We start from the raw sequence: 230,686 nt of genomic DNA on the forward strand, positions 1-230,686 counted from the left end.
CGGGGCCGACCGGAGCGGCAGGATCATCAGGCCGGCCGGGACCTCCGGGGCCCTCGGCCTCCTCGCGAGCGAGCGCGGCGAGGCGTACGATCACCGCGCCGTCGCCGGTCCGCGTCTTGTGCGCGAAGTTGAACCTGTCGTCGCGTGGACCGTGAGGCCCGCCGGAACCACTCAGCGTGTACGCGCCGGCGCTGTAGCGGACGTTCCCGCCGAGTTCCACCGATCCGACGTCGGTATCGGACCACGGCGCGCTCACCTGGTCGAACGTGCTCGTATTGAGCGTTCCGACCGTTTTCCGGGAGCAGACGGCGAAGCCAACGTTGATGTCGTTCGCCATCGTCAGCGACTTGGTGCCGAGGGTCGTCCAGGTCGTCCCATCGGCAGAGTACGAACCCGTGAAGGCATTGCCCACGCGCTGGAGCTTGAGCCAGACCGGCAGCGTGATGCCGGTGGCGCCGCTGATCCAACCCGTGCCGGCGCCGATGGCGGCCCGGTAGGCAATGCGAACCTGGGGCGGCGGCGTGCCGGTGCCGCTGTTGATCACGAGGGCAAAGGAAGGCGCGTCGGCCGCGAGGCCGTCCCGCATCATCACGCCGACCTTGTCGCCCCCACCGCCGAGTTCCTGATCGGTGAGCCGCGCCACGATCTCGCCATCGCCGGTCATCGGCTCGTACGTGTAGTTAAACGAGTCCTTCGAACCGCCGATGTCGGCTCCGCAGCCTTTCGTGACCCACACGCCGTCATTCAAGGAAGCGCCGCCGGTCCGGAACTTGAGTCCGATATCGGCATTGGCCCAAGGGGTGGGCACGCGCGACATCGCACGGGCGCTGGCGGAATTTCGCCCCTCCCCCACCGAGTTCACCGCGGAAACGACGTAGCTGTACGTCGCGCCGCTCTCCGCGGTGCTGTCGATAAAGGACGCACCCGCCAGCACGGTGCCGACTGTAGTGAAGTGGCCGTGGCCGCGCTCCGACCGCTTGATCCGGTAGGCGCCGACGAAGGTCGGGCTCGGGGTCCACGTGACCTCAATGCCGTCCGTCGCGGGGCGGGCGGCCACATTGGTCGGCGCCGGCGGGACGGCCGTGCTCTCGAGCGTCGGGAATTGCGGGAGCGCGATCGAGGCGCCGGGCACCCAGTCGGGGGCGCCTACCTCGTACGCGCCGATATCCGGCGCGGCGCCGACGAAGCCGTCGGTGTACGGCGACGCGACCAGCCCGCCGTCGATGGCGCCCGAGCCGGCCTGCGGGACGTAGTTCGCGCCGAGCGGCGGGAACCAGCCGTTGTTGCTGGCGGTGCCCCCGGTCAGGACATTGATCCCCGCGTCCGCCAGGTTGTTGATCACGAACGTGTCGTTCTGCGCCGTGCCGCTGACCGTGTGCACGCTGTAGGCGTTGTCGATGAAGGTATTGTTGTAGATGTTACGACGATAGCCGTTGCCCATGCGGATGCCGTCGGCACTCGCGGTGATGACGTTGCGGAAGACATTATAACCATGGGCGTCCATATCGAGGTACACGCCGACCTCGTTATGATGAATCCAGTTGTGGTGAATGTTGGTGCCGCCGCCTTCGATGGTGTGCGCGTAGAGCGCCCCGCCATCGGCCGTCAGCCGGCAGCCAAAACCCAGGTCATTGTAGGAGATGTCGAGCCCGGTGGCCTCGTCGGGCTTGACCAGGTAGCGGCCGCTGCGGGCGAGCGTGTTGCCGGTGACGACGTGCCCCGAGCCGGAATCGCAGTTCACGTTCGCGTAGTAGCGGCCCGGGTAATACGCGACCTCGCCGATCACGCAGTTCTCCACGCGGGCGCCGGTGCCCTTGAGGGTGATGCCGTCCTGCGAGCTGAAATACAGCGTCGAATTGCGCCACGTGCTGCCGGTGCCGGAGGTGAGGCAGGCCTGGACGATGGAGGCGTTGGCCCAGTCGGCCGTGGTGTAGTGCTGGGTGTGGCGCAGGTGGCAGCTATCGACCAGGCAGTGGTTCGTGTTGGCCATGCTGATACCGGCGGCAAACACGTGCAGGCCGCGGACCGTCACGTAGGCCCGGCCGTTGAGCATGAAAGCGGAAGCGCGGGCCTTGACCTCGACCACGTGACTCGCGGGTGAGGCACTGTCGGGCGCCCAGAGATAGAGTGTGCCGGTGGCGGTATCGAGGTGCCATTCGGTTGGGATATCGAGCAGCGCCAGCTTGCCGTAGAGGCTGTAGGGGGTGCCCGTGTACACGCCGTAGCCGGTGTTGCCGACCCACGTGAGGCTGTGGGCCGCTTGGTCATGAACCGTGACCGTGCGGGTGTTGGCGGAGAACTCCCCGCCGACGTTGCCGGTGTAGATGTGGAGCTTGGCTCCGGTGAGATCGACGGCCGGGAGCGCGGCGTCGACGAGGGAGGTCCTGGTCCCGCTGTCGACGCGGGCCCGAGGCGCCTCGAGGAGGTTCTCCACCTGGGCGTTGGGCCAGCGCGCCTCGTTCATCATCACCCCGTCGACAAAGAGCTGCCGGAAGGACGCTGTGGTCGGCGCGGTGTAGATTGAGCCGCTGTGGGGTGTCCACGTGGCGTTCAGCACGTCGGCGCCGCTGACCACAACGGTTTCGTTCTCATGCGGCGCAAAGGTGATTGAGGCGTCAGCCGTGCCGGAGTTGGCCGGCGTCACGGTTTCGCGGTAGGTGCCCTGGCGGATATAGCAGGTGTCACCAGCCACCATGACGGCGGCCGCCTGCTGGATGGTGAGGAACGGAGCCTCGAGGGAGGTGCCGGCGTTGGTATCGGCGCCGGACTTGGCGACATAGTAGGTCGTGGCCAGGACTGGTTGCGTGAGCGCCACCAGGAGACTGCCGATCAGCGTCAGGCGCGTGAGCGGTCGCGGGGGTAGGACGGAGTGCATGGGGAGGAAAGGTCGGAAGCCGGAGGTCAGAAGTCGGAGGCCGGAAGCCAGAAGCCGGATGTCGGATGTCAGAGGTCGGAGGCCAGAGGCCTGAAGCCGGAGGCCGGATGTCGGCGTCTGAGACGGACGATGGGGAGACCGAACTTGGGTCACGGAGGGCACGGAGTTCGGAGGAGGTCACAGAGCGGAGGAGGAAGGCAGAAGGCGGAGGCCGGACGCGGAAGCCAGAGGCCAGAAACCGGAAGCCGGCGGCAGAGGTCGGAGGTCAGAGGTCGGCCTGTCCTCCGTAGTCTGGGCGAAGGTGGAAGGCTTGGCAGGAGGAGGGGCGGAGCCACGGAATGGAAGGCAGGCTGCGACCACGAAGGCCCCACACATCGCGCGGCCGGGCCGCGCGATGCTGCAGCCCCCCCAGTATCCTGATTTTTCGGGCCGCCGAAAAATCAGGATCTAGTGGCGGTAGGTCATGGTGAGCTTGAAGCTGACCGGCTCCTTGAGCGCGTAGTTATTGGGGACCGTCTCACGCGCCGGCGACGTGTAGTCGCCGTTCTTCGGGCGCAGCACGGTGCTGGCGGCATAGATCGGGCCCTGGTCGTTAAAGAGGTTGTTGATACGCAGATTCATCGAGACCGAACGCCGGTTCTTCAGCCGCCAGGTGTAGCTCATCGTGGCGGTGGCGATGTAGTACGGGTCGGGGGCAAACAGCGGGGAGTACGCGTCGACCGTCGGATCATCGATCGACAGCAGCGGATTGGCGGGATCCACGATGGTGTCGGCGCCCTTGTAACCGATGATTTGCTTGCCGCGGTACTGCACGCCGCCGCCGACGCGGAGGCCCTTGAGCGGGCCAATCGGGATGTTGTAGTCGGCGTAGAGATTGACCGAGGGCTGGTCCTGGACGATGCGTTTGCCGGTGATCAGGTTCTTGCGGGCGGCCACGAGGGTATCCCAGTTCGACGACGCGGTGCCGGCGTCGGGCCGGAGTTCCGCCGCGATGGTGGTGTCGATCGAGGCATCGTCGTTCGCGTCGATGGTGCAGCCGGCGTCGATCGTCACCTGCTTCAGAATCTCCCAATTGTTTTCGAGGTAGGCTTTGGTCATCCGATAGCTGTTCTTCTCCCAGACCTTGGGCAGGCCGACGTTGAAGAGCAGGCGCAGGTTCTTGGTGACGTTGGCGACGACCTCGACCTCATAGCCCTTCGCCTCGCGGTCCCGCAAGTCGTTGCAGATGGCGGGCACGCCCTGCAGACCGCGGATATTGCGACCGCCTTCGCTCGTATCGCCCACGGCGTTACAGCCGAGGAGGTAGTTGATTTCCCGGTTATTGGGCGCGCTGACGCTGCTGTTGATCTCCTCGTTGGCGTAATAGAGCACGTTCAAATTGATGCGCTGATTGAAGAGCTCGAACCGAATGCCCATGTCGATGCCCTTGGCCACCGTCGCGGGCGGGAAGCTGGAGTCGAGCAGTTGGACGGTGGCGGGCGGGTTGTAGGTTTCAGCGTAATTGAAGTACGGAGAAGCCCACTTCGTGACGTGCACGATGGTGCCCAGGTTCTTCGTCAACTTGCTCGAGCGTACATCCGGGGCGTTATAATCATCCTTGAACCGATCGTTGGCGTACTGGGCCAGCCGGTTGCCGTTGCCGTCGCGCGGACGGGTGTCGGCCGCAATCGCGGGCCCCGTCACCTGCCCCGCGGCGTTCTTCGGCAGGTACGTCAGCGAGGTATAATCCTCCGGCGCATCCGGACGCAGGATGCCGGTCACGCCATCCCAGCTATCCGGATCGTAGTCGCCGGCGCGGATCTGTTGGCGGTTGGTGTTGTAATATTTGTCCGCGCGGAGGGCGCCGAGAAACACGAGCCGGCCATCGAAGTACTTCGCGTTCAGGGCCGCGACCCCATGGGTGTAGCTGCTCTTCTTGTCGGTGAGCGAGTCGGCGCGGTCGTTCTCCTGGGCCCAGATGGGGGAGATGGTCGTGTCGAGACCGGTCTGCGGATTGATATAGCGGATCGTTTCCGGCATATTGAAGGGCCGGGAGTCTTCATTCCAGTAGCGACGCACGCGAATGATGTCCGTAGCCGTCATCTCATTGCTGCTCGCGCCCCAGCGGCGATGGTCCGCGTTCTGCGCGATGCTGCGGTTCTGGGCACTGTTGGTGAAGGTGTACTCCGAATACCCGCCCATGAGGTTCCAGGTGTAAAAGCCCCACTTGTTGAGGTCCTTGAACGAACCCACCGCGAGGCGGGCGGAATTGGCGTCGGCGGTGTTGATATTCCGCCGGAGGGAGGCATCGCCATACGGGTAAAGGACGTGCGGATTCGGCGCGCCGTTGGGCAGGAGATTATTGATATCGATATACATCTGGTTCGAGCTCCGGACGTCCATCGTATAGGTCCGCTGGTCGGTGCGGTTCGCATCGGCAGCCAACTGGATATAGATATTCTTGATCCGATGATCGATCGTGAACTGGAGATCGCGAAACCGCTCGGTCAGCACCGGCCAGTCGGTCGCGAGACTGAACGTGCGCGAGGGGATGACGAAATGGGAGCCGCTGATGGCGTTATCGAACCGCCGCTCCGGGATGTTGAACGAATAGTGGATGTTGCTGTTGTTGCTGTTGAACCCCGGCAGCGTCTGGCCCTGAAGATAGCCCGCGATCGGCACCTGGCGATTCTCGCCCCCGCCCATGGTCATCGGGTCGTTCTGGTAGTTCATCACGGCATTCAGGCCGGAGAAGGGGTCCCACACCTGGTAGCCGGCGGGGCGGCGGGAGACGCCGATGCTGTTGGCGTTCGACGGCAGCTTGGCGAGGAGGCCGCTGAACGTCGTCTTGCCGTCCCAGCCGCTGAGGCGATCCGTCAGGTTGTTGAAGGTGCTGTTGCGGGCGGTCTCGCCGTACTCACCTTCGACCCGAACGGTGGTCTCGGGCGTGAGCTTGTACGAAAGCGTCAGGAACGCGGACTTGATCCGGCTGAAGTAGCGGTCACGCCAGCCGTCGCTGTCGACATGGACGAGCGCCAGGCGGGCCGCGAACTTCTTACCGAAGGACCGGTTCACGTCGGCCGTCGTGCGGAAGTTGCTCCAGGAGCCGACCGACTGGGAAAGCTCGGCGAAGGTCTGGTCGAAGCGCGCCTGCTTGGTCATCGTGGTCGGCACACCACCCAGCGACCCGTTGCCGAAGAGCACCGCATTGGGGCCGCGGCCGATGTCGAAGCGCTCGACTGCATACGCGTCGTTCGGCGCCTTGTACGTAAAGAAATTGCGCATGCCGCGCCCGCCGCCGGAACCGCGGACGTTGAACGAGCCGGGATCGTTGGACTGGTCGTTGCCGAGACCGGCACCGACGGTTGAGACGACGCGGACCGAGTTCGGCGCCCAATCCGCCGCTTCTGTGATGTTCTCGAGACTCAGCGCATCGATGAAGTCGCGCGTGATCACCGAGTAGGCGACCGGCGTGTCCTTCAGGTCGGTCGCAAGGCGGCCACCCGCGAGCGAACTCGCGGCGACGAAGCCCGTATCGCGGTCGGTGCTCACTGTGAAGGGAGACAACTGAACCGTGTCGTCCTCCGTGGTGATGGGAACCGGTTTCTTGGTTGCCGCGGCGGCGGCCGCGTTGGGCGTCGGGGCGGTCTGGCCGAACGCCGTGGCCGCGGCAGCGAGAAGCAGCGCGGGCAAGGCAGCGTAGCGTGCGTGATAGGTCATTGCGGTGCGGTTTGGGGCGGGTCCGTTCCGGGGGATTCGAGGAACGTCTGAAGCGGCGCCGAGTATCGGCCAAGGGCCCCGCGCCGCCTATTGTCCGAACGGACAGTCCTTCGTGTCACTTGCCCGCGACATTGACAATGGCCGGCTCACGCCCGGCTCCCCAGATGGCGCAGCCATCTGGATTGGCCGGCGGTCGGAGGCAGGCGCGGCCGCCTGCTACGCCAGCCAACGCTCGAACCACGCGAAGGCCTCTGCCTGCAGCGGCGCGCGGAAGCAGTGGGGCACGTCGTGAAACGTTCCGCGGAAGCGTTCCGGGATGCCCGCCTTGGCGTAGAGCCGCGCGAGCTTGGCGATGGCTCCCTGCAGCCCGCTCATCGGGTAGAGCCGGTCCTGGCTGCATTGCTGCACGAGGAGTGCGCCCGGCGCGTGCAGCGCGGCGGCATCGGGGAGGTCGAGCGCCGGGTACAAGCCCGGCACATACGCCATCCAGGTGTGGTGCCGCAGGTGATTCCGCAGCTGCGCCGCAAACTCGGTCATCCAGCCCGTCACGCAGGCGGCCTTGATCCGCGGGTCGGCGGCGATGAGGTGCGCGGTGCGCAAGCCGCCGAGCGAAAGCCCGGCGCAACCCACGCGCGCGGGATCGACCTCGGGCCGCGTGAGCAGGTAGTCGACGGTCCGCATGTCGTCCCACACCAGGAGCCCGGGCCAGGTCGCACCCGCGGCGAAGATCGTCTTGGCCGTGAGGTGCTCGTACTGGCCGCACGTGCGATCGATCGCGGCCATCCACTCGGACGAACCGGGGCGCGCGGTACGGGCGGTCTGGATCGCCGCGCGCACGTCGCCCGCCGCGCGGGCCGGGTCAAGTTCCTCCACTCGGAGCCGCCGCGCGCCGAAATAGAAGGCGTCGGACACCAGCACCACGAAACCGCGCGCGGCCAACGCCTCGGCCCAGGCGCCGTCATAGGCATCCGCGCGAAACGCCGCGAGGGCCTCCGAGTCGGAGGCCGCCGAGAGCACCTTCTCGTGGGCCCAGACGTAGCGCCCGCTGTGGTCATGCATCGCGATCACGGCGGGCAGCGGTCCGCGCCGCCCACGGGGCAGGAGAACGCGCGCGGGTATGTCGTACGCGGCGGTGGCGCGAATGCGCACGGTCTCGACGGTGAACGCCGCGCGCTCCTCGCGGCTGACGAGAGTGGCGCCGAGTGGCTCCGCCGGCGGCGCGTAGCTGAGCTGGCGATGAAAGACCGGCCGCGCCTCACGTTTCCACGTCTCGAGGTCCCGCCAACGCGAATCAAGAAACGACAGCGCGGGTCCGCGCACGCCGGCGAGCCAGGCCAGCGGCGCGTGCAGGTTGGCGAGGTCCGGCGGGTTGCCAGTGACGGGCGGGATCGCTGGCGGGGACGCGGCGGGACCGGAATTCTCCGCGGCGACGGCCGACAGCGGCAGGCCGGCAAGCGGCAGCGCCAGCCCCCCGAGCACACCGAGGGCCTCGCGACGGGAAAGTTGGGTTGAAGGCGGCAACGGAGTTGAGGACATGAGAGACGCGGCCGCGCCCGCCGGGCCGGCTAGACCTTGAGGAGCCCGCGCTCGAAGCCACGCGCGACGGCCTCGGCGCGGTCGGCCGCCTGGAGCTTGACCAGCAGCGCGGCAACGTGGGCCTTGGCCGTGCGCTCCGAGATATCGAGCAACCGGCCGATTTCACCGTTGGTGAAACCCTGGCGCACGAGGCTCAGCACCTCCAGTTCGCGCCGCGAAATCTGTCCGTTTTCCTCGCTCGCCGCCATCTGGCGCGCCGCGGTCTCGCCGATCGTACGCTCGCCGGCCACGACCCGGCGGATCGCCGCGACCAGTTCGGCCCGGCGGACGTTCTTGGTGACGTAGCCGTCGGCGCCGGCGTCGAGCGCGTGCCGGACATCTTCCGGCGCCTCGGACGAAGTCAGGATGAGCACGCGCGCCTTGGGAAACTCCGCGCGCAGCTTCTCAAGGGTCTCAATGCCGTCCATCCCGGGCATGCTTAGGTCGAGCAGCATGATGTCGGGCTGGTGCTGGCGCCAGGCAGCGATCGCCCCGGGGCCGTCGTCGGCCTCGGCGATGACCGAAAAATCGGGCTCGCAATTCAGCACGTTGGCAAGCCCGGCGCGGAGCACAGGGTGATCGTCCACGAGCAGGAGGTGAATCGTCGACATGCGGGGAAGCTCCGGGGTGGCCCGGACTTGAGCGCGGATCATAAACGTTTCGGGTTCAGGGGACCATCGTACTTTCGGCCAGCGGCGGGTCAGGCGACGTCCTCATCGTAGGCGCGCACCGGCACCTCGAGGTGAACCACAGTGCCGCGGCCCGGCGCGCTCTCGACGCGCAGCGTGCCATCGAGCCGCTCGATGCGCTCGCGGATGCCGGCGAGACCAAAATGGCCCTCCTTGGCGCCGACCTGCCGGCCCGGCGTGAAGCCGACGCCGTCGTCGCGCACCTCGACGACGATCCAGCCCGGCTTTTCGCCGTGGCGCGCCTCGAGGATCACGCGGCGGGGCCGGCCATGCTTAAGCGCATTGTGCAGCGCCTCCTGGGCCGCGAGCAGGAGATTGCCGGCGACGAAATCCGGGACGCGCCCGAGATCGGCGGCGACGCGCACCTCGACCTCCGCCGCGTGCAGGTTGCGGGCGCGTTCCACCAGCGACTCGAGCACCTTCGAAAAATCCAGGTCCTTCAGCGGCAGGCTGCGCAACGCCCAGACCGAGCTGCGCAATTCGTTCACCGCCACGTCGAGCATCCGCCGGGCCACCTCGAGGTGGTTGCCGCGGCTGCCCTCGGGGCGGCTGGCAGTGGCTTCGCACGCCTCAAGCTGAAAGCCGATCCCGCTGACGGTCTGCAGGAGCGTGTCGTGCAACGTGGCGGCGAGCCGGTTGCGCTCGCGCAGGGTCGCGCGGAACTCGAGCGCGGCGTCGTGCCGCGCGCGCATCTCCGCCGCGAGTTCCTGGGTCTTGCGCCGCACCTGCTTCCGCAGCTGCCACGCCCACAGCAGCGACCCGCCGAGGGTGAGCGCCCCAACCGCGATCACCGCGAGCAGCCGCCGGGGCGTCCACCAGGGCGGCGCGCGCAGGACGACGACCTCCGTCGGATCGCGGAGCAGGATGCTCATCTGCACCGGCTGCAGGAACGACCGGCTCTGGGGGACGGCGCCGTATTCGAGCTGCACCACGCCGGTGACCTCCACCTCGCTGCCGGGCAGGAGCGCGGCCAGAGCCTTCTCGTTCCCGTAGGGCAGCGTCGCCTCGAGAATCATCTTGCCCTGACGCAGCGTGAGCCGGCTGCGGGTCTTGGCGTCAGCGGGAGGCACGTCGACGCTGATGAGCGCGGCGCGAAACCGGATCAGGTGCCCGTCGTAGTCATGCGGCCGCGCCGCCTGGCCGGTCTCCACGGCGAGGGCGTTGATCCGCATGACCTCCTCCGGCGTGATCGCCTCGGGCGGCGGCGGCGCCTCGCGCCCAATCCGCCGCACTTGCGCCCCGCCGAGGCCGCCGATCTGGCGCGTCATGTCGATGAAACCGACCGCCTCCACGCGGTCGCCGGGCGTGAAGCTCTCTGCCGCCGTGACGGACTTGGCCTCGACCCGGACCACCTTGGCGCCGTCCTGCAGGTAGAAGCGCGACGGCCCGAGGACGCTCGAGACGGTGCCCACGACGCGCACGCGATGGGCGGGCTCGGGATCGGGCTGGAACACCCGTAACCGGTCGAGCTGGGCAAACGGCCCGGAGAACGGGACCTCCGGCGCGTCCTTCTCGACGATGACATCCCCCGGGATGCTGACCATGACGCGGGCATTGAGAAACTCACTCCGCGTGTTGAAGCCGCAGCCGCCGACACCACGGACGCGCACCTCGGCGCCCAGGATCGTGAACGGGTCCTTCAAGACGGCGTTGGAAACCATCACGAACACGATGTCGGGGCCCATCTGCATGTTGAGGCGCCAGCCGTCCACCACCCGCTCGAAGGCGAGCACCACGCCGCGCGCCTCGATGCGCTGGCCGGAATCGTGCCCGTTGAAGAAGCGTAACCGGTCGAACGGCCGCGCCGGCGGCAGCGGCTTGGTGCCCAGAATGCGAATCGCGCGCGGGGAGATCGCCGGGGCGAAGCCCGCCGGATTCGTGACGCCCTCGATCTCCAGCTCCATGCCCTCCCGCACGCGCTTGAGCTCGGCGTCGTCGCCCGCCCACACGCCCATCTTCCGCGCACTGGGCACCTGGATCCAGATGCCGCCGGAGTCGTCCTGCAGCGCGAACTCGTTCGCATCGAAGCGCCACGTCACCACACCCCGCACCTGAACCGGCGCTGCATGCGCCATCTCCTCGCGGGGCATCGCACGGATGTCGGCGAGGCGCGTCAGCGGCGCAGCCGCCGCCAGCAAGCCCGACAATGGGAGCAAGAGGGCGAACAGGAACGCGCGGCGGGGTGAAAACATGGGAGCCGGAAAGCAGCGGCAGAGCGGAGCCGAGGTTGCAGCGCCGGCCCGCGCCCGGGCAAACGCAATTCACTGCGGCGCGGTTGGCCGGTCGGCCAATAGCGCGCGGCTCCTCGCCCGGAGATACTTCCGCCCATTTTTCCGCTGCCCATGATTCTCGTCTCCGCGCCGTCACGACGGCTCGCCCTGCCCTGCCTCTTTCTGATGTCCGTCCTCGCCGGCCCGGCGGTCCGCGCGACGGACTTCAACAAGAACGGACGCGTGGACGGGTACGAGGATCCGCAGGCCCCGGTGGAGCGCCGTATCGAGGACCTGCTCGCGCAGATGACGCTCGAGGAAAAGACGTGCCAGCTCGCCACGCTCTACGGCTACGGCCGCGTGCTGCGCGACCCGCTGCCGACGCCCGAATGGAAGACGCGCATTTGGAAGGATGGCATCGGCAACATCGACGAGATGCACAACGGCATCGGCCCCCGCGCGGTGTCGCCCTACAACCAGACGCCCGCCGCCACGGCCGAGGCGCTCAACACCCTCCAGCGCTGGTTCATCGAGCAGACGCGACTCGGCATCCCGGTCGACTTCACCAACGAGGGCATCCGCGGGCTGAACTACGTCGGCTCGACCAATTTCCCGTGCAACCTCGGGCTCGGCGCCACGTGGGACCGCGACCTCGCGGGCCGGGTCGGCGCGGTGATCGCCGCGGAGGCCCGGGCCGTCGGCTACACCAACGTGTATGCACCGATCATGGACACTGCCCGCGATCCGCGCTGGGGCCGCGTGGTGGAAAGCTACAGCGAGGACCCTTACCTCGTGACGGAAATCGCGATCCGGATGGCGCGCAGCCTGCAGGACGCGGGGCTCACGGCCACGGCGAAGACCTTCGCCGTCTACTCGGAGCCCAAGGGCGGCCGCGATGGCGCCGCGCGCACCGATCCGCACGTGACGCCGCGGGAGATGGAGATGATCCACCTCTGGCCGTGGGAGCGGCTCGTGCGCGAGACCGGCATCCGGGGCGTGATGAGCTCCTACAACGACTACGACGGCGTCCCGGTGTCGGGCAGCCACGAGTTCCTCGTCGACCGGCTGCGCCGGCAGTGGGGATTCACCGGATACGTGGTGTCGGACAGCGGGGCGGTGGAGTTTCTGCAGACGAAGCACCGCGTGGTGGGGACATACCCGGAGGCGGCGGCGATGTTCGTGCGCGAGGGCGGCAATGTGCGGACGAATTTCACGTTTCCCGACGCGTACATCCTGGGGCTGCGGGCGGAGGTGGCCGCGGGCCGGCTGGATCCCCGCGTCGTCGACGAGCGCGTGCGCGACGTGCTGCGGGTGAAGTTTCTCGCCGGGATCTTCGACCATCCTTACGTGGAGCACCCCGAGCGCGCCGCCGCCGTGATGCATCGCGCCGAGCACCAGCAGGTCGCGCTCGAGGCGGCGCGGAAATCGCTCGTGCTGCTGAAGAACGAGGGCGGCGCCCTCCCGCTCTCCCCCACCCTGAAACGCATCCTGGTGTGCGGGCCAACGGCGCAGAACACGGAGACGTGGTTCGACCGCTATGGCGCAAATCACGGGCGCGTGGTCTCGCCGCTGGAGGGGATCCGCGCCCGCCTGGCGGGCATGCCCGTCGAAGTGACCTACGCCGAGGGTTGCCCGGTGATCGACGGCGACTGGCCGGAATCGGAGATCATCCCCGAGCCGCCGACGGGGGGCGTGGCCGCGCAGATCGCCGCCGCGGCGGCGCAGGCCAAAGCCGCCGATGTCGTGATCGTGTTCCTGGGCGACGCCAACGCCACGATCGGCGAGGCGCGGAGCCGCACGAGCCTCGAGCTCCCGGGCCACCAAAACGATCTGGTGCGGGCGCTGGTCGAGACCGGAAAACCCGTGGTGGCCGTCCTGCTCACCGGCCGGCCGGCCTCAGTCAACTACCTGCAGCGGCACGCCGCCGCGATCCTCTCGGCGTGGTTCCCCGGCGAGGCGGGCGGCACCGCGATCGCCGAGGCGCTCTTCGGGGACCTCAACCCGGGGGGCAAGCTGCCGATCACCTTCCCGCGCACCGTCGGCCAACTGCCGTACAACTTTCCCTTCAAACCCGGCAGCCATGCGACCCAGGATGGGAAGGATGATCCCAACGGCCTGGGCGCCGCCGCCATCGAGGGCGCCCTGTACCCGTTTGGCCATGGCCTGAGCTACACCACCTTCGCGTACCGCGACCTGCGGGTGAGCCCGGCCGCCGTCGCGCCGGACGGCGAGGTGAGCGTCACTTGCACGGTCACCAACACGGGCCGGCGTGCCGGTGACGAAGTCGTGCAGCTGTATTGCCGCGACGTGGTGAGCAGCGTTACCACCTACGAACTCAACCTCGTGAACTTCCAGCGCGTGTCCCTCCAACCCGGCGAAAGCCGCACCCTCGAGCTGCAGGTGCCGGCGCGCGCGCTGGCGCTCATCAACCGGCAGGGCCGGCGCGTGGTCGAGCCGGGCGCGTTCGAGCTGCACGTCGGTTCCTCCAGCACCGACCTAAGGCTGCACGGCGGCTTCGAAATCCGGTCGCCCGGCAGCGGCTCTCGGCCATGAGCGGACGCATCCGCCCGCCCCGAAGGTCCGCGCCAGGGTGCGCAGCGGGAGGCGCGGCCCGGTGGCTCGGACTCGCGCTGGTCGTCATCTTCCTGGCAGTCGGCCCCGCGGCATGGGCCGAGGTAACCGACGTCCTCGCGACGCTGCGGCCCGGGCATCCGCGGCTGCTGGCAACAGATGACGAGCTCGCGCGCGTGCGGCAGCGGGCGACCACTGACCCGCTGCTCCGTGAACTGCTGGCGCGCCTGCAGGCACAGGCGGAGGCGACGCTCAGCGAGCCAACCGTCCAACATGCACTCGTCGGGCCCCGGATGCTCGAGCAATCCCGCCAGGCGCTCCGCCGCGTACTGACCGGCGCGCTCGCGTATCGGATCAGCGGTGACGAACGCTTCGCGGCGCGGGCGAAGCGGGAGATGCTGACGGCGGCCGCGTTTCCGGACTGGAATCCGACGCACTTTCTCGACGTGGCCGAGATGAGCCTGGCCCTCGCGGTCGGCTACGACTGGCTGTACGCGCAGCTGACGCCGGACGAGCGCGCGACGGTGCATCGGGCGCTGGTGGACCATGCGCTCGCGTTTGCCCCGGCGGCCTATGCGGAGGGGGGACCAGCCGACCATCGCGTGTGGTGGGTCGACGCTGAGCAGAACTGGAACCAGGTCTGCAATGGCGGGCTGCTGGCGGCGGCGCTCGCGCTGGCCGAGGATGAGCCCGAACTCGCGCGCCTGACCATCGCCGGCGCGCGGCGCTCGCTCCCGCGCGCCATGGCCGCGTACCGACCCGATGGCGCGTACCCGGAGGGCCCCGGCTACTGGGATTACGGCACGACCTACAACGTGCTGGCGATCGCACTGCTCGAGTCGGCGTTGCAGCAGGAGAGCGAGCTCGCGCGGATCGACGGACTGGGCCGGACGGCGCGGTACCGCGTGCAGGCGGAAACGCCGGCCGGTCAGGTGTGGAACTATGCCGACACCGCCGCGGGCTTCTCGGCCGCGCCGGTGCTGGGGTGGCTGTCCACGCGTTACGGATACCGGCCAGGCCAGCGCGACGCGCGCGAACGGCTCGCCACCGCGTTGCAGGCGAAGGGCCGGGGACACCCCGCGGGCCAGCTGGCGTGGCAGGTGCTTTGGCTGCCGCCGCCGACGGAGGCGGGCACCGGAAAGCGGACCGCCGCCGGAGGGGCAGACGGCGAGGAGCCGAAGGACGCGCGATTTCGCGGCGCCGCGGAGGTCGCGATGTTTCGCTCGGCGTGGCACGACCCAGCGGCGCTCTTCGCCGGCCTGAAGGCGGGACGAAACGACGTGAACCACGCCCACCTCGACCTCGGCTCATTCGTGCTGGAGTCGGACGGAGTCCGCTGGGCGCTCGATCTCGGGCCGGACAACTACAACCTGCCCGCCTATTTCAGCCACGAGCGACGCTGGGGTTACTTTCGACTGGGCAACCTGAGTCACAACACGCTGACACCAGGCGATCGCCTGCAGGAACGCGCCGCCGCCGCGCCCATCGTGGGGTTTCGCAGCACGACCGAACGTGCCTTTGCCGTGGCCGACCTGACCTCGGCCTATCCCGGCTCCGCGACGACTTGGCGCCGCGGAGTGGCGATGCTCGACCGCGCGCGGGTGCTGGTGGCGGATGAATGGCGCGGCCGGCGCGCGGGCGAGAACCTGAGCTGGCGGATGATGACCAGCGCCGAGATCACGCTCGGCGCAGATGGCCGCTCCGCGATCTTGCGCGCGAACGGGCGCACGCTGCGGGCCGAGCTCAGCGGACCGGCAGACGCGCGGTTTACCGTGGCGAGCGCGACGCCCCCGACGCCGGCTGAGCGCCAGAACGTCGAGGCTCGCATCCTCACGGTGATCCTGCCGGCGATCAACGCGCCCGCCGACGCCGAGCTCTACGTGCTCTTCACGCCCGTTGGCCCGAAGTGGCCGGCCAAGCTACCGCCGCCCGCGCTCACGCCGCCGTCGGAGTGGCGCTAGCGGTTTTGACCCGGCCGCACGATCCGGTGTGAAGGAGCCCGGGACAGGAGGGTGCAATTATTAACGCCTCCCATTCAGCGACTAGCGATAATGTCCGGATACTCCCAAGAATAATGTCCAGATACTCGAAGGATAATGTCCGGATACATCCCGGGGCTGTGTCGGCCGACGCGACTCGCCTGGCGTTGGGGCCGGCCTCGGTGAACCGGTTTGCGCCCACATCCTGCTCGGAAATGTGACGCGGTGACGCCCCATCCGGACGGGGTCAGCGTCACGGCGTCACACGCCCCAACGATGGATGCTCTGAGATCGCGGGCGCTTAGCGGAGGCGGAGCAACAGCACCCCGTGGGCGCTGACATGAGCGGAGAGCGGCTGCGCGAGCACGCCGAGATCACGCTGACGCCAGAGGTCGCGGGCCTTGGCGCCGGCGAGGCCCAGTTGGGCGGGATCGAGGGACAGAACCTGGTCAGTGTCGGCGAGATTGAACAGCCCCACGGCCTTGCCGCCGTCGGCGAGATCCTTGGCCCAGATCTCCCACTGGCCCGGCACGTGCGCCACGCGCTGCGCGGGGCGGCAGAGCGGATCCTGGTCGATCGCGAGCACCTCGTCGTTGGTGACGAGGTTGAGATCGAAGGCGTCCATCGTCGGCACGTGGCACGAGAGCAGGAGCGGCTGGGTGAACAGGCACCAAAGCGTGACCTGAAAGTACTGTTCGGCCGGGGTGAGCGGCGACGGCTTGAACACCTTCTCCGCGCGATTCGGTTCACCGAGCGGCCCAATCTGCAGCATGTCGAGGTCGCCGAAGTGGCCGGGGCCCGTGAGCTGGAGACGCGCGCCCATCTCAAACGGCGCGATCAGGCGCGGCCAGCGGGCGTCGATGTCGCCCGTGAGACGCCAGAGGTTGCAGTACTTCGGTACGAACGTGTCTTCGAGTTCGCGGTGGTGGGGCGAGAAGCTGATCACGATATCGCGGTCGACGGCCCGGAGGTCCTCGGACACGCGCCGGGAGACGGCCTCGGTCTTGCGCTGGGGCTGGGTCTTGTCGACCGCGTAGCCGGCAGGCGTCTGCTTCAGCGTCTGTTCGATCCAGTCATACTTCACGTACTCGATGCCCCAGGCGGCGAACTGGCGCGCGTCACGATCGACAAGCCAGACCGGCCCAATGGTGGCGAGACCCTTGCGGATACCGTTCGGGTAGCGGCCGAAGGGCTGTTCCGGGTTCTCACGCTTTTCGGGCGGGACGAAGTACGCCGAGTAGTCGCACGCCTCATTCGGAGCGCTGCCGCCGACGTGGCCGGCATAGGTGGACATCCACGCGGTCGAGTAGAGGCCAAGCTTGAGGCCGCGGGCGTTCACGAAGGCGACGAGCGCCGTCATGTCGGGGAACTTCGCGTTGGGCTGGATGGCCTTGGTCGCCGGATCGCGCAGCCCGGACCAGCAGTCGTCGATGTTCACGAAGGTCCAGCCGTGGTCGGTCAGGCCCTTGTCCGCCATGGCCTGGGCCATTTCGCGGATGGCCTGGTCGCTCACGCCCTCGGAGTGCACGTACCAGCTGTTCCAACCCATGGGCGGGGTGAGGCAGATTGTTTCACCCACGCGCAGCGTGAGCGCGCGCTCGGCGCGGCCGTGGGCGTTGGTGACCTGAAGCTGGAGCGTGATGTCGCCGGGCTGAGCCGGCACGCGGCCGGTGATCCACCCGGTGGCCGGGTCGAGCGTCACACCAGTGGGGAGCCCGGTGGCAGCGTAGGTGAGTGGCTTCGCGCCGGTGGCGGAGACGCGGAAATGCAGCGGCTTCCCCGGGCGCGCGCCGTAGATCGTCGGACCGGTGAACCGTGGGGCGGCGGGCGCGGCCGGCGTGAGAATTTCGCGGCCGGCGATGCGGGCGTCGTAGCCGGCCGGCGCGGCGACCGCGGTACCGCCGGAAGCGGGAGACGCCGAGGCGGCGAGCGCGGCGGCGGCAACGGTCAGCGCGAACGCGGCCATGCCGCAGTGAAGTGAAGAACGCAGATGCAGTGAGCGCATGGACAAGGAGCGGGAGATTAGCGCGAGGGTCGCGCGTGCTGGAGAATGAAATCCACGATGGGCGTTGGGTCGGCCAGGCTGTGCGGGTGGTGGTCCACGCCGGGTTTTCGGATCACCTGGATCGTGCCGCCGAGCGCACGATAGCGGGCCTCGACGAGATCGGAGTTCTCCTCGGGGATGGCGGCCGTGTCGGCGGTGCCGAGGACGTGAATGATGGGAATTCCGGCCGCGGCGAGCGGCGCGAGGTTGTCCACAGGATTGGGATACGCGAGCGCCTGCGAATCCGATTCGAATCCGTAAGCCGCCATCAATTCCGGCCAGAGGCCCGCGGGGCCGGTGCTGCGGCCACGGCGACCGGGCCAGCTCTTGAAATCGCAAACCGGCGCATCCCCGTAGATCGCCGCCACGGTTTCCGGGTGGAGGGCGGCCCAGTTGTAGCAGTAAAGGCCACCGCGGCTCATGCCGATGAGGACAATCTTGCCGGTGAGTTCCATGTGCCGGAACGCATCGAGTGCCTCCCCCCAGAACCGCATCGCCACCGGCGCGCCGTACAGGTTCTGCGCCTTCACGTAGACAACGTGGTAACCGTGATTGAGCAGGGCGAGGTCCACCTGCGGTTGGTGCCCGAAGAACTCGCCGCGCCAGACCAGCGGGTGGCCCGGCGCGGTGCGATACGGCCGCACGATCGTGACCTCGCGGCCGCTCTCCGGCAGATGGAAGCCAAGCTGCCTGAACCCGTAGAAGGACTTGGGCGTTCGCCGGATGCCGTTGGCAAGAAGCTTCAGTTCGAGGTCGTACTCCCGGTCCACGGGTTGGCTGATCACCTCGGCGACACTCGCGGCGGCATGCTCCTCACCGGAGAAAACATACACGGGCTCAACCGCCGCGGCGAAGGCGGCGGCGCTCAACTTGGGCAACTGGGCCGTCCAGGCGTCGGCCGGGCGGGACTCGGCGTCGAACGCCGGGCCGCGCAGCACCAGGAGGATTCGGGCGGGGCTTGAAGCCCCGCGCGTCGCCTCGACCCAGCCGGGCAGGACGTCGGCCAGGCGGGCGACCTCGGCGGCGAGCTCGGCGTCGGCGCCGAACCGCGGCGCGATGACGATCACCTCGGTAGCGGAGGCCGCCACCGGGGGCGGCGGCGTGGCAGGGTCGAGCGTCACCGCGACGCGGCGGACCGGCAGGCCGGGACCGGGGTCCGCGGGCGCTCGGAGACGTTCAGGTGTGACCGTGTCGCTGCCGGATGCGCGACCGAGCGCCACGTCGACCCAGACGGCGCGGCGCGGTCGCGCGGCGGTCGACGATTGCTGGCAGCCGACCAACAGGACACCCGCGACGGCAAGCAGGCCGAGCGCGGCCCCAAGCCGCCGCGCCCGCGATCGGAACGGCCGCTGCCAACAGGTGCGGATGACTTGAAGCAGGCCGGCAGGCGCAGCAGGACCGCGGGGATGAGAAAGCAGGCCGATCATGGATAACGAGGGCGCGGATACTCACGCATCGAGATCCTACGCGCCACCGCAAACCCATTGGCCGAACGGACAGTTTTCGCCGCCGCGAAAACGGAAAGAGGCAGGCAACCATGCTGTGACAGTGAGAGTGAAAGTGGCCAGGCTCATGCCGGGACCGATGGAGTGACCTGAGAAGTGGAGCGCCGATGGGGCGGGACGGGAGCAGGCAGGAGGGAGTGAGGGAGGCGAACGTGAGGACGAAGAGAATGCCATTCGGCGCGCGAGAGCGGGAACCTGCGACATGCAACCTTCCAACCTGGAACACTGTCGCGGCGGTATCCGCCGCGACAGGGCTTGCCGGCGGCGTAATTTTCGCCGTCCTTGTCGCTCTGCGCCGGGCCTATAGCTCAACGGTTAGAGCAGAGGACTCATAATCCTTTGGTTCTGGGTTCAAATCCCAGTGGGCCCATTCCTTGTCGGCAGTCGCAGCGGAGGGAGGGTCAGGTCAGGGCCAGTTTTGCATTCTACCCTCGGCGGAACGCGCTAGGCTTTCTGAATGGGTCTCTTCCACCTGATCTCACTACGGATATTGAGGGCCCTCAGCGAACTGGAATTCGAGTACCGGAGAAACAACACCGATACTCGTTTCCGGAGAAAGTACCTGAGGGCGCTGGGAGTTGAGTTTGAGTCACCGATCTCGATCGGGGTGGATTTCTACCTTCGCGACAAAGGACATTTGAGGGTCGGCCGGAACTGCTCTTTCGGCAGTTTCACCCGGATTTGGAACTATGCGGATATCGAGATCGGGAATGATTTTCTAAGCGCCGGCGGACTCACGATCAACTGTGGGGGGCACGATGTAGAAACCCTGCAGCCGACCGGGGGCCCTATTCGAATTGGCGATAGAGTATGGGCCGGGCTCAACGTCACGATCCTCGGCGGAGTGGTGATCGGCGACGATGTCGTGATTGGCGCCGGCAGCGTCGTGACGAAAAGCCTGCCGCCGATGGCGGTATACGGAGGTGTACCAGCCAAGAAGCTCCGGGAGCTAGACCGGTCGCGATGCACAACCTTGTGGGGTGGCTGGGGACCCATAAAAATGCCCGCCAGTGCGCTGGCCGAACCGGTGGCGTTGGTTGAAAGCCGCCTGCAGGCCGGGGACTTTTCTGGCGCACTCCAGGAAGCAAAAGCCAAACTTGAGGCCCACCCATCGGATGTCCGGCTGCATCTGCTTCGGGCCCGAGCCGCCGTGCAATTGGGGCAGATCGAAGAGTTCGAGACCGCGCTCGCACGAGCCTTGGAGATTGAGCCCGAGTATCCGCCGGCCCATCGGCTTCTGGGCGATCTCTTGCTGGCCAATGGGCAACCCCAAGTTGCCATCGGACATCTTGGATTGGTCCTCCGACACGCGCCCGACGATATCGAACTTCGCCTCAAGTACGCGTCGTGTCTTGCGGACTGCGGCCAACGTGCCCAGGCAATCGCAGCGTTCGAAGACGTGCTACAACGCGACCCGGGAAACCAGACAGCGACCGAGAAATTGCAGCCCCTCCGTAGAACGGTGTGATACCACGCCTTGCGGGAGTGGGACCGCATCGCCGTGCGGACTGAGGGCGTCGGCGCGACCCCGCGCCGCCGTCGCGGCCGGGCGCCGGCCCGAGGGTGGATCCGGTTTTCCCGGATAAAATCTCGGCACATCGCCTGAGGCGTATCCGGTTGCCAAAGACCTCCGGCCGGACGTCATACGCGGCGCAATGAAAATCCTGACCAAACTCACCGTCTGTCTGGTACTCAGCGCTGCCGCCGCCTTCGGGGCCGGCACCTACGTCGGCGCCGGCGCCGGCTACTGGATCGACAGCGAAGACATGGTGTTCAATGCGCGCGTCGGCTTTGATGTCGCCCAGCAGGGCAACCTCACCCACGCCATCGAACTCGAAGGTTACAGTGGGGAGGACGACGAAGGTCGGGGCATCAAGCTGCGGCTCGCCGGCGCGCTTGTGAACTACCGATTGACGGTGGATCTCAACGCGCCGCTCTACGTCTCGTTCGGCGCGGGTCTCGGCGCCACGCGGGCCAAGCTGCGCGGGTATTGGTACGCGGGTACGGACAATGCCTTCACTTACCAGGCAATCGCCACGCTCGGGTATCGCATCACCCCACAGTTCAGCGTCGAGGCGTCCGCCCGTTATCTGAACATCGGCAAAGTCGACTTCTCCCGCGAAAAAATCGGTGACGACGTGTCGGCCGAACTCGGCGTGAAGTACCACTTCTAGTGGTTATCGCGGACGAAAAATCCGCCGCGCATCGGCCGCGGCCGGCCGGTGCGCGTGAAGGTCAAACCTGGCGACGGTCGTCGGCCGCCGGCGTGGCGGCGGGCAACTCGGCGGTTGCCGGGGCCGGGACCTCCGTGGCGCTGACGTCGATCACGTCGCCCGTCGCAGTCGGCCGCCGCGCCGCGGGCGACGGCACGGCCGCGCCGCGCGATTGCCCAAACCGATGCTTCGCCCAGCGCACGAGCACGACGGCGAGGAAGCAGGTGGCAAACACGACCGTCACGACAATCCCGGCCGTCAAAGCCAGGACCAACAGGACTGCCGCGATGACGTATTTGAGTAGGCGCACGGTTGCAGGACCCTCCATGGGTAGGAAAGTTGCACGCCCGCCGGGTGCAAGCATGGGCTGCCCGTGAAGTGAAGGTTGGGGTGGCCACCCACCGGGGCCCGCGGAACCGCCCGGGGGCGCGCCACACGATGCTGGCGTGACCTTCCAGATCGCGCTCCTGTTGGCGCTCATTGCGGCCGCCCTGGTCTTCTTCTCGTTCGACTGGGTTCCCAGCGACGTGGTCGCGCTCGGGCTCGTGCTAACGCTGATCATGACGGGGCTGCTCTCGCCGGAGGATGCCTTTGCAGGATTCGGAAGTGACACCGTGATCATGATCCTCGGGCTGCTGATCATGACCACGGCGCTAATCCGAACGGGGGTCGTGGACCTCGCGGGGCGCGCGATTCTGCGGCACGCCGGCACCAACCCCAGCACGCTGCTCGCGGTGATCATGATCGGATGCGCAGCGCTGAGCGCCTTCATCAGCAACACCGCGGCGGCGGCGTTCTTCCTGCCGATCGTGCTGGGCGTGGCCACCAAGGCGAAGATGTCGCCCTCCTGCCTGCTGATGCCGCTCGCGTTTGCCTCAATCCTCACGAGTTCGGTCACGCTGATCAGCACCTCGACGAACCTGGTGGTCAGCGGGCTGATCCAGCGCGCGGGCATGCCGCCGATGGGCATCTTCGAACTCACGCCGGTGGGAGTGCCCGTGGCGATTGCCGGCCTGCTCTACATGTACTTCATTGGCCGGCATCTGGTGCAGGACCGCGCGGAAGTCCCGGGCCTGCTCGAGCAGTTTGGGCTGCGTTCCTACATCTCGGAAGTCGTGGTCATGAACGACTCGCCCCTCGTCGGAAAGACGATCGCGGAGGCGGGGCTCGGTCGCGACATGGACCTGGCAATCGTGCGCGTGGTGCGCGACCGCGACCGCTACCTCCTGCCCCGCTCGGAAATGATGCTGCAGGCGGGCGACATGCTGCTCGTCGAAGGCGCGCAGAGCGACGTGCTGAACGTGAAGGACACCGCGGGCCTCGAGATCCGCGCCGACCTCGAGCTGTCGGACCCGGATCTGCGCGACGAGGATGCCGCGCTGGTTGAGGCGCTGATCGTGCCCGGGTCACGGCTGGCGGGTCGCAGCCTGCGCGACGCGGCCCTGCGGCAACGTTACGGCGTGCAGGTGCTCGGGCTGAACCGCCACGGGAAGAACATCCTGACGAAGCTCAGCCATGTGACGCTGCGTGCCGGCGACGTGCTGTTGATCCAGGGGCGGACGCAGGGGCTGCAGCGTCTGGCAGGCGAAGGGCTCGTCAGCATCCTGCAGGCGATCGAAGGCGAGACGGGCAAACGACCGAAGGCGTGGCGGTCGGTGATCATCTTTGTGGCGGCGCTGACGCTCGCGGCGACGAACCTCGTGCCGCTGGCGGTCGCGGTGCTGGCGGGGGCGTTTCTGACGCTCGCGACGCGCTGCATCTCGCCGACGGAGGCGTACCGTGACCTGGACTGGCGCGTGGTGATCCTGATCGCGTGCATGCTGGCGCTGGCGCAGGCGATGATGAAGACCGGCGCGGCGCAGTACCTGGCGGAGCACGTCGCGGCGCTCACCAGCGGGTACTCGCCCCTGTTGATCGTCGCCGGTTTCTTCATTCTCACCGTCGCGCTCACGCAACCGATGTCGAACCAGGCAGCGGCGGCGGTGATCGTGCCGATCGCGATCCAGACCGCGCTGCACCTCGGCCTGAACCCCAGGACCTTCGTCATGGCGATCGCGGTGGCGGCGAGCTGTTCGTACATCACGCCGCTCGAGCCCGCGTGCCTGATGGTCTACGGCCCGGGGCGTTACCGGTTCTTCGACTTCGTAAAAGTCGGACTGCCGCTCGTGGTCGTGGTGTTCGTGATCGCAATGATCCTCGTCCCGCGGATCTGGCCGCTCGGGGCACGATGACGTGGCCTCCGGAGTGAAAGTGGCCTTCGGAGTGAAAGTGAAAGTGAGAGTGAAAGTGGGACGGACCACGAGCCTGCGGCCCAAGAGTGAAGGTGGGGGAGACCGGGAAGTGGCACGGGGCCGCACAACCGCACCGCTCATTCTCTGCCGTGCACTTTCAGTTTCGCCGCGGCGCTCGCTCTGCCTCTTTCGTTTTCGGGTGAGCGAAAACGGAGGACACGAGGGCACGAGGGCTACAATTATAAAATCGGAGACACGGGGTACTTCCGGGATAATGTCCAGATACTCCAGAATAATGTCCGGATACTTTTCTCCTGCCGGCGCCAACGTGGGGCGGAGACCGGGCTGCGGAAAGGGCAGAACCGGGTTAGGTTCGAGGCCATGAGACCCAGGGCATGGAGGTGGCTATGCGCGACGGGAATCGGACGTACTACCTGAGCCGTTCGCAGCCGCCGTTCTTCGCGCTGATGGTCGAGTTGCTGGCGGAGAAGCGCGGCCCGGCGGTGTACGCGCGCTACCGTGCCGCGCTTGAGCAGGAGTACGCCTACTGGATGGATCTCAGCTTCGCGACCCAGCACGTGGTCAGGTTGCCGGACGGCAGCCAGCTCAACCGCTACTGGGATCGGCAGGACACGCCGCGGCCCGAGTCATTCGTCATCGATGAAGCCCTCGCTGCCCGGCGTCCCAGTGCCACCGCCGAGGAGACGAAGCGCCTGTATCGCGACCTCCGCTCGGCCGCCGAAAGCGGCTGGGACTTCAGTTCCCGGTGGTTCGCGGATGGCGAGACGCTGGGGACGATCATGACGACGGACCTCGTGCCGGTGGATCTGAACGCGCTGCTGTGGCAATTGGAGCGCACGCTCGCGATCGCGTTGCGGCAGGGCTCAGCGGCGGAGCGCGCCCGGGCGGAGCGGCTGGAGGCGACGGCGGAGAAGCGGCGCGCGGCGTTGCAGCGCGCGTGCTGGTCGGACCGGGCCGGGTTCTTTGTCGATTTCGAGCTGCGGCGGGCACGTCCGGCCGAGGCGTTGACGCTGGCGGGCGTGGTGCCGCTCTTTGTCGGCCTCGCCACCCCGGAGCAGGCAACGACCGCGGCCCGCACGCTGGAGCAGCGGTTTCTGCGTCCCGGCGGCGTCGTCACAACGCTGCGTCGCACGGGGGAGCAATGGGACGCGCCGAACGGTTGGGCGCCGCTGCAGTGGATGACGATCCGCGGGCTGCAACGGTATGGACACGAGCGGCTGGCGCAGGAGATCGCGCGGCGCTGGCTGAAACTCAACCGCGACGTTTATGTCCGAACGGGCAAGATGATGGAGAAGTACAATGTGGAAGACTTGAGCCTGCCCGCCGGCGGTGGGGAATATCCGGCGCAGGATGGGTTTGGCTGGACCAACGGCGTGGCTCTCACGCTGCTGCGCCCGCCCTCGCCAGCAGCAGCTGCGACCGCGGCGGGAAGGCGGAGGAACTGAACAAGCGCCTCCACCTAACCCTTTGCCCACCAACCCGCCGATCGCGCCCGCCGGCCGCCACTTCGGTCGTCGCGCCGCGAAAACCGCCTAGAAGGAGGGCCGGGCCGGGTCATCAGTTACCCGTGAAACCGCCGGTCGCAGCGGGTTTGCGGGTGCCATCAGCGCGAACCTCGGGCCTGCTGGCACCATGCTGAACGCGATCAAGGACACCACCAAGCACGTGTACTGGAATTCTCGCGACCACTGTTATGTCGCCGTGATGTCGGATGTCCCCACGTGCCGGGCGGAAGGCGCGAATCCCGCCGAGGCCATCTCCAACCTCGAGCGCTGTTACGCCCGCGGGGAGTACCTGGAGGCCGAGCCGCGCCTGCAGCGCGCGGTCCGCACGCCCGGCTACATGCCGGTGCTCGCGCGTTAGCCGCACCGATTTCCGGTTGGCCGGCGGAGATTTTCCGACCGGCCGTTGGGGAGAACATTCATGGCCGCGTCAATTGCGCGGCGTTGGCGGGGCGGTACGCTGGACGCCTCGGGAGAATGGATACGCCTGCGCCACTGACGCCCCAGCAGCGCTTCCAGATGTTTCTGGATGCGGCCTGCGACTACGCTCGGAACCGTGCACGCCGACCGCGTGACTCTGGAGCACGTGTTCCTGAACCTGCTCTCCAATGCCCTGAAGTTTCGCCGGGCGGAGGAGCCGCCGCGCATCCGGGTGCATACCGAGCAGAGCGACGAGCGGCTGCGCGTGTGGGTCGAGGACAACGGCATCGGCATCGACCCGCGGTTTCGCGACCGCGTGTTCGGGATGTTCGAGCGGCTGCACCCGGAGCGGAAGACTCCCGGCACGGGCGTGGGCCTGGCGATTGTCGCCACGGCGGTGGAGCGGCTCGGGGGGCGCCGCGGCGTGGAGCCGAACCATCCGGCCGGCAGCCGCTTCTGGGTCGAATTCGTGCGGTAGGTCGCACCCTGATTTATGGAAAACGCTGATCCCGTAATCCTCGTCGTTGAGGACGACATCAATGACCAGACCTTCATCCAGCGCGCGTTTCGCCGGAGCGGTGTGACCAACCGCATCGCCATCGTGAACGACGGCGAGGAAGCCACGGCGTACCTGCGCGGGCTGGATCTCTATTCCGACCGGACGCTGCACCCGCTGCCGCGGCTGATCATCACCGATTTGAAGATGCCGCGAATGAGCGGCATCGAGCTGCTGGGCTGGCTGCAGGAGCGCGAGGAATTCCGGCTCATCCCGGCAATCGTGCTGACATCGTCGAGCGACCAGACCGACATCACGCGGGCGTTCGAACACGGTGCGCGCGGCTACATGATCAAGCCGGTGGGCTTCGGCGAACTGGAGAAACTGGTGCACACCATCGCCGAATACTGGAAGGCCTCCTGCGTCCCCGCCGCGGTCGTGCCCCTCGGGGCAGGCCTCGGACGGAGATGATCGGCCAATGCCTGGCGCGGCGCTAAGGTCCGCGCCCCACTCTGCTCAATCCTGCAACGCCAGCCGAAAACTGCCCACAGGCAGCGCGGATTTCGTCTCGGGCTATCGCGGGACGGCGCCCGTCGTAGCGGAGGCGCGAGCCTTGGCAATCGAGGCAAGCAGGGATTTGGCCAGGCCTAGATCCTCTGGTGTCATCGCCGGCCGGACCGCCCGTTGAATGCGCTGGATGGCGCCCGCATAGTCCTGCTTCGCCAAGGCGTCCGCTGCCAGTCGAAGCTCTCGACGCAGTTCGGTCTCGGACTCCGTCACGGGCGCATCCGACCCCTCCGGGCTTGGACGGTAGTACAGCCACGTCTCGGAAACGTGAACGTCCGCGCTGCTTCCCGAGGCCCAATTCATCCACCCATTCCATTCTGATCCATCGCGACCCGCGCCCGTCTGCAGGGCGACATCACGTCGGAGAAGAACGCATGGCGGAACCGAACCCTGCCACCGCGAGCGGTCACCGCCCCCGGTCTGTACCGGCGTCGTGTTCCCCGAAGCCGAAGTGCAACCTTTCCGCTTGAGCAGTGCCGTTGTGCCCTGCTCCAGAGCCCGAGGCGCGAGTCGATCCGTCGCGCGCATGGCAAGTATGTAGTCACCCCGTGCGGTCGCCATGCCGGCATTCCAGCAGCCGGCCAATTGGCTCGTGCCCGCCGCCACGAACTTGATGTTCCGTTCGGGATAACAGGCTGCGAGGTGCGTCACGACTTCGCCGCTTTTGTCAGTGCTGCCAGCAGCCACCACGACGACCTCAAGGTTGCCCATCGTCTGGCTCATCACCGAGCCAATGGCTTCAGGAAGGAATCGAGCCCCATCATGGCTGAGCATCAGCACCGAAACCAGCGGCGGCTGGCCAGTGCCAGTGCTCGGTCCCTGGTTCCGGCTCAGCAACGTCCATTCCGCCGGCATCAGATCCATGTACTCAGTGGCCAGGTCATTGAACCAAGGCGTCGGCGCGATCACGATGCTCTGTGGTCCGGCGCCCAAAAAGGCGGCCCACCAGGCGAACGAACTGTTGGGGATGATAAAGTGTCGGCACCCCATCATCAGTTGGAGGTAACTGCTGAAGCGCTCGCCAGCGTAGGCATGCGACACGATCGTTCGCGGAGCATCGCCCACGAGGTCGGCCTTGCGGCACCATTCCACGTCGTCAGAGAAGATAAAGAAGTGTGCGTCCGGAATCTGAGACCGGATATGGCGCACGGCGGAATGGAAGTAGCTCTCGGTGCAGACACCGTGGCAGGCGTTCGCTGCGGGATTGGTGACGTAGTCTGCCCGCCGCACGTTCAGACAGACGGAGGAGCAACTCGCGATGCGATCCGCGAGTTCCGTTTGCAGGGCATCCAATGGACGCGTGAACCGAGTGAACGTGCGACGCACCTCGGAGATCACCTCCGCAAAGTAGCGAGGCGACTGCCAGTAGCCGTCGAGATACACGCCCGCCCCCGCCGACGCGAAACGGGAATCAAAGCCATACTGCCGCTCCAAAAGGATGGACAGGTTGGCTGATGCTGGAGCCGATCCCTTTAGGATCTCGCAGTCCCGATCGAGGCTGAAGAGATCAAGATCGAAGTCGCGATAGGTGAAATTCGCGCGCGGCGTGCGGTCCAGAAGAAAGCTAAGGTCGAGAGCCAACTTGGCGCCGCTCCGGCGGGCAAGCGCCAGGCCGGCGGCGTACTGGAACATCTGGTTTCCCATCCCGCCCTGGAGCTTGACCACGACCTTCCTCGGCCCGGAGCCGCAGGGTTCAGTTAACGTGGCCGCATGCGCCTTTTCCGGCGTGCTCGCAGGCGGTTGCGGAACGGGCAGTGCCGTCGCCAGAAAGGCACGCATGTCACGACGCCACACGTCCCACATCCCAAGTTCGCTGGGCACTTCAGCCACGATGTACTCGCGCAGGAGAGCGTCAGCGGCGGCGAGTAATTCGTCCCGTCCCATGTCGGTCACCTTGACCGCCATCGCCTCGACGTTGGCCAGGTAGGGAGGACGGGCCCACCGCCAGGTCTTGGTCTCAACGCTGAAACCCAGCCGGCTGAGCACATGCCGGTATTTCTCTTCGCTCCATCCGTCGTAGTGAATCGCCCATCCCGCCTCTTGAGAGCCAAAGCAGTGACGGATTACTGCTTGTTTGATTCCGAACGGAGCATCGGAAACAAGCTGCTGGGCGCAGCCGAGCACGTCGGGCGTCTCCAGGTGCAGCCGACCACCAACCTTGAGCGCCTCATGCCAGATGATCAGCATGCCAAGCGCGTCCGACCGTTTAAAATGCTCAAAAACATGGTGCAGGCGGATCTCATCCACCGAGCGCGGCTGCATCCGCAGTTTGGTGACGTCCGCAAAGACGTCTGCCCCGATCACCGTCTGGCAGGTGTGCTCTGAGGGCGGATAATCCACGTTCACATAACCATCGAAGTGCTTCTCGCCGCATCCAAGGTGCAGTCGCAATGGCGTGCCCTCGCGGTGCAGGCGAAGAGTCCGTAGTCGAGGCACCACATCATCTACTGGATCAAGCCGCGGTCGATTAGTGCGCGGAGATACAACGAACGGCATCATCTCTTCGGAGGGGAAAACTGAGTCTGGACTAGAAGAACTCATGAAAGGCGGCAGCGGCACTCAGGTTGCTCAGCAGCGAGGTGGGTCGGAGATGGCCCGAGACAATGCCCGGTCAAGAACAGGTTACTGGTGGGCACGATCTGAGGCCAGCGCCCGCTCCGCCGATTGGATGGCGCTTTGCTCGACGATCCCCGGCGCGAGCGCGAGGTAGTTCGAGTAACGAAAGTTCTCCAAGCTACTATCCCAGGCATCAACTGCGATCAGAGCGTCGGTACAAATCCTGAACACGCGATACCCAAACCCAGTCAAGTATTGGTATACCTCGCGCAGCGTAATCCCAGCATCCCGGTAGGTGCCGCCATACTCGAACTGAAGGACCTTGATTCGCTCATGGCCCAAAGCCTCGGAGGCACCGCGAAGGACCTCCAGTTCTCCGCCTTCGGTATCGATCTTCAAGAAGCTGACCTCTGCGATACCGATCTCTGCCATGAAACAGTCGAGACGCCGAGCCGTGACGACCGTCTGGGTGCCATGGATACCCAGCCTATGCTCCACGTCGGCCCGTCGAAAGAACGAGTTCATTCCAGAGAACTCCGAACGGTCCTCGAAACAGATTAATGGCCGCTGCTCATCCATGGCGGCAAACGCCAGCCGATGTAATGTTGCATCGGTACCTCCCAGGTTAGTGGAAAGTATTTCAAACGTGCTTGGCGTCGGCTCAAACGCGTGGACGCGAACGCCCGGGGCAGCCGAAAGCACCGCCCGGCTCCAGTCGCCAATGTTCGCCCCGACATCAAACACCGTATCGCCCGCCTTGATAAAGGAGTGTACAACTCTGAACTCCCCGTTCGTTTGGGGATTGTCGTTGTCAAAGCCGCAGTTCAACGCTGCCTCGCCAGCCATTCGCAGCATGGGCATGCCTCGTTGTGGAAGAACGTTATCTTTCGCGCCGGCTGGTGTCGTGATTTGAGCAAGATATTTGCGCAGGTCACGACGCCACACGTCCCACATCCCGAGTTCGCTGGGCACTTCGGCCACGATGTACTCGCGCAGGAGAGCGTCAGCGGCGGCGAGCAATTCGTCCCGTCCCATGTCGGTCACCTTGACCGCCATCGCCTCGACGTTGGCCAGGTAGGGAGGACGGGCCCATCGCCAAGTCTTGGTCTCAACGCTGAAACCCAGCCGGCTGAGCACATGCCGGTATTTCTCTTCGCTCCATCCATCGTAGTGAATCGCCCACCCCGCCTCTTGAGAGCCAAAGCAGTGACGGATTACTGCTTGTTTGATTCCGAACGGAGCATCGGAAACAAGCTGCTGGGCGCAGCCGAGCACGTCGGGCGTCTCCAGGTGCAGCCGACCACCAACCTTGAGCGCCTCATGCCAGATGATCAGCATGCCAAGCGCGTCCGACCGTTTAAAATGCTCAAAAACATGGTGCAGGCGGATCTCATCCACCGAGCGCGGCTGCAACCGCAGCTTGGTGACGTCCGCAAAGACGTCTGCCCCGATCACCGTCTGGCAGGTGTGCTCGGAGGGCGGATAATCCACGTTCACATAACCATCGAAGTGCTTCTCGCCGCATCCAAGGTGCAGTCGCAACGGCGTACCCTCGCGGTGCACGCCGCATCGGATCAACGCGGCGCACGCGTCCTCGCCGGGGTTAAGCCGAGGCCGGTCCTTACTGGGCTGGGAAGCCGGAGCAGCGGTGGCCGGTAGGTTTGGAGCGAGCGTCTTCAGCAGCGTCTGCGCCGGAAGGAAGTCCGGTACGCCCGCGACAAACTCGCGCAAACGCTCGATCGCGAGAACGTTGTTACCAGCGAGATGAAGGGAGACGCATCCATACCATCGGCCTCGCCACTGCGGAAACCCAAGCTGCACCAATTCGGCAAACCGCTCGCTCGCGTCGGACATCTGGCCGCCGGCCATCACCACGAGGGCCTGCCAAAGCCGATAGTGGAGACCCAGGCCGAAAGCTTCGGAGCTCCGCGCCGCCTCCGGCAAGGCGAGCAGCGCCGCCCTTTCCTCGCCGCGCGCGGTGCCGATGACGCCCTCGGCCGACATCAGCTCTTCGATTGGCAAGTTCGCGCCGTCGAACAAACGGCTGATGGTGATGGCTTGGACGACATCGGTCGCCTCGCAGGGACAAGCCGGGGGCACCGCCACGGCCACGTCGCCGAGGACCAGGAACTGGTAGGCTTCGTCGATCGCGAGGACCGCCCGATGGACATCATTGAGCGACGGAAAACCACAAAAGTGGGCAGGCGTTTCGACGGCGAGGGCGCGGTTCTCAAACAAACGAATATCGCCGATCAGGATAATGACGTCTTTGCGACCGCCCCTACCAATCGCCTGCAGTTCGGAAATCACGGGAATACCCGCGCGGCGCACAACCTCCGCGTCCCGCCGCCCATAGGCGTTCAACGAAACGAGCACCCGGCCCGTCGCAGAAGGCAGGATCTGGCTGATCAGCTCAGGAGCCGCACCTTCGTGCACGGTGATGTTCCGAACCTGTTTACACCTAACGCGGGTCGCGGCAGCCACTGGGCCAGATCGGACGCAATCCACCGCCTGAACATTCGTGGCGGCGCTGACCGCAGATTCGCCCTCATCCGAGCCCACATCCACCATCGCGGTAATCCCGAAACGTCGCGTGATGTCCTGGAGAAAGTCAGCGCGCAGAGAACCGGATAAAGTCTGGGCCCGCCAGACCCTAAGGGGTTCGTTCTGGGCACGGTCGGAGTGAGGTGAACTCATAACGTAAGGATGGAATGCCGACTAGGCTGGCGGGGCGGCGTGCAGCAGAAGTGCGGTCCTATGCGCGACAGCAGCCGATATGCACGGGGAATTGTTTGCCAGTGTCTGAGGGCACACTGCCAAACAGCAGCAATTCTGCCACAAAGCGTGTATATTCCGTAACAATCTATTTGTTATATATTTATACGTATCAAGATCAACCATCGGCAGAAACTTCCGCATGGATGCTCAAAGGCGTTTCACACCCCGGACGTCCCGTCAGGTGTTTGCAGCGCGGCCGTAAACCGAGAATGGCCGCAGGCGTCCCAGGCTGACCGCCGCCGCGACAATGCGCTCGAGCCCTATTGGGCAGTTTTTGCCTGGGGCAATGGGGCAATACATAACGTTCTGTTATTCAACATTAAGTGGACCAATACCCGCAAATGGCAGAATTACTGCTTCGCGACCGTGTGCACACCGCTGCAGCAAACAATTCCCCCGGCACCTTGGCGCCGGGCGGCGTCGTTACCCCGGATGCCTGCCGCCAAGTGTTGGCGCAGGCCAATATCTCGTCCGAGCAGGCGCCGACGACAGCGGTTTCTGTGGTGATCAATTGCCACAACTATGCCCGCTACTTGCCGACGGCGGTGGCGAGCGTCCTCGCCCAATCGTACCGTTCGTTCGAGTTGGTGATCGTCGATGACGGCAGCAACGACGGTTCGAGCGAGGTGGCAGCCGAACTTATACGGAAGCACTCGGATCAAGGCGTCACCTTGCGGTTGCTCCGGCTTGATGACGTCGGTCCGACGTCGGCGCGGCGCGCTGGCATCGCCGCAAGCTCTGGAAAGTACCTCTTGCTCCTCGATGCGGACGACAAGGTGGCACCCACGTTTCTCGCGAAGACGGTGCCCGTGCTGGAGCGCCATCCGAAACTCGGCTTCGTCTACACGGACTCCGAGTATTTCGGCGACGTCCAGCAACGGCATCGCCATCTCGATTACGACTTCTCACGGCTCTGCGCCGGCAACTACATCAGCTATTGCGCGCTGATTCGCCGTGACGCCTATACCGCGGTGGGCGGGCACGATCAGACGAATTGGGGTTACTACGAAGACTGGGACCTGTGGCTCCGGCTGGGGGCAGCGGGCTGGGCGGGGCATCGGGTGGCGGAGCCACTCTTTCTCTATCATCAACACTTCTCTTCATCTTTGTCGGCGTTCGCGCGACGGCTCGATCCGATCTACAAAGCCTATGTCGTCCATCAGCACGCCACGCATTATCGCCCCGAAGCCGTGGCGACGGCTCGAGCGCTACTGGCGGAAATGCCGGCCGGCTGGCACGCCAAGCCCCCGCTGCGGGACCTCGCAAGTATTCAAGCGGTGCTCTCGCTGAACCCGGGCAACCGCCACGTCCTCTATTTCCTCGCCCTTGCGCAGGCCCGCGCAGGCGGGATTGCCGCCGCGATCGCAACGTTACGAGAACTGCTCACCCGTCATCCCGGCGATGAACAGGCCCTCGAGCTCAGTACAGAATTGACAACAAAGCAGGGAAATGGCGCGACCCCGCCAAGTGCACCCATCGACCTGCGGGCGAAGACAGTCCTGCTCTTTACCGACGATGTTGGGCGGGGCGGGGCCGCCCACTACAACCATAGCGTTCTCCTGGGATTGCGCCGGGCGGGGGCGACCGTGGGCAACGCCCAGCCCAAGCACGATTCGCCCTTGCTGCGCGAGCAGGCCGCCGCCGGGGTGACGCACCACTGGCTTGCATATGAGCCGGAGCATGATTTTGCCCGCTCCTTTACCGACGAATCGGATGCCGAGCGCATCATCTCCGCCACTCGTCCCGACATCGTCTTCTTCAGCGACTGCTGTGCCCTTTCCAACCTCGCCGCCAAGGAGGTGGTGTTGCGGCGGGGCATCCCCTACGTGCTGATCTGCCACTCCGAGGCCGCATACCTCGCGGAGCGCTTTCCCCAGATTCTGCCACGGGCGACCAAGCTGCTCCGCGCCGCCGCCGGCGTGATCGCGGTCTCCAAGAGCAGCCTGCAGGTCCTGCACACGGCGTTCGGCCTTCCGCCCACGAAGGGTACGGTCGTCTACAATGGTCGGGCGCAAAAATACTTCTCGCCCCAGAACCCCATCGCACGGGAACGCATTCGAAAAGAGCTGGGGCTACCGGCGAACGCCGTCCTCTGCCTGACCGTGGCGCGGCACGATGCCGCGAAGGGATTCCAGTTCCAGATTGAGGCGGCGCACCAGCTGCGGGCGAAGCAGGAGCTCGGCCCGCTGCACTTTGCCTGGGCCGGAGAGGGCAATGCCCAAGCCCAGCTCGCCGCGTTGGTGCAACAGGCCGGGCTCTCCGACCGCATTCACATGCTCGGCTACCGCTGGGACGTGACGGACTTGGTAGACGCCGCCGACATCTTCGTCCTGCCCAGCTGCAGCGAGGCCCTGCCCTTGTGCATCATGGAAGCGATGGCGAAAGGTGTTCCGGTCATCGCCTCGGCCGTCGGTGGCATTCCAGAGGAGCTTGGGGACACGGGTATTCTCGTCGCCCATCCGAACCTGGATCCCAAGCGAACTGTGGCCGAGCTGGCCGCGGGACTGTCGCGCTGGGCAAAGGACACCGCCGCACGCAAGCGCTCCGGCGTCGCGGCAAAACAACGGGCGAACGAGCTCTTCCGGGAGGAGCTGATGCTGACGCAAACGCTGGCCGTCATTGCGACCGGTCTGGCTCAGCCACGCGGGCTGCCGGTGACCGGGGCCTCGCCAGCGCCGGCGTTTCAGAACCTGATTCGCGAAGCACAGCTGGCGCTCCAGGCGCGCAAGCCGCGCGAGGCCGTTGCCCTGCTGGAAGCAGCCGCGGAGATTGCGCCGACACCGGAGGCTGCCGCCAAGGCGAGAGCCCTGGCCGCGGACGTGAAGCAGAAACTCGCGGGCGCGGTGGCGACACCGGCGGTGCGGGCCGACAATCTCAGAGAGGCGGAGAACCTCATCCAGCAGTACCACTCGTCTCCCGCGGACACCCTGGTGCTCACCAGGTTGAACGAGATCCGACGCGCGCTAGTGCAGGGTTTGCTCGCATCGGACCCGGGCCGGCTGGAAGGATTGTTTGCCGGCGAGTTTGGCCGCGTCTTCCGATCGCTCATTGCGAGCGGGTTTGTGGCGGAACCCGCCTCCGCTGAGCTCGAGGCACTGTTCCGACCGGCAGCCGGATCCGAGGCCAAGTCGGTGCTTTCCCGTCTGCTCGCCGGCATGCTCGTGCTGCCGGCGCACCGCGCATCGGTGCCACTGCAGTTCGATACGCTACCGCGCTGGTGCCTGGACGACGTGCTCGCGTATCTGCTCGCCGCTCCCCGGGTATTCACCGCCATGGGCGAGGCCGAGCAGTATCTCCGGCATCAGACCGCCCTGGGCGCGACAATCGTGGAGCGCACTCGGACGATGCCGTCTGATCCGCTAACCCTGCGGCTCGCGTCAGACTATGCGCTGAAACTGAACTGTATTCCGGCGTACGTTGCCCATGCGAACACCCGGGAGCTGATGCGGCACCGCGCCGCGCTACTCGAGTTCACGCTCGAACAGAAAGGAGCATCTCTCGACGCGAATCTGCCCAGGAGCCGGCGAAGGAGACTCCGGGTCGGCTTCCTCAGCGGCCATTTTGGGGCGCAGACCGAGACGCACGTCACTCTGCCGGCGCTGCACTTGGATCGAGAGCGATTCGAGACGTGGCTATTCCCCCTGCAGCTGAATCCGTCGCCAGTGGAGCAGCGTTGCCGCGAGCTGGCCGACCATTTTCACCCGCTCCCGCCGGAAGTCGGCCAGCAGGTCGCAACCATCCGCGGCGCCTCGCTCGACGTGATCATCATCGGCACCAACGTGACCGCGGTGACCAATAGCGTGGCCCTCCTCGCCGCCCATCGGTTGGCGCCCATCCAGCTGGTCAACTACTGCTCGCCGATGACCACCGGCTTACGCAACGTCGATGGCTATCTGTACGGCTCGCTGAGCGTCTTCCCCGATGCAGCGGAGCACTTCACCGAGCAACTCGTCGTATGTGAGGGGGCGCCGGGCGCCCTCGACTATACCGGCGAGAAGGCGGGCACGATGCGCTTCGATCGCAAGTCGCTCGGGGTCGGTGAACAGGAGGTGCTCTTCGTCAACGCCGCTGCCTGCTACAAGATTCCGCTCGAGCTGCAGGAGACGTGGGCCTCGTTGCTCGAGCGGGTGGAAAACTCGCGGCTCCTGCTGCTCCCGTTCAATCCCAACTGGTCCAGCCGCTTTCCCACCCAGCGCTTTGCGCAGACCCTGCACGCCGCATTGCGCCGTCGCGGCATTGCCGAGGATCGCGTCATCCTCGCGGCATCGTTGCCCACCCGGGCGGACGTAAAGGAGATCGAGCGGCTCGGGGATGTGTACCTTGATACATTTCCCTTCTCCGGCAGCCTGTCCGTCATCGACCCGCTGGAGATCGGCCGGCCGGTTGTCGCCTGGGAGGGTAACACGCCTCGATCACGTGCGGCCGCGTCTCTGCTACGTGCGATCGGGCTCGACGAGCTGATTGCCAAGGACGAGGCGCACTACCTGACCCTTGCCACGCGCCTCGCTCGCGACGGCGCCTATCGCAGCCGAATCGAAACCGCGATCCGGACCGCAATGGAACGTCGCCCGAAGTTCTTGGATCCAGTGGCCTATGGTGCCGACTTGAGTGATGCGCTGGAAAAGCTCGTGAGCAAGAGACCGACGCAGCGACTGGTCGCGGTCTGACACCGCGAGGTTCACTCGGCGCGGGTCCCGGACGGAGATGATCGGCCGATGCCTGGCGCGGCGCTAAGGTCCGCGCCCCACTCTGCTCAATCCTGCAACGGCAGCCGAAAGCTGCCCACGGGCAGCGCGGCGGAGTTCTCGAGCGTGGCGACGGGATTGTCCTGCCAGGCGTACCGAAGTGAGACCGGCGCCGCCACGGCGGGCGACGACACGCGCACGCCATCGGGCGCGCATAGCTCGGTGGTGGCGGCGTGCCAGACGCCGTCGGCGCCAGCGAGCTCGAAACCTTGCGGCGCGCCACCCTCGCGCGTGCGGAGGCCCGTGCCCACCGCGGAGAATCGCACCCATGCGATGCTCCGCTCGAGGCCTTGGGCCATGGGCGCCGGGCTCACCACCGGCTCCTCGGCGCGGCCGTACACGGTCGCGAGAGCCCAGCGCGCGAGGCGCTCGGCGACGGGGCGCTTCTCGACCGGGTGAATGTTGTCCGCCTCGCCCACGTCGAGCGCCACGACCAGCCCGGTGCGCGGCACCGTTGCCACCACCTGGCGCTGTGCGTCACGCAGCTCCGCCCAGTCACTCTTGCCCGGCTGGGAGCGGCGTGGCCCGTAGTTGGCCAATTGCACGATGCCAAAGGGCAACGCGGGATCGCGCCACAGCGTGCGCCACGTGGCGATCAGCTGCTCGAGCCGCGCCGGGTACTCGGCGGCGCGGGCGACATCACTCTCGCCCTGATACCAAAGCACGCCGCGCACCGGAATTCCGGCCAAGGGATGTATCATCCCGTGGAACAGCACCGAGGCCGGCAGCCGACGCGCCGGCGCGCGCCAGGCCAGCGCCCGCTCAACTCGCGCCCGCCACACCCCGTCGAGCGTGAGCGGGACACTGTCGGCCGACCCAGACCGCAGCGTCACGCCACCGACGATCCCGCCATTGCCCCAGTGATCGAAAACCCGGATCGCGATCGTCACCGTGCCGCTGCCGGTTACCGAGGCCGGCACCTGATAAACGCGGCGGGCGGCGTAGGCGTTCGGGATGTCCGAGCCGAGACCGCCCACCTTGACGCCGTTCACGTACGTCTCGTCGAAGTCGTCGCACGCCCCGATCTCCAGCACCAGCGGCTGCGCCTGCCACGCGGGCGGCAGCGCCACGGTCCGGCGATACCAGACCGCTCCATTGTGACACCAACCCTGGTCCTGCCAGTAGCCGGGAACCGGCAGCTCCGGCCACGCCGCGTCGTCGAGCGCCGGACTCTCCCACCCGCTCGCGACCGCGCCGCGCGCCTCATACGCGTACGGCGTGAACGCCACGGCCGTGGTTTCCGCCGCGCCAGAAGCCGCCAGCGCTCCGGCACTCTCCGTCGGCGGCAACCAGGCGGCGATTTCACTGCCGCCGTACGCCGCGACGATCAGGCCGACCGGACGTCCGGTCGCTGCCCGAAGCCGCCGCGCAAAATAGTACGCTACCGCGGAAAAATCGCGGCGATGCTCGCGGGTCGCTGGCCGCCACGTCCCGGTGACCTCGCTCGCGGGCGTGTCGTGCGGCACCCGGCCCACGGTGAACACGCGCAGCGCCGGATCGTCGGCGTCGGTCTCCGCCTCCGGATGGCCGAGCATGCCGAGTGTCCACTCCATGTTCGATTGTCCCGACGCCAGCCATACCTCACCGGCGAGCAGGCCGGATCGGCGCGCCTCGTCCTCACCGCTGCGCACGACCAGCTCGTGAGGACCACCCGGCGGGACTGGCGACAGCTCCGCGCGCCAGCCGCCGCCGCGGTCAGCCACAACACTCGCGTGCTGGCCGGCCAGGGTCAGCGTGACGGTAGCGTCGGGGCCTGCGGTGCCGCGGAGCACCAAGGGACGTTCGCAAGGCAGCACGGCGTGGTCGCCGAGCCAGGACGGCAGCGTGAGCATGTTATTTCTGGCGCTCGCCGGATGCCCCGGCAGCGGGCCCAATCAACGGCAGATCGATCGGACGGCCGGCCCAGTAGAGCAGGACGCCGCCGATGACCGCGCCGCCCAGGCCGGCGAGGATCAGGACGGCGGGCGCGAGCCAGGTGCTGATGACGAGTGGGAAGATCGCGTGCGAAGGCTGCGCCGGATCGTAGCAAACCAGCACGGTGGTCGGCAGCCCGTCGGCATCGGTCAGGGGAAAGAGCGGCTTGAGCTGGCTGCCAACCGAGCCGCGTAGTTCGACCGTGGCGCCGCTGCGGGTGCGGAGTCGAAACTCGTTCCAGAAAACGAAGCTCCGGTCGCGGATTTCCAGTTCGCCCTGCAATGCGTGATCCTCGGTGAAAACGCGCGGAGCAACGCCCGGTTTCTCCTTCACGACGCGCACCACCTCGGCGCGGGCCCGCTCGCCCGTCAGGAGCACCCGCAGCGGCGTCCAGATCTGCGTGACGCCGAATCCGAAGACCAGGAGCGAGCCGACGAACATGAGCTGCTTGGGCAGCCGGTAGCCGGGGGTATACGTGGCCGGCGCCGGGGATGATGGGGTTGGGTTCATGATGTCTCCGCCTCCTCCACGCCCCGCTTGCGAATGACGCCGCGTCGTTCGAGGCGGCAGAAGTACAAGGTGAGGGCGATGCCGATCACCGCCACGAGGAACACCCAGAGATAGCCGCTCATGTAGTCGAAACGCATCGGGACATATGCGCTCGCGAGGAATGGGTGGACGACGGTGAGCCGCTGGGCGGCGGCGGCTTTCTCGACGCGGTCGACAAAGGCGCGGGCCCGGCCCAGCCGCTGCGCCTCGGCGGCGTTGCCCAACAGCTGAGCGAGACGGCGCGCGACGGCATCGACGGCGGTGACCTGCGTGGCACCGTCATCGAACAACGCCGTGACCGCCAGCCGGCGAGCGTCGGGTTCGGCGGTGACCCTCACGTGCGGGGTCTCCTCGGCCACGCGGAGCGCGCGGGCGAGGGCCTCGAGCCGCCGCGCGGGATCTGGCTCGTGCCCGAACCAGGAGAGCACGGTGTTCACGACCCGGGTGACCGGGGAAACGTAAGTCGAGACCGGCTCCTCCACGACCGCCAGTTCGAGCCGGAACGCGCTCGTCTCCTCGAAACCGAGCCACGGATCACCCTCGCCGATCAGCTCGGGTGTGCGCGCGCGGGCGGCCCGGACGACGACCTCCTGGAGCCGCCGGGCGGCGGCCTCGGCATCACCCTCAACCAGCGCGCTGGCGGCGATCCCGTAGCCGGAAGCGCGCTTGAGCGGCCGCAGGTCGAGAAGGGGAAACGCCAGCCGCACCTCCTGCGCGAGACGCTCGAGCGTGACGCGCTCCGGGCGTTCGCGCGCGGCGAGTTCGACCACGACGGCGGGTTTCACGGCGACACCGGTGATCTGCTCGCCCTCGGCGATCAGGCGATCGCCGAGCCGGCTCGCGACCTGTTCGCGCCAGGCCTCCGCGCGCTTGGCCAGTTCTTCATCAATATGGGCGATCTCGGTCGCCAGGGCACCGACGGCTTGTTCGGCAGCCGCCACTTCGGCAGCGGAACCCGTGGGGCGACGCCGCAGCGTCGCGAGGTCCGTGGCGCGGCGCGCACGCTCGCGTTCCTTGTCCTTGCGCGTGTCAGCGAGCGCAGCACTCGCCTTGTCCTGCAGGCGGATCTCCCAGGTGCGGCTCTGGTTGGGCACCACGCCGTCGGCCTGCCACGCCTGCGCGTTGACGGCCTTGATGGGAGCGGGCTGGGCATCGGAGGGCCGCGTCCAGGGCGATGCGCGCAGCTCGGCCACGAGGGCCGAGGCCGAAGTTTCTTCGCGCAGCACGACGCGCGTCATCTCGCCGGCGGGTGGCTGGAAGAGGACGGCGTACGCCCAAACGAAAAGGCCCACGCCGTTGAGCGTGATGAGCTGGGTCCCGCGCGTGGCGATCTGCGCGCCGGCGGCGAACGTGCCCATCTTGTTGCGGCGAACATAGTCGTAGATGAGCGGGGTGTAGACGAGCGACAGCAGGAGGCTGAGGATCGAGAGCACCTCGCCGAACGCGATGATCTCGATCAGCGACGGCCGTTTGTCGGGCAGGACAAAATTGACGTAGCAGAAATAGAAGACGTTCCAGCCGAGGATGAGCCAGATGAAGAGCTTGAACGCGCGCATACGCGGCAGCCGGTCGGCGAGGAACGTGAGCGCGCCGATGATGAAGACATTGAGCACGCCGCCGATGGCGACGTTCATCCCCATCTCCTGCTTCGTGTAGTTCCACTGCTCGGTGTAGAGGAGCGTGCTGAGGAAGGGGCCGAAGCCGGAGAAGAAGTTGAGCAGGCCGAAGCTGAGCACGAGCAGGTACACCGGCCAAAGCTCGCGGTCGAGGAGCCCGCGAACGAAGTTGCCGAGCGACAGCTTCTGCCCGACGAGCGGGCTCTTCTGGTCGAGCTCGCGGATGCCGAGCGTGATGAGCAGAAGCATCACCAGCAGGAGGAGCGCAGCCGACCAATAGATCATCTCCTCGCCGTGCAGCGGGATGCCGGCGAAGAACCGCACATCGTCGAACCGCCCCAGCATGACCGAGTAGAACACGACCGTGGCGAGATTCTGGCACCAGTACATCGCCCCGGTGGCGCGGCCGCGCTCGTGGGGCGGCACGACCTCCTGCTTCAGCGGGTCGCGCGGCGCGGAGAGTCCATCGCCGAGGTGATAGAGCACATACGCCGCGACGAGCCATCCGAAGCTGGTGGCCAGCGGCATCGCCACCAGCGCGACGATCATGCAGGTGGACGCGGTCACGACGAAGGGCTTGCGCCGGCCGAAACGCGTCCAGATCCGGTCCGACAGGAAGCTCGAGAGTGGCGCGATGACGATGGCGAGCAGCCCCGGCAGGCTGAGGATGAACGTGAGCCCGGCCGGGTTATCGACGAACTTCTTCAGCGAGAAGATGAACGCCGCGTTCACGACCGCGAAGTTGAAGGCGAACGACGCCCACGGCAGGATCATGAACCCGATCCAGCGCGGAGGGATCTGGGGTTTGCAGGTAACAATCATGCCGGGGAGCCGGAGGAGACCGGCGGATTCGGGCGGAAGCGCAAGCTGACAATCTGGTTGGGCCGGTACGCGATGCGTCCTTCGCTAAGCGGCGGGCCAAGCGGCACGTCCCGCAAATTGACCGGCTCAACCGTCCAGCCGGGGGCAACGTCGAGCTCCGCCACCCCGCGGCGGCCGAGTAGCTCGTGCAGCCGCAGCGTCCACGTACCATCGGCGCCGGGTTTCGCCCAGCACGGCCAAAGCGAGTCGCTTTTGACGCCGCGGAGCGCGGCGGCAAAGGGCCGGCCCCGATAAGGCACCGGCGGCGTGAACAGGAGATCGGCCAGCGCGGCCGGCTGTTCCTCAAGGGGCAACTCCGGCCGGATCACGCCCAACGCGAGGTCGATGCGGTGGGCGCCGAGGTCGGTGTAGGGACGCTCGACGACGTGGCGGCTGAGTCCGGTCGGGTACGCGGGACGGTGCCCCTCGTAGCCGACGAGCACCGGGCTGCGTACGAGGGAGAGACCGACGTCGCCCGACCGGCAGCTGACGCCGTACTTCGACTCGGTGACGATGAAGAAGCCCTCGCGTTCCCCGGCGTCGGTCAGCGCCACGTGGCGACTCACCGGCATCTCCCACATGGCCTCGGCCTGGGGCATGCCCGGCAGCTGGGAACGCAGGATCGTGCCGAAAGGCGCGCCGCAGCGCACGGATTCCCCCGCGTAGGCGGTGGGGAAATGCAGTTTGAGAAGCGTCTCCGCCTCGTGCCAGTCGAGCGTGATGCGCAGGCGCAGGACACTCTCGCCCGGCACCAAGGCGTAGCGGAGTTCGATCCGGCTCCCCTGCCCAATCGCGCGCTGCACCACGATGGCATCGGGTTCGGCGCGGACCGTCGCGGGCGTCGCCACGGGCGTCGCCAGCGCGAGCGTGTGCCGGTCAATGTCCCAAGCATCGAACGCCGACGGTTTGTCGGCGTAGGTGACGAGCCGGCCCGCGACGCCGGCGAAGGCGACGGGACGGCCTTCCACGACGAGTTCCGCGAGGTGGCCATCGGCGTCGACCCGCGCCGCGACGCGTCCGTTGCCCAGGACGCCATCGCGGACGGTGACGGCGGCAGGAGCGTCCAAAGCGGGCGCGGAGAGCGCGACGCCGCCGAGCGGCGGCAAGGCCAGGAGCCGTCCCTCATGGAGGACGGTACGGGCGACCGGCAGCGGGTTGAAGAGGCAGTCGGAGCCGGCGGCGTCGGTGAGCACGGCGGTGGTCGCGGTCTGCTGCGCTCCGGTGAGCGCGGCGAGTTCCGGCAGGATCTCGGCGTACACGTCCGGGACTGAACTGCCGGGGAGGCAGTCATGGAACTGGGCGAAGACCGCGCGCCGCCAGGCGGCGGCGAGATCTTCGGGCAGCGAGCCGGCGCCGCGCGCCACGAGGGCGGCCTCGCGGGCCTGCAGCGCGCGTTCGAGGGCGCGGTAGGTGGATTTGATGGCGGCCTGGGTGGTGTACGTGCCGCGGTGATACTCGAGATAGCACTCGCCCTGATACACCGGGAGTTGCGGGCGCAGCGCGGCGAGCCGGGCGAAGAACGCCTCGGGGTGATCCCAGTGCGGGGCGGGCAGCCCGCGCAGCGCGCTGAAGCGGCGGACGCGTTCACACATTTCCTCGGTGGGGCCACCCCCGCCGTCGCCGTAGCCGGTGGGCTGGAGGAACTCGGGATGGACGTCGGACTGGGCGTGGCCCTCCGCGCCGGCGCGCAGTTCGTCGATCTGCATCGCGCAGGAGTAGCCGGTCTCCTGGGTGACGTGGGTGAGTACCTCGCTACCGTCGGTGCCGCGCCAGACAAAGCTGGAGAATGGGAATCGGTTCACCGCGCTCCACGTGAGCTTGGTGGTGAAGAAACTCTCGACGCCGGACAACCGCATGATCTGCGGGAGGCACCCGCTGTAGCCGAAGACGTCGGGCAGCCACGCAAGCTTCGTCGGCGCGCCGCGGAGCGCCGCGAACGCCGCCTGGCCCAAGGTGAAACTGCGCGCCAGCGCCTCGCCGCAGGCGAGGAGCGTGTCGCTCTCAACGTAGAGCGCCCCAGTGGGCTGCCACTGGCCAGAATGGATGCGGCCACGGATGGCCTGGGCGAGCGTGGGCGCGCGGCGGGCCACCGCCTCGTAGCTGGCCGGCTGGGAATACGCGAAACGGAACTCCGGATACGCGTCCATCAATCGGTTGACGGAGGCGAGCGTGTGCACGGCCTTGGCCTCGCCCATGCGTTCGGGCCAGAGCCAGACCAGGTCGAGGTGGGCGTGGCCGGTGAGCGTGGCGCGGACGAGAGGCTGGTCGTCGCGCAGCTCGACGTAGGCGGCGGCGAGCGAGGCGCGCAGGCCCGGGACGTCGGCGGTGTCGAACGCATCAATCGCCTCGTTGAGCGCGCGCAGCAACCGGCGCAGGAGCACGGGCGCGCGCCAGAGCGTCGGCTGGAAACCAAACATGGAGAACCGCGCGGTGTCGGGCCGCTCGGCGAGCGCGAGATCGTAGAGGCACTTCAGGTCGTGATAAGCGGCCCACACCTCGTCGTCGCGTCGCAGCAGCGTGGCGCCGGTGAGGACGCTGCCGTGCGGGCTGAGACCCTTGGCGTCGGGATGCCAGAAGGCGGACTGGCAGCAGTAGCACTCGATCCACACCTCGCGCGCGGGACCAACCGGCAGCGGGGCGCGCCGGTGGGCAACGTCGAAGCCATAATGAGGCACGCCATCGACCCACAAGGTGGCCTCGCCCTCGTCGATCCACTGCAGGTAGGTCGACGCCGGCACCGTAGGCAGCGAGAGACGCGCCCAGCGTTGGTCGTACAGGCGACCCCAGACCTCACCTCGCACAGCCGGGCGGCGGGTCGCGTGCTGGATCCGGGCGAGTGGCTGATGCTCGACCGTGGGCTCCGTCACCTCGACCGCGAGCGCGCGGGGATCGCGCCAAAGACGCTCCTCGAGGCGGCGGAGGGCCGCGGCGACACGGGCGGGAATGAGTTGAGGGAACGGATGCGGCAGGTTGGGCATGGGCGGCGGACGTAGGTACGGCGGGCCGCGAGACCCGTCGTCCGGCCCTCCACACCGCGGACGCGGCGCGGAGGGCGAATAGCACGCGCTAGAGTCGTTTCTTCACGCTGAGGTCATCGAAGTACGAGTACCCGCCGGTGCGGTTCTCGTTCCAGAGATAGATGTGGAGCTTGGTAGCGCCCGCCGGGGCCACCTCTTCGGCGAGCCGCTGCACCCAGTCGCTGCCCGGCGGAACGATGCCGGCCAGCGAGTGCTGCAGGAGGATGGTGTCGGCGGAGTCGGTCCATTTCAGGAAGATCCGCACCCAGCCCGAAAGCGTCGCGTCGGTCTTGACCCAGCCCTCGAGCCGATAAGTCGCGCCGGCTTCGATTCCCGTGAGCACCTGGCGCCCGGCGCTGTTGGTGCCGGGCACCGAACGCAGGGCCAGGGCCCCGCCGTGGACCGGATCCGAAACGATCGTATGGGCGGTGTCGCTGGCCCAGTAGATGTCGCCGGCTTCCAGATTCCCGTTGCGCGAGAGCTCCGTCGAATAGGCGGCCGTGATGGTCAGCGGCTTGGCGGCGGAACGGGTGGGCGCGCCGAGCGAATCGTAGGCGATCGCGCGGATCTCGTGTGCTCCCGGCGTCGGAAAGCTGACCGCGAGCGAATACGGTGCGGTGTCGTCGACACCGAGGAGCTGGCCATCCGCGAGGAACTCGACGCTGCCCACCGCGCCGTCGGCGTCGGTGGCGTTCGCGACCAACGTGATAGAGGTGCCCGCCACGAACGAACTCGCGCCCGAGCTGGTATCGACCGTCACGGTCGGCGGGACGTTGTCGGGCGCCATGACGCCGATGTCATCGATCCAAACCTCGTGGGTGGAGCCGTCGCGTGGATAAACGTCGAACTTGACCCGCTCCAGCGGCGCGGTGCCGGTCACGGTGGCGTTGACGAACGCGGCGAGCGGGACCTCGTAGCGTTGCCAGGTGCCGTTGAGCGGCGCGAGGCTGTTGGTGCTCACCCAGTTTCCGCTGCCGCTGGTATTGCCGAGGGTGAACTGGAGGCTCGAGCCGGGCGTGCCCTTGGCGAAGAAGCGCAGGACGTGGCCCCGGGCAAAGTTCGGCGCGAGCTTGGCGCCGCCGTTCGTGTGGATGCCGATGCCCGCGTAGCCGCCGGTCGGGATCGTGTAGTTGAGGCGAATCGACTTGGCCGCGGAGCCCGGAACGTAGTCGGCGGTGGAAGCGAAGTCGGCGGTGAAGGTCGAGCCGGCGGAGTTGAACGGGTAGCAGTACCCGCCAGCCGCCGTGTTCCGATACCAGTAATAGGCCGGCCAATACAACGTGCCCGGGCCGGCGACATGGTCCCGCAGCACGCTCATCTGCGCAGATTCCGCATGGTCGGCGCGGCGGATATGGGCGTTGAGCGTGTAGTTGTCGGCCCAGCGCTCGCCGGCGGCCCAGTAGGTGCCACCGATGCCGTTGGCCGCCAGGTAGGTCATGAAGTTCTGCAGGGTGACGTTCCAGCGCGCATCGGTCCGCGGCACCCCAAACTCTCCGATGAAGCCGCGGACGTTGTTGGCCTGACACCAGTTCACAAACGGCGTCACCCGCTCCACCCCGATCGTGGCGGTGGCGCCCTCGCCGTCGTAGGTCTGGTCATATTTGCCGGAGTGGTTGTCGTCGAAGTACTGGTGAGCTTCGAAGACGAGGTTGTTGGCGGGATCGACGATCCCGATCAGGTCGGCGCTGTAGGTGTTCCAGTACCACGCATTGCTGAAGAACTCGCCGGGGATGAGGATCGTATGGGCCGCATCGACGCTACGGATGGCGTCCACTGCGACCTGGGCGGTATCCTTCCAGGTGTACTCCCCCTGGCCGTGCGGCTCGTTCATGATGCCGTAGGCCCACAGGCAGGCGCGGCCCTGGAAGTGCGTGGCCAGGCGCTGCCAGAGGTCGGCGTAGGCGGCGCGGGGCGCTTCGGCCGAGCCGATGACGTAGCTCGTGTCCGTCGTGGGCTCATAGCGGCGGCCGTAGTTGTGCAGATCGAGGATGACGCGCAGCCCGCGCTTGTCGGCCTGGTCGAGCACGCGGTCGAGCTCGGCGAGGTCCGGATCGTGCAACGGGACGTTGAGCGCACGCTGGATCCGCTCCCAGCGGAACGGCACCCGGATCAGCTGGAAGCCGCGGGCCTTGTAGTAGTCGATGTCCGCGTTCGTCGGATACGCGTAATCCGTGTAGAGCACGCCGGGCATCTTCGTCGGCGTGAGGTCGCCAAATTCGCCGCCGGCGGCATTGATGCCGAAGAGCTGGGATTCGCCCGCCTGGGTCGACGGCGGGGTGAGGCACAAGAGCGCAAGGGCCGCGAGAGCCCCGAGGGTAGGTTTGGACGTGGTCATGGGGTTTTGGGGGTTGACCGGGAAAAGGGGGAAACGACGGACACCCGCGGACGGCGGCAAAGCGGCCCGGAGCACGAGCGGCGGCAAGCTTAGCGCAGACGCTTAAGCTCAAAGTGGCGGCCCTGCAGGGCGGCCTTGGCGAACTCACCCCAGAAAGGCGTGGGCGTGAAGTTCCAGTCGGAGATCAGGACGGGGGTGGCGACGGGGTGGAACGAGAAGGCGGTCCAGTGGAGGTGGTGTTTCTGGATGAGCCCGAGAACGTCGGGCGCCCAGGTGTAGGGGTCCTCGTGGCGCTCGGGCGGAATGAAGGGCATGCGCTTCACGTCGCAGCCGACCTCGCCCACGAAGATCGGAAACTTCGCCGCGGCCACGAGCACCTTGCCCTGCCAGTCGGATTTCCACGGGTAGATGTGCGTCGAGTACATGATCCCGTGGCCGGTCTTGTCCTCGAGGGCATAGCCCTGGACGACGCCGCTGAGGTCGTAGGCCCAGTCGAGGCCGCCGGCGATGATCACGTTGCGCGCGCCGGTGGCGCGGATGGCGTTGACGACGGCCTGCATGCCCGGCGAGCGGAAGGAGCGGACGGCCTTGGCGCGGTCAGCGGCGGAGAGAAACGCGTCCTCATCGGCGGGCTTGGTCCGCTCGGTCACTTCGCCGCCGTTGCGCCAGACGTCCCAGGAGATGGAGTGCGGCTCGTTGAGCAGGTCGAAGAGCACCGCGGGGTGATTGCCGTAGAGCCGGGCCACTTTTTCCCAGAAGACGACGTGCTCCTCGCGCACCGCGCGGTAGAGGTGGAGATCGATGACGGTGTAAGCGCCGCGATTGGCCGCCAGGGTGATGACCGCATCGACCAACGCGCGGTAGGCGGCGCCGCCGTCAGTCTGGCCCTTGGCGCGACCGTCCCAGTAGTCGTCGCGCACCGACAGCCGGATGACGTTGGCCTTCCAATCGTCGAGGGCCACCTGGGTCGCGCGCAGGACGTTCTCGCCGCGCGGCGTCCATTCCAGGCTGACGACATGAATTCCCTGCAGCCACGCCGGCCGGCCGGAGGCGGTGAGCAACTGGGGCCCGGCGACGTGCAGCTGCTCGGGCCACGCGGAACGGCGGGGCGCCTCGACGGGAGGCGCGGGCAACTCGGGCGCGGGCGGCATGCCCGCCCGGCCGGGGAGCGCCGCGCCGACGAGGAGGGCGGCGAGCCCCAGCAGACGGAACGGACCGGGGGGCGGGAGGAAGGACATGGCCACGGGCGTTGGGGTGGGCCACGCCGTCGCGACGAGCGGCGCGGCCAATCCGGTTACAGCTTGAAACCGACGGTGAAACTGAAGGTGGCGGGCATCGTATAGTAGTACGGATCCGGGCCCATCTTGCCCAGCTCCGTGGGCCGGAAGCCGCGCCAGCGCTCGAGGCCGAGCACGTTGTACGCGTTGACGGCGAAGGTCGTCTGCCGGCCCCAGAGCTTGGTCTCGTAGCCGACCTTGAGGTCACCGGTGATGTCGTCGCGGGCGTAGAGGTTCTGGATGACCTTGCCCGGGGCGAGCACGTCGGTGCCGTCGGTGTTGAACGAGCCGCGGAACAGCCGGCCGCGGTAGCGCAGGCCCGCCACGACATCGAAGCCCTTCAGCATGCCCTGGGTGAAACGGTATTTGGTGATCAAGGACGCCTGGTGCTTCACGGACCCGGAGAGCGGGCGGCCGTTGTAGTTGGCCGTGTTGTTGTTAGTGTCCCGCACGGCGTAGGCATCGAGGTACGAATAGCCGACCATCGTCTGCCACGCATTGTTGTGCGTGTAGACCGCCTCGATTTCGAAGCCCTTGTTCATGGCCTCGCCGACCGCGACGTTGGCGCCCTTGTTCTGGCCGGGCAGGTCGGGGTTGTAGCGCGGATCGTTCGGACCGCTGATCGGCTGATGGTTGCCGTTCGCGTCGAGGTAGAAGGAGTCCTCACGGGGGGCGTTCGGGTCGTTCACGATGCGGCCGAGCTCCTTGATGCGGAAGGCGGAGATCGTGGCGGTCAGCCGGCCGGCCCACGGGTCGAGCTTCACGCCCACCTCGTCGCCATCGCCCCGCTCGGGGGCAAACGGACGGCCGAAGCCGTCCCGAAGGCCGGTGTTCGGGTTGAGCGACTTGGAAGTCTGGGCAAAGAAGCCGGCCCACGGGGCGGGGCGAACCATCACGCCCAGGAGCGGGCTGTTGGCTTGGGCATCGGTCGTGACGCCGCTGATCGCGCCCGGGCCGGCGGCCGTGGTCGACTGGGACCAACGCGCCTGCTGGAAGAGCGTGCGGGTGACGCCGCCGGTGAGCAGGAGGCGATCCGCGAGGAAGGCGCCCTGATAGGAAACGAAGCCGAGGTCGAAGTCGCTGTCCTCATGGGCGAAGCCGGAGCGGCGCACCTCGCCGACGAACGCGCCGGGCCCGCGGGCGATGCCGGCGGGGTCGCTGAGGGAAATGAAGTGGTTCACCTGGGTGTTGGTGCCGGCGACGTATTCGCGGGAGACGGGGTTCTCGTAGTTTTCCTCCTGGCGCTGGACGCCCGCGACGAGCTTGTGGGTGGTCTCGCCGACCCACGGCAACTTCAGGGCCTTGTGGTAGGACAGCGTGACGGCGTAGCTGTCGATCTCGTTGGCGTTGTCGGAGTCGACGTAGACGCGGACCAGCCGGAGCTGCGGCGCGCCCTGGAGTGTGGAGCCGAAGCCGACGACGCCATGGTGGCGGCGCTGGCGCTCGAACTGGGCGTTGAGGGAGAGGTCGTCGGTGAGGCGCTGCGTGACGGTGAACGCGGCCTTGCGGGCGCGGTTGTAGACCTTCTGCACCTCGCCCACGAAGCTGGCGCTCTCGGTGTAGGCGGGGAGGCCGACCAAGGCGGTGATCTTGGCGACCGGGTCATCGGGGCCGGTGGGGCGAACGTAGAACGGCACCTGCGACCGCGGATAGCCCGGGGCGGAGAACACCGGCAGGTTGAACGGGGCGGGCGATTCGCGATCGGTGATCTCGAACTCGGCGGTGACCTGGGTGTTCTTGAACGGCCGATATGAGATCGAGGGGTTGAATGCGCGCTCCCAGCTCTGGGTGAAATCGGAGAACGCCTCGGTGTCGGTGTAGCTGCCGATGAGCCGGATCCCGAGCTGGTTGTTGAGCAGCTGGCCCGCGTTGACGTCGAGGGTGGTGCGGGTGCGGTGATAGGAGCCGACCGTGAAGGAGCCGCTGACCTCGTTCTTGCCGAAGACGGGCTTCTTGGTGAGGAAGTTCACCACGCCGCCGGGCTTGGTGATGCCGTACAGCACGGAGGCGGGACCCTTGATGATCTCGATGCGCTGGGTGGCCGCGGAGGAGGGCGGCTCGTAGGCGCGGAAGCCGTTGCGGAGATTGAAGTACGTGCCCGTGCCGCGGATCTGGATCTGCGACTGCCAGGAGTTGATGCCGCCGATCTGGGCATCGAGCGTGGCCCCGCCATGCTGGACGATGAGTGACGGCGAGTACTCGAGGACGTCGGTCGCATTGACCGCGCTCAGGTCGCGCAGGAAGTCCTCGGTGATCACCGACATGTTGACCGGCAGGTCACGCAGCGCGGTGTTGGTCTTCGTGGCGGAGAGCGCGCTGCCCGCGAGATAGCCGCGATCGCTCGAGGTGCTGACGGTGAACTCCTCGAGCCGGACGACGTTCTCGTCGGCGGCGTCGGCCACGGGCGCCGGCGGCGAGGCCTGGGCCAGCAGGCCGAGGGGCAGCGCCAAGGCGGGCAGCACAGCGCGCAGCGCGCGCCGGCCGGATAGGAAACGGGGAAGGAAGACGGTCATTTTGGGGACAGGTTGAGAGGGCATCGCCCGCGGGCCCAACGGCCGGTGATTCCTCCGCTGCACCGGCGCCGCGGCAGGGAAAGGAACACCCGGCCGTCGAGCCCGGGAACATGATGCGCGCGTACTCAACGCGGCGGACCTGGAGACGCGAACTCGACAAGACTAACGCCGTTAAGTTTGATGGCCGCGTGCCCACGCCCGTCACCCTGCAGCAGCTGGCCGACCGGTTGAAACTCTCCCGCGCGGCGGTGTCGTTTGCGCTGCGCAACCAGCCCGGCGTGTCCGACGCGGTGCGCCAGCGGGTGCAGGCGCTGGCGAAGACGCTCGGGTACCGGATGAACCCGCTGGTGGCGGCGCACATGGCGCACATCCGCTCGGGCCGCACGCCGCGATACCGGGCGACCGTGGCCTTCGTGCTGTTCTGGCGGCCCGATCGCAGTGACAAGCTGCACCAGCTGTATCGCAGCGGGATGGAGACGCGGGCGCAGGAGCTGGGCTACCGGATCGAGGAGTTTGTCGTTGGCCCCGAGCTGAGCGTCGCCCGGCTGGCCGCGATCCTGCGCAGCCGCGGGATCAACGGTGCGGTAATCGGGCCGCTGCTCGCACCCGGCGCCTTCGCCGAGTTCGCGTGGGAGAAATTTGCGACGGTCACCATCGGCTATTCGCTGCGCGAGCCGGAGACCCACCGGGCGAGTTTCGACCACTTCGGCGGGATGGGAAAGCTACTCGAGGAACTCGCCCGGCGCGGCTACCGCCGGCCCGGGCTGGTGCTGCCGACCGACGACGATGAGCGCGTGATGCACCTGAGCGTGGCCCGGTTTCTCGCGTGGCAGCATCTCGAAAGCACGGCGCGGCCCGTGCCCCCGCTGCTGGCGCCGACACTCACGCCGGAAACGATCGTACGGTGGGCGCGGCGGCACCGGCCGGACGTGGTGATCAGCCCGCGGCACGCGGTGCGCACCGCGCTCGAGCAGGGCGGCTACTCGATTCCCGACGAGATCGGCTTTGCCACGAACTGCTGGCTGCCCTCCCACCCCGCGTGCTCCGGCATCGACCAGAACCCGCGGGCGCTTGGCGCCGCGGCGGTCGAGCTGCTCGTCACGCAATTGCAGCGCAACGAGCTCGGGATCCCGGTCGACCCGCAGCTTACCTTGCTGCAGGGACGCTGGATTGAAGGTGCGACAGTTCGCCCCACAACTGGTGCAGCGCGGCCGCGCGGGTGAGCATCGCAAATGGCGCGAACGGCGTCGGTGGTAGCGCGAGCGCCTCGCGCCACGCCGCCAGTTCCTCCGAGCGCACGACGTCGTCCGGCCGCGCCTCCCATTCCGGAAGCAGGCCGCGCAGCCCGAGCAGTTGGACGGCCTCATAGTGCGGATGGCCGGGGCGGACGTCGGCAAAATGGAGCAGCACAGCGCCGTGGCGCAGGAGGTCCCGTTGCACGGCTCCGACATCGACCTCCCGAGGGGCAACTCCCGCGCGTCGCGCCAGCGCCGCGGCCGTGCCCGCGGCTTCGCCCAGCGCCATCCAGCACGGCTCCATCCGCAAGGTGCTGTAGCCCACGTGGCTCGCCGAGGCCGCCACCGGCACCAGCAGGCCGTCGACGCCCTGCGGCAGGATGACGCGGTACGGCACGGTGTAGGGAGCGGAAGGCGCGCTGAAAAAGCCGTCGAGGTGCACGCGGCCCGGCTCGCGCTTGCGCACCGCGTGCGAATCCAGCGCGTAGTGGCTCGCCGTCACGCTGTCGGCGTGCACCGGCGGGCGTCCGCCTTCCTGCGCCGGCATCGCGTCCTGCGCGGTGAAAACGTGTTCCCCAAGGATCCGCCGCGCCTCGCGCACATAAACCTGGCGCGGAAAATTTCCGTTATCCTGATACTCGTCCGCCGCGAGGCCCCACGCGGCGCAGGCGGCGCGAAAATCCGTCGGCAGTTCGGGGTCATGCTGGCAGAACCAGAGCAGGCCGAGGGTGTAGTCGCGCAGGCGGGCGGCAAAGGCGTCGCGCCACGCCCAGTCGGCGGTCGGCCAGGGCCAGTTTTCCTCGGGCAGGTCGGTGGAGACGAACGCCGCGTGCTGGTTGTTGGCGTCGAACTTGCCGTTGGGGAGCGGCTCGAGATTTACGACGCGGCCGAGGCCGGACCACTCACGCTCGGGCCGCGGAGCCCCGGGCAGGCCGGTGGCGCGGTCGAGCTGCAGGTCGGCGACGAGTGAGGCGTACTCGTCGCGCTGGTACGACGCGGGCCGCTCGATCGGGCGGCGGTTGGCGGGGTCGCGGGTCAACGCGACGCGGAAATTGTACGCCTGAACCGCTTCGTCCGCCTCACCGGTCGAACCGTCGGCCACCGGACCCTCCCAGTATTTGTAGAGCCGGCCGGCGAGCGCCTCGCGGTGCTGGCACACCCCCTCCCGGCCGAGCCGGAACGGGGCACCGCAGGCAGCCGCGAGATCGCCCTCATAGGTCGCGTCCACAAACGCACGGGCCGGCACGGTGAAGCGTCGGCCCGTGCGGCGCTCCGTGACCACCACCGCGGTGAGCACCCGACCGGCGAGCACCACGGCGTCAGGCGCCACGTCAAACTGCACCCCGGTGACGATGATGACGTTGGGGTGCTCGGCCACCATCGCCTGGAGCACGGTTTCGGCAACGTGCGGCTCGAAGTGATGTCCCTCCCGGCAGTCGCGAACCTGGGCGGAATCGGGGCCGAAGCGGGCGACGTAATGCGCACGAATGCGGCGCAGAAACTCGGCAAACAGCCCGCCGGTGGCCCCGCGCGTCCCGATGTCGGTGGCCCCGAGGCCATTGGCCGGCAGCCCGCCGAGATGCGCGGACCGCTCGAAGACGACGGCGGAGCCGCCCAGGCGGGCGGCGGCGATCGCGGCCATGAGTCCGGCCGGCGTCGCGCCGATCACCACCAGATCAGGATACGGGTGGCGCGTCAGCACGGACTCGAGGGAAGGGAAAGCAGACGAAGAGGGCATGGGAAGGCCGGGGCCGGCGCGGCGGCCGGGGTGGAACGCGGGGAGCGGCAGCCTCCCGCGTGCGCACGAAGAGGCCGGCGGACGCGCGGATTGGCCAACGCTTCGCGACTGACGCCGTTAAGTGCGGGGCAGGACTGACACGGCGAAACCTCGACGCACGGCGGCGCCGTCGTGATGCTCGCCGCCATGTCGACTCCACCGCTGCCCGTCGTGTGTGCCCTCATCGAGGATGGGGCGGGCCGTGTGCTCGTGGCGCAGCGGCCCGCGCACAAGCACCTCGGGCTGAAGTGGGAGTTCGCCGGGGGCAAGGTCGAGCCGGGCGAGGCGCCCGAGGCCGCGCTCGTCCGCGAGATCCGCGAAGAGCTGGGCTGCACGATCGTGCTGCGCGCTCCCCTCCCCCGCTACACGCACGACTATGGCACGGTCGTGATCGAGATGATCCCATTCCGGTGCGCGCTCGGCCCGGGCTCACCCGCGCCGCAGGCGCACGAGCATGTTGCGCTGCGCTGGGTAACCCCCGCGGAGCTGCCCGCACTCGACCTCGCCCCCGCCGACCGCCCGCTGCTGGCGAAGCTGGGTGGGTGAGGGGATTGGCTCTCTTTCTCTTACTCTTACTCTTACTCGTTCTCTTACTCTACTGATTTGATATGAATAGATATATATAAATATAGATTTACAATAGTATATATTGTATTTAGAGAACGAGTAAGAGTAAGAGTAAGAGTTTTGGGGGCCGAGCACTCGCGGGTTGATCTCCGCGGCGGGGATTGGCGGAATCGGCGGCCATGGCCGGTGAACTCCCCTCTCATGTTGTCAGCGCGATCAGCTTCGTGGGCCGAAGCGGTGGCGCGATCAAGCTGCTGGGCGGGTTTCGCAAGCCGCAGCACTCGGTGCCGGATGCGGCCAATGCGGCAACGAACGCGTTCCTCGCCAGGATCTGCGCCGGGGAGCTCGGGGAACAGGCCGAGCAGCTCTTTCAGGACGTCCGCGCCGCGCTCGCGTACAAGCGGAAGGACGTCTCGCTCAGCGTCACGAGCCCGGTGGCGACGCTGGCGGCGAAGGACTTCGCCGTGGAGCTCGCGTACGCGGTGGACGAGGCGAACCCGGCCCACTACCGCGTCACGACGACCCTGCGCGACCTGCACGACGTCGACTTGGCGCGAAGCGAGCCGTTTGCGCGGGTGTTCGCGGGGCGGTTCTCCGAGATCGAGTTCATGTTCGCCAAGGCGGCGCGAGTGGAGGCGGTTATCGACGCGATCGAGGCGTTGGACGGTGAGAACGGGATCGCGGTCGACTACCCGTCGGATTACCGGGACTGCACGATTCGCGTGGAGGGCGTGGACGCCCAGGTGCGGTGCAGCGGCGTGGCGCTGGAAGTGATTTTTCCCCGGGGCGGGGCCCCGGCGGAGCTGATCGATGCGTTCGCCACAGTGCGGGACGCTTTCCAGATCAGCAAAGTCCTCAGCGGGCTCATCGGCGGGTAACCGGCGTCTGCCGGAGTGACGAGTGAGAGTGGCCTGCGGAGTGACGAGTGAAAGTGAGAGTGAGAGTGGACGGCCTCCAGAGCAGGTAGCCTTCGAGGCGAGTGTGAGGCTACTGATCCGAGGCGGACACCGGCACGTACCCGACCCCGCGGTGCGGTCAGCCGGCTTTGAGCCGGCGGCTCAGCTCTTGGCGGTCGCGCGGCGGCAGAGCGCCACGATGCCGACGATGATCAGGACGGGCAGCCAGATCGGCGCGAGGACGGCGGCGAGCACCGCCAGGATGCCGAAGAGCAGGACGGCGGCCGAGGCACCGACGACCAGCGCGAGGACGGCGGCGCCCGCGAGGAGGCAACCGATGGCGAGGGTCACGGGCAGGAGCTTCACCGCCACGACCACGAGGAGGGCGACCAGGAGAATCTTGAGGAAGGTGTTCATGCCCCAAGAACCCGGCGAGGGTGCGAAAGTCGCAGGAAATCGCGCGGGCGCCGGCGGGCCCAGGGCCGTGGGCGGCGGCGCAGGCACAAAAAAGCGGCGCCCGGGAAGTACCGGGCGCCGCGAAGGAAAAGGAAGCAGCCGGGGGCGATCAGCCCTTCAGCATGTCGGCAACGAACGCGCGCTCTTCGACGAGCTCCTTGTTCGTGGCGGCAATCTTCTGCTTCGCGAAGTCGTCCATCTTGTAGTTGGTGATGACCTCGTAGTGGCCCGGGCCGGTGGTGCGAACCGGCATGCCGGCCCAAACCTCGGGATCGAAGCCGTACAGGCCGTTGGACTTGACGGCGACCGAGTGGATCGCACCCGGGGTCATGAGGTCACGGACGTGGTCGACGAGGGCGTTGGCGGCGGAAGCGGCCGAGGAGGCGCCACGGGCGGCGATGATGGCGGCGCCGCGCTTGCCGACGGTCTCGCAGAAGGGCCCCTGCAGCCAAGCCTGGTCAGTGATCACCTGGGTGGCCGGACGACCATCGATCTTCGCGTGCGCGAAGGCCGGGAACATGGACGGGCTGTGGTTACCGTAGATGAAGATGTCCTTCACCTTGGTCAGGTCGACGCCGGCCTTCTTGGCCAGCTGGGTCTGGGCGCGGTTCTGGTCGAGGCGGACCATGGCGGTGAACCGATCGGGCGTCAGGCGCTTGGCCTGGCTGGCAACGATCATGCAGTTCGTGTTCGCCGGGTTGCCGACGACCGCGACGCGGGCATTCTCGGCCGCGACCTGGTCGATGACCTTGCCCTGCGCGATGAAGATCTTGCCGTTGTCCTTGAGGAGATCGGCGCGCTCCATGCCCGGGCCACGCGGCTTGGCGCCGACGAGGAGGCACCAGTTGGCGTCCTTGAAGCCGACATTGGCGCTGTCGGTGAGGACCATGCCCTTGAGCAGGGGGAAGGCGCAGTCATCGAGCTCCATGGAGACACCCTCGAGGGCCTTCATGGCCTTCTCGACGGGCACTTCGATCAGCTGGAGGATGACGGGCTGGTCGGGACCGAACATCGCGCCAGAGGCGATGCGGAAGAGAAGAGAGTAGCCGATCTGGCCGGCAGCTCCCGTAACGGCGACGCGGATGGGGGTCTTCATAAGTTAAAGAAAGGGCAGGTTGAGCGGCCGTGCAGGGGGAATCACGGCAAATATTTACCGGTAGAAGGGAATCAGTGGACGTTGTGGCGCAAGCGTCTGCCGCTGCTGGCAGCAGGTCTGATGCAGGTTATTTGAGCCGGCAGGCCAGGGCCGCGTGGACGTCGCGTACGAGCGCCTCGGTGGTTGGCCAGTCGATGCAGCCATCGGTGATGGAGACGCCGTAACGGAGCTGGGACTTCGGCTGGGGGAACGGCTGGTTCCCGGCCTCGAGGTTGCTCTCAATCATGGCGCCGAGGATGGAGCGGTTGCCGCCGGCGATCTGCGTCAGCAACGCGCGCAGGACCTCGGGCTGACGCTCGGGCTGCTTGGCGGAGTTGTCGTGCGAGCAGTCGACGACGATCGCGGGGCGAAGCCCGGCCTTGGTGAGCAGGGCGTCGGCCTTGGCGATGTCGTCCGGCGAGTAGTTGGGGCCCTCGGAACCGCCCCGGAGGACGAGATGGCAGTCGGGGTTGCCGCGGGTGACGATGGCCGAGGCGGAACCGTCGACGTTGATGCCGAGGAAAGTCTGCCGCTGGGCGGCGGCCTTGATCGCGTTGATGGCGGTCTGGATGGAGCCGTCGGTGCCATTCTTGAAACCGAGCGGCATGGAAAGGCCGCTGGCCATCTGGCGATGGGTTTGGGACTCGGTGGTGCGGGCGCCGATGGCCGACCAGCAGATCAAGTCGGCGATGTACTGCGGCGTGATCGGGTCGAGCAGTTCGGTGGCGGTCGGCAGGCCCAAGTCTAGAACCTCGCGGAGGAACTGGCGGGCAAGCCGCAGGCCGGAGGCGATGTCGTACGAGCCATCCAGGTGCGGATCCATGATCAGGCCCTTCCAGCCGACCGTCGTGCGGGGCTTCTCAAAGTAGACGCGCATCACGATCATGATCCGGTCGCGAACCTCCCGGGAGAGCGCGGCGAGGCGCCGGGCGTATTCGCGGCCGGCGGACAGGTCGTGGATGGAGCACGGGCCGACAACGAGGAGGAAGCGCCGGTCGCCGTTGAACATCAGGTTGTGGATGTCGCGGCGGGCGTGAGCCACGAACTCGGCCTCCGACTCCGTCTTCGGAATCTCGCGGAGCAGGTCGGCCGGCGAGGGAAGCAGACGGGTTTCAACGACATTGATGTCGGAGGTTCTGTGCATGGAGGGCGCAGATTGCTACGCGCGCGCCGCCAAGGAAAGGCAGAAGGCCCGTTTCGCGCCTCTGGTGACACAGAGGCGCGAAACGGGAGTGAAGAGGGAAAGTGAAAGTGAGAGTGGCGGGACAGACAGAACCCGCGGCAAAACTGGCAGACAACAGGGAGGCTCTCGAAAGGATACGAATCGGGGCTTGCCTCGCTCGCGATGGGCAAAAAAGTGGCCGGCCGCTTACCCCTAAGCGGCCGGCCTTTGCTTTCTTAGTTACCCCAAAACTCCCGCTAGGCGGGAGAAAGTGTTGAACTTGATGAGAAGAGAGATACCCGCCGCGGGGGTTTCGTCAATCCGAAGTTAGCAAAATCTACCAGAAATTTTGCTTCCTTCTGATTTATCGATTATTACGACATATGAATTCCGATCAAAATACCGAGCTGCTCGTTTGGAAACCGGCCTGCTGGCTGCGCGTGAGTGGTCCGGACGCCGCGGAATTCCTCCAAGGGCAGTTCACGAACGACCTGCGCAGGCTCCTTCCCGGCGAGGCCGTTTACGGGCTCTGGCTCTCCGTCAAAGGCAAGGTCATCGCCGACAGCCATGTTCTCCGCGGCGCGGCGCCAGACGAATTCTGGGTCGGCAGCGTAAACGCGCCCGCCGCGGTGGTAAGGGAGCGGCTCGAGAGCCACATCATCGCGGACGACGTGTGCGTGGAGGACCAGACGGAAGCATGGGCAGGACTGACGGTCTTCGGGGCCGAGCGGGTCACGGTCGAGGCGGCAGCCGGCAGCGCCGGACCGGCTGGCGGAGGATTCGTCTTTGCCGGGAGGCGCAGCCGGGACGTGCACTGGGAATGGATCTTCCCCGCCGCCCAGGCGACCGCCGCGCGCGCGGCGCTAGGCAACGCGGTCGAACTCACGCCGGACGAGGTCGAGCGTCGGCGTATTCTGGCCGAGATCCCGGCGGTGCCGGCCGACATCGGTCCGAACGACCTGCCCAACGAAGGCGGGCTCGACGTCGACGCCATCTCCTACACGAAAGGCTGCTATCTCGGGCAGGAGATCATGTCGCGGTTGAAATCGATGGGCCAAATCCGGCGTCGGCTGGTGCGCGTAAGCGGCGCCGGGCCGCGACCGCCGTTGCCCGCGCCGCTGCACGCGGGCGAACGGCTCGTCGGCGAACTGCGCTCGACCGCCGCGTCTTCAGACCACGGGTGGATTGGGCTCGCGCTGCTCACTCGGACCCAGGTCGCAGCCGGCGCCACGCTTGGCCTGGCTCCGGGAGAGCCGGGCGTGGTCCAGGTGGAGGAAACGCCATGAGCGACGAGAAACAACTCACGCAGCTTTGCGTGCGCCTCGGCGCCCCACCCGCCCAGGCCGCGACGATGGCGGCGCAGTTGCTCAAACGCGCGCGCCAGCTCGCCGCGGAACGCGGCTCGACGCCGGAAACGGAGCTGAAGCGGCTCCTCGAACTGGTGACGCGGGGCCGCGCCGGCGAGGTGCCCAAGGACTTCGTGCCGCCCCCACCCCGGCCGCCAATGGGAAATATTCCGTAAAGGTGTTCGAGTTGGGGTGGATACAGGGCAAATGCGTTTGACCGAGTTCAAGCGCGTCACTCGAAACTTACGTGACATGAACAAGGCCGAGCTGGTGATCGAAGTGCAGAAGCTGATGGGCGCCGCCACATCCAAGGCGGCGGCGGAGCGCGTGATCGACGCGGTCCTCGCGGGCGTGAAGCGTGGGCTGCGGCGCGACAAAGAGGTCACCCTCGTCGGCTTCGGCACCTTTGCCGCGGCGGTACGGCCGGCGCGCCGCGGGTTCAATCCGCACACGAAGAAGCCGATGAAGATCCCGGCGATCCGGACCGTGCGCTTCAAGGCGGGGACGGACCTGCGGGCGATCGCCTGAGGCCGGCTGGCCGGACGGACATCCTCCGGGGAGCCTTTTGGGTCGACCTGCCGGCGGCGGCTGGTTTTCTGCTGCAGCTCACCCCATGAAGTCCGCTCTCATCGCGAAGTTTTCCCAAGCCTACGGGCGTTCGCCCGAGATCATCGCCCGCGCACCCGGGCGGATCGAATTCATCGGGAATCACACCGACTACAACGGCGGCACCGTGCTCGGTGCGGCCATCGACCGCGGGGTGTGGGTCGGACTCGCCCGGCGGGAGGATGGTCTCCGCCGCTTCGCGAGCGACCAGCGCGAGGGCATCATCTCGCAGTGCGCGGACCAGCTGGCGAAGGGCACGGGCCAGGCGAGCTGGGTCAACTACCCGCTCGGCGTGATCGCGGCGTTTCCCCACTTCGGGCTGAAAGCGCCGGGTGGCTTCGACTATTACGCGATCTCAGACCTGCCGGTCGGCGCCGGCCTCAGCAGCAGCGCGGCGATCGAACTCGCGTCGGCGCTCGCCTTCGTGGCCGCCACGGGCCAGGAGCCGGACCGCGAGACCCTCGTGAAGGTCGGCAAGCACGCGGAGAACAACTTCGTCGGCGTGCCCTGCGGCATCCTTGACCAGGGCGTCTCCGGCTTCGGCCGCAAGGATCACCTCGTCTTCATCGACTGCCGGGGGCCGCGGTTCGACACCGTGCCGCTGCCCAGCCAGGCGCACTTCTGGATCTTCAACACGCACACCAAGCACGCGCTCGTCGACGGCCTGTACGCCGCGCGTCACCGCGAGTGCATGGAGGCGGCCCGCACCCTCGGCGTGGGCCTGCTGGTGGAGGTCACGCCGGCCACGCTCAACGCGAACCTGGCCAAGCTCGAGCCCACCGCCGGCAAGCGCGCCCGGCATGTGGTGGAGGAGATCGCCCGGGTGGATGAAGCCGGCCAGGCGCTCCGCGCCGGCAACCTGGCGGCGGTCGGCCGGCTGCTGACGGCGTCGCATCGCAGCTCGCAGCACCTCTTCGAGAACAGCACCCCCGAGCTCGACTTCCTCGTCGACACGCTGGTCGCGGCGCCGCACGTGTACGGCTCCCGGCTCACCGGCGGCGGCTTTGGCGGCGCGGTGATGGCGCTGACGTCTCCGGACTTCGGAGACGTCCAGGCGCAGGCGGTGGCCGACGCGTACGCGCGGAAATTCGGCGCCAAGCCCGACATCCTGCACGCGCAGACGGGCGACGGCGCGCAGCTCTGCCGCTGATGCGGCAGCCCGCAGGCGATAGGCGGTAAGCGGTAGGCTTTAGGCTCCAAACGCCGGCGGATGCGCCGGTGTGGGAGCGTTGCCGGCGGAGGGGCGGGAAAAGTCGCAGACGTTGCAGGTTGGAAAGTTGCAGGTGGAAAGGTTCCAGCCAGCGGCCCCGCAGAACCTGCAACCTGCCAACTTGCCGACCTGTAACGCGCCGCGCGGGAGCGCGGCGCTACCGCGCCTGGCGCACGCGGATCGTGTACTTCTTCGACAGCGGATTCGTGGCGGTGAAGTGCACGGTCGCGGTGGCGTTCTCGGCGATGCTCACCGGCTGCCACGCCGTTTCCTCGAGCAGATTGATCCCGGACTCGTCCTTGAACACGCAGCTCGCCTGAACCTCCAGCTTGTGCTTCTCGCGGTTGCGCAGGTTGGCGACGACCTCCATGCGCCCGTTCGCCAGCAGCCGGTCATACAACCCGGTGCAGGTGACCGCGTGCTGCGTCGCGCGATCCACCGCCAGCCGGTCGGTGTTCTCCAGCGTGTACTTCGTCGTCTCAAGCGGGTGGAACGGCTCGGGTTCGGTGGCACAGCCGGCCAGCAGCGCAAGCGCCCCCGCGGCGGCAAGGACGACCGGGCGGACGGAGGGAAGGGAGTGTTTCATGGGACTACGCGGCAGAGCGCGGATGAGACGTCGAGAAGCAGCCCGTGGCGAGCGCGCTTTTGCGCCGAGTGGCGGCAACCAGCGCAAGACTCCGACCTCCGTCCCCGCCCGCGGCCCCCCAGGAAAAACGCGGGCGTGAAATCAGCGCATCGGCTGATCGCCGACGAACGCGAAGCGCGGCACGCGCTGCCCGTCGATCTCGACAAGCTCGCTGAACATCACCGCGGGCCGGAGCCAGAACCTGGCCTTCGGGTTGTCGTAGAGCGCTTCGTAAGCGACGTAGTCCTCGAGCGTCTCCGAGTGCTTCGCCACAAAGTGCACGCGGTAGAGGCGTCCGCTCTTCGCGTGCCGGTAGATGCCGGGTTGGGTGGTCACAGGTTCCATGGTCTAGCGCTTTTCAGGTGGCGGCGTGGCGGGAGCGGACGCCGCGGCCGGCGCAGGACTAAAGGTGACGTTGGCCGCGGCCGCGTTCATCTGCTCCACCGCGCGGTTGATGGCGGCCTTCTCCTGCGGAGTGTCCCGCACGACGGGCTTGCCGGTCGAGAAGTCGATCGTGGCGGCATCCTGGATCGGCACCTCGGGCTTCGCGGCTGCGGGTGCCGGCGCGGACGCCGGGGGGCTGGAGGACGTCGCTGCGGGAGCCGGCGCAGCGACCGTCGACGGCGGGGTGGTCAGGGGTTCGGCGGCAGGGGTCGCCGGGGCGGTCGGCGCAGGCCCGGGGGGGGCGACCCGGGGGGCGACACCTCTCCGCTTGAGCCAGACGCCGAAAACGACGAGTCCGGCCGCGATGAGGAAAACGATTATCCGGAGTTTCATCGGAAAGCGGATAGAACATAGGCAGCCGCCGATGCGGCGCCAGTGAGAATCCCGGTTGCGGCCCACGCCGCGGCGGCAAAGCTCACCCCTCCCGTGAACCGTTCCAGCCGATACCTCTGCGAGATCCGCCCCACGCTGATCCTGGCGCTGCCGATCATCGTTGGGCAGGTCAGCCAGACGCTGATGAACGTCACGGACAGCATGATGATCGGCCACGTGGGCACGGTCCCGCTCGCCGCGGCGTCCTTCGGCGGGACGCTGTTCGGCCTGTTCTACGTCATCGGCATCGGGCTGCTCGTGCCGGTGTCGATTTTCGTGTCGCGGGCACGCGGCGCGGCGCAGCCGCAGGAGGCGGCGGAATACCTGCGTCACGGCGTGGCGATGGCGGTGGGCTTCGGCGTTCTCGAGACGCTGGTGCTCGCCGCACTCTCGACGCAGTTGCACCGCTTCGGGCAACCGCCGGAGGTCCTGGCGATCGTGACGCCGTTCCTGCTGCTGAACGCGGCGTCGATCACGCCCGTGCTGGTTTACCTGGCGCTCCGGCAGTTTGCCGAGGCGATGGGCCGGCCCTGGCTCCCGATGTATGTCATGCTGGGCGGCGTCGGCCTCAACGTGCTGCTCAACTGGGTGTTCGTCTTCGGCCACCTGGGCGCGCCCGCGCTGGGGCTCACCGGCTCGGGCATCGCGACGCTGCTGGCCCGCACGATCGGTGCGGCGGTGATCTTTGCGTGGATCCGGCTGGACCCGCGCCTCCGCGCCGCCTGGCCGACGCAATGGTTCGCGCCGCTGGCCCGCGCGCGGGTCCGTGAGATGATGCACGTGGGGCTGCCCGCCTCCGGCATGCTGTTCTTCGAGGTCACGGCGTTCGCCGCCGCGGCCATCATGGTGGGCTGGCTGGGCGCGGTGCCGCTGGCGGCGCACCAGATCACGCTCACGTGCGCGTCGTTCTCCTTCATGTTCCCGCTCGGCCTGTCGATGGCGGCGGGGATTCGCATCAGCCATGCGGTGGGCGCGCACGAACTGCACCGGTTGCGTCCGATCGCCGTCACCGCGGTCGGCATCAGCCTCGCGATGGCCGCGGCGTTCGGGCTGGCGTACGGTTTCGGCGGCCGGCTGATCAGCACCTGGTTTGTGAAGGACCCGGTGGTGATCGCGCTGGCCACGCAACTGCTGATCGTCGCCGCGCTCTTCCAGCTCTTCGATGGCTGGCAGGTCACCGGCGCGGCCCTGCTGCGCGGGATCACCGACGTGAAGGTCCCGGCCGTGATCACCTTTGCCGCGTACTGGCTCATCTCGCTCCCGCTGGGTTACCTCCTCGGCGTGCGCGGCTCGCTCGGCGCGCTCGGCATCTGGATCGGCATCGCCGGCGGCCTCGCCTGCGCGGCCGTGCTGCTGAGCGCACGCTTCGCCCGGCTCACGCGGCCCCGGCCAGAAGCCTGAAGCCAGAGGCCGGAAGCCAGAGGCCGAGATACAAACGTCAGATGAGCCCCACAGTCGGACTGCAAACGATAACTCGCCAAATCTGGCGAGTTATCGCCATTCAGACCGGCCGCTGGCCTTCCGTCTTCCGGCCTCCGGCCTCCGGCCTCTGGCTTCTGGCCTCTGGCCTCAGCGGACCAACGCTGACCGGACGGCGGCGAGATCGAGGCCGTCGATGCGGACGACCTTCTGGCGCGAGGTGTCGCCGCGCAGGACAGTGACCGCGCGGCGCGGAAGCTGCAGCGTGTCGGCAAGAAATTCGCAAAGCGCCTCGTTGGCCTTCCCCTCCACCGGCGGCGCGTGGACCTTCACCTTGAGCGCGTCGCCCAGCCAGCCGACCACCTCGGTGCGTGGGGCATTCGGGATCGCCTTGATGGCAAGGGTGCAGGACGGGGCCATGCGCACGAGGGTCGGGCGATGCCGGCGCCAGTCAAGGCGGCGGCTCAGGCGGTCGGCCGCGTGGCGGCGAGGTAGCTCACGAGCTCGGCGAGCACCGCGGCGGCGACGATCTCCTGGGCTTCGGCGCGTTTCGCGCCGGGACACTCCACGCGACCGCTGCGCAGCACGAAGCGCCCGCGCGGCTGGCGATGGGCGAGCGCCCACCAGGCAAACGGCTGCTCCACGCCGTCGGTCGGCGAGGGTTCCGCGTAGCCCGTCGTCGCCACGCCCAGGTCGCTGCCAAAGAGCTCGCATACGCCGCGCGCCATCTGCTCGGCGACCTCGGCGGACACCGAGTTGACCCGCTTCGCGGCGGCGCGGTTCACGCCGAGGTGGCGCACTTTCTGGTCGAGCGAGTAGGCGGTGATGCCACCGCGGAAATACTCGGAGGCGCCGGACGCCGCGCCGATCGCAGCCTGCACGCGGCCACAGGTCAGGCTCTCCGCCGCCGCCAGCGTCAGCCGCGGCGCCTGCAGCAGGCGCTGTTTCAACTCAAGCGCGAGGGGCATGGCGCGAAGGTCACTTGAGCTCGAGGCCGACGGGGCAGTGATCGCTGCCCATCACCTCGGGCGAGATCCAGGCCCGCTTCAGGCGCGCGCGCAGTTTCTCGCTGGCAACGAAGTAATCGACGCGCCACCCAATGTTCCGGGCGCGGCAGTTCATCATCTGGCTCCACCAGGAGTAGTGGCCCGGCCCCTTTTCGAATTCGCGGAACGTATCCACAAATCCACTCGCGAGGAGCTTGGAGAAGTTTTCGCGCTCCTCGTCGGTGAAGCCGGCGTTGCGGCGGTTGGTCTTGGGATTCGTGAGGTCGATCTCGGTGTGCGCGACGTTGAGGTCGCCGCAGAACACCACCGGCTTCTTCTTCTCGAGCTTCTTGAGGTGCGCGAGGAACGCGGGGTCCCACTCCTGCGTGCGGTACTCGAGCCGGGTGAGCCCGCGCTGCGAGTTGGGCTGGTACACGTTGAGCAGGTAAAAGTCGTCGAACTCCGTGTTGATCACGCGGCCTTCGGCGTCGTGGTCCTTGCTGCCGATGCCGAGCGTGACGTTGAGCGGCTGGACGCGCGTGAACGTGACGGTGCCGCTGTAGCCCTTCTTCACCGCCGGGTTCCAGAACACCTCATAGCCGTGCGGCCAGAGGATGTGCTGCACGTCGCCGGGATGGCACTTGGCCTCCTGCAGGCAGATCACGTCCGCCTGGACCTTCTCCATGAAGTCGAGCAGCCCCTTCTTGTGCGCCGCGCGGACGCCGTTGACGTTCCAGGAGACGAGTTTCATCGCGGTGAACCGTAGCAGCGGAGCCGGCGGGGCGCGCAATCGTTTTGTCGCCGGGCAACGCGCAAACCTGCCGCCGGTCGTGGTCGCCCCAGCGCACCGCCCGTCCTTCCCGCCGGCAGGCCCCTCCCCGCCAAAAGGCGGGCACAAAACCGAACGCTCGAACCGCCAGGAGGGAACGGAGGCAGCAGAGGGTTCGAGCATGAGTCGGAAGCGTACCCGCCATCGATCTCTGTTTTCTCCCTTATCTCCTGTGAGACGGCCTTGGACTCCGTGGTTTCTTTTGTGCCTTCTGCGCTGCTTTGCGGCCAGCCCCGCCTTGGAAATCCGTGCTGAGATCCACGCCTCTCCAATCCGCTTTACAGGAGAAAACGGGGGTAAGGGAGGGACGGCGGGAATCAGACTGCTCGCGTTTTGGCTGGCGCGAAAATGCGACGAGTAGCGGCTGCCCCCGGCGCCGCGTCCGAAACCCCACTGACTTTAGTTTCCGTGCCGTCGAAAACGTCACACTTGGTGGCGGGCCGGCGGGCTTGATGCCACGACATGCCACGGCGGGCCCTTGCCTCGGGGCGCCCGCGCGACTGAGTATGCCAGCCCTTCCACTCTCGCGTCCGTCGCTCCCTCTCCCACCCGTCGATGTCCTTCACCCGTCTCCCCCTCGGCCAGCCCATCCCGGCCCGCCCGCACGCGGTCTCCTGCAGCCTGCCGACGATGCAGGACGTCCTTGGCTACGAAGAGAAGAACCCGGCGACGATGCGGCACGTCGGCTCGGCGTACCCGCGGTTTGTGGTGCATCCGTTTGCGCGCCAGCTCGCCCGCCATCTCGCCGAAAACCGCCCGGAGCTGGCCGGGCGCACCTTGTGGCTGACCTCCTCCGCGCGAATGGCCGAGGCGCTGATCGCCTGCCTGGGCGACGGGGTCGGGGCCAAGCGCTTCGAGGACGGTCGCGTGCACGGGGTGTCTCACCCGGCGGACGCCGCCGACGTCGCACAGAAGGCGAAGGTCTTCCTGCAGAACATCGGGGGCTTCCTCAGTTCGCGCGAGGCCGAGGACGAACTGGTCGCGCGCCGGGTCCTGCCGGGCGCCGCGCCAGAAACGCTTTTCGCCGGCAACGCCGCCGCCGAGGTGCGCCGCTGTCTCCAGCCTGCCTTTCCCGAGTGCGCGGCAGCCGACCTGCTGCTCGCCAACACGGGCATGAACGCGATGTACGCCGCATACCGCGCCTCGGCCGAACTCCAGGCGGCGCGCGGCCGCACCGTGTGGATCCAGCTCGGCTGGCTGTACCGGGACACCATCGCCATCCTGCAGCGGTTCGCGTCCAAGCCCGACGACTACGTCTATCTCCGCGACCCGCTCGACGAGGAGGCGATCACGCGGATTTTCCAGCGCTTCGGCGCGCGGATCGCCGGCGTCGTTTCGGAGCTGCCGACGAATCCGCTGATCCAGACGCCCAATCTCGCGCTGCTGGGCCGGCTGTGTCGCCAGCACGGCGCGCACCTGCTGGTGGATCCGTCGGTGGCGTCGCCGTACAGCGTCTCGGTGCTCCCGGAGGCCGACCTCGTGATCAACAGCCTCACCAAGTACACGGCGAGCGAGGGCGACATCATCGCGGGGCTGGTGGCGGTGAATCCGGCCGGGCGTGATGCCGCCGCGCTGCGCGCGCGCGTGGCCGAGCTGCTCGAGCCGGTGTATCCGCGCGACCTCGCCCGCCTCGCCGCGGAGATTGGGGAGACGGAGACGGTGCTCGCGACGATCCAGCGCAACGTGGCGCAGGTCGTCGGGTTCCTGGAGCAACACCCGGCGGTGCGCGAGGTATTCTGGGCGCGGCACGCGGCGTCGCGGGAGAACTTTGCGCGGATCGCACGCTTGCCCGCCTCAGCCGGCGGCATGCTGTCCTTCACCTTGCGCGTGCCGATGACGCCGGTGTACGACGCCCTGCGGCTGCCGAAGGGCCCGAGTTTCGGGATGAAGACGACGCTCCTCTGCCCCTTCATCTATCTCGCCCACTTCGAGCTCGCGACGACGCCCGCGGGCGTGGCGGAACTGGCGGCGAGCCGGATCGATCCCGAGCTGCTCCGCCTTTGTGTCGGCACCGAGCCCGCGGAGGAAATCATCGGCGCGCTCGCCGAAGCCCTCGCCGCCGGAGGCCGGACGTCAGACGTCAGATGTCAGACGTCGGAGGTCAGAAGCCTGAAGCCTGAAGCCTGAGGCCGGAAGCCAGAGGCCAGACGTCAGACGTCAGATGTCAGATGTCGGAAGCCAGAGGCCGGAGGCCTGAAGCCAGATGTCAGATGTCGGAAGCCTGAACCCAGAAGCCTGAATCCAGAGGACAGAGGACGGCCAGATGGCAGAAGCCAGAGGCCAACCGACGAAGTCCCAAGACCTGCCCCTTCTTCCGTTTTCGCGCAGCGAAAACGGAAGCCGGAAGCTCAGGGCGCGATGCGGCGGACGAGGTTCATCAGCGGGATGACCTCGGGGGCGACGCTGGCGGACGGCTGCACCCAGTCGCTATAGAGCAACTCGGGGAGGCTGTAGCTCGTGTTGTAGAGAACGAAGTTCGCAGCGTCGTCGCGGGAGATGTGACCCGCCTTGACCGTCGCGCCAGCGTAGAGACCGACCGAGCGGGAGTAGGCCAGGATCGGCGCCTCGAGGATTTCCTTGTTATAGGCTTCCTTCATCGCGGCTTTCGGGCCGGCGACCGCCTTGACGTCAGCGCCGATGTTGAAGCGCTGATTGAACAGCAGCTTCGGGATGGCGGGATCGGTCACCACGAAGATGCTCTCGACGGCGTTGGCGCCCAACTGCAGGCCGAGGCTCGCTTCACCGGCGCGGATGACAACCGGAACGCTCCAGGTGTTGTCGTCGCGACGGACCATGATGACGCCGTAGCCGTCCTTCACGCCGAGGAACACGCCGGCCTTGAACTGGTTGAGAATGATGAGGGCCTTGGCGCGCTGGAGAATCTGCGGCGGGATGGCCGTCTCCGGGCGGCTCTGGAACTGCTGGAGGACCGCCTCGCAGGACTCGACCCGCTGGACGATCTCGGTCCGCGTCTGATTGGCGCGCGCGAAACCGGCGGCGAACAGCGTAACAAGCGACAGCATCAAGAGCTTCTTCATGGAAATTGAGATAGGACCGGAATCTAGGCACGGCCGGATGGAATTGAAAAGCCGCGAATGGCGACAGGCTGGGCGCGCCAGCGGTTCCCGTTGCTGGAGCAGAAGCCGGAGGCCGGAAGCCGGAGGCCGGAAGCCGGAGGTCGGAAGCCTGAAGCCGGAAACCTGAAGCCGGAGGCCGGAAGTCAGTCGCCGCCCTGTCCACGGAAGCCTCGGCGAAGGCCAGAGGCCGAAACCAGAGGCGCGAGACGCAGCCCGGCTCGACTTGCAAGTATATGGCTCGTCGGTCGTTGGTCCGCCGGACCGCCTCCCGCGGGCTGCCATAAGTCTGCCCACCTTCGCTTCGCTCCACCGGCCTCGAAACTGAGATAACACGCCAAATCTGGCGTGTTATCTCGGATTGGCCGAGCGTCCGGACGAGTCCTTCTGCACCACGGCGCGGATCGTGGGGGGACGGCGCGACGTGTCGGTCGACCGGGCTGTGGCGCGCACGGCGCACCGCCGCCCTCCGGCTCCTGGCCTCCGTCATCCTCCGGCCTTCCACATTCGCCAAGGCTTCCACCTTCGCCAAGGCTACGGTGGACAGGACGGTGGACAGCATGCCCCGACGTGCCGGCACCTCGGCCAGCTGACCTCTGACGTCTGACATCCGACATCTGCCTTCTGGCTTCTGACCTCAGGCTTCCGGCTTCTGACCTCAGGCTTCCGGCTTCCGGCCTCCGGCTTCAGGCTTCCGGCCTCTGGCCTCAGTCCTTCAGCATTCAGCCTTCGCCTTATTCCAGTCCCCGGGCGGCGACGTCGTCTTCGTCCCAGCCGAGGTAATGGCCAAGTTCGTGCAAGTAGGTCGTCCGCACCTCGTCCTTGTACACTTCACGATCGCCCTCGGCGAAGTCCCAGAGGTTCTCCAGGTAAAGCTGGATCTGCGGCGGCATCGGGTTGTCGTGCGCCAGCTCGGTGCCGTGGGCATCGCCGGAGAACAAGCCGAGGATGTCGGGCTCGAAACCCTCCGCCAGCACGTCCGCCGCCGGCGTCGCCTCGTAGTGGACAGCCACCCCGCGCGCGACCTGCCGGATCTCGGGCGGCAGTTGACGTTGGGCGGCGCCGACCACGTCGACCGCGATCTGGGTGAGTTCGGCGAGTTTCACGGCGGCAGCGGCATTACTCGCGCAGTTCCTCGGCGACGTCGATCGCCTCGAACCTGCGGCCGAGCCACCATACGCCGAGGCACACCTCCGCCACCAAGACGAGGAGCACCGGAATCGCGGCGGCCGCAATCGCGACGGCCAGCGGCATCACGAACTGAAACAGCCAAAGCAGCCCGGCACCGACCCCCGCGGCCGGCAGGAGGACCAGGACCATCGTGAGCATCTGGGCGAAGAAATAGATCATGCGCTGCCCCATCACCTCCGGCCCGGCCGCGCCGCGGTGCTGGACCTCCACCCAACTGGGAAACAGGAGCGCCGCCGTATTCGGCACGAGGAGTTGCAGGACCGTGACCGGCACGATCGCGATGGCCGCGGTGAGGCCAAGGCTGACGCGGACGCCCGGCGTGAGCCACCCGATCGTCATGCGGGCGTCGATGTTCCAGAGCGCCACCAGGAGCGCGAGCCAGGTGATGCCGACCAGGATCGCCGTGGGGGCCAGCAGCTCACCCAGCACGATCTGCCAGCCGGTGAGCGGATACGTCTTCAGGACGTCGAGCTTGCGCATGTCGCCGCGAATATCCTGCCGGGCGAACTGCGGGCCGACGATGAGCAGGTACGCCCCGCCGCCGAGCGCGATCCAGGCCGCAGTCTGGGCGAAAACCGCGAGCCCCGGCTGCAGGCGCACGATGAAGCTCGCGGTGCCGATCAGGATGACCGCGGCGCCGAAGACCCGGAGATTGAAGTAGGGCCAGGTCGACAGGAGGTTCTTCCAGAAGAACGCGATTTCCGGCCGGCCCACTGAGCCGAGTTCGAACGGCGCCGGGCGCGCGACCGCCTCGGTCGTCCCCAGCCGCCGCTCACCGGAGCGCCACGCCGCCACCCGCGCGGCGCGCTTCTCGGCCTGCGCGATGGAGGCGTCCTCAAACGATACCGCCGCCTGCACGACCCAGAAGTAGTGCGCGACGATGACGCCGAGCGCGGGCCCGAGCGCGAGCAGGAAGGCCAGCGGGTTGCCGGCAAAAAAGGGCGCGAGCACCCACTGCAGCGGCAGCAGGAGCCAGCTCAGCGGCGCGGTGTGCCCGATCGCCGTCAGCCAGTCACGCAGCCCCGCCGGATCCGCGGGCAAGCGGAACCCATCCGGGATCCGCGCGAGACTGATCACGATGATCGCCACGAGGGCGCCCAGCACGACCAGCCGCCGCAGCAGCACGTTCACCCCGCGATCGGTCCAGCGCGTCACCACGAACCCCGCGCCTGTGAAGTGCAGGTTCATCACGCTGAAGAAGAGCCACCAGCCCACGAGCCGGGGCCAGGCCGCGTGGCCCGCCATGCTCCAGCGGCTGGAGAGCAGCGCCATGACGAGACTGGCGCCGAGCGTGCGCACCTGCGCGGTGAGGAGCCGGTAGTGCACAAGCCGCCGCCGGGTGATGGGTGCCGGAAAGAGAAACGCGATCTCGGCCTCGGAGAACCCGAGCGCGGCGCGCGCCCGCGGCACGATCCAGGCACAGGCCAGGACGACCAGCAGGACGAGCCCGCCGATTGCGAGCGCCGCCGGCAGCCATTGCTGCGGAAACGTCGTCGCCATGGCGCCCGCGGGCATCCGGCCCCGCGGCCCCTGCAGCGCGTGGCGGAAGAAGAAAAAATACAGGTACGCGACGCCCACGACGGCGCCGACGAGGTAGCGCGGGCGCCGCAGCCGCCGCACCCGCCACAGCACCCAGTTTCGGAACGACGTGAGCCGAAGATAAAGCAGGGCCCGGATCATCGTGGGCTCAGCTTTCGCTTCCGCCGGTCGCGCGGATGAACACGTCCTCGAGGTTCACGTCCGCCTCTCCGTTGCTGAATTGCGCGGCCACCTCCGGCAGCGAACCGGCGGCAATCTTCTCGCCCCGCTTCAGGATGAGCACGTGCGAGCAGACCTCCTCCAGCAGGTGCAGCAGGTGGGAACTGAGCACGATCGTCGCGCCGGCCTGCGCGCGCTTGATGATCGAGTCTTTCATGCGCCGGATGCCGAGCGGATCGAGCCCGGTCAGCGGCTCGTCGAAGAACATCACCTGCGGCCCATGCAACAGCCCGCAGGCGATCGCCAGCTTCTGCTTCATGCCGCGCGAAAGCTCGCTCGGGAGCTGGTCGGCCTTGTCGGCGATCTCCAGTTCCTCGAGCAGCGGGCGGGCGACGTCCTCGTGGTCGGGCACGCCGTAGAGCCGCGCCACAAACCCGAGGTGCTGCCGCACGGTGAGGTATTCAAACAGCCGCGGCTCGTCGGGGAAGAAGGCCAGCGCGCGCTTCGCCGCGACCGGGTCCCGCGCCATGTCGTGGCCCGCGATCCGCACCGTGCCGCCCTGGTACGGCACGATGCCCGCCAGACAGCGCAGCGTCGTGGTCTTGCCGGCGCCGTTCGGCCCGACCAGGCCCAGCACCTCGCCGGGGCGCACCGTAAACGACAGCTCCCGCACGGCGGGAAAGTTCCCGTAAGACTTGGCCAGGTGATCCACCTCGATCATCGGCCGGGACCGTGGCAGCCGGCGCCAAATCCGCAAGTCTCCGAAAACCGCGAAACTCCTGCCCCGGTCATCCGTCATACCGCGCACGCTCGGATGACTCTCGTCAACCGGGCCGTTACCCAGATCCAATCACGTCAGCTCATCCCAATATGAAACTTTGCCGTCCGCTCCTCGCCGCCTGTGCGTTGGGCCTCGTCGCCCAGACTTCCTCCCTCCTCGCTGAGGACAACGCGCCGCCGCCTCCCCCGCAGGGTGAACACGCCAAGGGCCCGCGCGGGCCGATGACGCCGGAGGCCTATATTCAGCGCATCGAGAAGGCCGTCGGCCCGCTCACGACCGAGCAGAAGACCAAGATCACCGACATCCTCGCCGACACGAAGAAGAAGATGGAGTCGGTGAAGCCCGACGAGGGTCGCGAGAAATTCCGCGAGCTGATGCAGGCGCAGCAGGCCGCGGTGCGCGCCGTGCTCACCGCCGAGCAGCAGACGAAGTTCGACGCCATGCCGCGGCCGGGACCGCGCGGCAAGCGTCCGGAGTAAGCCAGATTTGTCAGGGGTTGGTGTTACAGCCGCCGCGGATCGCAGCCCGCGGCGGCTTCCTTTTATCCGGAAACCGCGCGGCGGCCGACCGCCCCCCCGGCCGGCCGCCCCACCCCGCGCTCACTCCACCACGTAGATTTCGAGGAGCGCGATGCCGGTGGTGCCGCCCACGCCGGAAACCAGGACCGTGTAGGAACCCGGCTGGAAGGTCGCGACGAACGCCGCGTCCTTGCTGCCGGCAGGCAGTTCGAACGCGCCCAGGCCCGCAGCCGTGGACGCCGTGGTCGCCGCGCCGGCGTTGCTGCCCCAGTCGTCATTTGTCAGCAGCACTTGATCCGTCGTCGAGCCGGAGGGTTTGCCGTAGATCGCCATCTGCGGATCCGCCAACACCTCGGCGGCCGGGAGCCCGAGCGCGGTGAGCCGCGGCCCGACCGCCCGGATCAGGAGCGTCTTGGGGCCGTACGAGACCACGAACCCGCCGATCAGGACTTCGCTGCCCGTGCCGGCGAAGCCGCGCGCCGAGAGGTTCACCAGGCGCGGCTGCGAGGCGCTGGAGTTCGTGTCGTACACCTCGACGAGCGCGATGCCGGTGCCGTCGCTGGCGCCGCGCGTGATCGCCGAATACATGCCTTCGCTGAGGTCGGTGAGGATGGCGGCGTCGGTGCTGCCCGCGTGCAGGCTGAATGCGCCGACGCTCGCGGCCGCGGTGACGATCGCACCGGCGTTGCTCGCATCGCTCCAGTTGTCGCTCGCGAGCAGGTCGGCATAGGCGCCGGACTCATACCGCTTGAGGCTGAGCTGCGGATCCGCGAGGCGGTTGTCGACGTTGAGGTCGGCGAGCGTCGGCCCCACGCCGCGGATCAGCATCGGCTTCGCGCCGGTGCCGGAAATCACGAAGCCGGGAAACAGCTGCTGGTTGCCCGTGCCCACCCAGCCGCGGGTCGAGAGGTTCACCAGCCGGCCCGCAGTCGTGACCACCGCGGTGACCGACACCACCACCGGATCGCTGGCGATCGTCTGGGCATTGGCGGTGACGAGACACCGGTAGGTAGAACTTTGATACGCCTGGGCGCTGAGGAGCGCGAGCGACGCGGCGGTGGCGCCGCTGATGTCCTGCCACTCCCCGTTCACCAGCATCTGCCACTGGTAGGTCGTGGCGTAGCTGGTGGTCGCGGTCACGCTGAGCGTGGTGGCGTTGCCGGCGTCGAGCGTCACCGTGCCGCTCTGGTCGGCCACGACGGTGAATCCGCCGGTGTCGTCCCCACCGGGGTTGCCGTTCACGGAACTCGAGACGCGCCAGGTCGACGGCTTGGCCCAGTGTTCGGCCGCCGTCGCCGCAGCGTCCCGCACCACGATGGAGCAGCCGCCGCCCGATGCGGCGGCATACCAGTCGGTCTCGTAACGGAACTTGAGGATATGGACGTACCACGGCGCGGGGAGCGTCAGTGCGATGGTCTCCCCGGTGTTGTCGAGCGCGCCGTCATAGGAGCCCGCGGCAAGCGTGGCCGCCGCCCCCGGGTAGCGGGTGAGGAACGTGCTGCGCGCCTTCGCCACCACGACGTAGGCGCCGGCAGCCAGGGTCGTGCCGCTCGCGAAGGTGTAGTCCAGGCCGTTGGTGAACCGCACGCCGCTGAGATCGAGCGTGGTGGCGCCGATGTTCTTCAGCTCGATGAACTCGTAGTCGCTCGCGCTCGAGGCGGCGGCTGGCTGGTACATGAGCTCGGTGATGCGGAGGTTGTTCAGCAGATCCGTGTACGCCGACGGCAGCGTCGTCGCGTTGGAGATGCCGGGCGTCGGCACCGCGAAGCTGGCCCACGTCATGCCGCCGTCCGTTGCGCGGCCCGTGGAGTACTCCGCGGGCTGGGCCGCGAAGTCCACCTGGTCGATCAGCGTGCCGTTGGCCCCGAGCAGCGCGAGGAGGTCGAAATCGGCGTCGAGCGCGAACGTGATGTCGGCGCCGTACAGCGTGACGAAGCCGGTGGGCGCGATGAAGCTGAGCGCCGGGAACGCGAAGCGGCTCGGGTAGTTCACGGCATCGTCCGTCAGCCGCACGCCCGCGAGCGCGACCGGCGTGGCGGCGGGATTGTAGAGTTCGACGAAGTCGTGATCGACGCGGTAGCCGATGCGCCCCGCCCACTCGTTGATCTTCACCGCGGCCGGACTGCCGAGCGTCACCGCCGCGCCGTTGGCCGCACCCGCGGTCGGCACGGTGAGCGCCCACGTGTCGGCGCTGCTGCCCGTGCGGCTGATCGAGTAGTCGCTGATCTGATACCCGAAGGTGATCGTGTCCAGGAGCGTGGTGCCGTCGCTGTCGTAGAGCTGCACGACGTCGCCCTCCGCATCGAGGGCGAAGCCCGTGTGCAGGCCGGAGCCGGTCGTGTTGGTGTCGGCGTACAACACCAGGTAACCGCCGGCGGCGATCGTGGTGCCGGCGGGGAACACGTATTTCTGCGGCGTGGCGGGATCGTCGGTCAGGCTCCTGCCCGCGAGGCTCACGGCGGCCGTGCCCGCGTTGTGGAGCTCGATGATGTCGGGATAGGTGCCGTCGAGCGCGATCTTGGTATTGGTCGCGAGGACCTCGTTGAGCCGCAGGCTGGGCGTGCTCGTCGCGGCGAGCGTGGCCGTGCTCGTGGCCGCGGCCGGCGTGGTCTTCGCCGCCCCGATGAGCCCGAGCAGGTAGGCCTGGCGTTGCGTCATGAAGCTCTTGATCGAGCTGCGCACCGTGGCGGACGCCCAGCCGGAGAGGTGGTTGTCCACGAACTGGTAGAAGGGCGGGTACGCGTTCGCGGAGGTGTCCGCATCGAACACCGTCCCGTAAAGCTCGCGGATCGCCGCGTAGTACTTGGCGCGAAACGCCGCGTTGCCCGTGGTGGAGCTGTTACCCATCAGCGGCAGCAGCGGCTTCATCAGCGTGACCGAGCCTACGCCGGCGCGGCTGACCGTGTCGGTCTCGGTCATGTCGTAGAGCCCCACGGCCGTGGCGCTCACCGCGCCGTCGCCCGTGCCGAGGATCGTGTCCATGTCGTGCGGCAGCAGCACCATCCGGGTGGTCGTGCCGTCGTTGACGAAGGCGGCGGCGTAGTCGTCGTCCTCGCCGGTGGAGAGGTTGGGCTCGTTGTTGAGGAGGATGGTGAACACGGCCATCCAGCGCGCGAGGTAGTCGAGGTCGGCGACGTTGGAGAGCGTGGTCACGTTGGCGTCGGAAAACCCGGTGTTGTTCCAGGTGCCGGCCGCGACGTTGCCGGAGGTGGCGTTGTTGAAATACGGCGCGGCGGTGTCCTGCCAGGTCTTGGTGAACGCCATCACGTCGGACCAGTCGTTGGCGGCGGAGTTGTTCTCCTTTTGCCAGCCGCTCCAGGTGGCGCTCGGGCTGGTGGGCGCGGTGCTCGAGGTGTAGGCCCACGAGGAGGTGCTGGTCTTCCGGTAGAGCTGCACGGACTGGGCGAGGGGGAAGTGGTTGTCGGCATAGTCGCCGTTGAAGTCCTCAACGCGGACCCACATCCCGAAGTCGCCCGTGGCGCCGCTGCTCACGGTCGACTCGGTGCCCTGGCGGCGCAGCTCGACCGGGGAGACGTCGGCGGCGACGAGTCCGGCCGCGGTCTGCAGCCGCATGGCAAGATACTGCAGGTAGGAGGCCTTGGGGTTCAGGTTGAAGCTCGAGACGCCGTCCCACTTGTGGTCATTCGGAATCTTGAAATGCAGCGGCTTGAACGTGTAGCTGCGGCTGCTGTTGCCCCGAATGCGCATGGAGCAGAGGTAGCGGATCGTGGTGTCGATGCCGCGGGTGACGACCAGGGTGACGTTGAACTCGCGATCGCTGTTGGGATTGCTGGAGGCGAGCGAGGTGAAGGCGGCGTTCTCGGCGGCGGTCAGCACGAGCCGGTAGACGGGCGCAGCGGAGCTCACAACCTCATCGTCGACCTGGTATGTGCCGTTGGTGTTCTGTCCCTCGCTCGACGGCGCGGGCCAGGTGCGGGTGTTGGTGCCGTCCGTGGCCGAGATATAGAACTCAACGATCGTCTTGGCCGCCATCGCGGGCAGCGCAGCGGTGAAGTTGCCCGAGCCGTCGTGGTCCATCGTGACGGCGGCGTAGGAGCCCGGGCTGGTGGAGGTGGCGACGCGCCACCAGAGCGTGGCGGTGAGCGCGCTGGCGGCGGATTCGTCGGCCAGCGAGCAGGAGATGGTTACGGCGCTGCTGCTCGTCGGCACGGCCGGCGAGTGCTTCACGTCGGTGATCACGGGGGCGACGTTGGTGGAAAGGAGGGAGTTCGCGGCGCCGGGCGAGCCGCCGGTGGCAGTCGATGCGCCCCAGTTTTGTCCGTTGGTCGTGGCGAGGGAGGGGTTGCGGCGCTCGAGCGAGGCGCCGGCGCTGTTGGCGCGGGACACCCACGACCAGCCGCCCAGGGAGTCGCGCGTGCGCGTGGCCCAGTCGCCCTCGTCGGCGTAGTCGACCTCGTCAACCACGGTCCACGCGCCGGTGGTGTCACCCGGTTTGGACAAGGCGACGGTTTCGCCGTTGTTGGCGAGGTGGCCCGTCCAGGGGCCGTAGACGGTGGCGAGGCCGGTGGCGGCCTGGAGCGAGCTGACGTTGGCGGCGACGACGACGTAGCCCTTGGCGGCAATCGTGGTGCCGGCGGGGAAGGTGTAGCTGACGCCCTGGGTGAAGGCCCAGCCCGAGAGGTCGACGGCGGTGGCGTCGGGGTTGTACAGCTCGATGAACTCGAGGCCGGTGTTCTCGGGATACGTGGTGCCCGGCCGGTACATCAGTTCGTTGATCACCGGGGCGCCGCGCAGCGCGGCGGCACCGGCCACGAGGGCCAGGAGGACCGGCAGGAGCAGACGGGAACGGGCGCGCGCAAGGAGCCGTCGCACGCAGGCACGCCAGGCGGAATTCGCAGAAAACATGAGGGCGGGAGTTGAGGAGCCGTGGGGCGGCAGCGATCGGCGCGATGCGCTGCTCCCGCCGGGGAAAGACTCCCGGATTGTTAAGCTACGGTTCGGCGGGGCCGCCGAAATTGTTAAGCCGGGGTAAAGGCTGGTACTTCCGGGACGAAACCGCGTCGAAACGGGACATGCGCCCCGACCTGCTGCAGCAACGACGCTTTGAGCTGAAGTACCGCGTGAAAGAGTCCACCGCGGCGGCCATTCGCGCGCACGTCCGGAGTCACCTCGTGCCCGACGAGTACGCGGCGGGCCAGCCGGACCACGCCTACGCCGTCCACAGCCTGTACCTCGATTCCGCGGACCTGCGGCTGTATCACGCGACGCTCAACGGCGACCGAAACCGCTACAAGCTGCGGTTGCGGTACTACGACGACGCGGCGAATGCCCCGGTGTTCTTCGAGATCAAGCGCCGCGAGGACCACTGCATCCACAAGCAGCGGGCGGCGGTGCGGCGCTCCGCGCTGCACGCGCTGCTCGCCGGACGCTGGCCGGGGCCGGCCGATCTCTTCGGCAGCAGCCCGCGGCAATTGCTCGACCTCCAGGAGTTCAGCCGGCTCCTCCAGCACGTGCGCGCCCGGCCGCAGGCGCGCGTCATCTACCGGCGGGAAGCGTGGATGTCGCCGTGGGACAACTCCGCGCGCGTCACCTTCGATCGCGACGTGCGCAGCCTCCCGCACCGCACGGAGGAGCTGACGCTCGAAGACCGCGGCGCCGTGCGACCCTTCGGCGAGGAGGTGATCTTCGAGATCAAGTACACCGACCGCATGCCGGCCTGGGCGGCGGAACTGGTCCACGTCTTCGAATTGGTGCAGAGCGGTGCGGCCAAGTACGTCGAGGGGCTCCATTCCTCCGGAGCGACACGGCCGCCCTCCCCGGTCGCCGGGCACAGCGCGACCGACAGCCGCCAGTTCTGGGCGGCCGACCGCGCGAGCGTGCCGGTCTGAAGGGCGGCCGCAGCGCCACTTTTTCCGCCAACCCTCAACTCCTCCTCCGCGCATGCTCGATTTCTTCGTCCGAGGTGACTACGGCGCCACGCCCGCCAGCTTCGAAACGGTGCTGCTGGCGCTGCTGCTGGCCTTCCTCCTCGGCCTGGTGATGGCCTGGGCCTACATGACCTGCCACAGCGGTGGTTCGTACTCCCGCGCGTACGTCGTCTCCCTCGTGCTCATGCCCGTGATCGTGGCGCTGGTGCTGTCGGTGCTGAGCAACAACCTCGTCACTGCGTTCGGGCTGATGGCGGTCTTCGCGATCGTCCGTTTCCGCAACATCCTCCGCGACACGCTGGACACCGCCTACATCCTGGCGGCAATCGTCGTCGGCATGGCGTGCGGCTCGCAGAAGTACGCGACGGCGGTGGTCGGCTGCGGCGTGATCCTGCTCGTGGTGATCGCGCTGGCGCTGACGCAGTTTGGTCGCCGCAGCCACTACGACCTGGTGCTCAACCTGCACTGGGCCAGCCCCGTGGCGCGGCTGGGCGAACTGCAGGCCCTCCTGGACCGACATGCGTGGCGCGCGGTCTGCGCCCATCACCAGCCCACCCCCGACGGCTCCGGCATCGATCTCTCGTACCGGCTGCTCCTGCGCGATCCAGACCGGCGCGAGGAACTCCTGCGCGAGCTCGGCGCGCTGGCGGGCGTGTCGTGCCTCGCCAGCATCACCGCCCACGACGACTCGGAGATCTGACCCATGCCGACGCCGCCGCCCCCCATTCCCGTTTCGCGCCGCCAGCGCTGGCGCGAGTTCAGGCACCGCGTGCTGCCATTCCTGCTTTTTGCCGGCAGCCTGGCCCTGGTGACCGTGCTCTGGCGCCGTTCGGTGGCCCCACCCATGTTCGTCGCCACCGCCGAGGCCGACCAGACCGAGGTGCGCTCCGTGGCCGGCGGCTGGCTCTCGAGTCTCGACGTGGAGGTCCTGCAGCCCGTCGAAGCGGGCGCGGTGCTGGGCCACGTCGTCACGACGGATCCGCGGGTCCTGGAGGCCTCGCTCGGCGTCGCCCGCGCCGAGCTGCAGTTGCTGACCGCGAGCCTGGAGCCGGCGCTGAACCAGCAGCGGATCGCGGTCGATCGCGACCGGTTGAACCTCGAGTGGATGCAACAGCGCGTCGAACTCGCGTCGCTCCGCGTGCGCGTGACGCAGGCGGCGAGCGATCTCGCCCGGTCCGCCAAGCTGCACGCGCAGCACATGGTGACGGACCAGGAGCACGAACTCGCCCGCACGACGCACGACGAGCTCACCGCCCAGTTGCACGAGACCATGGCGCTGGTGGCGAAGCTGGCGCCGAAGTTCGATGCCACCGCGCCCGAAGCGATCCCGACGCCATCGGTGCAAGGCACGCTCTCGGCGGCGCTCCGGCTGGAAGAGGAGAAAGTCCGGCTGATCGAGGCGCAGCTCAGTCCCCAACCGCTGCGCGCGCCGCGCGGCGGCGTGGTCTCGGCGGTGTTTCGCCGCGCCGGCGAAGGAATCGTGAGCGGCGAATCGATCGTGCGCATCACGGGGACCCGTCCGCTGCGGCTCGTGGGCTACCTGCGCCAGCCGCTGCCGCTCGAGCCGCGGCCCGGCATGCTCGTCGAGGTGCGTTCGCGGCAGTTCCAGCGCCGCGTCGCCCAGGCGAAAATCGTGCAGGTCGGCACCGCCATGGAATTCCTGCCCGCGCCCGTGCTCGCCGCGATGCGCATCCCCGTCACCGCCGAGCCATCGGAGCTCGGGCTCCGCATTCATCTTTCGCCCGTGGAGGAACTCGGGCTGCGTCCCGGCGAAATCGCTGACGGCATCATTGTGAAGTAAAAGTGCAGGTGAGAGTGAAAAGGCGGGCGGACTGGAGTGAAGCGGGAGTGAAGTGAGCAAACGGGCCCCGAGCCGCCGGCCCCACCTTCCTCCATTATCATAAACCGCCGCGTCTCGGTGGTTTATAATCCCCCATCCCGGATTATCCCGGCCTGACAGCATTTCCGGCGGGGTTCGTGGCACGGCCCTCGTCGGTCCGCGCCGCGGCCAGCACGCTCCGGCCATGATCAAGCGACTCGTTCCGTGGATCGCGTTCCTGCTGCTGGCCGGGGGCGCGCTGCTGTGGTGGCGCCGTTCCACCGGCGCCGCGACCGCCTCCCTGGTGTTTCGAACCGCCACGGTGCAGCGCGGGGATGTGACGCAGACCGTCACGGGCAGCGGCTCGCTTTCGGCGCTCATCACCGTCGATGTCGGCAGCCAGGTGTCGGGCAACATCGCGAAGCTGTATGTGGATTACAATGACACGGTGAAGGCCGGCCAGCTCCTGGCGGAGATCGAGCCGACGACCTATGAGGCCAAGGTTTTCCAGGCGGAGGCGGACCTGCTGTCGGCGCAGGCCGCCCTCGATCTCAAGCAGCTTGCCGTGCGCCGCGCCAGCGAGCTGCTGGGCCGGAAGCTGCTCTCGCAGTCGGACTACGACGACGCCGCGGCCGCGCTGCGCCAGCAGGAGGCCTCGTTCAAGAAGGCGACGGCGGCGATGAAGAGCGCCAAGACCGACCTCGACCGCTGCAAGATCTACTCCCCCGTGGACGGCGTCGTGCTGAAGCGCACGGTGTCCGCCGGCCAGACCGTGCAGTCGAACTACAACGTTGCCACCCTCTTCACGATCGCGCGCGACCTGCGGCAGATGGAAATCGAGGCGGCGATCTCGGAGGCGGACATCGGCGGCGTGGAGGCCGGGCAGGCGGTGACCTTCACGGTCGACGCGTTTCCCGGGCGCTCCTTCCAGGCGAAGGTGCGGCAGATCCGCAACAACTCCACCGTCTCGAACAACGTCGTCACGTACCCGACCATCATTTCGGTGGACAACGCGGACCTGAAGCTGCGGCCCGGGATGACGGCGAACGTCGTCATCGCGACGGCTCGTCGCAGCCACGTCCTGCGCGTGCCCAATGCCGCGTTGCGCTTCAAGCCGCCGGAGGGGGCGTCCGTGCTCGCGGCGGCGGAGGCGAATGGCCCGGACGGCGCCGGCGGGCCGCCGGCCTTCGACCGCCTGCCGGACGAGATCAAGCAGCGCATGCTGGCCGACTTTGACAAAAACGGCGACGGCCGCCTCGACGCCGACGAGCAGAAGACGATGCAGGCGACGCTGCGCAACCGGCGCGCCGCGGCCCAGGGCAGCGCGGGTGGGTTCGGCCCGCCCGATGGCGGCATGGGCGGCCCGCCTCCGGGGGGCGGTGGTCCGGCCGGGGGCGGCGCCGGCGGCGGATCGGGCGGCAGCGCCCGCGTGGTGCGCGCCGCCGGCTCGGCCGTCGACCACTCGCAGCCCGTCACCGTGTACGTCGTGCAAGGCACACCCGATGCCGCAGGACGAGCCAGCGGTGCGCTGCAGCCGAGGCCGGTCTTTGTCGGCGTAAGCGACAGCACGTACACCGAGATTCTCTCCGGGATCGAGGAGGGTGCTGTCCTCGCCAGCGGCACGCTGTCCGCGCAGCAGCTCGCGACGACGCCGGCGAAGACCGGCACGAACAACCTCTTTGGTCCGCCGCGCCCGCCCGGCGCGCGCAAGTGAGCCGCGACCCGCACGCCATGCAACCGGTCATCGAGATCACCGACCTGCACCGCATCTACCAGACGGGGGGTGCGCCCGTGCATGCGGTGCGCGGCGTGTCGCTGCGCGTGATGCCGGGCGAGTTCGTCGCGGTGATGGGCGCGAGCGGCTCGGGCAAGTCGACGCTGATGAACACGCTTGGCTGTCTCGACCGCCCGACGCGCGGCTCGTACCGGGTCGACGGGACGGATGTGTCGGCGCTGGACAGCGACGCGCTCGCCGCCATCCGCAACCGCAAGATCGGTTTCGTCTTCCAGGGCTTCAACCTCCTGGCCCGCACCACCGCGCTCGAAAACGTCGAGCTGCCGATGCTCTACGCGCACCCGCCGCTGCCGAGCGGCGAACTGCGGGCGCGGGCCTTGCACGCGCTCGCCCAGGTGGGGCTCAGCGACCGCGCCGACCACGTGCCGAGCCAGCTCTCGGGCGGGCAGCAGCAGCGCGTCGCAATCGCGCGGGCCCTCGTGCTCGGACCTTCGCTCCTGCTCGCCGACGAGCCGACGGGAAACCTGGATACGCGCACCAGCATCGAGATCATGGGCGTGTTCCAGCAGCTCAACGCCGCGGGCATGACCGTCGTGATGGTCACGCACGAGCTGGACGTCGCCCGCTTCGCCCGCCGCATGATCGTCATGCGCGACGGCCGCGTGCGGCGGGACGAGCCGATTGCCGCGCGCGCGGCGGCGGCGACCGAGCTGGCCCGCGTCGCGGCGGAGGAACAGGCCGCGGAACTCATCCCATGAAACGTCTGCTCGCCATTCTGCGCGTCGCCCTCCGGGCGCTCCGACGCAACGTCCTGCGCACCTTCCTCACGATGCTGGGCATCATCATCGGCGTGGCCGCGGTGATCGGCATGGTGAGCATCGGCACCGGCGCGCGCGTGCAGGTCGAGCAGCAGATCGCCGCGCTGGGGCAGAACGTGATCATGGTCATGGCCGGCAACATGAGCCGCGGCGGGATGTTCTCGGGCATGGGCGGCGCGCCGACGCTGACGCTCGAGGACGCGTTCGCGTTGCGGAACGAAGTCGACGGCGTCGCCACGATGAGCCCCGAGGTGCGCGGCAATGTGCAGGTCGTGGCCGGCAATCTGAACTGGAACGTGCAGGTGATGGGCGTGAGCCACGAGTACCTCGACCTGCGCGCCTGGCCGCTGAGTGAGGGCGACTTTTTCACCGAGCAGGACATCCGCGCGAGCACCCGTACCTGCGTGCTCGGCCAGACCACGGCGAAGAAGCTCTTCGAGGACGCCAGTCCGATCGGCGCCGCGGTGCGCGTGAAGGGGATCCCGTTCACCGTCGTGGCGGTGCTCGCGCCGAAAGGCTCGAACATGATGGGCCAGGACCAGGATGACGTCGTGTTTGTCCCTTACTCCACCGCGATGCGCCGGCTCTTCGGGCAGAATTTCCTGCGCGCGATCAACCTGGGCGCGGCGAGTCCCGATCGGATCAAGGACGTCACGACGCAGGTGGCCGAACTGCTGCGGCAGCGGCATCGCATCCAACCCGGGCGCGACGACGATTTCATGGTGCGCACGCAGCAGGAGATCACAGAGTTCGCGACCTCGACGGCGAAGACGATGACCGGGCTGCTGGGCGCGATCGCCGGTGTGTCGCTGCTCGTCGGCGGCATCGGCATCATGAACATCATGCTGGTGTCAGTCACGGAGCGCACGCGGGAGATCGGCATCCGGCTGGCGGTGGGCGCGCGGCGACGCGACATCCTGCGGCAGTTTCTGACCGAGGCGGTGGTCTTGAGCATCGCCGGCGGGCTGGTCGGGATCGCGACCGGCGTGGGCGTTTCGATGGCGCTCGCGGCGCAGTTCAACTGGCCGACGCTGACGCCGACGTACGCGGTCGCGGGAGCGTTCCTCTTCAGCGCGATGGTCGGCGTGTTCTTCGGCTACTACCCGGCGAGGAAAGCCGCGCAGCTCGATCCCATCGAAGCACTGCGGTACGAATAGGTCAGAAGCCGGATATCAGGAGCCAGATGTCGGACGTCAGATGTCAGAAGCCTGAGGCCGGATATCCGAAGCCAGAGACCGGGAACCGGAGGCCGGATGTCAGATATCAGAGGTCAGACGTCAGCGTCAGACTAGGCCCGGCTGTCCGCCGCACCCTTGCGGGCCTCTGGCATCGGTTTGGCTTCCGACCTCTGACATCTGGCCTCTGGCTTCTGACATCTGGCCTCCGGCTTCCGGCTTCTGGCCTCCGTAATTACTTCTTCTTGCAGCAGCCTTCCTTCTTCTCGCCCTCGGCGCCGGCCGGGCACTGCTTCTTTTCGCCCTTCTGGCAGCAGGCGGGTTTGTTGGCCTTGTCGCACTTCGCACAATCTTTGCCCTCGGCTTTGCACTTGGCCTTCATCTCGGCGCAAGCAGCGGCACTCGGGCATTCCTTGGTAGGCTGGGCGGGCTTGGCCTGGTCTGCGGCGTAAGCGGCGAACGCAAAGGCGGCCAGGGCGAAGGAAGCGGTGAGGAGGGTACGGATTTTCATGAAGTTGAAACAGGGGATTGGCTTCGTAACTACACTCAAACCAGACCCTTACCAGCCGATTCTGATCAGCTCGCATCCTCTTGAACGAAACCTCCAGCCGCAAACGACTGCCGGCCACCCGTCCGTGGATCGGCGCCTCCGCCCAACCCGCCGCCGCCCCTGCCCTGCGTCGCGCCGCCTGAGCAGTCAGGCTGGTTGCGTCAAAGGTCTATACGCCTGGTCCTGTCCCGCCGCGGGCAGAGCCGCAGCTAGATGTGACGCCGTGACGGCCTGACCCCATTTCCGACGGGGTCAGGCCGTCACGGCGTCACACGCAAGGCTACGTGGTCGTTGCGCGCGCTTCGCGGGCGAGGCGGCGTTCCCAGTACCAGGTGAAGAAGACGGGGACGGAGAACAGGGACACGAAATCGAAGACCATGCCGCCCACCACCGGCAGCACCATCGGCTGCATCAGCTCGGACCCGCGGCCCGTGGCCCAGAGCACCGGGATCAGCGAGAGCATGGCCGTCGCGTTGGTCATGATCGCGGGCCGGCGCCGGCGCAGGCCGGCCTGGAAGACCCGGCGGTTCACTTCGGCAAGCGTGCCGGGGTGCGTCTTGAACTGCTCCTGGATGTACGTCCCAAGCAGGATGCCGTCGTTGAACATGACGCCGAGCAGCACCAGGAAGCCGACCACCACGGCGGTCGTCATCTCCGCCCCCCAGAGCCACACGAAGAAGAACCCGCCCGCGGTCGTGACCGTCGCGTTGGCCAAGACGATGATCGCGGTGATCAGCCACGACCGCGTGCCGAGATAGATCAGCAGCACCATCACCGCCATCGACGCGCTGATGATCCAACGGAGAGTCTGGTCGGCCTTGAGCTTCTGCTCGTAGCGGCCCACCCAACGATAGGTCGCACCCGCCGGCAGCTCCAGCTGGCCGGACGACAAGGCGGCCCGGAGCCGCGCATCGGCATCGCGCACGACCTCGACCTCGCCGCGGCCGCGCGCGTTGAGCAGCACGTACTGCGTGCGCTTGCCGCCTTCCGAACGGATCGCCATCGGCCCGATCGTGTAGGTCAGCCCCGCCTCGCTCGGCCGCGTGGCGACGACGCGCGCGTGTCCGGCCTTGATCGCCGCCAATACCGCGGCCGGCAGCGACTCGTCCGCCGGTACGGTGAGTTCGAGCCGGTGCGGATCCAACACGGTCGCGTTGCGTTGCGCCGTAAGCGGCAGGCCGGCGACGAATGCGTTGGCGTCCCCGCCGTGGTCCGCGAGCTGCAGCGTATGCACCGTCGGCACCGCGAGGACACTGCTGAGCGGCACGCCGCCCATCCCACCGGGCACCGGGATGCGCACCCCGAGCAACTCGTCCGGGTCATCGCGCCGCTCGCGTTCGTAGCGGATGCGCACCGGATAACGCAGCGCCCCCTCGACGGAGTACGTCACGGCCATGCCGCCGAGCGCCGTCTCAACCGACCGCATGACTTGCTCGTTGGTCAGCCCGAAGCGCGCAAGCTTAGCCGGATCCAGCCGGATTTCGGCGTAGGGCTTGCCGCCCTCGCGCTGCATCTGCACGTCGGCCGCGCCGGGCGTGGGCTGGATGACCTTCTCGGCCGCCTCGGCGAAACGCTCGAGCGCGTCCTGGTCATCGCCCAGCACCTGCAGCGCGATGAGACTGCGGATGCCGGTGGAGAGCATCACCACGCGGGTCTCGATCGGCTGGAGCCAGCTCGGCGCAACGCCGGGGATTTCCGTGATCGCAGCAAGCGCGGCGCGAACCTCAGCCAACGTACGCGGCCGCTTCTCCACGGTGCCGTCGGCGCGCGGCATCTCGTGCACCGGCCACTCCGCGTACGGCTTCAGGAGCACGACCGTCTCGATCATGCCGATCGGCGCGGGATCAAGCGCGGTTTCGGCGCGGCCCATCTTGCCCATGACCGAAGCCACCTCGGGCACGGATTCGATCAGCCGGTTCTGCGTGAGCATGATCCGCTGCGTTTCGCCCAGTCCGCCCGTGGCGGGAATGGACGGCATGAAGAGCAGACTGCCCTCGTCAAGCGGCGGCAGGAAACTGGAACCCACGCCCGGGAACAGCCGCGTGAGCGCGCGATCGACGCGGGTCTGCGTGAAATCGCCGCCCGCGGCCGCGACCAGCCGCCGCAGCGGCCAGCCGACAGTAGGCCAGCCCACGCCCAGCAGGTAGCCGCCGATGGCCATCGTGCCGATCGCCGCCGTGAAGAGCACCTTGTGCCGGAGGATGCGCGCGTACGCCCATTCGTAGCCGACGTGGATCGCGTGGCTCGCAGGATTCTCCTCGTAGCTCACCAGCCGCTCGCGCCCGAGGCGCCAGATCGCGGCGGCGACGACCACGGCAAACAGCGGCGCGAACAACCAGCCCGGGACCGTGATCGCCCAGCGCCCGTGATCGAGCGGGAGCGACCAGCCGTCGCGAATGAACCACGCGAACGCCACGCCGCCCGCGACGCCCGCCAGCCCGAGCAGGAGCGGCTTGCGCACATGCCAGGGCGGCAGCAGCAGCCGGCACAATACGGGCACGAGCAGCGTGCCGAACAGCACCGCGCCCGTGATTGCGAGCGACTTCGTCAGCGCGAGCGGTTCGAAGAGCCGGCCCGCCTGGTCGGTCAGCGCGAAGATCGGCAGGAAGCCGATGATCGTGGTCGCGGCCGACGTGAGCAGCGGGCGCGTCACCTCCTGCGCCGCGCGGATCACGGTGTCGGTGATCTCCGCGTTGAACGGCGACGTCGGCATCGGCCGCCCCTCGCGCCGACACTTCTCCTGCAAGTCGACGAGGTGCTGCGTGATGTTCTCCGTCATGATGATCCCGAAATCGACCATCACGCCGATCGCGATCGCGATGCCCGCGAGGCTCATGATGTTCGCGCCGAGACCGAACCCATGCATCACGAGGAACGTGAACAGCATCCCCAGCGGCAGGCTCACCGCCACCGCGAGGCTCGCGCGCACATGCAGCAGGAACGCCACGACCACGATGACCGTGGTGATGATCGCCTCCTTCAGCGTGTCGGTGACCGTCTCCGTCGTTTCGCGGATAAGCTGGGAGCGATCGTAGAACGCGACGGCGGACAACTGCTCGCGCGCGAGCGTGGGCGCGAGATCGGCGAGCCGCTGCTTCACTGCCGTGATGACGGTCTTCGGATCCTCGCGGACGCGCATGCCGATGATCGCGCCCACGTGCTCCTGGTAACCGTCCGCCAAAAGTCCCTGGCGAAACTGGCCGCCGAGCTGCACGTGCGCGACGTCGCCCAGCCGCAGGCCCGCGCCGCGCTGCCGGTCGCCGCGCAGGACGATGTTCTCCACGTCCGCCACCGACCGGATGAAGCCCACGCCCCGGATCATCGTCTCGATGCCGCTCTGCTCCACGCTCATGGCACCGACGTCGCGCCCCGCCTGCTGCACGGCCATCATCAGCATGTCGAGCGTGAGCCCCTGGGCCTCGAGCCGGTTGGGATCGACGTCGATCTGGTACTCGCGGCCGACTCCGCCCGCGGGCGCGACCTCGGCCACGCCGGGCACACCGCGTAACGCGGGCACGACCACCTGGTCGAGGACGTAGCGCTTGTGTTCGAGATCGCGCGGACCCTGCAGCGTGAACGCATACACCTGACCCATTGCGGTGGCGTCGGGTCCGAGCCGGGCGTTCACGCCTTCGGGCAGGACGCCCTGGAGCTGCGACAGCCGCTCGAGCACGCGGGTACGGCACTCGTAGAGGTCCCGCCGCTCCGCGAAGATCACGTACACGTAGCTGGCGCCATACAGCGACATGCCGCGGACCGTCTGCACGCCGGGAAGGCCCTGCAGTTCGCGGGCGAGCCGGGACGTCACCTGGTCGTCCATGTCCTGCGGACTTTTTCCCGGCCACTCGGCCCAGACGATGACCTGGTTGTCGCTCAGGTCGGGAATCGCGTCGACCGGCACGTGACGCCAGGCCCACAGCCCGGCGACGGCCAGCGCCAGCGCGGCGCCGAGGGTGAGGAACGTGTTGCGAATGACGAAGGAGAGCACGGTGAAGGGCGAAGGCGTCAGTGCTGGTGCGCGGCGGACGCGGGCTGGCTGACCGCGCCGTGCGGGAAGAGGAGGCTGGGCGTGCCGGCGAGCTGCGCCTGGCTGTCGATGAGGAACACGCCCTGCGTGGCGACCTCGTCGCCGGGTTTCAGGCCGGCGCGCACGACGTAAACATCGTTGCCCGACTCGTCCTCGAGCCGCGGCCCGAGCGCGAGCGGCGCGAGTTCGAAGCGGAGGCGACCGTCCGACTGCCGCTCGGCCACGCGCCACGCGACGTGACGCACGCCGGTGGAAAGCACGGCGGTCTTCGGCACGAGCGTGAACCGGCCCCAGGTGGAAGGTTCGGCGGGGTCCGCAGCCTCGAGGTCGGCGGTGAGCGCGGTTTCGAAACGCGCGTTGATCAGGCTGCCCGGCAGCAGGCGCCCTTGGGGATCGCGCAAGTGCACGTGCACCTCGCGCGTGCGCAGTTCACGGTTGAGCTCGGGCGCGACCCACGCGACGCCCGCCTCGATGTCGGGCAGCTCGCCCAGGTCATCCGAAGCGAGCCGGGCCGGCTGGCCGACGCGGAGCCAGCGCGCCCGCGTTTCCGGCACCTGCATGACAAGCATGTATGCGTCGGGCTCGACGAGCCGGAGCAACGCGGTATCGGCCATCACCTCCTGGCCCACCTGCGGCAGGCGGCCGTCCATCGCGTCACCCTCGCCGCCGAGCGCGAGCACGACGCGACCGGCGAACGGACTCGTGATCGTGACGGTGTCGACCGGCAGGTGTCCGTCGAGGATGGCGCGGGCGACCGGGGCGAGATTCCAGCGGTCAAAACGCTCGGTGAGCGCGCGGATCGTGGGCTGGTCGCCGAGCTTCACGGCGGCGGCGAGTTCGCCCTGGGCGGCGAACACCTCCGCGCTGTACAAGTCGACGACCGGATCGCCGGCCTGCACGACGGTGCCGGCATGGAGCGCGGCGGGGTGCCGGCGGACGATGCGGCCGGCCACGCGTGGCACGATCACCTGGGCGGTGCGGTCGTCGTATCGGACGATACCATACGCCCGCACGAGCGGACGCGCCGGGCCGGCGACGACCGTGGACAACTGGACATCCATCCGCCGCTGCTGCTCGGCAGTGAGCTCACCGGCGGTGACGCGCGTCATCTTCATGCCGCACACGGGGCAGTTCCCCGGGCGGTTGCCGATGTAGTCCATCATCGGGCACGCCCAGCGCTCGCCGGCGGTGGCGGCCTCGGCGGCGTGGTCGTGAGCCTCGGCCGGCGTGAAGAGGGCGGAGGCCGGCAGGAGGCCGATGACGGTGGCGCCGACGAGGAGACCGGCGACACCGATCAGGAGGGAAGGAGCAGGGCGCATGCGAAAGAGAGGTGAGGCGGGACGGCGCGAGGCGGAGAGGGTGAGCGGGCGTGGGGCTCAGCGCTTCACGACCTCGTTCTTGAGGTAGAGCGGGCCGTAGCGGTCGGGATCGGCCTTGAATTTCGGCGGGCACATCCGGCAGCCAAAGCCGATGGTCTTTCCCTGGTAGGTGGCGGTGGGAATCGTCGGATCGACCGGCATGCCGCAGATGGCGCAGCGGGTGTTCACCGGCTGCTTCGGGTCGGCCGTCGGCGCAGCCGAGGCCGGCGCCGCACCGTGGCCGCTGTGGTCGTGCGCGGCGGCGGTGGCCGCGGCCGAAGCGGTTGGCGTGACGGCCGGCGCCGGCGCGCCCGCGGGTTCGGAGGATGTCGAGGATCCGGAAGTGGCGACAGCGGGCGCGAGCGGGTTGGAAACCATGGCGGCGTAATCACCGCCACCGACCGCGGCAGCGCTGGCCGCGGCGTGCGGCTGATAGCGGGCAGCGCGGGCGCCGAGCGTGACGAGAGCGCCAACGACGAACGTGGCGAGGAAGACGGAAAGGTGGCGGATCATAGGCGGAGGCGAAGAGCGGAGGTTCGGTTGGGCGTGGCGATCGCGGCAGTTCAGGTTTGCGGCTGGAACTGGGCGGTGGGCAGGTAGCGCCAAAGCTCGGCCTGGGCGGTGCGCAGGGCGGTTTCGGCGCGGACGACCTGAAGCTCGGTGTCGGTGATCTTCTCGAGCAGTTCGACGAGTTGGAAGACGGTGGAGTCGCCGCCCATGGCGGCACCCGCGTTGGCGCCCACGCCGGCGGCGCGGAGCATCGCGTCGTATTCGGCGTTGAGGCGCTGGACCGTCTCGCGGCTGAGCCGGCGCGCGGTGTCGGCGAGTTCGGCGGCGCGTTGCACGCGGCTGAGCGCGGTCGTGATGCGAAAGCGGGCGGCATCGCCATCGGTGCGGGCCGCGTCGCGCTCGGCGCTGGCGGCGCGTTGCTCGGCGCGGGCGTAACGCCGCGAGCGCCAGGGGAGGTCGGTCATGAAGGCGAGGCCGACGGTGTTCTCGTCGCCCATGGCGGTGCGGTTCTGTTCATAGCGCACGCCAACCGAGGTCATCGGCCGGCCGGAGGCGCGCGCCATGCGCATCATGGCGTTGGCCTCGCTGACGCGTGCGGCGGCGAGTTGCAGAACGGCGGCATCATCCGGGCGGATCTCGGCGGCGTCGGGCGCGGCAAACGCCGGCAGGGGCGCAGACGCGGCCAGGCCCAGCCGGCCGCGGGCGGCGGCGAGTGCGTCTTCGGCCATGGTCCGCTCCTCGGCGACCATGAGCTGCATCGCCGCGAGCCGGGATTGGATCGTGAGCCGGTCGGCGAGCCGGCCGCCGCCGCTGGCGAGACGGACCTCGACGCTGCGGAGCACGGCGTCGAGGCGGTTGAGCTGCGTCTCCAACAACCGGATGCGCTCTTGCGCGCCGTCGGCCTCGGCGAGGGCCATGGCGGTGTCGGCCGCCATCTCGCCGGCCATGAGCGCGTAATCGGCGCCGGCCATTGCGGCGGTGGCCCGGGCGCGATCGCGGTCGGCCGCGCGCTCGCCGGCCTTGGGCAGGGGCTGGCGCAGGTTGACCTCGTACATCGTGCTGCGCTCGTCCATCGGGCCGACCATGCGGGAGCCCATGCCCTCGAGCGTCGGGTCGGGCAGGCGGCCGGCCGCGGCGACGCGGGCCTCGGCGGCGCTCGTGCGCCGGGCGGCGGCAACCAGCGCGGGCGCGCTGGTCACCACGCGCAGAAACTCGGCGCGCGAGGAGCCAGGCGCGGGCGCGGAGACCGGTGCAGGGGCGGCAGAGACCGGCAGCGGCAGCGCCGCACCGAAGCAGGCGGTGAGCGCGAAGGCGGTCAGAGAAGGGAGGAGGCGCATGGCGGATTTGGGCATGGCAACGCCGGGTGCCGGGCCGGGGAGGGCGCGGCAGCGGAGGAAAGGAAACGCGGCGCGGAGGCGCGGCGGGTTACTGGCAGCAGCCGCCGGCGACGGGCGCCTGGGCAGACTTTGGGGCGGAGCTGCCACCCTTGGCCTTGGCGGCGTCGATCTTGGCGAGGTACTTCGCGGGTTCCTTCATGAAGTCCTCCTCGCAGCCGCTGCAGCAGAACACGACGAGGCGGTCGGGCTGGCCCTCGACGCGGTAGATGTACTCGTCGGCCTTGCCCATCGAGCCGAGCTTCTCGTCGGACACGACGCAGGTGTGGAGCGGATAGGATTTGCGCTCCTTTGCGGCCCACGCGGCGTCCTTCTCGCCGACGGGAATGAGCTTCCCGGCCGGGGCGGATTCGGCGGCAGCCTGCTCGGCGTGAGCGGGTTGCGAGATGGCGGGAAGCGAGAGCAGGAGGGCCGCGGCGGCCAGAAGGAGGGAGGTGCAGGATCGCAGTTTCATGGGTATGTTCAGGTGACAATAACCGCCAGGCGGCGAAATCCCTCAACCTGACTGCGGAAATTTCGTGAGGGGTTTTTCGGCGGGGCGGTTATAGTCGGTGCTGTCTCATGAATGCCCGTGAACCCAACGATAGGCTGCCGTCGACCCTCGCCACCTGGCGGGTGAGTCCGCCGGCCGACCCGAATTTCCGTCCCGCCGTCTGGCAACGCATCCGCGCGCGCACGCAGGAGACGTGGGCCAGATACGTGCGCGCCCACCTGATCGGCTGGTCGGTCGCAACCGTGGCCGCCGTGGCGGTCGCCGGTTGGACCGGGCACCACATGGCCGAGGCGCGGCTCGCCGCCGGACGCGAGCGGATGGTGGCGTCGTATCTGAGTGAACTCGACCCGCGGGTGCTCGCACAGGCGGAGCCGGTGCGGCCATGAGATACGGGATGATCACGCTGGCGGTGGTGGCCGCGATCTCGGCCCTGGCCGGGCTGGTGTCGTTCCGCGCGTCGCAGGACGCCGAAGTGGCGGCGGCGTTGGCGAAACAAGACGCGCTGGCGTGGCTGCGGACGGACTTCCAGCTCAGCGACGAGCAGTTCAAGGCGATCAAGCAGCTGCACGAGTCGTACTCGGCGGTGTGCGCGGAACATTGCGAGGCGATCCAGGACGCGACGCGGGAGCGGAATGCTTTGCGCGCAAAGCAGGCGGATGCCGCGACGCTGGCCGCGGCGGATCGGCGCGTGACGGAGCTCACGCAAACCTGCGAGACCGCGATCGCGCGGCACGTGCGGCAATGTGCGGCGCTGATGTCCCCCGAGGCGGGCGAGCGCTACCTGGCGCTGGTGCTGCCACGGATCGCGCGCTTCGACCACCAGGCGCCGCCGGACGTGGCGGTTGGCCACCGGCACCACTGACCGCTGGCGATGGAAGCCTCCCTCGACGCCGCGCCGACCCCGGGTGAAGACTCGGAGCTGATGCGGCGCGTCCAGGCGGGGGACGAGGCGGCCTTGGGCGAGCTGATGCGCCGGTGGGAGCGGCCGGTGAAGGCGGTGATCGGGCGGCTGGTGCTGAACGCGCGGGAGGCCGAGGACCTGGCGCAGGAAACGTTCGTGCGGGTGTGGCAGCAGCGGGACCGGTTTCGGGCGGACGCGGCGTTCCGGCCGTGGGTGTTTGCGATCGCGGTAAACCTGGCGCGCAACCGCCTGCGGTGGTGGCGGAGCCGGCCGGAGGTGGGGCTGGACGCGTGGACCGACGGAGCAGCCGACGGCGCCACGGGCGCGACCTCGGCAGAAGGAGCCGAGCGGGCGCGGGCGGTGCGCGATGCGATCGCGGCGCTACCGACGGACCTGCGGGAGGCGATCGTCTTGGCCGAGTACGAGCAACTCTCGCACGCGGAGATCGCGGAGGCGGTCGGGGCGACGCCGAAGGCGGTGGAAAACCGCGTGGCCCGGGCGCGGGCGAAGCTGCGGACGGCGCTCGCGCGCTGGCTGTAAAAAGAAGCGGACCGGGAAGACCGGTCCGCGAGGGAGAGGAGACTGAGGTGCGGCCCACTGAGAGCCGCGGGCGGCAGCGCCGGCGACCGGGGGCCGTGGAGGCACTGCCGGAGCTGGCGGCCAGAAAGGCCAGGTGGCCTGCGGCCGCCAGACGGCGAAAGGTTACTCCGCGGCGGGAGCGGGCGCCGGGGTGGCAGCCTTCTTGTGGCCCTTGTGCTTGGCCTTCTGGTTCTCCTTTGCCTTGGGCGTTTCCTTCTTCGGCGCTTCCTTCGGCATGGCGTCGAACTTGGCCTGCTGGTCGGGCGTGAGGACGGCGCGGATCTCGGCGCTCTGGGCGTCCATGGCGGCGCGGCGTTCCTTGCCCTTCAGCTCATGGATCTTGCCGTCGTAGGACGACATGACGGCCTGGATCTTGAGCTTTTGCTCGGCCGTGAGGCCGCCGACGGCTTCGTCGATCCGCTGCACCAGCCTGTGGCCGGCAGGCGCGGTGGGTTTGGCGAGCGGCTTGGCCTCGGCATTGGCGGGGGCCGCGGGAGTGGCGGGAGTCGCGGCCTCATCGGCGGCGATCGCAGAAAGACCGGCGCCCAAGGTGGTCGCCAGAAGAAGAACTCGGAGGGATTTCATTGGATTATGGGACTAACGATGTCCGGACCATGACGACATCGGGTGTCGCCCAGTAACACCGAATAGCGCGAATGAGGAATCGCGGCGAGTCCGCGCATCACAAGGCGAGCCCCCTTGGGGCGCAGGTTGGACGCGCCTTCGTGCACATCACTGGCTGGTGGGCGCGCCCCGACACTGCCCATTCCCGCAGCGAAAACGGAGGACGCCAAGGCAACATGTCTACAATTATAATTGCCCTCACACCAGTGATTTATCGGATAATGTCCAGATACTCCGGCATAATGTCCGGATACTTTTTTCTCGGCCGGCTTCACCCGGCCGAGAAAAAAGGTCGTCACCCGTTTTACGGAATCCACAGCGGAATCGTGAACTCCTTGAGCGGCGATGCAGTGAACCATTGGCCCAACTCGCCAGCCGGAGGAACGGTCTGGCCGGAAAGCGTTTTGGTCACGACCGGCAGGATCACGTTGACGGAGATTTCGGGACAAGGATCGCTCCACACTTGCGCGGCATCCTGCACGCGCGCGCGGAAGGCCCAGGGGCCGGTGAGCGGCGCGCCCTGTTGGAAGGAGAGCGGCACGAGCGGTTGTCCGGGTGCGGTCTCGCCAAGCATCACGTCGAACGTGAGGTCGACCGTTGCGGCGGCAGTGGCGGGTGATTGCAGCGCAAGGCGCGTCCACTCACCGCCGGGAGGTTTCGCCTGGAGTTCGATGGCGGCGACGGACGGGGACGCGTTGGCTTTGACAGCGAACTTCACGCCCGGGCGGCCGAGATAGGCGGTCCAGTTCCCGTCCTGCCACATGCGTGGGTAGGTGCGTCCGTGCAGCGGGCTCGACGGATCGGACACCGTGATGCTGCTGGCGAGGGGGGTGAGGCTGGTGACCTGGCGCGGGACGACGACCTGGATGGTGGCGGTGACGGTGTTGGACTGCGCCCAATACGTGCTCCAGAGGCGGCCCGCCGGGCTGTACACCGACACGGGGTACGTCGAGCCGCCCACGGCGTTGGCCGGCACGACGAAGCGCACCTGGTTTGAGGTGTCGGCGTTGAGGCCAGTCCAGTGGTAGCTGGTGTGTCCGCCGGCGGCCGTGAGGATGACGGTGGCGCCGGGCGCAGCGGTTGCGAAGGTGGGCGTGAGCACGACGTTTTGTGCTTGGGGCGGCGGGGCCGGATCCTGCTTGAACAAGGCGACGCCGTGGCCGCCATAGATGTCCTGGCCCCAGGTCTCGACCATATACTCCACCGGCTCGCTGCTGAAGTTGTCGGGCGCGTTCCAGGTGCCCCACCGCTGCCCGGGGCCGACGCCCATGGTGAAGGTGAAGGTCGTGACGAACACCCGCGGGAGCTCGACCGTCGTCATGACGTCCTTCCAGCCCCAGATTGCCTCCTGGTCCTCGGTGGAATCGACGATGGTCCAGGTGGGGACGAGCCGGCGCTCAAAGACGCGGCGCCAGAGATTGAGGAATCCCGGACCGGCGCGGCTGCTGTAGCCGGTGAAGGTGACGGTGTCGCCGCCCCAGGGAACGGGGGTGTTCTCGGGGACGACGGTGAGCGTGCGGGACAGGCCGGAGATGACGGAGAAGTTGGCCCGGGCCACGGCGGGGCCGCCCTCGCCTTGGGCCGTGATGGTGTAAACATGGCTGCCGTAATCGAGGCCGGAGACCGTGTGGCTCCCGCTGGGCGAGTTCTTTTCGGGCAGGCCCGGGCCGGTGACGGACACGCGCGTGGCGTTGGCGCTGGCCCAGGTGACCGTGGTGGTGCCCGGGGCGCCGCCGGCATCGGGGTTGGTGCTGATGGTGGCCGTGACCGGACCGGTGGTTGAGCCCTCACCGATGACTACGGTGGCCGTGCGGGTGACGGGTCCGCCGAAACCCTGGGCGGTGAGCGTGTACGTGTGGGAACCGGCCGCGAGACCGTTGAGCGTCTGCGTGCCGGTGGGCTCGCCGCGTGGGTCCAGGCCGGGGCCGCTCACGACGACCGACGTCGCATTCTCGGTCGACCAGGTGAGCGCGGCGACGCCGGGGGCGGTGGCCACGGAAACTTCGGCGGCGAGCGCGGCGGTGACGTAGGGGAGCGGTTTGCTCACGTAGAAATCGGCGGTGCGGGAAACGGGGCCACCGACACCCTGCGCCGTGATGGTAAAATGATGCAGGCCCTCGGGAAGATCCTTCACCACGCGGGAGCCGTTGGGCTCGGTGGTGTCGGCCAAGCCGGCGCCGGTGACAATGACCGAGGTGGCGTTGAGGCTGGTCCACGTGACGGTGGTCGTGCCTGGGGGAGTGCCGGTGGACGGGTTGGCTTCGATGGAGGCGGAGACAGGCGGTCCGCTGGGCGCGGGAGCGACATGCACGAGGGTCGACCGCGTGACCGGACCATCCTGGCCCTGGGCGACGAGGGTGAACGTGTGATCGCCGACGGGCAGCGCGGTGATGGCCTGGGTGCCGTTGGGAGAAGTGCTGCCGGCGAAGTTCGGACCCGTGACAGCGACGGCGGAGGCGTTGGCGGAACTCCACGTGAGCGTGGTGTTGCCGGGCGCGGCGAGGAAGACCGGCGAGGCGGCGAGCGTGGCGGTGACGCTGGCGGGTCGAGGTTGTACGACGATGGTGGCCGAACGTGTGAGCGGGCCGCCGGGACCCTCGGCCCGGAGATTGAATGTGTGCGTGCCGGCGGCGAGGGCCGTGAGCGCATGGTCGCCGGACGTGGCGGTACTGAGTTGGCTCGCGGGGCCGGTGACCAGCACGGAGGTGGCGTTGGTGCTGCCCCAGGTAAGCCGGGCGGCGGCAGGCTCGGTGGCGGTGGTCGGATCGACGGTAAGCCAAGCGGTGAGTTGGGCCGGTTCCACGACGGTGACCGTGACGGACTTCGTGATCGGCCCACCGTAGCCCTGTGCGGTGAGGGTGAACGAATGGGTACCGGCGGCGAGGTTGGTCACCGTCTGGGAGCCCTGCGGGAGCGCGCTCTGGAAACCATTCGGGCCGGAGAGCGCGACTGCGGTCGCGTGCTCGGAGGACCACGTGACCGTGGCGGAGCCGGGGGCGTTAGTGCTTTGGGGCGAAATGCTGAGGGTAGCCGCGACCGAGGGCGGCGCGTTGATCGTCACGACATGCGTGGCAGAGGCAGACGCGCCCGCAGCATCGGTGGCGGTCGCGACCCAGGTGATCGTGGCGGGCCCAGTGTCGGTGCTGCTGACGGAGGCGGTGGCGGAGGAGGGGCCGATTGAGCGTTCATCATATGAGCCAACTTCGCTTCCGGATCTTGAGATAGTAATCCGACGCAAATTTCCGTCGTCCGAAGCCTCGGCTCGCAGGGAATACGATACTCCTGTTCCCACAACGCCGGGTGGTGTGACCCAAGTAATCACTGGCGCACGGTTGGGAAGATCGACCTGCGGAACGAACGACACGTCCAACGTCCTACTTTTGTTCAGGATGAAACTAATCGTCCTCGCCGCCCGAATGCCCGCCGGATCGCCGTCGAAACCGTTGAATAGATTCTGGAGGTAAGGCTCGGCAATGACAGTGACCTCTTTCCCGGGTGGAAATTGCAGTGAGGCAGACGCGGTGTAGCCCGTGCCGTTCACTTTGGCGGTACCTTCGCCGCCGCCAGAGAAGGTCAGGGTCAGCGTACACACCTCCGGCACATCCGTGACATCCATCGATAGCGTCACCGCATACGCGCTGTTCTCTAGATAACCAGACGGGACCAAATAGTCCCAAACGCGCTCGCACATGACACTCAGCGTGCAGCCGGTGCCATCGAATGAGCCCCCGGCCCCGGGCAGAGCCATTCCGACCTGCCGATCGATCAAGGCATAGGCGTTCGCCTTCGCCGTCGCTGACAGCGTCGAGTCAGAAACCTTAGTCCGCAGCGTATTCCAGTACGGAGAAAGCGCCTCGTACTCGCGGGTCTGGGCATTCTTTGCGATGTAGCCGCCCGAGAAGAACTGTCGGCTCGCGGGTTGGGCGGAAGTCGAAGACGCAGAGCCGGTCAGGAGAAGGGCGGCGGAGAGCAGAAGTGATCGTAGGCGGGGGGCGGGGTGGTCGGCGCAGAACGCTGGGGTATTCATGCCGGGGTATGGGGGTTAAGGTTCGAGGTCGAAGAGCTCGACGAGTCCGAGGCCGCTGCCTCCTTTCGCCCCGACCACGGCCGTGTAGGCTCCAGGTGGCAGGGTCACGACCAGCGCCGCTTCCCGGGGGTCGCTCGGCGCAAAAGGCCGCAGATCGGATTTCAGACGGACGTTTTCCGGACCATCGGCCCAATCGTCGTTGCGGGCGATCTCGCGTCCATCCTGCTGCGCGACGACCGAGAGGGTCGTGTCGGCCACGAGTCCGGTGAGTCCATGCACCGCCAAGCCTGGTCCCTGCGTCCGCACGACAATCGTCCGCGGCCTGTCCTTGATGATGAAGCCGGCGATCAACGCATCGGGGCCGATGACGCCTCGCGTCGAAAGATTCAGCAGTCGAGAGGAACTCAGGTTGTCGATATTGAACACCTCAACGAGTCCGGTGCCGTTCGACCCCAGCTCGTCGCTGACGATCGCGGTGTAGGGCCCGGGCCAAAGCGTGAGCACCATGCCAGCCTCATCGTCGGTGGCCGGGGTAAGCCCAAGCTCATGCAGCAACCGCCAGTCGGGGTGTTCGCGCCAACCAGCGTTTTCGCCGAGCAACTCGCCTGCTCCCGAATAAACGCGCACCCGTGTCTTCTTGGCAGGATTGGTCACGCCGAGTCTGGCGAGACCCGGCCCCTGGGTCCGCAATGCCACGCGCACTGGCAGCGTGCCCGTGATCCAGAACCCGGCGATCATCTGCTCATTGCCGGAGCCGATGGTTCCACGCGTCGATAAATTGATGAGCGGGGTGACTGGCGAGTGGACGGACGATGATGCGATCGACTTCTCCTCATCAAAAAACGTGACCGTGTAGCGGTAGCTGCGAACCACGGTGCTGCCGACCGGAACGCCGGTAATGTTTGAGACCGTAATCTCCACCGTGGTCCCATCGGGCGACGTTCTGAGATCAAGGTCCCGTGTATCGAAATCCCAAGTGATCGGATCGATATCTTCGTTACGGACTAGGTGGCGCACGGGCACTTCCACCCCATTCACGCGTGCGGTGACAACGGCCTCGGCTTTCGCGTAGGGTGCCGAGTGGTCTGAGGCTAACGCGAAGCTCCAGCGAAGAGATTCAGCCGCCCGATACTTCCGAAAGAGCGCGTAGGGCACGTATCCCGGCGCAGGCCATGCGACAAACAGTGAAGGGTCCACCGTGTGAGCCCCAAACACAGGATGCCACAGGTCAGGGTGATACTCTCCATTCGACGCAAGCCCAATGGCGCCGCCGACGGTGGCGTCGTGTAACAAGTCCGACCGATGCCCTACTGTCGCTGCGTTAATCGCCCCGTTGTCGAAAATGAACCCATCGGCCATGCCACCGGTCAACCGAACCGGGTTGGTGTTCGCACCGATCTCGGAACTCAGACACGCCTCGCGCGCCAGCTCGTTGTATCCGACCCATGTGCTGTCGATGTAATGGGTGAACGGCCGCTCCGGGTTCAGCGCCAGCACCAGCGCGCCGGCCTGCACCATCGGCAGCTTGCTGGCATCTTCCTGCATCGGCTGCGAGTAGTTGAGTGCCCGATACGCATTCAGCTGGGCGTATTCGCGCAGCCGGTAGCGCTCGGAGATCTCGCCCGGGACCTGCGGCGAGAGCGAGCCGGTCCAGCCGATGTCCGGGTACGGCGCCGCGAAGACGTTCCAGTAGAAGTCCATCATCTCGGCGCGGCTCCGCGGATCGACGAGGAAGGAGCCGTCGTAGGCAGTCCACGCGAGCGGACGGCTCTTGAGCTCGGGATGGCGATCCGCCGGCGCGGCGACAGCAACCGAGAGGGCGAGGACGGCCGGGAGCAGGAGCCGGCCAGACAGGGGGTACGAAATCATGGGGCGCAGCCGAGAAGGGCGCGCCACGTCTGGCCGTAAGCGTTAATCCTGTCAAATCTTCTTTACCTGAATAAACCACCCCAAAGCCGGGGGCGGGAAATCACACGGGGGCACTACCGGATTTCCGGTAATCACCAGCCTTCTCGATGGTGGTGGACTGGATACGCTGTTCTCCATGCCCAGCCGAATCGTCGCAGTCAGGAAGCCAGGTGGGGCGCCGGCCACGGAAGGCGAAGTCGTACCCCTGTTCGTTTGTCCCGGGATGCAGGAGAAGGAAATGCCGCACGCCGTTTTCCCGCATGGGAGCGGATTCTCTGAACCGGTCCCATGCCCGAGCCGTGGAACCTGTGCCTGGTTTGCGGCGCACGATCTCGGCGGCCGGACCGAGTTCACCGACTTTCCCAAAGGCGCGCAGATTACCGCCGCTTTCCATACCGAAGGGCAGTTGTGCGAGCGATACGTCCACGTCCGGCAGCTCGCCACCCTGCCTCGGCGCCACCCGCGGCCCAACCCGGAATGGGCCGCCGATCTCCTTGAGGTGCAGCGGCGCCTCGATCGCTGCCAGGGGAACGTGCCCTAAGCGCCCGCCGCCGAGAAGAACCTGTCCACCGGTCCGCAGGTGAGGTCAGGCTCCCTCTGCCTGCGACTTCGTCTCGCAACGCGCTGCGTAGCGGTACCCTGCACAAACGCAGCGCATGCTATTTATTGATCAACAGTGATTTAAAACTCGGTAAGAAATTGCCTTACCGAGTTTCAGGGCGGCGCTCCCAGCTTTTGCTTGCTGAGCGACTGAAACCGAATCTCATCTCTGGGTCCTCCAAACCGTGAACCCACTCACCGCCTCGATCCTGCCTCTCTGCCAGCTGCCCGCTGGGGAATCCGGACGCATTCGGGAGCTGGCCGGCAACCCGCAGTTTTGCCAGCGCGTGCGCGAACTCGGCTTCGGCGAGTCCGCCGTCGTCCGCAAGATTGGCGGCCGCGGCCCCTTCGTCTGCGCGGTGAATGGCAACCGTATCGCTCTCAACCACGACGCCGCGATGAACATCTTCGTCGAGCTGCTCGCGCGCCGGGCCTGAGCTGAGCACTCCGCTCCCATGACTCCCGCCATCAAGCTCTCCGAACTCGCCATCGGCGCCTCCGCGACCGTCCGCGAGTACCCGCGCCAGGGCTCCGCCTTCATGCGCCTCCGCGAAATGGGCCTCCTCGCCGGCACGCGCATCACGCTGGTGCGCACCGCCCCGCTCGGCGACCCGCTCGAGATCAAGGTCCGGGGCTACCACCTCACGCTGCGCAAAGCCGAGGCCGAACACGTCCTGGTCGAGCGGGCCGAAGGCTGACGCCCACCGTCCGCCCGCGGCCACCGCGCCTCCGGTTCCGGCCCCGGCCCGCGGCGTCCCGCCCGCCGCTCACCGTTCCCTCTTTCCCACGCATGATTCCCACCGCCCCCCACATCACCCGCTCCGCGCCGAACAGCGCGCCGGGCACCGGCCGCACTCCCGTGTACGCCGTGGTGGGCAACCCGAATTGCGGCAAAAGCACGCTCTTCAACGCCCTCACCGGCCTGAAGCAGAAGGTCGGCAACTACCCCGGCGTGACCGTCGAGAAGAAGGTCGGCACCGCCTATTCCCAGCACGGCCAGCCTATCACCGTCATCGACCTGCCGGGAGCCTACTCGCTCGCCGCCCGCTCGCCCGACGAGGCTGTCACCCGCGACGTGCTCCTCGGCCGCCGCGCCGACACCCAGCAACCCGACCGTATCCTCTGCGTCGTCGACGCCACCAATCTCGAGCGCAACCTCTACCTCGTCCACCAGATCCTCGACCTCGGCCGGCCGGTGATCCTCGCGCTCAACATGATGGATCTCGCGGCCGAGTCCGGCCTGGACATCCGCGTCGCCCGCCTGGAACACGAGCTCGGGATCCCGGTGATCCCGTGCGAGGCGGTCAACGGCAAGGGCGTCATCGAGCTCAAGCTCGCGATGAGCCGAGCCGACCTGCCGCTTTCGAAGCACGCGTGGACCATCCCGGCCGCGATCGCGCCGGCCGTTTCGGAGTTGCAGGCCTCGCTCGTCACGCACGACGGCAAGGCGCCCCTGATCGCCCGGGCCGAGGCCCTCCTCCTGCTCACCGACCAGGACTCCGTCCGCGTCGCCGGCTCCACCCCCCTCCATCCGAAAACCCAGGAGCTGCTGCATTCCTGGGAAAAGCGCTGGCAGCACGAGGGGACCGACTGGGCCGCCGCGCTGGTCAACTCGCGTTACGACGCCATCGGCGTGATCGCCGAGAAGGTCGTCCTGCGGTCCCACGCCACCAACGGCCTTACCACGTCGGATCGCATCGATGCCTGGGTGACGCACCCCGTCTGGGGCTGGCTGATCCTGGGCACGATCATGGCGCTGCTGTTCCTGAGCATCTTCACGCTGGCCGAGTACCCGATGAACTGGCTCGACGGCGAAGTGTCGGCGCTGAGCGAATGGGTGAAGACGAGCATGGCGCCCGGCGACCTGCGCGACCTGATCACCGACGGCGCCATCGCCGGCGTGGGCGGCGTCGTGATGTTCCTGCCGCAGATCCTCATCCTGTTCTTCTTCATCGGGCTGCTGGAAAGCACGGGCTACATGTCGCGCGCCGCGTTCATCATGGACCGGCTGATGAGTCGCGTGGGCCTCAACGGCAAAAGCTTCATCCCGCTCCTGAGCTCCTACGCCTGTGCGATTCCCGGCATCATGGCGACGCGGACGATCGAGCAGCCCAAGGACCGGCTGGTCACGATGCTTGTTTCGCCGCTGATGAGCTGTTCCGCGCGACTCCCGGTTTACCTGCTGCTGATCGCGGCACTGGTGCCGGACGACCGCGTGCCGCTGCTGACGAAGGTCGGGCTCATGCTGCTCATGTACAGCCTGGGAACATTCGGCGCCTTCGGCTTCGCGTGGCTGTTCAAGCGCACGCTCCTGAAGGGCGAGCCGCCGGTGATGATCATGGAGCTGCCGCCGTATCACGCGCCGCGGATGAAGGACGTGATGCAGCACATGGTGGAACGCGCCTGGGTCTTCCTACGCCGCGCCGGCACGATCATCCTCGGGATCAGCATCGTGCTGTGGTTCCTCACTGCGTACCCGAAGGCCCCCACCGGCACGCCGGCCGCGCAGCAGATCGAACACAGCTTCGCCGGGCAGGCGGGTCGCGTGCTCGAGCCCGTGATCAAGCCGCTCGGCTTCGACTGGCGCATCGGCATCGGCCTGGTGACGTCGTTCGCCGCGCGCGAAGTGTTCGTGAGCTCGACGGCGGTGGTGTTCAACGTCGAGGACTTCAACGACCAGGACGTCGCCCCGCTGCGCACCGCGCTGCGCGAGGCGAAGTGGCCCGACGGTCGCGCGCTGTTCACCCCGCTCGTCTGCCTCACGCTGATGATCTACTACGTGTTCGCGATGCAGTGCGTGAGCACGCTCGCGGTCGTGAAACGCGAGAGCAACTCCTGGCGCTGGCCGCTGTTCCAACTCGGCTACATGACCGGCACCGCCTGGATCCTCTGCTTCATCGTCTACCAGACCGGCCGCGCGCTCGGTTTCTGACCCGGCCATGTCACCCACCCTGCAGACCCTTCTTGCCCTCGGAATCGTGGCGCTCGCCGCGACCTGGCTGGTGTGGCGCGCGGTGGCGTCACGCAAGGGCGGCGGGTGCGGCGGCGGCGACTGCGGCGCGATCAGTCCCGAGATCCGGAAGCTGCAGGCAAAGCTGAAGCGGCGCTGAGCCAGGCGGACCCCGCGCGGCGTTACGACGCCGCACGAGCACGCGGAGCCGCGGGCACAGGCGCGGAAGCGCCGATCGCACTCTCGGACCCGCCCAGGCAGGAGAGAAGCGGGCGCGCGGGAAAGCGGGCGGCCCGCGCACGCCGCGGCACCGGGTGCGAACCCACGTTCCCCCGAATGCCACGTGGCCGAGCAGGTTGCGCTCGTCCGCCGGGCCCGGTCGCAGTTCGGGCTGGCGCCGGCCGGGAATCCGCTAACGTGTACAGATGCACACGCCCGACCAATCCCCCGCCCCGCCCCATTCCGCGTGGCCCACGGGCCGCGGCTCGAATTTCAACCCGCCCAACCGGTTTGAACGCCTCCACGTCGAGCCGGACCCCGACTGCCCGCCGGACGAGCAGCTGAACCCGCGGACGCAGTTCTTCTACGATGCCACCGAGAGCGTCCTGGCGCGCAACGAAAGCCCGGATGTCGGGTTCGCCTACGGGCTCAACCCGTACCGCGGCTGCGAACACGGCTGCGCGTATTGTTACGCCCGACCCTACCACGAGTACCTCGGCTGGAGCAGCGGGCTCGATTTCGAGAGCAAGATCCTCGTGAAGCTCCGCGCGCCGGAGCTCCTGCGCCGGGAGCTGTCTGCGCCGCGCTGGCAGGCGCAGACCATCGCGATGAGCGGCGTCACGGACTGCTACCAGCCGGTGGAGCGTCGGTTTCGGCTCACGCGGCAATGCCTCGAGGTCTGCGCCGAACTCCGGCACCCCGTCGTCCTCATCACCAAGAACGCGCTGATCACCCGCGACATCGACGTCCTGAGCGAATTGGCGCGTTTCAACTGCGTGTCGGTGAACCTGTCGGTCACCACGCTGGACCCGGAGCTCGGCGGCCTGATGGAGCCGCGGGCGTCGCGGCCGGCCGCCCGCCTCGACGCCATCCGTCAGCTCAGCGCCGCCGGAATCCCAGTGGGCGTGATGACGGCCCCGGTGGTTCCGGGGCTCACCGATCACGAGGTGCCAGGCATCCTGGAGACGGCCGCGGCGGCCGGCGCCCGGCGCGCGGGGTACGTGCTCCTGCGGCTGCCGCACTCGGTGAAGGACGTGTTCACCGCCTGGCTGGCGGAAAAGCTGCCCACGAAACAGGCGCGCGTGCTGGACCGGATGCGGGCGTTTCGCGGCGGACGGCTTTACGACAGCGCCTGGGGCCAGCGCGGGATCGGCCGGGGCGTGTTCGCGGACCAACTGGCCCAGATGTTCGACGTGACCTGCCGCCGGGTGGGGCTCAGCCAGGAGAGCACGCCGCTTTCCACGGAGCATTTCCGCAAACCGGGCGAGCAGCTCAGCCTGTTTTAGGACCGGAGGACGTATCGCCGGTGGGTTGCCCCACGCGCCGACCCTTGCCTCCCCGGCGGCCGGTGCGCAGCTTTGCGCAGTCATGGCAGACGACGCCACCATCGAGCCCGCCGGCACACCGCGCAAACCGAGCTTCCCAATCGGACCGGAGCTGCGCGGCTATCTGCGGCGCTACAAGCGGGAGCGCGACCTGCCGGTCACCTATGAACGCCTCCTGGCGTTCCGCGAGGTGAGCCCGCTGCCGGACGAGAACGGCAAGCCCACGCTCTGGGACACCGTGATCTACGACACGTCGGAAATGCACTCGCTGAACGAGGCGCTGAAGGAGGTTTATGCCTCGCTCAAGGTCGACGGCGACCTGTCCGTGGTGGACCACCTCTACATCGACCGGATCGACTTCTGCACCTTCGGCAACTCGACGCCCTTCCGCATCCGGATCGTCAACGCCTACAACGACAACCAGGACTACTTTTACGTGAAGCGCGCGGACGCCTCGCGCGTGTACGGGCTCGAGCTCGAGCACCTGTTGTCGCCGAACCGCATGCAGTTCCTCACCCACGGCAACACCCTCGTCGAGGAGCACGTGGCGGGCATCCCGGGGGACATCTTCATCAAGGACTGGCTCGGCCGGCCCGACCCGAAGCCCATCCGCGTGGCCAAGGAGCTGGTGAAGTTCAACGAGCGCTGCTTCGTGCGACTCCTGGGCGACATGCGCTCCTACAATTTCGTCTTCGTCGTCACGCCCGATTTCGAGGAGTCGCAGCTGCGCATCCGCGCCATGGATTTCGACCAGCAGAGCTACAACGGGCGGATGAATTTTTACCGGCCGCAGTTCTTCAAGGACAACACCCCCCTGGTGAACTACTGCCTCAAGCACCTGCGCGTGGAGACGGCGCGGCAGTACGCGCGCGAGGAGCAAACGCTCATGCTGCAGCGCGCGCAGCTGGCCTCCGAACGGCTCGGGTTGCTCCTGCACGACATGGCGCGCGATCCGATCGCGCCGCCCGGCAAGATCCACACATTGCGCGAAGGCCTGGCCGAGCACTACAAGCGCCACGACTACCTGCGTTGCGAATCGATGGGCTCGCTGATCCGCGAAAACCTCGAGTCGATCCGCCGGCACATCGGCCGGCCCGTCGTGCCCGAGCTGGTCCCCGAGTAGACGGAGCGATTTCGCGCTTCGGTTCCGCCCGCAATCGCCTAACCTGATGCGGTCCATGCGCCAGCCGCTTCTCTTCGCCGTCCTCTCGCTCCTCATCCTCGCCGGAGCCGGGTGTGCCTCCGCGCCCAAGCTCACGCCGAAAGGCCAGGTGAACGTGCCCGCGACCACCGCCGCGGAAGAGTCGCGCTTCGTCACGGTGCCTTTCCACCAGGAGGTCGTGATTCATCTGCCGGCGCTGACGACGCCCGGGACACAATGGACGCTCGTGATGAACGACACCCGGTTCACGACGCCCTGGCGCGAGTTGACCGCGCAACCCGACGGCACCTTCGTGGCGTCCTTCCTCGCCATTCGCGAAGGTCGCCGGACCATCCGCTTCCTCGCGCTGCCGCCAGACCAGCGCGAAGCCACCGCCACTCAGGCCTACGAAGTCCGCATCGAAATCAAATGAAACGCGCCCTCCTCGCCGTTGGTCTTCTCCTCGCCCTCTTCGCCGGCGCCTACGTCTGGTTCGCGCGGCAGGAGCCCCCCGCGCCGGTGACGACGCCCGCGCCAACGGTGGACGCGAAGGCGGCCGAGCGGGAGGCGCTTTTCGGCGCGGAGGCATTGGCGCCGGAGGTGCAGTGGCGGGAGAGCGGCCTCGGTTACCGCATCGTCGCCGAAGGCACCGGACCGAAGCCCGGGATCGGCAGCCCGGTGCGCCTGCGGTACGTCGGCCGCCTGAAGGACGGCACGATTTTCGACCGCGCCGAGACGCCGAGCGAGTTTCAGATTGGCGCGACGATTCGCGGCCTCTCGAACGGCCTGCAGCTGCTGGCGGCAGGTGGCAAGGCGACCTTCTTCATTCCGCCGTCGCAGGGCTACGGCCACGCGAAGGTGATGGGCATCCCGCCTGACTCCGGGCTGATTTTTGAAGTGGAAGTCGTCGAGGTCGGCGCCCGCTGATCCGGCAAGGTCGAGCGCGTCACGCCCCCGTCCGGCGCGATACGCGCCCATTTTCGGGGTCCGGTGGCGTCCCTCACCGCGCGTCGGCGCTCGAACGGAGACCGGGTCTGCGGAAACACACCCTAACCGCGTCACATCGATACCCTCGGCCGCACCCCAACCAGGGCAAAAGTCTCACCGGGATGACTAGGATTAACCGGTAGTTCGGAGCAACTCATTTTTATCGCCTATTTCGCTGCTAATAATTCTGGGATCAGCCTTCTAACAATTTTCATGATTGACTAGTGACAATAAATTTTACCTCTCTGCATCGCTTCATCACGAACCCCTACTCCCCCATGAAGAATGCAGCTCTCCCGATTCATCCCGCGCGGCCCGGTCGCCGCCGGCTCCGCCGCCAGCAGGCGTTCACCATGTTCGAGGTCCTCCTGGTCGTCATCGCCCTCGGCCTGCTCGCCGCCCTGATCGTGCCGACGATCGAACGCTTCATCGATGCGACCGGCGACACCGCCAAGACCCACAATGCCAAGATTCTGAACCAGTACGTCGAGACGCTGTACAACGCCGGCGCGGAAACGAATTGGGCCGACGGCGCAGCCGCGATCACCGCGCTGACCGCCGGGGTTTCGCTGCCTCCGACTGTGCCCGGCGGGCAGACCCAGATTGTGAAGCTCACCCAGGCCGTGAACGCGGAAGCCTATACTTACACCGCCGGCACCCCGACCTCGCCGCCCAGCTTCTCCCCGCTGCTCGGTCGGCGCAACGTGAGGCCGTAGGCCATGAATACCCGGGGCCCCGGCGCGGCGTTCACGCTCCTCGAGATCCTGATCGTGGTCACCATGCTTGGGCTCCTGGGCACCATGGTGGTGGGCGGTTTTCGCAACGTGGTGCCCGCCGCGCGTGAGACGGCTGCGGTCAACAAGGCCCGCGTCGTCAACGCCGCCCGGATCACCTATGCATTGACCGTCCCCGCCGCGGCGACCGAATGGGACGCCGCGCTGTCCGACGCCCAGCGCTGCACGCTGCTGATCGAAGCCGGCGCACTCACGGGTGCACCGGCGGACTGGCTCGCCGCCACGGGAGGTTACTCGCTGGCGCTCACCGGCGGGCTGCGCGCCCGGACGGTTCTCCGCAACAAGGCCGGCGCCACGCTCGCCTACACCGACTGAGCTCCGTCGGTCGTCCCGCCGACAATCGCTCCCCCCGGCACTCCCCGTGTCCGCCCTGGGCCGCCGCATGCCCAGCCCGCGCCTCCCTACGTTCATAATCTGGATGAAATCGCCGCCGGCATTCCCCTCGCCTGCCCACTCCCGCCACACCCAGCGCGGCTTCGTCCTCAGCGAGCTCGTCATCGTCCTCGTGCTTTCGTCGGTCACGACGGCGGCCCTGCTGGCGGCTCTCCTTGCACTCCTCCACACCATGCAACCCCAGAGCATCCTGATCGGCGGGGAAACCCTGCCGGTTGCGCCCACGTTCGGCGCCTTTCCATCCGCGGTACGCCTGCATCAGGCGTTCACCGACCGCGTTGCTGCTGCCCGCGCCGTCTACGTGCTGGGCGGCCAGCACCTCTCGATTCCCGCCGATGCCGCGCCCACCCGTGTGGCACCGCTGCGCGTCCGCGGCCTGCCGCGCATCGATGATTTCTCGCCCGGCCTGCCTCTGGACGCGTGCCGGTTCCAGGAAACCTATGGCCCGGCGCTCGGCGCCACAGAGGACGCCCCGTCCCGCGAGGACTTCTCCACTGTCGTGGTTGGGTCCCATCAGGGCGTCCTCGCCATCACGTGCTTCGTGCAGGTGCGACGCCGGGAGGAGACCTGGTCCGACGGCAGCGCGACCCGCAGCTTTGTGGTGCGCGAGGTGCAGCTCTGGGACATCGAGCACGGCGCCCAGCACTACGCGTTCGCCGAACGACCGGCGCACTCCCAAGGCGTATTCGTCGGCGCCGTGCACACCTGGCTGCGGTATCAGCTGAACACGGACGGAGAGGAAGGCCCCGCCTGCGTGGCGTTTCCCGATCCTTGGATCTACGGCGGCAACCGGGGGCGACCCGATGATCTGCCGCCCTTCTCCCGCTTCAGCTACCTCCTGGCGGTTTCGCCATGACGCGTGGTGCCTCCAGTCGAGTTCGTCCGCGTCGTGGCCACGGCGGCTATCTGGTCATCCTCGTGCTTGTCATCCTCGCCTTTGTCGGCGTCGCCGCCGCGATGCAGGCGCTGGTGCTGACGAGCGTTGGCACCACGTCGCGCGCATTTGACGGCTACCGGCAGGGCACGGCCGAGCGACTGCGGCTCGAGCGGGCCGTGACCGAAGCCGTGCTCGACGCCGTCACCGGCGATCACGCCCATGCCAGCGTGATCCTCCCCAACGCACTGGAGACCCGCCTCGCCCAACTCGGCGACGCCTCGAGCAAACTGAGCATCACGGAGACGCCTCCCCTTCCGGCGGTGGTCGCATTTCCAACTCCGTTCGCGTCGCCGGACGAGTTGAGTCTGGTGACTGAGGAGCTGCGGCCGTGCCTCACCCCCGAATTGAGCCGCCTCATCGGGCCGCGCGTGGCAGCCTATCCTCCCGCCCGCTTTGTCTTCGTCTCCGAGCGACAGGCGCTGGAGACACGTTGCTCCTACGACATCGCGGTCTTCGCCCGGCTTTTGGCCGCACCACTCACGCGCTTTCCCATCGCGGCCTACGACCTCCCTGACGAGATCGGCGCCACCACCGGAGCCCAGGGCCCGATCTCCACCTCCGCGTTTCCTGCGGGCCTCGTCCCCGGCCGTGATCCGAATTTCGTCTCCGCGCTTCAGGCCCAGCCGGGGCTGCTGCCGTATCACTACCGCCACCGCGCCGCTCTCGCCTCCGCGTATCAACGGCTCTTCTCGGCGCGGTTCCTGGATCGCGCCGCAGAATATGCCGGCATCACTCACTTTCATGACCTCGAAGCCACAGCGGAAACCGCCGAGTTGGCAGGATTGAGCAAAACCGGGGCGACCGCGCGCTGGGATCTCGGCGCCGCCGGTCCCGGCACCTACGGGGCGATCACCGCGACGCGCGACGCCGCCGTCCTGTTTTCCCGCACGGGCGCCACGACGCTCGAGTTGTCAGACTCCGGCGCCCAACCCGCCGCGCCGGCGATCCTCGTCGTGCTCGCCGGACCAAAGGAGCCAGCCGCCGCGCCGCTCCAGGTCGCGCTGGGTTCGATCACCCGCCCCGTGGTGATCGTCGGCTTTCACGTCCAATTCACCACCGCTGCTGAAACCGTGGTGCAGGGGGCGCTGCTGCTCGATCCAGCCTCCTCCCTGACACTGGGAGGTCGGCTCACGGTCGGGCACCTCTCCTATTGGGCCGGGAGCACCCGCGTCGCGGCGGTCGATATCAACCCCGGCGCCATGCCCGCCGCCGCCGAGCGGATCGCTCCGCGGGCCGTGTACGTCGCCACAAGCTCGGAGCCGTTATGACCACGCGTCACTCCCGCGGCTTCACCATCGCCGAATTCGTCGTCGCCCTCGTCCTCCTCGGCGTCGTGCTCGGGCCGCTGCTGGTCTTCGTCACGCGTATCCAGGATCTCAATCACGCGATCGGGCGGCAGTCCCGGCTCGAGTCCTGGCGATCCTTTCACGACCAGGCTCTCGCGTCCGGTCTCAACCCGAATCTTGCCCCGGCTCTGGCCGCCACGCTGAACCCCGCGGTCCCGGTCGTTCCCCCGCTGCCCATCACCCAGACCAGCGTGGCGCCAGCGCCGGGGTTTCCGCGGCTCGTTCCCATCCACCTCATGCTCGACCCCTCGGTGGCCGAGCCGCGCGTCGCCGGCGCCGGTTTCCAGATCGGCGCCGGCGCGCCCCTCCCGCCGCGCGACGACCCGACCTCCCCGCTCGTTCCCATCGTGATGCCCACGCCCGTGCTCACCCCGGTCGATGGCACCACGGTGGCCGCCACGTCACTCGCCGCTGCAAACGCCGGCGAGCCGCGTGTGCTCCAAGTCACGGCCACCGCCAGCGCTGAGGCCGAAGTTCACCTCGTGCTCAGCCAGCCCGCCACCGCCACCGAAGGTCCCGGCCAGGCCATGCAGTCCGTGACGGCCGTGCACCTGCTGCAACGCGTCCAGGGTCACGCCTGGTCCGAGTATCCCGGACGCGGCGACGCCGGCGACCGCGCGGTCGGCCTGCCCGATGGGCGCACCCGATGGCTCGTGACGACCGCCGCCGGTCGCCTGCAGGTTTATGAACCCAGTCCGCTGGCGCGATTCGCCTATCGCCTCGGGCTGGGCGCACCCGTCCTGAAACATGGAGGCATCGAGGTCGCGCCCGGGACGGCAGTGCCCTTCGACTTCCCGGCCTACACCGCGGTCCAGCAGGGAACGCACGCGGTGACCATCGACTTCCCCGCCGCCACCAAGGCCGCGTTCGGCGACGCCTGGCCAACCGAGGCGATCGGCTTCCAGTCCACCTTCGGCCCCTTCGCCGGGCCGTTCTCCGGCGATCTGCGCTCCTTCTTCCAACCCGAATGGATCACCGCGTGGAGCGACCTCGTGCGCATCGCCGCCGATCCGGTTGTTCCGGAGGGCGCGGTGGCGGACTCCGCAGCGTGGACGTTCCTGCGCACGCGAACCGCGCTCGGCGTTCCGGTGCTCGCGACCGACGCGGACACCACCGGGTTCTTCGCGCCCGGCAGCGTCGAGTTTCAGGCGCCGGTCGTCGCCGATGGCCGGGCGTTCGGCCGACTCTCGTTCGACCACGGCACGATCCTCAGCACCGGCACCACCCTCGCCATGCCGGTCCTGCCCTGACGCCCGTTCACCATGCCCGCCTTTCCCATCCTCGAGCTGCTCGACCAGGTAACCCGCCCCGCGGGCACGACCGACATCACGCTGAAGTCAACCGGTAGCGTGGCTGTCGGTCGCAACGGGGCCTTGTCCGTAACCCACATTCCCGCGCTCGCGGCCACGTGGGCCGAGAGCGTGCGCGCGATTCTGCCCGCCCGGCCGTCCGATGCCCGCCGCGGCTGCACCACCGTCGTCCGCGATCCGAACGGACGCCGGTACCGAATCACGCTTTCGCCCAACCGCGAAGGCGAGGCGCTCTCCATCCGTCCCCTCCCGCGCGCGATTCTCAGCCCGGAGGAACTGCGTTTGCCGGAAGGCCTGAAGGACTACTTCGTGCAACTGCAGGGCGGCATGTTCCTCGTCGGCGGCGTCACCGGCTCGGGCAAGACCTGGACACTCGCGTCGCTGCTCAAGGCCCGGGCCGCCGCGCTCGGTGGGAAGTTCATCACCATCGAGCGGCCCATCGAATTCGAGCATGAGGACACCGCCACGGCCGTGTTCCATCAGCGGGAGGTTGGGACGCATGCCGTCAGCTATGCCGCCGCCCTCGAGGAGGCGCTGCAGGAGAAGCCCAACGTCCTCATGGTGCAGGAAATCCGCCGTCGCGACGAGGCGGAGACCGCGTTGTCCGCCGCTCTCAGCGGTCACGTGGTCGTCACGTCGCTGCACGCTTACACCGCGCCCTCCACGCCACAGCGGTTCCTTGGGCTCATCAATCCGGCGTTCGAAGACAACGGCGCGCGCGACGCCCTTGCCGGATGCCTCGAGGGCGTCGTCCTCCAGCGGCTCATCCCGGGATGCGAGGGGTTGGTTCCGATTTTCGAGGTCATGTATTTTCGCAATCAGCACGGTGAAAGGCTGACGCAGATGGAGCGCCTGGTGCGGCAGGGCAACTGGCTGGGCCTCCGGCAGGAAATGGAAATCTCCCGGCGGCTCGGGATGATGCAGTGGGAAGACAGCCTCGCCGAGCGCCGGCAGCAGCAACTCATCGCCGTCTGAACCTCGCCGTCCTCATGTTCACCGCCGCGAAACTCTGGCCGTCGCTCGCCGCCACCCCCTTGGGGGAGTTGGTGACCGGCACCGCGCATCAGGCTCACCCGACGGATGTGACCGCGCCACTTGGCGTCCGCTTTGCCGGCCAAAACGTGCTCGCCATCCACATCGCGCTCGAGAAGGCCGCCACCGTTCGGGTGGCGTTCGACCGGCAGGGGCAACCGCGCCTCAGCGGCATCCGCAACATCCGCCAGCGGGCGTCCGCCGACTTCGTCGATGTCCTGCGCGCCGAAGCGGCAGCGGCGCACGCGCATTGGGCCGTCGTGGTGCTGGCCGCGGGCTGGCAGGCGGTCCTGGGACAACGCGCGGCGCGCGCCGATGCGACCGAGCCGCGGTCCAGCTTCGCCCGCCATCGCCTGATGATGGAAACACCAGAGGCCGTGATTCCGCGCGCCCAGCCGGACCGCCTCTACACCGCGGTCGACCATCCGGTGCTCGATCGATCCGTCGTCTTCTCGGTCCGGCGCGCCGACGTCGAGGATCTCTCCACGCAGATCCGAAAAGCCGGGCTGGGCGTGGCCGCGATCCGCATCGGTGTCGCCGCCCAACTTGAGGCCTGGCTCGCACGCGAGGCCGACGGGGGCCTGGCCCGGGACCTCGTTCTCACCGACGGCCTCAGCGCGCTCCTGCTCAACACGGAACACGGCGACTTCGTGCCGCCCCGCGGCGCGGTGGAAGCCGACCAGCCACGCCAGGCCGTCCAGCGTCCCGGAGCCGTCGACGAGGACATCGCCCGCTTCATCAATGCCAACGGCGGTCGCTCGCTGACCTTCATCGGTCCGGAGGAGCTTTGCGCCGCGGTGAAGAAACACGCCCCCGCCGCGGAGCTGGTGCGCCCGCCCGACCATCCCGCCCACGACACCCAGAACGTCACGCTGGCGGCTGCGGTGCAGCACGATCTCAACCCCGAGGCGAGGGAAGTCCGCCCCGCCCTGCCCCGCTCATGGCGCCGGCTGATCCTGGGCTCCGCCGGGCTCGCCGCGGTGCTCGCCGTCGTCGCCATCGTCAACACCGCCTACGCCGTTCGCATCACATACGACTGCTACCGGCTGGAACGCGCCGCCGCCGGCTGGAACGCCGACACCGATGGCGACCGCGCCCTCCTCGCACGCGCGGCCGCGGATCTCGCCGACGCGACCGCGCTGCGGACCTGGGTGGCGTCCAGTTTTCACGCCCAGCGATTTGCGTATCGGCTGCTGCGTGACATCCCCGGGAGCGCCGCCCTGGACAAACTCCAGCTCGAGCTGCGCGACGGCCAACTGGCCCTCACCTTTGTCGTCCTCGGCGACCAGGACGCGCAGCTCGCGGCGCACCGCGCCGTGGAACAGGCGATCAAGGAACTGCGGTTCAAGATCGGCAGCGAAGAGTTGCCCGTCGGCATGGCCGGCTCGGCGCGTGCCATCCAGTACCGGCTCCACCTCATCGTGCCGGATGCCGCGGAGGTGGCCGCGTCATGACCCGCTACTACCGCCGCACGTTCGCCGGGATCGGGCTCGTGTTTGCCGCGCTCGCCGGCGCCGCCTTTCTGACGAACGCGATGGCGGCCGACGTCCGCGCCCGCCACCTCCGCCTGCGCGCCCAGCACGAGGCGGGTGCGGTCACCCGCGCCACCCAGCGCAGCCAGGTTGAACGCGTCGAAGCCTCCATTAGTCCGCTGCGGGCATTTGCGACTCGCTGGCACGACTCCGCGCGGCTGCCGGAAAAGGAGGCCGCGGAAAAGGTCCGCTCCGAGATCGAAATGATCGCGCAGCGGCAGCTCGGCCTGGTGACCGACAACGCGATCACCCCGCAGCCGGAGCGCTACCTCTTCCAGGGCCAGCCGTGGCGCGTGCAACGCGTGACCCTTCGCGCCAGCGGCAAGGACCTCGCGGCGCTCCTCACCTGGCTCGGAAAAGTCGAAGAGCGGTATCCCGCCGCGCTCGTCGAGCTGTGCGAGTTTTCCTCCAACATCGGGGGCAACACCGGTTTGACCCTCCGGCTCATCCAGCCCGTCGCCAGCCACGAGAGCCGCCGCACGCCCCCCGCCCCGGCATGGGCCGACGTCGGCGGGATGTCCGAGCTCATGCAGTCGGTGCCGTGGACTGACTTTTTCCCGGAGCGGCTGAAGCACGCCCGCCCCATCGGGTTCACGCGCAACCCCCTTCAGCCCGCGATCGCCTCCGACCAACGCCCGCTTCCGCTGGGGGGAGCAACCCCCGACGAGATCACTCCGCGGCTGGAGGTCGCGCTCGAGGGGCGCGTCCGCAGCGTGATCCGCGGCGCGTCTCCCCTGGTGGTCATCGATGGCCGCATCTTCCGGATCGGCGACGAGGTCATGGCCGGCTCACCGCGCGAGCGACTCCTGCCCGAGGCCAAGACCAGGCTGAAACACATCGGCGAGGACCAACTCACGTTCCAGGTCTCCGGCGGCACCTACGAGAACCCGATCCAGTGCGACGTGCGGTACGCCCTGCCCGCCTTCCTCCACAGCCGATGAACGCGCCCTCCACTGTTGTCACGATCACGCCGTGCCCGGCGGCGGAGACCACCCGGCCGCTCGAGGCCGCGGAGGGGTACGCTCTCGGGCCGGAGGAACTGCGCAACGCGTTCGCGGCGCGTCGGCTCTACCCCGCCGCGCTGGCGTCTGCCTCAATCTACGGCGCCGCACTGGAGCTGTATGTCGCCTGGCTTGATCTGGTCCATGCGGCCTTCCGTCCGGGCGACACCCCTTGGCTGCCGGTCGGCACCGCCGGCCCTTTGCTCATCCTCGGTCATCACCACCCCACCACGCCGGGGCCGCTGCCGAGCGGTTGGTTCCAGCCCGTGCTGCTGCGCCGCGGCGACTACGAACGCCACCTGCGCCTCTGCACCCCCTTCGTCCAGAACGCGCCCGCCCCGGATTGGGATGCCGGTACTCTGGTCGCACCGCGCCGGCTGTTCCCCGTGCCCGACGTCCGCCTGGTCCGCCCGACCACGCTGCGCGCGGCGTTGCGCTTCCTGCTCGAGTATTTCCCGCATCGCCCCGCCGACCTGCAGCGTCTCCAGGAGCTGCTCGTCGACTCCGACGAGGTCCCGCTCGACGCGCTGCCGCCCGGTTACCACGGCGCGTGCTGGTTCCTGCTGGAGCATGGCGCCGTCGCCGATCCGACCGTGATCGCCCCGCCGGAGTCCGTGCTGCGTCAGCTCAGCCCCGCGCTCTCCGCGCACACCCGCCCGCTCGCCGCCCATGGTCGTGAACTCTGGGTCGGCGCGGAGCGGCTGCCGCAACCCGCGGCCGAAGACCTGCTCCTCAACGAACTCGGCGACGGCTGGCACGTGCACTTCGTCCTGCTCGACGGCCCACGCGCCATCGAGCGTGCCCCGGGAACGACGCCCTATGCGGCGCCCGGACCGCAACCGGCCGCGGAGCCGCGCGGCGCGGGGCGCGTCCGGGTCAAGATCGAGGATGGGCGGGCCCGGATTCGGTCGGGCGACGCCGCCCGGGAGCCCGGCACGATCCGGCTCAGCCAAAAGGATATTCGCGAGCTTGAGACCTATAACGCCCGCCGACCGGATCGCGATCCGCTCAAGGTGTTTCTCAAGGAGCTGTCCGCCGGGATCCGCCACGGCGCGACCGATCTGCACATCGAACTCGGCCTGGACTCGTACCGGATTCGCGCGCGCATCGATGGTTACCTCGAGGAGTGGCTCGAGATGCCCGCGGATTTCGGCCGCATGGTGATCGGCGCAGCCAAAGAGCAGTTTGGGATGCCGCCCGAGCGCTGGCTGCCGCAGGACGGCGCGTGCACCGTCCACCACGGGGCCGAGATCGTGAACCTGCGCGTGGCCGCCTATCCCATTCGCGGCACCGGCCAGAAACTCGCAATCCGGTTCCTCCCGCGCCGCGGCCAGGTGCCCCCGCTCGACCAGTTGATGCCCGCCCGCGAGGCCGCGCTCCTGCGACGCGCCATCTCCCGGCCGTACGGGTTGATCCTGCTGTGCGGGCCGACCGGCTCCGGCAAGACCACCACCACGTTCTCGGCCCTGGCGGAGATCAACCAGCCCGACGTGAACATCACCACCATGGAGGACCCGGTGGAGTACGAGATGGATGGCGTGAACCAGGCCGAGCTGGACCGGCGCCGGCTGGTGGATTGGGACGCGCTCCTCGCCGGCTTTCTACGCCAGGATCCGGACGTGGGCATGGTGGGCGAGATTCGCGACCGCGACACGGCCGATACCGCGATCCGGCTGACGCTCACCGGCCACATCGTCTTTGCGACGCTGCACACGATGTCCTGCGCGCACACGGTGGAGCGGCTGGTCGACACCGGCGTGAATGCCCAGATGTTCGCCAACGCCGCCACGCTCATCGTCAGCCAGCGGCTGGTGCGCCGCCTGTGCCGGCGCTGCCGGGACGCAGGTCGTCGCGCGCCAACGCCGGCGGAAACCAGCCTCTTTCAACGCCACGGCGTCGAGGCTCCGTCCGCGGTATTCGATCCCGTGCGGGGCGACTGCGAGGAGTGCCGCGGCACCGGCTACCGCGGACAAATCGGGGCCTTTGAAATGCTGCCCGTCACGTCCGAAGTGGCGCTCCTCATCGCGGAGAAGCGCCCGATTCGCGAGATCGAGGCATGGATGCAGCAGCACGGATTCACCCGCGTCTACCAGGCGGCACTGACGCTCGCGGCCCGCGGCGAAACCAGCCTCGCCGAGGCCGGCCAGTGGCAGGCGGTGTGGGAAGAACTGCCGGACAGGCCCGATGCAGCCCGGAGGAATGAACCATGAACCCCACCGTCACTCCCCCCACGTCGCGCCCGCCCCTGAACCTCCGGTCCTCAGCGGCATCGGCTCGCTGGCAACTCCACGCCTTTGAGGTGGCCCGCCGTGCGGGCAAGGTGAGCGTCGGCGCGCCCGTGCGACCGCGGCGCGTCTGCGTGTACGCGTCGTCGATCGAGGCCGCGGAAGCGGGCGCCGGCGCGAGCAAGGACGAGACCTGCCGCCGCGTGCCGCTTCGGCCGACCGAAACCCTGTGGCCTCACCACTGGCCCCGGCGGGACGAGATTGCCGATTTCTACGAGACCGTCGGCAGCGCCCTGCGCACGGGAAGCGGCATGGGCCTGGCGTTGAACCTCGCCGCGCGGGTGGCGCGCACGCCTGCCATGCGAGGCATCGTGGGCAGCCTCCAGCACCGCGTCACCCACGGCGAGGAACTGCACACCGCCATGCGCGCCTTTCCCCAGACCTTCGCGCCGATGCAGCTTGCCATGGTCGAAGCGGCGGCCGCGGCGGGGCTGGACAAAGCCGGCGGTCTCCTGGTGACGATCGCAGAACGACTGCAGAAGGACGGCAAAGTCTGGCGCCGCTTCGTGGGCGCCCTCACGTACCCGCTCAGTCTCATCGCGCTGACGCTCGTCGGCGCCATCGTCCTGGAGATCTGGGCCCTGCCGCCCATGGTCGAATTATTCCGCACGCTGGGCGGGCATCTGCCGCCCATCACCCGGGCGTTCTATGCGGTTGCCCAATTCCTGCGGGAACACGCGCTCATCGTGTTTCCGCTTCTCGGTGCAGTCGTCGTCGCCGGGATCGTGACCGGCCCGGCGCTGCTTCGCACTCCCTGGGCCCAGCGGCTGAGCATCCGACTGTGGGTGGTCGGCCCGATCATCCAGTGGATCGCCCTGGTTCGTGCGCTCGGAACCTTCGTCCTCCTGAAACAATCCGGCGCCCGGGTCCGCGATCAGTTCGCGATGGCCGCCGCGGCCGCCGGCAATTGCGTGGTCGGCGCCTTCTTCGAGGCATGCTACGCGCGCATCGCGCTCGGCGAGACCGTGGAGGAGGCGTTCACCGCCGAACGCCACCGCCTCGGCGACGATGGGCTGCGGCTTGCCGGCAAGATGGAGGTCGGCATGGCGGGCGCGGACCTGGGCACGCTCCTGCAGCGCACCATCGCCGAGATCGATGATCGCGCCGAGGCGCGCCTGAACCTCCTCCCCAATCTCCTGCGCTGGCCCCTCCTGATCGTGTGCTGCGCGATCATCGGAGCCGTCGCCCTCGCGATCGTGCTGCCCTATCCCAACCTCATCGCCGACGTCGCCCAGCAGCAGGCGAACGGGGGCCGGTGAACCCCTTGCCCATGAACTCGAGCCCGCGTGCCCTCCTCTTCCTGCTCCTGACCCTCGCGTCCGTCCTGGCCGCCGGTGAACCCGCCACCCTCCTTGGCCGCAAGATCGCCGCCATGGCAGAGGAACCGGTCGTGCTCGCCGCCGCTGACCCGGGCGCCGCGGATGTCATCACCGAAGCCGCCGAGGTGGCGCGCCTCGAACGTCTTCCCCCCCTCGCCATCCCGGTGCAGGACGATACGCTCGGCGGCGCGATCACGACCATCGCGACGGCCTGCGGGATGAACTTCATCGCGCCCGCCGCCGAGGACTTCCCCGAACGCGTGACTCTCACCACGAAGGTAAGCCCCTGGCGCCTGCTGAACCGGCTCAGCGACCGCTACCGGTTCACGTTGGCCTATCGGGACGGCATCTGGGAATTCAACCGCGAGGCCACCGGCGCTCTCATCGCCCGCGTGTACGCGCTCAAGCACACCAATCTCGATGTGTACAAGGCCGCGCAGAACGCGTTCGCCACCGTGGGCGCCACGACCAGCGCCGCCCCGGCGGCCGGCGACGAGTCGGCCGGCGGCCGCGTCTTCTCCCCCCAAACCCGCAAGATCATCGACGATATCCGCGATCTCATCGGCCTGCCGGGCGAACGCATCCAGACCGACGCCGGCGCCGCCCAGGACGCCGTCAAGTCCTCGCCTCCCGCCAAGCCGGTTGGGGACGCCCCTTCCCGCGCCAAGGTGATCTACATCCCGGATGTGAACGCGCTCTACGTCGCGTGCAGCCGGGCCCAGCACGAACTCGTCACCGGCTACATCAAACTCATCGACCAGCCACCCCGGCAGGTGCGGATCGAGGCGCGCTTCTTTGAAACCAGTTGGGACCCCAAGACGATCCTCGGCGTCAACCACGAGAACTTCCAGCCGCGGGTCTCGCTGCGGGAGATCGAGGGCAAGGTGAACCTCTCCCGCTTCATCAACGAGGGCGAACAAGCGCTGCTCACCATCGACGACCTCTCGCTCCAGCTGAACGCCCTGCAGACCGACAAGCGCAGCCGGCTCGTGCAGAACCCCACCGTCGTCACCGCGAACAATCAGGAAGTATACTTCTCGGTCGGCGACGAGGAGCCCTTCGTTTCCTCCAACAACATCTATTCCGGCGTGCCGAACGGAGGCTTCGGCGCCACCACCGCCAACGTCTCCATCCGCCGCATCGGCACGTCCGTGAACATCGTGCCCACCATCTTCCCGGGCGAGCAGGGCGGGCGCCGCCGCATCCGCCTCGTCGTGCGCATCGAGGTCGGCGTGCTGAAGGGATTCCGGCAGGTGAACACGATCGAGATCCCGGTCGTCTCGTCACAGAAGTACGAGTACACGACCTACGTGGAGGACAACCAGGCGCTGGCGTTCGGCGGGCTCGCCGGCATCGGCGAGGTCGACGGCGTCACCAAGGTGCCCATCGCCGGCGACGTCCCCCTCATCGGCTACCTGTTCAAGTCGAAGTCACGCGAGGTGCACCAGCGCAACCTCGTGGCGTACATCATCGCCCGCATCGTCGACCAGGCAGAGCCCACCCCGCTTCCCGCCGTCTCGCTGCGAGAGCCGGCTCCCAGCGACAAAACCAAGGGGAACTTTCCACCATGAACGTTCCCGCCTCCGATCCCCAGCACGTCCCGGCGGCCGCGATCCGACAGCGCCGGTCCGCCGTTGCGGCCGAATGACCTTCCGGCTCCACGACTTCGCGATCGATCTCACCGCTCGCGCCCGCGCCGGCCTGCTCGATCCCGTGCTCGGCCGCGATCGCGAGATCGAGCGGCTCCTGCGCATCCTCGCCCGCAAGACCAAGAACAACCCGGTCCTGCTCGGTGAACCGGGCGTCGGCAAGACCGCGATCGTCGAGGGCCTCGCCCAGCGCATCGTCAGCGTCGCGCCCCCGTCCCACCTCGCCGAGGTGACGGTGTACGCCCTGAATCTCGGCAGCGTGCTCGCCGGCACGAGCTACCGCGGCGACTTCGAACAGCGGCTGCAGCAGCTCATCGCCGAGTTGCGTCGCCCCGGCTCCCGCCGGCTGCTGTTTGTCGACGAGCTCCACCTGCTCGGCCGCGCCGGCCGCAGCGAGGGCGGACTCGACGCCGGCAACCTCCTGAAGCCCCTTCTCGCCCGCGGCGAGTTGCCCTGCATCGGCGCCTCCACGCCCGACGAGTGGCAGCAGCTCGTCGCCCTCGATCCCGCCCTGGAACGGCGTTTCCAACCCGTCACCGTCGCCGAAGCCAGCCCCGCTCAGACCTTGCAGATCCTCCGCGGGCTCCGCGCGCGCTACGAGGGACATCACGGCGTCGAGATCACCGAGGATGCCCTCCACGCCGCCATCGATCATGCCGTTGCCCGCGATCGCACGCGCCGGCTGCCCGACAAGGCCATCGACCTCCTGGATGAGGCTTGCGCCATGGTGCGGCTCGCCCGCGGTCTCGACGCCACGCCGGAGTGGACGCTGGCGGAGCGGGCACTCTCTGCGGCCGCCGAGGCTTTCGACCTCAGCGCGTACGCGCACCTGCGCAGCCGGGTGATCCCGGCACTGCGCCCCACCAGCCGGCCGCAGGTGGACGCGGCCGCGATTGCCCGGCTCGCCCGGAACGACGAATAGCGCCACGGCGAGGCACCTGCCGCCATACCGACAGCTTAGCGCGCCGGAGCTCCCACGCCCCCGGCCTTCGTCGTCTCCACCAACACCGGAAAGTGATCCGAGGGCATGCGGGCCACCGCCCGTTCGAGATTCAGTTCGTCCGGCTGGTCCTTGCCACCAGCGTTCGACTCTGCCGGGAGCCGCGCGCGATAGCTGTCGGTCAGAACACCGTAACGCTTCACCGCAAAGGCGCGGCTCAGGAAGATGTGGTCGATCCGCGCCGGCGTCCACGCGTCCGGCAGGAAGTTGTTGAACGTGCCGTTGGGCTCATAGCGGACCGGCGAGAGTTCGCGCGCGTCCTTCACCCAACCCGCCCCCGCCAGTGTCTGGTAGTACTCGGTCTTCTGATCCGAGTTGAAGTCGCCCATCAGCACGACCGGGGCGTCCCCCGCGATCGCCTTCGCCTCCTCGAGCAGCATGCGTGCACTGTTCCGCCGTGCTTCATGGCCCTTGTGATCGAAATGGACGTTGAAGACGAAGAACACGAACCCGGTCGCCCGTTGCTCGAGCTTCGCCCAGGTGCAGATCCGACGGTAGTTCGAGTCCCAGCCTTTCGACGGCACCGTCTTCGTCGGCGAGAACCAGAACGTACCCGAGGCCCGCACCGCCACCGCCTCAGTCCGATAGAAGATCGCGGCGAACTCGCCTGCGCGCGCCCCGTCATCCCGGCCCACGCCCACCCATGCGTACCCCTCGACCAGCCGCGCCACGTCCTCGAGCTGGTGATAGAGCGCTTCCTGGGTCCCGAGCACATCGAAGCCGTGAAAGCGGATCAGTCCGGCCACGAACGGTACGCGCTCTTTCCAACCGTTGCCGCGCTGGACATCACCCGCGTTGTCGTTGCGCAGGTTGTACGTGCCGAGCACGAGGTCCTGCGCCGACACACTGACGGCGGTCACGGCGAGCAGAATCAGAATGAACCAGGAGCGGGGGGTGGAGGCGGGCATGAAAATCAGCAAGAGGCGGTAAAACATAGAAGCAAGGGGCACAGCGGCGGAAAGCCGTGTTTCTTGCGCGAGCAAAGTCCGGGCGAGGTCGGAGGGCAAGCCACCTAACATTCTTATGCTGAATAGATAACCAGCCCGCCGCCTGGCGGCCGTCTTGGCGGGGTCGGCGCCGACCGGCCCCGGTGGGGCGCGAAAAATGGGGCCGCCTGGCGACTTCGTACCTTCCGACGGCCGGGCTCAAGCCTCGTTTTTCATTGCCGCGCACGAACTTCGGCCGTTCCGTTCGCCCGCTTCAAACGTCTTAGTACCCGATGGATACCTGCCTTCAGACCCTCCGCACCGAACTCAGGGCGTGCCAGCAACGGCTCGGCACCGCCGCGGAGCGGACGACCGATTTCGAGCAGGTTCTCAGCCTCGCCCACCAGATCAACAACCGGGTGGCCGGCGAATACCTGCGTGCCGCGATCGCGCACGAGAACAGTCCGCCGTCCTTCACCAGTTTCTATCGCGGGTATTTCCAGTCCTAACCGCGGACGCCGTCAGCCGACTCACAGGTCCAGCCAGACCGTCATTCCCCGTCAGCCCTTCACCAGCGTGAGCACGCACTCAAGGTGGCGGGTCTGCGGAAAGAGATCGAAGGGCTGCGCCGCCGTCAGCCGGTAGCCGGCCGCCAGGAAGTGCCGCAGGTCACGCATCTGCGTCGCGGGGTCGCAGGAAACGTAGACCACCGCGCGGGGACCGAACGCGAACAGCTGCTTGAGAAACGCCTCGTCGGAGCCTTTCCGCGGGGGATCGATGATCACCGCCGTATCCGCCGCCGGAAACTCGAGCCCGGCAAAGATGCCGGCCGCGTCGGCCGCGAGGAAGCTGGCGTTGGTGATTCCGTTCGCCGCCGCGTTCTCCTTGGCAAAGCGCACGCTGCTTTCGCTGATCTCCACGCCGGCCACGCGCTCGAACGCCGAAGCTGCCGTCAGCGCGAACAGGCCGCTGCCGCAATACGCGTCCACCAGGAAGCGCGCCCCGCTCTGCGCCGCCTGCGTACGCACGTACCCCGTGAACGCCGGCAGGATGAACGGGTTGTTTTGGAAGAAGTCGCGCGCCAGGAAGTGCAGCCGGATCGGGGCCTCCGACCCGCCGCGGTCAATGGTCTCGGTGATCACCGCATCGTAATCCGTCGTCACCTCGCCGCTCGCCTCGCGCAGCAACAGCGTCGCCCCGCGCGTGTAACTCGCCGCCTTGCCGTGCACCGCCGCCCGCACCGCCCCCAGCCGGGCATTGATCGCGTCCGTCGCGATCGGGCAATGCGGCACGTCCACGATGTCAAACCGGGTGCCCTGTCGCAGGAAGCCGATCGGAAAGGGCTTCACGCCCTCCGCCGATCCGGTCGCCGCCGCCCCCTGCGGCGCCGCCACCAGAGGCTCGCTGCCCGCATCGTCGTCCGCCGCCGTCACGCCAAAATCCTCGCGATGCGCCGCCGGCGCGGGCCGCCGCGGCGCCGCAAAATGCGGCGTGATCTTCGAACGGTAGCCGTACTCGCGCGGCGAGGAAACCACCGGCGACACCGGGAAGCTCGTGTCCGCCATGTGCAACAGCAGCTCCGCCACCTGACGCTGCTTCCACTGCAACTGCGCGACGTAGCTCAGGTGCTGGTACTGGCAACCCCCGCACCGGCCAAATAGCGGACACCGGGGCTGCACGCGCTCCGGCGACGGCACCAGCACGTTCACCAAATCGGCTTCCGAGTAATTCTTGTGGTTCCGGAATACCCGCGCGCGCACGCGTTCGCCCGGCAAGGTGAACGGCACCATCACGACCCAGCCGGAGGGGCCCTTCGCCTCCGCCGCAACGTCCGTCGTCGTCGCCGCCATCGCCCCGACCGCGGGAGCCCGCGGCGCGATCTCCACGCGACCCAGCCCCAGCCCGAGGTTGGTCAACGTCGTGATCTCCAGTTCGATCTCCTGGTGATACGCAAACGGATGGTCGTTGAACGGCTTCTTTCTTCCCACGGCGCCACGGAACATGAACCTCCCCGGAAAGTGAAGGGCCGTTTTCGTCCGTTCGAGAGACACCCCTCCCTCCCGCCTCGCCATCCTCCCCCCTTTCCCTTTTCACTTCCGATCCCGCCGTCTCCGTCCCCACCCTCACTCTCACTTTCACCCTCACTCACCCTTTCTTCCCGCCTTGCCTCCCGAACGCATCACCAGTCTCCAGAACCCGCGCGTGAAGCAGCTCGTCAAGCTGCGCGACCGCCGGCCGCGCGATGAGGCCGGCGTGTTCCTCGTCGAGGGCTACCGGGAGGTGCGCCGCGCCTTGGAGAAGAAGGTCGCCCTGCAGGAGCTCTACTTCGCGCCCGACTGGTTCCTCGGCGAAAACGAGCCCGCACTGATCGCCGAGGCCGAAGCCGCCGGCGCCCGGTTGTTCGAACTTTCCAAGGACGCCTTCGCCAAGGTCGCCTACCGCGAGCGCCCCGACGGCCTCCTCGCCGTCGCCCCCCAGTGGCGCCGCGCGCTCTCCGACCTGGTCCTGCCACCCGAGCCCTTCCTCCTCGTCGTCGAAGCGATCGAGAAGCCTGGCAACCTCGGTACCATCCTGCGTAGCGCGGACGCCGCCGGCTGCCACGCGGTGATCGTCTGCGATCCGGTCACCGACATCTTCAATCCGAACGTCGTCCGCGCCTCCACCGGCGTCCTGTTTTCCGTCCCACTCGTCGTGGAGGAGAGCGCCAACGTCCTCCAGTGGCTCCGCGAGAAGGGCGTGAAGACCGTCGCGACAACGCCTTCGGCCACCGCTCCCTACTCCGATACCGACCTGCGCGGCCCGATGGCCGTCATCATGGGGAGCGAGCAGTACGGGCTCAGCGAGTTCTGGCTGAAGAACTCCGATTTCCCCGTGCGCATCCCCATGGCCGGCCAGGCCGACTCGCTGAACGTCGCCATGGCGACGATCATCACGCTCTTCGAAGCCGTCCGCCAGCGGGCCGCCCGGTAGTCCGGTCTCGGCCCCGTCACTGCGCTTCAGGCCGACGGGGCCGCGTGGCGCAATGCCGCCACGAGTTCGGCCGTGCCCTCGGCCATGCTGATGCGCGGCACATACCCCAGATCCCGCCGCGCCGCCGAAATGTCGAACCAGTGATCCTTGGCCAGTTCCGCCGCGACGAAGCGCGTCATCGGCGGCTCGCCTCGCAGGCGGAGCGTCCGCCACACGAGTTCGCACGCCGCGCCCACCGCTTGCGCCGCGGGCAACGGAATCCGCCGCGTCACCGGTCGCTCGCCCAGTGCCTGCAGTATATCGTTGATCCACGCCCACAGCGCCACCGGCTCGCCATTGGTGATGAAAAACGCGCGCCCGCCTGCGGCCCCACCGCCCGGCGACGCCGCGAGCGTCCGCTCGGCGCAAAGCTGCGCGTCCACCGCGTTCTCCACGTGCACCATGTCCACCTGGTTGTCCCCCCGGCCCACAATGCGCAGGCGGCCCGCCCGCGCCCGCGCCAGGACGCGCGGCACGAGATGCGGATCGCCGACGCCCCAGATCAGGTGCGGCCGCAGCGCCACCGTGCGCAACCGTTCGCCATGCGCCTCCCGCACCTCACGCTCCGCCAGCGCCTTCGTCAGCGGGTACGCACTCGGACACTCCGTCGTCAGCGGCAGCGACTCGTCCGCGCCCGCCAGATCGCGGCCGTTGTACACGACACTCGGCGTGCTCGTGTAAACGAACCGCTTCACGCCGTGCTGGTGACATGCCGCCAGCAGCGCCCGCGTCCCCAGCACGTTCGTACGGTAAAACTCCTCGTACCGCCCCCACACCCCGACCTTCGCGGCGACATGAAACACGGTCTCCACCCCGGCGCAGGCCGCGGCCACCGTCGCCGCGTCGTCCAGCGAGGCGCGGGCAAACGCCACGCCGCGCGCGAGCAGCTCCGGCGAGGGCGTGCGCGCCAGCACCGTCACTTGCCGGCCGTCCGCCAGCAGCCGATCGACCAGCCGGCGACCGAGAAAGCCCGTGCCGCCCGTGACCAGCACAGGGCCGCGCGGACCGGCGGAAGCCAGACTGGAAGGTTCAGACCCCAAGGCCGCGCAGCCTGCCCGCCGCCGCCCAAAAAGGAAAAGTCAAAGTTACGCGCAGTCGGCGTGCTCAAGAAATCGCAGCATGCCCATCGATGCACTGAAGAAGCACGTTCCTGCCTTTTCCCCAAAATGGCGCAGCCATTTTGCTTAGCCGGCTGCCGGCCTTCGCCCGGCAGCCGGCTACCGCTTCGGCTCGATATCGAAGCCCTTCGCCGTCGCCGCCCAGCGCGCCAGCGTGAGGCGGTGGATCTTCGCGTTGTGCCGCACGTCGACCGGAAACTTCGGATGGAAATAAAACACGCGGATCGGCTCGGTGTGCGCGTGCGCCAGGCCCAGCGTCTTCAACTCGCGCGCGAAGTGCCGCGCCTCGGCTGAATCGCGGACCGTCGCCTCGACCACGATCGCCGGCTGCCGCACGCCGCCGGCCTCGATCCCGATCAACGCGCAGCGCCGCACGCGCGGATGCGCCCGGAATACCTGCTCGCAGGGCTCGGTGAAGAACGTCCCCCGCGGCGTCTCCACGCGCTCGACCTTGCGCCCGCTGAACCAGAGTCGGCCTTCCCCATCCAGATAGCCGCAGTCGCCCATCCGGTGCCATCGCGCGGCCCCCGTGCCCGGAGCCGGCGCAATCTTCGCCGCCGCGGTCGCATCCGGACGCTCGTCATAGCTCTGCGTCACGACCGGCCCGCGCACGATGATCTCGCCGATCTCGCCCGCCGGCAGCTCCCGCGCGTCCGCCAGCTGCGCGATCGGGCCGTCGGTGGTCGCAATGATCTTCACGTCGATCTCCCGCACCGGGCGGCCGACACACGCCCCGCACACCGACGCCGGATCAATCTCCTCCGCCGCCACGGTCGCCACCGGCAGCGCCTCGGTCGCGCCATACGGGCTGTGCAACTGGCCGCGCGGGAGGAACGCCGCCGCGTTCCGCCACAGCGCCGCCGGCACCGGCGCGCCGGCGCACAACACGCGGCGCAACGAGGGCAGCGTGATCCGGTGCGCGACGCAGTGTTCGCTGATCTTCCGCCAGAGCGTCGGCGAACCGAAGGAATTGGTCACCTGCTCCTGCTGGATCGCCTGTACGATCTTCGCCGGATCCACCTGCGCCGGGTGCCGCGGATCGATCTCGGGCACCACCGTCGTCATGCCCAGCGCCGGATTGAACAACGCGAAAACCGGCAGCAGCGGCAGATCCGTCTCCCCCGGCTGAATACCATACGTCTCCCGGATCAGCCGCACCTGCGCCTCGAACATCCCGTGCTGGTAGCACACGCCCTTCGGCGCCCCCGTCGACCCCGAGGTGAACAGGACCGCCGCCAGGTCGTCGGGCGCGGTCGCCACGCAACGTGCCACGTCCGCGCGCGCCCCGGCGGGCCCCGCTGCGGGACGGGTCAGCCGCGCCGTCAGTGCCCCGCTCGCCGTCACGCGCACCCCCACCGAGGCGAACGAGGGCCGGAACACGCGGCTGATTAGCTGCGCCAGCGGGATGCCGAGCAGCACGCGGGGCCGCGAATGCCGCACGCAGGCCAGGAAGCTCTTCATTCCCATGCCGGGATCGATGATCACCGGCACGGCGCCGAGCTGAAACACCGCGAACACCGAAGCGATCAGCGGCAGTCCCTGCCGCACCATCACGAGCGTGCGATCACCGCGACGCACGCCAGCCACCGTCAGCCGGTGCGACCAGGCCGCGACCTCCGCCTCGAGTTCGGCGAAGGTCAGGCTCAGGTAGTCGATCTCGCCCCCGCGGCGCCCGCGGGGAATCTTCAGCGCCACGCGGTCCGGCTGGGCCGCCGCCATGCGCGTCAGGTAACGCGCAATGTTGGCGTTGGCCGAAGCGTTGGCGGGCGCACCCGGCATACCGCGCCAAACTCAGGCCTTCGCGGAGGCGAAGGCCTTGGTGAGCGCCGGCTCGTGCACGAGCAGTTCCGCCTGCCAGGGCAGGAGCAGCTGGTTGATCTGCCGCGGAGCGCGCGCGATCTGCGCGAGCTGGGAGCGGTTGGCGATCAACGTCGGCTCGATCGAGAGCTTCTTGGCCACCCGGTCCCGGTCCGTCCGCACGCGTTCCTGCAGTTCGATTTCCGCCTGCGTGAGAGCCACGTGGTGCGGGTCCCGACCCGGCCGACGCGGGAGCGTCTTCGGGTCGCGTGCCAGGCCGGTGCGCACCGCCTGCGCCAGCGAGGGAAAGATGCGGTCGTGGCGCTTGCCGAGGTGCACCGAGTTCAGGATCGTCTCGGCGCCGTCGCCGGACTCCGCCGCCTCGGCGATCTTCAGCAGCATCGCGTTGCCGCAAACCTTGAAGGGCGGCGTGTCGAGCCGCTGCGCCTGCGCCTCGCGCCAGTGCCACACCGCGTGCAGCACGCTGAGGCCCGGGCCGCGCAGCCGCTCGCTGCGGCCGATCCGCCAGTCATTGTCGGTGGGCGGGGCAAAACCCTCGGCGCCCGCCGCAATCTGGGCGCGGCACTGTTGCTCGAGCCACGACAAGCGGCCAAGGCGCTTGAGATCGCGCGTCAGGATGTCGCGCAGCGCCGGCAGGTGCCAGACGTCGAGGGAGGCGTAATTGAGCAGCTTCGGCGTGATGGGCCGCTTCGACCAGTTCGCCTTCTGGCCTTCCTTGTCGAGCGCGACGCCAAAGTGCTGGTCCAGCAGCGACGCCAACCCGATCCGCTGCAGGCCGAGCAGTTGCGCGGCCAGCATCGTGTCGAACAGGCTGTGCGGCTGGAATCCACAGAGATCATACAGCAGCCGCAGGTCGAAATCGCTGCCGTGCATGACCAGGTGCTTCGGCGCCAGCGCCTTCCACAGGGGGTCGAGCACCAGGCCGGGGGCGAGGACGTCCACGAGGAACACTTCGCCATCGATCAAAAACTGCAGCAGGCAAACCCGCGTGCGGTAGTGATACATGTTGTCCGCCTCGGTATCGAGGGCCACCTCGTCGACTCGTTCCAGCGCGCGCAGGATCGGGGTCAGCGATCCAGGCTGGTCGAGGAGCAGGTATGGCGGCGGACGCGTGGTCACTTTCACACCCAGCAAACGCCGGAGTTGCGTCGGAAGAAAGCGCGAAATCATGCAGAACGGGCCGCGTTCTGCCACGCGGAGAGGAAGGCATCAACCAACAAAGGTAACTGCTCGCTGTAGCCACCCTCCAGAATGGCCGCCGTCGGATGCCGCACCGCGGCGACCCACCGTCCGAGTTCCGCAAAGTCCTCCACCTCGAGCGAAAGCTCCGCCACCGGATCGCCCTTGAAGGCGTCGAAGCCGGCGGAAATCACGATCAGGTCCGGCGCAAAGCTGAGCACGGCGTCGAGCGAGGCGCGCAGCATCTGCATGTGATTGGCCCGCGGCGAACGCGGCGCCACCGGCCAGTTGCGAATGCTTGGCCCGTGGTCCTGCGTGCCCGTGCCCGGGTATCCGGGGTATTGATGCACCGACGCGAAGAAGAAGGTGTCGTGCGCGGCCTGCGCATGGAGGATGAACTCGGTGCCGTTGCCGTGATGTGCGTCGAAGTCCCACACGGCCACGCGCTTGAGTCCGCCCACGCGCACGGCGTGCAGCGCCGCGATCGCCGCGGTGTTGAGATAGCAGTACCCCATCGCCTCCATCGCCGTCGCATGGTGCCCCGGGGGGCGCATCAGCGAGAACACCGGCGTCCCGTGCTCCAGCGCGTGCGCCGTCGCCTCGAGCGCGCCACTGACCGAGCGGCGCGCGTGTTCGCCAATGCCCGGCAGGTAGGGCGTCTCGTGGTCAAAATCCTCCGGGTGATCGAGGCGCCGCAGGTGCGAGGCCGTGTGCGCCAGCAGCAGCGTGCTGTCGGGCACTTCGAGCGCCGGCGCCCGCCACGTCCAGTCCGGGTGACGCTCGTGCAGCAGCGCGGCCGTCCGGGTCGCGCGCGCCGGCCGCTCGTCCTGCAGGTCAGGACCGTACTCGGCGCAGCGCGGATCGTGGAGAATGAGCATGATGCGGGAACAAACAAACGCACCTGCGGAGAAAAACCAAGCCGCCACACGCCGTCCGGCGCGCTTCGCCGGCGGCGCCGTTGTTGCCACTTGTTACCAGGACGTCGGCCCGTACGCTGCACCGCGTGAAAGTCATCGTCCTTTGCTCCGGCGGAATGGATTCCGTCACCGCGCTCCATGCCGCCCATGCGGCGCACGAGGTCGTCGCCGCGTTGAGCTTCGACTATGGCTCGAAGCACAACCACCGCGAGATCCCGTTCGCCGCCGAGCACGCGGCCCACCTCGGCGTGCGTCACGAGGTGATCCGCCTCGATTTCGTCGACCGCCTCTTCGCCTCCGACCTGCTGCGCAGCGGGGGCGACGTGCCGGAGGGCCACTATGCCGCGGCGAACATGAAGCGCACCGTCGTGCCGTTTCGAAACGCGATCATGCTCTCCATCGCCTGCGGGTTCGCCGAGAGCGTCGGCGCCGAGGGCCTCGTCATCGCCGCGCACACCGGCGACCACACGATCTATCCTGATTGCCGCGAGGACTTCATGCGCGCCATGGGCGACGCCATGCGGCTCGGCACCTACGCGGGCATCCAGTTGCTGCGCCCGTTCATCGCGCTCGACAAGGGCGGGATCGCGCGGGAGGGCGCGCGGCTCGGCGTCGATTTCGCGCGCACCTGGTCCTGCTACAAGGGCGGCGAGCTCCATTGCGGCGTCTGCGGGACCTGCGTGGAGCGCCGCGAGGCGTTCGCCGTCGCGGGCCTGCCTGATCCGACGACTTACGCCGCCGCGCCCGCCCGCTGACCGGCGCGACGCCGCGGCCTCGCCGGGCCACGCCACCTTGCCCCGGGCGGCTTGTGTTTCGACGGAAATCGCATGATTAGCGGTCCCTCCCAAATGCTGATCGCGGAGATATTCCATTCCCTCCAGGGCGAGGGCGAGCTGACCGGCGTGCCGTCGGTTTTCGTCCGCACCAGCGGCTGCAACCTGCGCTGTGCCTGGTGCGACACGCCGTACGCCTCCTGGAACCCGGAAGGAAAGAACCTCGGCGTCCCGCAGATCATCGCGGCGGTGGAACAGTATCGCACGGCCCACCATGTCGTGCTCACGGGCGGAGAGCCGATGATCGCCAAGGATATCCGTGAGCTCGCCACCGCCCTGAAGGCGCTCGGCCGGCATATTACCATCGAGACCGCCGCCACCGTCGCCCCCACGGGCATCGCCTGCGACCTCGCCTCGCTTTCGCCCAAGCTGCTGAACTCCGCCCCCGACGCCCTCGAACACACAACCTGGCGCCGCCGCCATGAGGCCACCCGCTGGCAACCGGACGTCGTCCGCGCCTGGATCGACGCCTACCCGTACCAGTTCAAGTTCGTCGTCGCCCGCCCCGAGGACGTCGAGGAGCTGGAGCACATGCTCGCCGCCCTGCAGCGCGAGATTCCGCCGCACAAGGTCCTGCTGATGCCCGAGGGCACGACACTCGAGCGGATCCGCACCCGCGCGCCCTGGCTCGCCCAGCTGTGCAAGGAGCGCGGATACCGCTATGCCCACCGGCTTCATCTGGAGCTCTACGGCAACAAGCGCGGCACGTGAACCTCGCGCTCCCGTCTCCCCGCCCGCGACCGCTCTCCGAACAGCTCGAGGAGCTGCGCGTCTCGTTTGCCGATCGCCACGCCACGCTCCGCGAGGTCATCGAACGCCTGGAGGGCCGCGCCTACACGCTCCTGCTCATCGTCTTCGCCCTGCCGTTCATCGCGCCGGTGTCGATTCCCGGCTCGTCCACCCCGCTCGGGCTCATCATTGCCATCCTCGCCGCGCAGATGGCGTTCGGGAAACTCCCGTGGTTGCCACGCCGCGTCCTCGACTGGCAACTACCCGCCGGTTTCTTCACGAAGCTCATCCCCGTCACCGCCCGAATCGTACGTCGTCTGGAACGCCTGCTCCACCCGCGCTGGCCGGCGTGGACCTCCTCCGCGTCCCTCCGCGCCATGCACTTCGGCGCAATCACGATCACGAGCCTGCTGCTGTCCGTGCCGATCTTCGTCCCGCTTACCAACATGATCCCCGGCTGGACGATTCTGCTGCTCGCCGCGGGCTGGCTCGAGCGCGACGGCATTGTCCTCCTGGTTGGCCACGTCGCCTTCCTGGTCACGCTGGCGTTCTTCGCCCTGCTCGGGACCACGTTCACCGAGGCCATCCTGCACGGCTGGCACTGGTTTACGCGGTAGCGCGCTCACGCTCGCGCTCGCGACACGGGATGCCGCGCTCGACCGAACATTGCGGCCGCGGCGCTCAGACCGGCGCCCAGGCGCCGACTCCAACCACTTCCTCGGCCTCGACTTCCTCGTCCGGCAGCTCGTTCAACGGCGCAAAACGCTCCGACGAAAAGCCCAGCTCCTGCTCGCCCTGGTGGAACGGATCCGGGGGGTTCTTCAGCTCCTCCAGGAGCAAACCCACGGTCGCCGAATCCCCGCCTTTCACGATCTTCTCCCGGCCCAGGAAGACCTCGCGCACCGTGTAGATGTTGTCCTTCACCGGCAGCTGCTTGTAGAGCGCGCGAATTGCCGGTGTGAAGGTGTCATTGATGCAGACGACTTTCTGGCCTTTCACCATGGGGAGGCGGAAAATAGACATCCGTCCGGTATCTGCAAAGACAGAAACCGGAATTCATGCCCGTCCCGTGCAATGTCGTGCCAACTCCACGGGATTCCGCGGGATCTGACACGCTGCGCGCGACGCGAGCCGGGCTCCGGTTCGCTACTCGATCCGGCCTTCGTCGAAATCGATCAGGTCGGGCACGCTCTTGATGTCGTCGACGCGGTCCGCGCAGCCCATCGCCGTCAACGCATCGCGCAGGAACTCGCGCCCCGCCGGCGTCATGCCCTTCTGCACCAACTCGCGATTCCAGTGCGCCGCCCTCACGTCCGCTGGAAAGATCTGCGCCAGCCGCCGGTCCCGCTCGGCGTCATCGAGCCCCGCGTCGATGCACTCATGCACGATCCTCTCCACCGCGTTCGGATCGATCCCGAGATGCAGGCATAGAAAGCGGTCGATCCCCCGCTTGTAGTTCTTCGCATAACTCGGCGGCAATTTGCCGTGCTCCTTCACGTACCGGCACTTCGCGAGAAATCGCGGCAGGTACAGCAGTCCCGTCGGCGCGTGCGGCAAATAAGGCGAGGGCAGGCAGGTCAGGACATCACCCGTCGAGCCGGGAATGGGTTTGGAAGGCATCGGAGAAGCGCGAGTACAAGCAGCCGCCCACCCTCACGCAACCCGCCACCTCTTGTTCTCGCCCACGGCGAAAACAAAAGCTCCGGACCCGCCCGCGGCAGTATCTGGACATTATCCTCAAGTATCTGGACATTATCCCGCAAGTCCCTCGTTTACGGACACTAATAATTGCAGCCCTCGTCCCCTCTGCATCGCGTTCTTCGCCCGCCCAAACAAATACCAGCGGCCGCGACGCGCCGGCCGCCGGCTCCAGCATCCGTTTTCGCGCCAGCGAAAACGGCCCACTCTCACCTTCACTTTCGCTCTCACTCGGCCCTTTTCCTCCCTTGCTCCTCCACGCGTTGCGTTCTTCTTGTCGCCACCATGAGCAACTGGCGCGTGATCGGTTTCGATGCGGACGACACCTTGTGGCACAACGAGGTGATCTTCGAGCGGGTCCACGCCCGCTACCGCGAACTCCTCGCCCGCTACCACGACGCCGCCACGGTTGACCGCACGCTCTTCGCCACCGAGATGCGCAACCTCGAGCTCTACGGCTACGGCGTGAAGGGGTTCACGCTCTCCGCGATCGAGACCGCCATCGAACTCACCGGCGGCCAGATCAGCGCCGAGGAGATTCGCACGCTCATCGGACTCGGTCACGAGATGCTCCGCCACCCGGTCGAACTCCTCGATGGTGCCCGCGAGGTGCTGCACGAACTCGCCCCCAATCACGCCCTGATCCTGATCACGAAGGGCGATCTGCGTGACCAGGAGCGCAAACTCGCCAAGTCCGGCCTCGCCCCGCTTTTTGCGGGCGTGGAGATCGTGTCCGAGAAGGACGAGGCCAGCTACGCCCGCGTCCTGCAGCGTCACAACATCCGCCCTGCGGAATTTCTGATGGTGGGCAACTCGCTGAAGTCCGACATCCTCCCCGTGCTCGCCCTCGGCGGCAGCGGCGCCCACGTGCCCTACCCGCTCCTGTGGCAGCACGAGCGCACCGTTGCGTTGCCCCAGGCGCCCGGCCGGTTCTTCGAGCTCTCCCGCCTCCGCGATCTCCTGCCGATCCTCCAGGCTCCGACCGCGGCCGCACCGGCCGCCCCCAGCAACGGCGGCGTGCCAGGCACGTTCTCCCCGTCCCGCTCCTGAACGTCCGCGCCCGCCGAATTTCCCCATGTGCGGCCGCTACGTTCTCAAGCGCGAAGACCTCGAGGCGCTGGTGAAGCAGTTCGGACTGCGGAGCCTCGAGGAGTTCCATAGCCGCTACAACATCGCGCCGACCTCCCTCGTGCCGCTGATCCGGAAGCGCGAGCCCGGCCGCGCCGAACTCGCCGGCGTCCGCTGGGGCCTGATCCCCGCCTGGACCAAGCCCGACGCCCCCGCCAAACCGCTCGTCAACGTGCGCGCCGAGACGCTCCTCACCCGTTTCCGCGGCGCCCTGCGCTCCCGTCGGTGCATCCTGCCGGCGAGTGGCTTCTACGAGTGGCAGGACCTCGGCAGCCACAAGCAGCCGTGGTACTTCGCCCCTGCCGACGGCCAGCCGTTCGGGCTGGCGGGCGTCTGGGACACCTGGCACGGGCCCGCCGGCACCGAGCTCGAGACCTGCGCCGTCCTCACCACCACGCCCAACCAGGTGCTCGCGCGCGTTCACGACCGCATGCCGGTGATGCTCACCCCTGACCAGTGCTCCCGCTGGCTCGAAGACGAACTCGATCCCGCTGCCGCCCAGGAACTGCTCGCCCCCACCGCCGACGCCTGGCTCACCGCGACTCCCGTCGGTCCCGCCGTCAGCAGCGTCCGCAACGATGGCCCGGAGTGCCTCACCCCCGCGCCTCCCCCCGACCAACTCTCCCTCGGCCTCTAGGTTTCTTTCTCTTACTCGTCCTCTTTCTCTTTCTCCCCGTCCACCACCTCAGTCACTTCTTGATCCGTCCGCCCTCCGTCTCCGTCTCACCCCTCCTCCGTTCCACGACGACCCGCCGAAATCGCCCTCGCTTCCCCCTTCCGCCGCGACCCGCTTCCGCGCTTGTGCCGTCCCGAGGCGTCTGCGATGAACTCGCGCCTCGTCTCCCTTGAACCTGCTCGATCGCCACATCTTCAAAAGCGTTCTGTTCACGTGCATCGGAGCGGTGGGGTTGTTCGCTTTCGTCGTCGCGCTGGCCAACTTCGTGCGCGACCTCCTCGGACCGCTGTTGGCCGGCCAGATCAGCGTCGGGATGATGATCCGGCTCATCCTCCTGCTCTTCCCGTTCGCCGTCTCCTACGCCCTGCCGATGGGCATCCTCACCGGCGTGCTCCTCACCCTCGGCCGCCTCTCCGCCGACACCGAGGTCACCGCCATGCGCGCCGCCGGCATCAGCATCGTGCGGATCGCACGACCGGTCTTCATCCTCGCCGCGCTCGGCGGCGTCGCCGCCCTGCACGTCAACTTCGAGTCCATGCCGTGGGCGCGCGTGCAGTATCACCAGGAGTTTGCTGAAGCGCTGCGGAAGAACCCCCGCAATTTCATCGTTCCCAAGACCTTCATTCGCGACTTCAAGGGCGTCGTCGTCTATGTCGGCGACCGGCCCAACAATGGCGACCTGCTGCGCGACATCTGGATCTGGGAACTCGATGCCCAGGGCCGCGCCTTCCGCATCGTTCGGGCGGAATCCGGCCGGCTCGATTACGATGCCGCCACCAACAGCATCATCCCGACGCTGTATCGCGCCAAGGTCGAGGAGCGGGACGAAAAGAACCCCGAGGACTTCAGCAAGTCACCCAAGGCGCCCTCGATCGAGAAGGCCGAGGAAATCCGGCTCTCACTCGGCGGGTACATCGGTGACGGCGTTTTCCATGTGAAACCCGAGTGGCTGCGCTACCAAGCACTGCAGGAGAAGCGGGCCGCGGTGGACGCCACCAAGCCGGAGCCGGGACACGAGAAGGAGCACGCCCGCCTGAGCATGGAGCTGGCCATGATCGTCAGCGAAAAGGCCAACCTCTCGCTTGCCGTGTTCGCTTTCGCCTTCGTGGCAGTCCCGCTCGGGATCAAAGTCTCCCGCCGCGAGACCTCCGCCAATCTCGGCGTCGCCGTCCTCCTCGTCCTTGGCTTCTACATCCTGATCACGATGGTGAAGTGGCTCGACCGGCACCCCGAATACCGGCCCGACCTCCTGATGTGGGTGCCGAACCTGATCTTCCTCGGCTTCGGCTTCTGGCTCCTGCGCCGGGTCGAGCGCTGACGGTTCAGTTGACCTGCACCGCCACCGTCCCGGAGCGCCCGTCGATCTCCGCCATGCGCTGGTCGCACACCGGGATCGCCGCGCGGTGCTCCAGCAACTCCCGCGCAAAGGCATCGAGCCGGACAAACTGCACCTTCCGTTCGCGGCACGCACTCAGCAGCTGCTGGAAAAGCGCGCGGTGTCCCATGCCTTCGATCTCCGCGTGCACCGTGATCACGTTCAGAGTGTCCTCCCGCAGCCGCGAGAGGTAGTGCGGCACGATCCGCTCCACCGGGTACTCCGGCCGGCCGAGCAGCTCATCAAACGTCGGCAGCGTGCTCGGAATCTCCAGGGTCTTGAACACGCGCCCTTCCACGCGCGGGAAAAAGGGAAACGCCCCGCGCGTGTCGCTCGCGTAGAGCAGCCCCGCGTCGTCGTACACCTGACGGCTGCGCGCGTTGCTCTGCCAGCCGGGCGCACCCGCCGTCTGCGCCTGCGTCCCAAACACGCGGAAGAACTCCGTCCGCGCCGCCAGGAACTCCTCGTGAATCTCCGGTAGCGGCATCTTCTGCACGTAGTCCTGCCAGCGGTAGTGATTGTGACAGTGGATCCCCACCTCGAAGCCGGCATCGCGCACGCGGCGCATCACGTCGGTGTTGCGGCGGCCGATGTGCGGCGCCGGCAGGAGCGTGCCATTCAGGAGCGTGCGCACGCCGTACAGCTTCACCACCGAGGTGCGGCTCACCTTCTGGAAGAATCCGGGGCGGAACACCCGCGTGATCGCCCGGCCGGTCTGGTCCGGCCCCAGCGAGAACAGAAAACACGCCGGCACCTCAAACCGCTGGCAGTCCACCAGCATGTTCGGCACGCCGATACGCGTGCCGCGGTCCGTGTCCACATCGACTTTGAGCGCGAGCTTCAAGGGACCCGGACACTAACAACAACCAGCCCACCTCTGGAAAGCCGATATCGGAAGCCAGAAGCCAGAGGCCAGAAGCCGGCACAGGCCACCGGTCAAAACAGGAGCTCGGGCTTAACTCCGACATCTGATATGCGGCGCTTCCGGCTTCCGGCTTCCGGCTTCCGGCTTCCGGCTTCCGGCTTCCGGCTTCCGGCTTCCGGCTTCCGGCTTCCGGCTTCCGGCTTCCGGCTTCCGGCTTCCTCACTCCAGGCGGTAATCCTTGTGCGCGAGGTGGAAGTCCAGCGTGCGCTTGATGGCCGTCTTCAGGTCCACCTTCGGCGACCAGCCGAGCTGCCGCTTCACCGCGGCAATCGACGGCACGCGCTTCTGGATGTCCTGATAGTACTTTCCAAAGTACTTGCCCGAGGGCACGACCACCGTCTTCGCCGCCGCGGCATGCTCCGCGTATTCGGGATAATCCTTGAAGGCCGCGATGATGTACTTCGCCAGCTGCGCGACGCTCACCTCGTTCTTCGGGTTCCCGAGGTTGAAGATCTGGCGCGACGCGCGGCCGTCCTTGTTCTCGATGATTCGGAGCAGCGCATCCACGCCATCATCGATGAAGGTGAAAGAGCGGGTCTGACGGCCGCCGTCCACCAGCTGCAGCGGTTTCTTGAAGATCACGTTCGAGATGAACTGCGTGAACAGGCGCGAGCTGCCTTCCTTCGGCTCGAGCACGTCGTCGAGCTTCGGCCCGATCCAGTTGAACGGACGGAACAAGGTGTAATCGACGCCGTCGCGCACGCCGTACGCGTAGATCACGCGATCCAGGAGCTGCTTGGAGCAGGCATAGATCCAGCGCTGCCGCTCGATCGGACCATAGACCAACGCGCTCGTCGTCTCGTCGAGCACGCGGTCGGGACACATGCCGTACACTTCGGACGTCGAGGGGAAGATGATCCGCTTCTTGTACTTCACGCACTTGCGGACGACGTCGAGGTTCGCCTCGAAATCGAGTTCGAAGACCCGCAGCGGGTCCTTCACGTACTGGATCGGATTCGCGATCGCGACCAGCGGCAGCACCGCGTCGCACTTCTTCACGTGGTACTCGATCCACTCCCGGTTGATCGTCACATCGCCCTCGACGAACTTGAAGCGCGGGTTGCCCAAGCTGTCCTCCAGCTTGTGGCTGCCGATATCCATGCCATAGACCTCCCAATCCTTCTGCTTGAGGATGGCATGCGTGAGCGAGCTGCCGATGAACCCGTTCGCGCCGAGAATGAGAACTTTGAGAGCCATGGCTGAAACAAGACCGAAAGGCCCCCCGGCTGAAAGGCTGAAATCGGCGGCGCCCCGCGCCCGGTTTGTTGCCATTTGGCGTTAGCCGCAACGTCCGCCGCGCGGCCTGCACGCCGATCGGCCGCTCAGCTCGCGCCGCAGATCTCGCCCACGCGCAACTGCCGCGGCGCGCCGCGCCACTCCGTCCGCGTCAGCTCGATCGCGCCGTCACCCGTCGCCACGATCACCGGCGAAACCGACAGCACCTCGCCCGGCACGCCCCGCATCCCGGCCGCGGCCGCCGACTCCGGCTCCGCCCACCACACCATGAGCCGCGTGCCATTCACATCGGTGAACGCCCCGGGATACGGGTCCGTCACGGCGCGGATCAGGTTGAAGATCTGCCGCGTGCTCTGGTGCCAGTCGATGCGGCCGTCCTCCGGCTTGCGGCCGCCAAAGTACGTCGCCTGCGTGTCGTCCTGCGGCGTCTCCTTCGCTGTTCCTGCCAGCAACGCATCGATCTGCCGCGCCAGGACGCGTCGCGCGCAGGGCATCACCTTGCGAAACGCCTGCTCCGCCGTGTCGAGCGGCCCGATGTCCACGCCCTCCTGGTCCACGATCGCGCCGGCGTCGGCCGACTTCACCATGCGATGCAGGGTCATCCCGATCCGCGGCTCGCCATGGAGCACCGCCCAGTTGATCGGCGCCCGGCCGCGATAGCGCGGCAGGAGCGAGCCGTGCATGTTGAACGCGCCAAGCCGGGGCAGCGCCAGGATCTTCGAACTGATCATGTTCCGGTAGTACACCGAGAGAATCAGATCGGGCTGCAGCTCTCGGATCCGCTCGATCCACTCGGGCGTGTTCACCTTCTCCGGCGTGTACACCGCGATGCCCTTCTCCCGCGCCGCGAGCGCCGGTGTCTTGAACCAGATCTTCTCGTTCGGGTTATCCTCGTGCGTGATCAGCGCGACGACGTTGTCCCCGCGCTCGAGCAGGAGCGACAGGCACTCGTAGCCGACTTCACTGTAGCCGAAGAAAAGGATGCGCGGAGCCATGGGGTGCGCACATTGGCGCGATTCCGATCGCGCCGGAAGCCAGGAAACAAGTCCGTCGGCAGGTTGCGGAAATTTCCCAGTCCGACTTCATACCGGCCATGCGCCGCCACGTTGCCATCCTGGTGTTTCCCGAGGTCGAGGTCCTGGACTTCGCCGGTCCGTTCGAGGTGTTCGGCGTCGCCGACGAGCTCAGCGGCCACACGCTCTTCCACCCGTTCACGATCGCCGAGTCCCCGTCGTCCGTCCGCGCCCGCAACGGGCTGCAGATCGTCCCCACCCACACGCTCGAGTCCGCCCCGCGTCCGCACGTGCTGATCATCCCCGGCGGCGCCGGCACTCGTCCGCTGCTGAAGAAGCCCGCCCTGCTGGAGTGGATCCGCCACCGCGCCGAAACCGCCGAGATCGTCGCCTCGGTCTGCACCGGTTCCCTTGTCCTCGCCCAGGCCGGTCTCCTGAAGGGCCTGCGCGCGACCACCCACCACGAGAACCTCGACGAACTCGCCCAGCTCGCGCCGGACACCACGGTGGTGCGCGACCAGCGCTTCGTGGACAACGGCCGTATCCTTACCTCAGCCGGCATCTCCGCGGGCATCGAACAATCCCTCCACCTCGTCTCCCGCCTGCACAGCCCCGCCCTCGCCGAACAAACGGCCAGGTACATGGAGTACTCGCCGGCGCCGCTGACGCCGGCGAAGTGAGGAGTGAATGTGAGAGTGAAGGTGTGCGCGCGGAATCGGGCGTGAGGAGCTAAGCGGACGGGTGTATTGGACCGCACCCTCGTTCTCGTTCTCGTTCTCGTTCTCGTTCTCGTTCTCGTTCTCGTCCTCGGGCTCGGGCTCGTCACAGAGCGCCCGGAGGCCGGAGGAGGTCACGGAGGAAAGCCGGCCCACCCGGATCTTCGCTCGGTGCCCCTCCTCCGATCTCGGTGGCCTCCGTGTCCTGCCTGGGTGGATTGAGCGCCCCCCCACTCTCACTTTCACTCCCGAAGGGCGTTCTCGCTCTCCGCGCCGCGCTGACGGCGCGCCGCGAAGGTGCAGACACGTCAGGACGTCCCGTGCAGGAGCCCAGGGCCGGAGGCTGCAATTATAATCTGCTTACCACGGGCAACTTGGAATAATGTCCAGATACTCGGCAGAATAATGTCCGGATACTCCGCCCCCCGTCAGAAGGCCGCTGGCCTCGTCATAAGGACAATCCCCCCGGGGCCGCCCGTCCTCAGGCGTTCACCGCCGTGAACGCCTTCGGGATGGCCGCCGTCAGCACCTCGGGCGCGCCGTCGGTCACGAGCACGTCGTCCTCGATGCGTACGCCGCCAATGTGCAGGTTGGCGTCCACGAGCGCCCAGTTGATGCAGTCGCGATAACGCTCGCGCCGCGCCGGATCGTTCAGCAGCGGCGGCACAAAATAGAGTCCCGGCTCCGCGGTCACGACGTACCCCGGGGCCAGCGGCAGATCCATGCGCAGCGACTTGAGCGAGGGACGCGGGTCCTTCGTCCGCCCCGGCGCCAGCCCGCTGCCGTCGCGCACCCCCAGCCCGACCATGTGGCCCACGCCATGTGGGAAGAACAGGAAGTGCGCCTCGCGCTCGATCAGCGTCGCCGGATCGCCGCGCATCACGCCGATCTCCACGAGCCCCATGACCATGTCACGCGCCGCCGCAAAATGGATGTCCTTCCACTCCGCCCCCGGTCGACAGCGTGCGATCGTGTTCTCCTCCGCCTGCAGCACGAGGCGGTACAGGTCGCGCTGCAGTCCGGTCGGCGTGCCGACAAAAAAAGTGCGCGTCACGTCCGCCGTGTAGCGGTCGACTTCGGCGCCGGCGTCGATCAGGACGAATTCGCCGGCACGCACCGCACGGTCGGATGGCTCAAAGTGCAACACCGCCGAGTTCGGCCCCGAGCCCACGATCGTGCCGAAGCCTGTGCGCGTGCCGCCGCCCCGGAAGAATCCCGCCTCGAGCTCAATCTGCAATTGCCGCTCGGTCACGCCCGCCCGCAGGAGGCCGGGCATGGCGTTGAACCCGTTCGCCGTGGCGGCCGCCGCGCGCCGCAACCGCGCGATCTCCCCGGCGTCCTTCGGTCGCCGCGCATGCGTGAACGCGCGTCGCACGTTCTCCGCCAGCGCCGGGTTGGCGACCACGCCCGCCACGGGTGCCCCGAGCGCGACCACCGGCCGGCCCGCCCGTTGCTGGAGCCACGCCGCGAACTCACCACGCAGCCGACCGGGCATCTGCGTGCGGCCTTCCCACACGCGCTCGCCCTCGGTCACCTCCGGCACGAACAGCTCCCAGCCGGCATCCGTGCGACCGCCCTTCGCCGCGTCGCGCGGATCAAACGCCACCACCGCGTCCACCGGCTCGTTCGCCGCCAGGTAGTAATACTCGGAATGCGCGCGAAAGGGATACGTCTGGTCGCTGCCCTCGGGCAGCGGCACCGGCACGCCCGACCCCACCACCAGGAGCGCATCGCCCAGCGGCAATGCCGCCCCCACCCGCGCCCGTCGCTCAGCCAGGAAAGTATTCATCCCGCCAATCGATAGGAGCGAACGCCGCCGAGGCAACCCACCGCTCGACGCCCGCGTGGCGGGCTCAGTTGGGGTCGGCCGTGACAAACTGCGGGTCGATCGCCGCCCGCACGCGCGCCGCAAACCGCGGCAACGGCGCGTCAAAATGCTCCCCGGCCCCGCTCGCCGCCGGCACGTAGATCCGCGCGATCGCCGGCGGCTGCGCCAGCGTCAGTGGCGTGAGTTCCCGCATCTGGTCCAGCGTTTGGCTCACGTACGACACCCGCACCACCGGCTGGCGATCGGCGCGGCGTTCGCGCAGCTCAAAGACCAGCGCGCCGCCCGGCAGGAGCGGGTTGCGCTGCGTGCCGGGCAGCCACCAGTTGAGCCCCAGCAGGCCGCCGAGGTTCGCGATGTTCGTGTCGTGGCCCACCACGATCACAACCTTGTGCCCGGGTCCGCCGAACGCCCGCGCGTCCGCCCGGCCCGACGCCGCCTGCTCGAGGCTCGCCAAGATGTGGCTCGCCAGATTCGAGCTCTGCACCTGCGCGGGATACGACGACGCTTGCGACAGCTCGAAATACAGCGAGTGCAGCGTCATCAGCTGCGTGATTCGCTCGGGCGTCGCGCGCCCCCAGCCCACCCGCTCCAGCGGGTTGCCGTTGCCGTACTCGAGCATCAGCACGTCCGTCATCGCCGAGCCGACGTACAAGGGTCCGCCCACCGAGAGGAGCCGGTCGGCGTTGCCGGGCGTCACGGTCGTGGTCGCAGGCAGCACCGGCTGCCTGCCCGCCGGCACCTCGCCCGACTCACCCACGAGGATCCGCTGCAGCGTCGCGAACGCCGCCTGGTTCGCCTGCACCGCGCGGTTGAGATCGCCTCCCACGCGACCCAGCACCGACGCCACCGCCTGCTGGCGATCGGGCTTCCCGAGCGGCACGCGCACTGGCAGGAACAGCGGGTCCAGCCCGTCATTCGGACGCGCTTGCACCGCGATCTCCACGCCCGGCAACAGCGCCGCGCCCAGCCCCCGGGCCGTCGCCAGCGTGCGTTCATCACTGTCCGATCGGAAATACACGCGGTCCGTGTCCCGCGCCACGTCGCCGGACAGCAACCCTTCCGCGACGAAACGCGCGCGGTAATACTCGCCCATGAGGGTCATCTGCCGCTTCCCGTGCGGCGTGAGATGACCCGGCGGCACCTCCCATTCCGGCAGCGGCTGCGCCGCATAGCGCGCCAGCGTCGTCCGTTGCGCCGGCAACGGCGACCTCACGCCATGCCGCGTCACGACGAGCACGAACTTCAGTTCGGTGTCGTCCGCCGGCTCGGCCGCGCGCACCGGCCGCAGGGTGCCGACGAGGATCACCAGGAACGCCACCACGAGCCCGCCGAGGGGAAACCGACGCATCATAGTGGCGCGGAGCGTACGGGTCGCGGTCGGCCCGGCCACCGCAAAAGCGGCCGCCCCCCGCCAGAATCCAGTTGTTCGCCCGACACTCCCGCCTACCGTGCGCGCCATGCGCATGCTCCGCTCCCTGCTCGCGGCCGGCGGTCTCCTCGCCGGCTCCGCGCTCCTCGCCGCCGAATCCTACCAGGAACGCGCCGATCGCTTCCTGAGCCTCGTCAACGCCTCCTACCAGGCGCTCACCACCGTCGACGGCGAAGCCCAGTGGGCTGCCGTCACCGACGTCTCACCCGCCCACGACGCCGGCTACGAGGCCGCCCACAAGGCGTACGCCGCCTTCAACGGCAACCCCGCCCTCATCAAGGAGGCGCGCGAACTCCTCACCCATCGCGCCGAGCTCAGGGAGATCACCTGGCGCCAGCTCGACCGCGTGCTGCTCAACGCCGCCGAGGGCCCGATGACCAACCCTCCCCTCGTCGCCGCCCGCATCGCCGCCGAGACCGCCCAGGCCTCCGTGCTCAACAGTTTCGAGTTCAAGCTCAAAGGCCGGAAGGTCACGGCCAACGACATCGACAACCTCCTCCAGTCCTCCACTGATCTCGCCGAGCGGCGCGCGGTCTGGGAGGCTTCCAAGGAGTCTGGCCGCGCCCTTAAGCCCGGCCTCATCAAGCTCCGCGACCTGCGCAACGGCGTCGCCCAGGAGATGGGTTTCAACGACTACTTCGCCCTTCAGGTCGCCGGCTACCAGATGAGCACCGACGAGATGCTGAAGCTGAATGAGGAGTTCATGCGGGTCCTGCGCCCGCTCTACCTCCAACTCCACACCTGGGTGAAGTACAAGCTCGCCGCCAAGTACGGCCAGCCCGTGCCGAAACGCATCCCGGCCCACTGGATCAACAACCGCTGGTCGCAGGAGTGGGACGGCCTGGTCGAGGCCGCCGACCTCACTCCGTTCTTCAAGGACCGCACCCCCGAGTTCATCATCAAGTCCGCCGAGCAGTTCTACACCGGCATCGGCTTCAAGCCGCTCCCGGCCTCGTTCTGGACCAAGTCCGACCTCTACCCCGTCCCCGCCGGCGATCCGCGCAAGAAGAACACTCATGCCTCGTGCTGGCACGTGAACCTCGATGACGACGTGCGCTCGCTCATGAGCATCGAGGCCAACCCGTGGTGGTTCTCCACCGCCCACCACGAGCTCGGCCACGGGTTCTACTTCCTCAGCTACTCCCGCCCCGAGGTCCCGCCGCTGCTCCGCACTGGCGCCAACCCGGCCTTCCACGAGGGTATGGGCGAGCTCATCGCCCTCGCCTCGTCCCAGGCGCCTTACCTGAAGTCCGTCGGTGTCCTGCCCGCCGACTTCAAGGCCGACGACAACGCGTTCCTCCTGTCCGCCGCCCTCGCCCCCGGCGTGCCGTTCATCTACTGGTCGTCCGGCGTCATGACGCACTGGGAGGCCGACATCTACGCGCACAAGCTCCCGCCCTCCGAATGGAACGCCCGCTGGTGGCAGTACGTTCGCGACTTCCAGGGCATCGAGCCTCCCGCCGACCGCGGCGAGGAGTTCTGCGATCCCGCCACCAAGACACACATCAACGACACGCCCTGCTACTACTACTCCTACGCGATCGCGCAGGTCATCAAGTACCAGCTCAACGACTACATCGCCAAAAACTTCCTCCACCAGCCGCCGCAGTCCTGCAACTACGCCCACAACCGCCAGGCCGGCGAATTTCTCCAGCGCATCATGGCCAAGGGCGCGACCGAGGACTGGCGCAAGGTCCTCAAGGACGCCACCGGCGAGGAGCTCTCCACCCGCGCCATGGTCGAGTACTACGCCCCGCTTATGCAGTGGCTGGAGAAGGAAAACGCCGGCCGCCCCATCGGCTGGGAGTAAAGTTCAATTATCGAGGGCCAGCGGTACCTCCATCCAAAGTGTCACGTATTACGTGACACTTTTTTTGCGCCCGTCCGGGGGAGGCAGTGTCACGGATTACGTGACCGTGGCCGACATCCCCAGAGGGGATCCGGCGCGGAACGGTCACGTATTGCGTGCCACCGGCGCCAGCTCCCTCCGCCCGAAAGTGTCACGTAATACGTGACACTTCCGGCATCGCTCTTCTGGTCAACTTTCATTGTTTTGTACAATTGCTTGCCACTTTTTTACCGGAGCGGAAGATGGCGCGGCCCCAACGGCATCAACATGCAATCTCCATCCCCCAACCGCTCCGGGACGGCGGTGCGCGATTCGCGCGACCGACGTCCTGTTTCCTCCCCCACCACTCCCGCTTCGACCGCGTCGGCCGCGGAGCCCGACCGACCGGCGCCCGCCGGCGACGCGCGCGCCCGGCCGGCCGGGCGCGTGCCGCTGCCGGTCTGGCGGCTGCAGCGCTGCGTGGACAAGGCTCACCTCGTCCAGGACACGATCGCCGACTTCTGCGCGCGCTTTGTCGACCCCCGGTCAGCGGGTTACGACGACCTGATCCAGGCCGGGCGGCGCACCGTCCAGCACCTGCTCGAGGCGGGCCGGTGCAGTGCCGCGCAGTGCGCCGAGGAACTCGCGGCCACGAAAGCCGCGCGCGCTGCGTTCCACGAGGTGCGGCTCGGACTCGAGGAGTTTCTCCGCGAACGCACGCTGCCGTACTGGCCGAAGGAGTCGCCGGAGGCCCAGACGGTCATCGCCGTGGGCCGGGCGCGACGCCCGGAAGAATCGGGTGCGGAGGCCGCGCCGCCGCCCCCGCAGACGCCCGCGGAGATGGCCGTGGCATATTCGATCTGGTTCGAGCATCGGGAGCCCGCCGTCGTCGCGAACGCCCTGATCTGCGTCATCTGCCAGACCTTGTATCTGGTGAATCAGCACATCCGCGGCCTCGAGCAGGTCTACGTGGCCGGCGGCGGCAGCCCGTCCGGCACGGCCACCCCGCCACCACGCCCCACCCCCGGCGCCGGCGCGGAATCCCCGACCGGCGACTCGCCCAACGCCCCGCTTCCCACCGGACCGGCCTGTCCACGCTGCGGCAGACCCATGGCGCTGCGTACCGTGCGCAACGGCCCACGCACCGGCGCGCAATTCTGGGGCTGTCGCGGGTATCCGGAATGCCTCGGCACCCGACAACTGCGGGCCCCGTCCGCCGAGTCCGCCGCCTGAGCGTCGCGCGACCGGCCCGGAAAGCCATCGCCGGGCCGGCGCCTCTCCGCCGGTTCCGCCTTTTCATGCCGGGCACGACGGCAATACTCCGCGGCACCCCATGAAACTCGCCGCCCTGCTCGCCTGCCTGCTCACCCTCACGCTCGCCGCCCGCGCGGCCGTCCAATCCGACATCGAATACGGCACGGCCGCGGGCGAAAGCTTGCGGCTCGACGCCTGCGTTCCCGCCGGTGACGGCCCGTTCCCGGCGGTGATCCTCGTGCACGGCGGCGCCTGGAGCGCGGGCGACAAGTCGGGCGGGCCGTCCAAGGGCTACATGGCCCCGCTGCATGACCCGCTCACCGCAAACGGCATCGCCTGGTTCTCGATCAACTATCGCCTTGCGCCAAAGCACCCGTACCCGGCGTGCATCGAGGACGTCGAGACCGCCATCCGCTGGGTGAAAGCCCACGCCGCCGAGTTCCACGTGGACCCGAAACGCATCGCGATCGCGGGCGAGTCGGCTGGCGCCCACCTTGTTGCGCTCGCCGCCACGCGGGCGGATGACCGCACGCGCGTGGCGGCCGTCGTCGCGTTCTACGGGCCATTCGATCTCGTGGGCCGATACCCGCACGGCGCCGCGCTCGGCCGGACCATGGCCGAGCTGATAGGCCGCGACAGTTTCGACGAGAAGTCCGCCGAGATCCTCCGCTCCGCGTCCCCGATCCACGGCATCAAGCCCGGCCTGCCCCCGTTTCTGCTGCTCCACGGCACCTCGGACAGCCGCGTGTCGCTCGACCAGTCGCTTCAGTTCCAGCAACGCCTCCAGCAGGCACAGGTGCCGGTCGAGCTCATCAAGATCAAGGGCGGCAACCACGGCATGCGGAGCTGGGACAACCTCGCCCCGCAGTACAAGCAGCAGGTGGTCGACTGGCTGAAGCGCACGCTGGTGCGCTAGGCTCGCCCGTCGCTCCGCTCCCCGGCCCTGCCACCCATGAAACGCGACCCGTCGGCAATCACACGCGTCCACCCATACGCCTGGCTCTGGGAGCCGCTCGAAGACGAGCCGACGTTTGTGCTCCGCGCGATGTTCGGGGCCAAGGCCGCCTACGTCGGCGGCAAGCTCATGCTTTGCTTCATCGCTCGCGCCGAGCCGTGGCGCGGGCTGCTCGTCTGCACCGAACGCGAGCACCACGAGGCGCTGCGCCAGGAGTTTCCGGCACTCACTCCCCACGCCATCCTGCCGAAGTGGCTCTACCTCGCCGACGACTCCGACGGCTTCGAGTCCACCGCCGCGCGGCTCGTGCAACTCGTCCGCCGCCGGGACCCTCGCATTGGCGTCGAGCCCGGCACCCGCCAGCGCGCGAAGGCGAAGCGCTCTGCCAAGACGAGACGTCAGAGGTCAGACGGCAGACGCCGGAAGCCGGAGGCCTGAAGCCGGAAGCCCGAAGCCGGAAGCCCGAAGCCGGAAGCCTGAAGCCGGAAGCCTGAAGCCAGAACAGATATCCGGATCTGACGCTTCTTTCCGACGTCTGACCTCTGACATCTGACATCCGGCCTCCGGCTTCAGGCCTCTGGCGTCCGGCTTCTGGCCTCTGGCTGCTACTCGCGGCGCAGCACGCCGGTGCGGTGCAGGTCCTCGAGGCCCTTCCTGAACGCGGTTGCTCCGCCCATTGCCGGATGCCGCACGGGCGGTAGCGCCTCCACGCCGAGACTCGCCAGCGTGCGGCCGGCGATCTGGCCAACCGGCACGACCGCCGCGCCCGCAAAGTGCTTCAACACCGCCCGCAGAACCTCGAGCCCGGACTCGACCTCGGTTCGCGTGGGCGTCCGGTTGGAGAGCCGGTCGCCCGGCTTGTGCGGGTGCCACGCGAACGTGTTCCAGAGGACAGTGCGCTCCGCCAGCCCGAGCTCGCGCAACGTGCGCCACACGATCGTTGCCGACGGCTCGCACCAGGGCCGCTCCCGCGTGGTGAGCCGAAACACCGACGTCACGCGCGGAATGGCCCCCTCAAGGATCAGCTTCTCGTTGGTGAACGGGATCCCGGAAAAGTGGCACCCCTGATACCCAGGCGCCTCGCCGAGCAGGACGACCGCCGGCTTGCAGTCGAAATGCGCGCGCAACCGCTCCACCCGCCCCGCCGACGCCCCGCCCAGCGCATCGAGCGGATCCTCATCCGTCCACGGATTGAAAACCTGAGGTGCTTTGAACTGCTGGAGGAGCCGGACGATGCGATCCATGAGGCGAAGGCCACGAGTGAGAGCGACGCCCCGAGGTTTGTCACAGGTTTTCATCCACCGCAGGACGCTGCCCCCGTCCTCGCGGCGCCTCACCAGGCGCTACCATGCCTGAGCTCGTGTCTCGGCCTCTGGCCTCTGGCTTCCGGCCTCCGGGTTCTGGTTTCCGGCTTCTGGCCTCCGCCCCTCCGGCTTCTGGCTTCCGCTTCCGGCACGGCGTGCTATCGATCTATCACATGCTTCCAGCGCAGCGAGTTCGGTCCGGCTTCGTCGGCGGTCTCTCGCGAATGCGACGGCTTCCCGGCATTCTCGCCCTCGGGGCCGCTGCCATCCTCGCCGGCTGCGCCCAGGCGCCGCTCAACGCCCCGCTTGACCCAGCCGCGCTCGCCGCCAACTCCCCGCTCGGTCCCGGCGCCTCCGCCGCGTCCGGCTACAACGTCCGCGTGCAACTCGCGTCGACCTCGCCCGATCGCGTGGCGGTCGTGCTCTTCTTCTCCGGCGGCGGCATCCGCGCGTCCGCCCTCTCCTACGGCGTCATGCAGGAGCTCGCGCTCACGCCGATGCCCGGCGGCGGCAACCTCCTCGATCGCGTGCAGGCCATCAGCGCCGTGTCGGGCGGCTGCTTCCCCGCCGCGTACTACTGCCTCTACGGCGACCGGCTCTTCCGCGACTTCGAGAAGACGTTCCTCAAGCAGGACGTGCAAGGTGAGCTCGTGCACCGCTTCCTCTCGCTGCGCCACCGCTGGCGCCTGATGTCCGACCGCTACGCGCGTAGCGATCTCGCCGCCGAGTACTACGACGAACTCCTTTTCCACGGCGCCACCTACGGCGACCTCCTGCGCGGCCCGGCCACGCGTCCCTGGCTCGTGATCAACGCGACCGACATGGACACGTTCAGCACATTCTCCTTCACGCAGCAGAGCTTCGACGAGATCGGATCCGACCTTGCCCGCTACCCCCTCTCGCGCGCGGTCGCCGCCTCCTCGGCCGTGCCGGGTATCCTGACTCCGATTACACTCAAGACGTACGCCGACCGCGTGCCGCCGCCGCCGCCGGTCGCGCTGCTGCCGTCCGCGCCCACGGTCGCCGCGCAGGCTGACGCCGAGCCTTTCGTGCGCCTGACCCAGACCCCGATCGACCCACGCCGGCGCGCGTACGTGCACCTCGTCGACGGTGGGCTGGCCGATAACCTCGGCGTCTCCAATCTCGTCGACGCCCTCGCCGCCACCCGCGGCTGGAGCGGCCTCATGCGGCCGGAGGCCAACAGCCTGCGCCACATCGTGTTCATCGTGGTCAACGCCGCGATCGAACCGAAGGCCGAGTGGAGCGACCATCCCGAGACGCCGGGGCTGCGCGCCGTCGCCTCCGCCCTCAGCAAGAGCGCGATCCGCCGCACCAACGGCGTGCTGCTCGAACTCGTCCGCCGCAGCGTCGACGACTGGAACCGCGACATCGCCACCGGAGACTGGCGACCGCGGCTGCACCTGATCGCCGTCGACTTCGCGCAACTCAAGGATCCCGCCGAGCGGGCGATCTTCGCGCAGGTGCCGACCACCTTCACGCTGCCGCCCGAGACCATCGACCGGCTCGTGACGGTCGGCGGCCGCATTCTCCGCGACGCGCCGGAATTTCGGAACCTGATGGAGGAGATTCTTCGCCCGCCGCCCGCGGCGACCGTGCCGCCCGTCCCGATCGCGCCGGCCAACACGGCCCGTCAGCGGCGACTCCGTTGACCGCTGGAGCCGCAGCGCGCGAAGGCACAGGCCATCGGGGCGGAACAGGCCGAGTGGACCGCCAAAAAGTAAGGAGCGCAGGCGCACCCCGCCTGCGCTCCAGCTAACCAACCAAGGGCACAACGCCCGCGCTTACGCGTCCGCCAGCACGTCCAGCGGCAGCACCACGCGGGAAGGGATCGCGCGACCGTTCAGGTAGCTCGGCGTGAAACGCCACTGCGACACCGCGGTCACGACGCGCTCTTCGACCTTCTCGTCCACCAACCCGATCGCGCGCACATCGTGCGGCACGCCGTTTTCGTCGACCGTGAGGACGACCTCGAGAGAGGCCTTCTTGAAGGTGGGAGGGAGATCGCTCGGGTTCACGATCTTGACGGGCACCGGCTTGCTGCCGACTTCCTGGCCGCAGGCGGCACAAGACTCCTTGGCGGAGACCGTGGCGGTAAACGCGGCGATCGTGGTGAGGGTGAGGAGGAGGGAGGATTTGAGGTTCATGTGGGAATGGGTCGGCCGGTTCCCGCTCGCTCGCACCGTGCGGCGCGGGCGGACTCCGGCAGGACATGCGCCCCATTTGCAGCGCGCGTGCCAATCGGCGCGCATGTTGTTTTCTCATTAATCGACAGGAGTTTACGTATCGCGTATGCAATTTTCTATGACACGTTCTGTCCGCCCGCGGAACCCACGCATCTCGAAGTTGGGACGAATCCGGCAGGGCCGGGAAAGGCGGCACTGACCGGGAGACATTTCGCGGCGGCGGAGTCGCGGCCGACGGCGCGGCGGCGCAGAAAACCGCTTGAAACCTGCCGGGTTGGCACATGCCTTGAGGCACCATGCTCCTGCGGCGAATCTCTATCGGGCTGGGTGGTCTTTTCCTGGTGCTCGCCGTCGTGTTCTTCGCCGGACCACGACCGGACACGCGCTTTCATCCGCGCCCCCTGGCCCTCGAGGCTGACCTCGACCTGACCGTGGCGAAGGAGGAGGCGCGCTTCACCGACATCGTACCCGGCGCGGAGAAGAAGATCATCTGGGCCAACGCCGCGCACACCCGCACCCCGGTCGCGCTCGTGTACCTGCATGGCTTCACGGCGACGCGGCAGGAAACCGCCCCACTCTCCGACCGCGTGGCGGCGCGCCTGGGCGCCAACCTGTTCTACACGCGCTTCACCGGCCATGGCCGACCCGGCGAGGCGCTCGGTGACGCGACGGTCAACGACTGGCTCAACGACGGCATCGAAGCCCTGGAGATCGGCCGCCGGCTCGGCGAGCGCGTGGTCGTGATCGGCACCTCGACCGGCGGCACGGTCGCGACCTGGCTCGCGCTCGAGCGGCCCGATGCGATCAGCGCCTGCGTGCTGGTCTCGCCGAACTTCGGCCCAAGCGATGGCCGCGCAAACCTCCTGACGCTCCCGTGGGCGAGCGAGTTTGCGCCCCCGATCTTCGGCGCCACGCGGCATCGATTACCCAAGACCGCCGAGGAGTCGAAGTACTGGACAACCACCTATCCCACGCGCGCGCTCATCCCGATGATGGCGCTCGTTACAATGGTGAAACGCGCGCCGCTCGAGGAGCTGCGCGTGCCCATGCTGGTGGTCTATTCGCCCGAAGACCGGGTCGTGGACCCGAAGGAGACGGAGCGCGTGCTCACCCGGATCGGTCGCGCGCCGGTGAAAACCGTCCTGTTCGCGGGACGGCCGGGATCGAACCATCACGTGCTCGCGGGCGACATCGCCGCGCCCGAGAACACCGCGGAGCTCGAACAGCTCGTGTTCGAATACCTCTCGCGACTGTCGCTCACGCCGGCGACGCCGGGCGCCAAGCCCTGACGCCGCGCGCCGCGCCGCCATGATCCCGGCGCGGAGTCCGGGCGCGCGGAGAATCCCCGGGGCGCGGGCCGGAAAATCAGGGCAAAAAAACCTCCGCCGGGTTGCTTCGGCGGAGGCGGGGAAGCGTTATCTAGTGCAGGAAGATGTTCGTGGCGGGGGCATCCTTCGTGTCCACCTTGTAGCCACTCTGGCTGAGCATCTTGGCCCGGCCCTCAAGGACCTTCACCTGGGCGTCGGTGAGCTTGGCGCCATTTTGCAGCGCATTGAGGAACGCGGTGGCGTCCTTGAAACGCGCATACGCCTCGGGCGTCAGCTCGAGCGCGACGTTGAGCGTCTGCCCGTTGAAGACGTTGATCGTGCGCTCCCAGGGCTTGAAGCCCTCGCGGGTGATGCGGAGCTTGCTGAAGCCCGGCTTCACCGAGAGCGTGCCGGGGGCCGACCCGACGGCGACGCCGTCGATCTCGACGACCGCGTTGAGGGCACCGACCTTGAAGTGCCCGGCGCCGATGGTGACCGTGTTGTTCACGATGCGGACGTCCGGGATGACGATGTCGGCCACCTCGGTGTTGATGGTGAGCGTCGCGGCGGCTGCGGCGGGAGCGCTGGGGGCGGCGATGCGGTCCTGGGCGATCTTGCGGCCGAGGCTCTGGGCGACCTTGGTGGCGGCCTCGTCAAGGAGCTCGTTGGTGACGTCGCTGCTCTTCTCGGCGGAGTTTTCGGTCTGCTTGGCCGAGTAGGTGACCTTGTCGGCGTCGGAGGTGAGGGTCGCACCGGTCTGGCCGTCGATCACCTTGTACGAGAACCGGAGGGTCGTGTCGGAGTACACGGCGTTGAGCCCATAGGCGTTCGTCGCGCGCTCCTTCGTGCCGACGCTGACGATCGAGGCGACGAGGAGGTAGTCGGCGCCGAGGCCCTGGGCGAGACGCAGCGCGCTGCTGCGCTCGGAGAGCTGGGTGTCGAGGCTGTCCGCCGGGCGTGCGCGGGAGGCGAGCGCGGGGTCGAACTTGCGCATCGAGTCGGCGATGACGCCCTTGCTGAGGACCTGGAAGCCGAGGTCGGTGACACGGGCGGTGACGAGGTCCTCGAAGGCCTCCATCTGGGGGTCAAACTGGGAGCCGGCGCGGTTCGCGATGAAGATCGCCGCGCGGAACTGCTGCGGGATCGGCGTGGAGACCTTGGTCTCCTTCACCTGCGAGGTGGTGATGCGCTCGGTGACGGTCTTGCCGTCCACCTGGTAGGTGCGCTCCTGGACTTGCGTCGGCAGAGCGGTGACGGACTCCTGGACGGCGGTCTTGCCGGCCGCGAAGGCGGTGGCGGCGAGGGCGACCGTGGCGAGAAGCGAGAAGAGTTTCTTCATGGAAAAAAGGGGGCGCGGGCGGCGGCGGGGTGGGCCGCGCGCCCGCGGACAGGGGGGATGCTGGGCGGCGGTTTACCAACCCACGGCGGACCGGGTGCCGGTCTTCTGGATCTTCTTCTCATCCTCCCAGACGGCGGTGCCGGTGCGGCTGTCGGTCAGGGAGAGCTGGAAGACATAGGTGACCTGGCGCGTGCTACCGTCGCGCGCGACGTCCTCGATGATCTTGCCCGTGAGGGTGTAGTCGGGCGAGCGGTCGACCGGGCCGGCGCCGGAGAGGAAGGCGGCGCGATCCTGGGTGTCCTTGGCGATCTGCGACTCGGCCTTGACGCCGTAGGTCGTGGTCGTCTGGCACTTGCCGGACTTGTTGAGCGCGATGCGGATCTTCTTCTCGAGCATGTCGGTGTCGAGATTGGCGTCGCTCGTCTTGTTGACGATGCGGTCCATGGCGAGGATCGCGGGCTGCTTCGGCGCGCGGTCTAGGGTCTGGGAGCCGAGGAGGCTCTGGATCATCTCGTTGGCGGCGCTATCCCAGTCCTGCACGTTGATCTTGTTGAGGCTCACGACGGCAGTCTTGGAGCTCGACGGATCGGTGTAGGTGGCGGGCGTGCCGCAACCGGAGATGAGGGCGATGACGCCGCAGGCGCCAAGGGCGAGGATGGATTTCTTCATGAGTGGAAGGGAAAAGAGGTTGGCGGGCGGGGATCAGAAGATCGTGTTGGAGCCCTTGCCTTCCTGGAACTTGATCCGGAAGTCGACGGCGGCGGGCGAGAGGGCGATCTCCTTGATGACGGAGGTCTCGTGGGCCTCGAGGTGGAGCGACTTCCAGCCGCCGGTCGGCGAGTCGAGGAGTTCGCCCTGGCGATTGAACCACTCGATCTTGTAAGAGAAGTTCAGCGCGTAGGCGTAGAGGTTGGAGACGTCGACCTGGATGGAGCGGAGGTCCTTGGTACCGGTCGTGTCGATGATGGCACCGACGCCGAGCTTGCCGTCGAGGGTGTTGTCCCAGGTCACGCGGCTGTCGGCGATGACGCGGCGCTGCGCGGCCGGGTTGGCGTTCTGGACGGTGTTCACGCTGTAGCACCCGGCGAGGCCGAGCGCCGTGGCGGCGAGGATGAGGTGAGGAACGAATTTCATGTTCAGAGCAGCTTGAAGGTGTCGACCAGCAGCGGCTGGCCGGGGTGGATCTGCTTCACGTACACGACGGTGACGGTGCCCTCGGGGAGGGTGACGGTCTTGGTCATGGCGTCGGGCGTGGAGACGGTGAGCACGCGGTCGTCGGGCGCGGCGAGGCGCGCGTACGAGAACTGTTTCGGGAGCGAGGACCACGTGCGGGTGTCGGCGCGGGTGGTGGTGGCGTTGATCACGCTGCTGATCAGGCCGAACACCATCCCGGTGGTGCTGCCGTTCTTCTTGGCCTGTTCGTTGATCTCGTAGTTGAGCAGGGCCTTGGTGGAGGCGCAGAGGAAGGCGTCGAGCCACATCGTGCTGAGGTTGTTCTTGTAGTCCCGCGCGATGACCGAGTCCATGTTGCACACTGGCGCGGTGGTCAGCTGGCGGCCGCCGGCGGTGACGGTCGCGGCGGCGTTGAAGGTGTCGTTGAACGCGAGCCGGTAGAGCGGCAGCTGGGTGTAGATGGGCGGCTGGCCGGATTTCTGCAGCAGGAAGATCGGGATGGGGATCAGGAGTTCCTCGCGGTGCGGCGCCTCGCCCGACTCGAAGATCACGTAGGTGGTCTTGGGCATCTGGGTACGACCGGAGGCGAGCTCCTCGGCGAGCGCGGCGTCCTGCTTGAGGTACTCGTTACCGGGCACCATGGAGGCGACGCGCAGGAACTGCTTGGCCCCGCGTTCCTGCTCCTGGCGGTCAGAAGAGCACGCGGTCATGAACAGCGCGTCGGCGAAAACGGTGAACGGGTTCACATAGTCGCCGTAGGCCGCGATGCGGCCGTCGAGGGCACGGGCGATGTCGTCGACGGCGGCCTTGGCCTTCGGGTCCGACTGCGACTTGGCGATGTCGACCTGCTGGGCGCTCGACTTGCCGTCATCGGCCTGGAGCTTGCCCTCCTTGGCCGCGGCGATCTTGGCCTGCTCCTTCTCGATCCGCTTCTGGTTCTCCGCGACGGCGTCGGCCTGGCGGTTGTAGGCCTTGTTGAACGAGGCGCGCGCCTTCTCGGTCTCGCCAAGGGCGAGGTAGTTGAGGGCCGCATACGTGCTGGCCATGACCTTGTCATAGGCCTGGCCGCGGTACGGCGTCATTTGCGGGTTCGTGACGACCATGACGGCGCCCGTGCTGAGGCTGTGCTTCGCCTTCTCCTCGTACTCGTCGATCTTGTCGTCGGCGATGGCGAGGAACTCGAGGGACTTGCGGTAGGGCGCGAGCTTCCAGGAGTCGTCGGGCGCCGGCACGGCTGCGGGCGCGGCACTCGGCACGCCGACCGCGGTGGCGGCGACGGGGGCCGGGGCGGGCGGCGGCAACTGGCCGAGCGCGAGGGCGCGGTACGCCGCGGCGGCCTCGAGGTGGTACACCACGGTGTCTTGGTCCTGGCGGTGCTTCTGCGCGAGCTTTTCGGCCTCGAGGGCCGCCGCCTGGAAGTTGCCGGCGCGCCGGGCATCGGTCGCGTCGCGCGTGGTTTCGGTGTAGGTGGAACAGCCCGACAGCGCGAGGAGCGCGGCGCCGAGCGCGAGACAGGTAACGCGGAGGTTCATGCTGGAATGACCGGGGCGGTTACTTGGCGGCGACCGGCTGTACGATGGCGCCGTCGGTGACCCCGTTGTCCTCGATCACCTCGGCGAGGCTGGTCTTGGGGTTGACGCGGGTGATGCGGATCTTGCCAACGTTGAGCCGCTCGCGCTCGAGCACCTCCCCCGTATCCGGATCGCGGAGCTCCTTGCCCAGGGCGAATACCTCCCAGACCTGACCGACCGCGATCGCGGTGCCGTCGCCGCGGTTGATCGTCACCTGCTTGTCGGTGCGGGTGATGATCTTGGCGGGGAAGATCACGTCGGTGACGCGGTTGGCGGTGGCGTCGGCAATCGCGGTCACAACTTTCTGCAGCAGGGCGTCGGAGAGGTCGCCATTGCGCTGGGAGTTGAACTGCGCGCCGGCGTCGGGAATCGCCAGGGTGACGTTCGCGGTCTCGAGCAGCGTGCCCTTGGCGGCGTCATAGATCTTCGCCACGGCGGTCACCCGGATGATCCGCTTGGTGAGTTTCTCGCCGGTCGACGGGAGCGTCATGCTCTCCTGGTAATCCTGGAAGTCGTCGAGCGTGGTCACGAGGACGTAGTCGGCGGACGGCACCTTGAAGCCCTGCTGGCCGGCCGCGTCATCCTTATCGAGCTGCTTGAGATCGGAGCGGGCGATGATCTGGAATTTCCGCGTGTTGTGCATCCGGTCGATCAGCTGGGAATCGAAGCCCTGGACGATGCGCTCGAGGCCGAGGCCGGTGTTGTTCCGGGCGGCCGCCTGGACGAGACCGGAGCCGGCTTTGACGTCGCTGATTGCGAGTTTCTTAAGCTGGGCGGACACGGTGGCGGTGACCACGAGGGCGAGCAGGGAGGCGGTGAGAATACGCAGTTTCATGGATGGATTCGCTGATGAGAAGGGGAGGCGGCGCCGCGTTTGACGGGCGCACACCAGCCGGAGTTACCGGAAAGCCTGGGCTACGGCAGGACGGGAACGGGCCGCGGCGCCTGGGGCGCGACGGCGTTTGACGCATCCGCGAGTACGCGGAGCGCCGCGCGATGGTCGTTGTAAGCCGACCCGAGACTGTTCGCAGGAAGGAGAGTCACAGGTTCCCGCATATCGACCCGAGAGCCGGCTCCGCGCAAATCGAATGTGGCGCATGACCCCAATTGGGGCGTCCGGCCGGCCGGCTGCTGCAGGCAACTGGCGATGCCGCCCGCCGAAGGGGCAAGGAAGCGTAAGGGAGAAGGCATGAGCGCAACGTTCTGGGAGGGTGGGTAGCAGCGGCGATCGCCAAAATCCGGGCAATCTCACGTGCCTATCGTCAATTCGTCCGGCCAGTTGAGCGCCTTGCGGCCAGCCTCCGGAGCCGGTTGTACCCGAATCAGGGTAAGCCGGGCAGCGGGGCGTTCGTATCCGACGCGGCTGGACACTGGGGCGCGGGCGTCGCGTTCGCCCCCGCGTACGGGTGGAACACCGATTTACGGCGCCGATGTAATTGCATGTGCGGATTCGCGCGTCGCGTCGCCAAGCAGCCCGGTCCGCGTGCCAAAACCGGCCTAAACCCGCGCGCTTTGCAGCCGCCTTGCAGAGCACCTCTCCCCGTCACGACCACCGTTCCGTAGGCAGGCACGGGATACGCCACGGCCCCAAAAAAATAACCGAATCGCGTCCAGCAGCCCGCCGCGAATTGCGTCGATGACCCCTAATCCCGGGCTCGCGTGTGGTACGCCCCCGGAACTCTCGCTTGATGCGTCTCAAAACCCTCCCTGTCGCCTTGCTCTTCCTGGTGTGCGCCGCCCCGGCCGCGACGCTCTCCCCTGACCCCGCGGCCCCTGCCGCCCGGTTGCCGGAGGACAAATCCAGCCTGCAGGACTGGGCGCGCCGCCACCGCCTCGCCGCCGCCCCGCTGCGCGAGGGTGTCGAAATCGCGCACGCCCGCCTCGCCTCTCTGCGCACAGTGCTGGCTTCGGATCCGCAGGCAGTCCCCGCGCAGGCGCTCAGCCTGGAGGAGTACGCCGCGCTGCCGGCGGAGATCCGCGACGCCTCCGAGCGGCCGGTGTCCGCCGTCGGCGATTATCTGGTGCTCTGCGCCACGCCGCCCGCCGGCTCCAGTGAGCCGCCGCGGCTCCAGCGGTTCGTGCGCCTTGAGGGCCAGGTTTATCCTGCAATCGTCTATGGGCGGCGACTTGAGCAGCAAAGCAAGACGGCCATTCCCCTGCAGGGCGTGCTCGTCGACGGCACTTTTGTGATGGATGAGAACGCCATCCAGGTGGTAGACGCAGCCACGCTGCCCCCCGCGATGTTGCCGCCGGGCGGCACGCCGGCAGGCACCGTACTCGGTCGCGCGGGCGGCCGCATCTTCCGTTTTGCGGATCGCACTCAACTCGCCCGGACCGAAGCGGCCATCCGGCAGTCCGAACTGGCTCCCGGGCCCGCGGCCGCGCACGACTTTGAAGCGGTCATCGCCAACCCGGCGGTCGCCGCCGTCACGCTGACGAACACCTGGGCCAACGGTCCCAAGACCCTCCTCGTGATCCGCGTGGATTTCTCGGACCTCCCGGGCGTTCCCTACACCGACGAGTACTGCCGCCAGTTGATGGACGAGCAGATCGCGCCGTTCTACGCCTCCGCGTCCTACGGCAAGACCTCCCTCGTCACCACCGTCGCCGCCAAGACGTACCGACTGTCTCGCACCGCTGAATACTATGCGACCAACGACCGTTCGTGGGACATCGAGACCGAGGCCAAGGCTCTCGCCGCGGTCGACTACCCGGGTGCCTACGATCGGTATCTGTTCGTGTTCGCGAGCTTCAGCCGCATTGCGGGTTCGAAGTTCAATTGGGCGGGGCTCGGTCAAGTCAGCGGTCGCTCAACGTGGTACAACGGCGACTTTACGCTCCGGGTGGCGAGCCACGAACTCGGGCATAATTGTGGCGTGGTCCACGCGAATCTTTGGAAGGTCTCCGACGGCGACCCCATCAGCGACGGCGGCGTCCATCAGGAATATAACGACCCGTACGATACCCAGGGCGGGAGCGGGGCCGGCGGCATGACCGTCGACTTCAATCCTTCATTCAAGCGCCTCTACGGCTGGCTCGACAGCGCCCAAATCGCTCCGCTGACGCGCAGTGGGGTATATCACCTTCGCGCCTTCGATCATAACGCCCCGCGCGCCGGCGACATCGTCGCGCTCACGTACAAGAAGAACGACGCGCGCACCTACTACATCAGCTATCGCGGCGGCTGGAAGAGCACCTACAACACCACCCCCGCCGCCAACATTCAGGAGGGCGCCTACGTGTTTTGGACCCAGGACGCGAGTGGCAGCGACACGGAGATGCTGGATATGACGCCGCGAACCACCTCCGCCCTCGACGGCGCACTCACGCCGGGAACGCGTTTCACCGACATGCAAGCGGGCCTCGCCGTGAGCACGCTCGGCGTCAGCGGAACCGGCCCCGACCGCACCCTCGACGTCGAGGTGACGTTCTTCGACCCCAAGCGCATGCCCATCATCACCGTCAGCGACGCGGTGTACGGCGGCAGCACCACGATCGCCACGCGGACTGTCACCCCGCCCCTGCGCACCCAGTTGTACATCGATGGCGCGCTCTGGGCCGAGAGCACCGTCCCCAACGCCACGTTCACCTGGGAACCCGAGGCGATCGGCGCCCACACGATCCTCGTGAAAGCGTCGTATGCCGACGGCGTGGACCTCACCAACTTGGTCTCGGTGAACACACCGGCCCCAAGCAACTGGGCCTGGATCATACCCAAGCCGCAGGGCAACGCGATCAGTGCGATGGTCCATGCCAATGATCAGTGGTGGGCTGTCGCGGGATATGGCGGGCTCCAGACTTCGGCGGACGGCCGCACATGGTCGGCGCAGCCGCTGACCACCAGCGCGCCCCTGCAGGGCATTGCGACTGACGGCACGCAGATCATCATCGGCACGGGCGGATACGATGCCGTGGCCAGTACCTCGATCCCGAGCCTGTGGCGCTCCACTGACGGCAAGACCTGGAGCGAAATCAAGGGTGTCACCAATGCCATCCAGTCGGTGTACTACCTGAATCGCACCTGGGTGGCAGCCAGCGGGGGTCAGATCACGACCTCCACCGACGGCGTGACGTGGACGAGCTTCAGGCAGCTTCTCAGCCAGAATTGGTACAACTTCGATCTCGCCTACGACAATGGCCTCTGGGTCGCCGCTTTCAGCAACGGTACCGTCTGCACCTCGCCCGACCTCGTTACCTGGACGCAGGCGCCCGCGATTCCGGAGCTAATGGCATCCGAGTGCGGCGGTGTAAGCTCCCTCAATGGGCAATGGATGGTCGCGTTCTACGGGTCCGTGAACGGCACGTACGGAGCCGTCGCTTGCCTGACAAAGGACTTCACCACGTGGACGCGAGTCCCACTCACAGGCGCGGGTTGGGTCTCATTTGCGGGGGTGATCGACGACCAGTTTGCCGTCGCTTCGTACGGCTGCCTGCTGCTGTCGAAGGATGGAATGACGTGGACGCGCCTTCTCTATCCGTCCCTTTCGATCAACGCCCTCGGCAAGGCCAATGGGCTCTACGTCGCGACGGGCGACCGGGGCCTGACCTGGCTCGGGGCGACGCTCGATCGCCTGCAGGTCGCGGATGCGCAACCGCGACTAACACTCAACGGTTGCCTGGAGCTGCCAGATGGCTCGGTGGTGTTCAGCACGAACGGCTACTCCAGCACGGACTCGCGCAGCTATGCCTCGGCGCTGCTCGTCGCCAACGGCACCACGCAGCCGGCGAATGCGCCCACCGGCCGCTCCTGCTACGGCCCGGTCTATCGTGACGGCACGTACGTGATGGTGTCCTCGGGCGCGGCCCTGACCTCCAGCGATGGCCGGACCTGGGTGGAGCAATCGCTGTCGCCTGGAATCTCGCTTTACGGAGTGGCCACAACCGACACTGGCTTCGTTGCGGTGGGAAGCGCCGGCACTATCCTGATCTCGCGCGACGGCAAGCTGTGGTCGAGTCGACCGAGTGGCGTCGAAAAGACGTTTTACGGCGTGGGCACTGATCCAAGCGGAAAGATGGTCGTCGCTGTCGGCGATGCCGGGCTCACGGTGGTCTCACGCGATTCGGGCCTGACATGGACCGCCGCCAACCAGGGGCACTCTGCCTACCAAAGGCAGGTCGTGTGGCAGGACGGGCTCGGCTTCTGCACCCTCGGCAACGGCGACCTTTACACGTCACCGGACGGCATGACCTGGAGCAAACGCGGGCTGGGCTACTGGTCCTATCATACGGCGTCGCCGCATGGCCTGATCCTTACGACTTCCGGTTGTCTCGGCATCACGACGGACGGCGTGAGCGTAAGTCGGAGCTATTTGCCAGACTCCGGTGGTCGTCCCCTGTACGCCGGCAACACCGTCTTTGTCGCGTCGAACGGAGGACTGCTCGCGTTGTCCCTCAAGGGCCCAAATCCGCGACCCCTTGCCATCACCACTCAGCCCCAATCGCAAGACGTGCGGGTGGGTCAACCGGCGGTTCTCCGAGTCGAGGCGACCGGTACCGGTCCGTTCAGCTACCAATGGCGCCGCGATGGCACGCCCCTCATGGGCGCGACGAGCGCGACCCTGCAAATCCAGGCCGTGGGCAAGTTGGATGCCGGAGACTACTGCGTCACCATTCGCAATCCGGCCGGATCCACCACGTCGGCGGTCGCGAAGTTGACGGTACGCGAAGGGCCGATCCGGATCATCTCCGGCCCGGCGTCGCAAACAGGAGCGCCGGGGGCCGGGGCCAGCTTCAGCGTGAACGCCACGAGCGACAATGGCGTGCCACTGACGTACCAGTGGTACCTGAACGATGTCGCGATTGTCGGCGCCACGGACGCGACCTACCTGGCCTCCGTCTCCGCCCGGGCCTACGGCCGCTACACGGTCAAAATCTCCGCCGGCAGCGATTGGGTGACCCAGACCACGACGCTGGCCCCATTGGTCGCACTGCAGAAGGTTGCGCCGGCCGTGACGCTGATCCCGAACGCGACCTTCGCCGCCACGGTCCGGGACGTCATCGAGGGCGTGACGTATCAGTGGTACCGTGACGGCGCGCCGATCGTGGGCGCGGTCGGCCCGACGTACCTCGGGCACGCCGGCGCCTCCGGCAGCGCGACCTACGCAGTGCGCGGGAGCATCAATGGCGTCTGGACCGACTCGGAGAGCCTCACAGTCACCGCGACCCAACCGGTCAATGCCGGCCACCTCGCCAACCTCTCCGCCTTGAGCCGCACCGCCGCGGGTGCCGAGGCCCTGACAATTGGGTTTGTGACCAACGGGGCCACGAACCTCCTCGTGCGCGGCATCGGCCCGACCCTCGACGTGTTCCCCGTGCCGGGCTTCGTGCCCGACCCACAACTCGAGTTGTACGGCGCCTCGGGCCTGCTCGCGCAGAACGACAACTGGGGCGGTACGCCCGCCCTGCGCGATGCGATCTCCGCGTGCGGGGCGTTCGGTTTGCAGCCCACGAGCAAGGACGCCGCGCTCCTCGCGCAGGCCTCGGGGCTCTACTCTGCCCGCGTGACCGCCACCGACGGCGGCGCCGGCATCGCGCTCGTCGAGGTGTACGACACCACGCGGGGCGCGTTCACCGAGCAAACCCCGCGCCTCGTGAACCTCTCCTGCCGCACCAACCTCGGTACCGATACCGGGATGGTGACCGTTGGTTTTGTTGTAGGCGGCGATACCGCGCGCACCGTGCTGATCCGGGCCGTCGGCCCGGGCCTTGGGCTGCTCGGCGTGACCAACTACCTCGCTGATCCGAAACTGACGCTCTTCACCAACCAGACCGAACTCGCAGCCAACGACAACTGGGGCGGCACCGTCCCGAGCGCCGTCTTCACCGCCACCAGCGCCTTCGGCCTGCCTGACAACTCCTCCAAGGACGCCGCCCTGGTGATCACCCTCCCGCCCGGCTCCTACACCGCCCAGGTCGTCCCAGCTTCCGCCTCTTCCGGCCTCGTCCTCGTCGAGGTATACGAAGTGCGTTAGCGGCGGGGTGCATCCCGCGCGGCGCATCCCGCTGGCGCCGTAATTCGAGATAGCTAGCCAGAATTGGCTGGTTGTCGCGTCCGCCGGACTTCCACGCGGTGGACGCTGCGATCAGGCAAAGTGCGCAGAGACCGGTTGGTCGGCGGAGCGGTGGTGTTCGTGGCGGAAACGATGATCCCGGAGGCGTTCGCGGAGACGCGGGACTTCTCGGGGATCGTGGTGGTTGCCGGCTTCCTGGTCGCCTTCGCCCTGAGCCACGCGAGCGACTGACGCGCAACCCGCCGCCCGCCGTTAGTCGCTCGCCATCAATGGCTCACAAGCCATTCGCCGCGAACATGCCCGCTCCGCAAGCGGATCGCCGTTGGCCGCCGTCGCTCACCCGGCGTCTTGGCACTTGGGCCGGGCCACGCTCCTGGAGACGCCGGAAGAGGCAGGTGCCAAGACATAGGGATCAACCGCGTTGACGCCCGCCGCCCATTTTTGCCCTTGCGCGGTCGATGCTGCGCCGTAGCGTGCCCGGCTCCGCGGTTAGTCCCCATCGTCTAGCCCGGTTAGGACACCACCCTTTCACGGTGAGAACCGGGGTTCGAATCCCCGTGGGGACGCCACGAATTCGCAAGCGCCTTCATAGTAAGGCGCTTGTGCCGTTTTTGGCGGCACTCTACACAAGAGCGACGATCATGCAGATCGTTCCCCGCTCGAAGTACGGGATAGCGTGGAGCACCCGATTTCAGGGCTGACACTCGCGGCGTGACCTGACGACCTGGCGGGCATGGCTGCAGGTGACGACTGGTCGGTGGCAGAGGTGAGGCGCACGGTCGCCGACTATATGGACATGCTTCAGTTCGAGCTGACGCGGCAGGACTATAACAAGTCCGCCCACCGTCGGACGCTACTGAGTCAGCTCGCGGGCCGGACCGATGGGGCCGTCGAGCTGAAGCACCAGAACATCAGCGCGGTGCTGCAGGGCTTGGAGTGTTTCTGGATTCCGGGCTACAAGCCGCGCGGCAACTACCAGCAACTGCTCGAGGACGAGGTGGTGGCGTGGCTCGCCGCGCATCCTGAATTCGACCTGCAGGCACGAGCCGCCGCCGAGGCGCCAGCAGTCGTGCCGGAGGACACCGACTTCAGCCGTTTCGAAGAAGCGAAGCCTGAGCTGGAAGTTGCCGAGGTGGTGGAGGAGCCGACCGCACCGTACGACTCGCAGCGGATCGTGGCTGGCCGGCGCGATTACGTGGGACGCGAAGCCCGAAACGCGTCTCTCGGGGCGGCGGGCGAAAAGCTCGCGTTGCGTTACGAGCAAGAGCGGCTTTCGCGGCTCGGGCACGACCAGCTCGCTGGCCGCGTCACCCATGTCGCCGCGAAGGACGATGGCGCGGGCTTCGATATTCTTTCGTACGAGCCAACCGGTCAGGAGCGGTTCATCGAGGTGAAGACCACCGCGTTCGCCAAAGAAACGCCTTTCTTCGCGTCAGCGAAGGAAGTCCGCTTCGCCCAGCAATTCGCGCCACAGTACCACTTGTACCGGCTCTTTCGGTTCAAGACCTCCCCGCGCTGCTTTATCCTTTCGGGACGATTCCAACAGAACTGCCGGCTGGATCCTGAAAGTTACCGCTGCACATTTCGGTAAGCCCGCCAGCAGAAACCAGCGTCGATTGCGGCTCCGGAGGCAGAGTCCTCTACGGCAGCAAACGGCTCGCCCGCTGACGTCCCCGGCAGGGTCCCCGAAGCGCGCCGAATCCTACTCACCTCTCCGCAGCACGACGTGCAGGGCGCTCGGAGTCGTGACGTGCTCAACGCAGTGGTAGCCGAGTTGCACGGGGTCGAGGCCGGCGAAGAGGCGCTCGCCGGAGCCGAGCAGGGTTGGAGCGATGGCAAGGTGCAGTTCGTCGATCAGGCGTTCCCGCAGGTATTGCTGCACGGTCGCGACACCACCGCCGATCCGCACGTCCTTGCCCGCGGCGGCCTCCCGCGCCTGCCGCAACGCCGAATGAATCCCGTCCGTGACGAAATGGAAGGTCGTGCCGCCCTCCATCACGAGCGGCGCGCGAGCGTGATGCGTCAGCACAAAGACCGGGCAATGGTACGGCGGGGTGTCGCCCCACCACCCTTTCCACGCGCCATCGGGCCAATCGCCCCGGATCGGCCCGAACATGTTGCGGCCAAGAATCCACGCGCCCACGCCCTCGAAGCCGCGCACGGCAAACGCGTCATCCACGCCGGTCGAGCCCCCGTCCTCGCCCGTCATCTGCCGAAACGTCCGCGTCGGAAAAAACCACTCGTGCAACGTCCCGCCTCCGACCCCCAGCGGTTGCTCAAGGGTCTGATCTGGGCCCGCGCCAAAGCCGTCGATCGAAAGACTGAAGCAATGCACGCGAACGCGGCCGGAAGAGGTGTCGGTAGGCATATCAAACGTCAGGGAATGTGGGTGTGGGTGGAAAATCAAATTGCCGGAACGAAAGAAGGCCAGGCGCACATCCGAGCGGTGCGGCGCCGCCTCACCCGGCGTCTTCGCGTTCGCCTCACTTCAACGAACAAAGAAACGCGCTGCGGACATGCCGGCCGGAAAACTCCGGAATTCTATTCACCACGCGCCGGGGTATGTCACCGCGCTGAATTTCATGCGGTCGCCGGCGCAAGCGCCTCACGATCCTGCCTCCAATGCTGATCCTCCGTCCCACCAAGATGCTCGGCGCCCGGCTGACATTGGACGCGCCTTCGGCCCTCGGAACCCAACTCGGTCCATCCGCTTTGCGACTGGTGCGCCCACACGTTCATCGCCGGGCGCTTCCGTTATATCCTGCTCGCCAACACCGCCACCCTCCTGCCGGTCGTTTTCTCCGCCTGCGGCCAACCGACTAAACATCGCCCGCCAAGTGCCGGCTTTCCGGCGCGCCCCAAATCTGGGATAATCGCGGAGCATTTCCCGCCCCCATCCGCGCACGAAAGTCGCAGTGTAGAAGGTGAACACGCCGCCCCGATCGATCCGTCCCCGGGCGCCGCACCGCATCGCCCCCTCCCCCCGCATGAAAGCCACACCCCCCCGCCTCCGCGCCATGATCGGCCTGCTCGCGTTGGCCTCCGCCGGCCTCGCTTCCGCCCAACCCAAGCCCCTCACTCCCGACCTCACGGCCGCGCCTTCCGAACACGGCTGGAAACTGATCAACCGCTCCGCGCGGCTCATCGAGCGCAACGGCGCCCCCGCCATCCACCTCGAAGGCGAGACCGGCGCCGGGTTTCTGCGCCTCGAGAATGTCGTCTTTGCCGACGGTACCATCGAGTTCGACGCCCGCGGCCGGAACGTTGTCCAGGGAAGCTTTCTCGGCCTCGCCTTCCACGGCGGCGCCGACGTGAAAACCTACGACGCGGTCTATTTTCGGCCCTTCAACTTCAAGGCCAGCGACCCGGCCCGCCGTGCCCGCGCCGTGCAATACATCTCTCTCCCCGCCCACCCGTGGCAGAAACTGCGCGCCGAGCATCCGGGCCAGTACGAGAAAGCAGTCGTACCCGTCCCCGATCCCGACGCCTGGTTCCACGTCCGTCTCGTCGTCGCGTGGCCCCAGGTCAGCGTGTTCGTCGACGGCGGCGTCGAGCCCTGCCTCGTCGTCACCCAGCTCAGCGAGCGCAAGCGTGGTTGGCTCGCGCTCTGGACCGACGTGAGCGGCGGCGACTTTGCGAACCTCAAGATCCTGCCCGCAAGTCCGACGCCGCCTTGAAGCCAAATCAGCGAGGTTGACGCACGAAGGGTCAACGTCCCGAGCTGATTTCCCGCGGCGCAGGAGGGAACGCGCGCCGGGCTTCACGTTCGAAAAAGGCGGTCTTCGCGGCGTGCGGGGTCTTGCGTGGCGCCGCGTCGCCGCCCCTATTGGCGCGTGCGTCGCGCGCCCGCCTGGCCGGCCCGATGTTCCCCATGTCGCCCCCCCCTCCTCCTTCGCCTGCCACCGCCCCGTTCCACGTCATGACGAAGCCCATCGGCGCGTTGTGCAACCTGGCCTGCCGGTACTGCTTCTACCTCGAGAAGGCGCAGCTGTATCCGGGCAGCGGGGACTTTCGGATGAAGCCCGAGCTGCTCGAGGCCTACGTGCGCAACCACCTTGCCGCGCAACCGGGCGGCGAGGTCCACTTTACCTGGCAGGGAGGCGAGCCAACGCTGCTGGGCGTCCCGTTCTTCCGTCAAGTCGTCGCCCTGCAGCGGAAATACGCCGAGGGTCGGGTCGTCCACAACGCGCTGCAGACCAATGCGGTGCTGCTCGACGAGGAATGGGCGGCCTTCCTGGCCCAGGAGAAGTTCCTCGTGGGCGTGAGCATCGACGGCCCGCGGGAGCTACATGACGCCTTTCGCGTGGATCGCGGCGAAAATCCGACGTTCGACCGCGTGATCGCCGGCATCGAGCTCCTGCAGCGGCACGGGGTGGAGTTCAACACGCTCACCGCCGTGCATCGCCGCAATGCCAAGCACCCGCTGCGCGTGTACCGCTTCCTCCGCGAGATCGGCTCCGGGTACATCCAGTTCATCCCCATCGTGGAACGCAGCGCGCCCCAGAACGCCGCCGGCTTGTGGCTCGCCGCGCCGCCGCAGCCGGTGACCGGCGCCGAACTCGACACCCAGGTGACCGAATGGACCGTACGGCCGGCGGATTTCGGCGAGTTCCTGTGCACGATCTTCGACGCCTGGGTGCAGCGCGACGTCGGCCGGGTCTTCGTGCAGCACTTCGATGCCGCGCTGGCGAACTGGGTGGGCGTGCCGCCCGGCGTGTGCGTGTTCGCGCCGAAATGCGGTCGGGCACTCGCGGTGGAGCACAACGGCGACGTGTACAGCTGCGACCACTACGTCTACCCAGAGTACAAGCTGGGCAACGTGGCGCAGGATCCGCTCGCAACGCTGGTGGATTCACCCGCGCAAGTCGCCTTCGGCGACGCCAAGTCCGCCACCCTGCCCCGCTACTGCCGCGAGTGTCCCGTCCGGTTCGCCTGCCATGGCGAGTGTCCCAAACACCGGTTTCTGCGCACCCCCGAGGGTGAACCGGGCCTGAATTACCTCTGCCACGCGTACCGGCGCTTCTTCACGCACATCGACTCGCCGATGCGCACCATGGCGAGGCTCCTGCAAACCCGCCACGCCCCGGCCGCCATCATGGCGCTGCCGCGGGCGCAGTGGCTGCCGGGCCGCTGGAGCTCGCGCTAGGCGCCGCGGTGCCACCGCTCCCGGCTGCCACCGTCGCGCCCGACGGCGGCGAGTCCCGCGGCCGATCCGCCGGGGCCGCCCAGACCCGCGCCGGTCAGAACTCGAAGCGATTCGTGACGATCCACTCCAGCGGTCGGTTGAACCGGTAGGACAGCAGCTGGCCGCTCTCGTTTTCCTTCAGGCGCACAAAGGCGTCATTGTTCAGGACGTTGTTCACGTTCAGTTGCAGCGACCAGCGGATCGACCGGTGGAGCGCGGTGAACTTGCGCCCGTAGCCCACATTGGCGTCCAGGTACACCTGCGGGCTGCCGTACTTCGAGACTCGCGCGACGTTCCCGTCGGCATCCGGCACGGCCGTGAAGGCGATCAGGTTCGCACTGTTGTAACGGACCGCGCCACCGAGGGTGATCCCCTTCAGGGGCCCTTGGGTAAAATCATAGCCGGTGCGCAGGTTGAACTTGTGCCGCATCTGGCCGAGCGGTTCGCGCCCATCCTGCACCACAAACTGGTTGAACATCGCGCGGTCGATCACCGCCAGCTGCGAGCCCACCGTGCGCGCCGTCGTGGTCGTGTCCGAGATCGCCACGTTCGCGTTCTTCTCCCACAGGGCGCGGTTGCTCGCGATGTAGTCCTGCATTTCGCGGCCGATATTCCGCACCGTCGTGCGGCTGTTCGTGTAGTTGGCGTAGATCCGCCAGTTCGGCGTCGGGTTCGCCGTCAGCTCCACCTCGTAGCCTTCGGAATCCGTGTCGCGCGTCGAGCCGTTCGTCCGGTCCAGCACCTGGTCAAGCGCCAGGCCGTTCGCGGCGAGGACGCCGGCCGCATCGAGGCCGTTCCAGATCGGGTTGATCGTCGCCGCGAGGACGCCGGTGAAATCAAAATCGTTCTTGTCGCCGGACTCGAAGCGCGTGGCGGTGACGAACAGGCGGTGGTCAAACAGGTCGAGCTTCACGCCGTAGTCGCGGCTCTCGCCTTTCGGTGCCGGCGGATGCCCGGTCGCGGTGCGCAACGTGCCGGTGGGGTTCGGCAGGCCCGCGTTCCGCGCCTGGCTGTAGGTCAGGCTGACCGCATCGATGACCCGCACGACCCCGCTGAAGGAGAAGCTGTTCGCCGTGTTCTTGAACGGGACCGTGCCCGGCTCGGCCGTGATCACGCCGTTCGTGAACGGCGCCAGCGGCGTGCGCGTCTGGGTGCTGTAGTAGTCCGTGCGCTCATCGCGGCTGGCACCCAGCACCGTGTGCAAGCGGTCCCGCCACCAGGAGCTCTGCAGGGCGGCAATGTAGGAGGTCTGCCGGTTGCTGTTGAGCTGCGTGCCGGTGTTGAAGGGCACCCACGCGGTTTGGACGGTCTTGCCGCCGATGGATTCGGTGAGCCCGCTCACCGAGGGCATGAGCAGCGGGTTGGCCATGACGATCTGGTCCGAGGGAGCGTTGAGATCGACGTAGGTGCGCCGGAACACGCGGTTCCCATTATTCTCGGGATTCGAGGTATTGAAGGGATTCACCACGACCTGCTCACGCGTGACGGTCTGACGGTAGTTCTGGTGGTTGTACTGGAACACGCCGGCGAGGCTGTGGCGGCCGAGCTTCGGCCCGAAATCGTGCTGGTACGCGAGGATGCTGCGCACGGAGTCGTCGCGGGTGTCGCTGACGCCGAGTTGCGGCAGGCCTTCGAGGTAGGCGCGCCCGGCGTTCGGGTTGACCGCGCCATTCGGCAGCTTGGGGTTGGTGTCGACCTGCAACGCCAGGCCGGCCGCGAGTTGCGGGTCAAAGTCGGTCGCGAGGTTGTCGTGGCGAAAGGCCGACACCTCCAGGTTCAGGTCCGGCGTGAACTGATGCGTGAGGAACGCCGTCATCCGGGTATACTTTTTCAACTGGTTGAACCCCGGGCCCACGATCGAGGTCTCGCGCGGCAGCACGGAGAAATCCGCCAGCACGAGCGCGGTGCCGTCGGCGGTCACCGCCTTCTGCGAGGTCGTCATGTTGCGCCAGTTCATCAGCCCGCCGGTCTGCGTGTCGTACACGATGTACGGGCTGGTCGACAGGACCTGCACGCCGGCCGTGGCCTTGGTCGCGAGGGGCATGCCGGCGTCGCGCCAGGGCGTGTAGGCGTCGTACGCCGTCCAGACCCGGCGGGTCGCCTTGTCGACGTTGCCGTGCTCGACTTCGAAATCGACCTCGGTCTTCGCAGCCACCTTGAGCTTCATCGTGCCGAAGTACCGTTCGCTGTTGTTGTACTCAAAGTTGCGCCAACTGTCCTGGTCGTCGCGCACCGCGGCCACGCGGAGGGCGAGCCGCTTCGGAATGATGATCTGATTGTAGTCCGCCTCGGTGCGGAGGCCGCCCCAGCGCTTGCCCGCGATCGCGACTTCGCCGCTGTTCCGGTCGAACCGCGCCCGTTTCGTCGTGGCGTTCACCGTCCCCGCCGCGGTGCCGAGGCCGAAGAGAATGGCGTTGGGCCCACGGGCCTGGTCCAGGCGCTCCAGGCTGAAGGTATCGAGCCGGCCATCGATCTTGAAGAAGTTGACCGAAGGCGAGGCCGTGCCGTTCGTGAGGACGATGCCGCGCATGCGGATCGGCCGTGCGTCGCCCTTGATGCTGTTCATGTTCGCCGCCGAGTCCTCCGAGAGGTCGTACTCGGTGCTGAGCATGAAACCGGCGAGGTCGGAGGTGTCGGTGATCGCGGCATCGCGCAGGAACTGCTGGGTGAAGGCGCTGATCGGCGCGGCGATGTCACGCAGGTCGGTCCGCAGGCGGGTACCGGCGAGGCTGTTCTGCGCCTGATAGCCGCGGTCGTCCTGGCCGGTCACCGTGAACGGCGTGAGCTGGACGATCTCTTCGGGCGCGTCCTTGGCGGCCGGGACCTGCGCGTGCAGCGAAATCAGGGGCAGCGCGACGGCGGCGGCCGCCGCGGCCTGGCGCCACGCAGCGGCCATCCAGGTGGGAACAGACGACCGCGGAGTCAGAATTGGAGTCATGGGGAAGTTCGGTTGGGGGCTTGGCGCCACGGGCGAAGGCCGGCGGGCCGGGAGGGGCAGGGGCCGGCAAAGCAACCATGCCGGGCGCGCCAACGGCATGTTTCGCCCGGCGGTATTGGCAACGATGACACAGGGCAAACCGTTGCCCAGCGCGCGCCGCTCACCGCGGCGGAGCACTCGCTCCCGCCACCCAGCGGCTCTCCACGATCACGCCTTGCGCATGCACGGGGATGCCGAACTCGTTGCGGCGAATCTGCGACACCACCAGATCGACGGCCCCGGCGCCGACCCGGGCATGATCCTGGTCCATGCCCGCGATGTCCCGGAGCCCCTTGTGCCAGTCGAGCACGGCCACGGCGATATCTTCGGGGACGCGCAAGCCGGCGTCGCTGGTGAGCCGGACGACGTCGATGTTCCCGACCACCAGCAACGCGTCGGGCCGGTGGCGCCGCAGCCACTCGCGCAGGGCCGCCGTCGCGCCGGTTTGGTGGAAGAGAATCGGGATGGTGCCCTGCTTGTTTTCGCCGGCGACCGCCGAGAGATACCCCCCCGAGAATCGGAAATCGACGATCTCCTCGTGCTCGCGGGTCGTCACGAATCCCACCCGCCTGTAGCCGAGCGCCCGGAGCTGGCGGTGCGCCGTCGCCGCGGAGGCAAACTGATCGTTCGTGCTGAAATGCAGGTCCGGATCCACGAAGCGGCAGCCGATCGTCGCCACCGCGAACGACGCCGGGTTGAGCGGCAACTCCAGCAGGCGCGCATTCGGCTCGTCGGCGGTGCACAGCACGCCGTGAATCCCGCGCGCGAGCAGCATCGAGGCCAGCCGCGTGCGGCTCATCCCCGGGGTCCGGCAATAAATGCGGTCGATCTTGAACCCGAGCTGCTCGGCCCGCGCCACCGCGCCCTCGTAGAACAAACGCTGCACGTGGATGTCGCGCCACGCATCCGGACTCGCGGCGCGGTCGAGCCACGCGAAGGTCGCCGCATAGGGGGCCGTCCGGGCCTGCCGCACATGCGACATCAGGACGTGCACGTAGGGATTCGGCCGATACCCGAGGCGCGTGGCGATCTCGTGGATCCGCTGCCGCGTCGCGGTCGAGATCTTCGGATGGTTGCGCAACGCGCGGGACACGGTGCTGACGGAAACCCCGGCCGCCCGCGCCACCGCCTCAAGGTTCGGGACCAGCAGACCGGTCGCGTAGTTGGGTTTCGCTTTCATGGGGCCACCGGCACATGGGCCCAGATTCGCCTCAAGGCAACGGTTTGCTCGCGGGGCCGCTTTTCTCTCAGGCTGGATTCACCACACTCGCGCCGATGCCCACCCCGCGTCCGAACATCCTTTTCGCGATCACCGACGACTGGTCGTTCGGCCACGCTGGCGCCTACGGCTGCCCGTGGGTCGACACCCCGGCGTTCGACCGCGTCGCGCGGGAGGGCCTGCTCTTTTCCCAGGCCTACACGGTGAACGCGAAATGCGCCCCGTCGCGGGCGACGCTGCTGACCGGACTGCATAGCTGGCAGCTCAAGGAAGCCGGCAATCACGCCGGGTTTTTCCCCCCGGAGTTCAAGGTGTACCCCGAGGTCCTGGAGGAGAGCGGCTACTTCACCGGCAGCACCAACAAGGGCTGGGCGCCGGGCGTGGCGCTCCAGGCGGATGGGAGCCCGCGCCGGCTCGTGGGCCGCGCCTTCGACGCCCGCACCTGCGAACCGCCCTCGCCCCGGATGAATCGCTGCGACTACGCGGCCAATTTTGAGGATTTCCTGGCGGCGGCGCCGGCGGGCCGGCCCTGGTGCTTCTGGTACGGTTCCTCCGACCCCCACCGCGCGTACGAACCCGGCTCCGGCGCCCGGCGCGGCGGCCGCCGCCCGGAGGAAATTGAGCGGGTGCCGGCGTATTGGCCGGACAACGACACGGTGCGCCACGACCTGCTCGACTACGGCTTTGCCGTGGAGCACTTCGACCGGCACCTCGGACGGATGCTGGCGGCGCTGGATCGCACCGGCGCGGCGGACAACACGATCGTCGTCGTGACCTCGGACCACGCGATGCCCTTTCCGCGGGCCAAGGGTCAGCCCTACCCCTTCAGCACCCACGTGCCGCTGGCGATCCGCTGGCCCGCGGGGATCGCCGGCGCCGGACGCATCGTATCCGACTTTGTGAGCCACGTGGATATCGCGCCCACCCTGCTGCAGGCCGCGGGGCTCGAGGCCTCCGCCGTCGGCATGGCGCCGCCCGCGGGGCGCAGCCTCGGGGAACTCCTGGCCGGGCACGCTCCGGCGGTGCCGCGCGACGCGGTGTACATCGGGCAGGAGCGGCACGATATCGGCCGGCCGGGCGACGTCGGCTATCCAGTCCGGGGCATCATCGAGCGGGACTGGGTTTACCTGCGCAACTTCGAGCCCGACCGGTGGCCGGCGTGCAACCCGGAGACCGGGTACCTGAACTGCGATGGGTCGCCGACCAAGACCCACATCCTGCAGCACCGGCTGGACCCGGCGGGCCGCCGGCACTGGGAGCTGTGCTTCGGCAAACGCCCGGCGGAGGAACTGTACGATCTGCGCCGCGACCCGGATTGCCTCGAGAATCTCGCGCCGGATGCGGCACATGCCGCCATCCGCGATCGGCTGCGCGACCGCCTGTTCGCAACCTTGCGCGAGACCGCGGACCCGCGGGTGAACGGGCGCGGCGCGGTGTTCGACGCCTACCTCGTGGCGCGCCCGGAGATGCGCGGCTTCTACGAGAAGTGGCAGCGCGGCGAGGCGCCGTACTGCGACTGGGTCGAGCCGTCGGACTTCGCGCCCCTCACGTAAGCCCCGTCCAGCGCCGGTAAAACCGCGCGCGGTGCGGTCGCAGGGCAACGGCTTGCACCGGCACCGGCTTTTGTTGCGCCGCGGATTGCGCCTTTGTCCGTGGCGCCCCGGCGCCATCCCCTTCCGCCCCTCATCATGTTCCCCCGCTGCCTGCGTTCCTCCGCCCCTTTGCTGTTCGCCCCGCTCGCGCTCGCGCTGGGCAGCGTGACGCCTCGCGCCTACGCCGCCGGGCCGCAGATCGTGCCCACGTTTCACTGCCTGAGTGTGTACTGGAAACCCGATACACCACCTGCCGACCCGGCCGGCTGCGCGCTCGCGTATCGGATCGCCGGCACGGACACCTGGCACGCCGCGCTGCCCCTCTGGTTCGACGCCACTGATCATCCGGGCGTGCCCGAACACTCCCGCGAATACCGTGGCAGCCTCGTCAACCTGCGGCCGGGTACGAGCTACGAGGTAAGGCTCACGCCGGCCGGCGGCCCGCCGGTCGTGGTGCCGGCGCGCACCTGGGAGGAGCAGTTCAAGGTGAAGGCCCGGCACGTCCTCCCGCCCGGTACGCACGGGGCGCCCCTCGTCATCACCGAGGGCGGTTCGCCCGCCGAAGGCTACGTCCTGTACGAGGCCGCCCCCGGCACCGTGGCGGCATGGGACGTGGCGGACACTGCCGACGCCGCCATCGAGGTCCGCGCATCGCATGTGATCCTCCGCGGCGCGATCATCCGCGGCGCGCGCCGCCACGGCATCGTGCTCGGCGACGTCACCGATGTCGTCATCGAGGCGTGCGACATCTCGGGCTGGGGCACGAACAAGCGCGAGGGCGCGGCCAAGTTTGGCCAGAACTATCACGCCGGGATCTACTCGGAATCACGCCAGCTCGCCCGCGTCGTGGTTCAGCGCTGCCGGATTCATCATCCCCGTTCCGCCGCCAACAGCTGGGGAGCGAAGGGCGAACCGGACACGGTGGAGAACGGCCATCCGCAGGGGCCGCAGGGCATCGTGTTCGGCGAGTCCGCCGGCAATCACGTCCTCCGCTACAACGAGATCTATTCGGACGAGGAGCACGGGTTCAACGATGGCATGGGGGCCTGGGAAAACCGCGGCTTCGCCGGGTTTCCCAACCGCGACTCCGACATCTACGGCAACCGCATCGCGAATGTCTGGGACGACGGCATCGAGGCCGAAGGTGCGGACATGAACGTGCGGATCTGGGGCAACTTCATCGACCAGACCTTCATGGCGTTCGGCCTGGCCAGCACATCGCTCGGCCCGTTGTACGTGTTCCGCAACGTCTCCGGGCTCACCCGGCGCGATCCTCCCGACGCCCGCGACCCACGCGGTCCCTATCCGCACGGCGGCGGCATGTTCAAGCTCGGGGCGCCGGCCCGGTTCGAGCACTTCGTCAACGGCCGCGTGTACCTCTTCCATAACACGATCGGCCAGCCGCTGCATGCAGGGCAGCGCGCCGGGGCCATGCACGGCATCTTCGTCACCGAGTCCAAGCTCCTGCTCCGTCAGGTCGTCGCGCGGAACAACCTCCTCGACGTGCGCCTGCCGAAGAATGACGCGATCAAGGATCCGCCGCACAACCTGACGAACGACTACGACCATGACCTGCTCACCGGCGTGATCGAGGGACGCGCCGGGTATGAGGCGCACGGCATTCTCGCTGCGCCCCGCTACACCGCGGCCACGGTTCTCCCCGCCGGAGCCGCCCCGCTCGCTGCCGGGTCGCCGGGCCAAGGCGCGGCCGAGCCGCTTCCCGGTTTCAACGATGGCTTTACCACGGCCCCCGACGTGGGCGCCGCCCAAACCGGCGCTGCCACGCTGCGCTTCGGCGTCGAAGCCGACTGGAACAGCTGGGTCCAGGCAGCGCGCTGATTTCTCTCTTTCCCCATGCCGACCCCTCCCCGGCTCCTTGCCCATCTGTCCCCGCGCTCCTGCGCCCTCGTCTTCGTCCTTGCCGCGGCCGTGGCGGCACCGGCGGCCGAGCCGGATCCGGTCGCCCTCGCCCGCGAGACCGTGGCCCGCGTGTCACGGCACCAACCGGCGCAGTTTGGGCCGGTCCGCGACGGCGACTATGCTGCCGTTCGCAGCGTGGCGGAGGTCCGGTCTGCGCGGCCGCCGACCGGCCTGGGCTGGAACTACTCCTGGGGGGTCACGCTTTACGGGGTCCTCCGGGCATCCGAGACGCTCGGCGACCCGGCGCTCGGGAAGTGGGTTGCCGCGCATAATCAGGCAGTCGCGCGCTATCTCGCCTGGATCGAGCCCGTGGAGCGGGAGGCCGGGGCCAGTCGCGAGTGGCAGACCTTTATCGAGGCCCGCGACGTTCCGGCCGGCGGCCTCCTGCGCCTCGGCAATCTCGACAACTGCGGGGCAATGGGCGCGCAGATTCTGGAGAACCTCCTCCGCCATCCCCAGGACGTGACGCCGGCCGACCGCCGCCTTGTGGCGCGCATCGCGGAATGGATCGTCCATCGCCAGGAACGCCTGGAGGACGGCACGTTCTGGCGACCGGCCATGACGGACGAAGACAAGCTTTGGCCGCTGGGCACGATCTGGGCGGACGATCTCTATATGTCGTGCCCGTTCCTCGTCCGCTACGCGGCGTTCACGGGCAAGCCGCAGCACCGCACCGACGCCGCGCGGCAGATTCTGAACATGGCGGCACGCCTGCAGGACGCCGACGGCGTGTGGTTCCACGGCTACAGCGTGGTGCGCCGCGAGGCTTCGCCGTTCAAATGGGGACGGGCCAACGGCTGGGCCATGGTCGCAACCGTGGAGACCTTGTCGGCGCTGCCCGAGGATCATCCCGCGCGCGCGGACCTGCTGGCGGTCTTTCGTCGCCACGCCGCGGGCATCGCGCGGCTGCAGGGGGAGAGCGGCTGCTGGCGCCAGATCCTCGATCGGCCCGAGACTTGGGAGGAAACCTCGTGCACGGCGATGTTCGCCTACTGCTTCGCCCGCGGCGCGCACCGCGGGTGGCTGCCCCCGGAGTATCGCCGGGCCGCCGAGCGGGCGTACGCCAGCATCGCGCGCACGAAGGTCACGCCGGCGGGCGCCGTCAACGGCACCGGCGAAGGCACGGGCATCAGCCTCAAGCTCGACTACTACCTCAATCGCCGCCGGCCCGACGACGACCTGCACGGGCGCGGCGCCGTGCTCCTCGCCGGCTGTGAATTGATCCAGCCGAAATAGCCGGCCGCCGATCAACGCTCCGCCCCAGCCCTCACCACTCTTTTCGCGTATGCTCGAGCTTTCCAACGTCCCCCCGCCCTCGGCTCAAGTCGATGTCCCCTTGGGGACGCTCGACGGCGGGATTCTCCAGCTGGAGCACACCCGGGTCCTGGCCCAGGTGCCGCCAACGTTTGCCGTCGAGCCCGACCCGCTCGGGGTCGGCGTCTTCCTTCAGGTCACCTGGCCGGCGCCGCGGGCCACGCTGGAGTGCCCGCTTGGGCAACTCGTCGGCCTGCAGCGCTTCACCAGTGGAGCGCGCAACGCCCCGTTCTGGGTCGCACCCGTCGTCGGCACCGCGACGAGCCAAGTGCAACGGGAGACGCTCTGGGTGCTCGCCCAGGTCGGCCCCCAGCGTTTCGTGCTTGTGGTGCCACTGCTCGGCCCGACGACGCGGTATTCGCTCGCCGGAGACGAAACCGGCCTGCGCCTGGTGGCCGACACCGGCGACGAGGCGGTGCCGGTCGACCACGGCACCGCCGTATTCATTGCCATGGGACGCGACCCGTACGCGCTCACCGCCGCGGCGGCGCGCGCCGTCACCCACCGGCTCGGCGCCGGCCGGCTGCGCCTGGAGAAGCCGCTGCCCGACTTCATCGACGACTTCGGCTGGTGCACCTGGGACGCGTTCTACCAGGACGTCTCCAGTGAAAAGGTGCTTGCCGGGCTCGCCTCCTTTGCGGCCGGCGGCGTGCAACCGCGCTTTCTCCTCCTGGATGATGGCTGGCAGACCGTGGCAAAGCCGCCGGAGGGGGCCGAACGATTGTCGGGGTTCGCCAGCAACGACCGTTTTCCCGAGGGGCTGGCGGCCCTGGTCAACGCGACCAAGACACGCTTCGGCATCAAACGCCTGCTGGTCTGGCACGCGCTGCTGGGATACTGGGGCGGCGTGGCGGACGCCGCGCTGCCGGGTTACGGCACGCGGGATGTGACGCGGTCCTTCCCGGCCGGCGTGCCCCGCACCAAGCACGACTGGGATGTCGCGCCGTGGGGCGCGACCGCCGGCGTGCCGGCGGCCAGCGAGATCGGCCGGTTCTTCGACGACTACCATCGGTCAATCGCCGCGCAGGGCGTCGACGGCGTGAAGGTCGACAACCAGGCGACGCTGGAAGCGGTATCGACCGGCCAGGGCGGACGCGTCGTGCTGGCGCGCGCCTACCGCGAAGGGCTCGAGCGCTCGGTGCACACGCATTTCGACGGGCGGCTCATCAACTGCATGTCGGTGACCTCGGAGGGTGTATACCTGATGCGCCACAGCGTGCTGATGCGGACCTCGGACGATTTCTGGCCGCAGCGGCCGGACGCGCACGGCCACCACCTGTTCACGAACGCCCAGGTGGCGCTCTGGTTCGGGGAGTTCGTCCTGCCCGATTGGGACATGTTTCAGTCCGGGCATCCGGCGGGCGCCTACCACGCCGCGGCCCGCGCCGTCGCCGGCGGTCCCATCTATGTTTCCGACAAGCCCGGAGCGCACGATTTTGAGCTGCTGCGCAAGCTGGTGCTTTCCGATGGGAGTGTGCTCCGCCCCGACTCCATTGCCCGTCCCTCACCCGACTGCCTGTTTGCCGATCCCACGCGCGAGCCCGTCCTGTTGAAGGTCTTCAACACGAACCGGGACTGCGGCGTCGTCGGGGTCTTCAACGCGCAATATCACGCATCGGGAACGCGGCCGCCGATCACCGGAACCGTCGGCATTGCCGACGTGCCCACCCTCGCAGCGGGCCCGTGCGCGGCCTTCGTGCACCGCGCGAACCGCGTCTGCCGGATCGATTCCGCCGACTCGATTCCGGTCGCCCTCGCCGAAGGTGAATGGGAGCTCGTCTCGCTGGCCCCGGTGGAAAACGCCTTCGCCGCCCTCGGCCTCGCCGACAAATTGAACAGCACCGGCGCGATCGTGCGGCGCGAATGGCGCGGCGCCACCGAAGTGCGCGTGCAACTGCGTGAGGGCGGACGCTTCCTGGGCTGGAGCGCGCAGGAACCCGCCGCGGTGTTCTGCGACGGCAGGCCGGTCTCCTGGCAGCACGGAGCCGCGGGCCGGCTGGAGATCGCGCTGCCCTGCGGCGGTCCGCGAACCCTGATCCTGCAGTGGCGATGACGGCGACACCCGCGGCGCCCGCTTCGGGCCGGTGGAAGCGCACGTTGCTGTGCGCCACCGTCATCCTCGCGGGTCTCGGGGTGGGCTTTGTCGCGCGGTGGGCAAACGCCGATCTGTCGCGCGAGCTCACGCCGCCCAGCGGGGCCGCGCTGCCGACCAATGCCTGGGTCGAAGTGCGCCGCGGAGGGGCCGTTGCATTTCCGTCGCGCGACCGGCACGTAATCATCGCCGAGTCGGATTTCGACGCGGAACTCAACGGGGCGAAACGCGCGCTGCGGCGCGGCGACGTCGTGCTCATCACTCCTGGCCAGCGATGGCAGGCACCGGCGCGCGCGGCGTATCTCGACGTGCGGATCCCCTCCAGTCACCCCCCCGGCCGGGCGGCACCGCATCCGATTGCCCCGGTGAAGAACGTACTGCGGTCCACCGCGCCAGACTTCTTCGTCTACGAGGAGCAGCTCCTGCCGGGCGATTCCCGACCCGCCCACACCCATGCCACGCGGCTCGTCGTGGTGATCAATGCCACCGAGCTGCGGGCAACCAGCGGGCAGGTGTATGCCCAGGTTCCCGGCACCGTGAAATTCATCACCGAGCCGGCGATCCACGAGGCGCTCACCAACATCGGGCCGTTGCCACTGCGTAACATCGTAATCGAGTTCCCGCCGGCTACGTCACTTTCTCCCACCACCCCATGATTCGTTGCTTCCCCTCCCTGCCGCGCCGGCGGCATATCCTGCCCGCGCTGGCGCTGCTGTTCGCTTTCACCCTGGCGCGCGCCCTGGCGGCGCCTCCCGGCGCCCGGCCCAACGTCCTCATTGCGATTAGCGACGACCAAAGCTGGCCCCATGCCTCGGCCTACGGCTGCAAACAGGTGCAGACGCCCGCCTTCGATCGCGTCGCATCCCGGGGCACCTTGTTTCGCAACGCGATCTGCCCGTCGCCGGGCTGTTCGCCGTCGCGCGCGGCGCTCCTGACCGGGATGCACCCGTGGATGCTCGAGCAGGCCGGCACCCACGCCAGTTCCTTCCCGCGGAAATTCGAGACCTTTCCCGACACGCTGGCCCAGCACGGCTACTTCGTCGGCATGACGGGCAAGGGCTGGGGCCCCGGGAGCTGGAAGGCCAGCGGGCGGACGCACAACCCGGCGGGACCGGAGTTCCAGCAGCGGAAGGTCGCGCAGCGTCCGTCCGATGCGATCAGCGAAATCGACTATGCCGCCAATTTTGCGGCGTTTCTGTCCGCGCGGCCGAAGGACCAGCCTTTCTGCTTCTGGTACGGTGCGCAGGAGCCGCACCGTAAATACGATCCGGGCTCCGGCGTGCGCGCCGGCAAGAACCTGGCGGAGATTCCGGTGCCGCCCTTTCTCCCCGACACCCCCGCGGTGCGGTCGGACATCGCGGACTACCTCGCCGAGGTCGAGTGGTTCGATGCGCAGCTCGCGAAGATGCTGCGCCTGCTGGAGGAAAGGGGGGAATTGGAGAACACCCTCGTGATCGTGACGTCGGACAACGGCATGCCTTTCCCACGCGCCAAGGCCAACGCCTACGAGTACGGCATTCACGTGCCCCTGGCGATCAGCTGGCCCGCGCGATTCGTGCAAGGCCGGCAGGAGGACGCCGTCATGCCGTTCGTCGACCTGACGGCCACGGTGCTCGACGCCGCGGGCGTCGCCCCGGCCGCCGGCAACACGCCGGTCGGCACGAGCTGGCTGCCGTGGCTGGCGCGCAACGGCCCGGCGCCGCAACGCCATGCGTTCGCCTCGCGCGAACGCCACTCCTCCTCGCGATTCGAGAATCACGGCTACCCCCAACGCGCCGTGCGCACCGAGCACTATCTCTATCTCCGGAACCTCCATCCCGATTGGTGGCCGGCCGGCGATCCGCAGGAGTACAACGACAACGGCGAGCTGGGCAAAATGGGCGGCTCGTATCACGACATCGACCCCGGACCGACGTTGGAGTCGCTGCGGGCCGAGGGCGTCGATGCGACCCTGCAACGCTACCTGCACCTCGCCGTCGACAAACGCCCGCTCGAGGAATTGTACGACATCACCGCCGACCCGGGATGCTTGCACAACCTGGCCGGCGATCCGCAGCACGCCGCCGTATTGGAACAGTTGCGAGCTGAGCTGCTGGCCGAAATGAAGCGCACCGGCGACTCACGCCTCGGCCGCGACCCGGAGGTGTGGGAGACGTACGAACGTTTCGAGGGCAAGAATCGCCGTTTTCCGCCGAGCCCGTAACCGGCCGACGCCATTTCCGAACGCTGCGAGCCCATGGTTTCCATCGATTACGTCGTCATCGGCGCGGCCGTCATGCTGCTGCTGGTTGCAGGCTTCTTTTCGGCCCGGCGGGCAGGCCGCAACTCCTCGGAGTTCATCCTGGGAGGCCGCACCCTGCCGTGGTGGCTCGGCGGCGCGGCCATGGTGGCGGGCGCAACCAGTTGCGACAGTCCCCTCCATCAGAGCGCGAAAATCCGGCGCGAGGGCCTGGGCGGCGCCTGGTTCTACTGGTCGCAGGTGCTCGCGGTCGTTTGGCACTCGCTGGTGTTCTCGCGGCTCTGGCGCCGCACCGGCGTGAACACCGTCGTCGAGTTCTACCACATCCGATATCACGGGCGCGGCGGGCAGCTCGGACGCATTTGGTCGATGGTCTTTGCCACGCTGCTCGGCAGCACCATCAGCCTCGCGCTCGGCCTGCTGGCGATGATCAAGATCTGCCGGGTCCTGCTCGACCTGCAGCAGCCGGTGCCGCTGTTCGGGATGCAGGTTTCGCCCGAGCTGCTGATCGTCACCGGCGCGCTCGCTCTTGCCCTCAGCTACTCTGTGACCTCGGGGCTGCGGGGCGTGGTGGCCGGCGACCTGGTCGAGTTCCTGATCGTGATTCTCTGCTCGTACGTGCTGATGTTTTTCGTGCTGCGCGAGGTCGGCTATGGTTCCGGACTGCGCGAGGCGTTCGCCGCGGAGGGCCGGGCCCGGCTGCTCTCGATCGCGCCGCAGACCGGCATCTCCCTGCTGGTCTTCTTCCTCATCCAGCCGCTCGCCAGCGTGGCGGGCGACAACGGGCTCAACCAGCGCTTCCTCGCCATCAAGGATGAGCGCCAGGCCGTCTTCTCGGGCCTGTGGCGCATGGTCACGCACTACTTTGTGCGCGCCTGGCCCTGGTATGTCTGCGGGCTCGCCTCGCTCGTGCTCCTCGCCGATGTCTCGCTGCCGAGCGAGCTGGCCTACCCGCACCTGATCAAGACCTACATGCCGGCCGGCTGGCGCGGGCTGATGTTCGCCGGCTTCCTGGTCGCGTTCATGAGCTGCGTCGGCAATGCGCTGCACAACGCCGGGGTCGTCTTCGTGAACGATTTCTACCGGCCGTTCGTGGTGAAGGACGCCTCCGAGCGCCATTACGTGTGGGCGATCCGCGCCACCATGCTGGTGACCGCGATCGTCGGCACCTGGATCGCCCTGGCGTCGGACCAGATCCTGCGGCTGCTGCAGATCGCGATCACGATCGTGGGCGCGAGCGGGCTCGTGATGCTCCTCCGCTGGTTCTGGTGGCGCGTGAACGGATGGGCCGATCTGGCGGCTCAGGTCCTCGCGCTCCCGGTCACGTTGCTCTTCACCTCCGGGCCCGGCGGGGTCTGGATCCAGCGCGCGGGCGCGGCGCTCGGCGCGCACACCGCCGACGACACGTACGGGCTCACCTTCATCGCCACGCTGGTGACGACCACCGCGCTCTGGCTCGTCGTCATGGCGCTGACCCGGCCCGAACCGTTCGCCACGCTCGAGGCCTTCTACCGGCGCGTGCGCCCCTACGGCTGGTGGGGGCCGGTCGCCCGTCGCTGCCCCGACGTCACGATCCAGGACCGGTTCGCCCGCGATCTCGTGCGCTACGTCGCCGGCCTGGTGGTCGCGGGGGCGCTGTTGTTCGGCTTCGGCGCGATGCTGCTCGGTTCTCCCTGGCTCGGCACTTCCCTCTGCGCCGGAGCTACGATCCCCGCCCTGTGGCTCATCAAGTCCATCGAACGCGAATACCGCACCCCCACGGTCACGCCGACGCCAACACCGGCCGACTCCACCCCCCTTTCCTGATTCACCATGCGCCTCGCCCACGTTCTTCGTCGCAGCTTCCTCCTGCTGGCCCTCCCGGCGCCGTTTGCGCTCGCCGCCCCCGCCACCGCCCCGGCCGCCATCCCGCCGACCCCGCCGGCCGCAGCCGCCGCGCGCCCGAACATTCTGTTCATCTCGGTGGACGATCTGCGCGACTGGACCGGCTATCTCGGCCACAATCGCCAGGCCAAGACGCCCAACATCGACCGGCTGGCGCGCCAGGGCACGGTCTTCACCCGCGCGTATTGCGCCTCGCCGAGCTGCAACCCGTCGCGCGCCGCGCTGATGTCCGGCCTCCGGCCCAACACGAGCGGGGTGTACGAAAACAACAACGACTGGCGGCGGGTCATCTCGGAGGACAAGATGCTGACAACGACGCTGCGCCGGGCGGGCTATTACGTGTGCGGCGCGGGCAAGATCTATCACGAGTACTACCCGCGCCGGAGTGAGTGGGATGATTACCTCGAGAAGGAAGGCGGCCTGCCCGCGGTGCCGCCCGGCGTGAGCACGGGCATCGGCGGAATCAGGTTCGCCCCGCTGGACTGCCGCGACGACGAGCTGAACGATTACCACATCACGGACTACGGCATCGAGGAGCTGAAGAAGCCCCACGACAAACCCTTCTTCCTGGCGATCGGCCTGCACAAGCCGCACATGCCGTGGAACGTGCCGCGGAAGTATTACGACCTGTTCCCCCTGGATGAGATCGAACTGCCACCGTACCTCGAGTCGGACCTCGACGACATCCCGCCGGCGGGCGTGCGGATGGCGCAGCCCGAGGGCGATCATGCGCGCGTGCAGAAGTCAGGCCGCTGGAAGGAGGCCGTGCGCGGTTACCTGGCCGCAACTGCGTACACCGACATGAACATCGGCCGGCTGCTCGAGGCGCTGGAGAAGTCGCCCTATGCCGCCAACACCATCGTGTGCCTGTGGGGCGACCACGGCTGGCACCTGGGCGAGAAGCACCATTGGCGGAAATTCGCCCTGTGGGAGGAGGCCACGCGCACACCGTTGATCTGGCTCGTGCCGGGCCTGACCAAGCCGGGCAGCGTGTGCGATCGCCCCGTCGACCTGATGTCCCTCTATCCCACCCTCACCGATCTTTGCGGCATTCCCACGCCCGCCCACCTCGAGGGGCGCAGCGTGAAGCCGCTCCTCGCCGATCCGCACGCGGCCTGGGACACCCCCGCCCTCATCACGTACCAGTACAACAACCACGCCGTGCGCAACGACGGCTGGCGCTACATCCGTTACGCCAACGGCGACGAGGAGCTCTACGACGAGCATGCGGACGTGAACGAATGGAAGAACCTCGCAACCGATCCCGCGCAGCGGGCCCGGATGGAGCAGCTCCGGGCCTTCATCCCCACCCGGAATGCGCCGAATATCGGCGGTCCGCCGCAGCAGGGCGCCGAGGATTTCGGCGACCGCAAGCAGCCGAAGGCGCGGCAACAGTAAATCCGGGCGTGCACGGGGCGCCGCCAACGACTGACCGGCGCGGGCGCCCTGCCCCCTCGCAACCCCCTTTGCCCCATGAAGCGAATCTCCCGCATCGCCGGGCTTTGCGCCCTGTTGCTCGCTGCTCCCGTCTTCGCCGCATCGGAACCGCCGCCCTTGAGCCTGGAGTCTCCGGATGGACAGATCGAGGTACAGCTCCACGCCACCGATCGGCTGCGGTACGACGTGATCGTCAACCACGTGCCCGTGCTGCAGCGCGCGACGCTTTCGCTGCAGCTGGAAGGCGTGACGTTCGGCGTGCAGCCGACCGTCGGGGCCGTGGCGCGCCGGAGCTTCGCCGGCACGGTCAACCCGCCGGTCCGGCAGAAGGCCGCCGTGCTGCCGGAGCGTTACAACGAGCTGCGCGTGCCGGTGCACGCCTCCGCGTGCGTCGTGTTCCGCGCCTACAACGAAGGGGTGGCCTACCGCTGGGAAACAACCCTGCCGCAGCGCGAGATCAAGGTCCTCGCCGAGGAGGCGGCGTTCAATTTTGCCGCCGACGCCCCGGTGTACTTTCCCGAAGAGGCGAGCTTCTACTCCCACAACGAGCGGCTGTTCCAACCGCGGGCCATGGCCGACCTCACGCGGCACAACCTGGCGAGCATCCCCGCGGTCGTGGCCGCCCGCGGTGTGAAGATCATGATCACCGACGCCGACGTGGAGGACTACCCCGGGCTGTGGCTGCGGGGCACCGGTCGCGCCGGCCTCGCCGCGACGTTTCCGCCCGTGGCGCTGCAGGAGCGGCTGGAGGGCGATCGCGACCTTCGCGTCACCCAGTCGGCCGACTATATCGCCGTCACCCCTGGCACGCGCACCTATCCGTGGCGCGTGCTCGGGGTGGCCCAGCGCGACGGCGACATGCTGGTGAATCCGCTGGTTTACCTGCTCGCGTCACCGTCGCGCGTGACGGACACCGCGTGGATCAAACCGGGCAAGGTCGCCTGGGACTGGTGGAACGCGAACAACCTGGCGCACGTCGATTTCAAGGCCGGCATCAACACGCGCACCTACAAGGAGTACATTGATTTCGCCGCCGAGAATCACCTCGACTACATCATCCTCGACGAAGGCTGGTACCGGCTGGGCAACGTGCTCGCCGTCGTGCCCGAGATGAACGTCGAGGAACTGGTCGCCTACGGAAAACAGAAAGGCGTCGGGATCATCCTCTGGGTGGTGTGGAAAACACTGGCCGACCAGCTCCAGCCGGCGCTCGACCAGTTCAGCCGGTGGGGCGTGCGCGGGCTGAAGGTGGACTTCATGCAGCGGGACGATCAGGCGCTGATCCGGTTCTACCACGAAGTCTGTCGCGAGGCGGCCCAGCGTCACCTGCTGGTGGATTTCCATGGCGCGGTGCGTCCGGCGTCGATGACCCGCACCTGGCCAAACTTGATCTCCACCGAGGGCGTTCGCGGCCTCGAGTGGTGCAAGTGGAGCAGCTACACCGATCCCGAGCACGATGTGACCCTCCCGTTCACGCGGATGTTTGTCGGTCCGATGGACTACACCCCGGGGGCGATGCGCAACGCCGCGCGCAAGGAGTTCGCGCCGGCCTTTGACCGGCCGATGAGCCAGGGCACGCGGTGCCACCAGCTCGGGCTGTACGTCGTGTTTGAAAGCCCGCTGCAGATGCTCGCCGATTCGCCCACGCAGTACCGTCGCGAGCCGGAAACGATGTCCTTCTTGGGCGCCGTGCCGACCGTGTGGGACGAAACCCGCGTGCTCGATGCGCGCCTGGGCGACTACGTCGTCTTGGCGCGCCGGAGCGGCGACACGTGGTTTGTCGGGGCCATCACCGACTGGAATCGGCGCGAGCTTGAGGTCGACCTCTCCTTCCTGCCCGCCGGACCGTTCGTGCTGACGCAATGGGCCGACGGGGTGAATGCCGACCGCTACGCCGAGGACTTCGTGCGATCGACGCAACGGGTCACGAACCAGACGCGCCTGCGGCTCCAACTGGCGGAAGGCGGCGGCTGGGCCGGGATCATCAAGCCGGAGCAGGCGGTCTCGGCAGGAACGCCGCGGTGAGCCGCGCCGTCTGAATCGCAGGAGAAGGTCGCCTAACCGGTTGTCAGAGACGCGCCCGCCGGGGCCTCAAAGGAGGCATGCAACCTTCTGCAACCGGGTTCCGCCGCTGGGCGCCGTGGATCATGTTCGTTGCCGGCGTGCTCGCCGGAGTCGGCGGGGCGGCGCTGCTGGCCCCCGAGCCGCCCGCGCCGCTGCTGGCGCCTGAGCTCGCCACTGATCCCATCAAACCCGGCCCGCTGGACCGGGCGTTTGCCGTCGAGATCGAGGGACGCGGGCCCGACACCGCGCTCGCCGAACTCTACCGCCAGTTCGAGGAGCGTTGGGAACGGGAGATGGAGGCCGCGGCGCAGACGCTGGCAGGCCGGCTCAACGCCGAGGACCGGGCGCTCCTGGTTCGCTCGCAGCGTTCGTGGCTTGCTTATCGCGACACCCAGAAGGCGCTGCACGAGATGATCTACACACCCGGCGCCCGACGGTCGCTGCCGACCATGTATTACGCGTTTCACGCGCGCCGCGACATGCTGACGGTGCGGGCGCGCGCGCTCGACCTGCGTGATCTGCAGGAAGCGCGGCAAACGCTGATCCTTGAACTAGCCATGCCGTGAACGCGTGCGGTCAGCCGCCGACCGCGATCCGACGCCGCTGACACCGCGGGGCTGGTCGTGAGACGGTCGTTCCCCCGCGCCCGAAAGGACGCCTCAGCGTTGCCTCAGCTCGCGGGCGCGCCCAGCGGCGTCGCGCCCGCCGCCGGCGTCGGCAGGCGAAGTTGATCCAGCGTCGACGCAAACTGCGCGAGGTCGGCCACGTGCAGCGCGCCGATCCGATCGAGCACAGGGCGATACGCCGGCGCCGCCTGGCCGCCCACGATGATCCGCACCTCCGGCGGCAGCAGATCGCGCAGCCGGCTCAGCTCCGGCTCCAGCCGCGGGTCGTCCGCCGGATACACTAGGCTGAGCGCCACGGCACGCGTGCGGTTCTGCCGCGCCGCTCCCGCGATCTCCGGCGCCGGCAGACTGGCACCCAGATACGTCACGTTCCAACCCAGGTTCGCCGCCACGGCCGCAACCAGCAGCGCGCCGAGTTCGTGCAACTGCCCCGCGGGCGTCGCCACCAGAAGCACCGGCTCGCTGCCGCCCGCCGCAAACCCGCGCGCCGCCTGCGCCAGGTACGTGCGCAGCACCGCGCTCGCGAAATGTTCGTGCGCGACCGTGATCCCGCCCGCGCGCCATTCCTCCCCGATCGCCTGCGCCAACGGCGCGACCACCCGCCGCAGCATGCCCTGCGCGCCCAGCGCCGTCTCCGCCCGCGTGAGCCCCTGCTCGAGCGCATGGGCGTCGAGCGCGCGCACCGCCGCCAGGCAGTCCTCGAGCAACTCCGCCGGGGTCGCGCCCGCCGTCGGCACAGCCACCGATCGCGCCGCGCCGCCGCCGCCCGCCAACGCCGCGGTCGCACCTGACGCCGCGGCGACAGAAGCCCCTCCGGCCGCGCCCGCTGCGGTTGCCAGCTCGCGCAGCTTCTCGGTCGGCTGCTTCGCCACAAAACCGATGCTCTGGCCCGCCCGCGTCAGATCGCGCAACAGCACCAGCCGCTCGATCTGTTCATCGCTGTAGAGCCGGCGGTTCGTGGCCGTGCGGCCCGGCTCGACCGCGCCATACCGCTTCTCCCAGATCCGGATCACATGGGCACTCAGGCCCGTGCGGCGAACCACCACTTGGATCGGATGCTGAAACTCGGCGCTCATGTTAGACACCGCTTAGACAGTTCGATCCGATTGGCAACCAGAGTTTTTGGATAAGGGCCTCACATTGGGATTTGTCCACATCTAGATTGCTCTTTAACAACCGGTAAGGGACATAACCGACAAATCTTAGACAATCCCTTGACAGCGCGCCCTATCTTAGACACGGTGTCTACGTTGATAGCAAACAGGTCGGCCCCACGGTCGGCCTCCATCTCCACTAACCTCCATCGTTCCCACCATGAAATCCCTCCTCACCCTTGCCCTTGCTTCCGCCCTCGCGACGTCGGTCATCGCCGGCAGCGCTTCCTACGCCTCGGCCACGTCGGCCAGGGACATCGTCGCCGTCGCCTCCAGCGCCGGCAGCTTCAACACGCTGGTCGCGGCCGTGAAGGCCGCCGGGCTGGTTGAAACCCTCCAGGGCAAGGGCCCGTTCACCGTGTTCGCGCCGACCGACGAAGCCTTCGCGAAGCTGCCGGCAGGCACGGTCGAGTCGCTGCTCAAGCCCGAGAACAAGGATAAGCTCGTCGCGATCCTGACCTATCACGTCATCCCGGGCAAAGTCATGGCCGCCGACGTGAAGACCTCCCGCGCGAAGACGGTCAACGGCCAGGAGCTGGCGCTCACGGTCGGTGCTGACGGCATCCGCGTGAACGACGCCCGCGTGATCGGCACCGACGTCGCCGCGAGCAACGGCGTGATCCACGTGATCGATACCGTCGTACTCCCGCAGTAACCCGCACCCTCCCTGTCTCCCACCTCCACCCCCGGCTCCGCGCGTCGCCCGCGCGGACCGGGGTTTTCCTTTACTATATACAGATTCAAGGCAGGGGTTGGCCACAAAGAGGCACCAAAAGACACGATAAAATACACCCAGGCGTTTTCTACAGGAGGCAGCAGAGATCGCAGAGGTTCGAGCCGGGGTCGGATTGGGCTCCTGATAGAACCCTCTGCGGCCTCTGCGAGCTCCTGTTGATGATTGGAGCATTCGAACCACCAAACTCCAAGGCAGCCTCACAGGAGATAAGGGAGGGAACAGAGGAACGGCTCCTGTATTAACCCTCCGTTGCCTTTATTGCCTCCTGTAAGACGGATGGTGTATCATCTTTGTGCCTCTTCGTGCCTTTTCGTGGCTATACGCATCCTGCCGAATCGGTGATATCTGAGGTTAAAAGCCGATATCTATATATTCACCACAGATGACTCGGATAAAGGCAGGATACGACGGAGTTGTAACAAGGCAGGATTGGCCACGAAGAGGCACGAAAAAGCACCAAAACAAGGCAGGTTTGAACAGGATGACGCGGCGCCAAGGGCGCCGGGTTTGAGGTCATAAAGTTTCAGGTGCTAAGGTTCGGGTTCTCGTGATCGAACCCTCTGCGGCCTCTGCGAGCTCCTATTGATGGCTTGAAGGATCGGGCCACCAAATTCCAAGCAGGTTTTACAGGATATAATGGAGGCAACAGAGGTTCGGCTCCTGTATTATACCTCCCTTGCCTCGGTTACCTCCTGTGAGGACGATTGCGTGTATCATCTTTGTGCCTCTTGGTGCCTTTTTGTGGCCACCACCACTCAGCCATATCCACGAAATCTGAGTAATCTGAGGTTAAATACAGATGATCTATTTACCTCAGATGAATCGGATGAAGGCAGGATAGGACGGAATTCCGCCAAGGCAGGGTTGGCCACTAAGAGGCACGAAGAAGCGCGAAAACAAGGCAGGTTTTACAGGCGGCTCCTGTACTAAACCTCCCTTGCCTCTGTTGCCTCCTGTAAGACGGATTGGGTGTATGATCTTTGCACCGCGTCCCCGTGCCGCCCAGATCAGGCTCCGCCCCGCTGCCTCAGTATCCGAGAAACTCGATGCCGCAGACGCTGCACACCAGCGCGTCGGCCCGGCGCTCGAAGTCGCGGATGCCCGCGCAGCGCCAGCAGAACCGCGGACCCGGTTCGCGCGTGAAGGCCTTCGCCGGGTGAGCACCTTCGTCTGATGCCGGAGGCTCCGCCACGCCGAGCACCACCGTTTGGGCGGCGTCAGGCCTGGGCCCGACACCAGCCGCGGGGTCGTCGTCGGAACCTTCGGCGTCATCGGGTCCGTCGTCCGCCAACACCGTCTTCGGCTCCGGAGGCGGCAGGGATGGCGTCGCCCCGAACGCCGGCACGGGCGGCCGCGCCGGCGCAGGTGTTTCGCGGCGCGCGTTAAACAGCCACCAGCGCGCGTAGTCGTCGGACACGAGCGCGTCCGCGAGCCGCCCCGCCGTGATGACGTCGTCGGGATCGGTCGGCACCGCCAATTGCATGGCCGATACGCCGGCCTCGCGCACGGGCTCAAGCAGGTCGGCGGGCGTGCGCTCGCTTGGCCGGATGAACAGCCGCAGCCGGCGTTCGCGCGCGATGACGAGCACCTCGGGCCGCTGCCCGCGCTCGATCACCGCGCTGGCCGAGTCGATCCGCACCGCCCGCGCCCGGCGCCTGCCGCCATGCGTTCCCCACCCGGGCACCAGGAGTTGCCGCACCTCGTTGAGGATCGCCGCCGCCGAGCGAACCAGGCCCGGCTCGCCGGTGTTGTGACACGCCTGTCCCGAGGCGTGGGCGAAGTGCGGCATGCGGACGAGGCCGCGGTTGCGGGCGACAAGTGGTGCGTGGCACTCCTCACAGACGCAGCCGCATGCGAGGCCGTTGGCGACGTCCTGCACATGGACCATGTCGGTGCCACGCAGGCCGAACACCAGCCCGCCTCGGTGATACACGATCTGGTCGCGGTTGATCATGGATCCGTGCCGCCACGTGCGGCGGCGCCGCCCACCAGAGCGCGCCCCCGCGCGCTTGGCAACCCAGGCAACGCCGATGCTACCCGCGGGGCATGTCGGCGCAGGGTTGTGCCAAGGCATGGTTGGCCACGAAGAGGCACCAAAAGGCACGAGAACAAGACCGCGACCCAGTCAGGGTTGAACAGGAGGGCGCGGCGCCAAGGGCGCCGGGGTTGAGGTTATAAAGTTTCAGGGGCTAAGGTTCTCTGGATCGGATCCTCTGCGGGCTCCTGTTGATGGTTTGGGATCGGGAGCCGCGGATTTCCAAGGCCGTCTCACAGGAGATAAGGGAGGCAACAGAGGAGCTCCTGCATTGTACCTCCCTTGCCTTTGTTACCTCCTGTAAGGCCGATTGGGCGGAGTTCTTCCACGGCAGGTTGGCCACGAAGAGGCACTAAGAGGCACGAGAACAAGGCGGCGTTGAACAGGAGAGCGCGGCGCGGGCGCTGATGCGCCGGGTTTAGGGTGATAGAGTTTAGGGGGTAAAGTTCGCGGGATCGGATTCTCTGCGGGCTCGGCGAGCTCCTGTGAAATGTTTGAGATCGGGAGCCGCGAATTTCCAAGGCAGGTTTCACAGGAGATAAGGGCGGCAACAGAGGAGCGGCTCCTGCATTGTACCTCCCTTGCCTCTGTTGCCTCCTGTAAGATGGATCGGGGGTTTGGTTTTCGTGCATCTTCGTGCCTTATCGTGGCCACCATCAATGCCGGTTCGGATGTGTTCTGAGTGGCTGCAGCGCGGGCTCGCGTTGGGGGCGGAGACTGCTCTCCTCGGCGGTGGCATGAATGAGACGCGCCCAAGCTCCGGTCCCGACGCAGCGGCGGGCCCGCGCGCGGGGGAGCCGGGAGGCCCGGCGCTGCCGGCGGTCCGCATCGATGATCGCATGCGCGCGCTCGCCGAACCGGCGTTCGCACGCAGCGCGGGCGCGCCGCTCATCCCCGGCAACGACGTGCGCCTCCTGCGCGACGCCGGCGAAAACTACCCCGCCTGGCTCGCAGCCATCGCCGGCGCGCGGCACCACATCCATTTCGAGAACTACATCCTGGCCGACGACACCATCGGCAACCGGTTCGCGGACGCGCTGATCGAGCGCGCGCGGGCCGGCGTCAGCGTGCGCGTGATCTACGACTGGCTCGGCGTTTTCCGCAAAGCCTCGCGCGCGTTCTGGGCGCGACTGCGCGCGGGCGGCGTCGAGGTCCGCGGCTACAATCCGCCGCGGCTCGAATCCCCGCTCGGCTGGGTGTCGCGCGATCACCGCAAGCTCCTCGTGGTCGATGGCGAGATCGGCTTCATCTCCGGGCTGTGTGTGGCCGACATGTGGACCGGCAACCCGGCCAGGAACATCGCGCCGTGGCGCGACACCGGCGTCACGATCCGCGGCCCGGCACTCGCCGACATGGAGCGGGCCTTTGCGCGCAACTGGGCAACGCTCGGCGCGCCGTTGCCCGACGGGGTCGTCCCCGCGTCCGATACGCCCGTGCCCGCGGCGGCCGGCAACGTGAGCCTGCGCATCGTGGCGAGCGATCCGACCACCTCGGGCACGTTCCGGCTCGACCAGCTCGTGGTCGCGTTTGCCCGGAAGCGCGTGTGGCTCACCGATGCCTACTACCTTGGCGCGCCGACGTACGTGCAGGCGCTGGTGACCTCCGCGCGCGACGGCGTCGACGTGCGCATGCTGTTCACGCGCGGTTCGGACATCCCGGTGATGAAGATGATGTCGCGCACCGGTTACCGGGCGTTGCTCGAAGCGGGGATCCGGATCTTCGAGTGGAACGGTTCGCTGCTGCACGCGAAGACGGCGGTGATCGACGGCCACTGGTCGCGCGTGGGCTCAACCAACCTCAATTTCGCGAGCTGGATGGGCAACTGTGAGCTCGACGCGGTGATTGAGGACGCGGGATTCGGGCAACAGATGGAGGCGATGTACCTCGACGATCTCAGCCATGCCACGGAGATCGTGCTGGAACAGCGCCGCCGGAAGCTGCGGAAGAGCCAGTCGCCCGCGGCGCTGACCTCCCGCGACCGCAAGGGCAGCGCGACGCGTGCGGCGGCTGGCGCGGTGCGCATCGGCAATGTCCTGGGCGCGGCGTTGACGAACCGGCGCGTGATTGAGCCGATCGAGTGTCGGCTGCTGGCGTGGACGGCGGTGGGGCTGCTCGGGTTTGCGGTCTTGTGCGTGCTGTTCCCGCGGGTCTTCGCGTATCCGACGGCGGCGTTGCTGGTGTGGGTCGCCGGGGCGCTGCTTTATCGGGCGGCAAAATTGGTGCGGCGCCGGCGACCGAAGAACGGAGGTTGAACAAGCCAGGGTTGGCCACGAAGAGGCACGAAGAGGCGCGAAAACAAGGCAGGGCTTGAACAGGCGAAGACAGGTTTCAGGTTGGAAAGTCGCAGGTTGAAAGGTTCTCGATCTGACTCGGATCGGAACCTCTGCGGGCTCGGCGAGCTCCTGTTGAATGTTTGAGGTTTCAAGCCACCAAACTCCAAGGCAGGTTTTACAGGAGGTAACGGAGGGAACAGAGGACCGAGCGCGGGAAGGGCTCGGGTTGTTGCCCGAACCCTCTGTTGCCTCTGTTGCCTCCTGTAAGGCGGATTGGATATTCTGATTTTTGAAACAGGAGAGAGCAGACTGTGTATTTAACCACAAATTGCTCTGATTAAATCCGGATATATGTAACCACGAAGGACACGAATATAGGGAATATAGGAACTGTGTTGGCACGAAAACAAGGCAGTGGAACAGGAGGCAGCAGAGGGCGAAGAGGGGCGGCGCAGATCGCGCCGGGGTTAAGGTTATAAGGTTTCGGGTGCTAAGGTTCTCCGGATCGGATCCTCTACGGGCTCTGCGAGCTCCTGTTAAGTGTTTGAGGTTTCAAGCCACCAAACTCCAAGGCAGGTTTTACAGGAGGTAACGGAGGAAACAGAGGAGCGAGCGGGGGCAGGGCTCGGATTGTTGCCCGAAACCTCTGTTGCCTCTGTTGCCTCCTGTAAGGCGGATTGGATATTCTGATTTTTGAAACAGGAGGGAGCAGACTGTGTATTTAACCACGGATTGCTCTGATTAAATCCGGATATATGTAACCACGAAGGACGCGAATAGAGACGAATATATGGAATATAGGAACTGTGTTGGCACGAAAACAAGGCAGTGGAACAGGAGGCAGCAGAGGGCGCAGAGGGGCGGCGCAGGTCGCGCCGGGGTTAAGGTTCTCCGGATCGAATCCTCTGCGGGCTCGGCGAGCTCCTGTTGAATGTTTGAGATCGGGAGCCTCGGATTTCCAAGGCAGGTCTCACAGGAGGTAACGGAGGGAACAGAGGACCGATCGGGGGCAGGACTCGGGTTGTTGCCCGAACCCTCTGTTGCCTCCTGTAAGGCGGAGCGGGCGTTTGGGTTTTGGGGCCTCGTCCTGGCGATCACGGCTCTGGGTGAGTGGCCTTGATCACGATGGCGGCGGAGCGCAGCGGGGGCGCGGAGGCTTCGAGGAGAATTTCGCCGGGCTCGCCTGTCGTCTGCACCAGGACCTGGGCCAGGCCGTTGAACGTCGTGCGCCGCCACTCCGGGGCCGGGGCCTCCACCCGCAGCACCGCGGGATGAAACTGCGCCAGGCCTTCGCGGTCGCGCCACTCGGCGTAACGCGTCGCGGTGATCCGCAGCACATTGCCCGTCGGCTTCAGGTCGTCGGCCGCCAGCGCCACTTCCGCGCGGGCTGCAGCCGGGTCGACGTCGACCTGCAGCGGCTTGCCGTTCAGGTGCACCGACTGCCGCGTCCCGAGCGCATTCAACAGCAGCGTCAGGTGCTCGCCGGCCGCGAGGACGGGCCGATCGAAGACAAAATCCTGCTCGATCACGCCCTCGCGCACCGCGGGATCCGGCGCCCGCCACGCGCCGAGCGGCACGGCGCGCGTCGGCGCGAAGACGACATCGGGCTCGTGACACGAGGGGTCACCATTGCCGACACCGATGATCCGGCCGGGGCCGCGTACCGCGAAGCGCACCGGCACGGCGGCGGTCGGCACCTCGCGGCCGGCGTGGTCATCGATTCGCACCGTGACGACCGCCACGTCGCGGCCGTCCGCCGCCAGCGTGGTGCGGTCCGGCTGCAAGCGCAGCGCGGCCGGCTCACCGGTCGTGACTCGCGTGGCGACGCGTACCTCACGGCCGTCGCGGTAGCCGCGGGCGACAAGTTCGCCGGGCTGGTAGCTCACGGTCCAGGAGAGATGGCCGTTGGGCTCCATGCGCTGGCGCCCGAGCGAGGCGCCGTTGAGCCAGAGCTCCACCTCTTCGCAGTTGCTGTGCACCGTGACCGTCAGCGGCTGGCCGATGCGATCCGGCCAGTTCCAGTGCGGGAACACGTGCAATACCGGCTCCTGGGTCCACCACGCCTGCAAGTAGAAGAAGCCGTCCTTCGGGAAACCGCACGTGTCCAGAATGCCGAATTGGGAGGCCACGGCAGGCCAGCCGAAGGGCGTCGGTTCGCCGCGGTAGTCGAAACCGGTCCAGAAGAGCACGCCGGCCGCCCAGGGCCGCGCCGCGTAGAACTTCCAGCCGAGCTCCGCGTTGCCGCCGGAGGTGCCGTCGGCCTGCGGCGAAAGGTGCGCGCGGGCGCGGGCGTCGAAATAGATGCCGCGGGTCTGCTGCGTGGTGGTCTCCTCCGTGCCGAGGAGGACCTGCCAGGGATGCGTGGCGTGCTGCCGATCCGGGTCGGCCTGCTTGATGTAGTTGACGCCAACAGCCTGGATCACGCTGGAGATGCCGCCCCAGCCGCCGCTGACGGCGGCGTTGGCGAGCCGCGTGGGATCGAGGCGGTTCACGGTGCGCTGCATCGTGGCCGCGAGCCGCGCGCCGGTGATGTTGCCCTCGATCGCCCACTCTTCGTTGCCGACGGACCACAGGATGATGCTCGGGTGGTTGCGATCGCGGCGGATCATCCGCTCGAGCTGCGTGAGGTGGTATGGGCTCGAGCCCATCAGCCGCGTCTCGTCGATCACGAGCATGCCCTGGCGATCGCACGCCTCGAGCAGCTCGGGCGTCGGCGGGTGGTGGGAGCAGCGATACGCGTTGCTGCCCATCTCCTTCAGCCGGCGGATGCGCCAGGCCTGCAGGGCGTCCGGCAGCGCGACGCCGACACCCGCATGGTCCTGGTGGTTGTTGGTGCCCTTGATCGTCACGCGCTGGCCGTTGAGGAAGAACCCGCGGTCGGGCTCGAAGCGCACGGTCCGGAAGCCGAAGGACGTCTCGTAACGATCGATCTCCCGGCCGTCGCGCCGCAGCACGGTGACGAGGCGGTACAACGTGGGCTGCTCCAGGGACCAGAGCCGAGGCGCGGGCACGCGGAGCTGAGTCGTGTGCATCAAGGCGGGCCCGGGCGACACGGCGGTGGAGGTCGACGTTTCGGCGACGGCGCGCCCTTCCGGATCGAGGACGGTCTGCACCACGTCGACGCGCACCGGCTCGGCGCCGGCGTTGACGAGCTGGGTCTCAACGGTGGCGCGCGCCTCGGCGGCCGTGAGGTCCGTCCGCACCCAGGTGCCGTCGGCCGCGACGTACACCGGCGCGGTCTTCACGAGCCAGACGTGCCGGTAGATGCCGGCGCCCTCGTAGAACCAACCTTCCTCCATGGTGGCATCGACGCGCACGGCGATGACGTTGTCCGCGCCGTAGCGCAGGTAATCGGTGAGGTCGTAGCTCACGCCGAGGTAGCCGCTCGGCTCCTCGCCGACGAAGAAGCCGTTGATGAACACGCGCGCGGCCCGGTAGGCGCCGTCGAGCTGGAGATGGAAGCGCCGGCCGAGTTCGTCGGCGCCGATGCGGAAGGTTTTGCGGTACCAGCCCACGCTGCCCTCGGGGGCCTGGCGGCCGACGCCCTTGAAGCCGTGGCTGGCGGTGCCCCGTGGATCGAAGGGCGCCTCGACGGCAAAGTCGTGCGGCAGGTTGATCCGGCGCCAGGCGCGGTCGTCGAACACGGGGCTGGCCGGGCCGTCGCCGTAGCCGGTCTTGGCGAGGTAGGAGAAGTAGCCGGTCGCGTGGTTGAAGTCGCGCGCGGGATCGGTGGCGTGGCCGAGGGCGAACCGCCAGTCGGCATCGAAGAGGATCCGCTCGCGCGAGGCCGCGGCGAGACGCGGCAGCGCGAGGGCGAACGCGGTGAGGGTCAGCAACAGCCGCAGCCAGGGGAGTGGAGTGCGCATGGGGGTCGGGGGGGGCAGCCGAAAATCTTTCTCTTACTCTTCCTCTTACTCTTTCTCCCCGCCGCGTCCGGGGAAAGGCGGATTTCGGTCGAACCACGGAGCCAGTTTTTGGCCGCAAAGAGGCGCAGAAGGCGCAAAAGAAGGCCGCGGATATTCAAGTCAGGTTGGCCACAAAGAGGCACGAAGAAGCACCAAAACAAGGCAGGTTTCACAGGAGATAAGGGAGGGAACAGAGAGTCGATGGCGGCAGGGCTCCGACTCAAATTGAACCCTCCGTTGCCCCCAGTGAGGCGGATCGGGCCGTTCTTTAGTTTTCGCCGCCGGCGAAAACTAGAGGTTGAGGAAACGGCTCCGCCAGCAGGCGGGGATCACGGGGCAGGCGGTGGTGGGACCGAGGAGTCGTTTGCGGCGGCGGGCGATGGCGCGGTAGGCCCAGTCACGGAGGGGACGCGGCACGAGCCAGAGGGCGGCGCCGAGGACACGGCCGAGCGCGCCGCACGTGCGCAGCGCCGCGACGACTGCGGCGGATTCTTGATGAAAGTCGGGCCGATCCAGTTGCGCCCAATCCGGGACAAACACCACCGTGTCGAACGTCGCGAGCGGGAGACCGTGCTGCCGCAGGAAGCGCTGGGCCGGCTCCGACTGGAGCGCGGCGAACCAGAGCCGTTCGCGACGATCGAGTCGGAGCAGCAGCCGGACGACTCCGTGACACAGTGCGCAATGGCCGTCGTACAGCAGAACAGGGCCGGGCGCGCCGGGTGGTTCAGGCACGTGAGCGGGATCGGCGCGCAGCATTTGTTGGACGCTACACGCGGGCGTTACGCGGCGCTAATGGAGAATGAAGAATGCAGAATTTAGAATGCCGAAGGCGTTACGGGTACTCCGGACGGGGTTCGGCATTCTGCATTCTGAATTCTCAATTCTACATTAGGCCTTTCGCCGGACGCCGCCGCGGCGAGCGTCCGGCGAAAGGCCGCACTGAGGAGCGCGCAGTGGGTGGCGGCGCAACGCGCGGTGGAATTCGACGTGTGCGAGCAGGTGCCGGTCGCACCGTAGTAGAAACAATGCACCACGACGGGACCGGAGGCGGTTGGGGTCGTGACTTCGAAGGACACGACCAACGTCTGCGCCCGGGACCAGACGCCCGCGAGACGACTTCACGTCATCCGCCAGCCGATGTGCGTCATACCTGCCCGCCGGGCACCCGCCGGAGGTGGGTTATCCGTTATTGGTTATTGGTTATTGGTTATCCGTTGTTGGTTATTGGGGATTTCGCTGCCGCGGCGAGATCAGGACATGGCATCCCGCGGCTAGGACCAAGCCGTGGCGTGGCGGCCGACGTCGGCTCGACGGCAGCTCCGGCCCGAGGTACGATCCTCGCGCTTCGCAGCACAAAACCAGCACCCTAAACTCGGCGCCAGGGACGGATGTCGGTGCCCACCGACGGGAGCGTCGGGCGGATGGCCGGCACGAGGCGGCTAGACGCGGCGGACACCGGTGGTGCCGGCGCCCTTGAGCGTGAGCTCGACGGGGGCGTTGGTCTGCCACCAACCGTTGGTAAAATCCGGGACGTCGACCGAGTCGGAGCGGTGGGCGACCGACTGCTCGCTCAGCGGCGCGATCACGCTCCAGAGCGCGGCGTCGTACACGTCCTGGTCGAGCGGCAGCCCGTTGCGCAGGCAGTCGATGAGCCGCCAGTCCATGATGAAGTCCATGCCGCCGTGGCCGCCGACCTGGCGGGCGAGTTCGCCGATGTGGCGGACGATCTCGGGGGTGAACTCGGCCTCGAGCTGCTTCATGCCGGCCTCGTCGAGCCACTGGTGGCCTTGCGCGGCGCGGGCCGGGAGCGGCCATTTGCGGGCGATGCCCTTGGTGCCGCTGACCAGGTGGATGCGCGAGTACGGCCGCGGGCTGGTGACGTCGTGCTGGAGCATGATCGTGCGCCCGCGGTGGGTGCGGATCGTGGTCGTGTTCATGTTCCCGCGGTAGGTGCGGCCGCGGTACTCGGCGAAAAACGGGTCCTTGGCGGCGAGACCCTCGACGATGTCGGCCATCTGGAAATCGGCCGTGGACATCGACGTGAGGTAATCCATGCGGTCGCCCCGGTTGATGCCCATGACCTGGCAGATCGGGCCGAGCCCGTGCGTCGGGTAGAGGTTGCCGTTGCGGTGCTGGTTTTCCTTGAGCCGCCACATCTCGGCGTAGGCGTCGCGGCCGAAGTTCAGTTCGCGCAGGTCGTGGAGGTAGGCGCCCTCGCCGTGGAGAATTTCGCCGAACCAGCCGTGGCGGGCCAGGTTGAGCGTGAGCAGCTCGAAGAAGTCGTAGCAGCAGTTCTCGAGCATCATGCAATGGCGGCGGGTGCGCTCGGAGGTCTCGACCAGCTGCCAGCACTCCTCGAGCGTGCGGGCGGCGGGCACCTCGACGGCGGCGTGCTTGCCCTGCTCCATCGCGCCGACGGCCATGGGCGTGTGGAGGCTCCACGGCGTGCAGATGTAGACGAGATCGATGGCGGGGTCGGCGCACAGCCGGCGCCAGGCGTCCTTGGAATCCGAGTACGCACGCGCCGGCGGAAGCCCGCGCCGGGCGAGCGTCTGCTGCACCTTGGCGACGCGGTCGGGGTACTGGTCGCAGAGGGCGGCGATCTCGACCCCCTCGATGCGGGACATCCGGTCGACGGCGGCGGGCCCGCGCATGCCGAGGCCGATGAAGCCGATGCGGACGCGGTCGAGCCGGGGCGCGGCGTAGCCGCACATGTTGAAGCGGGCGCGGGCCGGAGCGGTGCCGGCCGCGGCAGGCGCCCCGGCGGCGGGGCGGCGCGCCCCGGGAGCGGCACACCCGGCGAGGCCGGTGGCGACCAAGCCGGCGCCGAGGAGGGATTGTCTCAGGAACTCGCGGCGGTTCGAAAAGTGGGGGCTCACGCGAAAACTCTATGGGCGGTTTTCGCGCGCAGGGAAAACTAGAAGTTTCCGCTGATGCCCACCTTGACCACGGTGGAGTACACGAACGTGGCGCTCTTCCGCTCCGGCACGTAGAGGTACTGGTTCTGGCGGCCGACGTTGAAGACATCGATCACGTCGACGTACACGCGGAACTTCTTGCTGAAGGCGTAGGCCAGGTTGACGTCGATCGGCGTGGTCGCGAACTGGTACTCCCGCTGCGACGGGTCGTCGTTGTACACGATGAGCCGGTTGCCGGTGTGATTGGCCATGACGCGGACCGTCCAGCGATTGCGAATGTACGAGACGCCGACATTGGCGGCGCGCGGGGTGAAGTTGGGCAGCTCGGACTGGGTGACGACGCTGCCGACGTCGCCGTAGTCGCCCTTGGTTTCGAGCCAGGTGGCGTTGGCGAACAGGCCGAAGCCGGACCAGAAGCCGGGGAGGTTGGTGAACTGCTGCTGGTAGGAGGCCTCGAGGCCGCGGATGCGGGCGTAGCCGCCGTTGAAGTCGGTGGTAAGCATGTAGCCCACGTAGGCGTCGCCGTACTCGTTGCCGGGCTGCAGCTCGCCGCGGGATTTGCGGAAGATGAAATCGGTGAGCCGCTTTTCGAAGACGGCCACCGACACGAGCCCGGCGGGCTCGAAATAGTATTCGAGCGTGGCGTCGTAGTTCTTCGAATACTGCGGCTTCAGGCTCGGGTTGTTGGCGGTGACGGTCATCTCGTCGTGGTTCACGCTCATCGACGGCACGATGGAGCCGAAGTTGGGCCGGCCGATGCCGTTGGAATAGCTGAGCCGGGCGAGGAAGTTGGGCGTGATCCGGTAGCGGAAGTGGATGCTCGGGAAATAGTCCCGGTACTGGCCCCGGAGGGAGACGCGGTTGCCATATTCCGCGCGCGTACGCCGGTCGGTCTCCTCGGAGGTGACGGGGCCGGTCCAGGCGGCGCGGCGGGCCTTTTCTTCGGCGGTGATTTCCTGGCGGAAACCCTTGCCGGTGACACGCGTGTCCTCGACGCGGACGCCGGTGACGATCCCGAGCCGCCCGAAGCGGGCGTCGGCCATGACGTAGCCGGCGGAGACAAGTTCGCGCGCCTCGGTGTCGTTGCGAATGGAGTCGCGAACGCTGGCGCCGACGTCGCGTTTGAACAGCTGCGGCGACTGGCGCAGTTCGCCGAGGAGCTTGGCCATGTCCATGTAGAGCGACGGCAGGCCGGCGTTCTTCGGCTGGGACTTGTTGGGCACGTAGTCGTAGCCGGCGTCGTAGAAGCGCTCGAGGTTGTCGTCGTTGGCGGCGCCGACCGGGCCGACCACGCCGTTGGGGCCGACGTAGGCATTGAGGTTGCGGTCGTTGTCGCGCGTGCGGGTCTGCTGGCGGGCGCGCAGGCCGGTCTTGAGCGCGAGGGGGAAGCGGGTTGGCAGCGGCTTCCGGTAGTTGAGCTGGGCGCCGTAGATCTGGTCATTGCTGTCAAAGTCCTGCAGGTCGAAGCTGCCGAGCGTGGAGTTGCGCCAGTCGGTGATGGCGGGGCCGCCGATCTGGCGGAGGACGATGCCGTTGTTGGGCGCGGTCATTTCCTGGTGCCAGGCGGTGCCGCTGACGGTGCGCTGGGGCGTCATGCGGTCGAGGTCGGTGCCGTGGGATTCGGAGTAGTTGAGGGAAGCGTCGAGCTTGCCGCCCCAGACGGTGCTCTCGAGGCCGGCGCCGAGGTTGAGGGTGCGGACGTCGCGATTGCGGAGCAGTTGGTAGAACGTGAACGTCTGGTTGCGCGACTCGACGACCTGGGGCGAGAGGATGGTGACGTTGGCGTTGCTAGGGGTGCTGAGGCGGATCCAGCGGCGGTTGAGCTGATCGTCGTAGGCGGAGAACGCGGTGCTGACGTAAACGCGGGTGGCGTCGCTCACCTTGTAGTCGAAGCGCACGCTGGCGCCGGCGCGGCGGTGGCGGAGCTGGTCGCGGCCGAAGGCGTTGGCATTGAACCAGGCGGGGCGGCTGGTGTCGGTCGTGCGCTCCCAGACGATGGTGTTACAGTCGCGCGGCTTGAGGGACTCGTTGTAGCTGACGGTGGCGAGGACGCCGAGGCGGCCGTCGAGGAGCAGGTCGGAATAGCCGGCGCTGCCGAGGGGGCGGAACGCCTTTTGCGAGACGTTGTAGTTGTTGGCGAAGCTGTAGTTGATGCGGCGGCCCTTGCGGTCGAGCGCGCTCTTGGTCTTCAGGTTGACCGCGCCGCCGATGGAGTCGGCGTCGATATCGGGGGTCATCGCCTTCGAGACCTCGATGGTCTCGATGAAGTCGGCGGAGATGCGGTCGATGTCGGCGCCGCGCTCGTAGGTGCGGGTGCTGCCGTTGGCACCGCGGGTGCCGTCGATGCTGAACGAGTTGAGGTTGGGCGAGGTGCCGCGGATCTGGACGCGCATGATCTCGCCCTCGGAAATCTCGGTGCTGAAGCCGGGCACGCGCATGAGGAAGTTGGCGAGGTTGAGGTCGGCGACGTTTCCGAACGCGTCGGAGGAAATCACGTTCTTCACGTTGGGAGCGTTGCGCTGCTGGGTGACGGCGAGCGCGTTGCCCTCGCGTTCACTCTCCACCACGAAGGCGGAGAGCTTGTAGATGCCGGCGGTGAGCGCGGCGTCCTGCGTCACGCTGCCGCCGGCGCGAACGGTGACGGGGATGGTCTCGGGATCCAGGCCGGTGTAGCGGATCGTGACCTGGTAACTGCCGGCGGGGAGAGAGAGCGCGTAACGGCCGTCGCGCGCGGTGAGCGCGGTGGCGCCGCCGGGCGCGACGGAGATTTCGGCGCCCTCGAGGTAGGCACCGGTCGCGGCGTTGCTGATGGTGCCGGCGAGCGTGCCGAGCTGGGCGGGGTCCACGACGCCCGCCGGGTCGGCGGCGGCGGCGGAGTGGCCCGGCGCGAGCGCGAGGGCGAGCCAGGTGGAGAACAAGGCGAGCGGATGCTTACGTTTCATGGGCGGGGGCGGATCCTGCGGCGGTTCCTTGGCCCCACCCTCCGGCGCGGCCGCCCGGGCGGGCGGGACGCGGTTGATCATGAAGGCTCCCGTGTGTTCGTCCTCGACCGCCACGAGGGCGGTCCGGGCGAGCATGACCGCGATGGCCTCGCGGGCGGTGAAGTCACCCCGCACGGGGTTGGTCTTCACGCCGCGGACTTTGGGCACCAGGTAGAACACCTGCTCGCCGGAAAGCTCGACGAACGTGCGCAAGGTCTGCGCCGCGTCGCCGCCGGCAAGGTCCCAGTGCCTCTTCTCCGGGGTGCCGGCCGCCCGCGCCCCGGGCAGGAGCAGCGCGAGCAGCAGCAGCAACGCCAGGCGCCGCCAGGGGTCAACCGAGCGGTGCACGCGGAGCAGAATCGAGGTTAGGCTCTGCAGCATTCATGACAGGGCTTGGTGAATCAGGGTTTCGAATACCGCCTGTCCCCCACTCTGACGGACCGCGCGGCGCTTCGGGCTACGCCGCCGGTCGGAATCTGCCCGTGCCGTTTCACGGCCGCCGCAGGAGGATGCGGCCCGGCGCGGAGCGATCGGCGACAATGTCGCCGTCGGACTCGAGCAGGCGCACGAAGGCCTCGACGTTCTCGGCGCGGAAGCTCCCGCCGACCGGCAGGGTCGCGAGCGCGGGATCGGCCACGACCAGCTGGAGCTGATTGCGCCGGTTGAACTGGGTGACGACCTCGGCGAGGGGCGTGTCGACGAACACGAGCCGCGGTCCCTGCCAGGCGAGTGCGGCGCGAACGCGTTCCGGGGCGAGCCGCTCGACGACGGGCGCGGGCGGGGCGGCATGCGGCGCGGCCAACGCGTGCACCACGGCGCGCTCATTGGCCGTCAGCCGCGTGGGTGTGAGCACCGGATACCTGGGCGTGGACGCGCCGGGAGCGGGGGACGGGGAGGACGCCGGCGCCGGCGCGAGCAACGCGGGCGGGGCGACGTCGACCTTACCCTCGGTGACCAGCACCTCGATGTCCTCGCGGCCGAGCCGCACGTTGAAGGCGGTGCCGACGGCGCGGACGGCGATGTCGCCGGCCTGGACGAGGAACGGGCGCGCGGGATTGCGGGCGACGGTGAAATGCGCCTCGCCGCGCCGCAGCTCGACGTGGCGCGTGGCCGCGGTGAACTGGACGACAACCTCGCTGCTGCCGTTGAGCTCGACGACCGAGCCATCGGCGAGCGTGACGCGCTGATAGCCGTCGACCGTGGTGGCGTAGTGCTCGCCGGCGGCACTGGCGTCGGGACGACCGGTCCACCAGAACGCCAGGACCGTCAGGCTGGCGGCGAGGGCAAGAGGCACGACGTGGCGCAGCCGCAAGACCGGGGCGCGCCGGGCGGGAGCGGGCGGGCGGAGCAGATCGCGATCGGGATGGCGTTGGGCGGCGGGTCGAAAATCGCGCAATTGCTGGAGGGCTTGCCAGGCGCCCTCGAGGCGGGCGACCGCAGCGGCGTGGCGCGGGTCGGCGGCGCACCAGGCGGCAAAGGCCTGGGCTTCCTCGGGCGAGAAGCCGCCATCGCGCTGGGCAACCCAGGCGGCGGCGGTGGCCTCGATGGCCGCGGCTTCGGAGGAGGCGGCAGCGGAGCGGCGTTTCATGGTTGTTCCTCCCGTTGGGTGGGGCGGGCCACGGAGATGCCACGCGCCTCGAAGTAGCTGGCGCACCGGCGCATGCCCTTGGCGAGCTGGGCCTTCACGGTGTGTTCGGAGATCCTGAGTTCCGCGGCGATCTGTTTGTGGGAGTATCCGTAGAGCAGCCGCAGGGTGAGCACCTGGCGGCAGCGTTCCGGCAGGTCACGCACCGAGGCGGCAAGCAACTCCAGCTCCTGCTGGCGGCTGGCGGCCTCGGCGGCGTCCGGCTTATCTTCAGCGACGGGCAACGCGGCGAGATCGGCTACGCCATCGATGGCGACGACTTGGCGGCGGCGAAAGAAGTCGAGCGCGGCGTTGCGCGCGGTGGTGAAGAGGAAAGCGCGGGCGTAGCGGACCTTGCCGGTGGCGCGCGCGCGGATCAGCCGCACGTAGGATTCCTGCACGAGGTCGTCCACGTCGGGGAACGACGGGAACATGCTGCGCAGGTAGGAGCGGAGGGAGGACTCGTGCGGCTGGACCTCGCGCGAGAACCACTGGGCGGTCTGCGCGGGGTCCAGGGTGTTGGCGGGTTGGGGTTCGGAAGCGCTCACGATCGGGACAGCGCGCGCATCGCACCAGCGCCAGCCGGTCGCAGTCGAGGCCGATTTGGCATTCGCCAGAAAATGTGACCCCGGCGTAGCCCGAAGCGCCGCCTGGTCCGTCTCTACGGCAACCATCCGCCGCGCACATTCCGGCGGAATACGCCGTCCCCCGCCTCGCGCGAGGCGTCAGGTGCGCAGAACCAGACGTTTGACGCCCTCGATGGGAGCATCGTGCACGGGGGTGAGCGGGAGCGGCGTGAGCGGGGTGATGGCTTTGACGATCAACTCGTGGGTGAGGATCGAGCCGCAGAGGCCGGCGGGCAGGGTGTCGAGCGGGGTGAGCGGAAAGAGTCTGGCCGCGACCTTCGTGGCGAGCGCGACGAGTTCACTCGCCGAGGCGACGACGATGTCGCGGGCGGTGGCGTCCCCCTCGGTGGCGAGGCGCATGACGGCGGGCGTGAGCGCGGCGACGACGCGGTTGGGCTCCGGGTGGTGGTAGAAGAACCGGGTGAACGCGTTGGCGTCGGCATCCGCGGGCAGCCCGGCGTGGGCGCGCACGGTTGGCCCCAGGCGCGACGGCGGCAGCCAGCCCTGGACCTCGAGGAGGGCGCGTTCCACGGCGCGGCGGCCGATGTCGTAGCCGCTGCCGGGATCGCCGAAGCGCCAGCCGAGTCCGCCGGCGTAGTGCAGGGCGCCGTTGGGACCGCGCGCGGCGACGAATGAACCGGTACCGGCGTGGAGCACGAGGCCGGGACGACCGTGCGTGGCAAGTTCGAGGACCGGCAGGGAGTCATCGCCCGTGGCGATCGCGCCGAAATCGGTGAGGGTGTCGGCAAACTCCCGCCAGAACGTGCGGCTGCCGGCCATGCAGAGGAGCGTGTGGGTGACGACCCCATCGGGGTGGGTGCGGCGGGCGTCGCGCAAGAGCGCACACAACGCATCGGTGACGACGAGCCGGGCCTGTTCGGCGCCGACGACGCTCGGGTTGGAGCCCGGCGCGAGGTGATGGGCAACCTGCACACCGGAGGCGTCGAGGAGGACGCACTCCGTTTTGCTGCCGCCACCGTCGACGCCGATGCGAAGGAGAGAAGTCATCGAAGGCTGAGGTCGGAGGCCAGAGGCCGGAAGCCAGAAGGCCAGATGTCAGAGGTCAGGGGCCGGAAGACGGAAGTCAGACGCCGGAGGGCGGAGGTTGGGAGCCTGAGATCGGCTAGAGGGAGAGGAGGTTTTTCAGGGCGGCGAGGTACTTCTCCTGGGTGCGGGAGATGACCTCGGCGGGGAGGCGCGGCGCAGGCGGCTGCTGGTTCCACTTGATGGCGAGCAGGTGGTCGCGGACGAACTGCTTGTCGTAGCTCGGCGGGGACTGGTTGGGCGCGTAGCTCTCGGCCGGCCAGTAGCGGGAGGAATCGGGGGTGAGCACCTCGTCGATGAGCCAGAGGTTGCCGGCGGAGTCGGTGCCGAACTCGAACTTCGTGTCGGCGAGGATCATGCCGGCCTGCTTGGCGCGGTCGTGGCCGAATTGATACAGCGCGAGGCTGGTGGCCTTGACCTTCTCGTAGAGGTCGCGGCCGACGATCGCGATGCCCTGGGCGTCATTGATCGGCGCGTCGTGCTGGCCCTTGGGCGCCTTGGTCGTGGGGGTAAAGATAGGCTGCGGGAGGCGGTCGGCCTGGCGCAGGCCGGCGGGCAGCTTGATGCCGCAGACGTCGCCGGATTTCTGGTACGAGCTCCAGCCGCTGCCGACGAGGTAGCCGCGGACCACGCACTCGATCGGGACGGTCTTCAGCTTGCGGACCACCATCGAGCGGAGCTGCAGGTCGACATCCTTGATGCCGCGACGGGCGAACTCGGCCGGCTGGTTGGGCAGGAGGTGGTTCTGGATCAGGCCGCTGGTCTGGGCGAACCACCAGTTGCTGATCTGCGTGAGGATCGCGCCCTTGCCGGGAATGCCGTCGGGCAGGATCACGTCGAAGGCGGAGAGCCGGTCGGTGGCGGTGAGCAGGAGCGCGTCGCCGAGGTCGAAAATCTCCCGGACTTTGCCGGAGGCGATACGGGGAAAGGGCAGACCGTCGATCGAAGTGACGGCGGTTTTGGGCAAGGCGGAGGCGATTTCGGCGAACGTCATGGTGGGTGGTGCGGTGGCGCCCTGTTTGACTACGAATCGTTCCCGCGGCGCGAACAAAAAGTGGCCGATGACGAAGGCGTACGCCCGTTGCAAAAAGCCCCAACCCGCCTTCGCTCTGCAGCTACCCACAACCATGAGTTCTTTCGTCGTGCTGTTTCGTCAGGGTCCCCACCCCCTGACCGAGGTCGATCGGCAACGCCGGCAGGCGGCAGTGTCCGCCTGGGCGAAGCCACTGAATGCCGCCGGCCACAAGCTGGAACCGCGGATCCTCGCGCCCGACGCGCGGTACGCGGGACCCACCCCGCCGGGCCAGCCGGCGGGCTGGCCGGTGACGGCGCTGCTGTTTCTCGAAGCGGCGAGCCTGGACGAGGCGGAACGCATCGCAGCGTCGCATCCCGCCACGGCGTACAACGCCAGCGTGGAGGTGCGGCCCTGGACGCCGCCGCCGGTACCAGCGGCATCGTCCCGTTGATCCGACACCGGCGACACTGACTCTGCGCCGGCGCGACCGGGACGTGGCGCGGGCGGGCGGCCCGGTTGCTGCTCTGAATTTCCGCTTTTTTACCGCCCGCGACCGTGATTCGCTGGCCGTCCCTTATCCATGTCCGCCACACCCGACCTGCCTGATGGCCCTATCGTGCCCGAGCCGTCCTTCTCCGGAAGCGATGAACTGCTGGTCGGCGCCGCGCTGGCGGCGTCAGGTGGTTCCGATGGGCACGGGCACCACGGCCCGCAGCACACGCACTGTGAGAACTGCGGGACGAAGCTGGAGGGGCCGTACTGTCATCGCTGCGGCCAGCCCGACTTCGAATTTCACCGCTCGTTTCGGCACGTCTTCATGGAGGCGCTGGAGACGTGGTTTCATTTCGAGGGAAAGTTCTTCCGCAACATCGTCACCCTCCTATTCCGGCCGGGGCAGTTGACGGCAGAGTTCAATCGCGGCAAGCGGGCGGCGCAGATGCCGCCGTTCCGGCTCTACCTGTTCGTCAGCGTGGTGTTCTTCTTCGTGATGTTCCTGGGCCGGCCCTCGCACGCGCCGGTGGTGCTCGATGCCAAGTCGCACGAAGATCCGACGAGCGTCAGCGGAACCGTGGGCACGGTGACGGACGCACTGGCAACGGCGGCGAGCACGACAAAATCGGTGCGGGAAAACGGGAGGAAAAGGGCTGAAACCGGAAGCCTGAAGCCGGAAGTCGGAAGCCAGCGGCCAGAGGACGGAGGCCTGAGGGCTGAAGTCGGAGGCCAGAAGCCGGAGGTCGGAGGCCTGAAGACTGAAGTCGGAAGCCTGAAGGCGAGGGACGCCAAGAAGGGTGAGAAGAAGGAGAAACACATCAACATCTCCGGCAGCGAGGACTCGGCGGCCCTGCGATGGCTGGAGGAACTCGGGGAGAAGGCGGAGCGGCCGGGAGCGGCGGCGCAGATCACGGAGGCGTTCCTGCACAACATTCCGAAGCTGCTGCTGGTGTGTCTGCCGTTCTTCGCGCTGATCACGCGCGTGCTCTTCTGGCGCTCGGGCCAGGTGTATTTGCAGCACTTGGTGCTCGCGCTGCATTTTCACGCGTTCATTTATCTCTGGATCTTGTTCCGGAACGGTTGGGCGGAGATCGCGAAGCTGATGAGTCCCTCGCTCGGTTCACTGCTTTGGGCGTTGGGCACGCTGTGGCTGTGTATTTACCCGTTCATGATGTTCCGACGGCTGTTCGGTAACTCGTGGTTCCGCACGATCATGAAAGGCTCGGTGCTGGCTTTTGCCCATGGAACCTTGCTGGTCATCGGGTTCACGGTGTCGGTGCTGCTGGTGCTGGCGACGATGTGAGGGGGGGCGCTCTGATATCTTTCTCCTACTCTTACTCTTTCTCTTACTCTTGTTTGTTATTCGTTAACTGAAAGTCGGTTAAACGGGTTTTGAGTAAGATAATGAGTAAGAGTAAGAGAAAGATGATGAGGGGGGCACGCACCCTCGGGTCAGGGCCGGGGCTTGCAGGGGCACCAGGGGAGGAGGAGGGTGTCGCACTTCGGCTCCATGAAACGACTTCTCCTGTTTGGCCTCCTGGTTTTCTCCTTCGCTCTGGTACGGGCGGAGGAGAGTGAAACGATGGTGGAGCGCTCGTTGCGGCAGATCGTGGAAAAGCAGAAGCAGCTCTTTGCCGAGGCGGAGAAACGCGGCGACGAGATGGACATGGAAGCGTTTCGGACGCAGGCGCAGTCGATCACGCACGACTATGAACGGCTGATCGCGGGCGCCCCGAACTTTGCGGCGGGCTTCGCGTCGTACGGCTACTTTCTTTCGAAGGTCGACATGCGGAAGGAGGCCATGGCGATGCTGCTGCGGGCCAACCAACTGGATTCGAATATCCCCCTGGTGAAGAACCAGATTGGCAACATGCTCGCGGAGGATGGGAAGCCGATCGACGCCGCGAAGTACTTCCTCGCCGCGGTGAAACTCGCGCCGAACGAACCGCTTTATCACTACCAGCTCGCGACGCTGCTCGCGACCGCGCGGGACACATTCCTGAAGAGCGGCGAGTGGACCCGGGTCGCGCTGGACCAGGCGATGCAGGAAGGGTTCAAGCGGGCGGCCGAGCTGGCGCCGGACCGGGTCGAGTATGTTTACAGCTACGCGAAGTCCTTTTACGAAATGGAGCACCCGGATTGGGAGGCGGCGCTGAAGGTTTGGAGCGAGCTCGAGGAGACCGCGAAGACCGGGACCGCTCGCCAGATGATGCGCGTGCATGCGGCCAATGTGTTCATCCGGATGGGCAAGAAGGAGCACGCCAAGACGCTGCTCAACACGATCGACGACCCGAAGCTCCAGGAGCAGAAGAACGAGTTGCTGGCGCAGATCGCGGCGGAAGCGCCCGCGGCGGCGAATTGACGGATCATCCGCCCGCGCAGGCCGACGTGACGGCGGCGCGACGCTCACCGCGCACGGGAGGGAATTCAGCCCCGCGGCAGGCTTGAGCGTTTGAGCGGGGGGAGCGCCTGCAGGGCCTCGATGAGGTCTCCGGCGCTGAAGGGCTTGTTGACGAGCCGGTCGACCTGCAGTTCGCCGAGAGCTTGGCGCTCCTCGTCGGACACGCGGCCGCTCATAACCACAATGGCACCGGCGTAGTTGCTGCGGCGCACGCGGCGGATGAGGTCGATGCCATTGAGCCGCGGCATGTTGAGATCGAGCAACAGCACCTGAAACTCGGGGCCGTTGCCGGTAAGTTGGTTCCAGGCCTCGCTGCCATCGATGCAGTGGATGACCAGGTGACCGGCGCGTTCGAGGACCGCCATGGCAGCCCGCGTCACCAGGGGATCATCCTCGGCGAGCAGGATGCGGAGCCCACGATTGAGGCCGATGGGGCGGTGGGCGGGGTGGCCCGGGGCGGGCTTGTCGGCCGGCTTGGGCCATTGCGGGAGGGTGACGAAGAAGCTCGTGCCCTCGCCGAGCTTCGACTCGAGGGAAATTTCGCCGCCGAGCTCGTTAACGAGGTGCCAGACCGTGGCGAGCCCGAGGCCGGTGCCCTGCCCGATCGCCTTGGTGGTGAAGAACGGCTCGAAGACCCGCTCGACGTGCTCCGGCGGGATGCCCAAGCCGTTGTCCTCGACCGTGATGCGCTGCCAGCCAAGCGGGTGGCGCAGGGAAGTCTCCTCGTTTTCCGGGAAAGGAGACGTCGATGCGCCGGGCGGCAGGACCTCGCGGGCGTAGTCGGCCGGCCCGAGCTCGGTGATGGTGACGGTGAGGCGGGGCGACCAGCGGCTGTCGTGTGGCTGGGCGAGTTTCTCGAGCAGCGTGTCGCGCGCGTTGATGACCAGGTTGAAAACGATCTGGTTGAGATCGGTGGGATTGACGAAGAGCGGAGGCAAGTCGCGCGGGGCTCGAATGGCCCATTCGACGCGGCGGTCGACGGTGGAGCGCAGCAGCGCGAAGCAGTTCTCGGCCGCTTCGGCGAGGCCGACCATCGCGCGACGCTCGTCGTTCTTGCGGCCGAAGGTGAGCAACCGCTTCGTCAGCTCGGCGGCGCGCCGGGCGGCATTGTCGATCACCGTGAAATCCGCCTGCAGCTCGGGCGAGAGGTGCGTCATGGCCCGGGCCTGGCTCGTGGTGACGATGATCGGGGTGAGCAGGTTGTTGAACTCGTGGGCGATGCCGCCGACGAGTTCGCCGAGGGCGCGGAGGCGGCGGGATTGGGCGAGTTCGTTGTCGATGAGCCGTCGCTGGGTGACGTCGTTGGAGAGCAGGCAAACCCGATGGGCGCCATCCTCGGAGTGACCGATGGGCAGCACGGTCATCTCGATGAGGCGCTGCCGTTCGGCGATGCGGGCTTCCCATTGGGAGGAAGTCCCGTTGGTGCGCACGCGATGCACGGCGTCGCCGAGCAGCAGCCTGACCTCCTGGGGCAGGGTCACGCGGCTGAGTTCGGTGGGCAGCGAGAGATCGGTCGGCAACCGGAACAGGCGGAGGGCCTCGGGGTTGGCGGAGATCAGCAGCAGGTCGCTCCCGCGGACCTCGATCACGAGAGTGGCAAGGGGGTGATTGTCGAAGAGGGCGGCGAGCAGCGAACTCTGCGCGCTGAGCTGGGCGGCCTGTTCCTTGACGTGCTTGGAGAGCGTGCGCTGGCGGAGGAGTCCCCACGACACGGCGGCACAGGCGAGGGCCAGCGTGATGGCGACGTAGCTCATCACCTGAAGCGCGGTGAAACGTCGGCCCTCGTAGCGGCCGAACCACCGGTCGTAGATGGCGTCGAACTGGCCGTTGCGGTGAACGATCGCGAGGCCCTCGTTGAGGCGGGAGAGCAGCATCGAGTCGCCGCGGCGCACGGTGAAGCAGTAACGGACGTCGTAGGCGTCGCCCGTGATCCGGTCATCGAGCACACGCAGGTTGTCGAGGCCGAGGTGATCGATCGTGGCGATGGCGGTGAGGCGGGACATCACGGCGGCATCGATCCCGCCAGCGGCGAGCAGCCGCAGGAACTGCTCGGTCGTTTCGGTAAAGACGGGCGTCGCCTCGGGCATCTCCGTCTCGAGGAAGCGATGCCCCACGGTGCCGCGCTGGCCGACGGCGACGCGCCGGCCCTTGAGATCGCTCAGTTGCCGGATGCGCGAGTCGCCCTTGCGCACGACCGCGACGGTCTCGAACCGGGCGATCGGGACGGAAAATTCCGCCCATTCGCGGCGCTCGGGGGTTTCGCTCCAGAACTGCAGGACGTCGACGCGTCCGCTTTGGAGCGCAGGGCCCATGTCGGTGTTGGCGATCGGCACGCGCTCGAGATGGAGGCCGACGGCGCGCGCGACGGCATCGGTGACATCATTGGCAAAACCAACGAGCGCGCCATTGCGGTCGCGATACTGGTACGGGAAAAATACCTCGGACGTGGCGACGACGACCGGCCGGCTGAGGTCGCGAGGGAGAGCGCCCTCCGGGCCGTCCTCGGCCCACAGGCCGGCGGCGCAGGCGAGAACCAGGGCAAACAGGCCGAACCTGCGGGTAATCCCGAAGGTTAGGAGGAAGAATCGCGGCGGCGTGAGTCCGGCTTCCAAACCGGAGGGGTGGAGCGCAGCCATTGGTCGAAGCTTCAGCAATTTCGCCGCCAGCTCAAGGCGAGTGTGGGCTGGGAGGGAGAACACCCCAGAAGGATACAAATGACGAATCAAGCATTGAGAATGGTGGATGAGGAATCACGAGGCACGGTGGCAAGGGACGGTTTGACGTGACGTTCGCCGGCGCACTGGGGCGAGGCGCGTTCGAGATCGCGGCAGACCTGGGGCCGATGCGCGTAGATCGTGCAGAAGTAGGTGCAACCGCCCTCCGACACGGCGCGGAGTTCGAGGGCGGCGCAGTGGTGGTCCGTCATTTTCATGTAGGCACGGTTGCCGATGAAGTGGGCCAGGTGCTCGGCATCGCGCCCCAAACGCGACCAGTCGGCGCCGGTGACGGGGACGTACCGGATGGCGGCGGAAAAGCAGCACGCGCCGCAGCGCAGACAGTCCTCCGGAAGCTCCATGGCAGGTGAAAACCAGCCGCTTGCCGCCCCCGGGGCAATGGTTTCCAGTGGCGGGATGTCTCCTTACGTCCGTGCCCGCAGGCTCATCGACGAGGCGCATGCCGCCGACCCGAAACGGGCGGCGGATGGCCGCCCGGCGGAGCAGGTTTACGGGGAACGCATGGATGCTTGGGTCAGCCGGCTGGTGCCGGATGCCTCGGCGCTGCTGCGGCTGGCGGCACGGGCCCAGCATCTCGAACGCTGGCGGGTGCCGCGGGAAAGCTTCCCGATGGACAAGGCGGGCTACCACGCGTGGCGGAAGAGCCTGTACGCCAAACAGGCGGAGCGGGCACGGCAACTGTTGCTCCAGGCAGGCGTGCCCGAAGACCAGGCCGCGGAGGCGGCGACGTGGGTATCGAAGGCCGAGCTCGCAACCAATCCCGGCACACAGGCGCTCGAAGATGCGGCGTGCCTGGTGTTTCTGGAGAACGAGATCGGGGCGTTTGCGGCGCAGCACGCGGATTACCCGCGGGAGAAGTTCGTCGAGATCTTGCGGCGAACCTGGCGCAAGATGACGCCGCGGGCCCAGCAGTTCGCGCTGGGCATGGAATTGCCACCGGAGATCGCCGCGCTGGTGAAGGACGCGGTTGCGGCGAAGTAGACGGGGAGCACGGCGCGATGTGGGGGGGCACAGGGCGCCGTCTTCCTCTTTCTCTTTCTCTCAAACGCTGCGCATCGATCTATACACGAGACATTTAGAGAAAGAGAAAGAGGAAGAGTAAGAGAAAGACTGAATGACCCCGAACCCACTTTGGGAGTGGTCACCGGAGGCGGGGTGCGTTGTCCTTGGCGGCTATGCCTCACGGCACCTTTCTGCTTCCAGTGTGGTTCGACCTGGGCGCGACGTTCGCCTTCGGGCTGACAGGCGCCTTGGCGGCGATGAAGCGCGGCTACGACATTGTCGGCACCTTTTTTCTGGCGCTCGCGTGCGGGCTTGGCGGTGGCCTGATCCGTGATGGCGTGTTCCTGCCGCGGACGGGCCCGACGCCGCTGTTGACCGATCCGCGGTACATGGAGGCGATCGTGCTGGCGACGATCGCGGGGGCGTTCTTCGGCTCCCACGTGAAACGGTTTCGCCGGACGATCGCGTTCATCGATGCGCTCGGACTCGGCGCGTATGCCGCCTTCGGCACGCAGAAGGCGCTGCAGTCCGGACTGGCCGCACCGGCCGCGGTCTTCGTCGGGGTGATCAATGCGGCGGGCGGCGGCCTGCTCCGTGACATCATCACGCGGCTCGAGCCGCTGGTCTTCAAACCCGGCCAATTCTACGTGCTGACGGCGGTGGCGGGGGCGGTGACGTTCGTGTTTCTCACGGTGCAGATGCATTTCACGGCCACCCTGGCGGCGATCATCGCGACCGTGGTGACGGCGATCTTCCGGTTCCTGACGATCTTCTTCAACTGGCGGACGACCGCGATCTCCCGGCCCGAGGAGCAGGATCTCACGCCATAGCCGTAGCCGAATCGCGGACGACGTCCGCGATTCGGCTATCCAAAACGGCTACGCCGTTTTGGGGGGAAGGTGGTTATCGGACACGACCCGGCGAAGGTCGCTTGGCGTATCTGAAGAGTGAGGACAGTCGGGCGCCGGAGGGATGGCGAATGCGGTCGGAGCCGACACCAAACGCCGAAGCGTCCCATTCGTGGGAATCGTGTTTCCCGGGGGACGCACAGCTCGCGCCTGCGCACGCGGCCTAAAATGCGTCGGAATATTACATCTTACTTTATATTAGCGTTTTATGAACACACAAGAAGGTTGGCACGGGCACTGCAATACGGAGGGCATCAACCACAAAGCCACCCACACAATGAACACGATCCTCAAGACCCTTGCTCTCGTCCTCGCCGCCGCGGTTCCCGCCGCCTTCACCGCCGAAACGAACGGCCTCAACCTCCCCGCGGCGCTCGCCACCGGCAATCTTCTCCTCGCCTTCGGCGCGGTGCTCACGGTGCTGACGATGGTCACCGACTATCGGGTCGCGAAGCCACTGGCGACCCACGCCGCGGCCTCCGCGCCGGTCGGCCCGCGGTCGCCTTACCAGCTCGCAGCCTGAGTCGGCCCGCTTGACACCTTCCGCCTCTCTCCCGTCATTCCCCCTCCATGTCCGACGCTGCCCCACGCATCCTCGTCGCCGATGATCAGCCTGATGTGCTCGAAGCTCTCCGGCTCCTGTTGAAAGCGGAGGGCTACGCCACGGAGGTCGTGAAATCCCCGGCGGCAGTGATCAAGGCGGTCGAGGCGCGCGACTACGCGATGGTCCTTATGGACCTGAACTATGCGCGTGACACCACGAGCGGGCAGGAAGGACTCGAGTTGCTGCAGAAGCTGCAGGCCATCGATGCCGCATTGCCGGTCGTCGTGATGACGGCCTGGGCGACGGTCGACGTGGCGGTCGAGGCGATGCGCCGCGGCGCCCGCGATTTCATCACCAAGCCCTGGGACAACCCCCGGCTGCTGGCGATTGTCCGCAACCAGATCGAACTCGGCAGCGCAGTGCGGGCCTACCGCCGGCTCGAGCAGGAGAACCAGTTGTTGCGCGGCACCGGCAAGTCCGGCCCGACGCTGATCGCACAGTCCGCCGCGATGCGGCCGGTGCTCGACGTGATCGCGCGCGTGGGCCCGTCGGATGCGAACGTGCTGATCACCGGTGAAAACGGCACCGGCAAGGGACTCGTGGCGCAGGCGCTGCACGCCGTATCCGCGCGAGCCGGCAAACCTTTCATCTCGGTCAACATGGGCGGCCTGCCCGAAGGTGTGTTCGAGAGCGAACTCTTCGGCCACGTGCGGGGCGCGTTCACCGATGCCAAGGCGGATCGCGCCGGCCGCTTCGAGCTGGCGGATGGCGGCACGCTGTTTCTCGACGAGATCGGCAACATTCCGCTGAGCCAGCAGGCGAAGATCCTGCGCACGATCGAGACGGGAGAGTTCGAGCGCGTCGGCTCGTCGCGCACTTACCGCGCCAATGTCCGGCTCGTCTCGGCGACGAACGCCGACCTGCAGGCCGAAGTCGCGGCCGGGAAGTTCCGCCAGGACCTCCTTTTCCGGCTCAACACGATCCAGCTCCACCTGCCGCCGCTGCGGGAGCGCCGCGAGGACATCGAGCTGCTCGCGCAGCATTTCCTGAAGGCGCACGTGGAGCGTTATCGGAAGCCGATCACCGGCTTCGACGAATCGGCGCTCGACGCGCTGCGCTCGTACAGCTGGCCGGGCAACGTTCGCGAACTCGACCACGCGGTCGAGCGCGGCGTGCTGATGGCGTCCGGCAAGGTGGTCCGAGGGCCGGACCTGGGCCTGACGGCGGGCCAGGCGACGCCGCGGATCGAGGAGATGAGCATCGAGGAAGTGGAAGCGTTCCTGATCAAGAAGACGCTCGCCCGCTGCGACGGCAACGCCCGCAAAGCCGCCGAAGAACTGGGCCTCAGCCGCAGCGCGTTCTACCGCCGGTTGGAGAAGTACGGATTGTGACTATTATAGCCGCAAAGAGGCGCAGACCCCAATGGCGGTAAGCTCTAGGCGATAGGCTTTAGGCTTCTGTAGCCGATACCTACTCGGCAACGTTGGTCGCCATGAAAGATTATCGTAAGCTAACTATTTGGAAACTGAGCCATACTTTGGCGCTGAACGTCTATTCCGCCACAAAGTCCTTTCCCAAGGACGAGTTGTTCGGACTAACCAGCCAGCTGCGACGAGCTGCGATGTCGATTCCAGCCAATTTAGCCGAAGGGTGTGGGCGCAACGGCGACGCTGAGTTGCGGCGTTTCGCATTTATCGCATTGGGCTCTGCTTCGGAACTGGACTACGAGATTCTCCTCGCGACCGACTTGGGCTACCTAGCGAAAGAAACCGGAGCACGCTTAGCTGAGGACACCTTGCAGCTCCGCCGAATGATGGGTGCGTTCGTTTCGAAGTTGAGCCCCTGACCACGTCCCCATGCCCAGTCGAAGTCCCCAAGGCAGGCGACCCATCGCCTGCAACTAGCCTAGGTTCGGCTCAGCCCCCGAGCCGGCCGCGCTCACTCGCGTCTGGTCTTCTGAAGCCTAACGCTTACCGCTTACCGCCTAGAGCTTCTTCTTCCCCCCATGCCGCCGCCGAAGAGACGACTTTCCCATGACCAGCAGGTGCTGGTGGACACGTTGCTGGGCGGACTGCCGGCGGTGCTCGTGGCGATGTGGTTCGTGTGGTTCGACCAGCACGCGCCGGATGCGAAGCACCAGTGGACGCTCACGCTCCTGGTCGTCGGCTGCTGGCTGGGGTTTGCAGTCGCGGTACGGATGCGGGTGGTGCGCCCGCTGCAGACGATGGCGAACCTCCTCTCGGCGCTGCGCGAGGGCGACTTTGCCGTCCGCGCGCGCGGCGCCAATCGGGACGAGCCGCTGGGCGACGTCATGACCGAGATCAACACGCTGAGCCGCACGTTGCAGGAGCAGCGGCTGAGCGCGCTCGAGGCGACCGCCTTGCTGCGCACGGTCATGGAGGAGATCGCGATCGCGGTGTTCGCGTTCGACGCCGAGGGCAAGCTCCGGCTGGCCAACCACGCCGCGCAACTTCTGGTGAACAAGCCGGCGGAACGGATCCTTGGCCGCGACGCCGCCGAACTCGGGCTCGCCGAATGCCTGACGGGCGAGCCGAACCGCGTGCTCACGCTCACCTTTCCAGGCGCAAGTGGCCGCTGGGGCATGCGCCGCAGCCAGTTTCGCGAAGGCGGTCGCCCGCACGAGCTGGTGGTCATCGCCGACCTAAGCCGGACGCTGCGCGAAGAGGAATTGCAGGCTTGGCAACGCATCGTGCGCGTGCTCGGCCACGAGCTGAACAACTCACTCGCGCCGATCAAGTCGCTCGCCGGCAGCCTCAGCACGCTGCTGAAGTCCCCCAAGCGCGCGCCGGACTGGGAGGACGACATGCGCAGCGGCCTCGACATCATCGCCAGTCGCGCGGAGATGCTCGCGCGCTTCATGCAGGCCTACTCGCGTTTTGCCCGCCTGCCGAAGCCGACGCTGGCGCCGACGCCACTCGCGCCGCTGGTGCGCCGGGTGGTGGCGCTCGAGTCCCGGCTGCCCGTGGAGCTGCAGCCCGGCCCGGATATCACCCTCCCCTGCGATGCCGCGCAGATCGAACAACTCGTGATCAACCTGGTGAAAAATGCCGTCGAGGCGGCGCTCGAGCAGCGCGGCAATGGCCGGCCCGAGGCCAAGGTCTGCGTCACCTGGGAGGCGTCCGGCCCGGCGGTCGAACTGCTGGTCAAGGACGAGGGCCCCGGCATCGAGCAGGCGACGAATCTGTTCGTGCCCTTCTTCACCACGAAGCCCGAAGGCAGCGGCATCGGTCTGGTGCTGTGTCGTCAGATCGCCGAAAACCACGGCGGCACGCTTACGCTGGCCAACCGCATTGATGCCCCCGGCTGCGTGGCCACTCTCCGGTTGCCAGCGTGATCGAGCGCGGCGCGGCGCGCTGCGCTCGAAGTGAAAGTGAGGGTGAGAGTGCAAGGGCACCGATCAGGCGTAGGGGCCGGTGGTGAACCGACCTGCAACCTGCGACATTTCCACCTGCAACTTTTCGGCCGGTCGCAGACCGGCGGAAAGACCCTCGGGCTGCCGGCCATGCACGGCAAGGGGTAGGAGTCACCGTGCGGTGACCGGCAGCCGGAGGGAAAAGCCGCAAGGCCCGCGTCAAGCAGGCTGCACGCGAATCGACATGAAGCCGGAAGACGAGCTGGCGCCGACGAGGCCGGCGCGCGGCGGCGTGATATCGCGACAGGGTGCGCTCGCCGCCAGCTTGACCATCTTGATCGTGGCGAAGCAGGTGTCCCGGTCGGACGTCGGCACACCCTTGGCCACGATGTCTCCCAGGGAAGATTTCAGATGCCAGGTCCAGGTGCCGTCGTCCGCTTGCCAATACTCAAAGCGCATGGGTGGGTGTGGGAGTTTCCTAGGCGGAGAGCATGGACCGCGCCCGGACGGCCCGGCAAGGCGCCGCCCGGCCGATGACACCCGATTCTCGCATCGGAAAACTTCCGGGGCTGCGGGGCGGCCTTCCGGGGCCGCAGCCCCTCAGGAGGCGACGCTTCACTAGCGCGCGCGGAGCGGCAGGGGCGGAATGATGGCGCCACGCTGGGCGCGCAGCAGCTCGCGGCGGAGCCAGTCGAGGGCGGCGTTGACGACGCGCGCCTTCATCGTGGGGCGGGGTCCGGGGTAGTTGAGTTTCTTGGACCAGACACCGGACGGGGAGAACAGGGCGAGGTACACGGTGCCGAGCGTGCCGCCCTCCTCGCCGGTGGTCGCGCTGGCGAACCCGGTGATGGCGAGCGCGTAGTCGGCACCAAGTGTTTCCGCCGCTCCCGTGGCCATGGCCACGGCGGCCTCGTCGCTCACCGCGCCATGCTGGAACAGGAGGCATTCCGGCACGTCGAGGAGCTGCATCTTGGCGTCGTTGGAGCAGCAGATGACGCCGGCGGCGAAAAACTTGCAGGCGCCGCAGGTCTCAGAAAACGCGTTGGCCAGGAGCCCGCCCGTGGCGGTTTCAACCACCGCGACCTTCTTCTCCTGCTGTCGCAGGAGCTCGGCGCACACCCGCGCCAGGGAATCGTGGCCGAAGCAGACGAAGTCGTCGCCCAGCAGCGTGGCGCACTCGCCGGCGATGGCCTCGAGTTCGGCGCGGGACAGCTCGCCATTGGCGGCACTCACCCGGCAATCGACGGCGCCGAGATGGGCGCAGTACGCGATGCTCAGGCGTGAACCGTAGCGGTCGAAGATCGGTTGGAGCTTGGTCTCCAGCGCGGACTCGCCGACGCCGGCCGTGCGCAACTGCACGAAAGCCTCGCTCTCCAGCAAACGGCCACGCGCGGCGAGCCGCGGGACCACCTGCTCCAGGAACATCGGGTGAAGCTCGTTCGGCGGGCCGGGCAGCATGACCAGGATCCGGCCGTCTTGCTCGACCCAGAGCCCCGGCGCGGTGCCGTTGGGGTTGGGCAGGACCTCGCCCCGCTCAAACACGTAAGCCTGCTTCAGGTTGTTGGGCGTCATCTTCCGCCCGAGCCGGGCGAAGCGCGCCTCGATTTCCTTTTCGACGGCGGGATCAAAAACGAGCTTCTGGCCCAGGACCTCCGCGATCGCGTCGCGCGTGCGGTCGTCGCAGGTCGGCCCCAGCCCGCCGGTCGTGATCACAACGTCGGCGCGGGCCCAACTGGCTCGAAACTCGGCGGCGATCGCGTCGGCCTCGTCCGTCACGGTGACGTTGCGGCGCAGCAGGGCGCCGCGGCGCCCGAGTTGCAGACCGATGAAGGTGAGATGCGTGTTGGGGGTCAGTCCGAGCAGCAGCTCGTCGCCCAGCGTCAGGAGTTCGTAGCGGACGTCGTGCACGGAATGAAGCGGAGCGGACCCACCCGCGTTGTTGGCTGAAACCATACTTGCGAGGCCGGAAATTAGGCGGATTCTCCCAAAATGCCAGCGACGAACCGAAGCCTGCGGGAGGGTCCCGCCAGCCAATGCATTCCGCCGACCACGGCGGAGCGGGCGGGCCTGGACGCGGGGGTCGGGCGGGCGCGGCGCTTCCGGCGATGAACGAGTCGGCGCCGATCACCCTGAAAGAGAAGGTCCGGCAGTTGCCGGACAAACCCGGGGTGTACCTGATGAAGGACCGGCTCGGGCGGATCATCTACGTGGGCAAGGCGCGCAGCCTGAAGAAGCGGGTTTCCTCGTACTTCCAGCGCGGGCGGGCGGCGACCGTGGCGCAGCCAAAGATCCGCGCGCTGATCGACCTGATCGCGGACGTGGAGACGATCGAGGTGAAGTCTGAGCCGGAGGCGCTGCTGTTGGAGGGCAAGCTGATCAAGCAGTGGCGGCCGCGGTACAACACCGACTTCGTGGACGACAAGCGCTTCCTCCTGGTGCGCGTCGACCTCGGGGAGGAGTTGCCGCGGTTCCGGTTGACGCGCCTGAAGAAGGAGGATCGCTCGCGGTATTTCGGGCCGTTCGCGCACAGCGGGCTGCTCCGGAAGACGCTCGCCCAGATGCGGCGGCAGTTCGGCATCCTGCTCGGCGACAGCACCCCGCAACAGCTCCCCGACGGCACCTGGCGGCTGTACGACGACGTGCGCGAGGAGCTCTACGGCACCGAGAACATCGTCACCGCGGACGCGTATCGGCGCCGGGTGGACGACGCGTGCGCGTTCCTCGAGGGCAAGTCGCGCGAGTGGCTGGAGACGCTGCGGCAGGAGATGACCGAGGCGGCGCTGCGCCACGAATTCGAGAAGGCGGCGGAACTGCGCGACGTGGTGTTCGCGCTGGAGGAGACCTTGCGGAAGACCCGGCGTTTCGAGCGGATCGATCCGACGCGGCCCGAGGGAGACGAGGAGGCGCTGGAGATGCTCCGCGCGGCGCTGCAGCTGCCGGGGCCGCCGCGCACGATGGAGTGCTTCGACATCTCGCACATCTCGGGCACGTTTGTGGTGGCCTCGATGGTGCACTTCGCGAACGGGCGGCCGGACAAGAACAACTACCGGCGTTTCCAGATCAAGAGCTTCATCGGCAACGACGACTTTCGGGCGATGGAAGAGGTGGTCGGCCGCCGCTACCGCCGCCTGCGCGACGAGCACCGTCCCCTCCCCGACCTGATCGTGATCGACGGCGGGCGCGGGCAGATCAGCGCGGCGCTGAAGGCGTTTTACGCGCTGGATCTCACGCCGCCGGCGCTCATCGGCCTGGCGAAGCAGCACGAGACGATCATTTTTCCCGACGAACGGTCGCCACTGAATCTGCCGCTCAGTCATCCCGGCCTGAATCTCCTGCAACGGCTGCGCGACGAGGCCCACCGCTTTGCCAACACGTACAACGCGAACCTCCGCTCGCGGAAGATCCGCGAGAGCGTGCTCGAGGACATGGAGGGCCTTGGGGCGAAACGCCGGGCCGCGGTCTTGGAACACTTCGGCAGCATCGACCGGTTGCGCACGGCGTCGGTGGACGAGATTGCGGAAGTCGAAGGATTTGGCCGCGTGTTGGCGGGAGAGCTCTACGCGTTTCTGCATCCGCCGGTGGGATTGCCGCCGGCCGATCCGGCGGACCCGGGCGCTGCGGACAAGCGCGAGACTGAGGCCGAGCCCGAGGGCGTGGACGAGGACTCGCCCGCATCGGGCGGCTGAGGCCGCGGCGGAGACGTACGAAACGCGTCGCGGGGTTGACGCTGCGCAAAGGTTTTTGCGCAATCGCGCCATGCACGAAATGCCCAGGCCCGAGACGGGAGGGACCGGCAAATTCACGGTGAGGCCGTTCGAGATGCGAGACCTCGACCCCGTGGCCGACCTGCTCGTGGAGGTCTTCTGGGACAACCCGGTGTACCGCCAGATTTTCGGCCCGAAGGACACGATGCGCGGACTGCGGTGGGTTTTCCGGCGAGAGGTGCTGCTGAACCTGCGCTACGGCGAGGTGAAGGTGATCTGCCTGCCGGGAGAGACCGGCCAGGTGATCGGAACGTTCAGCCTGACGCCACCGGACGCGGCCGCGCCGTCGGTCTTCGACTACGTCCGGCTGGGGATACTCGGCATGCCCTTCCGCTTTGGGCCGGCGGCGCTGGTCCGGATGCTGTCGTTGATGAAGCAGAACGAGCGGACAATCGCGACGGCGATGCAAGGCGTCCGCTGCTGGTACCTCGGCTTGGTGGCGGTGTCGCCGCGGCACCGGAACCAGAGAATTGCGTCCGGATCGCTGGCCCAGGCGTTTGCGGCGCTGGGTCCTTCAAGCGAGGTGGTGCTTTCGACGCAGTTGGAGTCGAACGTGAGGCTCTACACCCGGCTGGGCTTCCAGGTCGTAGCGGAGCCCCCGTTGGGCTGGAGGCACGACAAGGTCCGGAACTGGGTGATGTACCGGAACGCCACGTCAGCCCCAGGCGTGGCGCCTGCCTGAGTCCAGACCGCGCGGAGACCATCGCGGACCGGTGTCCCGGCAGCAGGCTCCGGAGCCGGCACGATGCCGCCACAAACCGGTTGCCGCCGAAAAGGCCGGTCCCAGAGTCCGCGGCATGGGTCTGCAATTGCTGCGGTTGAAGGCGGTCAGGCTGGGCCAGGCGCTCGCGTGGGCGGCGCTGGCGGGCCTCGGCGCGGTCGCATTGCGGGCGGAGATCACGCTGGCGCCCCTGTTCGCCGACGGCGCGGTGCTGCAATGCGACAAGCCGGTGGCGGTGTGGGGCACGGCGGAGGCCGGAGAGAAGCTGGCCATCAGTTTCGCCGGGCAGAGCGGCTCGACGAAGGCGGATGCGGACGGACGCTGGGTGATCCTGCTCGAGCCGATGCCGGTGCGGACGATCGGGGCCGACCTGACGGTGGCGGGCAAGAAGGACACGGTGGTGATCCACGACGTGGTGGTCGGCGAGGTGTGGCTGTGCTCAGGGCAGTCGAACATGGAATTCACGGTGCGCCAGGCGTTGAACGCCGAGCGCGAGATCGCGGCGGCGCAGTATCCGCTGCTGCGGCACATCCGGATCGTGCCGCAGACCTCGGCCACGCCGGAAACGAAGGTCACGACCTCGGGCTGGAAAGCGGCTCTGCCCGCGCACGTCGGCGACTTCACGGCGGTGGGCTATTTCTTCGCGCGGGACATCCACCTGCGGCTGGGGGTGCCGGTCGGGCTGGTGCACAGCTCCTGGGGCGGCACCCCGATCGAGGCGTGGATGAGCCCGATGGCATTGGCGGACCCGGCATTTGGCGCCGTGCAGACCCGATGGGCCGAAGCCACGGCGAAGCAGCCGGGAGCCCAGGCGGAGTATGAGGCGAAGCTGGCCAGCTGGACGGCGGCCGAAGCGGCGGCGAAGGCCCAGGGTGAGAAGACATTCGCGGCCTGGCGGCAGAAGAATCCGAAGCCGTATCGGCCGCGTGGATTCGCCGGCGATCCCTGGGCGCCCGCGGGGCTGTTCAACGGCATGATTCATCCGCTGCTGCCGTACGGCATGCGCGGCGTGCTCTGGTACCAAGGCGAGAGCAACGCGGACCACGCGGGCGAGTACGACAAGCTCTTTGCCGCGATGATCACCACCTGGCGCGCGCATTTTGGACAAGGCGACCTGCCCTTCTATTGGGTGAACCTGGCGGCGTGGCGGGCGAACGATCCAACGGACATGAGCTGGGCCTGGCTGCGCGAGGCGCAGACGAAGACCCTCGTGTTGCCGAACACCGGGCAGGCGCTGGCGATCGACCTCGGCGATCCCGTGGACATTCATCCGCGCAACAAACAGGAAGTCGGCCGACGGCTGGCGCTGCTCGCGAAACACCGCGTGTACGAGCTGACCGCCGACGACACCGGCCCGACCTTCGAAAGCGCCACGCGCGAAGGAGCGACACTGCGCGTGCGTTTCACCGACGTGAGCGGCGGGTTGATTTCGCACGACAAGCCGCCGCAGGCGCTGGAGATCGCAGGCGCAGACCGCGTGTTCAAGCCGGCGGCGGGCCGGATCGACCGCGACACGCTCGTGGTGTCGTCGGCCGAGGTGAAGGAGCCGGTCGCGGTGCGCTACGCGTGGCGGAATTGTCCCGACGCCAATCTTTTCAGCGGCACCGGGCTGCCGGTGGTGCCCTTCCGCAGCGACAACTGGTGACGGCGCGGCGGGGCCGCGCCGTCAGTGAGAGTGAGGGTGAGGGTGAAAGTGAGCACGGAATGGGAGAGAGGCTGCCGTTCGTGAGTACACATGGCGCCGCGTCGTCGGGGTGGCAAACGGCGGAAGTTGGGCTAGCATCTGCGGATCATGCTGAAGCGGATCCTGCTCGCGGTCGCGATTGTCTTGCTGGTGCTGCAGGTGTTTCGGCCGGCGAAAAACCAGTCAGGCGACGCGCCGGGGGCGGATGATTTCATCGTGCGGTTCAAGCCGCCGGCGGAGGTTGCGGCGGTGCTGCGCGCGGCGTGCTACGACTGCCATTCGGATGCCACGCGCTACCCCTGGTACGCGCAGGTGCAGCCCGTGGCGTGGTGGCTTGCCGACCACATCAGCGAAGGCAAGGAGGAGCTGAACCTGTCGCGGTTCGGCGCGCACGATCGGGCGACGCAACTCAAGCTGCTCGATCGCATGAGCCAGGAGATCTTCGACCGCGAAATGCCGCTGCGCTCGTACACGTGGATGCATCGCGACGCGCGCCTCACCGAAGCGCAGGTCCGCGCGGTGACGGAGTGGATCGACTCGCTGCACGACCGGCTCGCGGAATAGCCGCGGGCCGGCGAACGCGGGCGAAAGCACGTCCGGGGGGGCGAGGGCGGCGTTGGCCTACCGCTCGACGGTCAGCTTGAAGCTCTTTCGCAGCGCGCGGTGGAGGGCCTTGATGTGACCGCGGTCGCGGGTCTCGACGGTGCAGAGCACGTTGACGGCGCTGACGTCGGCGCCGCTGAAGGCGCGGTCGTGGGCGATGTCCTTGATGCTGGCGCCGCAGGAGGCGATCACGCGGCTCAGTTCGGCGAGCCCGCCGGGCCGGTCGCTGATGCGCGCGGTGAAACGCGTGAGGCGGCCATCGTGGACGAGGCCCTTCTCGATGACGCGACTGAGAATAGAGGGATCGATGTTGCCGCCGCCGACGACCAGGGCGACGCGCTTGCCGGCGAGCTGGGGCAGCTTGCCGGCCATCATGGCGGCGAGCGGCGCGGCGCCGGCGCCCTCGACCACGGTCTTCTCGAGCTCGAGCATCCGCAGGATCGCGAGGGCGATCCAGTCCTCGCTTACGCTCACGACCTCATCGACGCGATCCCGGGCGAGGGCAAAGGCGTTGGTGCCCACGGTCAGCGTGGCGAGGCCGTCGGCGAGCGTGGCATGGCGGGCGGTGACGACGGGTTTCCCGGCGCGGAGCGCGGCGCTGAGGTTGGCGGTGTGGGTGCTTTCGACGCCAATGAGTCGGATGCGCGGCTGGAGCGATTTCACGGCGACGCTGATGCCGGCGATGAGGCCGCCGCCGCCAACCGGACAGAGGATCGCGTCGAGATTGGGCACCTGTTTGAGGAGCTCGAGCCCGATGGTGCCCTGACCGGCAATGATGGCAGGGTCGTCGAAGCCGTGGACGTACTGGAGGCGTTCGGCGGCCGCGAGCGCGTTGGCCTGCGCGCGGGCCTCGGTGAAATCGCGGCCGTGGACGATGACGCGCGCGCCGAGCCGCTGGCAGGTGGTGATCTTGATGAGCGGCGCGTAGTCGGGCATGACGACGACGACCGGCACGCCGAGGAGTTTTCCATGGTAGGCGAGGCCGAGCGCATGATTGCCGGCACTGGCGGCGATGACGCCGCGGCGCTTCTGCTCCGCGGGCAACTGCAGCAGGGCGTTGCGAGCACCGCGCTCCTTGAAGGAGCCGGTGCGCTGGAAGTTATCCAACTTGCAGAAGACTTGCGCGCCGGTGATTTCCGACAGCGGGATTGACTCCGCGCAGGGGGTCAGGGTGACGCCGCCAGCGATACGACGTTGCGCGGCACGAACATCCGGGAGAGTGACGGGCATGCCGCAGCGTGGCGCGACCGCGCGTTGACGCGAATGGAAAAACTCTCCGCGCAAGGCGCTGGCGGCGAATAGCGTTGCGGGTGAGTCGGTGCCGGATACACCGGGGGCGCTCATGGAACCGGCGAACGACAGTGGTTCACGCAGGTCCGGTGCAGCCATGAGCGGTCGAACGTAAACGTCTCTTTCGCATCCGTTCCTCTTACATGTATCAGGTCACTTTCTCCGAACAGGCCATGGGCGAGCTCAACCGCCTGGACAAATTGGCACAGCTCGACGTGGTCGATCCCATCAGCAGCCTCAAGCCGGCTGATCTGGCGCATCCGCGCGAGCCGCTCGGCTCGTTCCGGCGCGGCACGATGCAGTACTTCCGGCTGCGGAGCGGCGACTTTCGGTTCTACTTTCAGCTCCAAGGCGACACGCTGCACGTTCACTACATTCTGCACAAAAACTCCCTCGAGGACTTCCTGCTGCGCAACAAGCTGCCCGTCTCCGAGCAGCAGCTCATCGAGCAGGATTCCAAGTTTTGGAAGTACCTCGAAAGCCTGACGAAAAAATGAACTTCCGCCGCCCTCACGATCCCGCGGCAGCGTCGAAACGCGACGAATTGGCCGCCCGCGAAGACCCGTACAACGTGATGCAGGCCAGCCGCATTTATTTCCTGCCGAACCTGATGACGGCCGGAAACCTCTTTTGCGGCTTCATGGCCATCGTGAGCTGCATCCAGGCCCGTCTCGCCGAAACCGCGCTCAATTTCGAATACCGCGGCCACAGCAACGCCGAACACTATCGCACCGCGGTGTGGCTGATCTTCGGCGCCGCCGCGTTTGACGCGCTCGACGGCCGGCTCGCCCGCATGGGCGGGCGGGAATCGCTGTTTGGAGCGGAGTTCGACTCGCTGGCGGACGTCGTGTCCTTCGGATTGGCACCGGCGTTCCTGATGTTCTACCTGATCCTTTCGCCGACGCAGGGACAGCCGCTCTTCCGCGACATCGGCTGGTTTATCGGGTTTGTCTATCTGCTGTGCGCGGCGATGCGGCTGGCGCGGTTCAACGTGATCACCAATCCGTTGCTCCGCCCCGGCAAGAAGGACTCCAACAAGGACTTCGTCGGGCTGCCGGTGCCGGCGGCCGCGGCGACGGTGGCGTCGCTCGTGCTCCTGC

General features: G+C 67.8%; 176 protein-coding genes and 2 tRNA genes (2 of these 178 only partly in view). 98 read left to right on the plus strand and 80 right to left on the minus strand.

Annotation, left to right across the window (positions count from 1 at the left end):
- From DB354_RS22480 to DB354_RS03815, 5 genes are all read right to left on the minus strand, one after another.
- Window positions 1-2,875: the 5' portion of a right-handed parallel beta-helix repeat-containing protein gene (locus tag DB354_RS22480; protein ID WP_107834112.1), read on the minus strand. It extends 494 nt beyond the left edge of the window; 2,875 of the gene's 3,369 nt are visible here — the first part of the coding sequence; the start codon lies at window positions 2,873-2,875; its stop codon lies off the left edge, out of view.
- A gap of 447 nt (window positions 2,876-3,322) precedes the next feature.
- Window positions 3,323-6,574 carry a Plug domain-containing protein gene (locus DB354_RS03800; RefSeq protein WP_107834113.1) on the minus strand — a complete coding sequence of 1,084 codons (3,252 nt, stop codon included), beginning with the start codon at window positions 6,572-6,574 and terminating at the stop codon, window positions 3,323-3,325.
- A 216-nt stretch (window positions 6,575-6,790) separates the two neighbouring features.
- Complete coding sequence (locus DB354_RS03805) at window positions 6,791-8,110, minus strand: hypothetical protein (protein WP_146180097.1); 1,320 nt, start codon at window positions 8,108-8,110, stop codon at window positions 6,791-6,793.
- Window positions 8,111-8,139: 29 nt separating this feature from the next.
- Window positions 8,140-8,802, minus strand: a complete 663-nt coding sequence (locus DB354_RS03810) for a response regulator transcription factor (protein WP_107834115.1) — start codon at window positions 8,800-8,802, stop codon at window positions 8,140-8,142.
- A gap of 47 nt (window positions 8,803-8,849) precedes the next feature.
- On the minus strand, window positions 8,850-11,030 hold the full coding sequence (locus DB354_RS03815) for a sensor histidine kinase (protein WP_107834116.1): 2,181 nt from the start codon (window positions 11,028-11,030) through the stop codon (window positions 8,850-8,852).
- 150 nt (window positions 11,031-11,180) lie between these two features.
- Here DB354_RS03815 and DB354_RS03820 point away from each other — a divergent pair, with 150 nt between their 5' ends.
- Window positions 11,181-13,601 carry a glycoside hydrolase family 3 C-terminal domain-containing protein gene (locus tag DB354_RS03820; protein WP_107834117.1) on the plus strand — a complete coding sequence of 807 codons (2,421 nt, stop codon included), beginning with the start codon at window positions 11,181-11,183 and terminating at the stop codon, window positions 13,599-13,601.
- Entirely contained in the window at window positions 13,598-15,580 is a 1,983-nt protein-coding gene (locus DB354_RS03825; protein WP_107834118.1) for a heparinase II/III family protein, read from the plus strand. The genes DB354_RS03820 and DB354_RS03825 overlap by 4 nt, the downstream gene beginning before the upstream one ends.
- 319 nt (window positions 15,581-15,899) lie before the next feature.
- Here DB354_RS03825 and DB354_RS03830 read toward each other — a convergent pair whose 3' ends face one another.
- Window positions 15,900-17,603 carry a putative Ig domain-containing protein gene (locus DB354_RS03830; RefSeq protein WP_107834119.1) on the minus strand — a complete coding sequence of 568 codons (1,704 nt, stop codon included), beginning with the start codon at window positions 17,601-17,603 and terminating at the stop codon, window positions 15,900-15,902.
- 17 nt (window positions 17,604-17,620) lie between these two features.
- Complete coding sequence (locus tag DB354_RS03835; RefSeq protein WP_107834120.1) at window positions 17,621-19,069, minus strand: hypothetical protein; 1,449 nt, start codon at window positions 19,067-19,069, stop codon at window positions 17,621-17,623.
- Window positions 19,070-19,444: 375 nt separating this feature from the next.
- Here DB354_RS03835 and DB354_RS03840 point away from each other — a divergent pair.
- The 3 genes from DB354_RS03840 (at window position 19,445) to DB354_RS03850 (ending at window position 21,321) form a co-directional block, all read left to right on the plus strand.
- Window positions 19,445-19,517 (plus strand) — tRNA-Ile (locus tag DB354_RS03840).
- An 87-nt stretch (window positions 19,518-19,604) separates the two neighbouring features.
- Window positions 19,605-20,615 (plus strand): acyltransferase, encoded by a 1,011-nt coding sequence (locus DB354_RS03845; protein WP_107834121.1) that lies wholly within the window; start codon window positions 19,605-19,607, stop codon window positions 20,613-20,615.
- A 187-nt stretch (window positions 20,616-20,802) separates the two neighbouring features.
- On the plus strand, window positions 20,803-21,321 hold the full coding sequence (locus DB354_RS03850) for an outer membrane beta-barrel protein (protein ID WP_107834122.1): 519 nt from the start codon (window positions 20,803-20,805) through the stop codon (window positions 21,319-21,321).
- A gap of 61 nt (window positions 21,322-21,382) precedes the next feature.
- On the opposite strand, the gene DB354_RS03855 is transcribed toward DB354_RS03850, so the two are convergent.
- Window positions 21,383-21,670, minus strand: a complete 288-nt coding sequence (locus DB354_RS03855; RefSeq protein WP_146180098.1) for a hypothetical protein — start codon at window positions 21,668-21,670, stop codon at window positions 21,383-21,385.
- A gap of 136 nt (window positions 21,671-21,806) precedes the next feature.
- Between DB354_RS03855 and DB354_RS03860 the strand changes: the two genes are divergently transcribed.
- The 5 genes from DB354_RS03860 (at window position 21,807) to DB354_RS03880 (ending at window position 26,501) form a co-directional block, all read left to right on the plus strand.
- The gene (locus DB354_RS03860; protein ID WP_107834124.1) at window positions 21,807-23,591 is read left to right on the plus strand and encodes an SLC13 family permease; all 1,785 of its coding nucleotides are present in this window, start codon (window positions 21,807-21,809) and stop codon (window positions 23,589-23,591) included.
- Window positions 23,592-23,986: 395 nt separating this feature from the next.
- A complete protein-coding gene (locus tag DB354_RS03865; RefSeq protein WP_107834125.1) occupies window positions 23,987-25,057 on the plus strand; it encodes a trehalase family glycosidase in 1,071 nt (356 codons plus the stop codon).
- 187 nt (window positions 25,058-25,244) lie between these two features.
- Window positions 25,245-25,475, plus strand: a complete 231-nt coding sequence (locus DB354_RS03870) for a hypothetical protein (RefSeq protein ID WP_107834126.1) — start codon at window positions 25,245-25,247, stop codon at window positions 25,473-25,475.
- Window positions 25,476-25,643: 168 nt separating this feature from the next.
- Window positions 25,644-26,012: an ATP-binding protein gene (locus tag DB354_RS03875; protein ID WP_107834127.1), complete on the plus strand. Its 369-nt coding sequence runs from the start codon at window positions 25,644-25,646 to the stop codon at window positions 26,010-26,012.
- A 15-nt stretch (window positions 26,013-26,027) separates the two neighbouring features.
- Complete coding sequence (locus DB354_RS03880) at window positions 26,028-26,501, plus strand: response regulator (protein WP_107834128.1); 474 nt, start codon at window positions 26,028-26,030, stop codon at window positions 26,499-26,501.
- Between the two features lie 102 nt (window positions 26,502-26,603).
- On the opposite strand, the gene DB354_RS03885 is transcribed toward DB354_RS03880, so the two are convergent.
- A complete protein-coding gene (locus DB354_RS03885; protein ID WP_158277356.1) occupies window positions 26,604-28,988 on the minus strand; it encodes an alpha-1,2-fucosyltransferase in 2,385 nt (794 codons plus the stop codon).
- A 231-nt stretch (window positions 28,989-29,219) separates the two neighbouring features.
- Complete coding sequence (locus DB354_RS03890; protein WP_107834130.1) at window positions 29,220-31,850, minus strand: FkbM family methyltransferase; 2,631 nt, start codon at window positions 31,848-31,850, stop codon at window positions 29,220-29,222.
- Between the two features lie 422 nt (window positions 31,851-32,272).
- Here DB354_RS03890 and DB354_RS03895 point away from each other — a divergent pair, with 422 nt between their 5' ends.
- The gene (locus DB354_RS03895) at window positions 32,273-36,598 is read left to right on the plus strand and encodes a glycosyltransferase (RefSeq protein ID WP_107834131.1); all 4,326 of its coding nucleotides are present in this window, start codon (window positions 32,273-32,275) and stop codon (window positions 36,596-36,598) included.
- A gap of 86 nt (window positions 36,599-36,684) precedes the next feature.
- Here DB354_RS03895 and DB354_RS03900 read toward each other — a convergent pair whose 3' ends face one another.
- The 7 genes from DB354_RS03900 to DB354_RS03930 all read right to left on the minus strand — a co-directional run bounded on the left by DB354_RS03900 (window position 36,685) and on the right by DB354_RS03930 (window position 50,758).
- A complete protein-coding gene (locus tag DB354_RS03900; protein WP_107834132.1) occupies window positions 36,685-38,508 on the minus strand; it encodes a sialate O-acetylesterase in 1,824 nt (607 codons plus the stop codon).
- 1 nt (window position 38,509) lies between these two features.
- Window positions 38,510-39,100 carry a hypothetical protein gene (locus DB354_RS03905; RefSeq protein ID WP_107834133.1) on the minus strand — a complete coding sequence of 197 codons (591 nt, stop codon included), beginning with the start codon at window positions 39,098-39,100 and terminating at the stop codon, window positions 38,510-38,512.
- The gene (locus DB354_RS03910; protein WP_107834134.1) at window positions 39,097-41,577 is read right to left on the minus strand and encodes an MFS transporter; all 2,481 of its coding nucleotides are present in this window, start codon (window positions 41,575-41,577) and stop codon (window positions 39,097-39,099) included. The genes DB354_RS03905 and DB354_RS03910 overlap by 4 nt, the downstream gene beginning before the upstream one ends.
- Entirely contained in the window at window positions 41,574-44,594 is a 3,021-nt protein-coding gene (locus tag DB354_RS03915) for an alpha-mannosidase (protein WP_107834135.1), read from the minus strand. The genes DB354_RS03910 and DB354_RS03915 overlap by 4 nt, the downstream gene beginning before the upstream one ends.
- Window positions 44,595-44,682: 88 nt before the next feature.
- Entirely contained in the window at window positions 44,683-46,968 is a 2,286-nt protein-coding gene (locus DB354_RS03920) for a cellulase family glycosylhydrolase (protein WP_107834136.1), read from the minus strand.
- A gap of 89 nt (window positions 46,969-47,057) precedes the next feature.
- Entirely contained in the window at window positions 47,058-48,206 is a 1,149-nt protein-coding gene (locus DB354_RS03925) for a cellulase family glycosylhydrolase (protein ID WP_107834353.1), read from the minus strand.
- Between the two features lie 56 nt (window positions 48,207-48,262).
- On the minus strand, window positions 48,263-50,758 hold the full coding sequence (locus tag DB354_RS03930; RefSeq protein ID WP_158277357.1) for a TonB-dependent receptor plug domain-containing protein: 2,496 nt from the start codon (window positions 50,756-50,758) through the stop codon (window positions 48,263-48,265).
- Window positions 50,759-50,946: 188 nt separating this feature from the next.
- Here DB354_RS03930 and DB354_RS03935 point away from each other — a divergent pair, with 188 nt between their 5' ends.
- Window positions 50,947-51,981, plus strand: a complete 1,035-nt coding sequence (locus DB354_RS03935) for a LacI family DNA-binding transcriptional regulator (protein WP_158277358.1) — start codon at window positions 50,947-50,949, stop codon at window positions 51,979-51,981.
- On the opposite strand, the gene DB354_RS03940 is transcribed toward DB354_RS03935, so the two are convergent.
- A complete protein-coding gene (locus DB354_RS03940) occupies window positions 51,905-53,731 on the minus strand; it encodes an FAD-dependent oxidoreductase (RefSeq protein ID WP_107834139.1) in 1,827 nt (608 codons plus the stop codon). The genes DB354_RS03935 and DB354_RS03940 overlap by 77 nt on opposite strands.
- Before the next feature lie 186 nt (window positions 53,732-53,917).
- Between DB354_RS03940 and DB354_RS03945 the strand changes: the two genes are divergently transcribed.
- Both DB354_RS03945 and DB354_RS03950 read left to right on the plus strand, forming a co-directional pair.
- On the plus strand, window positions 53,918-54,316 hold the full coding sequence (locus DB354_RS03945) for a (deoxy)nucleoside triphosphate pyrophosphohydrolase (protein WP_233256546.1): 399 nt from the start codon (window positions 53,918-53,920) through the stop codon (window positions 54,314-54,316).
- Between the two features lie 200 nt (window positions 54,317-54,516).
- Entirely contained in the window at window positions 54,517-55,215 is a 699-nt protein-coding gene (locus DB354_RS03950; RefSeq protein ID WP_107834141.1) for a hypothetical protein, read from the plus strand.
- Window positions 55,216-55,395: 180 nt separating this feature from the next.
- Here the strand turns inward: DB354_RS03950 and DB354_RS03955 are convergent, their stop codons facing one another.
- From DB354_RS03955 to DB354_RS03965, 3 genes are all read right to left on the minus strand, one after another.
- A complete protein-coding gene (locus tag DB354_RS03955) occupies window positions 55,396-55,650 on the minus strand; it encodes a hypothetical protein (protein ID WP_107834142.1) in 255 nt (84 codons plus the stop codon).
- 148 nt (window positions 55,651-55,798) lie between these two features.
- Window positions 55,799-56,785 carry a malate dehydrogenase gene (locus DB354_RS03960; protein ID WP_107834143.1) on the minus strand — a complete coding sequence of 329 codons (987 nt, stop codon included), beginning with the start codon at window positions 56,783-56,785 and terminating at the stop codon, window positions 55,799-55,801.
- A 127-nt stretch (window positions 56,786-56,912) separates the two neighbouring features.
- Complete coding sequence (locus tag DB354_RS03965) at window positions 56,913-57,968, minus strand: 3-deoxy-7-phosphoheptulonate synthase (RefSeq protein WP_107834144.1); 1,056 nt, start codon at window positions 57,966-57,968, stop codon at window positions 56,913-56,915.
- Between the two features lie 401 nt (window positions 57,969-58,369).
- On the opposite strand from DB354_RS03965, the gene DB354_RS03970 reads away from it, so the two are divergent.
- The 4 genes from DB354_RS03970 to galK all read left to right on the plus strand — a co-directional run bounded on the left by DB354_RS03970 (window position 58,370) and on the right by galK (window position 61,088).
- A complete protein-coding gene (locus tag DB354_RS03970; RefSeq protein WP_107834145.1) occupies window positions 58,370-59,272 on the plus strand; it encodes a folate-binding protein YgfZ in 903 nt (300 codons plus the stop codon).
- Window positions 59,269-59,508, plus strand: coding sequence for a hypothetical protein (locus DB354_RS03975; protein ID WP_107834146.1), 240 nt, complete (start codon window positions 59,269-59,271; stop codon window positions 59,506-59,508). The genes DB354_RS03970 and DB354_RS03975 overlap by 4 nt, the downstream gene beginning before the upstream one ends.
- A gap of 76 nt (window positions 59,509-59,584) precedes the next feature.
- Window positions 59,585-59,860 carry an HU family DNA-binding protein gene (locus DB354_RS03980; protein ID WP_107834147.1) on the plus strand — a complete coding sequence of 92 codons (276 nt, stop codon included), beginning with the start codon at window positions 59,585-59,587 and terminating at the stop codon, window positions 59,858-59,860.
- An 85-nt stretch (window positions 59,861-59,945) separates the two neighbouring features.
- Window positions 59,946-61,088 (plus strand): galactokinase, encoded by a 1,143-nt coding sequence (gene galK / locus DB354_RS03985; protein WP_107834148.1) that lies wholly within the window; start codon window positions 59,946-59,948, stop codon window positions 61,086-61,088.
- Between the two features lie 217 nt (window positions 61,089-61,305).
- Here galK and DB354_RS03990 read toward each other — a convergent pair whose 3' ends face one another.
- The 3 genes from DB354_RS03990 to DB354_RS04000 all read right to left on the minus strand — a co-directional run bounded on the left by DB354_RS03990 (window position 61,306) and on the right by DB354_RS04000 (window position 62,550).
- Window positions 61,306-61,734 carry a YcfL family protein gene (locus DB354_RS03990; RefSeq protein WP_107834149.1) on the minus strand — a complete coding sequence of 143 codons (429 nt, stop codon included), beginning with the start codon at window positions 61,732-61,734 and terminating at the stop codon, window positions 61,306-61,308.
- 141 nt (window positions 61,735-61,875) lie between these two features.
- Window positions 61,876-62,118: a DUF1653 domain-containing protein gene (locus DB354_RS03995; protein ID WP_199226791.1), complete on the minus strand. Its 243-nt coding sequence runs from the start codon at window positions 62,116-62,118 to the stop codon at window positions 61,876-61,878.
- 3 nt (window positions 62,119-62,121) lie between these two features.
- On the minus strand, window positions 62,122-62,550 hold the full coding sequence (locus tag DB354_RS04000; RefSeq protein WP_107834150.1) for a hypothetical protein: 429 nt from the start codon (window positions 62,548-62,550) through the stop codon (window positions 62,122-62,124).
- 93 nt (window positions 62,551-62,643) lie between these two features.
- On the opposite strand from DB354_RS04000, the gene DB354_RS04005 reads away from it, so the two are divergent.
- The gene (locus DB354_RS04005; RefSeq protein WP_233256547.1) at window positions 62,644-63,990 is read left to right on the plus strand and encodes an MATE family efflux transporter; all 1,347 of its coding nucleotides are present in this window, start codon (window positions 62,644-62,646) and stop codon (window positions 63,988-63,990) included.
- 168 nt (window positions 63,991-64,158) lie between these two features.
- Here the strand turns inward: DB354_RS04005 and DB354_RS04010 are convergent, their stop codons facing one another.
- From DB354_RS04010 to DB354_RS04020, 3 genes are read right to left on the minus strand one after another with little or no spacing between them, the layout of a single operon-like run.
- Window positions 64,159-64,428 carry a DUF167 domain-containing protein gene (locus tag DB354_RS04010; RefSeq protein ID WP_107834151.1) on the minus strand — a complete coding sequence of 90 codons (270 nt, stop codon included), beginning with the start codon at window positions 64,426-64,428 and terminating at the stop codon, window positions 64,159-64,161.
- A 44-nt stretch (window positions 64,429-64,472) separates the two neighbouring features.
- The gene (locus DB354_RS04015) at window positions 64,473-64,976 is read right to left on the minus strand and encodes a CinA family protein (RefSeq protein WP_107834152.1); all 504 of its coding nucleotides are present in this window, start codon (window positions 64,974-64,976) and stop codon (window positions 64,473-64,475) included.
- Between the two features lie 10 nt (window positions 64,977-64,986).
- Window positions 64,987-65,745 carry an exodeoxyribonuclease III gene (locus DB354_RS04020; protein WP_107834153.1) on the minus strand — a complete coding sequence of 253 codons (759 nt, stop codon included), beginning with the start codon at window positions 65,743-65,745 and terminating at the stop codon, window positions 64,987-64,989.
- Between the two features lie 633 nt (window positions 65,746-66,378).
- Between DB354_RS04020 and DB354_RS04025 the strand changes: the two genes are divergently transcribed.
- A complete protein-coding gene (locus DB354_RS04025; RefSeq protein ID WP_107834154.1) occupies window positions 66,379-67,950 on the plus strand; it encodes a PLP-dependent transferase in 1,572 nt (523 codons plus the stop codon).
- Window positions 67,951-68,171: 221 nt separating this feature from the next.
- On the opposite strand, the gene DB354_RS04030 is transcribed toward DB354_RS04025, so the two are convergent.
- The 4 genes from DB354_RS04030 to DB354_RS04045 all read right to left on the minus strand — a co-directional run bounded on the left by DB354_RS04030 (window position 68,172) and on the right by DB354_RS04045 (window position 72,507).
- Complete coding sequence (locus DB354_RS04030; RefSeq protein ID WP_107834155.1) at window positions 68,172-68,861, minus strand: lipid-binding SYLF domain-containing protein; 690 nt, start codon at window positions 68,859-68,861, stop codon at window positions 68,172-68,174.
- Between the two features lie 770 nt (window positions 68,862-69,631).
- Window positions 69,632-70,003, minus strand: coding sequence for a metallopeptidase family protein (locus tag DB354_RS04035; protein ID WP_107834156.1), 372 nt, complete (start codon window positions 70,001-70,003; stop codon window positions 69,632-69,634).
- Between the two features lie 13 nt (window positions 70,004-70,016).
- Window positions 70,017-71,768: a putative ABC exporter domain-containing protein gene (locus tag DB354_RS04040; protein WP_107834157.1), complete on the minus strand. Its 1,752-nt coding sequence runs from the start codon at window positions 71,766-71,768 to the stop codon at window positions 70,017-70,019.
- Between the two features lie 7 nt (window positions 71,769-71,775).
- Window positions 71,776-72,507, minus strand: a complete 732-nt coding sequence (locus tag DB354_RS04045; RefSeq protein ID WP_107834158.1) for an ABC transporter ATP-binding protein — start codon at window positions 72,505-72,507, stop codon at window positions 71,776-71,778.
- A gap of 149 nt (window positions 72,508-72,656) precedes the next feature.
- On the opposite strand from DB354_RS04045, the gene DB354_RS04050 reads away from it, so the two are divergent.
- Complete coding sequence (locus DB354_RS04050; protein WP_146180099.1) at window positions 72,657-73,046, plus strand: hypothetical protein; 390 nt, start codon at window positions 72,657-72,659, stop codon at window positions 73,044-73,046.
- A 120-nt stretch (window positions 73,047-73,166) separates the two neighbouring features.
- Here the strand turns inward: DB354_RS04050 and DB354_RS04055 are convergent, their stop codons facing one another.
- Window positions 73,167-77,951 (minus strand): lamin tail domain-containing protein, encoded by a 4,785-nt coding sequence (locus DB354_RS04055; RefSeq protein ID WP_107834160.1) that lies wholly within the window; start codon window positions 77,949-77,951, stop codon window positions 73,167-73,169.
- Window positions 77,952-78,118: 167 nt separating this feature from the next.
- Here DB354_RS04055 and DB354_RS04060 point away from each other — a divergent pair, with 167 nt between their 5' ends.
- The 6 genes from DB354_RS04060 (at window position 78,119) to DB354_RS04085 (ending at window position 84,502) form a co-directional block, all read left to right on the plus strand.
- The gene (locus DB354_RS04060) at window positions 78,119-78,934 is read left to right on the plus strand and encodes a polyphosphate polymerase domain-containing protein (RefSeq protein ID WP_158277359.1); all 816 of its coding nucleotides are present in this window, start codon (window positions 78,119-78,121) and stop codon (window positions 78,932-78,934) included.
- Window positions 78,935-78,986: 52 nt separating this feature from the next.
- Window positions 78,987-79,673 carry a DUF4956 domain-containing protein gene (locus tag DB354_RS04065; protein ID WP_107834162.1) on the plus strand — a complete coding sequence of 229 codons (687 nt, stop codon included), beginning with the start codon at window positions 78,987-78,989 and terminating at the stop codon, window positions 79,671-79,673.
- A gap of 3 nt (window positions 79,674-79,676) precedes the next feature.
- On the plus strand, window positions 79,677-80,774 hold the full coding sequence (locus tag DB354_RS04070; RefSeq protein WP_107834163.1) for an HlyD family secretion protein: 1,098 nt from the start codon (window positions 79,677-79,679) through the stop codon (window positions 80,772-80,774).
- Between the two features lie 223 nt (window positions 80,775-80,997).
- Window positions 80,998-82,506, plus strand: a complete 1,509-nt coding sequence (locus tag DB354_RS04075) for an efflux RND transporter periplasmic adaptor subunit (protein ID WP_107834164.1) — start codon at window positions 80,998-81,000, stop codon at window positions 82,504-82,506.
- Window positions 82,507-82,523: 17 nt separating this feature from the next.
- Window positions 82,524-83,285 carry an ABC transporter ATP-binding protein gene (locus DB354_RS04080; protein ID WP_107834356.1) on the plus strand — a complete coding sequence of 254 codons (762 nt, stop codon included), beginning with the start codon at window positions 82,524-82,526 and terminating at the stop codon, window positions 83,283-83,285.
- Window positions 83,282-84,502, plus strand: a complete 1,221-nt coding sequence (locus DB354_RS04085; RefSeq protein WP_107834165.1) for an ABC transporter permease — start codon at window positions 83,282-83,284, stop codon at window positions 84,500-84,502. Before DB354_RS04080 ends, DB354_RS04085 begins: the two co-directional genes overlap by 4 nt.
- Window positions 84,503-84,755: 253 nt before the next feature.
- Here the strand turns inward: DB354_RS04085 and DB354_RS04090 are convergent, their stop codons facing one another.
- The 6 genes from DB354_RS04090 to DB354_RS04115 all read right to left on the minus strand — a co-directional run bounded on the left by DB354_RS04090 (window position 84,756) and on the right by DB354_RS04115 (window position 92,813).
- Entirely contained in the window at window positions 84,756-85,031 is a 276-nt protein-coding gene (locus DB354_RS04090; protein WP_107834166.1) for a hypothetical protein, read from the minus strand.
- 319 nt (window positions 85,032-85,350) lie between these two features.
- Window positions 85,351-89,058, minus strand: coding sequence for an efflux RND transporter permease subunit (locus DB354_RS04095; protein ID WP_146180100.1), 3,708 nt, complete (start codon window positions 89,056-89,058; stop codon window positions 85,351-85,353).
- A gap of 17 nt (window positions 89,059-89,075) precedes the next feature.
- A complete protein-coding gene (locus DB354_RS04100) occupies window positions 89,076-90,416 on the minus strand; it encodes an efflux RND transporter periplasmic adaptor subunit (protein WP_107834168.1) in 1,341 nt (446 codons plus the stop codon).
- Window positions 90,417-90,473: 57 nt separating this feature from the next.
- Window positions 90,474-90,968: a hypothetical protein gene (locus DB354_RS04105; RefSeq protein WP_107834169.1), complete on the minus strand. Its 495-nt coding sequence runs from the start codon at window positions 90,966-90,968 to the stop codon at window positions 90,474-90,476.
- Window positions 90,969-91,018: 50 nt separating this feature from the next.
- On the minus strand, window positions 91,019-92,302 hold the full coding sequence (locus DB354_RS04110) for a TolC family protein (RefSeq protein WP_158277360.1): 1,284 nt from the start codon (window positions 92,300-92,302) through the stop codon (window positions 91,019-91,021).
- 88 nt (window positions 92,303-92,390) lie between these two features.
- The gene (locus DB354_RS04115; protein ID WP_107834171.1) at window positions 92,391-92,813 is read right to left on the minus strand and encodes a hypothetical protein; all 423 of its coding nucleotides are present in this window, start codon (window positions 92,811-92,813) and stop codon (window positions 92,391-92,393) included.
- Between the two features lie 107 nt (window positions 92,814-92,920).
- On the opposite strand from DB354_RS04115, the gene DB354_RS04120 reads away from it, so the two are divergent.
- The 3 genes from DB354_RS04120 to DB354_RS04130 are packed head-to-tail and all read left to right on the plus strand — an operon-like array spanning window position 92,921 to window position 94,293.
- Window positions 92,921-93,238 (plus strand): hypothetical protein, encoded by a 318-nt coding sequence (locus tag DB354_RS04120; RefSeq protein ID WP_107834172.1) that lies wholly within the window; start codon window positions 92,921-92,923, stop codon window positions 93,236-93,238.
- The gene (locus DB354_RS04125; RefSeq protein WP_146180101.1) at window positions 93,235-93,714 is read left to right on the plus strand and encodes a hypothetical protein; all 480 of its coding nucleotides are present in this window, start codon (window positions 93,235-93,237) and stop codon (window positions 93,712-93,714) included. Before DB354_RS04120 ends, DB354_RS04125 begins: the two co-directional genes overlap by 4 nt.
- A 9-nt stretch (window positions 93,715-93,723) precedes the next feature.
- Entirely contained in the window at window positions 93,724-94,293 is a 570-nt protein-coding gene (locus DB354_RS04130; RefSeq protein WP_107834174.1) for a sigma-70 family RNA polymerase sigma factor, read from the plus strand.
- Window positions 94,294-94,455: 162 nt separating this feature from the next.
- On the opposite strand, the gene DB354_RS04135 is transcribed toward DB354_RS04130, so the two are convergent.
- From DB354_RS04135 to DB354_RS21915, 4 genes are all read right to left on the minus strand, one after another.
- Window positions 94,456-94,917: a hypothetical protein gene (locus DB354_RS04135; protein ID WP_146180102.1), complete on the minus strand. Its 462-nt coding sequence runs from the start codon at window positions 94,915-94,917 to the stop codon at window positions 94,456-94,458.
- A gap of 343 nt (window positions 94,918-95,260) precedes the next feature.
- Entirely contained in the window at window positions 95,261-98,983 is a 3,723-nt protein-coding gene (locus tag DB354_RS22215) for a hypothetical protein (RefSeq protein ID WP_158277361.1), read from the minus strand.
- Between the two features lie 15 nt (window positions 98,984-98,998).
- The gene (locus DB354_RS04145; protein ID WP_107834177.1) at window positions 98,999-100,852 is read right to left on the minus strand and encodes a hypothetical protein; all 1,854 of its coding nucleotides are present in this window, start codon (window positions 100,850-100,852) and stop codon (window positions 98,999-99,001) included.
- A gap of 100 nt (window positions 100,853-100,952) precedes the next feature.
- On the minus strand, window positions 100,953-101,318 hold the full coding sequence (locus DB354_RS21915; RefSeq protein WP_146180103.1) for a hypothetical protein: 366 nt from the start codon (window positions 101,316-101,318) through the stop codon (window positions 100,953-100,955).
- Between the two features lie 358 nt (window positions 101,319-101,676).
- Between DB354_RS21915 and DB354_RS04155 the strand changes: the two genes are divergently transcribed.
- From DB354_RS04155 to DB354_RS04245, 20 genes are all read left to right on the plus strand, one after another.
- On the plus strand, window positions 101,677-101,928 hold the full coding sequence (locus DB354_RS04155) for a FeoA family protein (protein ID WP_107834179.1): 252 nt from the start codon (window positions 101,677-101,679) through the stop codon (window positions 101,926-101,928).
- A gap of 18 nt (window positions 101,929-101,946) precedes the next feature.
- Window positions 101,947-102,189: a FeoA family protein gene (locus DB354_RS04160; protein WP_107834180.1), complete on the plus strand. Its 243-nt coding sequence runs from the start codon at window positions 101,947-101,949 to the stop codon at window positions 102,187-102,189.
- A gap of 92 nt (window positions 102,190-102,281) precedes the next feature.
- Window positions 102,282-104,423, plus strand: a complete 2,142-nt coding sequence (feoB, locus tag DB354_RS04165) for a ferrous iron transport protein B (protein WP_107834181.1) — start codon at window positions 102,282-102,284, stop codon at window positions 104,421-104,423.
- 7 nt (window positions 104,424-104,430) lie between these two features.
- A complete protein-coding gene (locus DB354_RS04170) occupies window positions 104,431-104,601 on the plus strand; it encodes a FeoB-associated Cys-rich membrane protein (RefSeq protein ID WP_107834182.1) in 171 nt (56 codons plus the stop codon).
- 265 nt (window positions 104,602-104,866) lie between these two features.
- Entirely contained in the window at window positions 104,867-105,946 is a 1,080-nt protein-coding gene (locus DB354_RS04175) for a PA0069 family radical SAM protein (RefSeq protein WP_107834183.1), read from the plus strand.
- Between the two features lie 82 nt (window positions 105,947-106,028).
- On the plus strand, window positions 106,029-107,108 hold the full coding sequence (locus DB354_RS04180) for a hypothetical protein (RefSeq protein WP_107834184.1): 1,080 nt from the start codon (window positions 106,029-106,031) through the stop codon (window positions 107,106-107,108).
- 55 nt (window positions 107,109-107,163) lie between these two features.
- Window positions 107,164-107,559, plus strand: a complete 396-nt coding sequence (locus DB354_RS22220; RefSeq protein ID WP_158277362.1) for a hypothetical protein — start codon at window positions 107,164-107,166, stop codon at window positions 107,557-107,559.
- Complete coding sequence (locus DB354_RS04185; RefSeq protein ID WP_158277363.1) at window positions 107,556-108,053, plus strand: FKBP-type peptidyl-prolyl cis-trans isomerase; 498 nt, start codon at window positions 107,556-107,558, stop codon at window positions 108,051-108,053. Before DB354_RS22220 ends, DB354_RS04185 begins: the two co-directional genes overlap by 4 nt.
- 338 nt (window positions 108,054-108,391) lie before the next feature.
- Window positions 108,392-108,829, plus strand: a complete 438-nt coding sequence (locus DB354_RS04190; RefSeq protein WP_107834186.1) for a type II secretion system protein — start codon at window positions 108,392-108,394, stop codon at window positions 108,827-108,829.
- Between the two features lie 3 nt (window positions 108,830-108,832).
- Complete coding sequence (locus tag DB354_RS04195) at window positions 108,833-109,222, plus strand: type II secretion system protein (RefSeq protein ID WP_107834187.1); 390 nt, start codon at window positions 108,833-108,835, stop codon at window positions 109,220-109,222.
- Window positions 109,223-109,325: 103 nt separating this feature from the next.
- A complete protein-coding gene (locus DB354_RS04200) occupies window positions 109,326-110,156 on the plus strand; it encodes a hypothetical protein (RefSeq protein WP_107834188.1) in 831 nt (276 codons plus the stop codon).
- A complete protein-coding gene (locus DB354_RS04205) occupies window positions 110,153-111,505 on the plus strand; it encodes a hypothetical protein (RefSeq protein WP_107834189.1) in 1,353 nt (450 codons plus the stop codon). The genes DB354_RS04200 and DB354_RS04205 overlap by 4 nt, the downstream gene beginning before the upstream one ends.
- A complete protein-coding gene (locus DB354_RS04210) occupies window positions 111,502-112,833 on the plus strand; it encodes a prepilin-type N-terminal cleavage/methylation domain-containing protein (RefSeq protein WP_107834190.1) in 1,332 nt (443 codons plus the stop codon). The genes DB354_RS04205 and DB354_RS04210 overlap by 4 nt, the downstream gene beginning before the upstream one ends.
- A 12-nt stretch (window positions 112,834-112,845) precedes the next feature.
- On the plus strand, window positions 112,846-113,868 hold the full coding sequence (locus DB354_RS04215; RefSeq protein ID WP_107834191.1) for an ATPase, T2SS/T4P/T4SS family: 1,023 nt from the start codon (window positions 112,846-112,848) through the stop codon (window positions 113,866-113,868).
- 14 nt (window positions 113,869-113,882) lie between these two features.
- A complete protein-coding gene (locus tag DB354_RS04220; protein ID WP_107834192.1) occupies window positions 113,883-115,379 on the plus strand; it encodes a hypothetical protein in 1,497 nt (498 codons plus the stop codon).
- Window positions 115,376-116,398 carry a hypothetical protein gene (locus DB354_RS04225; protein ID WP_107834193.1) on the plus strand — a complete coding sequence of 341 codons (1,023 nt, stop codon included), beginning with the start codon at window positions 115,376-115,378 and terminating at the stop codon, window positions 116,396-116,398. The genes DB354_RS04220 and DB354_RS04225 overlap by 4 nt, the downstream gene beginning before the upstream one ends.
- Window positions 116,395-118,668, plus strand: a complete 2,274-nt coding sequence (locus DB354_RS04230; RefSeq protein ID WP_107834194.1) for an ATPase, T2SS/T4P/T4SS family — start codon at window positions 116,395-116,397, stop codon at window positions 118,666-118,668. The genes DB354_RS04225 and DB354_RS04230 overlap by 4 nt, the downstream gene beginning before the upstream one ends.
- Window positions 118,665-120,002, plus strand: a complete 1,338-nt coding sequence (locus DB354_RS04235; protein WP_107834195.1) for a type II secretion system F family protein — start codon at window positions 118,665-118,667, stop codon at window positions 120,000-120,002. Before DB354_RS04230 ends, DB354_RS04235 begins: the two co-directional genes overlap by 4 nt.
- Before the next feature lie 11 nt (window positions 120,003-120,013).
- Window positions 120,014-121,633, plus strand: a complete 1,620-nt coding sequence (locus DB354_RS04240) for a hypothetical protein (RefSeq protein WP_107834196.1) — start codon at window positions 120,014-120,016, stop codon at window positions 121,631-121,633.
- 73 nt (window positions 121,634-121,706) lie between these two features.
- Window positions 121,707-122,633: an AAA family ATPase gene (locus DB354_RS04245; protein ID WP_107834197.1), complete on the plus strand. Its 927-nt coding sequence runs from the start codon at window positions 121,707-121,709 to the stop codon at window positions 122,631-122,633.
- 35 nt (window positions 122,634-122,668) lie between these two features.
- Here DB354_RS04245 and DB354_RS04250 read toward each other — a convergent pair whose 3' ends face one another.
- Entirely contained in the window at window positions 122,669-123,646 is a 978-nt protein-coding gene (locus DB354_RS04250; RefSeq protein WP_233256548.1) for an endonuclease/exonuclease/phosphatase family protein, read from the minus strand.
- Between the two features lie 284 nt (window positions 123,647-123,930).
- Here DB354_RS04250 and DB354_RS04255 point away from each other — a divergent pair, with 284 nt between their 5' ends.
- Window positions 123,931-124,146: a hypothetical protein gene (locus tag DB354_RS04255; RefSeq protein ID WP_107834198.1), complete on the plus strand. Its 216-nt coding sequence runs from the start codon at window positions 123,931-123,933 to the stop codon at window positions 124,144-124,146.
- Window positions 124,147-124,197: 51 nt separating this feature from the next.
- Here the strand turns inward: DB354_RS04255 and DB354_RS04260 are convergent, their stop codons facing one another.
- A complete protein-coding gene (locus tag DB354_RS04260) occupies window positions 124,198-125,640 on the minus strand; it encodes a class I SAM-dependent RNA methyltransferase (protein WP_107834199.1) in 1,443 nt (480 codons plus the stop codon).
- A 160-nt stretch (window positions 125,641-125,800) separates the two neighbouring features.
- On the opposite strand from DB354_RS04260, the gene DB354_RS04265 reads away from it, so the two are divergent.
- A complete protein-coding gene (locus DB354_RS04265) occupies window positions 125,801-126,607 on the plus strand; it encodes an RNA methyltransferase (protein WP_107834200.1) in 807 nt (268 codons plus the stop codon).
- A 26-nt stretch (window positions 126,608-126,633) separates the two neighbouring features.
- Here DB354_RS04265 and DB354_RS04270 read toward each other — a convergent pair whose 3' ends face one another.
- The 4 genes from DB354_RS04270 to DB354_RS04285 all read right to left on the minus strand — a co-directional run bounded on the left by DB354_RS04270 (window position 126,634) and on the right by DB354_RS04285 (window position 131,639).
- Window positions 126,634-127,638, minus strand: a complete 1,005-nt coding sequence (locus DB354_RS04270; protein WP_233256549.1) for an NAD-dependent epimerase/dehydratase family protein — start codon at window positions 127,636-127,638, stop codon at window positions 126,634-126,636.
- Window positions 127,639-127,863: 225 nt separating this feature from the next.
- Window positions 127,864-129,543 carry a fatty acid CoA ligase family protein gene (locus DB354_RS04275; protein ID WP_107834202.1) on the minus strand — a complete coding sequence of 560 codons (1,680 nt, stop codon included), beginning with the start codon at window positions 129,541-129,543 and terminating at the stop codon, window positions 127,864-127,866.
- A 12-nt stretch (window positions 129,544-129,555) separates the two neighbouring features.
- Complete coding sequence (locus DB354_RS04280; RefSeq protein ID WP_233256550.1) at window positions 129,556-130,752, minus strand: ribonuclease D; 1,197 nt, start codon at window positions 130,750-130,752, stop codon at window positions 129,556-129,558.
- Entirely contained in the window at window positions 130,749-131,639 is an 891-nt protein-coding gene (locus DB354_RS04285) for a histone deacetylase (RefSeq protein ID WP_233256551.1), read from the minus strand. The genes DB354_RS04280 and DB354_RS04285 overlap by 4 nt, the downstream gene beginning before the upstream one ends.
- Before the next feature lie 116 nt (window positions 131,640-131,755).
- On the opposite strand from DB354_RS04285, the gene queC reads away from it, so the two are divergent.
- The 3 genes from queC (at window position 131,756) to DB354_RS04300 (ending at window position 133,857) form a co-directional block, all read left to right on the plus strand.
- A complete protein-coding gene (queC, locus tag DB354_RS04290) occupies window positions 131,756-132,433 on the plus strand; it encodes a 7-cyano-7-deazaguanine synthase QueC (protein WP_107834360.1) in 678 nt (225 codons plus the stop codon).
- A 72-nt stretch (window positions 132,434-132,505) separates the two neighbouring features.
- A complete protein-coding gene (locus DB354_RS04295; protein WP_233256553.1) occupies window positions 132,506-133,222 on the plus strand; it encodes a 7-carboxy-7-deazaguanine synthase QueE in 717 nt (238 codons plus the stop codon).
- Window positions 133,219-133,857 carry an exopolysaccharide biosynthesis protein gene (locus DB354_RS04300; RefSeq protein ID WP_158277364.1) on the plus strand — a complete coding sequence of 213 codons (639 nt, stop codon included), beginning with the start codon at window positions 133,219-133,221 and terminating at the stop codon, window positions 133,855-133,857. The genes DB354_RS04295 and DB354_RS04300 overlap by 4 nt, the downstream gene beginning before the upstream one ends.
- Before the next feature lie 64 nt (window positions 133,858-133,921).
- Here the strand turns inward: DB354_RS04300 and DB354_RS04305 are convergent, their stop codons facing one another.
- Together DB354_RS04305 and DB354_RS04310 are read right to left on the minus strand one after the other, a co-directional pair.
- Entirely contained in the window at window positions 133,922-134,242 is a 321-nt protein-coding gene (locus DB354_RS04305) for a hypothetical protein (protein WP_107834205.1), read from the minus strand.
- Window positions 134,243-134,386: 144 nt separating this feature from the next.
- The gene (locus DB354_RS04310; RefSeq protein WP_107834206.1) at window positions 134,387-134,860 is read right to left on the minus strand and encodes a DUF5069 domain-containing protein; all 474 of its coding nucleotides are present in this window, start codon (window positions 134,858-134,860) and stop codon (window positions 134,387-134,389) included.
- 363 nt (window positions 134,861-135,223) lie between these two features.
- Between DB354_RS04310 and DB354_RS04315 the strand changes: the two genes are divergently transcribed.
- The 3 genes from DB354_RS04315 (at window position 135,224) to DB354_RS04325 (ending at window position 138,060) form a co-directional block, all read left to right on the plus strand.
- Complete coding sequence (locus tag DB354_RS04315; RefSeq protein WP_107834207.1) at window positions 135,224-135,988, plus strand: HAD family hydrolase; 765 nt, start codon at window positions 135,224-135,226, stop codon at window positions 135,986-135,988.
- Window positions 135,989-136,013: 25 nt separating this feature from the next.
- Window positions 136,014-136,703, plus strand: a complete 690-nt coding sequence (locus tag DB354_RS04320; protein ID WP_107834208.1) for an SOS response-associated peptidase — start codon at window positions 136,014-136,016, stop codon at window positions 136,701-136,703.
- Between the two features lie 208 nt (window positions 136,704-136,911).
- On the plus strand, window positions 136,912-138,060 hold the full coding sequence (locus DB354_RS04325) for an LptF/LptG family permease (RefSeq protein WP_107834209.1): 1,149 nt from the start codon (window positions 136,912-136,914) through the stop codon (window positions 138,058-138,060).
- 4 nt (window positions 138,061-138,064) lie between these two features.
- Here the strand turns inward: DB354_RS04325 and DB354_RS04330 are convergent, their stop codons facing one another.
- From DB354_RS04330 to DB354_RS04345, 3 genes are all read right to left on the minus strand, one after another.
- Window positions 138,065-138,961, minus strand: a complete 897-nt coding sequence (locus DB354_RS04330; RefSeq protein ID WP_233256554.1) for a polysaccharide deacetylase family protein — start codon at window positions 138,959-138,961, stop codon at window positions 138,065-138,067.
- Window positions 138,962-139,201: 240 nt separating this feature from the next.
- A complete protein-coding gene (locus tag DB354_RS04340) occupies window positions 139,202-140,239 on the minus strand; it encodes a bifunctional UDP-4-keto-pentose/UDP-xylose synthase (protein ID WP_107834210.1) in 1,038 nt (345 codons plus the stop codon).
- A gap of 125 nt (window positions 140,240-140,364) precedes the next feature.
- On the minus strand, window positions 140,365-141,273 hold the full coding sequence (locus tag DB354_RS04345) for a formyltransferase (RefSeq protein WP_107834211.1): 909 nt from the start codon (window positions 141,271-141,273) through the stop codon (window positions 140,365-140,367).
- Between the two features lie 98 nt (window positions 141,274-141,371).
- On the opposite strand from DB354_RS04345, the gene DB354_RS04350 reads away from it, so the two are divergent.
- Window positions 141,372-141,971: a DJ-1/PfpI family protein gene (locus DB354_RS04350; protein WP_107834212.1), complete on the plus strand. Its 600-nt coding sequence runs from the start codon at window positions 141,372-141,374 to the stop codon at window positions 141,969-141,971.
- Between the two features lie 517 nt (window positions 141,972-142,488).
- On the opposite strand, the gene DB354_RS04360 is transcribed toward DB354_RS04350, so the two are convergent.
- Window positions 142,489-143,796 (minus strand): aminopeptidase P N-terminal domain-containing protein, encoded by a 1,308-nt coding sequence (locus DB354_RS04360; protein WP_107834214.1) that lies wholly within the window; start codon window positions 143,794-143,796, stop codon window positions 142,489-142,491.
- Between the two features lie 64 nt (window positions 143,797-143,860).
- Window positions 143,861-145,183 carry a histidine-type phosphatase gene (locus DB354_RS04365; protein WP_158277365.1) on the minus strand — a complete coding sequence of 441 codons (1,323 nt, stop codon included), beginning with the start codon at window positions 145,181-145,183 and terminating at the stop codon, window positions 143,861-143,863.
- 109 nt (window positions 145,184-145,292) lie between these two features.
- On the opposite strand from DB354_RS04365, the gene DB354_RS04370 reads away from it, so the two are divergent.
- The 4 genes from DB354_RS04370 to DB354_RS04385 all read left to right on the plus strand — a co-directional run bounded on the left by DB354_RS04370 (window position 145,293) and on the right by DB354_RS04385 (window position 149,739).
- Window positions 145,293-147,074, plus strand: a complete 1,782-nt coding sequence (locus DB354_RS04370) for a M2 family metallopeptidase (RefSeq protein ID WP_146180104.1) — start codon at window positions 145,293-145,295, stop codon at window positions 147,072-147,074.
- 306 nt (window positions 147,075-147,380) lie between these two features.
- Window positions 147,381-148,325 carry a topoisomerase DNA-binding C4 zinc finger domain-containing protein gene (locus DB354_RS22485; protein WP_199226792.1) on the plus strand — a complete coding sequence of 315 codons (945 nt, stop codon included), beginning with the start codon at window positions 147,381-147,383 and terminating at the stop codon, window positions 148,323-148,325.
- A 100-nt stretch (window positions 148,326-148,425) separates the two neighbouring features.
- Entirely contained in the window at window positions 148,426-149,262 is an 837-nt protein-coding gene (locus tag DB354_RS04380) for an alpha/beta hydrolase (protein ID WP_107834217.1), read from the plus strand.
- Between the two features lie 36 nt (window positions 149,263-149,298).
- The gene (locus DB354_RS04385) at window positions 149,299-149,739 is read left to right on the plus strand and encodes a hypothetical protein (protein WP_107834218.1); all 441 of its coding nucleotides are present in this window, start codon (window positions 149,299-149,301) and stop codon (window positions 149,737-149,739) included.
- 167 nt (window positions 149,740-149,906) lie between these two features.
- Here DB354_RS04385 and DB354_RS04390 read toward each other — a convergent pair whose 3' ends face one another.
- On the minus strand, window positions 149,907-150,545 hold the full coding sequence (locus DB354_RS04390; protein ID WP_107834219.1) for a uracil-DNA glycosylase: 639 nt from the start codon (window positions 150,543-150,545) through the stop codon (window positions 149,907-149,909).
- A gap of 284 nt (window positions 150,546-150,829) precedes the next feature.
- Here DB354_RS04390 and DB354_RS04395 point away from each other — a divergent pair, with 284 nt between their 5' ends.
- Entirely contained in the window at window positions 150,830-152,275 is a 1,446-nt protein-coding gene (locus tag DB354_RS04395; protein ID WP_158277366.1) for a patatin-like phospholipase family protein, read from the plus strand.
- 132 nt (window positions 152,276-152,407) lie between these two features.
- Here DB354_RS04395 and DB354_RS04400 read toward each other — a convergent pair whose 3' ends face one another.
- A complete protein-coding gene (locus tag DB354_RS04400; RefSeq protein WP_158277367.1) occupies window positions 152,408-152,770 on the minus strand; it encodes an energy transducer TonB in 363 nt (120 codons plus the stop codon).
- Between the two features lie 335 nt (window positions 152,771-153,105).
- Here DB354_RS04400 and DB354_RS04405 point away from each other — a divergent pair, with 335 nt between their 5' ends.
- Window positions 153,106-154,098: an alpha/beta fold hydrolase gene (locus tag DB354_RS04405; protein ID WP_107834222.1), complete on the plus strand. Its 993-nt coding sequence runs from the start codon at window positions 153,106-153,108 to the stop codon at window positions 154,096-154,098.
- Between the two features lie 130 nt (window positions 154,099-154,228).
- On the opposite strand, the gene DB354_RS04410 is transcribed toward DB354_RS04405, so the two are convergent.
- The 5 genes from DB354_RS04410 to DB354_RS04430 form a co-directional block, all read right to left on the minus strand.
- Window positions 154,229-155,455: a PEGA domain-containing protein gene (locus tag DB354_RS04410; protein ID WP_107834223.1), complete on the minus strand. Its 1,227-nt coding sequence runs from the start codon at window positions 155,453-155,455 to the stop codon at window positions 154,229-154,231.
- A 72-nt stretch (window positions 155,456-155,527) separates the two neighbouring features.
- Window positions 155,528-156,124 carry a penicillin-binding protein activator LpoB gene (locus tag DB354_RS04415; RefSeq protein ID WP_107834224.1) on the minus strand — a complete coding sequence of 199 codons (597 nt, stop codon included), beginning with the start codon at window positions 156,122-156,124 and terminating at the stop codon, window positions 155,528-155,530.
- Window positions 156,125-156,157: 33 nt separating this feature from the next.
- Window positions 156,158-156,589, minus strand: a complete 432-nt coding sequence (locus DB354_RS04420; protein ID WP_107834225.1) for a YcfL family protein — start codon at window positions 156,587-156,589, stop codon at window positions 156,158-156,160.
- A 2-nt stretch (window positions 156,590-156,591) separates the two neighbouring features.
- Window positions 156,592-158,160 carry a hypothetical protein gene (locus tag DB354_RS04425; protein WP_107834226.1) on the minus strand — a complete coding sequence of 523 codons (1,569 nt, stop codon included), beginning with the start codon at window positions 158,158-158,160 and terminating at the stop codon, window positions 156,592-156,594.
- Between the two features lie 19 nt (window positions 158,161-158,179).
- Complete coding sequence (locus DB354_RS04430; RefSeq protein WP_107834227.1) at window positions 158,180-159,034, minus strand: hypothetical protein; 855 nt, start codon at window positions 159,032-159,034, stop codon at window positions 158,180-158,182.
- A gap of 853 nt (window positions 159,035-159,887) precedes the next feature.
- Here DB354_RS04430 and DB354_RS04435 point away from each other — a divergent pair.
- The 4 genes from DB354_RS04435 to DB354_RS04445 all read left to right on the plus strand — a co-directional run bounded on the left by DB354_RS04435 (window position 159,888) and on the right by DB354_RS04445 (window position 166,800).
- Complete coding sequence (locus tag DB354_RS04435) at window positions 159,888-165,170, plus strand: immunoglobulin domain-containing protein (RefSeq protein ID WP_146180105.1); 5,283 nt, start codon at window positions 159,888-159,890, stop codon at window positions 165,168-165,170.
- 120 nt (window positions 165,171-165,290) lie between these two features.
- Window positions 165,291-165,440 carry a hypothetical protein gene (locus tag DB354_RS22225; RefSeq protein ID WP_158277368.1) on the plus strand — a complete coding sequence of 50 codons (150 nt, stop codon included), beginning with the start codon at window positions 165,291-165,293 and terminating at the stop codon, window positions 165,438-165,440.
- A gap of 261 nt (window positions 165,441-165,701) precedes the next feature.
- A tRNA-Glu gene (locus DB354_RS04440) sits at window positions 165,702-165,778 on the plus strand.
- 164 nt (window positions 165,779-165,942) lie between these two features.
- Window positions 165,943-166,800 carry a DUF3883 domain-containing protein gene (locus tag DB354_RS04445; protein WP_107834229.1) on the plus strand — a complete coding sequence of 286 codons (858 nt, stop codon included), beginning with the start codon at window positions 165,943-165,945 and terminating at the stop codon, window positions 166,798-166,800.
- Window positions 166,801-166,911: 111 nt separating this feature from the next.
- Here DB354_RS04445 and DB354_RS04450 read toward each other — a convergent pair whose 3' ends face one another.
- Complete coding sequence (locus tag DB354_RS04450; protein ID WP_107834230.1) at window positions 166,912-167,577, minus strand: dihydrofolate reductase family protein; 666 nt, start codon at window positions 167,575-167,577, stop codon at window positions 166,912-166,914.
- A gap of 619 nt (window positions 167,578-168,196) precedes the next feature.
- Here DB354_RS04450 and DB354_RS04455 point away from each other — a divergent pair.
- Together DB354_RS04455 and DB354_RS04460 are read left to right on the plus strand one after the other, a co-directional pair.
- A complete protein-coding gene (locus DB354_RS04455) occupies window positions 168,197-168,886 on the plus strand; it encodes a hypothetical protein (protein WP_146180106.1) in 690 nt (229 codons plus the stop codon).
- 194 nt (window positions 168,887-169,080) lie between these two features.
- The gene (locus tag DB354_RS04460; protein WP_107834232.1) at window positions 169,081-170,355 is read left to right on the plus strand and encodes an anaerobic sulfatase maturase; all 1,275 of its coding nucleotides are present in this window, start codon (window positions 169,081-169,083) and stop codon (window positions 170,353-170,355) included.
- 94 nt (window positions 170,356-170,449) lie between these two features.
- Here the strand turns inward: DB354_RS04460 and DB354_RS04465 are convergent, their stop codons facing one another.
- On the minus strand, window positions 170,450-173,332 hold the full coding sequence (locus DB354_RS04465) for a TonB-dependent receptor (protein WP_146180107.1): 2,883 nt from the start codon (window positions 173,330-173,332) through the stop codon (window positions 170,450-170,452).
- A gap of 160 nt (window positions 173,333-173,492) precedes the next feature.
- Entirely contained in the window at window positions 173,493-174,551 is a 1,059-nt protein-coding gene (locus tag DB354_RS04470; protein ID WP_107834234.1) for a LacI family DNA-binding transcriptional regulator, read from the minus strand.
- 95 nt (window positions 174,552-174,646) lie between these two features.
- On the opposite strand from DB354_RS04470, the gene DB354_RS04475 reads away from it, so the two are divergent.
- From DB354_RS04475 to DB354_RS04520, 10 genes are all read left to right on the plus strand, one after another.
- The gene (locus DB354_RS04475; RefSeq protein WP_199226793.1) at window positions 174,647-176,143 is read left to right on the plus strand and encodes a sulfatase; all 1,497 of its coding nucleotides are present in this window, start codon (window positions 174,647-174,649) and stop codon (window positions 176,141-176,143) included.
- 135 nt (window positions 176,144-176,278) lie between these two features.
- Complete coding sequence (locus DB354_RS04480) at window positions 176,279-178,021, plus strand: right-handed parallel beta-helix repeat-containing protein (RefSeq protein WP_107834236.1); 1,743 nt, start codon at window positions 176,279-176,281, stop codon at window positions 178,019-178,021.
- A gap of 15 nt (window positions 178,022-178,036) precedes the next feature.
- Window positions 178,037-179,338, plus strand: a complete 1,302-nt coding sequence (locus DB354_RS04485; protein ID WP_107834237.1) for a glycoside hydrolase family 88 protein — start codon at window positions 178,037-178,039, stop codon at window positions 179,336-179,338.
- Between the two features lie 49 nt (window positions 179,339-179,387).
- Window positions 179,388-181,469 carry a Sip1-related alpha-galactosidase gene (locus DB354_RS04490; RefSeq protein ID WP_107834238.1) on the plus strand — a complete coding sequence of 694 codons (2,082 nt, stop codon included), beginning with the start codon at window positions 179,388-179,390 and terminating at the stop codon, window positions 181,467-181,469.
- The gene (locus tag DB354_RS04495; RefSeq protein ID WP_107834239.1) at window positions 181,466-182,164 is read left to right on the plus strand and encodes a hypothetical protein; all 699 of its coding nucleotides are present in this window, start codon (window positions 181,466-181,468) and stop codon (window positions 182,162-182,164) included. Before DB354_RS04490 ends, DB354_RS04495 begins: the two co-directional genes overlap by 4 nt.
- Entirely contained in the window at window positions 182,161-183,711 is a 1,551-nt protein-coding gene (locus DB354_RS04500; protein ID WP_107834240.1) for a sulfatase, read from the plus strand. The genes DB354_RS04495 and DB354_RS04500 overlap by 4 nt, the downstream gene beginning before the upstream one ends.
- Before the next feature lie 33 nt (window positions 183,712-183,744).
- A complete protein-coding gene (locus tag DB354_RS04505; protein ID WP_107834241.1) occupies window positions 183,745-185,553 on the plus strand; it encodes a hypothetical protein in 1,809 nt (602 codons plus the stop codon).
- A 6-nt stretch (window positions 185,554-185,559) separates the two neighbouring features.
- Window positions 185,560-187,029, plus strand: a complete 1,470-nt coding sequence (locus DB354_RS04510) for a sulfatase (RefSeq protein ID WP_107834242.1) — start codon at window positions 185,560-185,562, stop codon at window positions 187,027-187,029.
- Window positions 187,030-187,104: 75 nt separating this feature from the next.
- Entirely contained in the window at window positions 187,105-189,093 is a 1,989-nt protein-coding gene (locus tag DB354_RS04515) for a glycoside hydrolase family 97 protein (RefSeq protein WP_107834243.1), read from the plus strand.
- Between the two features lie 77 nt (window positions 189,094-189,170).
- Window positions 189,171-189,698: a lysozyme inhibitor LprI family protein gene (locus tag DB354_RS04520; protein ID WP_107834244.1), complete on the plus strand. Its 528-nt coding sequence runs from the start codon at window positions 189,171-189,173 to the stop codon at window positions 189,696-189,698.
- Window positions 189,699-189,802: 104 nt separating this feature from the next.
- Here DB354_RS04520 and DB354_RS04525 read toward each other — a convergent pair whose 3' ends face one another.
- The gene (locus tag DB354_RS04525; protein WP_107834245.1) at window positions 189,803-190,834 is read right to left on the minus strand and encodes a MerR family transcriptional regulator; all 1,032 of its coding nucleotides are present in this window, start codon (window positions 190,832-190,834) and stop codon (window positions 189,803-189,805) included.
- A gap of 238 nt (window positions 190,835-191,072) precedes the next feature.
- Here DB354_RS04525 and DB354_RS04530 point away from each other — a divergent pair, with 238 nt between their 5' ends.
- A complete protein-coding gene (locus tag DB354_RS04530) occupies window positions 191,073-191,567 on the plus strand; it encodes a fasciclin domain-containing protein (RefSeq protein ID WP_107834246.1) in 495 nt (164 codons plus the stop codon).
- A 1,108-nt stretch (window positions 191,568-192,675) separates the two neighbouring features.
- On the opposite strand, the gene DB354_RS04535 is transcribed toward DB354_RS04530, so the two are convergent.
- Entirely contained in the window at window positions 192,676-193,602 is a 927-nt protein-coding gene (locus DB354_RS04535; protein WP_107834247.1) for a hypothetical protein, read from the minus strand.
- An 818-nt stretch (window positions 193,603-194,420) separates the two neighbouring features.
- Here DB354_RS04535 and DB354_RS04540 point away from each other — a divergent pair.
- Window positions 194,421-195,935, plus strand: a complete 1,515-nt coding sequence (locus tag DB354_RS04540) for a phospholipase D-like domain-containing protein (protein ID WP_107834363.1) — start codon at window positions 194,421-194,423, stop codon at window positions 195,933-195,935.
- A gap of 1,115 nt (window positions 195,936-197,050) precedes the next feature.
- On the opposite strand, the gene galA is transcribed toward DB354_RS04540, so the two are convergent.
- The 8 genes from galA to DB354_RS04580 form a co-directional block, all read right to left on the minus strand.
- Window positions 197,051-199,822 (minus strand): beta-galactosidase GalA, encoded by a 2,772-nt coding sequence (gene galA, locus DB354_RS04545; RefSeq protein WP_107834248.1) that lies wholly within the window; start codon window positions 199,820-199,822, stop codon window positions 197,051-197,053.
- Window positions 199,823-200,152: 330 nt separating this feature from the next.
- Window positions 200,153-200,593, minus strand: coding sequence for a DCC1-like thiol-disulfide oxidoreductase family protein (locus DB354_RS04550; RefSeq protein ID WP_158277369.1), 441 nt, complete (start codon window positions 200,591-200,593; stop codon window positions 200,153-200,155).
- 707 nt (window positions 200,594-201,300) lie between these two features.
- Window positions 201,301-202,740, minus strand: coding sequence for a Gfo/Idh/MocA family oxidoreductase (locus tag DB354_RS04555; RefSeq protein WP_199226794.1), 1,440 nt, complete (start codon window positions 202,738-202,740; stop codon window positions 201,301-201,303).
- A gap of 38 nt (window positions 202,741-202,778) precedes the next feature.
- Window positions 202,779-206,141 carry a TonB-dependent receptor gene (locus DB354_RS04560; protein WP_107834250.1) on the minus strand — a complete coding sequence of 1,121 codons (3,363 nt, stop codon included), beginning with the start codon at window positions 206,139-206,141 and terminating at the stop codon, window positions 202,779-202,781.
- A 109-nt stretch (window positions 206,142-206,250) separates the two neighbouring features.
- Window positions 206,251-207,348, minus strand: coding sequence for a FecR domain-containing protein (locus tag DB354_RS04565; RefSeq protein WP_107834251.1), 1,098 nt, complete (start codon window positions 207,346-207,348; stop codon window positions 206,251-206,253).
- Window positions 207,345-207,932, minus strand: coding sequence for an RNA polymerase sigma factor (locus DB354_RS04570; RefSeq protein ID WP_158277370.1), 588 nt, complete (start codon window positions 207,930-207,932; stop codon window positions 207,345-207,347). The genes DB354_RS04565 and DB354_RS04570 overlap by 4 nt, the downstream gene beginning before the upstream one ends.
- A gap of 177 nt (window positions 207,933-208,109) precedes the next feature.
- On the minus strand, window positions 208,110-209,018 hold the full coding sequence (locus tag DB354_RS04575; protein WP_107834253.1) for a BadF/BadG/BcrA/BcrD ATPase family protein: 909 nt from the start codon (window positions 209,016-209,018) through the stop codon (window positions 208,110-208,112).
- Window positions 209,019-209,133: 115 nt separating this feature from the next.
- Window positions 209,134-210,048, minus strand: a complete 915-nt coding sequence (locus DB354_RS04580) for a phosphoribosylaminoimidazolesuccinocarboxamide synthase (protein WP_107834254.1) — start codon at window positions 210,046-210,048, stop codon at window positions 209,134-209,136.
- A 133-nt stretch (window positions 210,049-210,181) separates the two neighbouring features.
- On the opposite strand from DB354_RS04580, the gene DB354_RS04585 reads away from it, so the two are divergent.
- The 3 genes from DB354_RS04585 to DB354_RS04595 all read left to right on the plus strand — a co-directional run bounded on the left by DB354_RS04585 (window position 210,182) and on the right by DB354_RS04595 (window position 212,923).
- Entirely contained in the window at window positions 210,182-210,520 is a 339-nt protein-coding gene (locus tag DB354_RS04585) for a hypothetical protein (protein ID WP_146180108.1), read from the plus strand.
- 129 nt (window positions 210,521-210,649) lie between these two features.
- Window positions 210,650-211,864, plus strand: coding sequence for a DUF3667 domain-containing protein (locus DB354_RS04590; RefSeq protein ID WP_107834256.1), 1,215 nt, complete (start codon window positions 210,650-210,652; stop codon window positions 211,862-211,864).
- A 207-nt stretch (window positions 211,865-212,071) separates the two neighbouring features.
- Complete coding sequence (locus tag DB354_RS04595) at window positions 212,072-212,923, plus strand: hypothetical protein (RefSeq protein ID WP_107834257.1); 852 nt, start codon at window positions 212,072-212,074, stop codon at window positions 212,921-212,923.
- A 65-nt stretch (window positions 212,924-212,988) separates the two neighbouring features.
- Here DB354_RS04595 and DB354_RS04600 read toward each other — a convergent pair whose 3' ends face one another.
- Entirely contained in the window at window positions 212,989-215,598 is a 2,610-nt protein-coding gene (locus DB354_RS04600; RefSeq protein ID WP_107834258.1) for a transporter substrate-binding domain-containing protein, read from the minus strand.
- An 86-nt stretch (window positions 215,599-215,684) separates the two neighbouring features.
- Complete coding sequence (locus tag DB354_RS04605) at window positions 215,685-216,038, minus strand: YkgJ family cysteine cluster protein (protein ID WP_107834259.1); 354 nt, start codon at window positions 216,036-216,038, stop codon at window positions 215,685-215,687.
- Window positions 216,039-216,093: 55 nt separating this feature from the next.
- On the opposite strand from DB354_RS04605, the gene DB354_RS04610 reads away from it, so the two are divergent.
- The 6 genes from DB354_RS04610 (at window position 216,094) to DB354_RS04635 (ending at window position 221,506) form a co-directional block, all read left to right on the plus strand.
- Window positions 216,094-216,678 carry a DUF4202 domain-containing protein gene (locus DB354_RS04610; protein ID WP_107834260.1) on the plus strand — a complete coding sequence of 195 codons (585 nt, stop codon included), beginning with the start codon at window positions 216,094-216,096 and terminating at the stop codon, window positions 216,676-216,678.
- A 194-nt stretch (window positions 216,679-216,872) separates the two neighbouring features.
- The gene (locus tag DB354_RS04615) at window positions 216,873-217,529 is read left to right on the plus strand and encodes a TRIC cation channel family protein (RefSeq protein ID WP_107834261.1); all 657 of its coding nucleotides are present in this window, start codon (window positions 216,873-216,875) and stop codon (window positions 217,527-217,529) included.
- Between the two features lie 355 nt (window positions 217,530-217,884).
- A complete protein-coding gene (locus tag DB354_RS04620) occupies window positions 217,885-218,130 on the plus strand; it encodes a hypothetical protein (protein ID WP_146180109.1) in 246 nt (81 codons plus the stop codon).
- A 47-nt stretch (window positions 218,131-218,177) separates the two neighbouring features.
- Window positions 218,178-219,542 (plus strand): sigma-54 dependent transcriptional regulator, encoded by a 1,365-nt coding sequence (locus tag DB354_RS04625; protein ID WP_107834263.1) that lies wholly within the window; start codon window positions 218,178-218,180, stop codon window positions 219,540-219,542.
- 101 nt (window positions 219,543-219,643) lie between these two features.
- Window positions 219,644-219,997, plus strand: coding sequence for a four helix bundle protein (locus tag DB354_RS04630; RefSeq protein WP_107834264.1), 354 nt, complete (start codon window positions 219,644-219,646; stop codon window positions 219,995-219,997).
- 159 nt (window positions 219,998-220,156) lie between these two features.
- Window positions 220,157-221,506, plus strand: a complete 1,350-nt coding sequence (locus DB354_RS04635; protein ID WP_107834265.1) for an ATP-binding protein — start codon at window positions 220,157-220,159, stop codon at window positions 221,504-221,506.
- 237 nt (window positions 221,507-221,743) lie between these two features.
- On the opposite strand, the gene DB354_RS04640 is transcribed toward DB354_RS04635, so the two are convergent.
- Window positions 221,744-221,983 carry a hypothetical protein gene (locus DB354_RS04640; protein WP_107834266.1) on the minus strand — a complete coding sequence of 80 codons (240 nt, stop codon included), beginning with the start codon at window positions 221,981-221,983 and terminating at the stop codon, window positions 221,744-221,746.
- Between the two features lie 159 nt (window positions 221,984-222,142).
- Entirely contained in the window at window positions 222,143-223,432 is a 1,290-nt protein-coding gene (locus DB354_RS04645; protein ID WP_233256555.1) for a CinA family nicotinamide mononucleotide deamidase-related protein, read from the minus strand.
- Between the two features lie 197 nt (window positions 223,433-223,629).
- Here DB354_RS04645 and DB354_RS04650 point away from each other — a divergent pair, with 197 nt between their 5' ends.
- The 4 genes from DB354_RS04650 to DB354_RS04665 all read left to right on the plus strand — a co-directional run bounded on the left by DB354_RS04650 (window position 223,630) and on the right by DB354_RS04665 (window position 228,257).
- Complete coding sequence (locus DB354_RS04650; RefSeq protein WP_107834268.1) at window positions 223,630-225,210, plus strand: excinuclease ABC subunit UvrC; 1,581 nt, start codon at window positions 223,630-223,632, stop codon at window positions 225,208-225,210.
- 79 nt (window positions 225,211-225,289) lie between these two features.
- Entirely contained in the window at window positions 225,290-225,970 is a 681-nt protein-coding gene (locus DB354_RS04655; RefSeq protein WP_158277371.1) for a GNAT family N-acetyltransferase, read from the plus strand.
- Window positions 225,971-226,085: 115 nt separating this feature from the next.
- On the plus strand, window positions 226,086-227,654 hold the full coding sequence (locus tag DB354_RS04660) for a sialate O-acetylesterase (protein WP_107834270.1): 1,569 nt from the start codon (window positions 226,086-226,088) through the stop codon (window positions 227,652-227,654).
- 147 nt (window positions 227,655-227,801) lie between these two features.
- Window positions 227,802-228,257 carry a heme-binding domain-containing protein gene (locus tag DB354_RS04665; RefSeq protein WP_107834271.1) on the plus strand — a complete coding sequence of 152 codons (456 nt, stop codon included), beginning with the start codon at window positions 227,802-227,804 and terminating at the stop codon, window positions 228,255-228,257.
- A 57-nt stretch (window positions 228,258-228,314) separates the two neighbouring features.
- On the opposite strand, the gene ilvA is transcribed toward DB354_RS04665, so the two are convergent.
- Window positions 228,315-229,526: a threonine ammonia-lyase gene (gene ilvA, locus DB354_RS04670; protein ID WP_107834272.1), complete on the minus strand. Its 1,212-nt coding sequence runs from the start codon at window positions 229,524-229,526 to the stop codon at window positions 228,315-228,317.
- Between the two features lie 203 nt (window positions 229,527-229,729).
- Here ilvA and DB354_RS04675 point away from each other — a divergent pair, with 203 nt between their 5' ends.
- Entirely contained in the window at window positions 229,730-230,083 is a 354-nt protein-coding gene (locus tag DB354_RS04675) for a cytotoxic translational repressor of toxin-antitoxin stability system (protein ID WP_107834273.1), read from the plus strand.
- On the plus strand, window positions 230,080-230,686 hold the 5' portion of the coding sequence (gene pssA, locus DB354_RS04680) for a CDP-diacylglycerol--serine O-phosphatidyltransferase (RefSeq protein ID WP_107834274.1). Its footprint extends 332 nt past the window's final position; the window shows 607 of its 939 coding nt (coding positions 1-607); its start codon is at window positions 230,080-230,082; its stop codon lies off the right edge, out of view. The genes DB354_RS04675 and pssA overlap by 4 nt, the downstream gene beginning before the upstream one ends.

The organism is Opitutus sp. ER46, assembly GCF_003054705.1.
GTDB lineage: Bacteria > Verrucomicrobiota > Verrucomicrobiia > Opitutales > Opitutaceae > ER46.

What these genes read in the sequence shown, in the direction of transcription:
- DB354_RS04060 (WP_158277359.1), top strand. Translation starts at nt 78,119, where the DNA reads ATGCGCCCCGACCTGCTGCAGCAACGACGCTTTGAGCTGAAGTACCGC.
- DB354_RS04235 (WP_107834195.1), top strand. Translation starts at nt 118,665, where the DNA reads ATGAACCCCACCGTCACTCCCCCCACGTCGCGCCCGCCCCTGAACCTC.
- DB354_RS04340 (WP_107834210.1), bottom strand. Translation starts at nt 140,239, where the DNA reads ATGGCTCTCAAAGTTCTCATTCTCGGCGCGAACGGGTTCATCGGCAGC.
- DB354_RS04080 (WP_107834356.1), top strand. Translation starts at nt 82,524, where the DNA reads ATGCAACCGGTCATCGAGATCACCGACCTGCACCGCATCTACCAGACG.
- DB354_RS04435 (WP_146180105.1), top strand. Translation starts at nt 159,888, where the DNA reads ATGCGTCTCAAAACCCTCCCTGTCGCCTTGCTCTTCCTGGTGTGCGCC.
- DB354_RS03915 (WP_107834135.1), bottom strand. Translation starts at nt 44,594, where the DNA reads ATGCCCAACCTGCCGCATCCGTTCCCTCAACTCATTCCCGCCCGTGTC.
- DB354_RS04310 (WP_107834206.1), bottom strand. Translation starts at nt 134,860, where the DNA reads ATGCCTTCCAAACCCATTCCCGGCTCGACGGGTGATGTCCTGACCTGC.
- DB354_RS04305 (WP_107834205.1), bottom strand. Translation starts at nt 134,242, where the DNA reads ATGGTGAAAGGCCAGAAAGTCGTCTGCATCAATGACACCTTCACACCG.
- DB354_RS04010 (WP_107834151.1), bottom strand. Translation starts at nt 64,428, where the DNA reads ATGGCCCCGTCCTGCACCCTTGCCATCAAGGCGATCCCGAATGCCCCA.
- DB354_RS03865 (WP_107834125.1), top strand. Translation starts at nt 23,987, where the DNA reads ATGGAGGTGGCTATGCGCGACGGGAATCGGACGTACTACCTGAGCCGT.
- DB354_RS04240 (WP_107834196.1), top strand. Translation starts at nt 120,014, where the DNA reads ATGAACTCGAGCCCGCGTGCCCTCCTCTTCCTGCTCCTGACCCTCGCG.
- DB354_RS03990 (WP_107834149.1), bottom strand. Translation starts at nt 61,734, where the DNA reads ATGAAACACTCCCTTCCCTCCGTCCGCCCGGTCGTCCTTGCCGCCGCG.
- DB354_RS03980 (WP_107834147.1), top strand. Translation starts at nt 59,585, where the DNA reads ATGAACAAGGCCGAGCTGGTGATCGAAGTGCAGAAGCTGATGGGCGCC.
- DB354_RS04160 (WP_107834180.1), top strand. Translation starts at nt 101,947, where the DNA reads ATGACTCCCGCCATCAAGCTCTCCGAACTCGCCATCGGCGCCTCCGCG.
- DB354_RS04245 (WP_107834197.1), top strand. Translation starts at nt 121,707, where the DNA reads ATGACCTTCCGGCTCCACGACTTCGCGATCGATCTCACCGCTCGCGCC.
- DB354_RS04575 (WP_107834253.1), bottom strand. Translation starts at nt 209,018, where the DNA reads ATGACTTCTCTCCTTCGCATCGGCGTCGACGGTGGCGGCAGCAAAACG.
- DB354_RS04595 (WP_107834257.1), top strand. Translation starts at nt 212,072, where the DNA reads ATGAAACGACTTCTCCTGTTTGGCCTCCTGGTTTTCTCCTTCGCTCTG.
- DB354_RS04000 (WP_107834150.1), bottom strand. Translation starts at nt 62,550, where the DNA reads ATGAAACTCCGGATAATCGTTTTCCTCATCGCGGCCGGACTCGTCGTT.
- DB354_RS04490 (WP_107834238.1), top strand. Translation starts at nt 179,388, where the DNA reads ATGCTCGAGCTTTCCAACGTCCCCCCGCCCTCGGCTCAAGTCGATGTC.
- DB354_RS03905 (WP_107834133.1), bottom strand. Translation starts at nt 39,100, where the DNA reads ATGAACCCAACCCCATCATCCCCGGCGCCGGCCACGTATACCCCCGGC.
- DB354_RS04620 (WP_146180109.1), top strand. Translation starts at nt 217,885, where the DNA reads ATGAACACGATCCTCAAGACCCTTGCTCTCGTCCTCGCCGCCGCGGTT.
- DB354_RS04540 (WP_107834363.1), top strand. Translation starts at nt 194,421, where the DNA reads ATGAATGAGACGCGCCCAAGCTCCGGTCCCGACGCAGCGGCGGGCCCG.
- DB354_RS04580 (WP_107834254.1), bottom strand. Translation starts at nt 210,048, where the DNA reads ATGACGTTCGCCGAAATCGCCTCCGCCTTGCCCAAAACCGCCGTCACT.
- DB354_RS04365 (WP_158277365.1), bottom strand. Translation starts at nt 145,183, where the DNA reads ATGCGTCGGTTTCCCCTCGGCGGGCTCGTGGTGGCGTTCCTGGTGATC.
- DB354_RS04090 (WP_107834166.1), bottom strand. Translation starts at nt 85,031, where the DNA reads ATGAAAATCCGTACCCTCCTCACCGCTTCCTTCGCCCTGGCCGCCTTT.
- DB354_RS04510 (WP_107834242.1), top strand. Translation starts at nt 185,560, where the DNA reads ATGCGCCTCGCCCACGTTCTTCGTCGCAGCTTCCTCCTGCTGGCCCTC.
- DB354_RS04215 (WP_107834191.1), top strand. Translation starts at nt 112,846, where the DNA reads ATGCCCGCCTTTCCCATCCTCGAGCTGCTCGACCAGGTAACCCGCCCC.
- DB354_RS03880 (WP_107834128.1), top strand. Translation starts at nt 26,028, where the DNA reads ATGGAAAACGCTGATCCCGTAATCCTCGTCGTTGAGGACGACATCAAT.
- feoB (WP_107834181.1), top strand. Translation starts at nt 102,282, where the DNA reads ATGATTCCCACCGCCCCCCACATCACCCGCTCCGCGCCGAACAGCGCG.
- DB354_RS22220 (WP_158277362.1), top strand. Translation starts at nt 107,164, where the DNA reads ATGCGCCAGCCGCTTCTCTTCGCCGTCCTCTCGCTCCTCATCCTCGCC.
- DB354_RS03850 (WP_107834122.1), top strand. Translation starts at nt 20,803, where the DNA reads ATGAAAATCCTGACCAAACTCACCGTCTGTCTGGTACTCAGCGCTGCC.
- DB354_RS04250 (WP_233256548.1), bottom strand. Translation starts at nt 123,646, where the DNA reads ATGTTTTACCGCCTCTTGCTGATTTTCATGCCCGCCTCCACCCCCCGC.
- DB354_RS04100 (WP_107834168.1), bottom strand. Translation starts at nt 90,416, where the DNA reads ATGCGCCCTGCTCCTTCCCTCCTGATCGGTGTCGCCGGTCTCCTCGTC.
- DB354_RS03870 (WP_107834126.1), top strand. Translation starts at nt 25,245, where the DNA reads ATGCTGAACGCGATCAAGGACACCACCAAGCACGTGTACTGGAATTCT.
- DB354_RS03835 (WP_107834120.1), bottom strand. Translation starts at nt 19,069, where the DNA reads ATGATCGGCCTGCTTTCTCATCCCCGCGGTCCTGCTGCGCCTGCCGGC.
- DB354_RS04130 (WP_107834174.1), top strand. Translation starts at nt 93,724, where the DNA reads ATGGAAGCCTCCCTCGACGCCGCGCCGACCCCGGGTGAAGACTCGGAG.
- DB354_RS04185 (WP_158277363.1), top strand. Translation starts at nt 107,556, where the DNA reads ATGAAACGCGCCCTCCTCGCCGTTGGTCTTCTCCTCGCCCTCTTCGCC.
- DB354_RS03965 (WP_107834144.1), bottom strand. Translation starts at nt 57,968, where the DNA reads ATGCACAGAACCTCCGACATCAATGTCGTTGAAACCCGTCTGCTTCCC.
- DB354_RS03805 (WP_146180097.1), bottom strand. Translation starts at nt 8,110, where the DNA reads ATGTCCTCAACTCCGTTGCCGCCTTCAACCCAACTTTCCCGTCGCGAG.
- DB354_RS04420 (WP_107834225.1), bottom strand. Translation starts at nt 156,589, where the DNA reads ATGAAATTCGTTCCTCACCTCATCCTCGCCGCCACGGCGCTCGGCCTC.
- DB354_RS04315 (WP_107834207.1), top strand. Translation starts at nt 135,224, where the DNA reads ATGAGCAACTGGCGCGTGATCGGTTTCGATGCGGACGACACCTTGTGG.
- DB354_RS03875 (WP_107834127.1), top strand. Translation starts at nt 25,644, where the DNA reads ATGCGGCCTGCGACTACGCTCGGAACCGTGCACGCCGACCGCGTGACT.
- DB354_RS04110 (WP_158277360.1), bottom strand. Translation starts at nt 92,302, where the DNA reads ATGCGCCTCCTCCCTTCTCTGACCGCCTTCGCGCTCACCGCCTGCTTC.
- DB354_RS03815 (WP_107834116.1), bottom strand. Translation starts at nt 11,030, where the DNA reads ATGTTTTCACCCCGCCGCGCGTTCCTGTTCGCCCTCTTGCTCCCATTG.
- DB354_RS04520 (WP_107834244.1), top strand. Translation starts at nt 189,171, where the DNA reads ATGCAACCTTCTGCAACCGGGTTCCGCCGCTGGGCGCCGTGGATCATG.
- DB354_RS04040 (WP_107834157.1), bottom strand. Translation starts at nt 71,768, where the DNA reads ATGATCCGGGCCCTGCTTTATCTTCGGCTCACGTCGTTCCGAAACTGG.
- DB354_RS04410 (WP_107834223.1), bottom strand. Translation starts at nt 155,455, where the DNA reads ATGAAGAAACTCTTCTCGCTTCTCGCCACGGTCGCCCTCGCCGCCACC.
- DB354_RS03970 (WP_107834145.1), top strand. Translation starts at nt 58,370, where the DNA reads ATGAATTCCGATCAAAATACCGAGCTGCTCGTTTGGAAACCGGCCTGC.
- DB354_RS04170 (WP_107834182.1), top strand. Translation starts at nt 104,431, where the DNA reads ATGTCACCCACCCTGCAGACCCTTCTTGCCCTCGGAATCGTGGCGCTC.
- DB354_RS04195 (WP_107834187.1), top strand. Translation starts at nt 108,833, where the DNA reads ATGAATACCCGGGGCCCCGGCGCGGCGTTCACGCTCCTCGAGATCCTG.
- DB354_RS03955 (WP_107834142.1), bottom strand. Translation starts at nt 55,650, where the DNA reads ATGAACACCTTCCTCAAGATTCTCCTGGTCGCCCTCCTCGTGGTCGTG.
- DB354_RS04380 (WP_107834217.1), top strand. Translation starts at nt 148,426, where the DNA reads ATGAAACTCGCCGCCCTGCTCGCCTGCCTGCTCACCCTCACGCTCGCC.
- DB354_RS03845 (WP_107834121.1), top strand. Translation starts at nt 19,605, where the DNA reads ATGGGTCTCTTCCACCTGATCTCACTACGGATATTGAGGGCCCTCAGC.
- DB354_RS04135 (WP_146180102.1), bottom strand. Translation starts at nt 94,917, where the DNA reads ATGAAATCCCTCCGAGTTCTTCTTCTGGCGACCACCTTGGGCGCCGGT.
- DB354_RS03950 (WP_107834141.1), top strand. Translation starts at nt 54,517, where the DNA reads ATGGCCGGTGAACTCCCCTCTCATGTTGTCAGCGCGATCAGCTTCGTG.
- DB354_RS04425 (WP_107834226.1), bottom strand. Translation starts at nt 158,160, where the DNA reads ATGAACCTCCGCGTTACCTGTCTCGCGCTCGGCGCCGCGCTCCTCGCG.
- DB354_RS03825 (WP_107834118.1), top strand. Translation starts at nt 13,598, where the DNA reads ATGAGCGGACGCATCCGCCCGCCCCGAAGGTCCGCGCCAGGGTGCGCA.
- DB354_RS04190 (WP_107834186.1), top strand. Translation starts at nt 108,392, where the DNA reads ATGAAGAATGCAGCTCTCCCGATTCATCCCGCGCGGCCCGGTCGCCGC.
- DB354_RS04145 (WP_107834177.1), bottom strand. Translation starts at nt 100,852, where the DNA reads ATGATTTCGTACCCCCTGTCTGGCCGGCTCCTGCTCCCGGCCGTCCTC.
- galA (WP_107834248.1), bottom strand. Translation starts at nt 199,822, where the DNA reads ATGCGCACTCCACTCCCCTGGCTGCGGCTGTTGCTGACCCTCACCGCG.
- DB354_RS04630 (WP_107834264.1), top strand. Translation starts at nt 219,644, where the DNA reads ATGAAAGATTATCGTAAGCTAACTATTTGGAAACTGAGCCATACTTTG.
- DB354_RS04500 (WP_107834240.1), top strand. Translation starts at nt 182,161, where the DNA reads ATGATTCGTTGCTTCCCCTCCCTGCCGCGCCGGCGGCATATCCTGCCC.
- DB354_RS04385 (WP_107834218.1), top strand. Translation starts at nt 149,299, where the DNA reads ATGAAACGCGACCCGTCGGCAATCACACGCGTCCACCCATACGCCTGG.
- DB354_RS03925 (WP_107834353.1), bottom strand. Translation starts at nt 48,206, where the DNA reads ATGTCCTTCCTCCCGCCCCCCGGTCCGTTCCGTCTGCTGGGGCTCGCC.
- DB354_RS04015 (WP_107834152.1), bottom strand. Translation starts at nt 64,976, where the DNA reads ATGCCCCTCGCGCTTGAGTTGAAACAGCGCCTGCTGCAGGCGCCGCGG.
- DB354_RS04370 (WP_146180104.1), top strand. Translation starts at nt 145,293, where the DNA reads ATGCGCATGCTCCGCTCCCTGCTCGCGGCCGGCGGTCTCCTCGCCGGC.
- DB354_RS04400 (WP_158277367.1), bottom strand. Translation starts at nt 152,770, where the DNA reads ATGAACCTCAAATCCTCCCTCCTCCTCACCCTCACCACGATCGCCGCG.
- DB354_RS03960 (WP_107834143.1), bottom strand. Translation starts at nt 56,785, where the DNA reads ATGAAGACCCCCATCCGCGTCGCCGTTACGGGAGCTGCCGGCCAGATC.
- DB354_RS22485 (WP_199226792.1), top strand. Translation starts at nt 147,381, where the DNA reads ATGCAATCTCCATCCCCCAACCGCTCCGGGACGGCGGTGCGCGATTCG.
- DB354_RS03830 (WP_107834119.1), bottom strand. Translation starts at nt 17,603, where the DNA reads ATGCGCTCACTGCATCTGCGTTCTTCACTTCACTGCGGCATGGCCGCG.
- DB354_RS03930 (WP_158277357.1), bottom strand. Translation starts at nt 50,758, where the DNA reads ATGACCGTCTTCCTTCCCCGTTTCCTATCCGGCCGGCGCGCGCTGCGC.
- DB354_RS04120 (WP_107834172.1), top strand. Translation starts at nt 92,921, where the DNA reads ATGAATGCCCGTGAACCCAACGATAGGCTGCCGTCGACCCTCGCCACC.
- DB354_RS04020 (WP_107834153.1), bottom strand. Translation starts at nt 65,745, where the DNA reads ATGAAACTCGTCTCCTGGAACGTCAACGGCGTCCGCGCGGCGCACAAG.
- DB354_RS04395 (WP_158277366.1), top strand. Translation starts at nt 150,830, where the DNA reads ATGCGACGGCTTCCCGGCATTCTCGCCCTCGGGGCCGCTGCCATCCTC.
- DB354_RS04660 (WP_107834270.1), top strand. Translation starts at nt 226,086, where the DNA reads ATGGGTCTGCAATTGCTGCGGTTGAAGGCGGTCAGGCTGGGCCAGGCG.
- DB354_RS03800 (WP_107834113.1), bottom strand. Translation starts at nt 6,574, where the DNA reads ATGACCTATCACGCACGCTACGCTGCCTTGCCCGCGCTGCTTCTCGCT.
- DB354_RS04280 (WP_233256550.1), bottom strand. Translation starts at nt 130,752, where the DNA reads ATGATTTCGCGCTTTCTTCCGACGCAACTCCGGCGTTTGCTGGGTGTG.
- DB354_RS04610 (WP_107834260.1), top strand. Translation starts at nt 216,094, where the DNA reads ATGTCTCCTTACGTCCGTGCCCGCAGGCTCATCGACGAGGCGCATGCC.
- DB354_RS04260 (WP_107834199.1), bottom strand. Translation starts at nt 125,640, where the DNA reads ATGTTCCGTGGCGCCGTGGGAAGAAAGAAGCCGTTCAACGACCATCCG.
- DB354_RS04200 (WP_107834188.1), top strand. Translation starts at nt 109,326, where the DNA reads ATGAAATCGCCGCCGGCATTCCCCTCGCCTGCCCACTCCCGCCACACC.
- DB354_RS04450 (WP_107834230.1), bottom strand. Translation starts at nt 167,577, where the DNA reads ATGCCTACCGACACCTCTTCCGGCCGCGTTCGCGTGCATTGCTTCAGT.
- DB354_RS04650 (WP_107834268.1), top strand. Translation starts at nt 223,630, where the DNA reads ATGAACGAGTCGGCGCCGATCACCCTGAAAGAGAAGGTCCGGCAGTTG.
- DB354_RS04480 (WP_107834236.1), top strand. Translation starts at nt 176,279, where the DNA reads ATGTTCCCCCGCTGCCTGCGTTCCTCCGCCCCTTTGCTGTTCGCCCCG.
- DB354_RS04045 (WP_107834158.1), bottom strand. Translation starts at nt 72,507, where the DNA reads ATGATCGAGGTGGATCACCTGGCCAAGTCTTACGGGAACTTTCCCGCC.
- DB354_RS03820 (WP_107834117.1), top strand. Translation starts at nt 11,181, where the DNA reads ATGATTCTCGTCTCCGCGCCGTCACGACGGCTCGCCCTGCCCTGCCTC.
- DB354_RS03900 (WP_107834132.1), bottom strand. Translation starts at nt 38,508, where the DNA reads ATGCTCACGCTGCCGTCCTGGCTCGGCGACCACGCCGTGCTGCCTTGC.
- DB354_RS04030 (WP_107834155.1), bottom strand. Translation starts at nt 68,861, where the DNA reads ATGAAGAAGCTCTTGATGCTGTCGCTTGTTACGCTGTTCGCCGCCGGT.
- DB354_RS03975 (WP_107834146.1), top strand. Translation starts at nt 59,269, where the DNA reads ATGAGCGACGAGAAACAACTCACGCAGCTTTGCGTGCGCCTCGGCGCC.
- DB354_RS04075 (WP_107834164.1), top strand. Translation starts at nt 80,998, where the DNA reads ATGATCAAGCGACTCGTTCCGTGGATCGCGTTCCTGCTGCTGGCCGGG.
- DB354_RS04485 (WP_107834237.1), top strand. Translation starts at nt 178,037, where the DNA reads ATGCCGACCCCTCCCCGGCTCCTTGCCCATCTGTCCCCGCGCTCCTGC.
- DB354_RS04430 (WP_107834227.1), bottom strand. Translation starts at nt 159,034, where the DNA reads ATGAAACTGCGTATTCTCACCGCCTCCCTGCTCGCCCTCGTGGTCACC.
- DB354_RS04350 (WP_107834212.1), top strand. Translation starts at nt 141,372, where the DNA reads ATGCGCCGCCACGTTGCCATCCTGGTGTTTCCCGAGGTCGAGGTCCTG.
- DB354_RS04535 (WP_107834247.1), bottom strand. Translation starts at nt 193,602, where the DNA reads ATGATCAACCGCGACCAGATCGTGTATCACCGAGGCGGGCTGGTGTTC.
- DB354_RS04085 (WP_107834165.1), top strand. Translation starts at nt 83,282, where the DNA reads ATGAAACGTCTGCTCGCCATTCTGCGCGTCGCCCTCCGGGCGCTCCGA.
- DB354_RS04605 (WP_107834259.1), bottom strand. Translation starts at nt 216,038, where the DNA reads ATGGAGCTTCCGGAGGACTGTCTGCGCTGCGGCGCGTGCTGCTTTTCC.
- DB354_RS04230 (WP_107834194.1), top strand. Translation starts at nt 116,395, where the DNA reads ATGAACGCGCCCTCCACTGTTGTCACGATCACGCCGTGCCCGGCGGCG.
- DB354_RS04320 (WP_107834208.1), top strand. Translation starts at nt 136,014, where the DNA reads ATGTGCGGCCGCTACGTTCTCAAGCGCGAAGACCTCGAGGCGCTGGTG.
- DB354_RS04665 (WP_107834271.1), top strand. Translation starts at nt 227,802, where the DNA reads ATGCTGAAGCGGATCCTGCTCGCGGTCGCGATTGTCTTGCTGGTGCTG.
- DB354_RS04180 (WP_107834184.1), top strand. Translation starts at nt 106,029, where the DNA reads ATGGCAGACGACGCCACCATCGAGCCCGCCGGCACACCGCGCAAACCG.
- DB354_RS04220 (WP_107834192.1), top strand. Translation starts at nt 113,883, where the DNA reads ATGTTCACCGCCGCGAAACTCTGGCCGTCGCTCGCCGCCACCCCCTTG.
- DB354_RS04445 (WP_107834229.1), top strand. Translation starts at nt 165,943, where the DNA reads ATGGCTGCAGGTGACGACTGGTCGGTGGCAGAGGTGAGGCGCACGGTC.
- DB354_RS04675 (WP_107834273.1), top strand. Translation starts at nt 229,730, where the DNA reads ATGTATCAGGTCACTTTCTCCGAACAGGCCATGGGCGAGCTCAACCGC.
- DB354_RS04455 (WP_146180106.1), top strand. Translation starts at nt 168,197, where the DNA reads ATGAAAGCCACACCCCCCCGCCTCCGCGCCATGATCGGCCTGCTCGCG.
- DB354_RS04360 (WP_107834214.1), bottom strand. Translation starts at nt 143,796, where the DNA reads ATGAATACTTTCCTGGCTGAGCGACGGGCGCGGGTGGGGGCGGCATTG.
- DB354_RS03910 (WP_107834134.1), bottom strand. Translation starts at nt 41,577, where the DNA reads ATGATTGTTACCTGCAAACCCCAGATCCCTCCGCGCTGGATCGGGTTC.
- DB354_RS22215 (WP_158277361.1), bottom strand. Translation starts at nt 98,983, where the DNA reads ATGAATACCCCAGCGTTCTGCGCCGACCACCCCGCCCCCCGCCTACGA.
- DB354_RS03940 (WP_107834139.1), bottom strand. Translation starts at nt 53,731, where the DNA reads ATGCCCTCTTCGTCTGCTTTCCCTTCCCTCGAGTCCGTGCTGACGCGC.
- DB354_RS04255 (WP_107834198.1), top strand. Translation starts at nt 123,931, where the DNA reads ATGGATACCTGCCTTCAGACCCTCCGCACCGAACTCAGGGCGTGCCAG.
- DB354_RS04405 (WP_107834222.1), top strand. Translation starts at nt 153,106, where the DNA reads ATGCTCCTGCGGCGAATCTCTATCGGGCTGGGTGGTCTTTTCCTGGTG.
- galK (WP_107834148.1), top strand. Translation starts at nt 59,946, where the DNA reads ATGAAGTCCGCTCTCATCGCGAAGTTTTCCCAAGCCTACGGGCGTTCG.
- DB354_RS04345 (WP_107834211.1), bottom strand. Translation starts at nt 141,273, where the DNA reads ATGGCTCCGCGCATCCTTTTCTTCGGCTACAGTGAAGTCGGCTACGAG.
- DB354_RS04415 (WP_107834224.1), bottom strand. Translation starts at nt 156,124, where the DNA reads ATGAAGAAATCCATCCTCGCCCTTGGCGCCTGCGGCGTCATCGCCCTC.
- DB354_RS04115 (WP_107834171.1), bottom strand. Translation starts at nt 92,813, where the DNA reads ATGAAACTGCGATCCTGCACCTCCCTCCTTCTGGCCGCCGCGGCCCTC.
- DB354_RS04105 (WP_107834169.1), bottom strand. Translation starts at nt 90,968, where the DNA reads ATGATCCGCCACCTTTCCGTCTTCCTCGCCACGTTCGTCGTTGGCGCT.
- DB354_RS03920 (WP_107834136.1), bottom strand. Translation starts at nt 46,968, where the DNA reads ATGACCACGTCCAAACCTACCCTCGGGGCTCTCGCGGCCCTTGCGCTC.
- DB354_RS03995 (WP_199226791.1), bottom strand. Translation starts at nt 62,118, where the DNA reads ATGGAACCTGTGACCACCCAACCCGGCATCTACCGGCACGCGAAGAGC.
- DB354_RS03895 (WP_107834131.1), top strand. Translation starts at nt 32,273, where the DNA reads ATGGCAGAATTACTGCTTCGCGACCGTGTGCACACCGCTGCAGCAAAC.
- DB354_RS03810 (WP_107834115.1), bottom strand. Translation starts at nt 8,802, where the DNA reads ATGATCCGCGCTCAAGTCCGGGCCACCCCGGAGCTTCCCCGCATGTCG.
- DB354_RS04495 (WP_107834239.1), top strand. Translation starts at nt 181,466, where the DNA reads ATGACGGCGACACCCGCGGCGCCCGCTTCGGGCCGGTGGAAGCGCACG.
- DB354_RS04655 (WP_158277371.1), top strand. Translation starts at nt 225,290, where the DNA reads ATGCCCAGGCCCGAGACGGGAGGGACCGGCAAATTCACGGTGAGGCCG.
- DB354_RS04295 (WP_233256553.1), top strand. Translation starts at nt 132,506, where the DNA reads ATGATTAGCGGTCCCTCCCAAATGCTGATCGCGGAGATATTCCATTCC.
- DB354_RS04640 (WP_107834266.1), bottom strand. Translation starts at nt 221,983, where the DNA reads ATGCGCTTTGAGTATTGGCAAGCGGACGACGGCACCTGGACCTGGCAT.
- DB354_RS04470 (WP_107834234.1), bottom strand. Translation starts at nt 174,551, where the DNA reads ATGAAAGCGAAACCCAACTACGCGACCGGTCTGCTGGTCCCGAACCTT.
- DB354_RS04465 (WP_146180107.1), bottom strand. Translation starts at nt 173,332, where the DNA reads ATGACTCCAATTCTGACTCCGCGGTCGTCTGTTCCCACCTGGATGGCC.
- DB354_RS04225 (WP_107834193.1), top strand. Translation starts at nt 115,376, where the DNA reads ATGACCCGCTACTACCGCCGCACGTTCGCCGGGATCGGGCTCGTGTTT.
- DB354_RS04525 (WP_107834245.1), bottom strand. Translation starts at nt 190,834, where the DNA reads ATGAGCGCCGAGTTTCAGCATCCGATCCAAGTGGTGGTTCGCCGCACG.
- DB354_RS04560 (WP_107834250.1), bottom strand. Translation starts at nt 206,141, where the DNA reads ATGCTGCAGAGCCTAACCTCGATTCTGCTCCGCGTGCACCGCTCGGTT.
- DB354_RS03890 (WP_107834130.1), bottom strand. Translation starts at nt 31,850, where the DNA reads ATGAGTTCACCTCACTCCGACCGTGCCCAGAACGAACCCCTTAGGGTC.
- DB354_RS03945 (WP_233256546.1), top strand. Translation starts at nt 53,918, where the DNA reads ATGTCGACTCCACCGCTGCCCGTCGTGTGTGCCCTCATCGAGGATGGG.
- DB354_RS04600 (WP_107834258.1), bottom strand. Translation starts at nt 215,598, where the DNA reads ATGGCTGCGCTCCACCCCTCCGGTTTGGAAGCCGGACTCACGCCGCCG.
- DB354_RS04590 (WP_107834256.1), top strand. Translation starts at nt 210,650, where the DNA reads ATGTCCGCCACACCCGACCTGCCTGATGGCCCTATCGTGCCCGAGCCG.
- ilvA (WP_107834272.1), bottom strand. Translation starts at nt 229,526, where the DNA reads ATGCCCGTCACTCTCCCGGATGTTCGTGCCGCGCAACGTCGTATCGCT.
- DB354_RS04505 (WP_107834241.1), top strand. Translation starts at nt 183,745, where the DNA reads ATGGTTTCCATCGATTACGTCGTCATCGGCGCGGCCGTCATGCTGCTG.
- DB354_RS04635 (WP_107834265.1), top strand. Translation starts at nt 220,157, where the DNA reads ATGCCGCCGCCGAAGAGACGACTTTCCCATGACCAGCAGGTGCTGGTG.
- DB354_RS04070 (WP_107834163.1), top strand. Translation starts at nt 79,677, where the DNA reads ATGCCGACGCCGCCGCCCCCCATTCCCGTTTCGCGCCGCCAGCGCTGG.
- DB354_RS04585 (WP_146180108.1), top strand. Translation starts at nt 210,182, where the DNA reads ATGAGTTCTTTCGTCGTGCTGTTTCGTCAGGGTCCCCACCCCCTGACC.
- DB354_RS04615 (WP_107834261.1), top strand. Translation starts at nt 216,873, where the DNA reads ATGCCTCACGGCACCTTTCTGCTTCCAGTGTGGTTCGACCTGGGCGCG.
- DB354_RS04125 (WP_146180101.1), top strand. Translation starts at nt 93,235, where the DNA reads ATGAGATACGGGATGATCACGCTGGCGGTGGTGGCCGCGATCTCGGCC.
- DB354_RS04205 (WP_107834189.1), top strand. Translation starts at nt 110,153, where the DNA reads ATGACGCGTGGTGCCTCCAGTCGAGTTCGTCCGCGTCGTGGCCACGGC.
- DB354_RS04530 (WP_107834246.1), top strand. Translation starts at nt 191,073, where the DNA reads ATGAAATCCCTCCTCACCCTTGCCCTTGCTTCCGCCCTCGCGACGTCG.
- DB354_RS04460 (WP_107834232.1), top strand. Translation starts at nt 169,081, where the DNA reads ATGTCGCCCCCCCCTCCTCCTTCGCCTGCCACCGCCCCGTTCCACGTC.
- DB354_RS04025 (WP_107834154.1), top strand. Translation starts at nt 66,379, where the DNA reads ATGTCCTTCACCCGTCTCCCCCTCGGCCAGCCCATCCCGGCCCGCCCG.
- DB354_RS04050 (WP_146180099.1), top strand. Translation starts at nt 72,657, where the DNA reads ATGAAACTTTGCCGTCCGCTCCTCGCCGCCTGTGCGTTGGGCCTCGTC.
- DB354_RS04625 (WP_107834263.1), top strand. Translation starts at nt 218,178, where the DNA reads ATGTCCGACGCTGCCCCACGCATCCTCGTCGCCGATGATCAGCCTGAT.
- DB354_RS04285 (WP_233256551.1), bottom strand. Translation starts at nt 131,639, where the DNA reads ATGCTCATTCTCCACGATCCGCGCTGCGCCGAGTACGGTCCTGACCTG.
- DB354_RS04210 (WP_107834190.1), top strand. Translation starts at nt 111,502, where the DNA reads ATGACCACGCGTCACTCCCGCGGCTTCACCATCGCCGAATTCGTCGTC.
- DB354_RS04565 (WP_107834251.1), bottom strand. Translation starts at nt 207,348, where the DNA reads ATGAAACGCCGCTCCGCTGCCGCCTCCTCCGAAGCCGCGGCCATCGAG.
- DB354_RS04475 (WP_199226793.1), top strand. Translation starts at nt 174,647, where the DNA reads ATGCCCACCCCGCGTCCGAACATCCTTTTCGCGATCACCGACGACTGG.
- DB354_RS04055 (WP_107834160.1), bottom strand. Translation starts at nt 77,951, where the DNA reads ATGTTTTCTGCGAATTCCGCCTGGCGTGCCTGCGTGCGACGGCTCCTT.
- DB354_RS04515 (WP_107834243.1), top strand. Translation starts at nt 187,105, where the DNA reads ATGAAGCGAATCTCCCGCATCGCCGGGCTTTGCGCCCTGTTGCTCGCT.
- DB354_RS04065 (WP_107834162.1), top strand. Translation starts at nt 78,987, where the DNA reads ATGCTCGATTTCTTCGTCCGAGGTGACTACGGCGCCACGCCCGCCAGC.
- DB354_RS04175 (WP_107834183.1), top strand. Translation starts at nt 104,867, where the DNA reads ATGCACACGCCCGACCAATCCCCCGCCCCGCCCCATTCCGCGTGGCCC.
- DB354_RS04275 (WP_107834202.1), bottom strand. Translation starts at nt 129,543, where the DNA reads ATGCCGGGTGCGCCCGCCAACGCTTCGGCCAACGCCAACATTGCGCGT.
- DB354_RS04390 (WP_107834219.1), bottom strand. Translation starts at nt 150,545, where the DNA reads ATGGATCGCATCGTCCGGCTCCTCCAGCAGTTCAAAGCACCTCAGGTT.